The organism is Mesorhizobium sp. M0938 (genome assembly GCF_040319125.1).
Taxonomy (GTDB): Bacteria; Pseudomonadota; Alphaproteobacteria; order Rhizobiales; family Rhizobiaceae; genus Mesorhizobium; species Mesorhizobium robiniae.
Window position 1 is genome coordinate 1 of sequence record NZ_JAMYNS010000014.1, and the last position, 183,836, is coordinate 183,836.

The window sequence follows — 183,836 nt, forward strand, 5'->3', positions numbered from 1 at the left end:
AAACACCACCCCTCCCCCCGGCCCCCGCCCGCCCCCCCCCCCCCCCCCCCCCGGGCCCCCCGGGCGCCGATAGGAGGATCGACGATGAAGTTCATGTTGACCGGCAGGTCATTGCATCCGCAGGCCGAGCCCGTCGCCGACGGGTTTAAGAAGGGCCAGATGAACCGGCGCGAATATCTCGCCACCATGGCAGCACTCGGCGTCAGCGCCGTCGGTGCGCTGACGCTGGGCGGCCTGGCACCTTCCCCGGCCAGGGCGGAGGAGCCGAAGCGCGGCGGCGTGCTCCGCGTCGCCATGAACGTCAAGGGTTTTAAGGATCCGCGCACCTTCGACGGCGTCGAAATGTCCAACATCGCCCGCCAGTGCAACGAGTATCTGGTCCGCTGGAACCGCGATTTCACCTTCGAGCCGTGGCTGCTCGAGAGCTGGGAGACCAGCGACGATGCCAAGACGCTGACGCTCCATGTCCGCAAGGGCATAACCTGGTCGAACGGCGACGCCTTCAACGCCGACGATGTCGTCCACAATCTCACGCGCTGGTGCGATGCTTCCGTCGCCGGCAACTCGGTCGCCGCGCGCCTGGGCGCGCTGGTCAACCCCGACACCAAGAAAGCCGTCGATGGCGGCATCGAGCGCGTCGACGACTTCACCATCAAGCTCAATCTGCCGAAACCCGACATTTCGCTGATCGCCGGCGTGGCCGACTATCCCGGACTGATCATGCATCGCTCCTACGATGGTGGCGACGATCCGCTGAAGGCGCTGGCGATCACCACCGGGCCTTGCGAGCTGGTGTCATGGGACGCAGAGACCGGCGCCGAGGTCCGCCGCAAGGACAAGCCGTGGTGGAAGGGCGACTTCTATCTCGACGGCATCAAATGGGTCGACTACGGCTCCGATCCCAATGCGATGCTGTCGGCCTTCGAATCGGGCGAGATCGACACCAATCACGAAACCGCCGCCGATACGGTCTCGCAGACCGAACAGATGGAGCTCGGGAATTCGGAACTCGCCACCGGCTCTACCCTGGTCGCGCGCTTCAATGTCGGCAATCCGCCCTATGACGACGTCAAGGTGCGGCGCGCCGCACAGCTTTCGGTCGACAACACCGCGGTGCTGAAACTTGGCATAGACAATCGGGGCAAGCCCGCCGAAAACCACCATGTCGGGCCGATGCATGCCGAATATGCCGATATCGGGCCGGCCGTGCGCAAGGTCGACGAGGCCAAGGCGCTGCTCGCCGAGGCCGGCAAGGCCGATCATGAATTCGACCTCATCTCGGTCGATGTCGACTGGCAGAAGACGAGCGGCGATGCGATTGCCGCGCAGATGCGCGAGGCCGGGCTGAAGGTCAAGCGCACCGTGTTGCCGGCGGCGACATTCTGGAACGACTGGAGCAAATATCCCTTCTCCTGCACCGAATGGCTCGGCCGGCCGCTCGGCGTCCAGGTGCTGGCGCTCGCCTACAAGTCAGGCGCGGCATGGAACGAGAGCGCCTATGCCAATCCGGAATTCGACACTTTGCTCGACAAGGCGCTGGCCACCCCCGATGCCGCCGCCCGCAAGGAGATCATGGCCAAGATCGAGCAGAATCTGCGCGATTCCGGCATCATCATCCAGCCCTACTGGCGCTCGGTCTTCCGCACCTATCGCAAGGGCGTACACGGCTGCGAGCAGCACCAGTCGCTCGAGCAGCATTTCGAGAAGGTCTGGATTGAGGCGTGATTGTCGCCGCCGGTCGCTTTGGATCAGCGGTCGGCGCGTGAACCTGAGATCTCCTTCCCAAGTCGAACCGTTTCCCGCACCAGCAGGTCCAGATCCTCTCGCCGGGTGCGGTGATTGTTGATCGCCACCCTGAGGCAATGCTGGCCATGCACCGTCGTGTCCGACAGGACGGCGATGCCTTCTTCCTGCAGCCTCAGCATGATCTCGGTGTTGAGCGCCTTCAGCGCCTCGCCCGTCAACTCGCCGCCTGCCAACCCATCGCCGCGATAGCGAAAACAGACGATGTTGATGCTGGTCGGCGCCGTCAGTTCGAGGGCCGGCTCGGCCTCGATCAGCCCGGCGAGAGTGTGGCCCTGGGCGATATTCTGGTCGATCAGCCGGCCGAATTTTTCGACGCCATGCTCCTTCAATGCCATCCACACTTTCAGCGCGCGAAAACCGCGCGACGTCTGCAGGCCGTAATCATGCAGCCATTGTCCGGAGGCGAGCCCCCGTGGCGTCGATTCCAGATATTCCGGCGTCACCGCAAACGTATCGCGGTGCGAGGCACCGTCTCTCACCAGGGCGCAGCCGACCTCGAACGGCGCGTGCAGCCATTTGTGCGGATCAAGCGCGATGGAATGGGCGCGTTCGATGCCGGCGACACGATGGGCATTTTCCGGCGCAATCGCGATCAGGGCGCCGATGCAGCCGTCGACATGGAACCAGAGATCCTCTTCCGCGGCCAGCCTTGCCAGCCCCTGCAGATCGTCGATCGCGCCGGTGTTGATGGTGCCTGCCGTTCCGATGACGCAGGCCGGCTTGAAGCCTGCCTTGCGGTCCTCGGCGATCGCCTTGCGCAACGCGTCGATGTCGATCCGCAATCCGGCATCGGTCGGGATGCGTCGCAGCGCCCGGTTGCCGAGGCCGAGTGCTTCCATCGCCTTGCGATGGCAGGAATGGATCTGGTCCGAACCGTAGAAACGCAGCGGCTTGGCCACGGCGGCGACGCCATACTCACGCACGTCGACGCCGGCCTTGGTGTTACGCGCCACAGTCAGCCCGATGATGTTGGCCATCGAGCCGCCGCTGACCAGCGTGCCGCTGGCGGACTGGGGAAAGCCCAGCATCTGCTTCAGCCAATCGACCACCTGGCTGTCCATCAGGGCGGCGGCATGGTTGCCGCCGCCGAGATTGGAGCCCTGGATCGCCGCCAGGAAATCGCCGAGCGCGCCGGTGAAATTGCTCGACCCCATGTACCAGGCCCAGAAGCGCGGATGGATATTGCCCATCGGGTAAGGCATCACGCTCTTGACCACATCGTCATAGACATCGGCCAGCGGCGTTGGCGATTGCGGCAGGGACGCGGTGAAGAAGTCCCTCACATCTCCAGGCATCTCCCGCCACACCGGCCGCTCTCTGACATCACGCAGGTAAGCGACGGCATCGTCGACGATCCGATGCGACAGGATCTGCACATCGGCCCAGTCCGAGGGGTCAAGCGTTTCCTCGGTGGTCGTGGCGGCGTATCCAGACGGCGTATCCATGCAGGTCGCTCCCGATATGCCGCCGTCACGCCGGAAACTGGCAGCCGGGCGTCGACTGCGAAAGCGCGATCTCGTCGGCGTCCATCTCGGCCTCGATGCCGTCGAACAGCGGCGTCGTCATGTAACGCTCGCCGGTGTCTGGCAGCATGCACAGGATCACCGAACCGGGTGCCGCTTTTTCGGCGACCTGCAGCGCCACCGCGAAAGTGGCTCCGCCCGAAATGCCGGTGAAGATGCCTTCCTTCTGCGCCAGCGCCTTGGCCCATTTCATGCCTTCCGGTCCGGGCACAGGTATCACCTCGTCATAAAGGCTCTTGTCGATCGCCTCCTGCAGAACGTCAGGGATGAAATCCGGGGTCCAGCCTTGGATCGGGTGCGGCTCGAAGGCCGGATGGCTGGCGGCGGGCGCGCCGCCGGCGCCGCGCTCCTGCGCCTTGCCGCTGCCGATCAGCTGGGCGTTGGCGGGCTCGGCCAGCACGATCCGCGTCTCCGGACGCTCGCGCCGCAGCACGCGCCCAACGCCGACGACCGTGCCGCCGGTGCCATAGCCGGTGACGAAGCAGTCGAGCCGCGCGCCGGCGAAGTCGTTGACGATCTCGCGCGCCGTCGTCGCCTCGTGTATGGCGGCATTGGCCTTGGTCTCGAACTGGCGGGCCAGGAACCAGCCATTGGCTTCAGCCAATTCCACCGCCTTCTTGTACATGCCAAAACCCTTCTGGGCGCGCGGCGTCAGCACCACCTTGGCACCCAGCATGCGCATCAGCTTGCGGCGCTCGATGGAGAAACTGTCGGCCATGGTCACCACCAGCGGATAGCCCTTCTGGGCGCAGACCATGGCCAGCCCGATGCCGGTGTTGCCGCTGGTTGCCTCGACGACGGTCTGCCCCGGCTTCAGGGCGCCGCTGCGCTCGCCCTCCTCGATGATGTTGAGCGCCAGCCGGTCCTTCACCGAGGCCGCCGGATTGAAGAATTCGGCCTTAACATAGATCGTCACATGATCGGGGCCGAGATTGTTAATCCTGATCACCGGCGTATCGCCGACCGTGTCGAGAACGCTGTCGAACAGGCGGCCGCGGCCGGCCGTGGTCCTGATTTTCCGTTGCTGCAACATGTCTGCTCTCCTCTTTTTGTTTTTGTCACAAGTTGTTGTCGTCACGAGCCGGTTACAAATCGGCGGCTTGGGCGGCGAGGTTTCGAGACCTTGCCGCGGTAAGGTGCCTGTGCCGGCAATGCCCGCCCGGAAAGGCGGCAATGCCGGCGTCCGGCGCGGAAATTCGTTGCCGGATGCACTCTATCGCTTTCGGTGATAAAGCAGAGGGCGATAGGCCAGCGTGGGAGCAAGCGTGGAAATGCACGTGGAATCCGCTCGATCGAGGCTGGAAGGCGGTAGGGCCGGGCTGTCCGTGCGGCTGCTCGGGCCGCTGACGATCATGCGCGATGGCGCCGCCGTGCAACTGCCGGCATCGCGCAAGCTGCGCGCGCTCTTCGCCTATCTGGCGCTTGCGCCGCACGCCGTGAGCCGCAGCCGCCTGTGCGAGCTCTTCTGGGACGTGCCGAACGATCCGAGAGGCGAGCTTCGCTGGTGCCTGAGCAAGCTCAGGGGCGTTCTCGAGGATCCCGCCAGGATCGAGACGTCGGGCGACACGGTCGCGCTTGATCTCGGCGGCAGTTTCGTCGACGCGATCGATATTGCCTCAGCCGCCGCCAAGGGCGTCGAGACACTCGATCTGGAGCGCCTGCAAGCCTTGTCCGAACTGTTCGTTGGCGATTTCCTCGAAGGCTTGGAGATCGACCGCAGCCCGCATTTCATGAGCTGGGTGACCGCGCAGCGCCGCCGCTTCAGCTCATGCCATGCCGCCATTCTGGAGCATCTCGTCAACAATCTCCCGGCAGGCTCCAGGAGCGTGTCCGCCCACATCGAAAGATGGCTTGCTCTGGCACCCTTCGATGGGCGTGCCCATGTCGCATTGCTGGAGAATCTTGCCCAGCGCGGCCAGGTCGGCGCGTGCGAGGCGCATCTTGCCGCCGCCGCGCAACTCTTCCAATCCGAGGACCTGGATTTTGCCCCGGTCCGCGACGCCTGGCGGGCGATCAAGGACCGGCCGTCGGTGGCCACGCCATGCGCGCGCTCCGTGGTAAGTTTGGCGCCCCCGATTGCGCTTGCCGAACCCGATGCCGCGGCACCGCGCCGGGCCTCGCTCGCGGTGATGCCGTTTTTTGAGGAAGCCGGCGTTGGCCCCCGTGGTGGCTTGGCCGACGGCCTCACCCACGACATCATCACGCGCCTGGCCAAGCTCAGGGATTTCTTCGTCATCGCGCGCGGCTCGGTCTTTGCGCTGGCGGAAAAGGACATCGCGCCGGAGGATGCCGGCCGGCGGCTGAATGTCGACTATGTCGCCACCGGCGCGGTGCGCAGCCTGCCAGGCCGCGTCATCGTCAGCATCGAACTGGTCGAGGTGCGCACCGCCAGGATCGTGTGGACCGACACGTTCGAGCGCCGGCCCGACGACATCTTTGCCGTGCTGGACGAGATCGGCAACGCCATCGTCTCGTCGATCTCGAACGAGATCGAGACGCTCGAGCGTAACCGCGCCATGCTGAAGGCGCCGAACTCGCTCAATGCCTGGGAGGCCTACCATCGCGGCCTCTGGCACATGTACCGCTTCACCCGCACCGAGAACGAACAGGCCCGGCATTTCTTCGACATTGCCTTGAAGCTCGATCCGACCTTCGCCCGCGCCTATGCCGGCCTGTCTTTCACCCATTGGCAGAATGCTTTCCAGCGCTGGGGCGACCGCGAGCAGGAAAGCGCGCTCGCCTTCGAGGCGGCCGGGCAAAGCCTTCTGGTCGACGATCACAATCCCGCCGCGCACTGGGCCATGGGCCGGGCGCTGTGGCTGCGCGGTGAGCAGGACGGCTCCCTCATCGAGCTGGAACGGGCTGTTGACCTCAGCCCTAACTTCGCACTCGGCCATTATGCGCTCTCCTTCGTGCACTCGCAGTCGGGCGACCCGAAATCAGCGATCGGCTCATCCGACCATTCCAGGCATCTCAGCCCCTTCGATCCGCTGCTGTTCGGCATGCTCGGCTCCCGCGCCATGGCGCTCGCCCGGCTCGGCCAGTTTGACGAGGCGGCCGAATGGGCGCTGAAGGCCGCCGCCCGCCCCAACGCCCACGCCATCATCCTGGCCATCGCCGCTCACTGCCTGGCGCTGGCCGGTCGGCAGGACGAGGCCCGAAATTTCGCCGCCACGCTGCGCAAGACGCTGCCGAACTACTGCGCCGACGATTTCATCGGCACATTCCGCTTCGAGCCGGACGCCGAGGCCATGTTCCGGCAAGGGGCGAGAAGTATTGGGCTGGGCTGATCGGCACGGGACGGTGCTTCAGTAGGTGCCGGTGAAGCCCACGCACGACTGAGTGCACTTTGCAATTCCAATATATATCATGAGGAAGCGGCCTCGCCGGGAAGTAAGGCGCGTGCTTGGACATGAGATGAGGGCAGGATGGCAACGAACCCCCGGAATGACGTCGGTAGCAGGGTAAAAATCGTAAAAGAGCGAGAGCGCGCCGTGCGTGCTGCGGACAGTGTCGATCGGGTCTACGCGACGATCAAGGAGTTCGCGATCGACTATCGTTTCCGGCCGGGAGAGAAGATCAACGAGGTCGAACTCGCGACGGAACTCGGCGTAAGTCGCACGCCGGTGCGCGCGGCTCTCAACAGATTGCAGCGCGACGGCTTCGTGGCATCCGTTCCCAACAAGGGATTCTATGCCCGCGAACTCACGCCGGAAGCCGTGCGCGATCTCTATGAACTTCGCGCGGCGATCGAGCGGGCCGCATTCGTCCTGGCTTGTGAGCGGGCATCGGATACCGAGATCCAGGCGACGGTCGACGCATGGACGAAGCATAGCAGCCTGAAGGGTGAAGGGTCGTGGGCGAAGGTTGCCGTTGCCGATGAAAGTTTCCACATGGCCCTGACGCAATTGTCGAAGAATGCGCAGATGGTCAACGCGCTCGAGGGCCTATGTTCGCGGATTCGCTTTTTCCGGCGCATCGATCTGGAGTCCATGCCGCGCCGCAGCCACAGCTACCAGGAGCATGAAGCGATCATTGATGCCCTGCGCCGTCGCGATGCCGCGGGCGGGGCAGCGCTGGTCGAAAAGCACATCACGCTGAGTTCGGCGCATGCGATGGAGGTGGCGACACGCGGTCTGGCGCGGATCTTCTTTGGGACGGCCGCGTAAGAGGACAGCGAGGCAAGCCAAACGCCGCTCCCGGCGATCCCCTGTCCCGCCGGCGTCCGGCGAAGGGCATAGAACCTCTTGCGGTTCGCAAATTACATTCTAAAGTGTACTCACTTTGTGATTTCCGGAGGCGTCATGCGCATAGTGGTGCTGGGTGGCGGCGTCGTCGGTGTCACGACAGCCTACCAACTGCAAAACGATGGTCACGACGTCGCGCTCATTGAACGCAACACCGAGGTCGCCGCCGAGACGAGTTGGGGCAATGCCGGCATGATCGCGCCAGGCCATTCCTTTGTCTGGTCGTCTCCCAAGGCGCCGATAACCTTGCTGAAATCGCTGGTGCTCAAGGACCAGGCGCTGCGCTTCAAGTTCTCGGCGGATCCGCGGCTCTATACGTGGTCCTGGTTGTTTCTCATGGAATGCACGGCCGCCAAGGCGCGGCGCAACACGCTGCTCAAGCATCGCCTCGCCGCCTACTCGCAGGCAGTGCTGCGCGACGTCGTTGTCGACGAGCAAATCGACTACGACCGTAACGATCGCGGCATCGTCTATTTCCACCGCAGCCAGCAGGCGCTCGATAACGGTGTCGAGCACATGAAGCTGCTGCAGTCGGACGGACAAGAGATCGAGGTGCTCGACCGAGATGCGATCGTCGCGCTCGATCCGTCGCTGGCGTCGGCCAAGGACAAGATTGCCGGCGGCATCTATTGCCCGACCGACGAGACCGGCGACCCGGCAAAGTTCACCAGGGCCCTCGCCGCCAAGATTATCAACCGGGGCGGCGCCATCCACACAGGCACGACGATCACCGGCATTGAAACATCAGGCGACGCTGTCGCGCAGGTGCTCACCGACAAAGAGCCTTTCAGGGGCGATGCCTATGTGCTCGCGCTCGGGAGTCACAGTCCTGTTCTGGCAAGGAAGATCGGCATTCGGCTGCCGATCTACCCGATCAAAGGCTATTCACTGACGCTCCCGATCGGCAATCGTCCGCTGCCGCCGACCATCGCCTCAGTCGACGAGCACAATCTGGTCGCCATCTCGCGCTTCGGCGACCGCGTCCGCGTCACCGCAACGGCGGAGTTCGCCGGCTACGATACCAGCCATAAGCCCGCCGATTTCGCCTTCATGAAAGGGGTTACGGAGGAGCTCTACCCCGAGGGCGCCGACTACCATCGCGCGGAAATGTGGGCGGGTCTGAGGCCGATGACGCCGAACAATCTTCCCGCCTTCGGACGGCGACGCTTGCGCAACCTCTTCCTCAATACCGGGCATGGTCACATCGGCTGGACCATGTCGCACGGGTCGGCCCGGATCACTGCCGATCTAATCGCCGGCCGGACGCCGGCCATTCCGATGGATGGTCTTTTGAACTAGAGCATGATCCCGAAAAGTGGGAACCGGTTTTCGGAAAAGATCATGCTCCAACAAGAAGATAGATTTGAAAGGGAACGCCATGTCTCTCAACCTTGCCGCCCTTCGGTCTTCCGGACCGGTCGATCTCGGCGTGCTGCCATCGGAACTCGACGGTGGTCTGGCGTCACGGGCGGCGATCGGCCTTGTGGTGCTGGCCACGGATCAGACCCTGGAGCATGAATTCCGCGCACTCGTGCGCCAGCCCGGTGTCGCCTTCTACGAATCCCGCGTCTTCAGCGACAACGACATAACGACCGATACCTTGCGCGCCATCGGTCCCAGGATCGCGCCGGCCGTCGACCTCATCTTGCCGAGCATTTCCCTGGACGTCGTTGCCTTCGGCTGTACCTCGGCAACGATGACGCTCGGCGAAGAGGCGGTTTTCGCGGAGATCAGGAAGGCACGGCCAGATGTCGCCTGCACCACACCCGTCACCGCCGCGCTCGCGGCGTTCAAGGCTCTCGACGTCAAAGGTATCGGCCTGTTGACGCCCTACGCGCCGCAGATCAATGAAAACCTCGTTGCCTATTTTAGCGGGCGCGGCGTCGACATATCAGCCGTCGCGACCTTCGACCGACGCGACGATCGCGACGCCGCCCGCATCTCGGTCGCATCGATTGAAGCCGCGGCCGAGCGGATGGCTGCCACGCCGGGGGTGGATGCGGTCTTCATATCATGCACCAGCCTGCGCATCGCCGAAGCGGCCGCCCGGCTCGAGCAGCGTATCGGCGTGCCGGTGACGTCCAGCAACCACGCCATGGCCTGGCATTGTCTGCGGCTCGCCGGGATCAATGACGTCGTGCCGGCCGGAAGGCTTTTTGGATTGCCAAGCAACTGATTGGCGATCGGACGTCGAAGCAATGTTCCGACAAGGCGCCAAGCGCATCGGACTGGGGTGATCCACTCCAGCCCGGGCCTGCTTCAACCGATCAAGGCCGTGATCCTCACCGGCCGACAACCGAACAAAAGCCGGCAATCGGCCAAGAAGATCGACCAGGAAAGCCGCGTTCGTTGCAGCTATATGCCGAGCATCGTCTTGGCTTGGTTGAGCGCAGCCTCTGATCCTGCATGATCGCCGGCGGCGTGCAATGTCTCGCCTTGGGCGCGCAGTTCTTTGACTTTGGTCATATCGGCCTCGGAGAGGGTGGCGGTCGGCAACGCCGCGTCGATCGCGGCCATGATGGTCGGGCATGAATTTGCAAAGGCTGTCGCAGGAACGACCGCCAGGAAAACCGCAAGCGAAATTGATCGTAACATGGACGTTTCTCCCTTACCGGACACGCATGACGACCGGCGTGGGAATGGTACAGCCAATGCTTGGACGTGCCAATCGCGATTGGGGCAGCTGCGGTCGGCCGGGCTTTCCGAACCTTTTATTACGGCTGGTCGGCAATGAGCGTCCCCATCTCGCGCACCTCAGCATCGAGCCCGAAATTTTCCTTCAAGCTGACCTTGAGAATGTTTGCCGTCGCCTGGCCCGACGGCCAGTTCGGCGTTGCAATGACCAGATCCGCCGAATGGGCCGGGATGTTCACCACCAGCATCGTCAATGCCGCCAACGACATTTTCCGCAGAGACTGCTTCCCCTCGCTTCGGCGCTGAAACCAACCGGGACGGGAACAACTTGTCACGGCAAGCACCGGGTTGTGACACCTGCTCCATCTGCTGACGGCAACTGCTGAAGATGCAACAATGCATGCGCCAAAGAGAGCGTCGTCACGTGCCGCTCCGGCACGCCTCAGCGATACCGGGCACAGGTGGGGAAGCACCTGACATGCTGGCGGCAAGTTGCGATATCAACGCATCGCCATGAGGTTGGCAATCAGAGCTTTCTCCGCGGATGTGATCGGATAGCTCTCGTTGGCGGCTTTCGCAGGTTTGAACACCTTTGCAAGCCGCGTCGCGAATTTGGGCTTTGTCTCCTGGGCCGTTCTCTCTTTCGCTAATGCGAGGGAAGTCCTTTGCGGGTCCATCTGTTGCCTATCCTTCTGCATGCCGGCCGATGCTAGAGAAACATGGAGTCAAAGGATCCCCCGCGGCGTCCGAGGTGAAGCCAAGTCTCGAACTGCTGTTTGGTATACCGCCAGACGAACAGCAGGAGTGCCGACCCCTGTGCCCTGATGTAAGCGTTTCGCCAGTTGCGAACGCTTACATCGAATCCAATCGGGTCGCGCGCGGCGAGATCGCGCAGATAGCCTGCGTCAGGACACTGATGCCGAACGCGCTTCTATGACCCCGATTCTACCTTGGCTGCTTCCGGCAGATCCGTGAGCTGAACGATCTCGGAGGTGGCCCAAAGGACAGCTGGTTCCCATGTGGCGGCAATCGCATCGTTTGGGCTACCTTTGTCGAGCGCTTTTGCTAAGCTACTGCGCTCGGCCGCAGGCAATTTCGGCCCTAATTGCTGGAACATCGAAATGATCTTTCGGCGTGGAAATAGTACGGCGGCCTCGTATAGGTGCCGATTTCTACCGCTACTTTAGCTAGTTGCGAAAGCCATTTGCAGCCTATTGAAGAAGGCGCCCGCTATCGCGGAAATTGCGACACTTGGAATAGCTGCGATAGCAAGCACGCCGCTTAAGTCGGTGTAATGCTCCCATGCATTGGATGGTGGCAGAGGAGAAGTGAACGCCATTCCTCCCCACAAAACAACATTCAGGAAAGCACAACCGGCAAAACCGATCATCCATGCCCATTTGGTGCGAGGTTGGAGGGAATAAAGCGAAACAAAAACACCGAGAACGAGCAATCCCGGACCATGACTTGCAACGAAGGCCAGCGCAAAATCCAGCAGTGCAAGGTTTCCGTTCCAAGGCCGAACCAGCATGAGCGCCAGCAAAGCACTTGGGATTGAAACCATCAGGACGCTGAGAAAGCCGTTGAGAAGGACATGTTGTTTCAATCGAGTCGCGCTCCCGTAACGACCGGCATCAGGACATCAGGTCAAGAAAAAAGCCCGGCAAAACCGGGCTTTTTTCTTGGAGTTTCTGAACCATGTCGAGCGGTCCGAAACGGGAATTTGGTGCCCAGAAGAGGACTCGAACCTCCACTCCTTGCGGAACACGGACCTGAACCGTGCGCGTCTACCAATTCCGCCATCTGGGCTGGTGCGGGCTCTTTAGGCGGGCAAGGGGTGAGTGTCAACGCGCTTTTTTGCGCAATCTAGAAACGCGCCCCGCGCGCCGGCTGGTGTAGTTTTGAATTTGCGCATGATCCTTTCCGAACCTGCGGTTCGGGGTCATGCGCCCTGCAGCACTTCCTTGGATGCCACGGTCGAATCGGCGTTGAGCTTATAGATGACCGGCACACCGGTGCCGAGCTCCAGCTTGACGATCTCCTCGCCCGACTTGCCGTCCAGCGCCATGATCAGCGCACGCAGCGAATTGCCGTGCGCCGCGACCAGCACGGTGCCGCCGCGCAGCACATGCGGCTGCAGGTCGTGCAGGTAGTACGGCCAGACGCGCGCGCCGGTGTCCTTCAGGCTTTCGCCGCCCGGCGGCGGCACGTCGTAGGAGCGGCGCCAGACATGCACCTGCTCCTCGCCCCATTTCTTACGCGCGTCATCCTTGTTGAGGCCGGAGAGGTCGCCATAGTCGCGCTCGTTCAGCGCCTGGTCGCGAATGGTCTCGAGATCGCTCTGGCCGACCGCGTCGAGAATGTGCTGGCAAGTCTTCTGCGCCCTGATCAGCGACGACGTGAAGGCGATGTCGAATTTTAGTCCGCGCGCCTTCAGCTTTGCGCCTGCCTCCTTGGCCTCGGCATGGCCCAACTCGGTCAGGTCGACGTCGCGCCAGCCAGTGAACAGGTTCTTCAGGTTCCATTCGCTCTGACCGTGGCGCACGAGCACGAGAGTTCTCGACATTTTTGCTCCTTCAGTTTGTGGATCAGATCGTCTCAGGCGAGGCCGAGCACGTCCCGCATCGAATACAGTCCCGGCTTCCTGCCGCGCGCCCACAGTGCCGCCTTGACCGCGCCGCGGGCGAAGATCGCCCGGTCCTCGGCTTGATGGGCGAGCGTGATGCGTTCGCCGGTGCCGGCCAGCACCACGGAGTGATCGCCGACGACCGAGCCGCCGCGCAGCGTGGCAAAACCGATCGAGCCAGTCTTTCGCACGCCGGTGTGACCGTCGCGCGACCGCACGGTGTTCCCGTCAAGGTCGATGCCGCGCCCGGCGGCGGCGGCCTCGCCGAGCAATAGCGCCGTACCCGACGGCGCATCGACCTTGTGCCGGTGATGCATTTCCAGGATTTCGACATCGAAATCGTCGGCATCGAGCGCGCGCGCCGCCTGCTCGACCAGCACCGCCAGCAGGTTGACGCCGAGGCTCATATTGCCTGACTTAACGATCGTCGCGTGGCGCGCCGCTGCCGCAATCTTTGCATTGTCGTCCGCCGAGCAGCCGGTGGTGCCGATGACATGGGTGATGCGTGCCTGCGCCGCGTACCCCGCGAATTCGACTGTCGCTGCCGGGCTCGTGAAATCGAGCACGCCGTCGGCCTTGGCGAAGGCCGGCAGCGGGTCGTCGCCGATCGCCACGTCGATATCGCCGATGCCGGCAAGCTCGCCGGCATCCTTGCCGAGATGGGGCGAGCCGGCCCGCTCGATCGCGCCGGCGACGCGTGCGCCCGGTATCGTGTGGATGGCACGGATCAGCGCCTGGCCCATGCGGCCGGCCGCGCCCACCACCACCAGGCCCATATCGCTTGTGAGCGTGTTGCTCATAAAGTTCTCCCAACCGCCTTTTTCGCGCGGCGCACCGGAGTTTGGATTGGCTTGCCGTCGTCGACAAGCCCCAGCCCCTTGTTGCCCTGGACCCGGTGGAAGCGGGCATAGACGCTGTGCGGGTCGGCCATCAGCGAGGCGTGCGTGCCTTGCTCGACCAGTCGCCCCTGCTCCAGCACGACGATGTGGTCGGCGTTGACCACCGTCGACAGCCGGTGCGCGATGACGATGGTCGTGCGCCCGTGCATAACCTTGGTGAGCGCTTGCTGGACACGGGCTTCCGCCTCGTTGTCGAGCGCCGAGGTCGCCTCGTCGAGCAGCAGGATGGGCGCCTGCCGCACGATGGCGCGGGCGATCGACACGCGCTGGCGCTGGCCGCCCGACAGCGTCACGCCGCCTTCGCCGACAGGTGTGTCATAGCCTTGCGGTTGTTGCCGGATGAAGCCGTCGGCCTCGGCCTGTTGCGCGGCCAGTTCGATTTCGGCGTCGCTGGCGCTCAGCCGCCCGTAGCGGATGTTGTCGCGAATGGTGCCTTCGAACAGATAGGGCTGCTGCGAGACATAGGCGATGGAGCTGCGCAGCGACTGCTTGGTGATCTTCGAAATGTCCTGGCCGTCGACCTCGATGCTGCCTGCCTCGACATCGTAAAAGCGCTGCAATAGCGCCACCAGCGTCGACTTGCCGGCGCCCGAGGCGCCGATGATGGCGGTCATCTTGCCGGCGGCGGCGACGAAGCTGAGGTCCTGCAGCACCGGCGCGTCGGCGACATAGCCGAACGAGACGTTGTTGAAGCGCACCTCGCCGCTGGTGATCGTCGCTTCGGCCGCTCCGGGCGCGTCGCCTTGCTGCGGCTCGAGGTCGAGCAACTCGTAGATCATGCGCGCATTGACGAGCGCCCGTTCCATGCCGACCTGCATGCGCGCCAGCCGCCGGGCCGGATCGTAGGCGAGCAGCAGCGCGGTGATGAAGGAGAAGACTGCGCCGGGCGGCTGTCCGAGCACCGTCGCCCGGTAGCCGGAATAGGCGATAACGCTGGCAACGGTGAAACCGGCCAGTATTTCGGAGATCGGCGTCAGTCGCTCCGAAACGCGGGCGATCTTGTTTGTCCGCTGCTCGGCATCGTCGGCGAGCTTGCCGATGCGGCGCGACAGCTCGCCCTCCATGGTAAAGGCTTTGACGATGGCGATGCCTTGCGTGGCTTCCTGCATGGCGCCGATCAGCCGCGAGTTGATCTGCACCGATTCACGGGTGATGCGCCGCACCCGCCGCATCAGATAGGTGACGGTGTAGATCAGCGGCGGCCCGATCAGCAGTGAGCTCAAGGATAGCACCGGATCCTGATAGATCATGACGCCGATCAGCCCGATCAGCGTCACACCGTCCCGCGCGATCGACGTCAGCGTCATCGACAGAAGGTCGCGGATGCCGTTGACGTTCTCGTTGACCTGCGCGGCCAGGCGCCCCGAGCGCGTGTCGTTGAAGAAGCCGACGCCGAGCTTCATCAGATGGTCGAAGATGCGCTTTTGGTAGCGCGCCACCAGATTGTTGCCGATCCTGGCCAACGTCACCGCCTGGCCGTAGCCGGCCAGTCCGCGCAGGATGAAGGCACCCAGGATCGCAGCGCAGATCCAGGCGATCAGATCGCCGCGCCGTTCGTAGAAGATCTGATTGACCACGGGGCTCATGATCAAGGCCGTGACTGCTGTCGTTCCGGATACGGTCAACAGGCAGACTATGGTGAAGACATAGGACCACCGGTACTCGTATCCGTTCTCGGTCAGGATACGGCGCACCACCGCCACGACCTCGCCGGGCCGGGCTTTCGCTTGATGTTTGGGCGATTGGTTCAAGTCGGGATCCGTGATGTCGGTTTCGGCTTCGCGGCCGGGCTAATTCGGCAATCCTCTTAGCGCTCCGGTGGCGGCTTGCCTATGGCCGAGGCCGGCAAAACTTCGCCGGCGCCCAAGTCGTCATCTAAGCCCGCCAGCGCCGCCCCGCCGTCTGGACGCCGAACAGCGAGGGATTTCTGGCATAGGCGGCAAGGCCGGAGAGCGCAGCCAGCGGGTGGGTGATCACATAGACGGGCATGGTCCGCATCAACTCGCTATGCGGCGCCTTGTCCTCGAAGGCGGCGCGGAACTCGCCCGTCTTCAACGCCGGCAGGATTTTCTGCGCGATGCCGCCGGTCAGGAAGACCCCGCCGCGACTCATGAACACCAGCGCAAGGTCGCCGGCGGTGCGCCCCAGGCAGGTGACGAATATCGACAGCGCTTCCGCGGCCACCGGATCCGACTTCGCCAGTGCCGCGGCGGTGACCTCGGCCGGCGTGGTGAAGGGAGCCGGCTTGCCGTCCGCCTTGGCCACTGCCCGGTAGGCATTAACCAGGCCACGTCCGGACAGTATCTGTTCGCCGGAGATTCTGCCCTCGAGCTTCTCAATATGCGGAAAGACCTGGAAATCGCGCGGCGAGCGCGGCCCGATATCCATATGCCCGCCTTCGCCGGGCACCGGTATCCAGTGGTTCAGCGCGTGAACCAGGCCGGCGACGCCAAGTCCGGTGCCGGGACCGAGCACCACCCGTCCGGCATTTGGCTCCGGCGCATCGCCGCCGATCTTTTCCATATGCTCTTCGCCGAGCGCCACGACGGCCAGCGCCTGCGCCTCGAAATCATTGAGCACCACGATGTCGCTGAGGCCGAGGCTGGCAAACATCTTTCTCGGCTTGACGATCCACGGGCAGTTGGTGAGCGGGATCTCGTCGCTATCGACCGGACCGGCTACCGCCAGTACAGACGAGTTGGGCCGGACCGACGAGCGGTCGAGCACGGCTGCCTGGATGGCGTCGTCGATCGTGTTGAAATTGGCCGTCTGGACGATCTGCGGTTCGGTCGGTTCCGAGTTCGCGTCGAGCACGATCGAAAAGCGCGCATTGGTGCCGCCAATGTCGCCGATCAGGATCGGAAACCGCAGCGCTGTATCGTCGTCGCCTGGCATGCTCTTGTTCGTCCCGGTTCGCAATGACGTTCCGCCGTTCGTTCGTTGACTAGCGCATGACCCGGGAAAGGGAAATCGCTTTTCGAAATGAGGCGGCCAGGATTCAGAGCAAGATGAGATCCATTGGGGCTTCAGGTCGGACCGAACCGGGACGAAGGGGTGCATGATGGCGGATTTTGCAGCGGGCGGTAAGTCGGAGGGCAATCCGTGGCAGCGTAGTCCGGGATCCAAGCGAACTTCCTGGAGCCCGGTCAATTGTTCCCGTAATGTTCTTGCCTAAGCCGGAAATCTGTGGTTGTCTTCGGTAACGCCGTTCGCGGCATGATCGCATGGGCTTCGGGCGGGCCCGTATCAGGGGTGAAGAATGGTTGCGCGGGTCCGCACGGTGGCTTTCCAGGGCATCGAGGCCGTACCGGTCGACGTGCAGGTGATGATCGCGCCGGGCAAGGTCAACATGCACATCGTCGGCCTTGCCGACAAGGCTGTGGCCGAAAGCCGCGAGCGGGTGCAGGCGGCCCTGCATGCGTCGGGCCTGTCGATGCCGTCGAAGAAGGTTACCGTCAATCTGGCCCCGGCCGACCTGCCCAAGGAAGGCAGCCATTACGACCTGCCCATAGCCCTCGGCCTGATGGCCGCATTGGGCGCCATTCCGGGCGACATGCTGGCCGGCTATGTCGTGCTTGGCGAATTGTCGCTCGACGGCACCATCGCCGCGGTGGCCGGCGCATTGCCGGCGGCGATCGGCGCCAATGCCGAGGGCAAGGGGCTGATCTGCCCTTTCGCCTGCGGACCGGAAGCGGCCTGGGCCGGCAAGGATTTCGACATATTGGCGCCGCGCAGCCTGATCGCCATCGCCAATCATTTTCGCGGCACGCAGGTCCTGTCGCGACCGGAGGCAGGCATCCATGCCTCGGCGCGCGACCTGCCAGATCTTGCCGACATCAAGGGCCAGGAAACCGCCAAGAGGGCGCTGGAAGTGGCGGCCGCCGGCGGTCACAACCTACTGATGGTCGGACCGCCGGGCTCGGGAAAATCGATGTTGGCGCAGCGGCTGCCCTCGATCCTGCCGCCGCTGGCGCCAAGGGAATTGCTCGAAGTCTCGATGATCGCGTCGGTGGCCGGCGAACTCGGCGAAGGCAAGCTGACTGACCGGCGGCCGTTCCGCGCGCCGCACCATTCGGCCTCGATGGCGGCGATGGTCGGCGGCGGCCTGCGGGTGCGGCCGGGCGAGGCATCGCTTGCCCATCACGGCGTGCTGTTCCTCGACGAGTTTCCCGAATTCTCGCCGCAGGCGCTTGACGCATTGCGCCAGCCGCTGGAGACCGGCGACTGCATGATCGCCCGCGCCAATCATCGCGTCACCTATCCGGCGCGCATCCAGCTGGTCGCGGCGATGAACCCGTGCCGCTGCGGCATGGCCGGCGAGCCGGGCTATCGCTGCCTGCGCGGCGACCGTTGCCGCACCGACTATCAGGCGCGCATTTCCGGCCCGCTGCTCGATCGCATCGATCTCCGGATCGAGGTGCCGGCGGTCTCGGCCAGTGATCTGATCCGGCCGGACCGGGCGGAGAAAAGTGCCGATGTCGCGCTGCGCGTGGCGCGCGCCCGCACGATCCAACGCGAACGTTTCGAGCGGCTCGGCGCAACCTCCGCCACCACCAACGCGCATTGCTCGCCCTCTGTCATCGAGGAAATCGCCATGCCGGATGCATCGGGCCTGTCGCTGCTCAGGGATGCCAGCGAGAAACTCGGCTTCTCGGCGCGCGCCTACCACCGGGTGCTGAAAGTGGCGCGAACGCTGGCCGATCTCGAGGCCAGCGAGACGGTCGGCCGCATCCACCTGGCCGAGGCGATTTCCTACCGCATGAGCTCGGAGCGGATGGCGCAGGCGGCGTAGAGCGCAGCTTCGAGCGGCCGGAAAGCTTGACCGTCAAGCCAGTCGGCAAGCCTTTACACCGGGTCACCTAGGCCGCCGGGTCATCTCAAGGAGTTCGGCGCGCAGTTCCTGCCTATCGGGAAGAGCCATCGTCGCCAGATCGGCCAACCAGATGCCGTCGGCTGCCAGCCTGGCGACTGCGTGGCGCATGTCGCCATCGGTGGCGCGGTGCCGCTCGAAGCGGGCCTGGAACCAGTCGACCCACAATGCGCGCAGATCGGCGTCGGTCAGCATCAGGATGGACAACGGAGCCCATGGACCGCCACCGGCCTCCACCCCCACTCGAAAGACAGCCTCGACATAGGCGCGCGTGAACGAGCCATAGGGCTCGGGATCGGCGGCGATGCGCTCGTCCAGCTCGCGGTCGATCGCGTCCAGCAGTTCCTGGAACACGGCGTCGATGAGCGCCTGCTTGCTGGGGAAATGATGAATGAAGCCGCCCTTGGTCACGCCGGCGGCATCGGCCACAGCCTGGACCGTGACCGCGGCAAGGCCCTGAGCCGCGGCGAGCCTGGCGGCGTGGTCCAGCAAAGCGCGCCGGACGATCTCGGGCTGCTTCTTGCGCTTGTGGGCGTTCTCCACGGTCAATGTGCCGCCGAGTTCGAGAAGGCGTTCACGACGATGACGCCGGCGACGATCATGCCGATCCCGATCATCGCCGGCAGGTCGAGCGTCTGACGAAACACGAGAACGCTGACAAAGGCTGTCAGCACGATGCCGAAGCCAGCCCAGATGGCATAGGCGACGCCAAGCGGCACCATCTTGAGCGCCTGGGACAGCAAGAAGAACGATCCGGCGTAGAAGACCGCCATGACGAGGGTCGGCGCAAGCCTGGTGAACTGCTCGGATTTCTGCAGGAAGGCCGTGCCGATCACCTCGGCGACGATGGCGAGCGCGAGTGCGCCGTAGGAGACAAAGACAGGAGACATGGCGGGAGCTTCCGGGACGAGTCAGACTTCCCTCAACATACCAAACATACGGTATGTTTCAAGGATACTCCTTCGCTATTTCCTGTCAAAGCCGAACCGTCGCCGGCGGCCCGCCGGCGGGCCGGAAGCGGGCCGGCCGGCAAGGAATTCGACATACGGTGCTACGCAGCTATCAATTACTTTTGCGGCAGCTACTTAACCGGGATCATGAGATGTGCGTAGGGAGTGCCCGCCCACATCACATATGGCCTGGACGTGTCAGGCTTGGGGTCCTTGGGATAGCCCTGCATCATGTCCATTGCATTGACGACCATCACGTGCGGGCCGGTCTCTATCCAATTGTTGCCTTCCTCGGGCTTCATCGCAAAAGGATCGGTGTTGCTGCCGTCGCTGCCGCCGGACAGCATATACATGAAGCCGACCTTGCCCTTGGGCGGTTCCTTCTTTTCCATCCACGCCATTGCCCATTCCATCGCGTTGGCATCGCCACACATTGGATCCGGGCCAGGCGTGGCCGGGTGGTCCGGCATGCACCAGAAGCCGTTTGTACCCTCGCGCAGTGTGCGCATTGCGCCCTTCTCATCCATAGCGTGGATCGCAGCGCCGCTTGCTACAGCGGGGGGTGCGGCGGATTCAGCGCTCTTGATCATCGCAGCGTCGTCGGCGGCTGCGCCTTGCATGGCAAGCAAACTGCCCGCCGCCAAAAGGGCAGCGACCGTCAGAAGCCGTTTCATGGCCGTTCTCCGGTTTTTGAGTTGATCTTGTGCATGATGTCGGACGCACGGCCTCCCAGAGCCGTTTGTCGGTGGTAAAATCCTACCAGATCGCATGCTCCGGGACAATGACGTTTTAGCGATTCCTAATATCTGTCGCGTGTTTCATGCTGAAGTTCTGCTCCATCAATTCGCGCATTCTCTGCGTTGAATATCCCGGCATGCCTCCCCCAGATGCTCCGGAGCGGGCTGCAACGCGCGTTCGACCTGAGCGCGGATAGGCGCAGAATTTCTACCCCACCTGGAAACGTCCGACGTGAGGTCAGCGCTTTGCAGCGGCGGCTTGTTACCCCGCCCTTTCCTTCGCCTTCAGCTCCAGCCGTCGGGCATGCAACACCGGCTCGGTGTAGCCGTTGGGCTGAACCCGGCCCTTGAAGACGAGGTCGCAGGCGGCGAGGAAGGCGATGGACTTGTCGAAGTCCGGCGCCATCGGCTGGTAGAGCGGGTCGCCTTCGTTCTGGCGGTCGACGATCGCTGCCATGCGCTTCATCGTCTCCATCACCTGGTCCGAGGTGCAGACGCCATGGTGCAGCCAGTTGGCGATGTGCTGCGAGGAAATGCGCAGCGTGGCGCGGTCCTCCATCAGGCCAACATCGTTGATGTCAGGCACTTTCGAGCAGCCGACGCCCTGGTCGATCCAGCGCACGACATAGCCCAGAATGCCTTGCGCATTGTTGTCGAGCTCCTTCTGGATGTCGGCCTGAGACCAGTTCGGCCGCACCGCGACCGGCACCGACAATATGTCGTCGAGTTTTGCCTTGGGCCGGCTCTTCAGCGCCGCCTGGACGGCATGCACATCGACCTTGTGGTAGTGGGTGGCGTGCAGCGTCGCCGCTGTCGGCGACGGCACCCAGGCGGTGTTGGCACCGGCCTTGGGGTGAGCGATCTTCTCCGCCAGCATCGCCGCCATAAGATCGGGCATCGCCCACATGCCCTTGCCGATCTGGGCGTGGCCGGCCAGCCCGCATTCGAGCCCGGTGTCGACATTCCAGGCTTCGTAGGCGGCGATCCAGGCGGCCTGCTTCATGTCGCCCTTGCGGATCATCGGACCGGCTTCCATCGAGGTGTGGATCTCGTCGCCGGTGCGGTCGAGGAAGCCGGTGTTGATGAAGACGACGCGGTCTTTGGCGGCGCGGATCGCCTCCTTGAGGTTGACGGTGGTGCGCCGCTCCTCGTCCATGATGCCCATCTTGATGGTGTTCGCCGGCATCTCGAGCAGCGCCTCGACGCGGTCGAAAATCTCTACGGCGAAGGCGACTTCCTCCGGCCCGTGCATCTTGGGTTTTACGACATACATCGAGCCGGCGCGGGAGTTTTGCCGGCGTCCGTTCGGCCCGACATCATGCAGCGCGATCAGCGCCGTCATCGCCGCATCCAGAATGCCTTCCGGCACCTCGTTGCCGTCGCGGTCCGATATCGCCGGATTGGTCATGAGGTGGCCGACATTCCTGACCAGCATCAGCGAGCGGCCGGGCAGCGTCAGCGCGCTGCCATCGGGCGCGGTGTACGACCGGTCGGGGTTGAGTTTCCGCGTAAACGTCTTGCCGCCCTTGGTGATCTCCTCGGCAAGGTCGCCCTTCATCAGGCCGAGCCAGTTGCGATAAACCACGACCTTGTCCGGCGCATCGACAGCCGCGACCGAATCCTCGCAGTCCTGGATGGTGGTCAGCGCCGATTCCAGCACGACATCGGCAATGCCCGCCGGATCGGTGCGGCCGATCTGATTGCTGCGGTCGATGACGATCTCTATATGCAGGCCATTCCCCGTGAGCAGCACCGCTTCAGGGTTGGCGGCGTCGCCGCGATAGCCGGCAAACTGTTTTGGGTCGGCAAGCGTGGTGGCGCCGGCGCCTTCGCCCAGCCGCAACATGCCGTTGGCAACCGAAAGCCCGTTCACCCCAGCCCATTTGCCCGAGGTGACCGGCACCGACTCGTCGAGAAATCCCTTCGCCCAGGCAATGACCTTGGCACCGCGCACGGGATTGAACCTGCCGCCCTTCTCGGCGCCGTCGGTCTCGGGAATGGCGTCGGTGCCGTACAGCGCGTCATAGAGCGAGCCCCAGCGCGCGTTGGCGGCGTTCAGCGCGTAACGCGCATTCATCACCGGCACCACCAGCTGCGGCCCGGCAACCACCGAGATTTCCGGGTCGACATTTTCCGTCGCGACGGAGAAGGCCGCCCCTTCCGGCACGAGATAGCCGATCTCCTTGAGGAACGCCTTGTAGGCCTCCATGTCGCTTGGCGCGCCATTGTCGCGATACCAGCGGTCGATCTGGTCCTGCAACGCGTCGCGCTTTTCCAGCAGCGCCCGGTTCTTCGGCGCCAAATCATGCACGATGGCCGAGAAGCCGGTCCAAAAGGCGTTGGCGGCAAAGCCGGTGCCCCGCAGCGCCTCGTTCACGACGAAATCATAAAGCTCGCGGGCAATCCGCAATCCGGCGATTTCGACGCGATCGGTCATCAGGGCTTCTCCAAGATGAAAGGCTTTGGCCGGGCCTTTGGCATGTCAGGGTAGCACGGTCAATTCAGCTTAGGGTGAAGGGGAGGTATTTTGCAGCCGATCTCCCCCCTCGAGGGGGAGATGGCCGGCAGGCCAGAGGGGGTCGGTCCGACCGGGCTCGGCCTCCTGCGACAGAAGGAAGTTGCGCTCCACGCGCGGCGACCCCCTCTGTCGCCTTCGGCGACATCTCCCCCTCGAGGGGGGAGATTACGCGCTCACACCGCGATCCTTGGCCTGCCCGAGGCCACCGCCACCACATGCGCCTCGATGAACATGCGCTGGCCTTCGACGGTGGAGACGCGGAATTCGCTGGCGACCTCGATCTCGGCGCTGTCGGTGCCAGCGTCCTTTGCCCGCCCGGCGGCGATGGCGCGGACATCGGTTTCCGCCGCGGCGATCGCCGCCGCCTCGTCGCGAAAATCGCGCACGGTTTCGCCCGATGCGACGCGAAACAGCCCTTCCTTGGGCTGGCTGACACGCGCCTCCGCTGAAACCCTGACCTGGCCGACCACGGCGCCGAGCGCATTGGCGACGTCGGTATCCCTAGGCACGACGCAGCCATTGCCGACCAGCTCGGCGAGGCCGGCATAATGCAGCGGCGCCGAGGCGCCGAGGCCGATGACCGGCCGGTCGAGTGCGACGCTGAGCCGGGCAATGCCGGGATGGGAATCGACGGCGCGCTGCACCAGCGCGTGCGCCACCGTCGCTGCGCCGTCGAGCCCGTCCTCGGCAAAGGCGGTTTCGAGGATGACTTCCGCCGACAGGCGGGTCAGAGTGGTCAGCACCCGTTCCGATATCGCCTCCGGCGAGGCGGCTATTGATTGTCCCCGCCCGTCGCGTCTGCGGGCGAACAGGTCGGCACCAAGACGGGCCGCGGCGGCATCCCAATTCGCCTGCTTGCCCAGCACATGGGCGGCGTCCGACGGCGTGAAGCCGGCGACATGCACCAGCCCGCGCGACACCAGCCGGTTCAAGGTGGCGTTCTGCGCGTTCGAGGTCAAAAGCCGGTCGATGGCGAGCGGCACAGCACCGATCAGCTCGTAAAGCTTGGCTTCGGCGCCGGTCAGGCCGGCGGCGAGCCGCTCCGGCACGCCGGTCCTGACCGCCAGGCGGCCATCCATGCGGCCGGGGTTCGGCGCGCGCAGCTGGCGCTCCAGTTCCGTGGTGACGGCTTCGCCATGTATCATGCCGGCCAGCGCCAGCGGCACCAGGCGGCGCGGCCCAAGCAGGATTCTCGGGTTGAGGGCGCCGTCCTCCAGCGCCACTTCGGAATCGCCGCCGAGCCCAAAAGTGCGCATGGCCACCGCCTCGACCATGGTGCGGAAACCGCCGACGGTGGCGCCTTCCGGATCGAGCCTGGGACGGCCCTGGTCGAGCACGGCGACATCGGTGGTGGTGCCACCGATGTCGGAGACGACAGCATTGTCGAGCCCGGTCATGTGGCGGGCGCCGACAAGGCTGGCGGCCGGGCCGGACAGGATCGTCTCGATCGGCCGCTGGCGGGCAAAGGCCGCCGAAACCAGGGCGCCGTCGCCGCGCACCACCATCAAAGGGGCAGCGATGCCGCGCGCGGTGAGAAAACCTTCGGTCGCCGCCACCAGCCGGTCGATCATCGAGATCAGCCTGGCGTTGAGCAGCGTCGTCAGCGCCCGGCGCGGGCCGCCGAGCTTGGCAGAAAGTTCATGGCTGGCGGTGACTGGCAGGCCGGTCTTTTCGCGGATCAGGTCGCGGGCGGCGAGCTCATGCGCCGGGTTGCGGGTGGCGAAATAGGCGCAGACGGCAAAACCGGACACCGAGGCGCCGAGTTCCGGCAGCGCCGCCTCCAGCCCGGACAAATCGAGCTTTGCCGCATTGCCGTGGACATCATGACCGCCGGTGCAGAACACGACCGGGTCGGTGCCGAGTGCGGCCTTTAGCCCATCGCGGGCAAGGTCGCCTTCGGAAAAGCCGATCATCACCAGCGCCACGCGCCCGCCCTGGCCCTCGACCAGCGCGTTGGTGGCCAGCGTCGTCGACATCGACACCAATTTGATCGCAGCCGGATCGGTGGCGGATTTTTGCAGCACCGCATCGACCGCGCCCGATATGCCGACCGCCAGATCGTGGCGCGTGGTCAGCGCCTTGGCCTTGGCGAGCACCTTGCCACTTGGCCCGCCGGCTTCCGACCACAGCACGGCGTCGGTATAGGTGCCGCCGGTGTCGATGCCGAGGAACAGGGGGGAGGATTTGGTCTTGGCGATCATATTTTGGCAGGTCCGGCGAATTTCGCCCCCGCCCCTTAGCCGATACGGACCGGCGGATAAAGCCACGAGCGCTGGGCCAACAGGCGATGATCGTCGTGAAGGCCAATCTCCCCCATCGTGGGGGAGATGTCCGGCAGGACAGAGGGGGGCGCTGTCCCGCCGGCCTTGCCGCGATCACGGTTTCTTCCGCCGCTTCATTCAGGACGCGCTTCCAAGCCCAGTCGCAATCACAATATGCTGGCAGACATTGTCGATGTCGTGGATGATGTCGTCATTCCAGAAGCGCAGGACGGTCCAGCCATCCTGCTCCAGACGTAGTGTCCTTGCCGCGTCGTCCACAACAGCATCGCCTTGCGCATGCTGGGAGCCGTCGACCTCGACGATCAGTTTCTTTTCCGGGCAAGCGAAGTCGACGATATAGCCGGCGATCGGAAATTGTCGGCGGAAGCCAAGCCCATCAATCGGTGCGCGCGAAGCTCGTTCCAGAGCTTCAACTCGGCTGGTGTCATGACCTTGCGCATCGATCTGGCGTTTGCGCGATGTTTTGGCGGCAATGGCGTGTGAGGCATTGTGCTGCTGAATTAGCGCTCTACAGCGCCCCCCTCTGTCCTGCCGGACATCTCCCCCACGAGGGGGGAGATTGGCGGCTTGGCCGCCTACCCCAAAAAGGGCTTGTTGGCCGAATAGGGCTACGCCCGGCTGCCCGGAGAGCCGTCGAGCGGCCTGTCGACGGAAACGGCAGGCCGCTCGCGGCAGAAATACAGGATCGCCAGCATCACCGCGACAAGCAGGATGGCGTAGTAGACCGACACGCGGGCATAGACCTCCGCCTTTTCCACCGGGAACGAGCGGCCCTGGCGGGCGGCGCGCGCCACCATCGAGCCAATCAGCTCGTCGTGGGAAAAGATGACGTTTATCGCGGTCAATGGCAGGACCGAAGCGAACAGCAGGGCATTGCGGAGCTTCGCCTTGGGCTCGAATCGCAACAGCATCACGCCACACCAACTGTATAGGGCGCTGTAGAGCGCAATGACCGCGGTCTTCAGCGGCGTGTCCTCGACCATGAACAGGAACGGCATGCCGTCGTCCGGCTCGGTGAGGTGCAGCAGGTACCAGATCCCGGACAGGACACCGAGCGTGCCAAGCAACAGATTGGCCCATTGACGCTGGCCGGCTGGCTGCTCCGTCTGCGCATAGGACAGCAGCCATTCGCCCACCGAGGCGTTTGCCACCCGTACAAGGCTAAGCAGGACCAGCGACAGGACCTGCCGGGCCGCCCATGACGCCGGCTGGCCGAGAACGGCTTCGGCAACGCTGGGAAACAGCTGGTCGGCCAGGACGACGGCCGCATTCACCCAGAGATAATCGATACAGAGGCTGAGAAACCGCAAGACATATTTGCGCAATTTGAAATCCCCCAAGCCTGACGAACCGCCGTTCCGCACATGCACGCAGCGGTAGCAAAGCTCTAGCACCAATCGGTGCGGTTGTCGAAGGCCGAAATTAGCGGGAAGCTGGGGCCACGGCGCCTAATCTCCCCCCTCGAGGGGGAGATGTCGCCGAAGGCGACAGAGGGGTCGCCTCGCGTGAAGTGCCAAGCTCTTTTAGGGCGAAAGAAGAAGTCGCGCTCCACGCGAGACGACCCCCTCTGGCCTGCCGGCCATCTCCCCCTCGAGGGGGGAGATTCCAGCGTCAACCTACCCCACAAACCCCTCGCGCTTGTGGCTGCCGTCGCAGAACGGCTTGTTGGCCGAATGGCCGCAGCGGCAGAGGAAGGTGCGCGTCGTGCGGTCGACCGTGTGGCCGGTGCCGGTGACGATTTCGAGATTGCCCTCGAGCTTGAGCGGGCCGTTGGTAGTCGGCGTCACCATCAGCGGGCCGTTCCGCGCGTCCAGCGCCGGCGTGTCCTTCAACGCCGGCTCGCCGGTGGCGGCAAAGCCTGATTTGTTGTGGCTGCCGTCGCAGAATGGCTTGTTCTCCGAAGCGCCGCAGCGGCAGAGCGTGCCGCGATAAAACGTTTCGCCACCGAGCACGATTTCGGCATGCAGCGCCAGCGGGCCGTTTTCCCGGATGCGCACGATGTTGACCACCGGTGGATTTTCCTGCGGGCCGCCATCCTTCCTGACATAGGTGATAGCGCCCGACGGGCAGCTCTCGGCGATCGCCACGATCTTCTCGACGCTGGCCGCCTCGGGATGGATCCACTGGCCCTTCGCGTTGGGCACGAAGACATGCGGATCGCCCAGCACGCAATTGCGCGAGTGGATGCAGCGCCGGCCGGAAAAGCCGACATCGATTTTTTCGCCTTCGACCGTGCCTGCCATGGGTGGGGTCTCCTGTTGGACTACGCTATGGCGAGGGTCAGGACGGCGTCAAGCTGCGCGAAAGACCGGGCGCCGAATCTCCCCCCTCGAGGGGGAGATGTCGCCGAAGGCGACAGAGGGGGTAGGCCCGACCGGGCTCGGCCTGCTGCTCCAGAACAGGATGGCACTCCACGCGCGGCGACCCCCTCTGGCCTGCCGGCCATCTCCCCCTCAAGGAGGGAGATTCGCGCCTCACGGCACCAGATCAATCTCCTCGGTCTCGCCGCCGCTGGAGGTATAGCAGCAGTCGTCGCTTTTTTCGGTGTTGCCGGGACCGACGCCCCAATAGGTGCCCTCGTCGCCATCGACCCAGGCGCCGTAGCAGATCGACTCGCCGTCATTACAGGACAACGGGATCGACTTGGTCTCGCCGTCATTGAGATAATAGTCCTGATTGTTGCCCGGCCAGATATGGTCGCGGTCCTGGCCGTAGAGCTCGACGCGCATGGCGTTGGGATGGCTGTTCCTGATCTCGAACGTGACATCGCCGGCATAAGCCGCCGGCGCGAACGATGCGGCAAGACAGAGCGCGACGACGATGCGCCGCGCGGAAGCGTAAGATGACATGAAATTCAATTAGTCTCGCGGTCATCGCCGGACAAGTCGACGGCGACCCACTGCAGCTGCTGGTTCTTCACGAAAAAAGGCCATGTCGGCGCGGTGTGTGGAGTGATGAGAAGGATCATAGCAGTGATGCCCCGCCGTGGCGTGTCAGAGCTCGCTATCGATTTCATCCAGCGTTAGTTCGCCAATAAACAGGCGATACAACCTACTTTCACCCGAAGTGCCCGGCGGGAACCTATCGATTGTAAATTGATCATCCTGAATGCGAACAGCGCGAAAGTGCTTCTCCAAAAAACCCCGATTAATTGAGCCTCCGGGCACTGCCTGCCTCTGGTACAATACCCCATAGGTTCGCATCAGAGCACGAAAGCCATTAGTTCGATTAAGGATTGGCCCTTCTTTTCGGATGTTATTCCAAGCATCCGGCCATCTTTTTTTTATGACATCAAAATAATCGAATACCGCTTCCGCAATCTTGATATCATTCTCTTGAATGAAAAGATTACGAAATGGGTACTTCCATATCTCGTCACCCTGAGCGGGACGCAGTGTACCGCCCTTTAAAATGACATCGCGATCGTCCTTCGGTTCTTTAGAAATATACTTCATCAGCATCTCGACAAAGCCCGCCTGCGATATCGGTTCAAACCTGCCTTCAATGGTCGTTACGCCAAGTCGCTTTATTCTCTTATAAAATGGGCTTTCCGAATCTTGATCAAGCGTCACAACAATGTTGTGGCATGTTCTCTGCGGGCTTCTCGATCTTGATAGAGAATATAGATCGTACACGAGGCTTTTATTTACCTTATTCTGCTCCAAGTTAACCGTTGAGAATATATGCGCCTGATCCGCGATGTCTGCCCCAATAAATATCGACACCGGGACGTCGAAGTTCTCCCCCTTAAATTTGAACAATCCAGCTATCCGATGTTGTCCGTCAATGACCCGAGCCAAGTTGCTAATAGCTATGTCTGGCTTATCTGCACCCCTAGGTACGTTAGAAATAGTTAGCCTATGGGTTTCAAGATCGTAGCGCGCGTACTTCTCTTCGATTGCAATTATAATCGCGGTCGGAAAAGAGGCATCATAATAATTCACATACTTCTCGAGGTCCAAGACTCTGCGGCCGTCGAGAGGCCGCTGGATGCCGAGATACCTCTCTACGTCGCGATCTTCCTGAAGTACCCGCCGCACATCGAAGAATGCAATTTTTCTAATAATTTTGTAGGACATAGAGGCGATGAAAATATCCCCTATGGGTTGCACAGCGCGAAGACAGTCGAAGGAAAACTCTTGTGGATCGGGATCGACTAGATCTAGGTCAGTCATTTCCTATTCTTCCAGTCTTTGAAGAAAGTCCTCTCGTCCTCCGACAGATTCCTATTTAGTGTAGAAAACTCGTTCCTGTAGGCTGAAACAGCAAAAAGGCAAAGCAGGGAAAATATGTAAACCAATACGGATGCCTTAATCAGAAACGATTCCATCAATATTATCTTGGCCCCTGGAAAACTTGCCAGATTCGAGATTCCGTAGCATATGGCAGCCATCATGCAGATAAATACCGCAATAATTACAAAGGATGGTCCATAAGGAAATTCAAAAGTAAGGGTCCTAAATGGCACCTTCTTTTCTTCGTCGCCCGAGACTTCTGCGTAATTCTTAGTGATTGTGTAGATTAAAGGACCAACCAGAGCTGCTGAATAAATAAATAGATCGCCCCGGCGTATTGAATTTACAAATAATTCGAAGGTACCCGGGCCACCACTAATGCTATTGGAAAAAAAGATCGGGAAGAACCAGATAGGAAGAGTTGAGAATATCGTTCCCACCAATGTTTCATAGAAGGACGATACTATCGATGACGGCTTGGCTTCGAACACCTGCCCGAAGAGCGGCACCCTTCTCAAGACCCAAAGCACGGGCGCCTTCAGCCCAAACAAAATAAGGCCTCCGATGTCATAGCTCGCCCGCTATTTTTCCCACTAATTACAGATGACCTATGAATCTCTCTGACCGTAGCATGCTTGTCGTAAAGGCCTCGGACTGAAGGATGATTCGCGTTAGTTATTAGAATGCGAACTCCTCTTTTGTGCGCTTTGACAACGCTATCTCTAAGCCGAATTTGATCCGCCCACGTGAATATTTTTTGGTTATATTTTACAAAGCCATTCATGTTGTGCGCGGTGGTATAAGGAGGGTCTGCAAAAACGAAATCCCCTTCAACCGTAAGGTCGACGGTATGCTCGAAATCTTGGCAGGCAATGGTTGCTCCCTGCAATCTCTCAGAGATATATTCAAAATTGTCGGTATCCAACATTATATTGTTTTTGGTACCGATCGGAACATTGAAAGACCCTTTTAGATTTTCTCGATACAACCCGTTCCAGCACGCCCTATTTAAGTACAAAAACTGCGCAGCGCGACAACATATATCGCCATAATATTTCTTTCGCTCAGAATAATAGTGCTCTATCGAATGCAACTCTTGGTGACGTTCAAGCTCCTGTTGAACTGCCTTCCAATTATTTTTTATCGCATTATAGGCATCAATTAGTCGAGAATTCGTGTCCGCCAAGATAGCGGAGGATGGTTCATGGAAAAAGAAAACCGCGGCTCCTCCGAGAAACGGCTCCACATATCTCCCTGAGTAGTCTGGAATAGAAAATTCTGGGCGACTTTCGAGCCACCTTTTGCCACCAGCCCATTTCAAAAACGGCTTAGTCGGCAATGCTTCCCCCTTACGCCGGCATTCACCGGTCTTTGTTGTAGCTTGCTAGTTTTCTACAAGTTTTTCAACCCTGGAATGAAGAAACTTTTAATCCCCCATCTTCAGCGCCTGAATAAAAGCCTCCTGCGGGATATCCACCTTGCCAAACTGCCGCATCCGCTTCTTACCCTCTTTCTGCTTGTCGAGCAGCTTGCGCTTGCGCGAGACGTCGCCGCCGTAGCATTTGGCGGTGACGTCCTTGCGCAGCGCCGAGATCGTTTCGCGGGCGATGACCTTGCCGCCGATGGCGGCCTGGATCGGGATCTTGAACAGATGGTTCGGGATCAGCTCCTTCAGCTTCTCGCACATCAGCCGGCCGCGCTTTTCCGCCGCCGTGCGGTGGACCAGCATCGACAGCGCGTCGACCGGCTCCTCGTTGACCAGGATCGACATTTTGACCAGGTCGCCTTCCTTGTAGTCGGTCAAATGATAGTCGAAGGAGGCGTAGCCTTTGGAGATCGACTTCAGCCGGTCGTAGAAGTCGAAGACGACCTCGTTGAGCGGCAGATCGTAGGTGAGCATGGCGCGCTTGCCGACATAGGACAGATCGGCCTGGATGCCGCGCCGGTCCTGGCAGAGTTTCAGGATGCCGCCGAGATACTCGTCCGGCGTCAGGATCGTGGCGCGGATCCAAGGCTCCTCGATGGCCCGGATCTTGACCACGTCGGGCATGTCGGCCGGGTTGTGCAATTCCTTTGTCGTGCCGTCGTTCAACAGCAGGCGGTAGACGACCGAGGGCGCGGTGGCGATGAGGTCGAGATTGAACTCGCGCTCCAGCCGCTCCTGGATGATCTCGAGATGCAGCAAGCCAAGGAAGCCGCAGCGATAGCCGAAGCCCAGCGCAGCACTGGTTTCCATTTCGAACGAGAAAGAAGCGTCGTTGAGGCGCAGTTTGCCGACCGCAGCGCGCAGATCCTCGAAATCGGCGGCGTCGACCGGGAACAGGCCGCAGAACACCACCGGCTGCGCCGGCTTGAAGCCGGGCAGGGCCTGCGCCGTCTGGCGCTTGTCCTCAGTGATGGTGTCGCCGACGCGGGTGTCGGCGACTTCCTTGATCGAGCCGGTAAAGAAACCGAATTCGCCGGGGCCGAGCTCGTCGACATTGATGCGGGCAGGGGTGAAGACGCCGGTGCGCTCGACCAGATACTTGGCGCCGGTGCCCATCATGCGGATGGTCTGGCCCTTCTTCAGCACGCCGTCGATGATGCGGACCAACACGATGACGCCGAGATAGGCGTCGTACCAGCTGTCGACCAGCATCGCCTTGAGGGGCGCTGCGATGTCGCCCTCGCGCGGCGGCGGCAGGTCGTTGACGATGGCTTCGAGCACGTCGGGAATGCCGAGCCCGGTTTTGGCCGAGATCAGCACGGCATTGGAGGCGTCGATGCCGATCACCTCCTCGACCTGCTCGCGGATGCGCTCGGGCTCGGCCGCCGGCAGGTCGACCTTGTTCAGCACCACGACGATCTCGTGGTTGTTGTCGATGGCCTGGTAGACATTGGCCAGCGTCTGCGCCTCGACACCTTGAGAGGCGTCGACGACCAGCAGCGAACCCTCGCAGGCGGCCAGCGACCGCGACACTTCATAGGCGAAGTCGACATGGCCGGGCGTGTCGATGAGGTTGAGGATATAATCCTCGCCATTCAAGGCGTGGTATTTCAACCTGACGGTCTGCGCCTTGATGGTGATGCCGCGCTCGCGCTCGATATCCATCGAGTCCAGCACCTGCTCCTTCATGTCGCGCAGCTCCAGCCCGCCGGTCAGCTGGATCAGCCGGTCGGCAAGCGTGGATTTGCCATGGTCGATATGGGCGACGATGGAGAAATTGCGGATGTTCTTGATCGGCGTGGTCATGCCGCGCGCTTTAGCAGGGGCAGCTTGCCCGGGCAAGCGGCGGGGCGTGCGGCCAGTCGCTGCGCATGAACGCCAGCATTTGTCGGAAGCGCTTGTCCTGCCGGCCGGGACGCAAAGTCGTTAAACTTTGATCCATCCCATTAGAGCATAGTTCTCGCCCTGCGTGATAGGGAACACCCCGTCACCGTTTGGGGGAACCAGGACATGTTGCAAGCCGGACGTCATTTTCTCAGTTCCGAGAGCGGCTCCTTAGTGCCGATCCTCGCCATCGCACTTATCCCGATGATTGCCACACTAGGCTTTTCGCTCGACTACAACTCGGCCGCCACGACAAGGGCATCGATGCAGAATGCGCTCGATGCCGCGACCCTGTCGATCACGACGCTGCCGACCAGCACGTCACTGGCGGACCGTCAGGTGAAACTGCAGGAGTCGTTTGCGGCCAATAGCGGGCAAGGCACCGCCAAGCTCGACGGCTTCGCCGTCGCCACCGACGGCACCGCCACCATCAAGGCTTCGGCCCGCTTTGCCATGCCGACGAACTTCATGCAGATCGCCCGCATCGACACGGTGCAGATCGGCGTGACGTCGGCGGTGCGCAAGAGGCCGGCACTGGTGCAGACCACGTTCAAGGTCGACCTGGCTTCGGGCCATTGGGGCAAGACCATGACGCTCTACGGCACCAAATTCGGCGAGACGGCGGTCAAACCGCTGATGAAGATCACCTATGCGTACAACGGCTTTGGCGATCCGAAAGGCTACGGCACGTCGACAGTGTACACGGTCAATGGAGCGACGAGCACGAAGGTCCAGGAACAAAAATGCACAACCAAGACGGTGAAGAATTTCAACAACCTGCCTACCGGGGCGATCACACAGGTTAGCGGCAACAAGAAATACCTGACCACCTGCACCAACACCATGTACCCCGCGAACGGCGCCGGCGCGGTGATCGACGTCAGCCTGATGGATGCGCTGTATCTGCAGATGGATGTGCCATCGGCCCATCTAACCAAGCTCAGGTCGAATGACGCGAACACATCGAACAGGTTGTATATCGATGGCGTTGAAGTCGCGAATGGCGAAGAGGTGGACATCTTCACTGCGGTGCCATGCGGCCAACCCAGCCAGCAGGCCTGGGAGGACGGCGGCAATCCCGTACCGGCACCGGTGTCCAACGCGGATTTCTTCTACACCGTGACCGGCAAGTGCGATTTCAATCAGCGGCCGTCGGAAACATTGCTTACGCAATAGCGCTGGTCAGGGCGCGTCCGGAGAGGACGCGCGTTCGCATAGCATCTCGTTTCAACGCCGTCCGGCCGCCGCCGGGCGGCGTTGTTGTTAGCGCGCAAATTCGAAGACGTGCGGAGGTGGGCGCAGCTTGCCTTCTCCCCCGTGTGGAAAAAGGAGAAACGAGCCTTCCGATCACGAAGCGGTGATGGCTGTAACGAAGCACCGTGTGGCGGCGAAGTGCGGACATGACCGGCGCTTCACGCCCGTCGCAGCGGAGGACCGCCGATGACTGGATCAAAAGCCAAACGCAGGAGCGCGATGCGCGCAGGCGCGGCGACGATGCTTTTTGCAACGGGGCTTTCGGTAACAGGGGCGGCCGTCGGCCAGCCGCTTACCGTGGTCGAGCTGTTCACCAGCCAGGGCTGCTCGTCCTGCCCGCCGGCCAACGCCAATCTGATCAAGGTCAAGGACCGGCCTGATGTGCTGGCGCTCTCCTTCAACGTCACCTACTGGGACTATCTCGGCTGGAAGGACATTTTCGGCAGGGAAGAATTCACCCAGCGCCAGGTCCGCTACGAGCCGTCGCTAGGCCGTTCGGGTCCGTTCACGCCGCAGGTGGTGGTCAATGGCAACGCCGATGCGGTCGGCGCCCGGCCCGGCGAAATCGAGCAGCTGATTTCGAGCAGCGGCCCCGCGAAAGGACCGTCGCTGTCGCTCGACGGCGGCAAGATCGCCATCGGCGCGGGCTCGGTGCCGGGCGGCAAGGCCGATATCTGGCTGATGCGCTACCGGCAAGGCGTCATCGAAGTGCCGGTAGCGCGCGGCGAGAACACCGGACGCACGCTGCCGCATGCTAATGTCGTGCATTCCCTCTCCAGGCTTGGCGCATGGACCGGCAACGCCATCGCGCTGCCGCTGCCGGCGGCCGCGAGCGGGCTCAGCACCGCGGTGCTGGTGCAGTCGCCAGGTGGCGGACCGATCCTGGCCGCTGCCACCGATCGAAATTCAGAGATTTGCGCAACGTCGCATGAGCGGCGCCGCATCTACCGGCCGCATCAGCGCGCCACCAACCCCCAGAGGAGACCACCATGACCAACTTCACCCGCCTGACGCTGCCGGCGCTTGCCTTCGCGCTTTGCTCGACGGCGCTTCTCGCCGGCGGCATCGCCCGCGCCGAGGATGCGATGAAACCCGCCGACCCGATGGCTACGGACGCCATGAAGCCCGCCGATGCCATGACCACCGACGCGATGAAGCCGGCCGATCCGATGGCCGCCGAAAAGATGAAGGACTGCATGGACAAGGCAGCCATGGAGACCGACGCGATGAAAAAGGACGAGGCAACGAAGGCCTGCGACGCCATGGGCATGGCCAAGTAAATCTGTCGCCCTCGGCAATCCCTGTCCAGTCCGGGCGGCCCGGCGCGGGCAACCCTGCGCCGGCGCAGCACTCACGGTCCATATGCACGGCCCAATACGCACGGCCCAATATGCACGGCAATGTGAGACGCCGGCGGACCCGAATGTTCTATAGTCACAACACCATCATGGGAGATCAGACATGACCGGTATCCGAAAACCAGTTGCGAGGCGGTCGACGCGCTTCGTCATGAGTGCGCTTGCGGCGCTGATGTTCGCGGTGGCGGGCGCCGCCTTGTGGCAGACGCCGGCAATCTCGGCCGAGGCCGCGGTGGTGATCCCGCCGCCGGCGATGGACGAGAAGCCCGCCGCCGGCACCGAAAAAGCGGTCTTCGCCGGCGGCTGCTTCTGGGGCGTGCAGGGCGTGTTCCAGCACGTCAAAGGCGTGACCAGCGCCGTCTCCGGCTATGCCGGCGGGACCGAGGACACCGCCGTCTACGAGACGGTCGGCACCGGCCGGACCGGCCATGCCGAAGCCGTCGAGATCACCTATGAGCCATCAGAGGTGACCTACGGCCAGTTGCTGCAGGTGTATTTCTCTGTCGCGCATAACCCGACGCAGCTGAACTATCAGGGGCCGGACCGCGGCCCCCAATACCGTTCGACGATCTTTGCCGAAAGCGACGCCCAGAAGAAGATCGCCGAGAGCTACATCGCCCAGCTCGACAAGGCCAAGGTGTTTCCAGAGCCGATCGTGACCACGCTGGAGAGCGGAAAACCGTTCTATCCGGCCGAAGACTATCACCAGGACTTTTTGACGCTGAACCCGACCTATCCCTACATCGTCTACAACGACCTGCCCAAGGTCGAGAATTTGAAGAAGCTTTTTCCGGATCTCTATAGCGAGAAGCCGGTGCTGGTGATGGCCGCCAACAAGAGCTGAGTGCGAGGCGGAACGGCCTCACTACAACCACTCGCCCTTGCCGAGTGTGGCGATGGCGGCGACGATGCGCGAAAAGGCTTCGCCGGCCCGTGGCACGGTCTTGCGGGCGCGCAGGAAACTGTGCACGAGGCGCGGTTCCTCGTGCCACCAGGCGCGGCCGCCGGCGGCGAGGATGCGGTCGCGATAGGCTTCGCCGTCCGACGACAGCGGATCGCATTGCGCTGTGACGACGACCGTCGGCGGCAGGCCGGAGAAGTCGGTGTCGCACAGCGGTGAGAAGGTCGGGTCGTCCGGTGACTGTGCCTTGCCGGAGCGGACCTGGCGATAGAATTCGATGTCGCTGAGCGTCAGCAGCGGCGCTTCGGCGTGCCCGACATAGGAGCCGGCGCTCTCTTTGCCACCTAGCTCCGGACCGCCCAGCTCGGGATAGATCAGCACCTGGCCGATTGCAGGGCGAGGGCGGCGGCGCGCCGCATGCGCGACTGCGGCGGCAAGATTGCCGCCGGCGCTTTCGCCGCACAGCACGATCGGCAGGCCAGCTGTGTCAGCCGCCCATCCGAACACCGCCAGCGCGTCGTCGAAGGCGGCCGGATGCAGATGTTCGGGCGCCAGCCGGTAGTCGGCTGACAGCACGGCAAAGCCGGTGCCGGCGCAGATCTCGGCGCAGATGTCGTCATGGCTGTCGAGCCCGCCAAGCACGAAGCCGCCGCCGTGATAATAGACGACCATCGCTTGCGGCACCTTTCCCGCGAGCCGGTAGCGCCGGATCGGGATCGCATGGCTGCCGGCGGCAACCGTACCGTCGTTGGCTTCGACACCCGCGGGAATGCCTGCGTGGAACGCCCGGCACATCGCGTCATAGACCGCCCGCTGCTTGTCGAGCGGCAGGTCCATGCCGGGCGGATACCATGCATTGACCCGGTCGATATAGGTCCACAGCGCCGGGTCGAGCAGCGTCGCATATTTTCCGCGCTTTGCTGTTTCGGGCTTTGCGGCATCGCTGACCATCGCCATCCGGTCCCACCAATCCGCTGGAAGCGTCAGAGCTCTTCGTAGAGCTGGGCCGCGTTTTCATAGGTGAAGCGCAAAGGCACCGAGCCCACGACCTGCCATGCATCGACCGTCTCGCCTGCCATCAATCGGCAAGCGCCTTCGGTCGTCGTCACAGCGCCGCCATAGAGCCGGTTGGCAAGGTTGAGGACGGCGGTCTGGTGCATCGCCGTGCTGCCGCTGCCGCAGGCATCTTTGACCAAGAGCACGCGAAAGCCGAGCGCTACCGCATCCCTGACGGTGGCGTCGATGCAGGCCTCGGTCCACACGCCGGCAACGATCAGCCACTCGATGCCTTCGGCCTTGAGCCGGCCGGCTGCAGAGCCCGCACCGAAGGCGCTGGCCTCAGTCTTGACCAGCATCATCTCGCCGGCGACGGGGGCCACTTCCGGACAGATCGCCGTCAGCGGATCGTCCTTGTCGGAGAAAGCCGACCTGCCATTGGCATCGACCGGATGGAACCGCCGCGCCTCCCTGGTAAGGTCGACGATATAGGCCGAATGGTAGAGCAGCACATCGTTGGCCCGCGCCGCTGCCTGCAGGCGCTGAACGTTAGCGAGAATGCCGCCAAAACCCTCGACCAGATAGCGCTTGTCCTGCCGATGCTCCTCCTGGAGGTCGACGAAGACCGCGGCCGCCATGCCGGGCTCGATCGAGATCGGGCTTTTCATTCAAACCTGCCCTTCATTCAAACCTGTTTCTCCAGAAAATCGTCCTCATAGGGAAAGCGCGACAGAAGCTCGGTGCCGGTCTCGGTGACCAGGATCTCGTCCTCGAGCTTGACACCCTCGCGTCCGCCTTTCTCGCCGATATAGCTCTCGACGCTGACCACCATGCCGGGCACGACAAAACCGTCGCGGCCATAGGTCTCGTAGTCCATGGCGTGCGCGATGAACGGCGTCTCGCCATGCATGCCGACGCCGTGCATGACAGAGGTATAGCGCTGGTCGACGAAGCGATCCGGGATTTTCCAGGCCTTTTCGGCGATCTCGCGGAACGCCATGCCCGGCTTGACGATCGAGATGTTGTGCTGAACCTGGTCGTGGGCCATGCGGTAGAGCGATTTCTGATAGTCCGTCGGCTTGCCCGGCCCGCAGCGGAAGGTGCGCGAGAAGTCCGAATAGTAGCCGTAGCAGCCGATCGTATCGGTATCCAGTGCCAAAAGTTCGCCCGGCCTGATCTTGCGGCCGCTCGCTTCGTTGAACCACGGGTTGGTGCGTTGGCCGGAGGTCAAGAGCCGGGTTTCGATGAACTCGCCGCCCTGGCGGATCACCTCGTGATACATGATGGCGAACAGATCGTTTTCGGAAACGCCGGGCTTGATCGCCTCGCGCACCGCATAGACGGCAGCCTCGGCGCCGGCCATCGACACCTGCAGGCATTTTACTTCTTCCGGCGTCTTGACCGCGCGCACCGCCAGGATCTCGCCCTGGCAATCCCGGACCTCGCAGCCGCGCTTTTCCAGCGCCAGCGCCTGCAGATGGCCGCAGCGGTCGAGGCCGAGCTTCATCGAACCGCCGCCATGGGCCTTCAGCAGTTCGGCGATCTCGTCGGCGAACGGACCGGCGGTTTCGTCGTCGCGGCCCGACACCGAAGACCACACCAGCTTGGACGGGCGCGCCTCGTCGATCGTGTCGAGCACCATGGAGACATGATAGCTCTGCGGGTACTCGAACAGTACGATCGGCCCTTCGGTCGGGATGAAGAAGTAGCGCGTCGAGTTGCGCAGGAAATAGCCGAACATGTTGCGCGAGCCGGTGGCATAGCGCTGGTTGTAGGGGTCGAACAGCACCACGCCGCCATAGCCGGCCTCGCGCATCCAGGCGCGCAGCTTGGCCAGCCGGCCCTTGCGCAGCGCGTCCGCGTCGATAAAGGACGGCTCGGTGTCGGACAGCCACATGCCGCCGGCAGGGTCGGCCGCCGCGGGGTGGCGCATGCGGTCCTTGAAGTCCACGTCTTCGGTGCTGTCGGGGTCGAAAACGACGATGCTCATGGGGTGCCTCCTGGAAACGGGGAAGATGAGCCATGGGTTGCGCAGAGGCTGTGCGGAATCCCGCAGGTGTTGTGCCGGATGCCGCTTAAGTCGTTCCGTAGCGCTCTACGGCGCCCCCCTCTGTCCTGCCGGACATCTCCCCCACAAGGAGGGAGATTGGCGGCTTCGGCGTTCCGCTCATTCCTGCAACGTTGGCGATTGGCGAAATCAGCGGTGACAGCCGATCTCCCCCCAAGTGGGGGAGATGGCCGGCAGGCCAGAGGGGGGCGCTGTCCCGCCAGCATTGCGCCGTGTGCGCGCGGCCCTAATGCCGCCGCATCACCTTCGGCGCATGCCCGTGCTCTTCCCGAAACGCCCGCGCGAAGCTCGACATCGAGGCGAAGCCGCAGGCCAGCGCCACGTCGCGCACCATCAGCGTCGAATGCGCCAGGAGATCGGCGGCGCGCTTCAGCCGCAGGCGGCGGTAGTAGCCGTTGGGCGAGATGCTGAGCTCGGAGCGGAAATTCCGTTCGAGCTTGTCGGAGGACACGCCGAGCTTTTCCGCCAGCTCCGCCATGCCGAGCCGCTCCTCCACCGCATCCTCCATGATGGCGATGGCCGACAGCACCAGTTCGTTCTGGACGCCGGTGCGTAAGCGCAGCGGCATCAGCTTGCGGTCGACGCTGGAGCGCAGCGGGCTGTGCACGAACCATTCGGCGACGCCTGCCGCAAGCTCGGCACCATAGTCTCGGGTGATGATCTCCAGCATCATGTCGAGGCTGCCGACGCCGCCCGCCGAGGTGAAGCGCTTGCGGTCGATGACGTAGAGATCGCGCCTCAGCTCGATGTCCGGAAACGCCTCGGTAAACGCGGCCTGGCTGGTCCAGTGCAAGGTGCAGGCATGGCCGTCGAGCAGGCCCGCGCGGGCGAGGAAGAACGCCGCATCGGCCACCGCGCCGATATGGGCGCCGCCGCGCAGGCTTTTGCGGATCCAGCTCACCGCGTCGTCGGCGACGAGATGATCGGCATTGCCGCCCGAGCAGACGACGATGCGGTCGACCTTCGGCGCGGCATGGGCGGAAAAGCCGGGCTGGATGACGACGCCGTTCGAGGCCTCGACCGTCCCTTTAGCGGCGCCGACGATGATCCAGCGGTAGCACTCTCGCTTGGCCAACACATTGGCAGCGCGCAGCGGCTCGATGACCGAACTGAACGCCATCATCGGAAAGCCGGGGAAGACGAGGATGGCGAAGGTGAGCGGGGTATCGGTGGGTTTCAGTGGGTCGCGCGTGGGGGTGGTCATGGGTGTGCTCGCCGGCAACTGGATGGAGCGTACAATTCTGCCGAATACAGTCGGGGTCAACTGGAACCGCCAGCCTTCCATCAATCAGGTGATCGTTCACGCCAAAAGCGTAGGCGGCGAGACTGTTGGAGGTGGAGGTGGAGCTTGAGCATTTGTGCACAATGTAGTTTGTTCCCCCCGAGGGGAGCGGGGGAAGCAGATGGAAATTGCGAAACTTGTTATCTCGGCGCTTACGCCGATCGTCGTTGCTATTCTAGGTTGGAGAATTAGCCGGACACTCAAGGAAATCGAACAAAGACAATGGGCTAGCAGAAAGCTAGTGGAGAAAAGGATAGAAATCTATGACAGGATTTCACCTCAAATAAATAGGTTATTTTGCTATTATCGCTGGATTGGGGATTGGAAAAAATTCTCTCCCCATGAGATAATTGATACAAAAAGGAACTTGGATCACCTAGTATATATTTACCGCTACCTTCTTGATGACAAATTTTTTGAATCGTATTCCAGTTTCATGGACGCTTTGTTTCTGACCTACAACGGCGCTGGTGAGGATGCGCGTTTACGCACTCATATTCGGAACGAGGAGGGGGATCGCGCCAAGTCGACATTTTATCAATGGGCTGCGGCATGGGAGGACTGTTTCGACGATAGCCAAGTTTTGCCACTGAACGAGATTTCAAGGCGCTATGAGGCCGTAATGCAGGCTCAAAAGGCCGGTATATTTTCGCAGTAGGATGAGCGGGGAATAAGGCGCACGCTTCTAATTGCGATTTCGTAGCATCGGCAACTTTTCAGGCACCAGGCACGCACGACATTCGAGACTATGAGCAAACCTCCAATAGACAAAGTCTTGAAACGCCCAATCGACCGGAAGCGTGAGTCAGCCTTTTCGATGACCATTGGTCACGACGGCGACGGAAAACTCACTGATATGGTCGTGACCACGGATTCGATGTTTCTTATCAAGGAACATTCCGTACATTCGATCAGATTGGCGGATCAACTTGATCCCGATCGCACGAACATTGACCTCCCCAACACCCAGCAATTGTTTGCTGATGCCGGTTCCGAGTCCGATATCGTAGCCCGGACGCTACTTTCGGCTGGTCGGCTTTTTTCAAAAACCCATTTTCCGGACCCCAAGACAAGAGACTTCGGCATTTCGACCTCCGCCGACATCATGACCCAGCTCTTAGCGGCACAGAAAATCCTGTCCCAGCTCGAAACTGATGAGGCGAGGCAAATCGCAGAAGTGAACTCCTCCAAGGATTCCACACGATTGCCCGCGGTGACGGAGGTCGAAACTCGAGCGAACACTTTCATTCAAAAAGCGGAGCACGCCCTCCAAGCGATTTATCGCCTCGCAGAGGTTTTTTACGGTCCACAAATGAAAGCTGCGGGAAAATGGCCGGATAGTTTGACTTCAGTCCTAACTAAGGAATTTGGCGAGAATGACGTCACAACGGTTTTTGCTAGGGAGTTGGCGAAGTTTGCGCATCAAGTTCGCAACACCCGCCATTGTGTCGAACACCGCAAATATGATCAGCGGGTCATAGCAAAGGATTTTTGCCTCAGTTTAAATGGGACGGTTACGCGGCCGTCGATCACGGTGGTGCACCCCAAGACTCCGATAGATGAGACCGATCTGACCGCGTTTATGTCAGCATGGGTCGGCAGCTTGACGGGTGTCACGGAAACGATGCTCCTGCATCTTGCAGGAAAAAACCACGCTCCGTTTGGAAATATTCCGATCGGAGTTGGCATAATTCCGGAAAATCAGAGAGCCATCCAAAAGGTTCGCGTCGGGTATCTAATAAATGTTGGAGGCCAATGGAACCGCCTAGGCTAATCCTGAGAAGGAAAACAATGCGAACCCGGGCTCGCGTCTTGGCGCCTCTAGGGAGCGAGTAGTCGATGCCACGGTTGCGCGATCGGATCTCCAATTTCCAGATGCATGTCTATTTGTTGGAAAGGTTGGATATAAACAGCCCGCAATCGACAATTCGGTTGAGCCGTGTAAGCCGCGTGTTAGATCAAGGAGACGTTCGCTTCCAGCGAGGTTTATACCGGATATATCCAGCAAAGTCTTTGTGGGCCTACCTGTCCAATTTGAAATCTGAGGGCAAGGATTGGTTTCTGGAAGATGGCTCGCCGCACAGTGCCGAATTTAACAGGGACCCTGAAACGGTAGTGCCTGAACCATTTTTTAAATTGTGGGAGAGGAGAGGCACCTACTAGAAACAAGCCCTCGCCGCCCATTCGGCACGGCGGATTTAAGGGGAGCGGCTCCTGTAGTCCAACGCCCCCAACGTTTTTTCTCTTCCGATCACTTAGCAGATATCGTCTTGGCCCCAGCCAGAACTTCGAGACGATACCAGCCGCCTCGGCATGGATCCCCCCTCAACTCGCCAGCGCCTGATCCAGATCCGCGATCAGATCGTCGCCATCCTCGATCCCGGCCGACAACCGAACCAGCGAATCGGAAATCCCGATCTCGGCGCGCTTTTGCGCCGGGATTGAGCCATGCGTCATCAGCGCCGGGTGCTCGATCAGGCTTTCGACGCCGCCGAGGCTTTCGGCCAGCGTGAACAGCTGCGTGTGTTCGAGGAAGCGTTTGGTGCCGGCGAGATCGCGGTCGAGCTCGACCGTTATCATGCCGCCGAAGGCGTGCATCTGCCGCCTGGCGATGGCGTGCTGCGGGTGGCTGGGCAGGCCGGGATAGATGACGCGGCGGATGTCGGGGCGGCTTTCCAGCCAATGCGCGATCTTCTGGCCGTTCGACGAATGGCGCTCCATCCTGAGCGCCAAGGTCTTGAGGCCGCGCAGCGCCAGAAAACTGTCGAACGGCCCTGATATGGCGCCGATGGCGTTCTGCAGAAACTTTAGCCGGTCGGCCAGGTCCTTGTTGTCGCCGACCACGGCGACGCCGCCGACCATGTCGGAATGGCCGTTGAGGTATTTGGTCGTCGAATGGACCGATATGTCGATGCCGAGTTCCAGCGGCCGCTGCAGAAAGGGGCTGCAGAAGGTGTTGTCGGCAACCGAGAGCACGCCTTTGCGCCTTGCCAGTGCCGCGACCGCCTCGAGATCGACGACACGCAGCAACGGGTTGGTCGGGGTCTCGACCCAGAGCATCTTGGTTTCCGGGCGGATCGCCGCCTCGACCGCGGCAAGATCGGTGAAGTCGACGAAGTCGACCTGCAGGTTGGCCGAGCGCTTGCGCACCCGCTCGAGCAGCCGGAAGGTGCCGCCATAGATGTCGTCGGTCGCGACGACATGCGCGCCGGAATCGAGCAGTTCGAAAATGGTGGCGATTGCCGCCAGTCCCGAAGCGAAGGCGAAGGCGGCTGTGCCGCTTTCTAGGTCGGCCACCGCGCGCTCGAAGGCGAAGCGGGTGGGGTTCTGGCTGCGGGCATATTCAAAGCCCTTGTGCACGCCCGGGCTCTGCTGGCCATAGGTCGAGGTCGCATAGATCGGCACCATCACCGCGCCGGTCGTCGGGTCGTGGCTCTGGCCGCCATGGATCGTGCGCGTCGAGAAGGCCAGACGGTTCCTGCCCGATACGGTTGCTTTGATGGTCATCGGGCGCGCCTCAGATGGTTGATCAGGTCGATGCGGGTTATCAGGCCGACGAACTCGTCGCCGTCGAAGACGATGGCGACTTCGTTGCGGTCGAACACCGGCAGCAGCGCGTCCAGCGTCTGGCTGGCCTGCAGCGTGTGCAGGGTGGAGGTCATCGCGGTGCGGACCGGGGCCTTGAAACGGTCCCAGCGGCTGTCATAGGGGCCTTCGACCTGGGCGAGGATATCGCTTTCGTCGATGATGCCGACCAGTTTGCCATCGTCGAGCACCGGCAGTTGCGAAACGTCAGAGCGGCGCATGCGGCCATAGGCGTTGAGCAGGCTTTCGTCGGGGCCGACATAGACGGTGTCGCCGGTACGGTGCGAGCGCATCACCAGGTCGCGCAGGTCGCCATGCTGCTCCTGCTCGGCAAGGCCCTGCTCGGCCAACCAGAAATCGTCGAACACTTTCGACAGATATTTGTTGCCGCTGTCGCAGACGAAGGTGATGACCCGTTTCGGCACGGTCTGCTCGCGGCAATAGCGAAGCGCCGTCGAAAGCAGCGTTCCCGAGGACGAGCCGGCGAGGATGCCTTCTTTTGACAACAGGTCGCGCACCGCCAGCATGCTCTGCTTGTCGGTGATGGAATAGGCCTTCTTGACCAGCGACAGATCGGCATTGGGCGGGACGAAATCCTCGCCGATGCCCTCCACGGTCCAGCTTCCGGCCTCTTCCATCTTGCCGGTCTTGATCAGCGGCGCCAGCACCGAGCCGACAGGATCGGCGAGAATCATCTCGGTCTTCGGCGAGACTTGAGCGAAATAGCGGCCAAGCCCGGTCAGCGTGCCGCCCGAGCCGACGCCGACGACCACTGCGTCAACATCGCCATCGAGCTGTTGAAAGATTTCCGGGCCGGTCGTGGTTTCGTGGGCCAGCGGATTGGCCGGGTTGGCGAACTGGTTGGCATAGAAGGCGCCAGGCAGCTCGGCGGCGATCTTCTCCGCCATGTCCTGATAGTATTCCGCATGGCCCTTGCCGACATCGGAACGGGTCATCCGCACTTCGGCGCCGAGCGCGCGCAAATGCTGGATTTTCTCGCGCGACATCTTGTCGGGCACGACGAGGATGATGCGGTAGCCCTTGGGGATGCCGACCTGGGCAAGGCCGAGACCGGTGTTGCCGGCGGTGGCCTCGACGATGGTACCGCCGCGCTTCAGTCTGCCCTGTTTTTCGGCGGCGGCGATCATCGACAGCGCAATGCGGTCCTTGATCGAGCCGCCGGGATTCTGGCTTTCGAGTTTGATGAACAGCCGGCATTTGCCGATGTCGAATTTGGTCAGCTCGACGACAGGCGTCTGCCCGATCAGGTCAAGAACCGATGCATAGGGCGGACGCAGGCGGGACAGTTCATCGTCCCGTGCCACGATCTTGTGCTTGCTCATATCAGATGCTCCATGGTCAAGCGACCGCCTTGGGCAGGCTGTCAGCCTATCCTCTTTTCCAGCCGTTTGCAGTCTGAAAGAAGATAGATCGTGCCAATCCATTGGCCAGACGAGGAATGGGATTCCACGGCTGGACATGTGGGCCGATAGCAAAGGCTGCGGGACAGCGCCCCCCTCTGGCCTGCCGGCCATCTCCCCCACGAGGGGGGAGATTGGACGTCGCAATGGGTTTCGCCAATCTCAAACGTTGAAAGAATGGCGCGGTCAGCGAAGCTGCCGATCTCCCTCCTTGTGGGGGAGATGTCCGGCAGGACAGAGGGGGGCGCCGTAGAGAGCCGACCCACAGCCCTAACCCAGCAACCGCTTGCTCAGCCGCGCACATTGGACGCGAATATCCGGAATGGCGTCGATCTCGAAGAAGGTGCCGCGGGTCAGTGGTCCGACGGCGAGGATCTTGGCCGAGACGGTGCCGTCGCTGGCAATGACCTCGCAATTGGCTGATACGTCGAGGCCAAGGCGCAGCGGATCCGGCCGGGCCAGCCCGCGCTCGACCAGCGACCGCACCACACTGTTCGAGGTGGTCGAGATATCCCTGGCGATGCCGCTGCAATCGTAGATGCGGGCGACATCGATCGTTTCGAGACGCTGCGTGTGGCGCGACTGGACCTGCACGGTGAACCCATCGCCGGCGGCAATGTCGACGACGCGCCCGGCGACAAGCCGGATGCGGCCCGATTGGACCGCCTCGGTAACGCGGGCGTAGACTTCCGGTGCCATGCGATGGCGGTGGATATCCCACCATGCCTTGGTGTGCTCGACGAAGCGGCGCTTGGCGGAAGACGGCCAGTTCTGCCAGATCTTCTGGTTGAAGGGCCTCAGACCATCGACGACGTCGCGCCAGTCGATGCCGGCTTTCTGGTTTTCCCGGATCAGGTCGCGGAACCAGCCGACGAAATAGGAAAGCTGGGTGCCGAGCGGAATGTCGGCAACGTCAAGCTTGATCGGATTGCCCTTGCGGTGCGGCGAAGGCAGCAGGCCGCGCCTGGACAACGCGACGATATCGCCGCGATGGCCGCGCTGTTGGAGCGACAGGAAGGCATCGACCATGCTCAAGCCGGTGCCCAGCACCAGGACTCGGGCTTCGGGGTCGAGCGTGGTGTCGGCTTCCGATCCCATCCTGATCGCGTGGCCTTGGCCAGCGCCCGGCTCCTCGTCATGTCCAGTCGCCAGCACGGCAAGGTGGGCGACGACGCTGGTGCCGTTGGCCAGCGTCACCTCGACCCCGGAGGCGGTCGGTGAAATCGACAGGCTCTCCTCGCGGATCAGGCGAAGACGACCCGTCTCGCGGGCCTCGAGCTCGTCCAGCAGTTCCTTCAGGTAGCGGGCATAGACGCTGCGCGGCGCATAGACCGGCGCCTGCTCTGGGGTTGCCAGGCCGCGTTCGAGCAGCCAGCGCCAGAAATGCCTGATATCGTCGGCATAGGCGCTCATGCCGGCCGCGCTGACATTCAGCACATGCGCCGACAGCAGCGTGGAGTAGGCGATGCCTTGACCGAAATGCGGGCGCTTTTCGATCAGGGTTATGCGGAGATCGGGATTGGACGATTTCAACAGATGTGCGGCAAGGATGACGCCGCTGGCGCCGCCACCGACAATGATGATTGAACTTGGGGCGATCGAATTTGCGCGACTGGTCATGCGCGCACCAATTGCGTCAGGCGCCATTGGTTCCGGCGTCGTTGGTTCAGGCCTGGATTTTCAACGCAGCCGAAAGGTCTTCGTCGCTGGCGAAATCGCGCATCTCGGCGAGGCTGCGCTGGTCCAGGACCTCGGCGATCGCCTGCCGGACCTCCAGCATCAGGTGTCGGACTTGGCATGTCGCCTCGTTGCAGTCTTCACAGCGCTGATACTGGGTGCGGCTGGCGCAAGGAATGGGGGCGAGTGGTCCGTCGAGCACGCGCACGACATGGCCGATCTTGATTTCATCCGCCGGCCGCGCCAGGCGATAGCCGCCCTCCTTGCCCTTGCGGCTCTGGACGAAACCGGCATTGCGCAATTCGCCGAGGATGGCGTCGAGAAACTTCTTCGGGATGTTGTTTCCGGTGGCGATGTCGCCAACGAAGGCGAGCTGTCCAACCGGCAGCTGCGCAAGATGTACGAGCGCCTTAAGGCCGTACTTGCCCTTTTTCGTGAGCATAGACCGAATGTTTCTCTGTCATGCGATGGCGCAAGACCATCGGTTGCGAAACGCCTGGCGTGCGTCCCCGCCGCGTCCAAGCTTGCATGACACATAATTTCTAGTGACATGATATACAAGCCAGTTGCTGTTGATTTTGCTTGGTTTTCAAGCCGTGGCAGCGATTTTGGGCCAAGCTTGTGACGCCGAGGACACAGAAACACCGCTCGCACGCATCGGAGCATCTGGCCCGACGCCGCGAGCGATCGCAAGGGTACGGGGGGTATCGTCGCTCATCTCGTCAACTCCCTATGTCCATAAGAATACTATAGTTACCCGCGGAGACAGGGAATCAGGTTCCAATTCGTCGGCTGTTTGAGGCATGGATTTTTAAGCCGGTGGGCTGATGGGGAATTCCAGTGCGTGCCGATTGTGCTCGGTCGCAAACCGGTCAGCGTTGAAGCCTGATCTGCAAGGTTTTTGGCGCCACCTGCTGCACGGCCCGCCGCAGCCGCTCGATCCGCTCGCCAGCCACTAGCCGACAGCTTTTTTCCACCAAACCTGCCGCTGTTGGAAGGATTTAACTCTACAAGAACGATAGAATTAGATGACTATGCGGGGCTATCCGGTTTTCTCTTTTGAAGGAGCCCTTTCATGTCCATCATTTCACGGCGCATCGTTCTCCTGTCCTCGGCAGCCCTGGCAGGCGCCGCCTTCCTCGGCCCGGCCGAGGCGCAAGACCTCAAGATCACCATCGGCTACCAGACGGTGGTCGAACCTTCGAAAGTGCCGCAGGCAGACGGCGTCTATGAGAGCACGACCAAGGCGGCCATCGACTGGCGGAAGTTCGATTCCGGCGCCGACGTGATCGCCGCCGTCGCTTCCGGTTCGGTCGATATCGGCTATGTCGGATCGAGCCCGCTGGCGGCGGCCGCCAGCCGCGAGCTTCCCATCCAGACCATTTTCATCGTCGGCCTGATCGGTGAGTCCGAGGCGCTTGTCGCCCGCAACGGCGCCGGCATCGAAAAGGTCGCCGACCTCGCCGGCAAGAAAGTGGCCGTGCCCTTCGTCTCGACGACGCATTACAGCCTGCTTGCCGCGCTGAAGCATGAAGGCGTCGATCCGAAGTCGGTCGAAATCCTCAATCTCAGGCCGCCGGAGATCGCAGCGGCCTGGGCGCGGGGCGACATAGACGCGGCCTATGTCTGGGATCCGGCGCTCGGCCAGATCAAGACGTCCGGCAAGGTTGTGGTGGACTCCTCGCAGGTCGCCGCCTGGGGCGCCCCGACGTTCGACGCCTGGATCGTGCGCACCGATTTTGCCGAGAAGAACCCGGAAGCGGTGCGCGACTTCGTCAAGGTGACTGGTGCGGCCTATGCCGAGTTCCTGGCCAAGCCGGACGCCTGGTCGGTGTCGTCGCCACAAGCGGCAAAGATCGCCAAGCTCACCGGCGCCAAGCTGGACGACGTGCCGCTGCTGCTCAAGGGCTATGTCTTCCCTACGCTCGGAGAGCAGGCCTCGGAGAAATTCCTCGGCGGTGGCACGGTCAAGGCGGTCGAGGCGACATCCGCCTTCCTCAAGGAGCAGGGCAAGGTCGACGCCGTGCTGCCGGATTACTCGAAATACGTATCGTCGAAATATGTCAGCGAGGCGCTTGCCTCGAACTGACGCCAAACGCGCGCGGTTCTCCTTCCCTGACGCCGCGTGCTGTCTGCCCCGAACCGCTGACGAGGAGCGGCTTCGGGGCAGGCGGATTCTCTTCAAAGGTTCTGCGAGGCCATATGACGCATCTCGTGCTCGACAAAGTCTCTGTCCACTATGACGGCCAGCCGGCCGTCGAGCGCGTGTCGCTCGACGCCGCCAAGCACGACTTCGTCGTTCTGGTCGGCCGCTCCGGCTGCGGCAAGACCTCACTGCTCAATGTTGCCGCCGGTCTGGTCGAGCCGGTGCGCGGCATCGCCACGATTGACGGCAGGCCGATCACCGCGCCCGGCTCGGACCGGGCCGTCGTGTTCCAGAGCGATGCGCTGTTTCCGTGGCTGACCGCGCGGGAAAATGTCGCCTTTGCTCTCAGGCTGCGCGGTGTGCGGCCGGACGAGCGGTCGCGGCGCGCCGACGAGCTGCTCAGGCTGGTGAAGCTCGAGGGCGTCGGCGACAAGCATATCTGGGAGCTTTCCGGCGGCATGCGCCAGCGCGTCGGGCTGGCCCGCGCTCTCGCCGCCGAACCGCAATTCCTGCTGCTCGACGAGCCGCTAGGCGCGCTCGACGCGCTGACGCGCGAGCGCATGCAGACGACGCTGCTCGATCTGTGGACCGCAAGCCATGTCGGCGTGCTGATGGTCACGCATGGCATCGAGGAAGCGCTGGTGCTCGCCACCCACATCGTGGTGCTGGCGCCCGGGCCGGGCCGGGTGGTGCGGACTTTCGAAACCGGCTTCAGCCGGCGCTATGCGGCCGGCGAGCCAATCCGCGCCATCAAGGCCGATCCGGCCTTCGCGGCATCCCGCGGCGAGCTGACCGACGCGATCTTCGAGGGAGAGGCGGCATGACCGTCTCCTCCTACACGGAACGGCCAATTGCCAACACCGGCGCCAAGGCCGACAAGACCGACGCCTTGTCGGTGCCGTGGTCGCAGCCGCAGCCAAAAAGGGGCCGGGTTTCGGCACGCGTGGTCAGCACTGTCACCATTCTGGCCGTGCTGGCGGCGTGGGCGCTGTCGGCTCGCCTGCAACTGGTGTCGCCGGTCTTTCTACCGTCGCCTGCTGCCGTCTGGACCAAGTTCATTGCCGTCGCCGGCGACGGTTTTGTGGACGCGACGCTCGTCCAGCATATCGTCGCCAGCCTGGGCCGCGTGTTCGCGGCACTGGTCGCGGCCGTCATCGTCGGCGTCCCCGTCGGGTTGGCAATCGGCACCAGCGTGATAGGCCGCGGCATCTTCGATCCGCTGCTGGAATTCCTGCGGCCGATCCCGCCGCTCGCCTATCTGCCGCTGGTCATCATCTGGTTCGGCATCGGCGAGCCGTCGAAGATCCTGGTGATCGCCATCGCCATGCTGGCACCGGTCGCGCTGTCGACTGCTTCGGGCGTTCGCGGCGTCTCGCAGGAACGCGTCAACGCGGCCCGTTCGCTTGGCGCGACGCGGGCGCAGGTCATACGGCATGTGATCCTGCCCAGCGCCCTGCCCTCGATCCTGACCGGCCTGCGCATCGCGCTTGGCGCCGGCTGGTCAACGCTGGTCGCCGCCGAACTGGTGGCGGCGACGCGCGGGCTTGGCTTCATGATCCAGTCGGCCGCCCAGTTCCTCGTCACCGACGTGGTGGTGATGGGCATCCTGGTGATCGCGGCCATCGCCTTCGTGCTCGAATTCATCATCCGCAGGCTCGAGCGCGCGCTTGTTCCATGGGCAGGACGGGAGTGAACAAAGGAGAGACAGTGATGGACCATTCCACCGCAACGCTATTTGCCTTTCTAGGCAGCCGGCTTCGCCTGATCCAGGCCAGGGAAAAACAGCCGGCCGAGGACGAGCCCAGATCGCCAGTCCCCGTCCAATTGGACGCCGAGCGCAGCCGCCTGCCGCCGCGAGACGAAGGCTTCTACTGGGCCTGGCAGTATTGGTCACAGTGAACGGCGCCTACGCGGCCTCTGCGCCATCTGATCTGACCCCTGCACCCGGTCCAGGCCCGAGGGCATGCTTTGGGGCGCCGGCTCAACCGCCCGAACGGTTCGCCCACACCAATCCCACCAGCCCGACCAGCGCGGTGACGATGCCGATATAGAGCCATTGCGACTGGCCGGTCATGAAGCTGCCGCCGACGAGGCCGATGCCTTGCAGCGACCAGAGCGCGCCGATGGCGATCACAATTAGCGCCAGCAGATTCTTGACCAATCTCGTCACCGGAACTTCCTTTCCAAGTCGATCGTCGATTGCGCCATGACCGCGATGCAAGAGCGAAAAGGAAGCGATCCTATCGCGCTCACCTGATCTTGCACCTTGTCGCCTGATCTTGCCGAGGACATCTCGAACATCAGCGCGAACATCATCAAAGTTCCGCACTAGTCTGATGGAAAACCTCTGACAGATTGTTTCGCACCGACTCCAAACGTGTAACGTTGCCATGGAACCGACAGATCCCTGCCGCATTTGTCGCCTCATTCCGCCCTAACGGCTTTGGGTCTGTCAATGGAGCCCATTCCCCACAAATGAAGAAATCCAACCAGACCGCGCTTGTCGCGGCGACGATCGCGGCTGGCCTGATGGTCGGCGCATCCGCCTCCCCTGCCGCCGCTCAATGCGGCCGCGCCTCCTGGTACGCGCTGCATTCGAAGACCGCTTCCGGCGAGCGGATGAACCCGTCGGCACTGACCGCCGCGCACCGCACCTTGCCTTTCGGTACAAAGCTGAAGGTCACCAACCGCAACAACGGCCGCAGCGTCGTCGTGCGCATCAACGACCGCGGCCCGTTCATCAAGGGCCGCGTGATCGACCTGTCGAAGGGCGCCGCCAGGCGGCTCGGCTTCATCAGCTCGGGCCATACGTCCGTGTGCACGGCCCGCGTGTGACATTCCACGTCTGAGATATGCCGTCCGGTCTCGCGGACGGACGGCCGCGCTGCCCCTTTTCGCCCCATGCTCTCCCCGCGCCTTCGCAGTCGCACAATAAGCCGGCTCTCGCCGTTCCAAGCCAATTTTCAACGCCTTGGACGAAAGGACGAGTATAAATCACGTCACTTGACGTATTGCATTGCAGCAATTTGTTGTTAACGTCGCCGCGAGACATCTAAGGCTCGGCGCTGCCCGTCGTCCCTTCGGTCGCAGCAGCGGGGTTCTCGATGTTCTACCAGCTCTATGAATTGAACCACGCCGCCCTGCAGCCGGCCCGCCTTTATGCAGATGCGGTGCGGATGTTCTATACCAATCCGCTCAATCCGTTTGCTCACACATCCTGGGGCCGCTCGGTCGCGGCAACGGCCGAATTGTTCGAGCGCACGACGCGCCGCTACAGCAAGCCGCAATTCGGCCTGACCAAGACCGTGGTCGACTGGAAAAGCGTCGACGTCACCGAAAAGACAGTGTGGTCGCGGCCGTTCTGCAATCTGCTCCGTTTCGAGCGGGCGGTTCCCGCCGGCCGCCGGCCCGATCCGAAGCTGCTGATCGTGGCGCCGATGTCGGGCCACTATGCGACGCTGCTGCGCGGCACGGTCGAGGCGATGCTGCCCCATGCCGACGTGCACATCACCGACTGGGTCGACGCCCGCATGGTGCCGCTCAGCGACGGCAGCTTCGACCTCGACGACTATATCGACTACATCATCGACATGCTGCATGCGCTGGGCCCCGACACCCATGTCATGGCGGTGTGCCAGCCCTCGGTGCCGGTGCTGGCAGCGGTGGCGCTGATGGAAACGCGCGGCGACCCGTTCGTTCCCTCGACGATGACGCTGATGGGCGGGCCGATCGATACCCGCCGCAATCCGACCGCGGTCAATCTTCTGGCCGAGGAAAAGGGCATCGACTGGTTCCGCGACAACGTCATCATGCAGGCGCCATGGCCGGTGCCGGGCTTCGGCCGTGAGGTCTATCCCGGCTTCCTGCAGCTTTCGGGCTTCATGAGCATGAATCTCGACCGCCACATCATCGCCCACAAGGACTTCTTCATGCATCTGGTGAAGCATGATGGCGACAATGCCGAGAAGCACCGCGACTTCTACGACGAATATATGGCGGTGATGGATCTGACGGCGGAGTTCTACCTGCAGACGGTCGATACCGTGTTCGTCCGCCACGCTCTGCCCAAGGGTGAAATGACGCATCGCGGCGTGGCCGTCGATCCGTCAGCGATCCGCAATGTCGCCCTGTTCACGGTCGAGGGCGAGAACGACGACATTTCCGGCCTCGGCCAGACCCAGGCCGCGCACGACCTCTGCGTCAACATCCCTGCCGACAGGCACGCCCACTACATGCAGCCGGCGGTCGGCCATTACGGCGTCTTCAACGGCTCGCGTTTCCGTTCCGAAATCGTGCCACGCATCGTCGACTTCATCACCAGCTATGGCCGCCAGACCCGCGTTGCAGTGAAGCCGAAGCTGGTCCGCACCGCCAAAAAGTAAGAATGTATCTTATGAGGCCCGGATGGTAGCAGCCGCTCAAATCGACCTGTTGCACAATAGCCGCGCTTTCGGCCGTGCCGGTAACCATGTCGCAAATCTGGCCGTTCGTATAATTGACGGGACTGTGAATCGCCCTTAACGTTTCGTTAACAACAAGGGACGAGGGGGACAATGATTTCCTCACCAATGGCGAGAAAGGTGCGCGTGTGCGCACTCGCAGGGCTGGTACTTGCGGCAGGCTGGTCGACGGCGGCTTCGGCGGCCGGACCAATGGCAACCGGCGGCCCGACATCGCAGCCGATCGGCCATTACGATTTCTGCAAGACCAATCCGGCCGAATGCTCGATCCGCCCGGGCGATCTCTCTCCCGCCACCATGACCGGCTCGCTCTGGCGCAAGATGCTCAGCGTAAACGCCAAGGTCAACGCCTCGGTCAAGCCGATAAGCGACTTCGACATCTACGGCAAGGACGAGGTCTGGGCCTATCCGGTCAAGGGTGTTGGCGATTGTGAGGACTATGTCCTGGAAAAGCGTCGCGAATTGAACCGCCTGGGCGTGTCTTACGCCGATCTTCTGGTGACCGTGGTGCGCAAGCCCGACGGCGAGGGCCATGCGGTGCTGACGGTACGCACGAGCAAGGGCGACTACATCCTCGACAATCTGGACGAAAAGGTCCGCTCATGGGACCGGACCGGCTACCGCTTCCTCAAGCGGCAGGCGATCGACAATACCGGCCGCTGGGTCTCGATCCGTGATGGCCAGCAGGTTCTGGTCGGCGCGGTTCAGTAGCAGGCGATCACTTCGGCTGCTTCAAAGCGGCGCGGATCGATGCAGTGATGCGGCGAAGCTCGGCTTCGTCGAGTTTTTCGATGTTCTCGGCCAGAAGATTGGCAAGCTCGGTGGCAGCGGGGTTGAGGCCCGACGTGTCGAGCTTCACCCGCGGGTGCGAGGTCTCGGCCAGCCGCGCGAGTTCCTCCGCATCGTCCCATATGACATTGAAATAGCCGATGATCTTCTGGATCAGCGTCCAGGTCGGCGCGCCGCGGCGGCCATGCTCCAGCGCCGACAGATAGGCGGCACTGACACCGATCGCCTCGGCCATCGCCTTTTGGCTGACGCCGCGTTCACTTCGCAGCGCGCGAAGCTTTTCGCCAAACGGGGTCACAAGTTCGTCCTCATGCGCGCGCCCGTCGCAGGCGGACATAGAGCGCGCCCGAGCCGCCATGGTTGCGGGCGGCATGGTCGTGGCTGGAGACGAGCGGCCTGAATGCTGGGGTCGCCAGCCAGGCCGGCACGGCGCGGCGCAACACACCGTCGCCGCCCGACGAGGAACCCTTGCCGGTGATGACCAGCACGTAGCGGATGCCGCCGGCATGCGCCCGGTGCAGGAAGGAGAACAATAACGAATAGGCTTCGTCCTGGGTCAGGCCGTGCAGGTCGACGCGGCCTTCGATCGGCAACCGCCCCTTCGACAGCTTTTCCAGCGTCGGTTCATCGAGCGCATGCGAAACGTGCTGCGTCTTTGCTTTCGCCACCGCAGCCGGAGCCATGGCCTGGGCACGCGGTGGCGGCTTCGTGTCATCGCCGATTTCAGGGCCGACTTCAGGGTCGATGTCGGGACTGGTGACGGCGGTCCTGCCCTTCAGCGGCTTGGCCGTTCGCGCCACCAGGTTCCACAGGACCCGGTCGTCCTCGCTCAGCCTGTCGATGCGCCGGGTCATCGCCTCGCTCCCGGAACAAGCAGACGCGGCAGCAGCGCATAGAAGTCGGCAGGATTGCGGACGACGCCGGCGATCTCGCCAGCCGCATGTCCCGTTCCGGCGAACAAATCGCCGCGGGCCGGGCCGGTGATGGCCGAGCCGGTGTCCTGCGCGATCATCAAACGCCGGAACGGCTTTCCGTCGAAGGCGTTCAGCGACGGCGCGTCGATGTAGAACGGCGTGCCGAATGTATGCAGCAGACGGTCGACAGCGACGGAGCGGCCCGGCGTCAGCGGCACCTTGGCGGCCGCGATCGGCCCGAGTGTCGGATCGTCGACCCCCATCTCGCTGAGGGAAATCTCGCGGAAAAAAATATAGGAGCGGTTGCGCCACAGGATCTCGTCGATGCGATCCGGATGCGCTTTGAACCAGGCGCGGATCGACTGCATGGTCACCGCTTGCAGCGGGATTTCGCGTAGCTCACTCAGAATCTTGCCGGCGCCGGTAAAGCGCTGGCCGGATTTGGCGGCATAGGTGACGCGGCAAAGCCGGCCGTCGGTCATGGTAAGCCGGGCAGAACCCTGCACATGGATGAAGAAGGCGTCGACCTTGTCGGCGAGCCAGGCGATTTCCAGGCTCCTGTCTGCAAGCGCGCCGCGCTCGATCTCGCCGCGGTCGAAATATTCGACCGGTCCGTCGGGCGTGTCGCGGCCGAAGGCGAGATAAGGGTCCATGCCGGGCGGCCGGTTGGCGTCGCCGATATCGACGAGATCGGCCGGGCGCGACAGCAGCGGCACCGTAAATCGTTCGGTTCGCACCGGTGAAGCGTCGACCACGGGTTCATAGAAGCCGGTTACCAGGCCGGCGCCACCGCTTTCCGCTTCTATGCGTGCCGGAACGAAATGATGCTCGAAGAAAGCGCGGGCTTGCGCTCGGTCGGCTGGCGCAACCGTGCGGGCTGCAGCGTAGGCTCCCGTGAAGGCATCGAAGTCGACGCCGAGCCCCCCGGAACGATAGGGTTTTGTCAGGACATGAAAGGCCGAACGCCTGAAAGCAGCGAACGCTGCCAGATGGTCGTCCCCGTCCCAGCCGGGCAGATCGTCAAAGGATTTTTCGTTGAAAGCCTGAGAAAGCGACACCACAGGCCCCGCCGCCGTCAGTTCAGTCTTCTTCTTCGGTGGCGACGAGCTTCCAGTTCGGATCGCGCGAGCGCGTGTCGCGGGCGAAGGTCCAGACATCCTTGACTTCGGCGACGGTCTCGGGATCACCATCGATGACTGCGCCGGCCTTGTCGCGCGTCGCCGAAATCAGCTCGCTGACGATGCGCAGCGTGATATGCGCCTCGCCGCCCTTCATCTCGGCGGAAACGATGTCGGCCTTGTCGATGCCGACGAAGGAAGACTGGATCTTTTCCGATTTCGCCTCGCGGTCGCCGATGGCCGCGACAAAGCCGTCATAGACCTCGCGTGACAACAGGTTCTTGAGCGTCTTGCGGTCGCCATCGGCATAGGCCATGACGATCATCTCATAGGCCATCTTGGCGCCGTCGACGAAGGTCTTGGGGTCGAATGACGGATCATTGTCCTTGATCGTGCGCAAGCCCTTGTTGAGATCGGTGTCCGGCTTGGCGAAGGCGTCGATCGCCGCATAGGCGTCGACTGGCGGCTCTCCCGGCGCCCGCTTGCGCGGCAGCGAGACCACATTCTCGGATTTCTGGGCTGCGTCCTCGCGCGTTCGGTTCGCCGCATAGGGGTCGAAGGGCGGGCGCTCGCTGCCGGTGCGGCGGCCGAGCACATTGCGCAGCTGGAAAAAGATCACAACCGCCGCAATCAGAAAGAAAATCGTGCCGAAGTCGAAGAATCCCATATCTTCCGCCAATCAATCCCTACTCCGGCCGGACCACCGGCCTAACAATGCCGCGGTCGCATAGCGTTCAACATTCAAAGCATATAGAACGCAAGGTGCAATCATTCAAATCAAAGGCAGGCATACCTATCTAAAAGGTCCAGTGCCAGCGGCGATTGCTCGCCGGCCGGCAAAACATGGAAACGATCGGTCACGATTTGCGTATTTCGCTGCTTCCCCTGTTCATCCTCGCACTTCCGCTGCTGGAGATCGCCGGCTTCGTCGTCGTCGGTCGCCAGGTCGGCGCCCTGGCGACGGTCGGCCTGGTGCTGGCGTCGAGCATCGCCGGCGCGATGTTGCTGCGATATCAGGGTTTCGGCGTCATGGCACGGGTCCGTGCCGAGATGGATGCCGGTCACGATCCAAGCCGTCAGCTCGCGCATGGCGCCATGATCGTTCTGGCGGCGATCCTGCTCATCATTCCCGGCTTCATAACAGACATTTTCGGCATTCTGCTGTTCCTGCCGCCGGTGCGTGACCTTGCCTGGCGCCTGTTGAAAGGCCGCATTGTGCTCGCGACCAATTTCGGCACCGGTGGGTACCGGGCAAAGCCGCGCGACAAGACCATCGATCTTGACGACAGCGACTATTCGCGCGGCGACGATCACGGGCGCGGACCGGATTCTCCATGGCGCCGCCTCAAGGACGACTGAAGCGCGTCGCGTTGAAGCGGATTCAAATCGAAGCGCTTTAAGCCTTCGTTTTTATGCATGTCGTTGTCACAAAACCGCTGCGCACCCTCGGGTCACGCCCGAGGACATGTTTTTGAGCGACATGCACCGGGAGCGGCGAAGCGGAGGGTCGGCAAACCTTGTCTTGTCATGCCGACCATGGTAGCGAACGCCCGATTTCAATCCGGTCAGCTACGCTGCCCAGGCAAAAGGACAAGGCTTATGGCCAGCAAAGACGACGCGCCGACCGGCGCGGCCAATGGCAACGGCAACGCGGCGCAGCCTTCCCTCAACGTGCTCGCCCAATATGTGAAGGATCTTTCCTTCGAAAGCCCCGGCGCGCCGAACTCGCTGCGCGGCCGAGACAAGGCCCCCGGCATTGCCATCAACGTCAATGTCAACGCCAACCCGCTTTCGGACAAGCAGTTCGACGTCAATTTGACGCTGAACGCCAAGGCGTCCTTCGATCAGGAAGTGCTGTTCAACGTCGAGCTGGTCTATGGCGGCGTGTTCGCCATCAGCGGTTTCCCGCAGGAGCATATGCTGCCGCTGCTGTTCATCGAATGCCCACGGCTCTTGTTCCCGTTCGCCAGGCAGATCATCGCCGAGGCGACGCGCAATGGCGGCTTCCCGCCCCTGATGCTCGACCCGATCGATTTCGCGCAAATGTTCCAGCAGAAGCTGGCCGAGGACCAAGCCGCCGGCAAAGTGCAGGCGAGCTGAGGCGGTTGTAGAGCAGACATTAAGGCCCGGCTTCGCGCCGGGCTTTTTTGTTTTGAGACGAGCTCCTCGATCCTGATAGGTTGGAAGGCGATTGGCAGCAACCGTCGCTAGTCCCTCTCAGCGGCCAATTCAGTGGCAAATCGCGAACGAACCACCCCCTCCCTTCGTCATCCTAGGGGCGGAGCAAGGAGCGAAGCGACGCGGCGCAGACCCTGGGATCCATGCCGTTACCTCGCGGCAGTACGCGGCCGACCAGAACCGAGTGCTACCACCCGATTCCACGAAAAAGCTCGAACCACTCCGGATTGGTCTTCTCGATCAGCTCGATCTTCCATTGGCGCGGCCAGCGCTTCAGCGATTTCTCGCGCTGGATGGCGTCACTAATGTCGAAATGCTCCTCGTACCAGACCAGACGCTGCACGAGGTAGCGGCTGGTGAAGCGCGAGCCTTCGCCAGATATGTGCTCCGGCATGCGGCGGCCGAGATCATTGGTGACGCCGATGTAGATCGTGCCGCGCTTCTGGCTTGCGGTCATATAGGCATAGCCGGTCATGATTGAAGGGTAGCTGGCGCCGTTGCGGAGACAAGCGTCGTTCTGAGCCGCTGCATTCTTCGGCAGATGTAACGGCATGGATCCCAGGGTCTGCGCTCCGCTTCGCGTCGCTCCGCCCTGGGATGACGAAGGGAGGGGTGTTTCAGCTAATCTCGAGGGTTTGCGATTTGCCAGGAACTGAACCATCAACGTCCGCACGCCGATCAGCTTCCAACCCTTCAAAATCACTATGCCGCGGAACTTGCTTCCGGGGCGACGCTCAACCAGAGCGCCTTTTCGCCCAGCGTGGCGACCATGCTGGCGTGCGCGGTGCGGTCTGCATCGGTCAGACGAGACGGCAGCGCTATCGGCCGCACGCCGATGCTGATGTCGATATCGTCGACATTTCTCCTGCCGCCGGCCGGCGCCGTGGCACTGTCGAGGATCAGCGCTGCCTGCTTACCGCCGATGAGCTCGATATAGACCTCGGCCAGCAATTCAGAATCGAGCAGCGCGCCGTGCTTGGTGCGACGGGCATTGTCGATGCCGTAACGCCGGCAGAGCGCGTCCAGCGAATTCGGCCCCATCGGATGCTTGCGGCGCGCCAGCGCCAGCGTGTCGACGACAAGCCCGGGGTCAACGACAGGATGGCCCAGCCGCCCAAACTCGACATTGAGGAAGGCGATGTCGAAAGTGGCATTGTGGGCGACCAGCTTGGCGCCGTCGATGAAGGCAAGGAATTCCTCGGCGATGTCGCTGAAGGTGGGCTTGCCCATGAGATCGGCGGCGCTGATGCCATGCACGGCCTGCGCCTCCGCATGAATCGGTCGTCCTTGCGGATTGATGTAGTGGTGAAAGGTGCGGCCGGTCGGGAACCGATTGACCAGCTCGATGCAGCCAAGCTCGATGACGCGGTCATCGCGGAAATCGAGTCCGGTGGTTTCCGTATCGAAGATGATCTCACGCATCGAATCAGTCCGTTGGTTCCGGCGTCATTCTAGCCGAATCACGATGGGAACAAAATGGCAACAGGGAATGTCGGCTGCAAGCCTCTTAATCGGGCCCGGCTGGCTTATCCCCGGCTAGTTCGGCAACGATCGCATTGACCGCCGCGCGTGCCGCATCAAAACCCTGTCCGGTGTCGATGACAAAATCGGCTTGGCTGCGCTTTTCGGCGTCGGGAACCTGCCTTGCCAGGATCGACGCCAGTTTCTCCTCGCTCATGCCCGGCCGCGCCAGCACGCGGGCGCGCTGGATTTCGGGCGAGGCGGTGACGACCACGACCTTGTCGACGCGGTCGCGGCCGCCGGTTTCGAACAAAAGCGGGATATCGAGAACGACAAGCGACGCGCCGGCGGCGCGATTGCCGGCCAGGAAGGCGTCGGCGTCGGCGCGGACCAGCGGGTGGATGATCGCTTCCAGCCGTTTCAGCGCGGCAGCATCGCCGAGCACCCGCTCGGCCAGTTTTGTGCGATCGACCGAACCGGATTTGGTGGTTCCGGGAAAAGCCGCCTCCACCAGCGGGGCCGCCTTGCCGGCGTAGAGGCGATGCACCGCCTCGTCCGAATCGTGGACGGGCACACCCGCCTCGGCAAACATCTTTGCCGTGGTCGACTTGCCCATGCCGATCGATCCGGTGAGACCGAGCACGATCATGCCTTCTACTCCTTGGCACCGAGATCAGCGACGATCATCTGCCGCAATTCGGCAGTGACCTCCGGCCTGATGCCGAACCAGCGCTCGAAGCCTGGCACCGCCTGGTGCAGCAGCATGCCGAGCCCGTCGACGGTCCTCAGGCCCCGCGCTTTGGCTGCGGCCAGCAATGGCGTTTCCAGAGGCACATAAATAATGTCGGTGACGATGGCATGGTCCGGCAGCCTGGCCGGGTCGGCTGACAGGCCTTCATTGCCGTGCATGCCGAGCGCCGACGTGTTGACCAGCAGGCCGGCATCGGCAAGCAGCTCGCCGGTCGCAGCTATGCCGTGGGCCGAGATCCCGGCGCCGAAACGGTCTCGCAGTTCCTCGGCCCGGGCGAGCGTCCGGTTGACGATGCGGATGTCGGCAACGCCGCGCTCGATCAGCGCCTGGATGACCGCGCGGGAGGCGCCGCCGGCGCCGAGCACCACGGCCGGGCCATTGTCTGCCCAGCCGGGCGCATGCTCGTCCAGATTGGCGGCAAAGCCATGGCCGTCGGTGTTGCCGCCCCACAAAGTTCCGCCCTCGAACCACAGCGTGTTGACTGCGCCGATCTCTTCGGCCGCATCGTCGCGGTGCGTTGCCAGCGCGAAGGCGGCCTCCTTGTGCGGGATGGTGACGTTGCCGCCACGGTAGCCATTCGCCTCGAGCGTGTTGACGAATTCGGCAAAATCGCCTGGCGCGACGTCGATAGCCCGGTAGCTGCCGTCGATCCCGTATGTCGCCAGCCAATAGGAGTGGATATTGGGCGACCGGGAATGGGCGACCGGATGGCCGGTGACGAAAGCCTTTTTCGATGCCTCAGCCATCGATGGCTCCGAGGTCACGCAGCTTGGCCAGAACGGGCAGAAGCGGCAGGCCGACAATGGTGAAATAGTCGCCCTCTATTCTTTCGAACAGCTGGATGCCTTCGCCTTCGATCTGGTAGGCGCCGACGCTGGACAGCGCCTTGACGCCGACGCGCGCCAGATGGCGACCGATGAAGGCCGGATCTAGCTTGCGCATGGTCAGGCTGGCAATGCCGACATGCCGCCACAGAACCGCGCCGTCGCGGGCCAGCACCACGGCGCTGTTGAGCTGATGGGTCTTGCCCGACAACGCCAAGAGATGTCGGCGCGCGGCTTCCATGTCGGCCGGCTTGTGGAACACCTCGTCGCCGAGTGACAGCGTCTGGTCGCAGCCGAGCACCAGGGCGCCGGGCTTTCGCTCGCTGACCTCCGTGGCCTTGGCCTCGGCGAGCACCAGGGCGACGTCCTCGGGCGAAATACCGCTGCCCTGCAGGGGCGCCTCAAGCGCGCGCTCATCGACGTCCGCCGGGACCGCCTCGATGGCAACGCCGGCATTGACGAGCATCGCCTTACGGAACGGACTGCCTGAGGCAAGGGTGATTTTCTCGGTCATGGTTTTTCGTCCGGTTTCTGGCACCGACTAGGGTGTTGAGATTCAGGTCAGGCCGAGTCGAAAATGGTGGCTTCCGAGAACCGGAGCGGAGCGTACTTTCGTACGTGAGCACCGGAAGCGCAGGAAGCCGCGATTTGCAGGCCGGCATCACCTGAATATCGACGCCCTAGCGCGTCTTTCCCCGCAGGGCAACGATCGCCGCCGCCGTCTCCTCGATCGAGCGGCGGCTGACGTCGATCATCGGCCAGCCATGTCGGGTGCAGATCTGGCGGGCGTAGGCGAGTTCCTCGGTGATCGCGGCCCGGTCGACATAGTCCGTCGGCTCGTAGGCGCTGGTATTGCCGAGAATGCGGTTCTGGCGGACCTGCGAGATGCGTTCCGCGGTGGCAATCAGCCCGACGATCAGCGGCGTCCTGGCGTTGACCAGGCTTTCCGGCACCGGCACGCCGAGCACGATCGGGATGTTGGCGGTCTTGATGCCGCGATTGGCGAGATAGATGCTGGTCGGCGTCTTCGAGGTGCGCGAAATGCCGACGAGCACAATGTCGGCGTCATCCATATTGGCGGGCAGCTGGCCGTCATCATGCTCCATGGTGAAGTTGAGCGCATCGATGCGGCGAAAATATTCGGCGTCGAGAACATGCTGGGCGCCGACGCGGCGCCCGGCCGGCGTGCCGAGATAGGACTGGAAGACGGTCAGCACCGGTTCCAGCACGGAAACGCAAGGCAGGCCCATAGCCGCGCAGCGTTCGTCGATGCCGCGGGCGAGGTTCTGGTCGACCACCGTATAAAGGATGATGCCCGGTTCCTCCTCGATGTCCTCGAACACTTTCGTCACCTGCTTCTCGGTGCGGATGAGCGGATAGATATGCTCGATGGCGCGCGCATCCTTGTATTGCGCGGAAGCTGCGCGGCCGGCCGCCAGCAGCGTTTCACCGGTGGCATCGGAAATCAGGTGGAGGTGAAAGAAGCTCTGGGGTTTGTTCACAGGGTTCGTTCCAAGCTGTGGGCCGATGTGGATAAGGTCGGTCGGAAGATCGGCCGGTTCGGGGCGACTGTATCAGATGCCGGTTTGTCCACAATTCGATGCGCTGTCGGCTTCGTCGGGCGGTTGGGGACAAATCCGGGGACGGGCTTTTTCGACTCCGCCCTATCCACAGACCGATTTTCTTTGCGCGGGCGGCAAGGCATTGACTCCAGTCGGAAATTTTCAACTGTCCCCAATCCCCTCCTATCCGGCAGAGGAAGCACGCGACAATATGCTGGCTGGTCTTTTTCGGGGCAAAGCGGGACAGGAGACAACCACCGATACCAACAGACTCTTAGAATCATAAGATTCCTAGAAATAGAATATTTAATTATAGAGAAGCCTGGAGAGGCGAGCGCTGGATGCCTGAAAACCGGATCATGCTGGACGTGTTGAAGGGCGAAGCGGTGTTTCCGCCGCCGCTCTGGATGATGCGCCAGGCCGGACGCTATCTGCCGGAATATCGGGAGACGCGCAGGAGGGCCGGGTCGTTCCTCGATCTCTGCTATAGTCCCGATCTTGCGGTAGAGGTGACGCTGCAGCCGATCGAACGCTTCGGCTTCGATGCCTCGATCCTGTTTTCCGATATCCTTGTCGTGCCGCATGCGCTGGGCCGCGACGTGCGCTTCGAGGAAGGGCGCGGGCCGCTGTTGACGCCGATCTTGGCCACCGAGATTGCGGCTCTCGACGGCGAAACGTTTCACGTGAATCTCGAACCGGTCTATGAGACGGTCAGGCGATTACGGGCAAAACTGCCTGACGAGACGACGCTGATTGGCTTCTGCGGCGCGCCGTGGACGGTGGCGACCTATATGATCGCCGGCCATGGCACGCCTGACCAGGCGCCGGCGCGGCTGTTCGCCTATCGCGAGCCGGCGGCTTTCTTGCAGCTGCTGAAATTGCTTGCCGACCACTCGGCCGCCTACCTGATCCGCCAGATCGAGGCCGGCGCCGATGTGGTGCAGATATTTGACTCCTGGTCGGGCGTGCTCGACGACGTTTCTTTCGAGGCCTTTTGCGTCAGGCCGGTGGCCGAGATCGTCAGGCAGGTCCGGGCCGTCCATCCCGACGTTCCGATCATCGGCTTTCCCAAGGGCGCCGGCACCCATTACTTGAGCTATCGCCAGAAGACCGGCGTGACGGGGCTGGGGCTCGACTGGACCGTGCCGTTGACGACAGCCAAGGAACTGCAGCACGGCGGCGCCGTGCAGGGCAATCTCGATCCGTTGCGGCTGGTGGCCGGCGGCAAGGCTCTAGCCGACGGCATCGACGCAATTCTGAAAGCACTGGGTAATGGGCCGCTGATCTTCAATCTCGGCCATGGCATCACGCCGGAGACGCCGATCGCCCATGTCGAGGCGATGCTGAAATTGGTGCGGAGCGCATCATGACGATGATGGGAAAAGGCACTGTGGAAGGTGGCACTGGCGCAATGCGCCGCGCGGCATCTGCAATTGCCATTTTCCTCGTTTTGGCTGGGCTGCTGTTCTTGTTTGGGCCTGACGATTTTTATCCCTGGGCAAAGGCGATCCACGTCATCGCAGTCATTTCCTGGATGGCGGGCATGCTCTATCTGCCGCGGCTGCTGGTCTACCATGCCGATGCCGAGAAAGGCTCGATCCAGTCGGAAACCTTCAAGGTGATGGAGCGCCGGCTGCTGCGCGGCATCATCAATCCGGCCATGGTCATCACTTGGGCGTTTGGCCTGTGGCTTGCCTGGAAAGGCTTCGGTTTTCAGGGCGGCTGGCTGCATGCCAAGATCGCCGCGGTGCTCGGCCTCTCAGCCGTTCATGGCTATCTGGCCGGCGCGGTTCGTAGATTTGCCGAGGACCGCAACGAAAAGCCCGCGAAGCACTGGCGGATCGTCAACGAGATCCCCACATTGCTGATGATCGTCATCGTCGTGCTGGTTATCGTAAAGCCTTTCTGAGGCCTCGACGACCTGCAAAAGGCGGCTTGCTCTTTCAATCGGCCGACGATAAAAGACGGGTCTTCCTTCCCGTCATGCGCCGCCCCATTCATCGCTTCGGCCGCGCCCGGCATTTGTCGCATCCCGCCGATATTTTCCCCATACTTACTCACTCAGAGTCCGTCTAATGATGCAAGAAATGAAACTCACAGAGTTCAAGAACAAGAAACCGCCAGAGCTGATCGCTTACGCCGAATCGCTCGAGGTCGAGAACGCCAGCGTCATGCGCAAGCAGGAGCTGATGTTCGCCATCCTGAAGAGGCTGGCGACGCAGGATATCGAGATCATCGGTGACGGCGTGGTCGAAGTGCTGCAGGACGGTTTTGGCTTCCTGCGCTCTGCCAACGCCAATTACCTGCCGGGTCCGGACGACATCTATATTTCGCCGTCGCAGATCCGCCGCTTCTCGCTGAAGACAGGCGATACGGTCGAAGGCCCGATCCGCAGCCCGAAGGAGGGCGAGCGCTATTTCGCCCTGCTCAAGGTCAATACGATCAATTTCGACGACCCGGAAAAGATCCGTCACAAGATCCATTTCGACAATCTGACGCCGCTTTACCCGACCTCGCGGCTGAAGATGGAAATGGACGTTCCGACCTCGAAGGACATCTCGGCCCGCGTCATCGACCTGGTGGCGCCGCTCGGCAAAGGCCAGCGCGCCCTGATCGTGGCGCAGCCGCGCACCGGCAAGACAGTGCTGTTGCAGAACATCGCCCATTCGATCACCACCAACCATCCCGAATGCTACCTGATCGTGCTCTTGATCGACGAGCGGCCGGAAGAAGTCACCGACATGCAGCGCTCGGTGAAGGGCGAGGTAGTCTCCTCGACCTTCGACGAGCCGGCGGTGCGCCACGTCCAGGTCGCCGAAATGGTGATCGAGAAGGCCAAGCGCCTGGTCGAGCACGGGCGTGACGTCGTCATCCTGCTGGACTCGATCACCCGCCTCGGCCGCGCCTACAACACCGTGGTCCCGTCATCCGGCAAGGTGCTGACCGGCGGTGTCGACGCCAATGCCCTGCAGCGGCCGAAGCGCTTCTTCGGCGCCGCCCGCAACATCGAGGAAGGCGGTTCGCTGACCATCATCGCCACCGCGCTGATCGACACCGGCAGCCGCATGGACGAAGTCATCTTCGAAGAGTTCAAGGGCACCGGCAACTCGGAAATCGTGCTCGACCGCAAAGTGGCGGACAAGCGCATCTACCCGGCCATGGACATCCTCAAGTCCGGCACCCGCAAGGAAGACCTGCTGGTCGCCCGCCAGGACCTGCAGAAGATCTTCGTGCTGCGCCGCATCCTGGCGCCGATGGGAACCACCGACGCGATCGAGTTCCTCATCGACAAGCTGAAGCAGACCAAGACGAATGCGGATTTCTTCGATTCGATGAATACGTAAGAGGTAGGGCGCGGCGATCCTTCGCGCCCCCTCTGTCCTGCCGGACATCTCCCCACAAGGAAGATTGGCCGTCATGACTGATTTCGCCAACCATCAACTTTGCAAAAGGGACGCTGTCGGCGAAGCTGCCGATCTCCCCCCCAAAGTGGGGGAGATGTCCGGCAGGACAGAGGGGGGCGCCGTCCCTCCAGCGTTCCCGGTTCTGAGCACCTTTGCGCCTACTGACGATGTAACAGGCGCTCGAGTTCCTCAGCGCTCGTCACCACCGGCAGGCAGACCTGCCCCGTGCACAGCCACGCGCCCGCTTCGGTCGTTGGCGGCAGGACGCCGCCTGGCAGCACCGGCAGGTTCCCAGCCGCGCCGACCGGCACGATAGTGTCGATCCGGCGCGGGTCGGGATTTCGATTCGCAACCGGAACGAGCCCGGGATTCTCCGGGTCATCCACCAGCACCAGTTTCAACGGCTCGATTGCAAGGGCACAGGCGTTGACGACGCCGGCTTGGCCATAGGCCTGATGCGCCGCGCGGCCTGCAGCGTGTTCGGCAATCTTCCAGGTCTTTTCCTGCGATTCGAGATCGCCTGAAAGCGATGACAATCGAACCATGGCCTCGATGATCTGGCCGGTGGCCGACGGAATTGCTTCGTCGACATCGCCCCTGATACGGATCGGCACGTCGGCGCTGTCCGAAGCGGTCAGATAGTAGCCGGTGTCGTCATCGTCGCGATGCCATTGGTCGAGCTGCGCGATGAATTGGCCGGCCAGCTCGGCATAGCTCGATGTGCCGGTAGCCTCGAACAATGAGATCGCGGCGTTGGCCATGGCGGCGTAATCGCTCGACAGCGCAGGGAACAGCTTCTTTGCGCCGAGCATCGAATGCGGCAAACGGCCGTCTCGAGCAGCGCTGGCAATGGCGGCGAAAGCCTGTTCTGCCGCCTCGATCCAGTCGATCCGTTTCAGCGCGCGCCCGGCTTCGGCGAGAGCCGCGATGACCAAGCCGTTCCAGTCGGTCAGGATTTTTCCGTCCCGCCCGGGTCTGACGCGCTGCTCCCTGGCTGCCAACAGTTTCTCTTTCAACGGAGTGAGCCGATCGCGATCGGCCACGCTTTGCGTTTGCTGGGGTTGCGTCTGGTGGATGATTGGCTTGCCCTCCCAGCCATGCGGGCTGGAAAGCGTGAAGTATTTGAAAAACAAGGGCGAGTCATCACCGAGAGCGGTTTCTATCTCATCCTTGCTCCAGGTGTAGAACAACCCCTCCTCGCCTTCGCTGTCGGCGTCGAGGCTGGCGGCGAAAGCGCTGCCGTCGACGCGCATCTCGCGCAGGAGCCAGTCGACCGTCTCTTCGATTCGTATCCGGAACAATTCATTGCCCGATGCCGCATAGGCCCAATTGCATAGCCGGATGAGCTGCGCATTGTCATAGAGCATCTTTTCGAAATGCGGCACCAGCCATTCGGCATCGGTCGAGTAGCGGCTCAATCCGCCGCCGATATGGTCGTAGATCCCGCCCGCCAGCATCTTTTCGAGGCTGAGCAGCACGGCGTCGCGGTGAGACGTTGTGCCGTCGCGCAGCCACGACAGCCAAAGCGTCTGCATGAAAGGCGCGTTGGGGAATTTGGGCGCGCCGCGCAGGCCGCCGAGACCCCTGTCGATCATGCCGTAGATGCCTCGGGCAAGGTTCGCGAGCGTGTCGCGGTCTAGCACTGCCTTGGCATGCGTACCCGCCAGCCGCGCCTCGACATGCGTGGTCAGTCCGTCGGCGCTTTGGTTAACGCTTTCTTTCTTCTCACGCCACGCCTTGTCGACTGCCTCCAGCACCTGGACGAAGCCCGGCCGGCCGTAGCGTGTCTCACGCGGAAAATAGGTGCCGCCCCAGAAAGGCTTTCCGTCCGGCGTCAGGAACATGGTCAGCGGCCATCCGCCCTGCTCGCCCATCGAGGACAGTGCGGCCATATAGATCTGGTCGATATCAGGCCGCTCCTCGCGATCGACCTTGATATTGACGAAGAGACGGTTCATGACGGCGGCGACGTCGTCGTTCTCGAAGCTTTCGTGGGCCATGACATGGCACCAGTGGCAGGCAGCGTAGCCGACCGAGAGCAGGATTGGCCGCTCCAGCGCCTTTGCTTCGGCGAGCGACGCCGGCGACCATGCCCGCCAATGCACCGGGTTGCCGCTATGCTGCTGCAGATAGGGGCTGGCCTCTTCGGCAAGTAGATTTTGCGCGGGCAGATTTTGCGCGGGTAATGTCACGGTCGGGCACTCGGCGAATTGTCGATGAATAAGCGAAGCTAGGGCGGTTGTGCTGGGTCGGCAAATGATTTCAGGTGATTCCATCGTTGCCCTGTCGAGCGGCCGCCTGCCCGCCGGCGTTGCCGTGATCCGGATCTCCGGCCCGCAAAGTCGATTCGTGGTCGAAACGATCGCAGGTTCGATGGTTAAGGACCGCGTTGCGGCCTATCGCAAGTTCAGGGCGCCGGACGGATCGGTGCTCGACAGCGGCCTAGTCGTCTTCTTTGCCGGGCCTAGCAGCTTTACCGGTGAGGATATCGCGGAATTCCATGTCCATGGCGGCCGGGCCGTCGTGGCGAAGATGCTTGAGACGATCGCCGGCTTCGACGACGTCAGGCATGCCGAGCCGGGTGAATTCACCCGCCGCGCCTTCCTTAACGGCAAGGTGGATCTGGTCGAGACCGAGGCGCTAGCCGATCTCGTCAACGCCGAGACGGAGGCGCAGCGACGCTTTGCCGTGCTGAACGCTGAAGGCGTGCAGAGCGAGCTCTATCTCGGCTGGCGCCGTCGGCTCATCCATGCTCGGGCGATGATCGAGGCCGAGATCGATTTTGCCGACGAAGACGATGTGCCGGGTTCCGTTGGAGAGACGGTGTGGTCGGACGTCCGGGCGATGATCGACCAGATCGAGCGTCATACTCAAGGGTTCCGTGCCGCCGAAATCATCCGAGACGGGTTCGAGGTCGTCATCCTCGGCGCCCCGAATGCCGGCAAGTCAAGCCTGTTCAACGCGCTGGCCCGGCGCGACGCAGCGATCGTCACGGAGGAGCCGGGTACGACCCGCGATCTGCTCGAGGTGGTGCTGGATCTGGAAGGAATGCGCGTCAGAGTAACTGACACTGCCGGCTTGCGCGAGACGCCCGGCAGGATCGAGGCCATTGGCATCGAAAGGGCGAGGAATAAGGCTGGAACCGCCGATCTGTTGCTCGTGCTGGAGGATATGGTGGACCCGGCCCCGATCGGCGCAATACCGACCGACGTTCCGATGTTAAGGATCGGGACGAAGGTCGATTTGATGCAAGATGAATCGCTTGCAACCCACTACGACGCGGTAATTTCGACCAGGGACGGTACTGGGCTGGCGGAGCTGCTGGCGGAGATCGGGCATCGTGCCGCGGCGCAGATCGGCCAGGCCGGCGATATCTTGCCGTCGCGGCTGCGGCACGTCGAGCTCCTCAACGAGACGAAACGCTTCCTGCTTGCGGCAACGGGAGGGGATGAGCGCGGGCAGGAGCTGCGGGCCGAGGAACTGCGGCTGGCAGCAGATCGGCTTGGCCGGATCGTCGGCGCCGTCGATGTCGAGGACATGCTGGACGTTATTTTCTCGCAGTTCTGTATCGGGAAATGACTCACGTGAAACATTGGGCGGGAAGGCGTGAAAATGCTGAGGAGGCAGGCGTCTTGGTGATTCACGTGAAACGCTGAGCGTTGACGGGCAGGAAGAGACCCGGCCTCGTCCGCCAGTTTCTCACGTCTGTGATTAGCGTAGGCCCCCATCGCTTCGTCATCCTAAGGCGGAGCGAACGCGAAGCGGGAGCATAGACCCTAGGATCCATGCCGTAATGCCAGCCGAAGCATGCGGCGGCTTGGAATGGTGCTTGCGTTCGTAACGCCGGCGCCGGCCGCTCTGTTCTAGCCTGACGGAGCACTGCCGTAGGGTACGGCATGGATCCTAGGGTCTTCGCGACGTCGCTTCGCTCCTGCTCCGCCCTAGGATGACGAAGGGAAGGGATGACTCTCGACGCTTTGCGATAATCCGCGATGAACTTTGGTCGCCGCTCGTCAAGCAACGGTGCCCAATGCATCAGTTGCACTGTTTCACGTGAAACGATTCCTCGAGCCGTGCTTGACAGCGCAGGCTCTCGGCGACATGTGTCGGTCGACTTGAATTCGGGATTCTGTAAATGAGCGATCACTATGATGTGGTTGTAGTTGGCGGCGGCCATGCTGGTTGCGAGGCGGCCAGCGCTGCTGCGCGCGCCGGAGCCAAGACGGCGCTGGTGACGCTGCGCTTCGAGACGATCGGTGTCATGTCGTGCAATCCGGCGATCGGCGGGCTCGGCAAGGGCCATCTGGTTCGTGAGATCGATGCGATGGACGGGCTGATGGCGCGCGTCGCCGATGCGGCCGGTATCCAGTTTCGTTTGCTCAACCGCCGCAAGGGACCGGCAGTGCGTGGGCCGCGCACGCAAGCGGATCGGAAGCTGTACCGGCTCGCCATGCAGGCGGCGATTGGCGAGCAGGCCGGCCTCGATGTGGTCGAGGGCGAGGTCCTGGATTTCGAAGTCGACAACGGGCGCATCGCCGCCGTGCTGCTGGCGGATGGGCGCCGGCTTGCCTGCGGCGCCGTGGTGCTGACCACCGGCACTTTCCTGCGCGGGCTGATCCATATCGGCGAGAAGAAGATCGTCGCCGGCCGCATGAACGAGCAGGCCAGCCTCGGCCTGTCGGCGACGATGAGCCGCGCCGGCTTCAAGCTGGGACGGCTCAAGACCGGCACGCCGCCGCGGCTGGATGGGCGGACGATCGGTTGGGCGTCGCTTGAGAGCCAGGCTGCGGATGACGAGCCGGTGCCGTTCTCATTGATGACCGACCGCATCGCCAACCCGCAGATCCATTGCGGCATCACGCGCACGACGCCGGCGACGCATGAGCTGATCCGCGCCAATCTGAGCCGCTCCGCCATGTATTCCGGCTCGATCGAAGGGGTGGGGCCGCGTTACTGCCCGTCCATCGAGGACAAGATCGTCAAATTTGGCGACCGCGAAGGCCACCAGATCTTTTTGGAGCCGGAAGGGCTGGACGACGATACCGTTTATCCGAACGGCATTTCGACCTCGCTGCCGGAGGACGTGCAGCTCGATATCCTGAAGACCATCCCGGGCCTAGATCGCGCCACCATGCTGCAGCCTGGCTATGCCATCGAATATGACCACGTAGATCCGCGCGAGCTCAAGCCGACGCTGGAAACCAAGCGAATCGCTGGTCTTTTCCTGGCCGGACAGATCAACGGCACCACCGGCTACGAAGAGGCCGGCGCGCAGGGACTGCTCGCCGGCCTCAACGCCGCGCGGCAGGCATCGGTAAGCGATCAGATCGTGCTCAGCCGCACCGAGGCCTATATCGGGGTGATGGTCGACGATTTGACCAGCCGCGGCATCGCCGAACCCTACCGCATGTTCACTTCTCGGGCCGAGTTCCGGCTGTCGCTGCGGGCCGACAATGCCGATGAACGGCTGACGCCGCTGGCCATGAAGCTCGGCATCGCTTCACAGCAGCGGGCGCAACGGTTCAACGACGTCGTGCAGGACCTTGAAAAGGCGCGCAAGCTTGCGCTTGGCACGACCATGACTCCCAACGAGGCGGCGGGCCATGGGTTGGAGATCAACAGAGACGGTGTGCGCCGCTCCGCCTATGAGTTGCTGGCCTATCCCGGTGTGGATGTGGCCTGGTTGGCCCGGGTAGCACCGGAGTTTGCGGCAATCGACGCCAAAACGGCCGAACGCCTCGAAACGGAGGCGAAATATTCTGTCTATCTCGACCGCCAGCAAGCAGACGTTACGCAGATCAGGCATGAGGAAAGCCGGCTGATTCCGGATTCGCTCGATTTTGCCACGGTTCCGGGCCTGTCCAACGAGCTGAAGCAGAAGATGCTGGCACGCCAGCCGCGTTCCATCGCCGATGCACAGCGCATGGAAGGCATGACCCCGGCGGCGCTGGCGATCATTGTCGCGCATGTCCGCAACGCCGAAGCTGCTGCGCGAAGGAATGTTGCGTGAGCGCTGCCTCCTGGGCGAGTCTGCAAGAAGCTGCCGGTCCGGTTTCACGTGAAACATTCGAACGCCTGGTCGAGTTCGAGACCGTCTTTCAGAAATGGAACCGCCGGATAAACCTCGCGGCGCAATCGACGCAGGACGATGTCTGGCGCCGCCACATCCTCGACAGCGCGCAGCTTGCGCGAATTAAACCGGAGGCGAAGCGCTGGGTCGATCTCGGCTCGGGCGGCGGTTTTCCTGGTCTTGTTCTTGCCTTTCTGCTTGCCGAGCGTGATGGCGCCAGCATCGATCTGGTTGAAAGCAACCGGAAAAAAGCATCGTTCCTGCAAGCGGTCGTCGGGCAGTTCAATCTGCCGGCGAGAGTCATCGCGCGGCGCATCGACGATGCCTATCCGCTTGTTTCGACACCTCAAATCGTCACCGCCAGGGCGCTTGCATCACTTTCGACCCTGCTCGACCTGTCGGCGCCGTGGCTGACGGCGGGCGCGTGCGGCCTGTTCCACAAAGGCCGGGATTACCGCGCCGAAGTGGCAGAAAGCGCTCAACGATGGTCATTCGATCTGGTAGAACATGCCAGCGCGACCGACGCTCATGGTGTCATCCTCGAACTGTCTGATTTGCGCCAACTGACTTAGATCGGCGACCTCGGAATGAATTTCTGGCATAGACCCATGATGAAGAATGGCCCCCGAATCATTACCGTAGCCAACCAGAAGGGCGGCGTCGGCAAGACGACGACGGCCATCAATCTGGCCACGGCGCTGGCGGCGATCGGCGAAAAGGTGCTGATCGTCGACCTCGATCCGCAAGGCAATGCCTCGACAGGCCTTGGCATCGACCGCAAGGACCGTACCGTCTCGTCCTATGACGTGCTGACCGGCGAGCTGGATCTGGAGGCGGCGGCGATCCCGACTGCGGTGCCGGGCTTGTCGATCGTGCCCTCGACGCTCGATTTGCTCGGCATCGAAATGGAGATCGCTTCCGCACCCGACCGGGTGCTCAAGCTGCGCAATGCGCTACGTGCCGCGAGCGAGCGCGGTGCGCCTTTCGGCTATGTGCTGATAGACTGCCCGCCGTCGCTCAATCTTTTGACTTTGAATTCAATGGCGGCGGCCGATTCTGTTCTTGTTCCGCTGCAGTGTGAATTCTTCGCGCTTGAAGGCCTCAGTCAGCTGCTGGAGACGGTCGAGCAGGTGCGCCGCTCGATCAATCCCGATCTGATCATCCAGGGCATCGTGCTGACCATGTACGACGGTCGCAACAACCTCGCCAACCAAGTGGTGCAGGATGTGCGGGCGCATATGGGCGACAAAGTCTATGAAACCGTCATCCCGCGCAATGTGCGTGTCTCCGAAGCGCCATCCTATGGCAAGCCGGCGATCCTCTACGACCTCAAATGCTCGGGCAGTCAGGCCTATCTGCAGCTTGCTTCCGAGGTGATCCGCCGCGAGCGCAAATTGCGCGCCGCCTAGAGGTAACGACTTGCAGAAGCTGATTCGATATCGAAACGATCTGGACAGACGATGAGCGAAGACCTTTCAAGAAAAAGACTGGGGCGGGGACTGGCCGCGCTGATCGGCGAAATCGACCGTCCGGCAGCGGTGGAAAAGCAGGGCATGAATGCCGACGGCAAGGTGCCGATCGAGTTCCTGAGCCCGAACCCTAAAAATCCGCGCCGGCATTTCGGCGATGCCGACCTGACCGATCTTGCCCAGTCGATCCGCGAACATGGCGTGGTGCAGCCGGTGGTGGCGCGGCCGTCGCCGACGCAAGCTGGCCGCTATGAGATCATCGCCGGCGAGCGGCGCTGGCGGGCGGCGCAGCGCGCCGGGCTGAGCGAGATCCCGATCATCGTGCGCGACGTCAACGATCGCACCGCACTTGAGCTGGCGATCATCGAAAACGTCCAGCGCACCGACCTCAATCCGGTCGAGGAGGCACTCGGTTACCAGCAGCTGATCGACGATCACGGCTACACCCAGGCCGATCTCGGCCAGGTGATCGGCAAGAGCCGCAGCCATGTCGCCAACACGCTGCGGCTGCTGAAGCTGCCGGACGTGATACGCGACATGCTGGTCGATGGTGCGCTGTCGGCCGGCCACGCCCGCACATTGGTGACGGCAGAGGATCCGGCTGGCCTGGCCAAGCGGATCGTCGAGGAGGGCCTTTCGGTGCGCCAGGCCGAGGCGCTGGCGCAGATGCCGGCGGGTGCTCCAACCGTAAAGCGACAGGCTGCGGAGCCGGCGCAAAAGGATGCCGACACGCTGGCGCTGGAAAAACTGATGACCGACACGATCGGTATGATCGTCACGGTCGAGCACAAGGAGCGCGGCGGCGTGCTGCGCGTCGCCTACCGGACACTGGATCAGCTGGATGAGTTGTGCCGAAGGCTGAAGCAGGAGCGGTAGTTAGCCGGCAAATTACTTCGGGAATCTGTTGGTCTTTCGGCCAGGCAAGCTTTCAACTCCTGGGGTCTTCGCGATCTTTTCCTGCCGTTTGGCACCGCCTTTCACCTGCCTGCCGGCATCCTCTCCCGTATAGTGACGGGAGAGGGGCGCTGTATCCGACGTTTCGCCAATCAGCAGCGTGGAAGGAAGTGCGCCGAGGCTGAAGCTGCCAATCTCCCTCCTTGTGGGGGAGATGCCCGGCAGGGCAGAGGGGGGCGCGAAGGAACTCCAACTTCTGCGGTTTCTAGCCGAACAGAACCCAAGCATCATCTGAGAGTTTGACAAAAAGGAACCGGTGGACAGGTCGGCGGGACAGCGCCCCCCTCTGTCCTACCGGACATCTCCCCCACAAGGGGGGAGATCAAGCTCTTCTACCTCTGCGCCAGCCTCGCACTCTCCACCGCGATGCCGAGCAGCGCCTGCCGGGCCAGCGCGACCGATAAATCCGGCCGGCGGCGGGTTTGCAGGACAGCCGTCTGCAATCGGGTCAAAGCGCGGCCCAGCGCCTCGCTGTTCCAGCGTTCGAGGGCTTTCTCCACCAGTTTGCGCCGCGTGAAGAAAACTGGCGGGCGCGCCGCGGCAACGACCGAAGCGGCATTTCGGCCGCCGGTGTCCATCTGCCCGCGCATCGCCTGGATCGCCTGCAGCTGCCGCATCGCCGACGAAAGCACCAGAAAGGCCTGGCCACCGGACTGGCAGTGGCGGGTAAAGGCCATGTCGAAGTCGCCGACCTTGCCTTCTAGCAAGGCATCGACGGCATCGTCGAAGGAGAGACCGGAAACGTCGCCCGAAGTCGCCTTGACGTCGTCGAGGCCGATCTCGGTCTGGCCATGGGCGTAAAGCACCAGCTTCTCGATCTCGCCGCGCGAGGCCAGCCGGTCGCCACCGAGGTTGCGGCGCAGTGCCTGCCTGGCCTCCAGCGTCATCGACATGCCGGCCTTGCGCAATTCGTCGTCGATGACCGTGTCGATGTCGCGGGCCTCGTCGGCGTAGCACGGCAGCGCCATGGCAATGTCGGCCGCCTCGACGATGGCGCGCAGGCCGACGCCTTTCTTCAAGTCGCCGGCTTCAATGAGTATGATCGCATCCTGCGCGGGCTCAGCAGTCAGCGCCTTGACGTCGTCGGCAAGCGCCTTCTGGCCGGAGGCATTGCGCACCCAGAGCAGGCGCCGGTCTGAAAACATCGGCACGGTTCGCGCCTCGTCGAGCAGGCGGCCCTCGTCGCGATCGACTTCCGAACCATCCAGCCTGACCACCGAGAACGGATCGTCGAGGGGCAGGCCGGTTTTGCCGGCAAAGGCCTTAGCCCGCTCGGCGACGAGCCCGCGGTCGGGCCCGTAAAGCAGGACGATCGAGATGCGCGGATCCGGCCGCGCCAACCACGAATCGACCTCGTAACCTTTCTTCTGTGCCATGGGGGATGGTTAGCATGATGCGGGCGCGGGGTGAAACGAGATTGGGGGCAAAACTGCCGGTGCTGCCTGACTTAGGCGCAGGGCAGCCAGCGGGTTTGGTCGTGGGCCAAGTTAGCCTGCAACGCGTAACATCAGCCGAGGAGTGCGGCGATCCAGTGCTCGCTCGCGTGCCCCGCCCGGCGCCCTGATCTGAATCGCAACGTTCTGATCCGCGAATTGCTTATCTGGCGGGAACCCGGCGCAATCATTCGCCAAATTGCGCGCTGGCGCGGAAGATCGACAAGAAATTTCGCCGACATATCTTCATCTTGGCGAGTGCTAGCTGGCGCGGTCGTTGGCCCGAAGACTTGCCCAACGAATTGGCAGTGGTCGGGCGGTGTGCAAATATCGCTCCGGGCAACATTGGAGGATCGTGGTCATGGCCGATGCAGGAATGTTGCGTTTCCATGTGCCGGAACCGGAAGTGCGGCCGGGAGGGACGCCGGATTTCTCTGACGTGACCATCCCCAAGGCCGGCTCGGTGCCGCGTCCCGAGATCGATGTCGATCCGCGCACCATCCGCGATCTGGCGTTTTCGATCATCCGGGTGCTCAACCGCTCCGGCGAAGCCGTCGGGCCATGGGCCGGGCTGCTTTCCGACGACGAATTGCTGGAAGGGCTGCGCCACATGATGACGCTGCGCAGCTTTGACGCCCGCATGCAGATGGCGCAGCGCCAGGGCAAGACCTCCTTTTACATGCAGCATCTCGGTGAAGAGGCGGTGAGCTGCGCCTTCCGCAAGGCGCTGGCGCCGGGCGACATGAACTTTCCGACTTACCGGCAGGCCGGGCTGCTCATCGCCGACGGCTATCCGATGGTCACGATGATGAACCAGATCTATTCGAACGAAGCCGATCCGCTGAAGGGGCGGCAGTTGCCGATCATGTATTCGTCGAAGGAGCATGGCTTCTTCTCGATCTCCGGCAATCTGGCGACGCAATACATCCAGGCGGTTGGCTGGGCGATGGCTTCGGCGATCAGCAATGATTCGAAGATCGCCGCCGCCTGGATCGGCGACGGTTCGACGGCCGAGTCCGATTTCCATTCGGCGCTGGTCTTCGCCTCGACCTACAAGGCGCCGGTCGTGCTGAACGTCGTCAACAACCAGTGGGCGATCTCGACCTTCCAGGGCATCGCCCGCGGCGGCTCCGGCACTTTCGCCGCCCGCGGTCTCGGCTTCGGCATTCCGTCGCTGCGGGTCGATGGCAACGATTATCTCGCCGTCCATGCGGTGGCCAAATGGGCCGCCGAGCGCGCGCGGAAAAATCTCGGGCCGACGCTGGTCGAATATGTCACCTACCGCGTCGGCGCGCATTCGAGCTCCGACGATCCGTCTGCCTACCGGCCCAAGGCCGAGTCCGACGCGTGGCCGCTCGGCGATCCGATTGTCAGGCTGAAGAAGCATCTCATTCAGCGCGGCGTCTGGTCGGACGAACGCCACACCCAGGCCGAGGCGGAGATCCTCGAAACGGTGATCGCGGCGCAAAGGGAGGCCGAGCGCCACGGCACGCTGCATGCCGGCGGCAAGCCATCGGCGCGCGACATGTTCGAAGGCGTCTATGCCGAGATGCCGCCGCATCTCAGGCGCCAGCGCCAGCAGGCAGGGGTCTGACCATGCCAAGACGGACAATGATCGAGGCGATCCGCGATGCCATGGACGTGTCGATGGCACGCGACGAACGCGTCATCGTGTATGGCGAGGATGTCGGCTTTTTCGGCGGCGTCTTCCGCTGCACGCAAGGGCTGCAGGCGAAGTACGGCAAGAGCCGCTGCTTCGATGCGCCAATCAGCGAAGCCGGCATCGTCGGCTCGGCCATCGGCATGGCCGCCTACGGCCTAAAACCCTGCGTCGAGGTGCAGTTTGCCGACTATGTCTATCCGGCCTACGACCAGATCGTCTCGGAGGCGGCGCGGCTGCGCTATCGCTCGAACGGCGATTTCACCTGCCCGATCGTGGTCAGGATGCCGACCGGCGGCGGTATTTTCGGCGGCCAGACCCACAGTCAGAGCCCGGAGGCGCTGTTCACACATGTCTCCGGCCTGAAGGTCGTTGTGCCGTCCAACCCGCATGACGCCAAAGGTTTGCTGATCGCGGCGATCGAGGATCCCGATCCGGTGATCTTCCTGGAACCGAAGCGGCTCTACAACGGACCTTTCGACGGCCATCACGACCGCCCGGTGACGCCCTGGTCGAAACATGAGCTCGGCGAGGTCGCCGACGGCCACTACACGGTCCCGCTCGGCAAGGCGGTGATCCGGCGGCCGGGGGCTGCTGTCACCGTGCTCGCCTATGGCACCATGGTCTATGTCGCGCAGGCGGCGGCCGAGGAGACCGGCATCGATGCCGAGATCATCGATCTCCGGACATTGCTGCCGCTCGATCTCGAGACGATCGTTGCCTCGGTCAGCAAGACCGGCCGCTGCGTGATCGTACACGAGGCGACGCTGACATCGGGGTTCGGCGCCGAGCTGTCGGCGCTGGTGCAGGAGAACTGCTTTTATCACCTGGAAGCGCCGGTGGCGCGGGTCGCCGGCTGGGATACGCCCTATCCGCACGCGCAGGAGTGGGACTATTTTCCCGGCCCCGCCCGGCTCGGCCGGGCCTTGCTTGAAACGATGGAAGCTTAAGAGGGGCTGACGATGGGCGAATATGTGATCAAGCTGCCCGATGTCGGCGAAGGCGTCGCCGAGGCCGAGCTCGTCGAATGGCAGGTCAAGGTCGGCGATCTCGTGCGCGAGGACGCGGTGCTGGCCGCTGTCATGACCGACAAGGCGACGGTCGAGATTCCGTCGCCCGTAGACGGCGAGATCCTCTGGCTCGGCGCCGAGATCGGCGACACGGTGGCGATCGGCTCGCCCATCGTCCGCCTGAAAGTGGCCGGTGACGGTAATGTAAAGCCGGAGACCGGCAAGCCGGAAAAGATCGCCAAAGCCGAAGCGCCGACAAAGGCAGCCGCCTCCAAGCCCGAGGCCGCCACAGCGGTGCCGAAGCCATCGCCCCAGGTGGCCGAGGCACAAGCGAAACAAGAGCGGTCTCCGGTCGTACCGAAAAGCAGATCACAGCCCTCCGTCTCCGGCGCGCTACGCCTCGAAGGTGAAAAGCCGCTGGCGTCGCCCGCCATTCGCCTGAGGGCGAAAGAGGCCGGCATAGATCTCCGGCAAGTTGCGGGAAGCGGCCCGGCCGGTCGCATCCAGCACGAGGACATCGATGCGTTCCTGGCGCGCGGACCGCAGGTGGCGAAGGTCTCCGGCCTCGCCCGCAACGAGACGATCGAGGACATCAAAATCGTCGGGCTCAGGCGCAAGATCGCCGAGAAGATGACGCTGGCAAAGTCGCGCATCCCGCACATCACCTATGTCGAGGAGATCGACGTCACCGCGCTCGAGGATTTGCGGGCCGCGCTCAACAAGGAGAAGCGTAGCGGCGCGGAACGGCCGAAGCTGACGCTGCTGCCGTTCCTGATGCGGGCGATGGTCAAGGCGATTGCCGACCAGCCCAACCTCAACGCGCTGTTCGACGACGAAGCCGGCATCATCCATCAGCATGGCGGGGTCCATATAGGCATCGCCGCGCAGACACCTTCGGGGCTGGTGGTGCCGGTGGTCAAACACGCCGAGGCGCGCGACATCTGGGACTGCGCCGCCGAGGTCGTCAGGCTCGCCGAGGCGGCCAAATCAGGCACGGCGACGCGCGACGAGCTCTCGGGATCAACCATCACCATCACCTCGCTCGGGGCCATGGGCGGCGTCGCGACAACGCCTGTGATCAATCACCCGGAAGTGGCCATTCTCGGCGTCAACAAGATGATGATGCGGCCGGTGTGGGACGGCACCCAGTTCATCCCGCGCAAGATGATGAACCTGTCCTCCAGCTTCGATCACCGGGTGATCGACGGCTGGGATGCTGCGGTGTTCATTCAACGGATCAAGACGCTGCTGGAGACCCCGGCGCTGATTTTCGTGGACTAGGGCGGAACGATCGAGATGATGGCGGGACAGCGCCCCCCTCTGCCTTGCCAGGCATCTCCCCCACAAGGGGGGAGATTGGACGTCGCCACCGCTTTCGCCAATCTCCAACGTAGCAGGAATGGGCGAAGCGCCGAAGTTGCCAATCTCCCCCCTCGTGGGGGAGATGTCCGGCAGGACAGAGGGGGGCGTGAAGGATCGCTACAGAACGTTTCTTCGGATCGAGTGCGGCGACGAGTTAGGGTCACAACATGAAGGAAATCTCCTGCAAGCTGCTCGTCATCGGCGCCGGGCCCGGTGGCTATGTCTGCGCCATCCGCGCCGGCCAACTCGGCATCGACACGGTGATCGTCGAGTTCGGCAAACCGGGCGGCACTTGTCTCAATGTCGGCTGCATTCCGTCCAAGGCGCTGATCCATGCGGCCGAGGAGTTCGAGAAAATCTCCCACATGGCCGGCGGCAAGAGCCCGCTCGGCATTTCGATCACAACACCTTCCATTGATCTCGAAGCCACCACCGCCTGGAAGGACGGTATTGTTAGCCGGCTGAATAGCGGCGTTGCTGGTCTGCTCAAGAAGGCCGGGGTCAAGACGGTGCATGGCTGGGCGAAATTCCGGGACGGCAAGACCGTCGAAGTCCAGACCGAGACCGGGATGCAGGTGGTTCGCGCCGAGACGGTGGTGATCGCGACCGGCTCGGCGCCGGTCGAACTGCCGTCGCTGCCGTTTGGTGGGCCGGTGATCTCGTCCACCGAAGCGCTGGCGCTGAGCGAAGTGCCGGAAAGGCTTGCCGTCGTCGGTGGCGGCTATATCGGGCTGGAGCTTGGGATCGCCTTCGCCAAGATGGGCGCCAGGGTGACGGTGGTCGAGGCTTTGCCGCGCGTACTGGCGCAGTACGATGCAGAGCTAACCCGGCCGGTCGTGAAGCGGCTCGCCGAGCTCGGTATCGAGGTGCTTGTGGGCGCCAAGGCCAAGGGGCTGTCGACCAAGGGCGATGCGCTGCTGGTCGAGACGAAGGACGGCAAGAATGCCAAGATCGCTGCCGACAGAATCCTGGTCACCGTCGGGCGCAAGCCAGTGATCGAAGACTGGGGACTCGACCAGATCGACCTCGATATGGCGGGAAAATTCATCCGCATAGACGACCAGTGCCGCACCTCGATGCGCGGTATCTTCGCTATTGGCGACGTCACCGGCGAGCCGATGCTGGCGCACCGGGCGATGGCGCAAGGCGAAATGGTCGCCGAGATCGTCGCCGGTCACAAGCGCAGCTGGGACAAGCGCTGCATCCCCGCCGTCTGCTTCACCGATCCGGAGCTCATTACCGCAGGCCTGTCGCCTGAGGAGGCCAAGGGGCTCGGCGGCGAGATCAAGGTCGGGTTATTTCCGTTTGCCGCCAACGGCCGCGCCATGACCAAGCTTGGTGAGGAGGGCTTTGTCCGGGTCGTTGCCCGCGCGGACAATCATCTGGTGCTCGGCATCCAGGCCGTCGGCCAGGGCGTGTCGGAACTGTCGACGGCCTTCGGCCTGGCGCTGGAAATGGGCGCAAGGCTGGAGGACATCGCCGGCACCATCCATGCCCATCCGACACAAGGCGAGGGTTTTCAGGAAGCGGCGTTGAAGGCGATGGGGCATGCGCTGCATATATGATTCGGAATAGTGCAAGGAGTGGTGATGCCGGCGGGACAGCGCCCCCCTCTGTCCTGCCGGACATCTCCCCCACAAGGGGGGAGATCGGACGTCACGCCGGCTTTCGCCAATCGTCAACGTTGCGGGATGAGCGAGGCGCCCGTGCTGCCAATCTCCCCCCTCGTGGGGGAGATGCCCGGTAGGGCAGAGGGGGGCGCGAAGGATCGCCAACCTCGCCTATTTGAGACGGGTCACCCCGCCAGTCGGCTCACCATCTCATGCTGCGCATAGGCGTGGCCGAAGCGGTTGGCGAGGAAGGCGTCGAGCGCGATGTCCTCCTGTTTGATGAAACCCTTCGCCGGCAAGGTTCCGTCGGCCAGCATGTCGAGCACCGCACAGATGGCGGACGCTGTGGTGATCTGGATGGCGCTGCGCACCATGTCGCCGACACGCTTGGCGTAGATCTTGTTGGCGTAGGTCTCCTGCAGCAGGCGGCCGTTCTTGCGGCCGCTGACGGTGACGAAGACGATGACCACGTCCTGCAGCGTGGCCGGCAGGGCGCTTTCAAAAATGTCCTTCAGCACGTCGCGACGATGGCGCAGGCCGAGATCGTTGAGCAGCGCCTTCATGATCGCGGCATGGCCGGGATAGCGGATGGTGCGGTAGTTCAGCGTGCGCACCTTGCCTTTCAGCGTTTCGGCCAGCGTGCCGAGCCCGCCCGAGGTGTTGAACGCCTCGTAGGTGACGCCGTCGAGCGAGAATTCCTCGCGCTCCTCCAGCGGCGGCACTTCGATCAGCTCGCCTTCGACGATCGCCTCGCAAGGCTCGCAATATTCGTTGATGACGCCGTCCGTGCTCCAGGTCAGATTGTAGTTCAGTGCATTCGACGGGTATTGCGGCAGCGCGCCGACCCGCATGCGCACGCTTTCCAGCGTGTCGAAGCGGCTGGCGAGATCATTGGCGACGATCGAGATAAAGCCCGGCGCCAGCCCGCATTGCGGGATGAAAGCGCTGTTGGCGGAGCGCGCCAGTTCCTTGACCCGCCTGGTGCTGACGACGTCCTCGGTCAGGTCGAGATAGTGGACGCCGGCGCTGGCTGCCGCTTCGGCGATGCGCGTGGTCAAGTGGAAGGGCGCGGCGCTGAGCACCGCGAACTTGCCGGCCAGGGCTGCTTCGAGCGTGCCTGATGCTTCGATATCGAGTTCCAGCGTCTCGACCGTATCAGGCAGTTCGGCTGCGCCGAGCTGTGCGGCCGAGCGGTCGACGAGGGTGACGTGATAATCGCCGGTGGACGCCAGCATCTCGGCAATGGTCGAGCCGATCTTCCCCGCGCCGACAACGATGATTTTCTTCATGACCGATTCCCTCACCCGAACGTTAATTGCGAAGAACAGATTCGCAGCTTGCCTGTCGAAAGGAAGCGTGGAATTGTGCGAAACGAAGCCTCTTGTTAATCAAAATGCCGATGAGGTTCGTCGAAAGTGCTTAGCAACGCCGAACAGGCCCTGCTTTCCCTGCTGCGGGTGAACGCGCGCGCCTCGACGGCCGAGCTGGCGCGGCGGCTCGGCGTGTCGCGGACGACGGTGCAGAGCCGGATCGAGCGGCTGGAGCAGCGCGGCATCATCTCCGGCTATGGGGTCAGGCTTTCGCCTGATTACGAACAGGGACTGGTGCGGGCGCATGTCCTGCTTACCGTCACGCCCAAGCTTGCCGACAAGGTGGTGCGCAGCCTGCAGGCGCTACCGCCGGTGCGGACGCTGCATTCTGTAAGCGGCAATTTCGACATGATCGTCATCGTCGACGCGCCGTCGATCAAGGATCTCGACACACTCCTCGATCAGATCGGCGCGATGGACGGGGTCGAACGGACGTCCTCCTCGATCATCCTGTCGACGCGGATCGATCGGTGAGTGCTGCCCGGATTACCGGTTCCGCGCGGCGCGCCGCACGCTCTGCACCAGGATCGCGAGGCAGCCGATTAGCAGCAGGATGCCGCCAACGAGCGGCGGCAGCGCCAGGAATTTTACCGCTGCCGTGATTGCCGCGATCAGCAGCAAAGCGAGCAGCGCCAGATTGCCGTCGTCGACGAACATGCCGATGAATTCCCTCACGGCAAGACGAACGATGTTCATCGGACCAATCCTCCGATGGGTGCGGGATAGGCGCTGCGCAGCCAGCGGACGATGGCAAAGGACGCCAGCGCGACGATAGCGAAGATCGCGAGCAGGGCCAGATCGTCGCCCGGCCAATCGGCGCCGATGCCTTCACCGGTCCAGAAGATGCCGAAGCTGGTCAGCATCAATCCGACGATGAATTTGAGCGCATTTTCAGGAACGCGCGCCAGCGGCCGATGCAAAGCGAGGCCGACGAGCATCACCAAAACGAACGCTGCCAGGGCGCCGAGGCTCGCATAGAGCGTCTGGCCGTGTGCTGCGCCGACCGCGATGACGATGAACACCACCTCGACACCTTCGAGCAGCACCGCCTTGAACGCCGCCACCCCGGCCAGATAGTCGGCCCGCCGATCATTGGCCTGCCGATGCAGCACCGCGGTTTCTCTGGAAAAGGCCGCCTCCTCGTCACGCAGGGCGATGACACCGGCGCTGCGCAGGATGGCCTTGCGCAGCCAGCGCATGCCGAACAGGATCAGCAGCACACCAACGACGAACTGCATGATGGTGATCGGAACGAGCGCCAACAGCGGCCCGAACGCCAGGACCAGCACGGCGAGCAGCGCCAGCGCCAGTGCCGCGCCGATCAGCGCCGGTCGCCAGCTGCGCGTTACGCCGACAGCCAGCACGATGGTGAAGGCTTCGACGACCTCGACGAAGGATGCGAGAAACGCGGCTGTAATGGTCGAGACGATGGGTGTGAAGCCGGTCATGATTCCGTCCCTAGGGGCTAGGATCGCTTCTTACCATGGACGCGGGGGTCGGTACCCGCCACCGATTCTCACAAATTTGTGCCAGCGAGCGATCGCTTCGTCATTCCCAGGGTCTGCGCTCCGCTTCGCCCTGAGATGACGAAGGCATCGTGGCTAACTCCCGAGCGGATGCGGCATGTAGCCGACGAAGCCTGATATCTTCCAGCTTCCCTCGACCTTGGTGCAAAAATACAGGGTTTGCCATTTCAGCCTATCGGCGCTGCCGTCGGGTTTGGCGATCGAGCCGTTGAATTTCTTGTGCAGCACGGCGCGGTCGCCGTCGACGTCGATATCGCGCATGTTGGTGATGCGAAACAGCGCCTCGCGCAGCGGTTCGGCAAATGTCGTCGCCGCGGTTTCCCTGGCCTGGCGCAGCCACTCGTCGCGATAGCTGCGAAGCGTCGGGAATTGCAACCGCCAGGCGTCTGCGTCGCTGAGGAAATGAGCGTGCATGCCGAAGAAGCTCAAAGCGACGAAATCATCCTCGACCATCGCCCAGTCCTGGCCGAGGAAAGCGTCGATGTCGCGCCGCACCAGCATCTCCCAGAGCGCATGGCGGTCGGCGTCACCGGGCGGAAACGGGTTCTTGTCGAAGGTCACTTTTGCTCCCCCTGTCTTGCTATGTTTGGGTGTTGCGATGTTTCGGTCGTGAAGGCTCGACTGATCCGATCAGCCGCCGATCTGGTCGAGAAACGGGAGATTGCCGGCCATCAGGCCGGCGTCGACATTCAAGGTCGTGCCGGTGATGCCGCTGGCAAAGGGCGACGCCAGGAATATCGCGGCGCGGGCCACCTCGGCCGGTTCGACCAGCCTTCCCAGCGGATAGAGCTTGCCAACGGCGGCGAGGATCTCCGGCTTGTGGGCGAGGCGGTGTTCCCAGGCGCCGGTCCGGATCGAGCCAGGAATGACAGCGTTGGCGCGGATGCCGTTGCGGCCTTCCTCGGTGGCGATGGCGCGCATCCAGGCGTTGAGTGCTGCCTTGGCGGCGGCATAGGCGGGATTGCCGAAATGGGCCTGTGCGTTGACCGAGGAGATGAACACGAAGGCGGCGCCCTGCGGCTGGTTGCGCATGACGGGAAGCAGTGCCTGCGACAGCAGGGCGGCGCTGCGAAAATTCAGATCCATTTCGTGATCGAGAGCCACCGTCGAGACATCGGCGAGCGTTTCCGCCCGCGTCCAACCGGCGTTGGAGATGACTGCCGCCGGTGCAGCATTTTCGCCGATGCGCTTGGCAAATGCCGCCACGGCCTCGTCATCGAGCAGGTCGAAGTGATGCGCCTCTTCTATCCCCGCGCCGGTCAGGTCGGTGCCCTCGCGATCGCAGGCGACCACCCTGGCCCCGCAGGCGGACAGGACAGCGACCAGCGCGCTACCAACGCCGCCGGCGGCACCTGTCACGACCACGCTGCGGCCACCGAAATCGATCATGCGGCTCCTCGCTTTTCCCTCGCCAATCCTCGTCCGCCGGATTTCTTAGCGCAACCGCCTGCGATGCAGGATGCTGATGCTCTTGTAATAAAGCAACATGAATTCCAAAAAATGTTGCTTTCCAACACGGCCTATATGAGGATCGCCCGGACAGGCATAGACCTTTTGGCGGGAAACGGGCAAACCGGTGCAGCGGAAGAGCCCGAACCGCGGGCTCGCTGATGTCCTTGAACAGGAGACTTTTCCTTGCCCAAGCAGTGTTTTGGAACATCCCATGTGCCGCTGTCGCCGGCGGTCCGGGCTGGCGATATGGTCTATGTCTCGGGCCAGGTGCCTGTCGGCAGCGACGGTGTGGTGGTCAAGGGCGGCATCGCCGAGCAGACCGAGCAGGTGCTTTCGAACGTTAAAGCAGCCCTGGCGCTGGCCGGCTGCACCATGGACGACGTCGTCAAGACGACCGTGTGGCTAGAGGACGCGCGCGACTTCGGCGCCTTCAACGCCGTCTACGCCAGGCATTTTCCAAAAGATCCACCGGCGCGTACCACCGTCGAATCGCGCCTGATGATCGACATCAAGATCGAGGTCGAGGCTGTCGCCTATAGACCGGTGTGAAGACGGAACGGAGGCGGACGCCGATGCAATTTGATCTCCTCCTGAAGGGCGGCCGCCTTATCGATCCGGCGTCCGGCCTCGACGCGCAACGCGACCTGGCCATTGCCGATGGCCGTATCGCCGCGATCGATACCGACATCCCCTTCGACCGTGCCGCGCGCGTCATCGATGCCACCGGCTCCATCGTCGCGCCCGGCCTCATCGACCTGCACAGCCACGTCTATTGGGGCGGCACCTCGCTCGGCGTCGATGCCGACCGCCTCGCCGCCAAAAGCGGCACCACCACCTTCATCGATGCCGGAAGTGCCGGCGCCGGTAATTTCCTCGGCTTTCGCCGTCACGTCATCGAGCGCTCGAAAGTTCGCATCCTGGCCTATGTCAATATTTCCTTTGCCGGCATTTTCGGCTTCTCGCAGACCGTTTCGGTCGGCGAGTGCAGTGATCTCAGGCTCTGCGAACCGCGCGAGACGGTGGCGGCGGTGCGCGAGCATCGAGACGTGGTTGTCGGCGTCAAGGTCCGCTCGGGGCGCCATGCCGGCGGCACCAGCGGCATCGCGCCGGTTGATCTCGCGCTGGAGGCCGCCGATCAGGTCGGCTTGCCACTGATGGCGCATATCGACGAGCCGCCGCCCGGCCGTTCGGAAGTACTGCCGCGGCTGCGCAAAGGCGACATTCTCACCCACTGCTTCCGGCCGTTTCCCAACGCGCCGATCTTCGCATCGGGGGCGGTGCGGCCGGACATGCGGCTGGCGCGCGAGCGCGGCGTCATTTTCGACATCGGCCACGGCATGGGCTCGTTCGATTTCGAGGTAGCCAAGGCGATGCTTAAGGAAGGGCTGGCGCCGGATGTGATCAGCAGCGATGTGCATCTCTACTGCGTCGACGGGCCGGCTTTCGACATCCTGGTCTGCATGTCGAAGCTGCTGGCGCTCGGCATGCCGCTGGTCGAGGTGCTGCGCGCTGCGACACAGCGGCCGGCCGAGGCGATCGCAAGGCCCGATCTTGGGGCACTTACGGTTGGTGCCGTCGGCGACATCGCGGTGCTGCGGCTGCGCCCGGGGCGTTTCACCTTCGTCGATGCCGTCGGCGCGTCGCTGGTCGCCGAGCAGAGGCTGGTCTCGGACGGCATCGTGGTCGGCGGCACCTGGTGGCCGAACGAGGCCGTAGACGATCTGAGCGATACCGAGCGCTTCGAAGCGGATGCCCATGAGACGCATGTCGATGTGGTGGCCAGGCATTTCGGGCATCGACACGAGTGAGAGCCGGGCTTGCCGCCACGCGTTCGTCATCCTAGGGCGGAGCGACGCGAAGCGGAGCGCAGACCCTGGGATCCATGCCGTAACTGTTGCCGAAGAATGCAGCGGTTCAGACGTTCAACGGAACCGAACGCATGCCTGCGGAGGCAAGGCGCCCGGTTCTGGGTCCGCTTCACATGTCATAGATGGAACGGCATGGATCCCAGGGTCTGCGCCGCGTCGCTGCGCTCCTTGCTTCGCCCTAGGATGACGAAGGATAGGTTAGCAGCCGAAGTTGCTAGGCGCTCCATAAACCGGCGTCGCAACCCCTTCCATCCTCGCCTTGATCTGCAGCGCCACGAACTTCGAGTAAAAACGCGACAGCGCCAGATTGCCGCCGTGGAACCATAGCGCTTCCTGCGCGGTCGGCTTCCACATGTTGCGCAATTCGCCTTGCCATGGCCCCGGGTCGCCTTTCACGCCCGAGCCTATCCCCCAGCACGGGCCGACCTTGTCGGCGACCTCACGCGAGACGATCGCCGCCACAGTTTCGTTCATCGACTGATAGCCGGTGCAGGAGATGATCGCATCGGCCGCCAGTTCGGTGCCGTCGTCGAAGAGGATCCCGGTCGGCGTCAGCGACTTGATCCCGACGCCGCTGCGGACGCCGATCTCGCCGTTGATGATTAGATCCGAAGCGCCGACGTCGATGTAATAGCCCGAGCCGGTGCGGTAGGCCTTCATCAGCAGTCCGGTCTCGTCGTCGCCAAAATCGATGGCGAAGCCGGCGCCGCGCAGACGATCATAGAAAGCAGCGTCGCGCGCCTTGATGATGTCGTAGAGCGCGCGCTGGCTTTGCGGCAGCAGCGCGAATGGGGTCGAGGCGACGATCATGTCGGCCTTCTCGGTGGTGATGCCGCGGGCCAGCGCATCTTCCGAAAAAATCTCGAAGCCGACCTCCATCAGCGTGTCGGACTTGACCACCGTGGTCGGCGAGCGCTGGATCATCGTCACCTCGGCGCCGCTCTCCCAGAGGTCGACGCTGACGTCATGGCCCGAACTCGCCGCGCCGATGACCGCGACGCGTCTGCCGCGGAATTTCTCGCCGCTGGAATATTGGCTGGAATGCAGGATCTCGCCCTCGAAAACATCGGCGCCCGGCAGGTCGATCCGTCTCGGCGGGCCATAGGCGCCGGTCGCAAAGACGATGTGCTTCGGCTTCAGCGTGATGTGCTCGCCGGCGCGATCGACTTCGACCGTCCAGATTTCTTCGGCCTCGTCATAGCTGGCGCTGACGCATCTCGCGGAGGTCCAGTAATTGAGCTCCATGACGCGCGTGTACATTTCCAGCCAGTCGCCCATCTTGTCCTTGGGCGTGAACACCGGCCAGTTCTCGGGAAACGGGATGTAGGGCAGATGGTCATACCAGACCGGGTCGTGCAGCACGAGCGAGCGATAGCGGTTGCGCCAGGAATCACCGGCTTGAGCGTTCTTCTCGATGACGATCGCCGGCACGCCGAGTTGCCTGAGCCTCGCGCCCAGCATGATGCCGCCCTGGCCGCCGCCGATGACCAGGCAGTAGGGCTGCTGGCCGGCGCCGAGGTCACGCGTCTCGCGCGCTCTCGCCTCTGCCCAGGTCTCGCGGTCGGGATCGGCCTTGTGGCGGACACCAAGCGGCCGCGCCGGACCCTTGCGCTCCTCAAAGCCCTTGAGGTCGGTCATCGCCGTGAACAGCGTCCGGCACCGGCCGTCCTGCAGGCGCATGATGCCCTGGCCCCATGCCGATGATGTCTCGAAGGTGAACCAGGCTTCGACGATGCCTTCATCCGAGCTTGCTTCGCCACTGAGCTGCCACCCCGTCGGCTTTGTCCTCGCCCGCGTGGCATCCAGCATATCGCGGATGGCTGCCCGCCCTTCCATGGTCTTGATGTTCCAGGTGAAGGTCAGCAGGTCGCGCCAGTAGCAGTCCTCGACAAACAGGCTGGTCGCGGCCTCGGCGTCGCCCGCTTCGAGCGCCCGGGCGAGGGAGGAAAGCCAGGTCGCCGCCTGTTTCGATGGTGCCATGTCGAGCATCTGTGGTCCTTCTACCTTTTCAAGTCGGCGCCGCCCCCTCACCCAGCCTCCGCTTCGCTCGGCTGACCTCTCCCGAGGGGAGAGGAGCCTGTCGACGCCGACGCCAACCTCTTCTCCCCGACGGGAGAAGGTGGCCGCGACGCGGCCGGATGAGGGGGAGCCCCATATGCGATAGCGCAACGCCAGGTAACGACGGCGGCTGCGCACTAAAACTCAATCGCCCAGCGGCTCCATTTCCTTGCCCGTCCTGTGGATCTGGGCGTTGTATTTGATGCGGCGGACCGTTTCGCGGGCCGCGCCGTCGAGCTTGTAGGCGGCCGCCACCGCCATCAGGTCGATCGCGGCCAGGAAGGCGAAGCGCGAAGCCGTCGGCTTCAGCGTGTCGGGATATTCAGGCACCGCGACCGTCAGCCTGACGTCGCAGGCGCGGGCAAGATCGGTGTCGGGCGCGGTCACGCCGATTGCATTGGCGCGGTAGTGCTTGGCTAGCTCGACGGCCTCGATCACTTCGCGCGTGCGTCCGGTCGCCGAGATGGCGATCACCAGATCGCTTGGCTTCAAGGTCGAGGCGGTCATGCGCATCAGATAGGGGTCGCACTGGGCGCTGACGGTGATGCCGTAGCGGAACAGCCGGTACTGGGTTTCCTGCGCCAGCGCCGAGGAGCTGCCGCCGAGGCCGAACACTGTGACCTGGCGCGCCTTGGCGATGAGCTCGGCCGCCTTCACCAGCTGCGCCGGATCGAGCTGCCGCTCAGCTTCCTGTAGCGCCCGGCGCGCCTCGCCGAACACGGCATTCCAGAACGGCATGCCATTGTCGCTGCTGGTGGGTGGCGGCTTGCTCAGATAGAGCGCGCCGACGACGAGGCTCTGCGCCAGCTTCAGCTTGAAATCGCGCACGCCCTCGCAGCCGATGGCGCGGCAGAACCGGGTCACCGTCGGTTCGCTCACCCCGGCGCGCTGGGCGAGCACGGCATTGGAAGCGTCGACCGCGAACTTGACGTCGTCGAGCACGACATCGGCGACGCGCCGCTCCGCCGGGCGCAGTTCAGCGTAAGAGTCCTTGACCAGCGAGATGATGTCGGGGATGCGCCTGACATGGTCATGCCCCTCGGCATCGTCGTCGGAGGTCCGCCGTGCCTGGCCGTCAGCTTCGGTCATGAACTGAGCCTTCCTCTGCTGTTGGTTGAGCTGGACCTCTACCATGTCTGCGCATCGCTTGCCTGTTCCGCCTCATGCGATCCGCAACCTCTGTTGGAATGGCATTCCTGCGGCCGGCTGTCGAAGTATGTAGGAAAGCAACACGCTTTTCAAGAAATAGAAAAGCTAATTCAAACAACAATGTAGATGCCGCTACAGCGACCTTGTCGACGGTAGCTGCGGTCGCCGCTTGACAGTAAAGTAGGATAGTTACAGACTGATTTTGCGGACAGATGACCCACTGGATCATCGCGCGATCTCCGAGGGGCGCATGAATACGGGCAGTGCAAAAACCCCGAAGCTTGGCGTGCAGGGCGCGACCAAGATCTATCATACGGCTTCCGGCGACCTTTTGGCGCTGGACCGCTGCAGCCTCGACGTTCACGCCAATGAGATCGTCTCGATCGTCGGCCCCTCCGGCTGCGGCAAGACCACGCTTTTGTGGTCGATGTCCGGGCTGCATCGCCTGTCCAGCGGGACGATCCGGCTCGACGGCAAGGAGATCACCGGGCCGCACCCGGATATCGGCATCGTCTTCCAGGAGGCAAATCTTTTGCCCTGGCGCAATCTCGACGCCAACATCCATTTTCCTTTCGAGATCAAAGGCGAGAAACCGGATCGCGCCTGGATCGCCCACCTCGTCAATCGCGTCGGGCTAGACGGCTTCGGCGGCAAGTTTCCGCGCGAGCTTTCGGGCGGCATGCAGCAGCGCGCGGCGATCGTGCGGGCACTGGCGCTGAAGCCCTCGGTCCTGCTCATGGATGAGCCGTTCGGCGCGCTCGACAGTTTTACCCGCGAGGAGATGAACCGTCTCGTCGAGGAGATCTGGCTCGATACGAAGACCACCATCGTCTTCATCACCCACAGCATCGAGGAAGCGATCTTCCTCTCCGACAGGGTGGTGGTGCTGAGCGCGCGGCCGGGCCGTGTCGCCAAGGAATATAGCGTGCCATTCCCGCGCCCGCGCTCGCTGGAGATCATGGCGACGAAGGAAGTCTTCGACCTCACCAACACGATCAAGATGGACATTGTCGGCGAGCGCATACGGCCAAAGGCGCGGGAGCGTGGCACCGCCGAAATTGTGAGGATCAGGCCATGAGCGGAGGCGACGCCATACCGGAATTCTCCAAGACCAAGTCGGGCGCCAAGGCTGGTGAAGGGCACGAGGTCAGCCTGACCAATCTTTCGGCCTTCGCCAGCGGCCCCGGCATCAGGTCGGGCGCCGAGCTCGCTGCCATCATCGCCGTTGCGGTGATCATCATCGGCGGCATCGAGCTGGCGCTGCGGCTGTTCAATGTGCCGCACTACATCATGCCGGCGCCAAGCGCGATCGCCTACGCCCTGTTCGACGAATTCCCGCTGATTGCGCCGCATCTCGGCTACACGTTGGTCGAGCTTGTTTCCGGCTTTTCGATCGGCGCCATTATCGGCCTGGTGATGGCCGCGGTGATCACCCAATTTCCTTTCGCCGAAAAGATCGTGGCGCCCTACATCCTGCTCCTGGTCACCACGCCGATGCTGGCGCTGGTGCCGCTTCTGATCCTGCGCTTCGGCTTCGGTTACACGCCGCGCATCATCGCGGTGGCGTTGGCCGCCGGTCCGATGGTGATGATCAATGCGGCGACCGGCTTTCGCCGCGTCGACAGCGCCAAGATCGCGCTGGCGCGTTCCTATGGCGCCAGCACCTTGCAGATATTCTGGAAAATCCGGGCGCCGATGGCGCTGCCGATGATCCTGGTCGGGCTGATGATCGGCGCGATCTTCGGACTTTTGACCGCGGTCGGTGCCGAGATGGTCGGCGGCGGCTTCGGCCTCGGCAACCGGCTGACCACCTATTCGTCGATGATCCAGATGCCGCAATTCTTCGCGGTGGTTCTGATCCTCTCGATCCTCGGCATCCTGATCTACGTGCTGTTCTTCCTGATCGGCAAGAAGTGGGCGAGCTGGGAGGCATAGGCGCAAAAGGTGACAGTGGCGCCCGGGAGGCGGGCGTCAGGGCAAAGCAATCAACAAAAAGGGGAATGCCATGACCAAAAGTTCAATCAGCCATAGTGCGGGGATCAGCCGCCGGTATTTTCTGCAAGTCACCGGCGCCGGCCTGGTGACGGCCACCGCGCTCGGTGCTTCAGGCCTCAGAGCCAAGGCCGAAGCCTATGGAAAATTCACCTGGATCTCGCCGCGCGGCACGCTCGAAGTGCTGGACGACTATCCCTATTGGGCCGCCAAGAAGGCCGGCTATTTCGGCGATCTCGACACCGACATGCAGCCGGGACCATCGGACGGCACCGCGACAGTGAAGTTCGTCGATGTCGGCCAGGCCGACATGGGCTTCCCTTCGCCCGGCGTCGTCTCCTTCGCCATCCAGAACGGCATGAAGCTCAAATCCGTGTTCCACATGGGCGCGCGCGACACGTTCAGCTTCGCCTTCCGCAAGGGCGAGGGATCGAACGACCTGAAGCAGCTAGAAGGAAAGACCATTCTGCTCGGCTCCGCCGCTTGGCAGTCGATCACCGACCCGCTGCTGGCGGCGCAAGGCGTCGACATCAAGAAGGTGAAATATGTCGAGGCGGGCTGGCCGACCTGGGGCACCGCACTTGCCGGAGGTCAGGGCGACGCCGCCCTGTCGTGGGAAGGCCTGCGCGCCGAATGGATCGCCAAGAACCTGGACTTCGAATACTGGCTCGGCGTGCAGAATTCGAAGCTGCCGGCCAACACTTTCGTCGTGCGCGCAGCAGATCTCGAGGATCCCGACCGCAAGGCGTTCCTGGAAAAGTACCTGCGCGGCTGGGCGATGGGCCTCGAATTCGGCTACCAGAATCCGCGCGCCGCCGTCGAAGCGGTGTTCGAGCAGTTCCCGACGCTGGCCAAGAATCTCGGGCCCGAGCTCGGCACCACTTCGATCCTGCAGCAGATCAACGTCTTCCGCGGCGACATGGACAAGCGCGAAGGCTGGGGCTCGCACGACATGGCGAGCTGGCAGGGCTTCTTCGACGAGATCCACAAGATCGGCCAGATCACCAGCCCGGTGAAGGCCGAGGACGTCTGCACCAACGAGCTGATCGGCCCCGCCAATGATTTCGACAAGGCCAAGGTCAAAGCCGATGCCGACGGCTACAAGCTGTCCGAGGGCTTTGCCGCGCTCGACGTCGATAACATCAAGGCGCATCTGTTCGATTCGGCGGTCAAGTAAGTCTGCTCGGCAATTGTCGATGTCGGCGCCGCCCCTCATTGCCCTGCCGGGCATTTCTCCCCGTATAGTGACGGGGAGAAAGACGCCATCATCAATGGTTTCGCCAATCACCAGCGTTGCAGGAAGGGCGCTGAGGTTGCGGCGGTCTCCCTTCTCCCCGTCACTATACGGGGAGAAGGTGCCGGCAGGCGGATGAGGGGCAGCGCCAACCTGAAGTGATTGCCCTGGATAAACATACGGGCGGCGACGGGAGTGCCACCCGCGATTCAATCAAGAAAAAGGGAGGTGGCTTTGGCCGACAAGGTGAAAGTGCTGGTGGTTGGGCTGGGCAATATGGGCGCGTCGCATGCCAGCGCCTATCATCGGCTCGACGGGTTCGAGATCGTCGGCATCATGAGCCGCACGATCAAGAGCAACACAAAGATCCCGGCGGAATTAGCCGGCTATCCGCTCTACGAGGATTTCGACCAGGCGCTGAAGGAGACCAGGCCGGATGCCGTTTCCATCAACAGCTGGCCCAACACCCATGCCGAATATGCGCTGAAGGCGATTGCCGCGGGCTGCCATGTGTTCATGGAAAAGCCGCTCGCCACCAATATCGAGGATGCCGAAAAGGTTGTTGCCGCGGCTCGTGCCAGGAACCGCAAGCTGGTGCTCGGCTACATCCTGCGTGTCCACCCCTCGTGGATCAAGTTCATCGAGGTCGGCAAGACGCTCGGCAAGCCGCTGGTCATGCGGCTCAACCTCAACCAGCAGAGCAGCGGCAGCGCCTGGCATTGGCACAAGAACCTGATCGATTCGCTGATCCCGATCGTCGATTGCGGCGTCCACTATGTCGACGTGATGTGCCAGTTGACCGGCGCCAAGCCGGTCCGCGTGCACGGCATCGGCGCCAAATTGTGGGCGGAGGCCGACAAGCAGAACTACGGCCATCTGCACGTCACTTTCGATGACGGTTCGGTCGGCTGGTACGAGGCGGGCTGGGGCCCGATGATGAGCGAGACGGCCTATTTCGTGAAGGACGTGGTCGGCCCGAAGGGCGCGGTCTCGATCGTCGCCGGCCAGACGGCAAGCAGTGCGGCTGAGGCGGCCGAGGTGTCGAACTCCGCCGACATCGATCGCCACACCAAGACCGATGCGCTGAAGATCCACTATGCACAGGTGGACGGCGACAAGAATTTCAGCAAGCCGGACGAGATTGTCAGCATGGAGGATGAACCCGGTCACCAGGAGCTTTGTGACCGCGAGCAGGCATTCTTCCTGCGCGCCATCCGCGAGGATCTCGATCTGACCGAGCAGATGGATGCCGCGGTCAACAGCCTGCGCATCGTGCTTGCCGCCGAGCAGAGCATCGCGGAAGGGCGGACCGTCGAGTTGGCCTGAGGTGATCATGGTCTTTCGCCTGTGAGGGTTGCCCCCTCATCCGGCCGCTACGCGGCCACCTTCTCCCCGCAGGGGAGAAGAGGCTGGCGTCAACGCTGGCGATCTCCTCTCCCCTCGGGGAGGGGTCAGCCGAGCGAAGCGGAGGCTGGGTGAGGGGGCGGCGACGGTCGCCGCACGAAGGGAGAGAGACATGGCCGAAATCACCGACAGTTTCCTGGAAACCTACGCCGAGTCCGACGCGCTGGACCTAGCCGGGCTGGTTAAGCGTGGGGAAGTCTCGCCGGCCGAGCTTGTCGAGGCGGCCATCACGACGATCGAGCGGCTCAACCCGGCGCTGAACGCGGTGATTCACCGGCTCTACGACATGGCGCGGGCTTCGGCTGAGACGGTCGATAGAAGCGCGCCCTTTGCCGGCGTACCATTTCTGCTGAAGGAACTGGCCTCGTCCTGGACCGGAGCGCCCAACACCAACTCCTGTTCTTTCCTCAGAGATGTCGTCGCCGATTTCGATACCGAGGTCGTGCGCCGCATGAAGGCGGCCGGCCTGGTGCTTGTCGGCAAATCCAATGCACCCGAGAATGGCTGGTCGATCAGCACGGAACCCAAGCTTTACGGCGCGACGAAAAACCCCTGGAAGGACGGCGTCACGCCGGGCGGTTCGAGCGGCGGCGCGGCGGCGGCGATCGCCGCGCGCATGGTGCCGATCGCCGAGGCCAGCGATGGCGCCGGCTCGATCCGCATTCCGGCCTCCTGTTGCGGCATTGTCGGCCTGAAACCGTCGCGCGGACGCGTCAGCCTCGCACCCTTCGGCGACTATTGGTATGGCGGCGCCTATTTCCTGTGCTGCTCCAGGACGGTGCGCGACACCGCCGCCTATCTCGATGCCGTGGCCGGAGCGCTGCCGGGCGATCCGTATACGCCGCCGGTTCCGGACGGCAGCTGGCTCAGCCTCTCGTCGCGTGCGCCGGAAAGGCTGCGCATCGGCTTTACCGTCACGCCGCCCAACGGCACGGCTGTAGACCCCGAGGTCAAGGCCACGGTGCTGGCGACGGTGGCTGCGCTCGAGCGCCTCGGCCATGATGTCGAGGAGTACGACATGCCGCTCGACGCCGATGCGGTGTGGAAAACCTACACCAACATGACCTGCGTGCAGACGGCGGCAACCTTCGGCTATCATGAAACGGTCATCGGCCGGCCGGTGACGCTGGCCGAGGTCGAGCCGGTAACCTGGGCGATCATCGAGCGCGGCCGCGCGACGAGCGGCATCCGCCACATCTCCGATGTCGAGACGATCCGTCAGATCGGCCGCGACATCGTCGGCGATCTCTCGCCTTATGATCTCTTCATCACCCCGACCTTGACGCAACTGCCGAGGCCTTTGGGCTACTACGACATGTCGGAACCGGACATTGATCGCTACAATGCGAAGTGGACGGACGCCGTATTCGCTTTCCCCTTCAACATTTCGGGACAGCCGGCGATCTCACTGCCGCTCGGCTGGTCCGCCGGCGGCGTGCCGATCGGCGTGCAGCTGGTCGGCCGCTATGGCGATGAAGCGAGCGTGCTCGCCGTCTCCGCGCAGCTCGAGCGGGAGATGCCGTGGAAGCACCGGCGGCCTGAGGTGTAGTGTGGGTTGCCCCGGCCCAGGGCACCGGAGTAGGCGCCGTGGGTGAGCTGCCAACGTGCTGCGCGCCGCCATGGACTCCGGCTTCGGCTCGCTTAGCGCCTTTTCTCGCACAGAAACGCACCACCGGCCGAAGCCGGTGGTGCTCTCTGGACAGTCTGTAGGGGCAGGACCGTCCAGGGATCCGAGGGGATCGGGATCAATGTCGGCTCTTCCTTGACCCAGGGCATCGGCCGAACAGATGAAGGAGCCCCCCGGCGGGCAAGAATTTTCGATGGTGCGGTGCGCCGGCTCAGCGCCCAAGTTGCGATTTTATTCGGCTGCTTCTGGAATTTCGCCTGAGGAGTCGTCAGAAGACTCTGCCGGGTCATCCCCGGCCTTTCTTGCCAGGAACTTGTCCAAGGCTGCCTGCAACGACAGGGTGGCCTGCTGTGAGGCGGGCGTCGTCGAAACGACAGCCATCGCATGAGCAATTCCCCTCGTGGATTTATCCTTGGCCGCGGCAGACGTGGCGGCTCCGTGTCCTTGCGAGCCTGCTCCAGCCGAGTTTCCGCCGTTGCCGTTGCTTCCGCCATTACCCTTGCCGCCGCCATTGCCGCCGGGTCCGGCTAGGGCTGGAGAAGCGACAAGGGCGAGGACGGCGGCCGTTGCGAACAGAATGGTTCGAGTTTTCATGGTTTTCTCCTTCGAGCCGCCCTCCCGCCAGGATGGTTCCAAGTATGTGAGGACTCTCTAATCTGAAGGTCCACTACTTAGCCAGTTTCGTTTAAATACAACCGCCCGCAAGGGACCTTGGTCCGAGATTGAAACGCAAAAGTCCTAAAGCGTTATCGAGGAGAGCCTATGCCTCGCGGCGCACAGTACTTGGACATCGGACACCGTTTTGCCGCGGGGGAAACCTCGCCGGAGGTCAAGAAGCGACGATTGGGGTCGAAATTTGCCGCCAGCCACCTTATGTGCGTGGCCATGAACTGTCCGGCCAGGCTCTGAATGAGCAAAAAAACCAACAGGCGCGCATTGCTGCTCCTCAATCCCAAGGCGCGGCGCGGCCAGGAGTCGATGGCGCCTATTGTGGAGCGGCTGGAGATCGGCGGGCTTGCCGTCACAGTCGAGACGTTCGAGGCATTGCCCGAGCTTGCGCGCGACATTGTGCGCTTGCGCCATCTGGCCGATCTTGTGATCGTCTGTGGTGGCGACGGTTCGGTGTCGTCGGCGGCGATGGCGGTCGTCGAAAGCGGCCTGCCAATGGGCATTATTCCGATGGGAACGGCGAACGACCTTGCGCGAACGCTTCACATTCCGACAAATCTGCTGCAGGCCGCAGACGTGATCGTGCAAGGCAGAACTCGACGGATCGATGTCGGCACCGTCAATGGGCATGCCTTTTTCAACGTCGCGAGCATTGGACTGAGCACCGAGCTGGCGCTGGGGCTCGATCCCGTTCTGAAGAAGCGCTTCGGCAGGCTTGGCTATGCGTTGGCGGCGATGAAGGTGTTGACCAGGGCCGAGCGGTTCCACGCAAAGATTACCGAAAAAGGTGCGACTATCGAAGCCGAGACCTACCAGATTGCGGTTGGAAACGGAGTGCATTACGGCGGCGGCAACGTGGTAGAAGAGACGGCCGAGATCGATGACGGACATCTCGACCTCTATAGTTTGGAGATGACGAATCTCTGGAAGCTGGCGCTGATGCTCCGCTCGTTCCGCTCCGGAACGCATGGTGTCTGGCGGGAGGTGCGCACGGCCAGGTGCATCGAGTTCGACGTCGAGACGAAAGTGCCAATGCCGGTCAACACGGATGGCGAGATCGTCACCTCGACACCGGCCCATTTCAAAGTTCTGCCGAAGGCGATCTCGGTGCTCGCTCCACCTCTCTCACGCGGGAGAGAAGCTAGCGCAGTCGAACCTAAATAACCGCCCAGCATGTAGTAACAGCCCGGCATGTCGTAACAGCCCGGCACGTCGGCCGATGAGATGAAGAATGCCCGCGCCTCCGGGAGAGGTCGCGGGCAAAGGTCTGTCGGGATCAGAGAGGCTGATCCAGATTAATGTGGCTATCTTCCATGACCGGTGCATCGGCCAAATGGATGAAAGCCCGCGCCCGAGGAGGGAAAGGACGCGGGCTGATCGGAGGGAGCATCCGATCTCGCAGCATTTGTCTACTGGAATAACGCTGCTGGGGCCGAACCATCGTCGATGGCCTGTGTTCCACACGCATCACAAAAAAACAGCCGAACCCTTAGAACGCTATGCAAGGGCGCTGCTTCCGATAGGCGGTTTGCGTTGTCGAGGCTCCGGCTGCGATCTATTCGGCGCCCTGGCCTCGATCGCCCGGATTTTCGATCCCTTGCCGGCAGGTCCAAAGTGCTGGTGCGCCCCAAAAACGAAAAAGACCGGAAGGGGATCCGGCCTACTTCGCAATTGCTTGATTCCCTTGGGAAACTGGAGCGGGTGAAGCGATTCGAACGCTCGACCCCAACCTTGGCAAGGTTGTGCTCTACCCCTGAGCTACACCCGCTCGCGCGGCTTTTGGGCCGCAAGCCGCGCCTATATGGCTGAAGGGCGCGGCGATTGCAACAGGGAAATCGCAGGTTTTTTGGTCCGCACCCGGCGACGTAAACAAGCCTTCCGTAGCGAAGATAGGAACGGAATCGGCGGCCTCACCGCGCGACGGTCTTGTCTCGACCGCGTCATTGGCCGTAAACGGCGTGATCCAAACCGCGACAACAACAAGTCCGACAAGAAACAACATGCCGAAAACCGAAGCCGAGCTCTTTGCCTTTCTCGCCGATCTTGGGATCGAGGTCTCGACCCTGCGTCATCCGCCGCTGTTCACGGTCGCCGATTCGCAGGCGTTGCGCGGAGAAATCGCCGGCGGGCACACCAAGAACCTGTTCCTCAAGGACAAGAAAGACAATTTCTTCCTGGTCAGCGTCGGCGAGGAGGCGGTGGTCGACCTCAAGCAGATCCACCATGTGATCGGCGCTGCCGGGCGCGTGTCTTTCGGCAAGCCGGAGATGCTGATGGAGCTTCTCGGCGTTGTTCCGGGCGCGGTCACCGTGTTCGGCGTGATCAACGACACGGCGCGAAGAGTGAAGGTGGTTCTCGACCAGGAGTTGATGGGCCATGCCATCATCAACGCCCATCCGCTGACCAACGAGGCAACGACATCGATCGCTGCCGCCGACCTTGTCAAATTCGTCGAGGCAACCGGGCATGATGCTGTTATCTTGAAAGTCACGGCATGATCGCCACATGGATGGCGATAAACCGACTTCTGAGCGAGGATATGGACGTTGTGCCGGGCCGGTGGGCCGGCGGCGCGACCGAAAGGGTGACGAGATGAGCGACAGCAATCAATTTGGCGGCCCGTTTGGCAGCAATGGCGGGCAATATGCCACCACTGTGCAGTATGGCGGCACTGAGGCCGCCCCCGCGAAAGTAGCGCCTGGCGAGCCGCCTGTCGCCGTCGATGTCATCAAGGACACGACGACCGCCACTTTTGCCGCCGACGTCATCCAGGAATCGCGCCGTCAGCCGGTGCTGGTCGATTTCTGGGCTCCCTGGTGCGGGCCCTGCAAGCAACTGACGCCGCTGCTGGAAAAGGCAATCACGGCCGCCCGCGGTAAGGTCAAGCTGGTCAAGATGAATATCGACGACCATCCTTCGATCGCCGGACAGCTCGGCATCCAGTCGATCCCGGCGGTCATCGCCTTTAAGGATGGACAGCCGGTCGACGGCTTCATGGGCGCCATCCCCGAGAGCCAGATCGCCGCGTTCATCGAGAAGGTCGGCGGCAAGACCAATGGTGCGCCGCAGGTGGCCGAGGCGCTTGCCGCGGCCGCGGAGGCGCGCGACGCCGGCGACATGCAGACCGCGGCGGACATCTACGACGCGGTCCTGGAACAGGCGCCGGAGACGATCGAAGCCATTGCCGGGCTTGGCGATCTGCTGTTCGAGGCCGGCGATGCCGAGGGCGCCGAAGCCGTGCTGGCGCGGGCGCCGGAAGCAAAGAAGGATGCGCCGCCGCTGGCCGCGGTGCGCGCCAAGATGGCGCTTGCCGCACAGGCGTCGGCGCTCGGCAATCCGGCCGAATTCGAGCGTCGGCTGGCTGAGAACCCCGGGGACCATCAGGCACGTTTCGATCTTGCCATGATCCAGAACGCCAATGGCGAGCGCATGGCGGCGGCCGACAATCTGCTGGCAATCGTCAAGGCCGACCGCTCGTGGAACGACGATGGCGCCAAGACGCAGTTGCTGCAATTCTTCGAGGCATGGGGGATGACCGACGAAGCAACGCTGGCGGCGCGGCGCAAATTGTCGTCGCTGCTGTTCTCCTGAGCGCGGCATAGCTGTTTTTGCCTGGTGGCCTTGCGGTCGGCGGCGGCTGCGCCAGATTAGGGGCCAGACCGGATCCGTTTTTTGCTTCCTGACGATTTACACGCCAGGTTGCGATGGGCGGACGGATTGATGCGCTTCTGGACGAAGCGAGCGGAGGACTGAAGTGCAGGCGGGAAACGCGCATTACCGGCTCGATACGGATTTGCCGTCGACGGTGCCGATCTTCCCGCTTGAAGGGGCGTTGCTGCTGCCGGGAGGCCGCATGCCGCTCAACATCTTCGAGCCGCGCTATCTGGAGATGGTGGATGAGGCGATCGCCGGATCGCGGCTGATCGGCATCATACAGCCCAGCCTCGACGGCGCGCGGCGCGCCGATGGCGAGCCTGAACTCTGCAACGTCGGCTGCGCCGGACGTATCATTGCGCTTTCCGAGAGTGGCGACGGCCGTTACCTGATTTCGCTGCAAGGCGTGTGCCGGTTCCGCATCGTGCAGGAGCTCGCGGTCAAGACGCCCTTCCGCCAGTGTCGGTTTGCGCCCTTTCTCACCGATCTCGATGAAGGTCAGGCAGAGGCAGAGATCGACCGACCGGCGTTGCTCAAGGCATTTCGCGCCTATCTGCAGGCCAACGATCTTGAAGCCGACTGGGAAAGCGTCAGCCGCGCCGAAAATGCCATGCTGGTCAATGCGCTGTCGATGATGGCTCCCTACGGGCCGGCCGAGAAACAGGCGTTACTCGAAGCGGCGGACTTGAAGACACGCGCCGAAACGCTGATCGCCATCACCGAAATGGCGCTGGCGCGCGAAAACGAGGATTTCGGGTCGAGCCTGCAATAGGAGGCTCTTCCTTCTCCCCTTGTGGGAGAAGGGAGAGCCGCGCGAAACCTGAAGTGATTGCCCAGATAAGGACGAACCGAATGGTGGATGGGCGTGACGGAAAGAATGCCAATGTCGACCCCAGGCTGCTGGAATTGCTGGCCTGCCCGCTGACCAAGGGCCCGCTCACCTGGGATCCGGAGCGCGGCGAGCTCATCTCAAGGGTCGCACGGCTTGCCTATCCGGTGCGTGACGGCATCCCGATCATGCTGCCTTCGGAGGCGCGCGCGATCCCCTTGGAGGACGGATTGCCGCCGCGCCTGGGCGGACCGTCCTGAACTGTAGTGATCCTTCGCTGTCCCGCTGACATTTCGCAAGATTGTGCAGCGTCGCACCGGTATGCTTTATTGAAAATTGCGCCCCTTGGGCATGACCCTTTCTGCCTTCCCCGATAGCGTCGCGCTATCCTGCCGGTCGCTTTGCACGACAGGTACATCGGGCTTCTCCTCCAAAAGCACGGACAGCCAGGGCGTCAGATCCTCGACCTTTTCGGCGACGATATGGATGACGTCCGATTCCGACTGCAGTTTGCCGGTGATACGAACGAACCGCGCTCCCATGACAATGGGCCGGTAGCGATTGAAGGTCCTTTCCCAGAAGATGACGTTGGCGACGGCCTGCTCGTCTTCCAGCGTCAGGAAAATCGCTTTGCCAGTGCCTGGGCGCTGCCGCACGAGCACCAGGCCGGCGACGGAGACCCGCCTGCCATCCGGCACGGAGGGGAGGCGCGCATTGGGCGTGACGCCGGAACGATCCAGCCGCTGGCGCAGAAAGGCAAGCGGATGCGCTTTCAGCGACAGGCCGAGCGAACGGTAGTCGTGGACGACGTGCTCGCCGAGCGGCATTGTCGGGAGCCTGGTTTGGGGCTCGAGATCGCGCAAACGGATCGCCGGCCGGTCGAACAGCGGCAGGGTTTCGGCGGCACTCCTGCCGTCGAGGGCGCGGACCGCCCACAGGGCGTCGCGGCGGTCGAGACCAAGCGAACGGAAAGCGTCGGCTTGCGCCAGTTTTTCGACCTCATCGACATAAAGGCCTGAGCGCAGCCAGACATCGCGAACGGATGCGTAGCCGTCGCCGCGTCTGGCGACAAACACCTCCATGCGCTCCTTCGACAGACCTTTGACCTGGCGGAAACCCAGCCGGACGGCATGATTGGTCCGGATGACGCCGCGCATCTGGGCATGGCGTTCAAGGATGCGGGCCGGATCGAAGGGCGCTTCCTCCAGCGCGCAATCCCAATCGGAAAAATTGACGTCGACGTCGCGGATTTCGACGCCATGGTCGCTTGCGTCGCGGACAAGCTGAGCCGGCTGGTAAAACCCCATCGGCTGGGAGTTCAGGATCGCAGCGCAGAACACGTCGGGATAGAAGGTCTTGAACCAGCAGGAGGCATAGACCAGCAGGGCGAAGGAGGCGGCATGGCTTTCGGGAAAGCCATATTCGCCAAATCCCTCGATCTGCTTGAAGCAGCGTTCGGCGAAGTCTTTCTCGTACCCTCTCTTCATCATGCCATCGACCATCCGCTTGCGGTAATTGCCGATCGTGCCGGTGCGCTTGAAAGTGGCCATGGCGCGACGCAGTTCATCGGCTTCGCCCGGCCTGAAGCCGCCGGCGACAATGGCGATCTTCATCGCCTGTTCCTGGAACAGCGGCACGCCCAGCGTCCTGCCGAGTATCTCTTCCAGTTCCGGCTTGGGATATTCGGCTTTTTCTTTTTTCTGCCGACGGCGCAGATAGGGGTGGACCATGTCGCCCTGGATCGGGCCGGGCCGCACGATCGCCACCTCGATGACGAGATCGTAGAAGGTGCGCGGCCGGAGGCGTGGCAGCATCGACATCTGCGCGCGCGATTCGATCTGGAAGACGCCGATCGTGTCGGCGCGGCAGATCATATCGTAGACATGTTTATTCTCCGGCGGCAGGGTGGCCAGCACATAAGGCTGGCCATAGTCATCCCGCGCCTCCGGATAATAATCCCTAAGCAGGGTGAAGGCGCGCTGCAGGCAGGTCAGCATGCCGAGCGCCAACACATCCACTTTAAGGATTTTCACCGCGTCGAGATCGTCCTTGTCCCACTCGACCATCTTGCGCTCGTCCATCGCCGTTTTGATGATGGGCACGATCTCGTCGAGCCGGTCCCTGGTGATGACGAAGCCGCCGACATGCTGCGAAAGATGACGGGGAAAGCCCATGATCTCGTTGGCGCATTCGATCACATGCCTTGTCGATGGATCGGTCTGGTCGAGGCCGCCGGCCCTGGTCTCCTTTTCGCCGAGCTCCGAGGTCGACCAGCCCCAGATCGAACTGGACAACGCACTCCTGACATCGTCCGAGAGGCCCATCGCCTTGGCCACTTCGCGCATCGCCGAGCGGCCCCGGTAGCTGACGACGGCCGCGGCAAGCGCGGTGCGCTTGGCGCTATATTTGGTATAGATGTACTGGATGACTTCTTCGCGCTTCTCATGTTCGAAATCGACATCGATATCGGGCGGCTCGTTTCTTTCCTCGGAAATGAAACGCTCGAAAAGCGAGTCGATCCTTTCGGGTCCCACTTCGGTGATGCCGATGCAATAGCAGACCACCGAGTTGGCCGCGGAGCCGCGGCCCTGGCAGAGTATGTCCTGGCTGCGGGCGAATTTGACGATGTCATAGACGGTCAGAAAATAGCGCGCGTAGTTCAGACGCTCGATCAAAGCGAGCTCTTCTTGGATGCGCTTCGTCACATCGGCGGGAACGCCTGCGGGATAGCGTAGCGCTGCACCCTCTCGAGCCAGCCTTTCCAACTCGGCCTGTGGCCCGAGGCCCGATTCCGTCGGTTCGTCGGGATAGTTGTATTGGAGGTCACTGAGAGAGAAGCTCAATTCGCCGGCAAAGCGCAGCGTTTCCGCCAGCGCTTGCGGATGTCTGCGGAAAAGCCGCGCCATCTCCATTGGCGGCTTCAAATGGCGCTCGGCATTGGCCGCCAGATCCAGCCCCGCTTCGGCAACAGGCACGTTGAGGCGGATCGCCGTCAGCACGTCCTGCAACCGGCGCCGTTCGGACGTATGGTAAAGAACGTCGTTGGTCGCCATCAGCGGAATGCCCGATGCCTCAGCCATGGCAGCCGCCTGCTCGATACGGAAGCGGTCGTTGCCCTGATAATCCGGCGCAACGGCAAGCCGCAGGTTCTCCCCGAAGCGATCCCTGAGCCGGCTAATCAGTCCGAGATCATCTTCCGCCGGCGCCGACAGATCCGGCAGGACCGCCAGCGACATGAGATCGCCCCATTCGAAAAGGTCGTCGCGATAGAGAAGCGGCGCGCCCTTTTCGCTTTCGTCGCGCATATTGGCTTGCGTCAGCATGCGGCACAGATGGCCCCAGCCCTTGCGGTCCTGCGGATAGGCGAGAACATCAGGCGTGCCGTCGCAAAAAACCAGGCGGCAGCCGGGATGATAGGAAAGACCTTCCACCTTGGCCTGCTGCCAGGCGCGCACGACGCCGGCCACGGTGTTGCGGTCGGCAAGTCCGATCGACGAGAATCCCAAAAACTTTGCCGCGACCACCAGCTCCTCCGGTTTCGAGGCGCCGCGCAGGAACGAGAAATTCGACTGGATGCCGAATTCGGCATAGGGAACGGCCGTCAGCGCATTCATGCGAAGACCCCATGCATGAACCAGCGCGGCGGGACTTGAGAGGCGCCGTAGAGACCCTGGCGGTAGAGCCAGTAACGGCGGCCGTCGCTATCCTCGATGCGGAAATAATCCCGGGTCGGCGCGTCTTCTTGCCCCGACGCCTCCCGCCACCATTCCGGGGCGATGCGTTCCGGCCCTTCGGCGCGCGCAACCCGGTACAGCGCGCGCCGCCAGCGGAAGTTCATGGGCGGTCCCTCAGGCATTTCGGTGGCCGGGACCTCGATCGGTTCGGGCGAACGGAACAGCCGGATGGGGCGTTCCGGCCGGAAGACAGGCTTAGTGTCTTGTATCTTGTCCGGCTTCTTCGGCGGAGAGACCCTTTGCGGCGCTTCCGCGAAGGGAAGCGTGGCGACGGCGCGCTCGGGCAGATGACTCTCGACGGCAATCGGTTTCAAAACCGCGCTGTCGCCGAGCCGGGCGCGGATGCGGTCGGCGAAAAGGGCGATGTCGGCGCCGTCATCGCGCGTCTCGCCGGCGAGATCCGCCTGCTGCATGTCGAAGGCCGCGGCCGTCAGGACCGAGAGGCGCACGAGATCGAAGCCATAGCCGGCATCGATATCCTGTTCGAGCGCGGCTAGCCTTTCGTGGAACAATTTCTGGATCAGCAGCGGCTCGCGCAACGGCCGCGAGGTGCCGACGGCGATGCGGCTGACGGCGCCGTCGACGCGGAAGAGCAGCAGCGCCAGCCTCCTTGCGCCCTCGCCGCGGCGTTCGAGATCCACCTTCAAAGTCGTCGCCAGCATTTTCACCAGCCGCTCTATTTCGTCGGTTAGCATGATGGGCTCTGCGAGATGGCGTTCGACCGAAAGCGGGGCGACCGGCAGGCGCGGCGACACCGCTTCGTCGAGGCGGCCGAGCGCCTGGTCGAGGCGCAAAAGCAGCGAGACACCGAAGCGGCGGGCGAGCGGCGCGCGGGGGGCTGCCATGACGGCCCCCGCCGTGCGCAGGCCGACGCTTTCCAGGCTGGCGCGGATATCAGGCTCGATGCGCAGCGCCGCCAGTGGCAAGGGTGCGAGAAGCGCTTCCTCCTCGCCACCGGGGACGATGCGGTCACTGGCAAACCGCGCTGCCGCCCAGGCAGCACCTGGCGTGGCGGCAAGGCCGGCGCGGACATCAAACCCCTGATGGAAAAAGCGCGACAGGATGTCGTCGAGCATCGAGCGTTCGCCGCCGAAAAGATGAGTGCAGCCGGTGACGTCGAGGAACAGGCCATCGGCTGCGTCGAGCGCCACCAGCGGGGTGTAGCGGTCGCACCAGTCGGCAAGACTTTCGAGCAGGCGGCGGTCGGCCTCGGGATCGGCTTCCAGTACGTCGATCGACGGATGCATGGCGCGCGCGTCGGCTATGCCCATGCCGCGCTTCAGGTGAAGCGCCTCAGCCCGCTCGTCGAGGGCGGCGATGCGCTGCGCGTTCCCCTGGCGATGGCTGATCACCAGCGGCAGGTGATCCGACGGCCGGGAACGCCAGGACCGCCCCAGACGCTGCCGCAGGACCCTTTCCGCGGCGAGATGCGGGAACCACAGGGACAGAATTCGCTGCCCTTCTTTCCTCGCCCCGTCTTTCTTCGAAACTGTGTTCATCGGGGTTCCACTCCAGTGTGAATTGTCCTGGCAAGGCCGTGCGGCTCTTGCCGATGCTGACGGTGAAGGCGGGACGGCCGATCGAGCCGGCGAGCGGCCCGGCAATCGTCTGGCGAGATGCCGACGGCGCCGCCGACAGGACGAGGCGAACGGGTGCCGCCGTCGGCTCGGATTCGCCGGCCTGGCGCAGCAGGAACACCGGCCGGCCGGCATTCTGGGCCCGGGCGTGCAGCCGCCGCGTCGCGGTGAGATCCAGCCGCTGCGGGCTGCCGCGGATTTCGAGGATGACGGCGGCGAGCGCCGTCATCCGGGCGGCCTCCTCGGCGATCCACAGCGCATCGAGGAGTTTTGGCGCCTCGGAAAACAGCAATTGCTCCGGCTCGATGCCGAAAACGGCGTGAAGCCCCCTGGCATAGGGGAAGCCCGCCTCCCGGAAGATTTCCGCGGTGCCGATCCACAGGACCGGCAATTGCGGCCCCTGTTTGAGGATCAGGCTGACGAGCGACAGGGCGAAGCCGGCGACGGCCCCGGCATCGCGGGTCGCGGCGCCATGGATCTCGTTCAGCGCCGCCTTTGGCAGGCCGCCGCTGAGCGCAGCATCAAGCCCCTCGGCGCCGGTGCGCAGAAACGCATCGGGCGGCGCCACGGCGAAGCCGCGGCGGACGATTGTTAGACCCTGGGGTGTGACATCCGCTATTGGATTCTGGGGGAGGACGTCCGCATCAACGGGGGTTGCGCCGGCCGGCGCCTCCAGGCGCTCGGGCAGCGTTCCCTCGATCTTCGCGATCTGGCGGCGCAGGGCAAAAACAGTCTCCCGCGCCACGGCGCTTGTCGCCATGACGGTCAGCTTCCACTCACAATTGTTCCTGTTATGTTCCTATAGATTCCAGAGGGCACCCGAAGAGTCAAGCGGAGTCATGGGGAATTTATTCCTGCCCTTGCGTTGACGGCAACCCGGCCATTTGCCGAGTCCGGCTCGAAAGCCTATATGCCGGGATCAGAAGGACAAAGCATGGCCCGCATCTACAAGACCCGTGTCTGGCACGACCAGCTTTCGCCATCGATGGAGGAAATGGAGTTCCTGGCGTTGGAGGCTTATGCCCATCTGCCGGAGGATTTTCGCAAGCTGACCGGCGAGATCGTCATCCAGATCGCCGAATTCCCGACCGACGAGATCATGGACGATCTGTCGCTGGAAACGCCGTTCGACCTGCTCGGCCTGTTCGAGGGGCGCGGCATCGCCGAGCGCTGGAACCCTCAGACCGGCGAGGGGCCGAACCGCGTCACGCTCTACCGCCGCGCCATCCTGGACTACTGGGCCGAGAACGAAGAGACGCTGGGCGACATCGTCACCCATGTGCTGATCCACGAGATCGGCCATCATTTCGGCCTGTCGGACGATGATATGGAACGGATCGAAGAGGCGGCGGAGTAGGCTGTGCTGATATTCAGGTGATGCCGGCCTGCGAACGGCAGTTTCCTGCGCTTCCGGTGCTCACGTACTCAAAAGTACGCTCCGCTCCGGTTCTCGGAAACCACCCAGTCTGGTCGCTTCGCGCCCGTCTTCGACTCCGGCGCGGCCTGACCTGAATCTCAACACAGCCTGCGTCGGAGTTATGCAAACTCTACCAATCGCTGAGCTTGGTGTTGGGCCCGTATTCCTGGCCCTCGATATCCTTCACCACGGCCTGGCCGCAACGCATGCTCTTGGTCTGCTTGTCGTAGGCATAGGTTGGCGAGCCGAACAGGTGCCAGCCCTTGTTCAGCGCCGCCGTCACCTTGTGGCAGAAGCTGGAATCGTCCGGGCCGGACAAAAAGCGGTAGAGTTTCATTTTTCATTCCTGTCGTGAGTTGCCAATCATGCCCCGATGGCGGCCGCCTTCGCCAGCAGTTTTTCGGCCTGCGCCAGATGCAGCCGTTCGACCATTTTTCCATTCAGTGCAATGACGCCCTTGCCGGCATTCTCGGCAAGCGCGAACGCCTCTTTCACCGAACGCGCCTCGGCCAGCGCTTCGGCAGATGGCGCAAAGGCCCGGTTTGCGGCCTCGATCTGGGCCGGATGGATCAGCGACTTGCCGTCAAACCCCATGGCAGCCGCCTCCCCGCATTCGCTCGCAAAAGCGTCCAGGTCGCGAAAATCATTGAAGACACCGTCGAGCAGGTCGAGGCCGCCGGCTCGCGCCGCCAGCACCATCTGCATAAGCCAGGGTGTGAGATAGCGCCGGTCGGGCGTGGCGAGAATGCCGGTGTCTTTGATCAGATCGTTCGTTCCGGCCACGAAACAAGTTAGCCGCGAGGCCGGATCGCGGCCAAGCTCGGCAATCGGTCCGATGTTGAGCAGAGCCTTGGGCGTTTCGATCATCGCCCACAGTTTCACCGCGTCCGGTGCGAAATTGTCGTCGAGCACGTCGCCGGGTTCGAGGACATCGCGCGGCGTGTCGACCTTGGGCAGCAGGATGGCGTCGGGCTCGCAGCGTGCCGCAGCCAGCAAATCGTCGGCGCCCCATTCGCTGGAAAGCGCATTGATGCGCACGACCATCTCGCAGCGCCGGCCATAGTCGTTGGCAACTGGGCGATCGGCGAAGATGCCGGCGAGTTTTTCGCGCGCGGAGACCTTGTCGGCGGGAGCGACGGCATCTTCGAGATCGATGATGACGGCGTCGCAAGTCAGCGAGGCAAGCTTGGCCAGCGCCTTGTCGTTCGAGGCCGGGATGTAGAGCACCGAACGGCGCGGGCGGTAGGTTTCGGTCGTCATACCAAATCTATGCCGGCTGCGGCCGGTCGAGGCAAGCCGCTTTGACCTGCATAAAAACTGCACAAAAGTCCCGAAAATCTCCTCGCATCCGCCCCGCCGCCGGCGCTTCCGCCGACGACAAGGGCGGCATGCAAGAGCGAGAAAAACTCCGTTGGTCCCTGCCTTACCGCCTCCGCAGTGAGGGCTGGTGGCTCGTCGATCCACCCGGGACGCATCGTTCGGCGACCCTCTTCTCCTTCATCCCTAAATCTCTGCCCAGATATGCCGGCCGCATCAAAGCTGCCGAGAAAGTCCGATCATGACATCGTTGCTTACGGCCGCGCCAAGCTTTTGCGCGCGATTCGGCGTTGCCGTTCTGCTTGCTGCCCTGGCCGATTTCTTCTTTTACGGGCAACCCGTCGGCATCACGCTTTTCCTGTTCGGCATTACGCTTGCCGCCGCAGCCGCGGCCGTCCAGCCTTCGGGGCTCAGCGCCCGCGGCCTGTGGCTCGGGCTCGGTGCCTTGCTTGTCGGGCTGCTGCCGCTCATTGAAAATGTCAGTGCGCTGTCCGTTGCGATCGGGTTTGCGGCGATGACCATCTTCGCGCTTTCGCTGGTCGGCCGGCTGCGGCACGGGCTTGCCCGCATCGCCGGCCAGGTAGTGCTCTTCCTGCTCGCGGCACCATTCCGGTTCGCCCACGATTTCTTTCGCTGGCGCAAGGTGGCGCGGCGGCTTGGCCAACGGCGCATCCGCTTCGCGGCGATCGCCGTCTGGGTGATGCCGTTGACGCTGGGAGCGGTGTTTCTCGCGCTGTTCGGCGCCGCCAATCCGGTCATCGAATACTGGCTGTCGCTGATCGATCTCCTCGCCTTGCTCGACCTCATCCAGCTGCCGCGGCTGGCCTTCTGGCTGTTCATACTTGCCGGCGCCTGGGCCTTTTTGCGCCCGCGTCTGCCGCGCCTTTTTCACTCCATAACGCGTGTGGTGTCGTCTGTGCACGTCGGCCGGGTGACGACGACAAACCCAGCCAAAGCGATCGAGGACATCATCTTCGGCAAGGCCGCCATTCTTCGCGCGCTGGTCGTCTTCAACATCCTATTCGCCATCCAGACCGCGCTCGACGCCACCTATCTGTGGGGCGGCGTCGCCCTTCCCGACGGGCTGACCTACGCCGCCTATGCGCATCGCGGCGCCTATCCCTTGATCGTCACGGCGTTGCTCGCCGCCGGCTTCGTGCTGGCGGCGCTGCGGCCGCGCAGCACGACCTCCGGCGATCCGCTCATCCGCCGGCTGGTCTATGTCTGGGTGGCGCAGAACATCGTGCTGGTCATCTCGTCGATCCTGCGGCTCGACCTCTATATCGGCGTCTATGCGCTGACCTACTGGCGCATCGCCGCCTTCGTCTGGATGGGACTGGTGGCGGCGGGCCTTGCCCTGATCATCGCCCGCATCGCGCTCGAAAGATCCAATGAATGGCTGCTTTCCGCCAATCTTCTGACGCTTTCGGTGACACTCTATGCCTGCTGCTTCATCAACTTCGCCGCGCTGATCGCCAACTACAATGTCGAGCATTCCTTCGAAATGACCGGCCAGGGCACCGAACTCGATTTCTGGTACCTGCGCTCGCTCGGCGCCAGCGCCTGGCCGGCGCTCGACCGCTTCCTCGAGCATCAGGCCAGCACGAATGCGGCCAGCCTTCCCTCCTACCGCGGACTCGCCAGTTTGCTTGGGCAGGACGAGGCCTGCTATCGTGCGGCCCGAGAAAACTGGCGCGCCTGGAGCTTTCGCGACTGGCGGCTCCTTCGTACTCTCGACACAAATATCCCGTTCGTGGTTCCTCAGGGCTCCGAACCCCTCGTGCCGGGCCGCTGATTCATGCCGCATCATATCCTGGTAGCCGACGATGATCCGCACATCCGCGAAATCATCTGCTTTGCACTGGAAAAGGCGGGGATGAAGACGGTTGCCGTAGCCGACGGCGCCGCCGCATTGCAGGCGATCGAACGCCGACCGCCCGATCTTGTCGTGCTCGACATCGGCATGCCGGAGATGGACGGGTTGGAGGTCTGCCGGCGGCTCAGGCACACATCCGACGTGCCGGTGCTGTTCCTGTCCGCGCGCGATGAAGAGATCGACCGCATCCTTGGGCTCGAAATGGGTGGCGACGACTACGTCATCAAGCCGTTCAGCCCGCGCGAACTGGTCGCCCGCGTCAATGTCATCTTGCGGCGCGCTCGCCCGACAAAGGCTGAACAGGCCGACGACAGGCAATTCTCGCATGGCAGACTGGCCTTGGTGCCGGCCAGCCATGCGGCCAGTTTCGACGGCCAGCCGCTGATGCTGACGTCGATCGAGTTCGCGATCCTGAAGGGGTTTCTGGCGCGTCCGGCGCATGTGCTCGGCCGCGACATGGTGATGGCCAATGCCTATGCCGCCAACATCCATGTTGCCGAGCGCACCGTCGACAGCCATATCCGCAACATCCGCGCCAAGCTGGCGGCGGCCGGTTGCACGGATGCGATCGAGACCGTCCATGGCGTCGGCTTCCGGCTCGGCCGGTGCGGCACGTGAGCACCCAAAAATGGATTGGCAGCAAATGGCGGCCGCGCCTCGCTACAGTCGTTGTTGCCATCCTGATCATGGTGATGGCGCTGCCGCTGGTCGGCTTGTTCTTCTTTCGGCTCTACGAAAACCAGCTGATCCGCCAGACCGAGGCCGAGTTGATCGCGCAAGGCGCGGCCCTTGCCGCCATCTATGCACAAGAGATCCGGGATGCCCGCATCCCGGCCGAGAAGCTCGGCGCGGCGGTGCCTGCCGCCAGTGCCAGCGATTCGAACTCCCCCTATCGGCCGATCGAACCGCACCTCGATCTTGCTTCCGATACCGTTCTGCCGACCCGGCCTGCGGCGACAGCCGCCGCCATCGATCCTGCCTTCGCGGCGGTCGGGGCGCGGCTATCGGGGATTCTTGCCGAGACGCAGAAAACCACGCTTGCCGGCTTCCGGTTGCTCGACGCAAAAGGCGTCGTCATCGCCGGGCGCGAAGAGGTCGGCCTGTCGCTCGGCGCGGTCGCGGAAGTTCGCGAAGCGTTGGCCGGCCACTATGCCAGCGCGCTCAGGCTGAGGATCTCCGACGAGCCGCCGCCATCACTCTATTCGGTGAGCCGCGGCACGAGAGTCCGCGTCTTCGTCGCCCTGCCGGTCGCGGTCGACGGCAAGGTCGCCGGCGTGGTCTACCTGTCGCGAACGCCGAACAATATCGTCAAGCATCTCTATGGCGAGCGCGGCAAGGTGGTGCTGGCGACGATCGCCATCCTCGGCGGCACGCTGCTCATCGGTCTTGTCTTCCTGCGCACCGTCAGCCGGCCGATCTATGCGCTGATGGAACGAACGAAACGCATCGCGGCCGGCGACCGCGAAGCCATCGGGCCGCTCGACCATCACGGCACGCGCGAGATGGCAGCCCTTTCCGCCGCCTTCCTCGACATGGCAGAAAAGCTGCATGAGCGCTCGGACAGCATTCAGACCTTTGCCACGCATGTCTCGCACGAACTCAAATCGCCGCTGACGGCAATCCAGGGTGCGGCGGAACTGCTGCGCGATTCGGGTAGCGCAATGGACGAGGCCGAGCGGCGTCGCTTTTCTAACAACATCGTCACCGACGCCGGGCGGCTCAATTTGCTGGTGCGCCGCCTGCTCGACCTGGCGCGCGCCGAAAATCTGGCGCCCAGCAGCGAAAGCACATCAATTGACGCCGCACTGGCGCTGCTGCCGGCCAAAGACAGGTTGGCGGTGCGCGTCGAGGCCGGCGGCGATATCGGTCTGCGCATCTCGGCCGAGAACGCGGCAATCGTGCTGGCCAATCTCACCGACAATTCGGCGCGGCATGGCGCAACGCTGGTTTCGATCACGGCGGCGAGCGCGCACGGCAAGGCAACGATCCAGGTGAGCGACGACGGCGCCGGCATTTCGCCTAGCAACCAGGCCCGCATCTTCGAGCCGTTCTTTACCACGCGCCGTGATTCAGGCGGCACCGGCATGGGCCTCGGCATCGTGCTGGCCCTCCTGAAAGCGCATGATGGCACGATCCGGCTGGTTGACTCCGAGCGCGGCACGCGCTTCGAGATCATCCTGTCGATTGTATAAATTGGAGCCTCATTCCGAAGACCGGCTTTCGGGATCATGCTTCAGAACTGGAGACGCGGAAAACGTGCGCTACGATATCGTCATCATCGGTGGAGCCATCGTCGGCTCCTCGATCGCCTACTATCTGCGCGAGGAAGGGTTTTCGGGCTCCATCGCGCTGGTCGAGCGCGACCCACAATTCGCCCATGCGGCGACGACCCTGTCCTGCGCTTCCATCCGCCAGCAGTTTTCCATCCCAGAAAACATCCGGCTATCGCAGTTCACGCTGAAACTGTTCCGGCGGCTGACGGAAGAGTTCGGGGCGGATGCCGATATCGGCTTTCGCGAAGGCGGCTATCTTATCCTGGCCGGCGAGAACGGCCTGCCGATCCTGCGGGCCAACCACGAGGCGCAGATGGCCGAGGGGGCCGACATCGTGCTTGAGGATGCGGAGGCGTTGGTGCGTCGCTTCCCGTGGCTGTCGGCAGAGGGCATCACCGCCGGCGCCTATGGCCGCACGGGCGAGGGCTGGTTCGACGCACATGCCATGCTGATGCTGTTCCGCAAGGCACTGCGCCAGAAAAACATCGATTTCATCACTGCTGATGCGACCGGCATCGAGCGCCAGGGCGATCGTGTCACCAGCGTCAGCCTCGACAATGGCGAGCGGCTCGAGGCCGGCATCGTCGTCAACGCCGCCGGGCCGAATGCCGGCAAGGTGGCTGATATGGCCGGGCTGGCGCTGCCGGTGGAGCCGCGCAAGCGTAATGTCTTCGTCTTCGAGGCGCGCGAAAAATATGCCGACATGCCGCTGCTGGTCGACCCCTCAGGCATCTATGTCCGGCCGGAAGGCTCGGTCTACATCACCGGCGGTGCCGAACCGGAAGAGGGCGACGGTCCTGCCGACCCCGGCGATTTCGAGCCCGACTGGCCGCTATTCGAAGAGGTGATCTGGCCGGTGCTGGCGACCCGCATTCCGGCCTTCGAAGCGATCAAGCCAACACGCGCCTGGGCCGGTCATTACGACTACAACACGCTCGACCAGAACGCGGTGATCGGACCACATCCCGAGGTGAAGAATTTCCTCTTCGCCAACGGTTTTTCCGGCCACGGCCTGCAGCAGGCGCCGGCCGTCGGTAAGGCGCTGGCCGAGCTGATCGTGCATGGCGGCTACCGCACGGTGGATTGCACGGCGTTTGGGTATAGCCGTGTTGCGGAGGGAAGGGCGTTCAGGGAGCTGAATGTGATTTGAGGCGCCATCGCGTCTACGGCAACGGCGTTGCCGAGCGCATGGCCCTTAACCGTATTGTCGAAAATGCACCAGACCTCAGCGCCCGCCGCACTCGCCGCATCCAGCCGCTGCCTGATCGCGATCAGGCTTTCAGTGTCATAGTCCGAGTAATAGATACGCGGCGCGCCATGCAGGCGGAAGTAAACCAGGTCCGGCCAGCCGGATGGCGTGGCCGCAGCGGGGACGCGAGCCGGATCGGCTGCCACACGCGCTACGCGGAAGCCGGTCAGAAGCGCATCGGCGTCCTGTTCGAACCAGCTCGCATGACGAGGTTCGCAGGCTATTTTCGAGCCGGTTTGCTTTCGCAACAAACCGAAGAACTCCTCAGCGACACGCGGCTCGAAGGACAGGCTGGGTGGCAACTGCACTAGCAGCACAGCGAGCTTCGGGCCGAGGCCTCCGGCCTGCCCGAGGAATGCCTCGGCGAGCTCGGAAATGTAGCACACCCACGAAAAGTCGGTGACGCCGCGGGCGAGGCCAATCAGCGGCTTGCCAGGCGCATCGAGGCGCGCCGTCAACACCATATCCGCGCTGGCAAGCATCGTCTTCAAACGGGCTTCGTCATCGATGGGCCGGGTGGCGCCGAGGCCGGATTCCACCAGCACGCGGCGGAACTCGGCAGCGTCGAGGGTTGGTTCACTGGCGTAGAGGATTTTGGATCGCGTTGTCATGCCGGTGAAAGTGCACCATCGGGCGGCGGTTTTGAAGCTGCTTGGTGCCGATCTTGTGCTTGCTGGATCATCTGCGAGCAAAAACAGCCGCCTTTTATTTGCCCGCCTCTTTGTGTAAACCGGGCGCCAACACATCCCCCGCAGCGAGAAGAAGACGGGCAGACCCATGGAAAAATTCACCAAGCTCACCGGCGTCGCGGCACCGATGCCGATCGTCAACGTCGACACCGACATGATCATCCCCAAGGATTATCTCAAGACGATCAAGCGCACCGGTCTCGGCAGCGGATTGTTCGCCGAAATGCGCTACAAGGACGACGGTTCGGAAAACCCTGATTTCGTGCTCAACAAGCCGGCCTACCGCAAGGCGCAGATCTTGGTTGCCGGCGACAATTTCGGCTGCGGCTCTTCGCGCGAGCATGCGCCGTGGGCGCTGCTCGATTTTGGCATACGCTGCGTCATCTCGACCTCGTTCGCCGACATTTTCTACAACAACTGCTTCAAGAACGGCATCCTGCCGATCACCGTCAGCCCGGAGGATCTGGAGAAGCTGATGGACGACGCCTCGCGCGGCTCCAACGCGACGGTGTCGGTCGACCTGGAAGCGAAGGAAATCCGCGGACCGGACGGCGGCGTGGTCAAGTTCGATCTCGACGACTTCAAGCGGCACTGCCTGCTCAACGGGCTCGACGACATCGGCCTGACCATGGAAAAGGCCGGCGCCATCGCCTCGTTCGAGAAGAAGAACGCCGAGCTGCGTCCCTGGGCCTGAACGGCAAGGTCGTACCGATGGCGGGTCTTCGCTTCAGGTGAAACGGGGGATGTCATGATACGCTCGCCTCTCGCCGGTGCCTTCGGACTGGCGTTGATCCTCCTGCCGATGGCGAGCGTGTTTGCGCAATCGCAAATGCCCGCTGCGACCGACAAGCCCGCCACCGACGACGGGTCGGGCGCGGGCAATTCGGCGGCTTCAGACGACGACAAGCAGGCGCCGGTCCCATTCGAGGGCGGCCAACTGACCATCACCCAGCAGGAAGAGTACGGGGAAAAGGTGCTGGCCTTCGACGGAAAGCAGTTGGTCAGCAACTACGATGTTTTCTTCGACAAGGTCGTCGAGGTCGGCGGCGTCAATGTGGCGCTGGTCGATGTCGGCGACGGCGGCAATCAATGCGGACCGGCCAAGGTGATCGTGTGGAAGCCGGAAGGCGGCACGATCCAGAGTACCACGGTCGAGCAGGACGAATGCGGCGCGCCGCCGGCCGCAGTGTCCGACGACGCCATCTATTTCGTGCCTTATCTGCTGCCGGGAGATTCCAAGCCGGCGCTGCAGTGGTCGCCGACCGGCGGCTTGTCGACCTCGGGCATTCTCACCTACATGCCGGAACCGAGCACCGGCTGGAAGGATGTCGATCCGGCGAAATACGACAACATCATCGATGCCTTTCACAACGAGGCTGTCTACAAAGAAGCTGAGACGCTGCTCGGCGAGGAGATGCCGGACATGGCGACCAGCCTGCTGGTCGGCGGCGGCACCGAGAAGACCGCGTCGGGCGCCTTCTATGCCAGCGGCTGCGTGCCGCATGATTGCGGCGGCAATGACGGCTTCATGGCGGTCGATCCGGCCAGTCAAAAGCTCTATTTCGCCCGCCGCGGCGACACCCCCGAGCCTGACGCGTGGCCGGCTGTGAACACGTGGCCCGCCGAGGTCAGGGAAGTGATGGACAAGGCGCTCGGCTCGCCGAATTAGCTTCTCTGCTTCGCGCCTTCGTTCCGGAGGCGGGACCGAGCGGCGGCAGTCGTCACCTTAGAGCGGTTCATCGTTTCAAGGAGATCCGCTCTATCTCTTTGTTTTTGCGCAATTCCGCAGGGAAAGCGCTATGCGCTTTTCCCGGGAAAACCGTTTCACACTTTTCCTGGAATTGCTCTAGAGCATCAACAAAAAGCCCGGCGCGTGGCCGGGCTTCCGTCGAACAGAGATTTCTATCAATCGCCGTCGATCGCGGTCGCCATGCGGGCGATGGCCTGTTGATAGACGCTGGCGGAATTCCAGCCAGCAATTGCGCCCATATTCGCCTGATAACCCGCGCCGGCCTGCCAACCATGACCCTTGAGGAAGTTGGCAGTGGAAGCCAGCGCGGTGCCCTTGTCGCGCAGATTCTTGTTGCCGACGCCGTACTTCAAAACATTTCCGGGCAGGAACTGCGTGTGGCCAATCTCGCCATGCGCGGCACCGACCGACGAGGCGCTCAACGCTCCGCGATCAACCAGCTTCAGGGCTGCAATGCCGTGCGGATAAAAGAACTCGGGGCGGCGGCAATCATAGGTAAGCGTTAAAATGGCAGAGACCGTATTCTGTTTGCCCATGGAGGCGCCGAAGCCAGTTTCCATGCCCCAGATGGCGAGCAACACACCCGGCGGCACGCCGTAGGTCCGTTCGATCTTGTCGAACAGCGCCGCGTTCGACTTCTTCAGCGCACGGCCCTTGGCAATGATCGCGGATCCGCCGCGGCGCTTCATGAAACTTTCCACGGAGCCGCTGAAGGCCTTATGAAGGGCGCGGTCGACGGCGATCGTCTTTGTTGCGTAGGTCGCTCGAGCCAGAGCAGCTAGACCCTTCGAGCCCACACCGTTGGCCCTGGCCTCCGCGGCGAAATCCGCCTTCCACGCTTCGAAGCCCGCACTCGTCTTGCCGCATTGGGCGGCCTGCGCACCTGTTGCCGCCGCAAGCATCATCAATGCTGCCGCCGCGAAAATCTTTCCCTTGGCAAGAAATGCCATGTTGCTCTCCTGGTTACCTGGATCACGTCCCAATACGAATTTGCCAGCGAAACGCTCGCTTGTCACCGTTAGAGCGGCGTTCGTCCGCTTGGACGCAGTACGCTCCGACACTCTAAATCCGCGCATCGTGCTTTCTGAAAATCGATCCTGATTTTCGGGCCGATGCGCTAAGAAGTCGTTTACGTATCCCCGCCGCAGCGCTGGCGAATGCCGGAGAACTTGCTTACGATCAAGTAATTATTGTGGCGGGGGCTGGAATATTCATGGATGACGTTGATGTCGTGGTCATCGGCGCCGGCTCGGCGGGACTTTCCGCCGCCAAGACCCTGCGTGCAGCCGGCCTTTCTTTCAAGCTGTTCGAAGCGATGAACCGGATCGGGGGGCGCGCCTGGACCAGCGATCAGCATTTCGGTGTTCCTTTCGACATCGGCTGCGCCTGGCTGCACGCGGCCGACCGCAACCCCTATTTTCCCGAGGCGCAAGCCGCCCGTTGGACACTCCACCATCACGACATGAATGTCGATCATCTCTATTATCGCAACCGAAAGGCGAGCGAAGACGAAGAGGCCGCAATGAAGGCGGCCGATATCAGGCTGTTCGAGTTGCTGGCGGCGCATGAGGTCAAGGATGGCGACGACGACCGCCTTTCGGCGTTGCTCGCCAGGGGCCATGCGCCGCGCGCCGCCGCCACCTTCGCCGGGCCGATGGATTTCGGCGCCGACGAGGACGAGATATCGATCCGCGACTTTCAGGCCGCCGCCGATCTCGAGCCGAACTATTTCACCAAGGAGGGGCTCGGCGCTTTGGTCACCCGTTTTGGCGCCGACGTGCCGGTCGAGCTGTCGACGCCGGTGCGGAAAATCCTCTGGGACGTGCCTGGCGTTGCCTGTGTCACCGATCGCGGCACCATCCGCGCCAAGGCAGCCATCGTCACCGCCTCGCCGGCGGTGCTCGCCTTCGAGGAGATCGAATTCTCGCCGGCACTGCCCGACACGCATTTCGCTGCCTTCTTCGACCTGCCGATGGGCATGCTGACCAAGCTGCCGGTCGAAATCAGGGGCACGAGGCTCGGGTTGGCGCCGTTCGACGACCTGCTGATCGAGCGGCTGGCCAGGCACGACATCTACTTTCTTTGCTTTCCGTTCGACTTCGATCTGATGGTCGGCTTCGTCGGCGGCGATTTCGCCTGGGAGATGTCGGCGGCGGGCGAGGCGGCAGGCGTCGACTTCGTCGTCGACCGGCTGTGCGCCATCTTCGGTAGCGACGTCAGAAAACATGTCGGGCGCGCGATGATGACCAATTGGGGCGGCGAGCGTTTCGTGCGTGGCGCCTATGCGGCCGCCCGCCCCGGCCGTTCGCAGGCGCGCGCCACGCTGATGCAGCCAGTGGCGGAAAAGATCTTCTTCGCCGGCGAGCATCTGGCCGGTCCGCTGATGCAGACCTGCGGCGGCGCCAGGCTGTCGGGCGAGGCTGTGGCGAGAGCGGTCGCCGCCCAGCTTGCGGCAAAATAGCATCGGCAGGAACGCCGGTCGCTGATAGGCGTTTGGGCGAAATGCCGCTCCGCACTATATCCGGACCTGATGGTTTGAGACCTGATTTGAGATTGGGATGAAGCTCTTTGATTGCCCGCATTGCGGCCACCGCCTCTATTTCGAGAACGCCCAGTGCCTGAACTGCGCCAGCTCCGTGCTCTACGATCCCGGACACGCGCGCTTCGTGTTGTCTGGCGTCGATGGCGTTTTCCAGTGCACCAATGCCGACGAGTGCGCCTGCAACTGGATGGCGGAACCGGGCCATGCCTTCTGCCGCGCCTGCATGCTGAACCAGTTGATTCCGGACCTTTCGGTCGATGGCAACCGCCGTCGCTGGATCCGCGTCGAAGCGGCAAAGAAGCGGGCGATCTATTCGCTGCTCGCAGCCGGACTGCCGGTCGCGCCCAAGCGGAACGCCGGCGACGAGGCCGGTCTCGCCTTCGACTTCCTCGCCGATCCGATCGGCGGCGGCCCGGGCGGCCGCCGCATCCTCACCGGCCATGGCAACGGCCTGATCACGCTCAATGTCGCCGAGGCGGACTCGGCCGAGCGCGAGAGACGCCGCGTCGAGATGGGCGAGAACTACCGCACTTTGCTCGGCCATTTCCGCCACGAGCTTGGCCACTATTACTGGGACCGCCTGATCCGCGACGATCCGCAACGGCTTGTCGCTTTCCGCGCTTTATTCGGCGACGAGCGCACCGATTACGAGCAGGCGCTGAAGGCATACCATGCCAATGGCGCTCCGCCCGACTGGCAGCAGGGCCACATTTCGGCCTATGCCACGTCCCATCCCTGGGAGGACTGGGCCGAGACATGGGCGCACCATCTGCACATCACCGATACGCTGGAGATGGTGCACGCGTTGAATTTCCCGCTCGGCCGGTTGGAAACCGTGGAGGCCAACGACCTGTCGCGGGGCGACACCGGCGGCCAGCTGCAACCGGCGCCGTCGGAACCTGCCGCCGTTCCCGAACCGTTCGAAAAGATCCTGGCGCGCTGGCTGGTGCTGTCGGAAGCGTCCAACTCGATCAACCGCTGCATGGGCCTGCCGGACCTCTATCCCTTCGTCATCTCGGAGGTGGCCGCACGGAAGCTGGCCTTCGTCCACGAACTCCTGACCGGTGTAGCGAAAGAAACTGGAACAAAACGTGAGCCGGCCGAAGCGTTTTAGCCGGAACGCATGAGGTGTTGTTTCGTTTTCGTTCGCGAGGGACCCAAAAACGGAGCGAAACCATGAAGCGCATACTGTTTCCTGCTGTCGCCGGAGCGCTTGTCGCTATGTCCGGCGCAGCCTTGGCCGATACTGCCGTCTCGGCTGTCGCCGATCTCAATGTGCGCGCCGGCCCCGGCCCGCAATACCCTGTTATCGGCGTGCTCGCCGCCGGCCAGTCGGCAACCCTCGATGGCTGCATCCAAAACAGCAAATGGTGCACCATAGCCGAGGCCAACGGCCAAGGCTGGATCTATTCCGACTATGTGACGGCCGATTTCGGCGGTAACAAGGTCGTCCTGACCGAGCGCCCTGATGACGCAGACATTACCATCGTCGAAGCGCCCGCCGACGTCGACTACCCCGACACCTATACCGGAGCGATCGTCGCTGGCGATCCGATCGAGCCGATCAGGCGGCCACCGGCCGAAGTCCGCACTTATATCGATACGAACCGGCTCGACCCGGTCTATCTCGAGGGCGAGGTGGTTACCGGCGCGACATTGCCCGATACCGTCGAGTTGCGCGAAATTCCGGACTATGACTACCGCTATGTCTATGTGAACGGCCAGCCGGCACTGGTCGATCCAGGCACCCGACGCATCATGTACGTCGAGCGCTGACGCGACCAGCATCAGGCGGCCGCCGGGCAAGAGCCAATGGCGGCCGCCGCTTTTCCGAATATCGTGTCAACCTGAGCTTCCCGCTGGAGCGGCCGCCGCCGCGCCAGCTCTTTTGTTTGAGCACTGGATTTCCCCAAAACCGGTTCCACTTTTGGATACAATGCTCTAGATCATGCGACCCGATGCATCAGGCAAGGAACCCGCGTGACGATCGATCCAACCGCTTTCGCGCGTTACCGGCATATTCCCAACGCCAAGACGACCCTGCCGCGCCTCCTGCTCGGAACGGCGATCGTCATCCTGTTCTGGGTCGCGACAACCATCGCCGTGCTGTTCGGCGGCGCCTATCTTTTTATAGTCTGGCAGGCATCATCGGCCCCGATAGACGGAGAGGCGGTGCAGAACTTCATGGCTTCGCCTGCCGGAATCCTCGCCGCACTCGCCTCGTTTGCCGGAATCTGGCTCGGCCTGTGGGTTGCCATGCGCTGGGTCCATCGCGAGCCGCTGATGGCGCTGATCGGCACCAGCCGCCGCGTTTCGCACTCGGGATTCCTCAAGGGATTGGCCGCGGTGCTGATCACATCGGCGCTCTCCGAAATCCTGCTCTATCTCTTGCAGCCCGAAGTTGCGCGCGGTGCGATCGGCTTGTGGTCCTGGCTGCTGTTCCTGATCCCGATCGCCGTGCTGACCCTGCTGCAGACTTCGTCCGAGGAAGTGCTGTTCCGCGGCTATCTCCTCAGGGGCTTGGCCAACCGGTTTAAAAGCCCCTTCATCTGGGCATTGCTGCCAGGACTTCTGTTCACCTCGATGCATTGGAGCCCAGGCTCGAGTGCTGCCATCAACGCCTGCGTGCTGGCCTCGATCGCCGCTTTTGCGCTGCTGCTGACGCTTGTGGTCTATGCTACGGGCAATCTCGGCGCTGCCTTTGGCGCCCATCTCGGCAACAATCTGATCGGTTTCCTGCTGATTTCCCATCAGCAAAGCTACAATTCCTTCGCGCTGTTCAACGCCAAGCCGCTCGAAGGCCCAGGCTGGACGACGCTTGACGCCGTGCTCATCGCGGCGATGGGCATCGTCTGCAGCCTGTTGACGATCCTGCTGCTGCTGCATCCGCGTTCGCCGCTGAAGATCGAACCGGACAGATCATGATCCCAGAAAACGGAACCCGGTTTTTGGGTAAGATCATGGTCAGGCAAAAAACTGGCGTGCCAAGCTGATGCGCATCACACTGGCGGTGACCGGATCCATCCCCTCCAGGGGCTATGGCGGCACCCAGCGCCAAGTCGAGTGGTTGGCGAGTGAACTGACCCGTCTTGGTCATCTTGTCGTGCTGATCGCCGATCGTGGCTCGAGCCACCCCCTATGCGAGGTGCGGCATGCATCCTCGGAAGCGCAATGCCGTGCCGCCATCCCCGCAGACGCCGATATCGTCCACTTTCACGGCTGGTTTCTCGACGTTCCGTTCCCAACCCTCAACACGACGCACGGCATTTCCCCGGAAAGCCCCAGGCCGCAGGCAAACTGGAGTTTCGTCAGCGCCAGCCACGCGCACAACCACGGCAGGAAGACCTTCGTCTACAACGGCTTCCCGACTGATGCTTACCGCCTGGCCGGTTCGAAGAACGACCACCTTCTGTTTCTCGCCGGCATCGCGCGCGCCAGCAAGAATCTGAATCGCGCGGTCGATCTCGCGAAAAAATTCGATTTCGTCCTCGATATCGCCGGTGGCTCGCGCTGGAAGCTTTTGACGCGCAGCCAGGTCCGGCGCGACGGCGTTTTCTTCAAGAGCCTTGGCAGCCGCTTTCGCTTCCATGGCGTCGTCGACGGCGACGAAAAACTGCGCCTGCTGGGCACGGCAAAGGCCTTTCTCAACCCAATCGCCTGGGAAGAACCGTTCGGCATGGCGCCGGTCGAGGCCATGCTGTGCGGAACGCCGGTGCTGACGACGCGGCGCGGCGCCATGCCCGAGATCGTCGACGACCACACCGGGCGGTTCTTCGACAGCGATGAGGAATTTGCTGCGGCCCTCGACGCGGTCGCCGGCCTTTCCCCGCAGCGCTGCCGGGACTCTGCCGCCGCCCGGTTTCCGATCACCCGCACCGCAAAAGGCTATCTCGATCTCTATGCCCGGATCCTCGACGGCGAAACTCTGCCATGAATCGCCTTTGTTCCCTTCTCCCCCTGTGGGAGAAGGTGGATTGGCGCGTAGCGCCAAGACGGTTGAGGGGTGTTGGACGGAGCGCCTTCCATGCCAAGCTGGAACACCCCTCATCCGACCGAGCTTTCGCTCGGCCACCTTCTCCCACAAGGGGAGAAGGGAAGGGCCTGACCTGGCCATATCACGTCCGCGCCTTGACTCCGCGGCCGATTTCCTGTCTACACGCCGCGAATTCCGCGACGAGTATCCCTCCGAGCAAGCCGACCGGGACGCCGAAGCCTCTTTGAGGTGACGTGCTGTAAATCGATCCTGGAGGCCAACATCCGGCAGCGCTGTGCGCCCCCGGGTGCTTTTTGGCTTTGGACTTTTGCTTGGACTGTTTGGACACTGGGCGCGAACGCATTACCTCTCGGGCATCATCCGGGTGCCAGGGAAAGGGAAAAAGAATGTTTGAATCGCTACAGGAACGTCTTGGTTCGATCCTGAACGGCCTCACCGGCCGCGGTGCCCTGTCCGAGGCCGATGTCTCGGCGGCGCTGCGCGAGGTGCGCCGTGCGCTGCTCGAGGCAGACGTGGCGCTGGAAGTGGTGCGTTCCTTCACCGACAAGGTGCGCGAGAAGGCCGTCGGCGCCGCCGTGGTGAAGTCGATCAAGCCCGGCCAGATGGTCGTCAAGATCGTCCATGACGAGCTGGTCGAGATGCTGGGCGCCGAAGGCGTCGCCATCGACCTCAATGCACCGGCTCCGGTCGTCATCATGATGGTCGGCCTGCAGGGCTCCGGCAAGACGACAACATCGGCCAAGATCGCCAAGCGCCTCAACGAGCGTCAGAACAAGAAGGTCCTGATGGCCTCGCTCGACACGCGGCGTCCCGCCGCGCAGGAGCAGCTCCGTCAGCTCGGCGAACAGGTCAAGGTCGCGACGCTGCCGATCGTCGAGGGCCAGACGCCGGTCGACATCGCCCGCCGCGCCGTGCAGGCGGCGAAGCTCGGCGGCCATGACGTCGTCATCCTCGACACCGCCGGCCGCACCCATATCGACGAGCCGCTGATGGTCGAGATGGCCGACATCAAGAAGGTGTCGTCGCCGCACGAAATCCTGTTGGTCGCCGATTCGCTGACCGGCCAGGACGCCGTCAATCTGGCGAAAAGCTTCGATGAGCGCGTCGGCATCACCGGCCTAGTGCTGACCCGCATGGACGGTGATGGCCGTGGCGGTGCGGCACTTTCCATGCGCGCCGTCACCGGCAAGCCGATCAAGCTGATCGGCACCGGCGAGAAAATGGACGGGTTGGAGGAATTCCATCCCAAGCGCATCGCCGACCGCATCCTCGGCATGGGCGACATCATCAGCCTCGTCGAAAAGGCTGCCGAAAACATCGACGCCGAACAGGCGGCGGCGATGGCCAAGAAGATGCAGTCGGGCAAGTTCGACCTGAACGATCTTGCCGGCCAGCTTCAGCAGATGTCGAAGATGGGCGGCATGGGCGGCATCATGGGCATGATGCCGGGCATGGGCAAGATGAAGGACCAGATGGCCGCCGCCGGTCTCGATGACAAGATGTTCGGCCGCCAGCTCGCCATCATCTCGTCAATGACCAAGGCTGAGCGAGCCAACCCGGATATTCTGAAGCATTCGCGCAAGAAGCGCATCGCTGCCGGCTCCGGTACCGATGCGGCCGAGATCAACAAGCTCCTGAAGATGCACCGCGGCATGGCCGACATGATGAAGGCGATGGGCGGCAAGGGCAAAGGCGGTGGCCTGATGCGCGGCATGATGGGCGGCCTGGCGCAGAAGATGGGCCTCGGCGGCATGATGCCAGGGGGTATGGGCGGCCCGGGCGGCATGATGGGCGGCGGCATGCCGGACCTGTCCAAGATGGACCCCAAGCAGCTCGAAGCGTTGCAGAAGCAGGCGCAGGCAGCCGGTCTCGGCGGCATGAAGGGCCTGCCCGGCGGCCTTCCCGGCGGCGGCGGTCTGCCCGGGCTGCCTGGAGGCATGAAGCTTCCCGGTTTGGGCGGCGGCGGGCTTCCCGGACTCGGCAAAAAGAAGTGAGGGCGCCATGAACGAAGAGAAGGACATGGCCGACGCATATGCGGCGCTGGTCGACTACCGCGCCTCGATCGACAACATCGACGCAGCGCTCATCCACATGCTGGCCGAGCGTTTCCGCTGCACCAAGGCGGTCGGCGTGCTGAAGGCGTCGCACGGCCTGCCGCCGGCCGATCCGGCACGCGAGCAGCAGCAGATCGCCCGCCTTCGTCAACTGGCGAAGGACGCCCATCTCGACCCGGATTTCGCGGAGAAATTCCTGAACTTCGTCGTCCGCGAAGTGATCCGGCATCACGAGCAGATCGCCGCATCAAACGGCGTAACGAAAACCGGCTGACAACAGCCATAACCCCGATCAACGCGAATTAAGAGTTTTAGGAGAAAGAAAATGCCACTGAAAATCCGACTGGCCCGTGCGGGCTCGAAGAAGCGTCCTTATTACCATGTCGTCGTCGCCGACGCCCGTTCGCCGCGCGACGGCCGTTTCATCGAGTCGCTCGGCTCGTGGAACCCGCTGCTGCCTAAGGACGGCGAGCGCGTCAAGGTCGATGCCGACCGCGTCAAGCATTGGCTCTCGCACGGCGCCCAGCCGACCGACCGCGTGCTGCGCTTCCTCGATGAGGCAGGCCTTGCCAAGCGCGAGGCCCGCTCCAACCCGAAGAAGGCCGAGCCCGGCAAGAAGGCGCAGGAACGCGCCGCATTGCTGAAGAAGGCGCAGGAAGATGCAGCCGCCGCTGTTGCCGCGGCGGCAGCTGCGCCGGCCGAGGCGGAAGCCGCGACCGCCGAATAATCCGCTTTCTATCACTACGCAAAACGGCGGGCGCCTTTGCCCGCCGTTTTGCTGTTTCGTTTGACTTATGACGCGGCCCGATCAATAGCCTTCAGGGCAGCGGGCGGTGTAGACGCGTCCATTGCGACCGCGATAGCGGCACTGGCCGCTTTCGGTAGCACGACCGATCAGCGCGCCGGCGACGGCACCGACCGCGCCACCAACGACAGCTCCCTCTACCGGATCGCCTGCTACGGCAGCGCCTACAGCAGCGCCACCCAGGCCACCGACAGCAGCGCCCTGTTCTGTCCGGGAACAGGCTGCGAGTGAGATTGCCAATACCATCAGGACTACCAGTTTCTTCATTGTCGTTCCTCTCAAACGGGGTTTTCCGTCCTCGCCGCCACATGTCCTAACTCGCAACCGGGCGATTTGATCCAAAGACAAAGAAGAAGGGCGACGGCAGAAAGCGCCCTCGCTGGCGGCGCGACCGCTATCAAAAGCCTTTCTATGCCGCCGCTTAATGCGTGAACGGGATCAGCGCGCGCACCCTGGGGTCGCGCAGGAAAAGCCCGCCCCACAGCATGAATCCAAGATAGACGCCGAACAGTGTGTGCGAGAACAGCGGGCTGCCGATGCGTATATGGGGCGCGATGGCACTGCCGAGATAGGCGGTGAGCAGAATGGCGCCGAGCATCGAGGTACGCGGCACCGCATAGAGCGCGGTCGAGACCAGCCCGATGACGCCGAGCATGCGCGAGACATTGGGATCGGCCGGCCAGCCGAGCTGCACCATCGTTTGGGTGACGATGTCGAGTGGCGGCAGCTTGATGACCCCATCGAAAATCATGAACAGCACGATGAGGGTGCTGAGCCCACGGCCGGCCCACAGCGCGCCCGGCGTGACGGATGCGGTTTGAGAAATGGTCATTGACGTTCCCTTCGGCTGTTTAGAGCACTGATCCTCTAGCCAGGACCCGAACCAAGGACGCGGCGTGGGATGACGATCCGACACGCCTACGATTTTTTGGGCGCATGGTGCTGCGATGAGTGCGGGAACAAACCTAGAGCGGTTCAGCTTTTGATAGAACCGCCGAACCGCTCTAAGTATTTGTTTTTACGCAATTCCGGACGGAAAACTGCTAAGCACTTTTCCTGGAATTGCTCTAGGAAAAATAGAATTTTTCGGCGGGAATCATTTTCGGCGGCGCCTCGCCGAGCGCTTCGAACACCGAGATTTCACAGACGCGGCACAGGCCGTCGAGGGCGAGATCGTTGGCCTCGGTGCCGAACGGATCCTCCAACTCTTCCGAAAGCGCGTCGAGGCCGAAGAAGGTGTAGGCGATCAGCGCGGTGAATAGCGGCGTCGCCCAACCGGCAGTCGAGGCGAGCCCAAACGGCAGCAGCAGGCAGAAGATATAGGCGGTGCGCTGCAAGAGCAGCGTGTAGGCAAACGGAAGCGGTGTTCCCATGATGCGCTCGCAGCCGGCCTGTGCTGCGGCGATTTCCGACAGGCGCTCGTCGAGGATGCGGTAGCCCATGACGTCGATCGCCCCGGCCCGGTACAGCGCGGCGGCTCTTTCTCCCATCCGCCGCACCATGGCGTCGGGCGCGTTGGCCTGTTTGGCGGCACTTTCGGCTTCGTCGCCGATGAACGCGCGTGCATCCGACGTGGCGTCCACCCGCCTGAGCAGGCCGCGCAGGAAGTGGCAAAAGGCGATCGCCTCCATCAGGAAGCCGCGCAGTTCCGCCTGGTTTTCGATCAGCCCGGTGCTGGCGCGTGCCAGATTGCGGATGTCGAAGACAAGCTGGCCCCACAGCTTGCGCGCCTCCCACCAGCGGTCATAGGCGGCATTGTTGCGGAAGCCGAGATAGATCGACAGCGCCACACCGAGCAAGGCGAAGGGTGCCGGGCCGGCATTGCCGAAGTCGAGCTCCAGTGCCCTGACCGCCAGCACCACCAGCGCGCCATAGACGCCGAAGCCGAAGATCTGCGGCAGGATGCGCGGCACCACCGAGCCGCGCATGATGAAGAACAGATGCAAGAATCCCGGACGCGGGCGAACGATCATCGAAACCCCTTTCACGGACCGGCAATGGTCCTGATTGGTTACATTGTGCGGTTCAATACACGCACAAGCCCGGCTGCCAGCGACATGCCGATGTCGTCTTGCCTGGATGGGGCAGAGCACGCTATCGAAATCCCTAAGACGTTCGGGGAGCAAATCGATGGCCGGCGAGACGGACCTGAAGAAACTGCTGGCGACGATGACGCCGGAATTGCGTCCCAGCACCCATGTCTTCGCCACACTGCCGCCTGGCGCGCCCGCACCAGCCGGCCTCGAGCCGGTGATGCTGTTTCGCGAGCGCGAAGGCACGACGCTGATCGTGCTTGAAGAAGAAGCCAGGGCCGTTGGCCTGGAAACCGTGTTCCGCTGCAGGATGCTGACGCTGAATATCCATTCGTCGCTGGAGGCGGTCGGCTTCCTCGCCGCGATCACCACGCGTCTGGCCGCCGCCGGCATGGGCGTCAATCCGGTCTCGGCCTTCTACCACGACCATCTGTTCGTCCCCGCCGACCGGGCAGAGGAGGCGATAGATGTGCTGCGGAGCCTGGCGGAGGAGAACCGGGGGGTGACTACCTTTCCCCCGTGAGCTGGGAGAAGGGAGCTAACGGCCGAAGGCCGAGCCCGCGTCCGCGGGCCGCCGGCTTTCCGGCGCCCCGCGGAGGGCCCGCCGCGGCAGCGGCGATACGGCCCGTGAGCGAAACCTAAACGGCCGAAGGCCGAGCCCGTGAGCGAAAACTAAGCCGCCTTTTTCTTCGGCTGGATCAGTCCGCGCTCGATCAGCAATTCGGCGATCTGCACCGCGTTCAGTGCGGCGCCCTTGCGCAGATTGTCGGAGACGATCCACATCGACAGGCCGTTGTCGATGGTCGAATCCTCGCGGATGCGCGAGATGAAGGTGGCATCCTCGCCGGCCGATTCCAGCGGCGTGATGTAGCCGCCGTCCTCGCGCTTGTCCAAAACCTGGCAGCCGGGGGCATCGCGAAGAATATCGCGTGCCTCGTCTGCGGTGATCGGCTTTTCGAACTCAATGTTGACTGCTTCCGAATGGCCGATGAACACCGGCACGCGCACGCAGGTCGCCGTCAGCTTGATCTTGGGGTCGAGCATCTTCTTGGTTTCGGCGACCATCTTCCACTCTTCCTTGGTGAAGCCGTCGTCGAGGAAGACGTCGATATGCGGGATGACGTTGAAGGCGATGCGCTTGGTGAACTTCTTGACGTCGACCTGGTCGGCGACGAACACGGCGCGTGTCTGCGTGAACAGCTCGTCCATGCCTTCCTTGCCGGCGCCGGAGACCGATTGATAGGTGGCGACGACGACGCGCTTGATGGTGGCGAAGTCGTGCAGCGGCTTCAGCGCCACGACCAGCTGCGCCGTCGAGCAGTTTGGATTGGCGATGATGTTCTTGCGGGTGAACAGCGAAATCGCGTCCGGGTTCACTTCCGGCACGATCAGTGGCACGTCCTGGTCGTAGCGGAATGCCGACGAATTATCGATGACGACGCAGCCCTGCTTGCCGATTTTCGGCGACCATTCTTTCGAGACATTGCCGCCGGCCGACATGATGCAGATGTCGGTGTCGGAAAAATCATACTGGTCGAGCGCCCTGACCTTCAGCGTGCGGTCGCCGAACGACACTTCCGTGCCCTGGCTGCGCCGTGAGGCCAGCGCCACCACTTCGCTCACCGGAAAGCCCCGCTCTTCCAGTATGTTGAGCATTTCCCGGCCCACATTGCCCGTGGCGCCGACGATTGCAACCTTGAAACTCATCGAAATCTCCTGTCCTCTCCGCTCGGTTTTTGGAGAAAACCCGCCGGCCGATGCGGGTTTCAACCCCCGGGCCGGACCCGGGAGAGGGTGGTTAGGCCAAGGGAATCAGACCGTTTTAGTGGTCGTTTTACCGGTTTCTTTGACCAAGAATGGGGTTTTGCTGGAACGAGGAGATGCGCCGACGCGTCCGGCGCAATGGTTCGCATTGCGGCCGGGGAGGTCGTATGCAAGAAGCGCCACTAAAAGGCCGTGCATCGAAACTATCCCGTTCGGTGCCGGCTTTTACGCGGTTTGCGTAAAGAGTCAATCGCGACGAGCGAGGCGGCTTGCCCTGTACAATGGCGGCGGCGCGAAGTACGAACGATTGGATCGTTTGGCTCGTGGCGCTCCCAGCGCTTGCCGACGGATGACCCATTGCCGGGCATAGAAGAATCCGAATTCCGAAAGAAGCATATGTCCAATTTCGAAGCACTTGTCCCCGCGCTGGCAAAGGCGCTGGAAAAACGCGGTTATGTCGAGCTGACACCGGTGCAGAAGGCGGTTCTCGAGCTCGGGCAGGCCGATGCGCTGGTTTCGGCGCAGACCGGCTCGGGCAAGACCGTCGCTTTCGGCCTCGCCCTTGCGCCGACGCTTCTTGACGGCGCCGAACGCTTTTCCCACGCCGCCGCACCGCTGGCGCTGGCCGTGGCGCCGACGCGGGAACTCGCCCTGCAGGTGACCCGCGAGCTGGAGTGGCTCTACGAACTGACCGGCGCAGCGATAGCGTCCTGCGTCGGCGGCATGGACATGCGCACCGAGCGGCGCGCGCTGGAACGCGGCGCCCACATCGTCGTCGGCACGCCCGGTCGGCTGCGCGACCATATTACCCGCAATTCGCTCGACATGTCGGCGCTCAAGGCCGTGGTGCTCGATGAAGCCGACGAGATGCTCGACCTTGGCTTTCGCGAGGATCTGGAATTCATCCTCGACGCTGCCCCTGCCGAGCGCCGCACCTTGATGTTTTCCGCCACCGTGCCGCGCTCCATCGCCACGCTGGCCAAGGGCTACCAGCGCGATGCGGTGCGCATCTCGGCCTCCGGCGAGGAAAAGCAGCATCTCGACATCGAATACCGGGCGCTGAGCGTAGCTCAGGCCGACCGGGAAAACGCCATCATCAACGTGCTGCGCTATTACGAGGCGAAGAACGCACTGGTGTTCTGCAACACGCGCGCTGCCGTCAATCACCTGACCGCGCGCTTCAACAACCGCAACTTTTCCGTCGTCGCGCTTTCGGGCGAACTAAGCCAGTACGAGCGCAGCCACGCGCTGCAGGCGATGCGCGACGGCCGCGCCAAGGTCTGCATCGCCACCGACGTGGCGGCGCGCGGCATCGACCTGCCCAACCTCGAACTGGTGATCCACGCCGACCTGCCGACCAATCCGGAGACGCTCCTGCACCGAAGCGGGCGGACGGGACGGGCGGGACGCAAAGGCGTCAGCGCGCTGATCGTACCCAACAATGCCCGCAGGCGCACCGAACGGCTGCTGCAAAGTGCTGGCCTTGCGGCGACATGGGCGAGCCCGCCTTCGGCCGACGACGTCCTGCGCCGTGATGACGAGCGTATCCTCGCCGACCCAGTCTTCAGCGAACCTGTGACGGACGATGAGCGCGGTTTCGTCAGCACGCTTCTCGACCAACGTGGCGCCGAACTGGTGGCGGCGGCCTTTGTGCGTCTCTGCCGCTCCAGCCGCTCGGCGCCCGAGGATCTCTTAGACGTCGCTCCGTTCACGCCGTCGGGCGACAAGTTTGCGCGCAGGGACGAGGCACCAAGCCGCCGCGACGATTTCGGCGACAGCGTCTGGTTCTCGCTGTCTGTGGGGCGCCGGCAGAATGCCGAGCCGCGCTGGCTGATCCCGATGCTGTGCCGGACAGGCGGCATCAGCAAGCGCGAGATCGGCGCCATCAAGATGCAGCCGGAAGAAACCTTCGTGCAGATCGCCGCCGATTGGGCCGACCGGTTTGTCCAGGCGATCGGCCCGGACCGCAAGCTGCAGAACAATATCACAGTGAAGCGGCTGGACGGCACGCCCGACCTGTCGCGGGCCGGCTATCAGGAACCACGGCCGGACAAGAAGCCGCATCGTGGCAAGCGGACGTTCGACCAGAACGCGCCCAAATTCGAGAAGCGCGCCCCGTCAGCCGATCAGCGCCCCGCCGCGTTCGAGGCAAAGCCCTGGGCCGGTAAGGCAGGCAAACCGAAATTCGAAAAGACCGGACCCGCCAAGAACAAGAAGCCGAAGAAGCGACCGGCTTAGCGACTTGCCGGCATCGTTGGCTTGCCATGACGTGCAAGGGGCTGTCTTTCGCCAAGGCGGACTTCGACGATTGATCGTCTCCAACACGGGTGAAAGCGCTATCATTTGTCTGAAGCGATTGGTTCCCCGTTCCGCGCACACCCCTTGCGATCTACCGGAACTTTGAACAGTCTGGCGGGACGCGAATGGGGGGCAGGGCATGCGCGGCGAAGTTCTTCACTATGACGAGGACCAGGGTTTCGGTTTCATCACCGGAGCAGACGGCAACCGCTATACGTTCGCGCGCGAGGATCTGCGCCGAGAGGCGTCGATGGTCAGGGGCACGGCCATCGAATTCCAGCCAGCTGGCGGACGGGCACGCGACGTTTTTTCGATCCAAACTGCCAGTTCGCCTGCCGCCCCATCTCAGGCCGGCGAAGCGCCCTGGGCGCCGCAACGTTTCGGCCGTTTCGCTGAAAATGGTCCCGCCACCAGCCTGTGGAGCTACTTCTGGCGGGGCCTGACTGAAAATTACTTCAACTTCGCCGGCCGTGCCCGCCGCAAGGAATATTGGGGTTATCTCCTGTTCTGGACGATCGCGTTGATAGTGGTCGTCGGCATTGGCCTCCTCATCGACGACTCCATGGGCAATATGGACGAGTTGCCGGCAGTGACGATCAGCCTTTGCGGCGTGTTTGTGCTGGCGACAATCCCGCCATGGATCGGACTGAACGTGCGGCGTCTGCATGACATCGGCTTGACCGGCTGGCTTTTTCTGGTGGTGTTTATCCCGACCATCGGCGGGCTGATCGTCCTGGTCTTCGCGCTGATCCCGTCTCAGGCCCGTGAAAACCAGTGGGGCCCGGCGCTGGCAGACGTCTAGCCTAAAACGTGTATCTTGCAATGATTTACAACTTTTGGTAGTAGCCAAGCGGCACAGTATTTGGGGGCAAGGCAATGCGCGGCACGGTTTATCATTATGACCAGGATCAGGGTTTTGGATACATCAATGGAGTCGACGGCAAGCGTTACATCGTCGGGCATGAGGATCTGAGTCCCGGCGTGGTGTTGGTCAGAGGCGCGCCCGTCGAGTTTCAGCCGGACGATGGGACTGCGCGCGCCGTCATTGCAGGAGGGCCAAGCGCCGCCGAATCCAGCAGCCTCATTCCCCGTGGCGTTGAACCTGCCCAATCCACCACCGGATTATGGACGTATTTCTGGCGCGCATTCAAAGTGAGACATGTCAGCTTCACCGGCCGCGCCCGCCGCAAGGAATTTTGGGGCTTTCTTCTGTTCACGCTGATCGTGTTCTTCGCGCTTGTTGCGTTCGGCCTTCTCATCGATGCAGCGATCACAGCTATCGGAGGCGACGTTGGAGCTTTGGGTTATGCGCCAGCCTTCGTGTTCCTGCTTCTGACTGTCCTGCCGTGGTTTGCCCTCATGGTACGACGCCTGCACGACATCGGCTTGAGCGGCTGGTTCGTTTTGCTGTACTTCGTTCCCGGCTTCAACACGCTGGGTGTGTTGGCCCTTGGCCTTATCCCATCCAAGGTCGGCGAAAACCCTTGGGGGCCGGTGCCGGCGGGTGTCAGGATTTAATCGCGGTCGCTTCAGCGCCTCGCCCGACAGCCTGAGAAAGATCTTCTGGCCGTGCCGCTCGGCACCCAGCCCGTCATAGAAGCGCAGCGCACCTTCGTTCCAGTCCTCGGTGGTCAGGTCGATGCGACCGATGCCTTCACGCAGGCAACGGCCGGCGAGAAAGCCGATTAGCGCCCGACCGATACCCGCGTTGCGGGCATTCTCGCGCACGAACAGGTCCTTGAGAAACAGCAGCCGCTCAAGATCGATGCCGGGATGCGCTATGGCAACCGAGGCCAGTCCGCAAACCTCGCCCTCGGCGAAGGCGAGCGCGAAATGCGGATAGGCCGGGCTTTCCTGGCCAAGCCATTTCTGCGCGGCTGACAGAGCCCGGTCCGCTTCGAGCGGCGGCTGCCGGTAATGCACCGCCATGTCGCACAGCATGACGGCAAGCGCTGTCGCTTCTTCGGTCGTCGCCCAGCGGACGCCGACCGCCACAGGCTCAGCCCAGGAACTTGGCGATGATCGCATCGCCCATCTGAGTGGTGCCGACCTCGGTCATGCCCTCGGACAAGATATCCCTGGTGCGAAGGCCGTCGTCTAGCACGGCGGCGATCGCGCTTTCCAGGCGGTCGGCTTCCGCCACCATGCCGAAGGAATAGCGCAGGCACATGGCGAAGGAGGCGATCATGGCGATCGGGTTGGCGATGCCCTTGCCTGATATGTCGGGCGCCGAGCCGTGCACCGGCTCGTAGAGTGCCTTGCGCTTCTTGGTCTTGGCATCCGGCGCGCCGAGCGATGCCGACGGCAGCATGCCGATCGAGCCGGTCAGCATGGCGGCGATGTCGGACAGCATGTCGCCGAACAGATTGTCGGTGACGATGACGTCGAACTGCTTGGGCCAGCGCACCAACTGCATGCCGCCGGCGTCGGCCAGCATGTGATCGAGCTTGACGTCTGCGTATTTGGCCTTGTGGGTCTGGGTGACGACCTCGTTCCACAACACGCCGGATTTCATCACATTGCGCTTTTCCATCGAGGTAACGTGGTTCTTGCGTGTCCGCGCCAATTCGAAGGCGACGCCCGAAATGCGCTCGATCTCGAACGTGTCGTAGACCTGCGTGTCGATGCCGCGTTTCTGGCCGTTGCCAAGATCGATGATCTGCTTGGGCTCGCCGAAATAGACGCCGCCGGTGAGTTCGCGCACGATCAGGATGTCGAGCCCCTCGACCACGTCCTGCTTGAGCGAGGAGGATGCCGCCAGCGCCGGATAGCAGATGGCCGGCCTGAGATTGGCGAACAGCTCCATATCCTTGCGCAGCCGTAGCAGTCCCGCCTCCGGGCGCACTTCATAAGGCACCGCATCCCATTTCGGCCCGCCGACGGCGCCGAACAGCACCGCGTCGGCGGCCATCGCCTTGGCCATATCGGCATCGGAAATCGCTGCGCCATGTGCGTCATAGGCGCAGCCGCCGACGAGCCCCTCATCGGTGACGAAACCGCTGCCGAGCTTGTCGTTCATGGCCGCGATCAGCTTCTTCACCTCGGCCATGGCCTCGGGGCCGATGCCGTCGCCGGCGAGCAGGAGAAGATTTTTCGAAGCCATCAGAACCATCCTAACTATGGCGCATGACCCCGAAATCGGAATCGATTTCGGAAAGGATCATGCGCAGAACCAAAATTCTACAGCGTCCTTTGCGCGTCCAAAAAGGACGCGCGGCGCTATCGTAAGCCGTGGCCTTGCTAAACGCCAAGCGGCTGGCGCGCAAGCGTTTGGTTCAGGGCGTCTTTAGCGGATCCTTCGTCGATATCGCGCTAGCTTCTGCCGCGCTCAGGCCGTGCGTTTGAGCGCCGTCACTTCGATCTCGATCTTCATTTCCGGCTTGTTTAGCTGGCAGACGATCATCGTCGCTGCCGGCCTGATGTCGCCAAACGCTTCACCGAGGATTGGAAAGACGATGTCCACAAAAGCCGCGTCGGTGATGTAGTAATGCGCCCGCACCACATCGGCCATCTCGAAGCCGCCGTCCTGCAGCGCCTTGGCGATCGTCGCAAGGCAATTGTGCGTCTGCGCCTCGACCGTCTCCGGCATCGACATGGTCGCATAGTCATAGCCGGTCGTTCCGGAAACGAAACACCAGTCGCCCTGCACCACGGCGCGCGAATAACCGGCAGCCTTCTCGAACGGCGAGCCGGTGGAGATCAGTTTTCGCATGGGTTCCTCGCGTATTCCTCAGGCACTGTTGAGCTGAAGATGTGCCTTCCGGCTACAGGCTGGCCGCAACGACCGTCCACAGTCCCTTTGAGGCTCAGCCAAAGAGCCAAATCCCTCTGCGCAGAGACTGACTAGCTTTTTCGACTACGCGCCGCCAGCGTCCTCAGCCTCAGCGCGTTGAGGCGGATGAAGCCTTCGGCGTCCTTCTGGTCGTAGGCGCCACGGTCGTCCTCGAAGGTGACCAGCGCGTCGGAATAGAGCGTCTTCTTCGACTTGCGGCCGGTGACGATGACATTGCCCTTGTAAAGCTTCAGCCGCACCGTGCCTTCGACATCCTCCTGGCTCTTGTCGATCATCGCCTGCAGCATCAGGCGTTCGGGCGCGAACCAGAAGCCGTTGTAGATCAGCTCGGCATAGCGCGGCATGAACTCGTCCTTGAGGTGGGCGGCGCCACGGTCGAGCGTGATCGATTCGATCGCCCGGTGGGCTGATAGAAGGATAGTGCCGCCGGGGGTCTCGTAGACGCCGCGCGATTTCATGCCGACGAAACGGTTCTCGACGAGGTCGAGCCGGCCGATGCCATTGTCACGGCCGAGATCGTTGAGCGCAGCCAGCATCGTCGCTGGTGACAGCTTCTTGCCATCGAGCGCGATCGGATCGCCTTTGAGGAATTCGATTTCGATCTCGGTGACCTTATCAGGCGCGTCCATCGGCGAGACGGTGCGCTGGTGGACGAATTCCGGCGGCTCGTTCCACGGGTCCTCCAGCACTTTGCCTTCCGAGGAAGAATGCAGGAGATTGGCATCGACCGAGAACGGCGCCTCACCCTTCTTGTCCTTCGGCACCGGTATCTGGTGCTGCTCGGCGAAGTTGATCAGGTCGGTGCGCGACTTGAACGACCAGTCGCGCCATGGCGCGATGACCTTGATATCGGGGTTCAGCGCATAGGCCGAAAGCTCGAAACGAACCTGGTCGTTGCCCTTGCCGGTGGCGCCATGGGCAATCGCATCGGCGCCGGTCTCTTTGGCGATCTCGACGAGGTGCTTCGAGATCAGCGGCCGCGCGATCGAGGTGCCGAGCAAGTAGGTGCCTTCATAGACGGCGTTGGCGCGAAACATCGGGAAGACGAAGTCGGAAACGAACTCCTCGCGCACATCCACGATGCGGATGTCCTTGATGCCCATCATCTCGGCCTTGCGCCGCGCCGGCTCCAACTCGCCGCCCTGGCCGAGGTCGGCGGTGAAGGTGACGACCTCGGCGCCGAGCTCGGTCTGCAGCCATTTCAGGATGATGGAGGTGTCGAGGCCGCCGGAATAGGCGAGCACGACTTTCTGGACGGCTTTTGCTTTTGACATTTTGGGCGGTTCCGCGACGGGGTTCTTCGCGGGCGAGGTATCACGCCGGTTCCGGCTAGCGCAAGGGACGAACGGTGTTCAGGTCTTCGGGTATAGCTGCCGATCTTCCCGGCGGGTGCGCCGGCCATAAGCTGGCGCCGGCTTGGCACCTGCGCTATAGGCTTCAACTCCTTATCCAGGGGCCGACCATGTCCTTCATTCCCGATACCACCACGCTGATCCAGTTCGCCATCGCCACCTTCATCCTGGCGATCACGCCGGGGCCTGACATGACATTGTTCGTCTCGCGCACGCTGAGCCAAGGGCGCGCCGCCGGTTTTGCCTCGATGGCCGGCGCGCTGTGCGGCACGCTGATCCACACGACGCTGGTGGTGGTCGGCATCTCGGCGCTGATCGTCGCCTCGCCGATGGCCTTCCTCGTGCTCAAGCTGTTCGGCGCCGGCTATCTCGTCTTCTTGGCGTGGCAGGCAATCACCAAGGGGTCGGCGTTTTCGCCGGAGAAGAAAAGCGGCCCACAGATTTCGTTGTTTCGCAGCTGGGCGGCCGGGCTCGGCGTCAATCTGCTCAACCCGAAGATCATCTTGTTCTTCATGACCTTCCTGCCGCAATTCGTCTCCGCGCATGATCCGAACGCGCCCGGAAAACTGTTCTTCCTCGGCGCGATGTTCGTTGTGCTGTCGATACCGGTGACGGCGCCGATGGTGTTTGCAGCAGAAAAATTCTCAGCGGCGATGAAGACCAGCCCGCGGGTGACGCGCGTCGTCGACTATCTGTTCGCCGGAGTGTTCTCGGCCTTCGCGCTCAAGATCCTGACCGCCCAGGCGAAGTAGGGCTCTACAGCGCCGCGCGTCCTCTTGGACGCGCAAAGACGCTGTAGTACTTTCATTTTGCGCATGATCTCCAGCGAAAATCGATTTTCGATTTTTCGCGGACGCGAACCTTCGGTTCGGGGTCATGCGCCGATCTGACGCCAGCTTCCGGCCGAGCGCCCAGCGCTCAGCCAGTAGAAAATGCCGCCGACCATGCCGCAGCCGATCACCGCCAGCATGACGCTGGTGTTGGTGACCTCGAAATTGGCGTCGCCCGTCTGGCGGACGAAACCGAGGAAAACAGCGGCGACCGCCGCACCCGCCAGTGCATAGAACAGCCAGTCGCGCCGTCCGAGGATCTCGGAAACGAGGATGGCGATGGTCGCCGGCATAAAGGCGAAATAGGCGACGAACAAAGCAACGAAGGGGACGGAAAACCACAGCGAGGCCTGCGCCGCCGGTTGCGTCTCGTCGGTCATCAGCCCAAGAGACGCCAGGAACATGATGTTGAGGAAGGCGCTTGCCGCCAGCGAGGCGACGCCATAGCCGATCAGGATGACGGCAAAGCGGATGAGGTAAGCGATAAGGCGGTTCACGCCTCGCCATGCCCCGCGATCATCATCGCTTCCAGCGCAAGCCGGTCGACCTTGCGCATGCGCTCGGATTCCGATTTGAGCTGGCCGCAGGCGGCGAGGATGTCGCGGCCGCGCGGCGTGCGGATCGGCGAGGCGTAGCCGGCATTGTTGATGTAGTCGGCGAATTTCTCGATCGTCTCCCAGTCCGAGCACTGATAGTTGGTGCCCGGCCATGGGTTGAACGGGATCAGGTTGATCTTGGCCGGAATGCCCTTGAGCAGCTTGATCAGCCCCTTGGCGTCCTCGATCGAATCGTTGACGTCCTTCAGCATCACATATTCGAAGGTGATCCGGCGGGCGTTCGACAGGCCGGGATAGGCGCGGCAGGCGGCGATCAGCTCTTTCAACGGATACTTCTTGTTGATCGGCACCAAAAGGTCGCGCAGATCGTCATTGGTGGCATGCAGCGAGATCGCCAGCATGACGCCGATCTCCTCGCCGGTGCGGAAGATCTCCGGCACGACGCCGGAGGTCGACAGCGTGATGCGACGCTTCGACAGCGACAGCCCGTCACCGTCCGAAGCGATCAGCAGCGCCTTCTTCACCGCCTCGAAATTGTAGAGCGGCTCGCCCATGCCCATCATGACGATGTTGGACACTTTGCGGCCTTCGGCCGGCACGATGGCGCCGTCCGGCGTGTCGCGGTCGGGGAAATCGCCGAGCCGGTCACGGGCGGTGAGCAATTGCGCCAGGATTTCCTCCGCCGTCAGGTTGCGCACCAGCTTCTGTGTGCCGGTGTGGCAGAAGGAGCAGGTCAGCGTGCAGCCGACCTGCGATGAGATGCAAAGCGTGCCGCGGCCCTCTTCGGGAATGTAGACGGTCTCGATCTCGACCGGCCGGCCGGCGCCGCGCGGTGGGAAGCGAAACAGCCATTTTCGGGTGCCGTCGGAGGAAATCTGCTCCTCGACAATCTCGGGCCTGCCAACGGTGAAATGCTTGTCGAGTTCGGCCCGCAGATCCTTGGAGATGTTGAACATGCCGGCGAAGTCGGAGACGCCGCGCACATACATCCAGTGCCAGAGCTGCTGGGCGCGCATCTTGGCCTGGCGCTCCGGCACGATGCCTGATGCAATGAGGGCAGCGCTGAGTTCGGCCCGGGTCAGGCCGATCAGCGACGGTTTTTCGGCCAGCGTGGCGCGGGCGCGCAACGCGTCACGGGCGCCGTCAGTGGTAAGATCGAATGAAAGGGTCATTGTTGCGCCAATATAAGCGATTTGCAGCCGATTACAGCATCGTGCCTGAAATGAAGCGCGGCGCATAGCACAGGTTGATGGCGGAGTCATGGGCGGCGGCGGGGTAGGGCTCGCCGCAATGTGCCGGCCGGCGGCGCTTCAAAAGCAAAAAAGCCGGGCTTGCGGCCCGGCCCTTACTCAAACTCCGCTTCGCCTATTTGCACCTGGCGATAGACGACAGCGCCGCCGAAATGCCTTTCAGCGAAAAGACATAGGTGGTGGTGTTGCCGCGGCCGGACTTCGCTTGCACCTTCATGTCGCTACCGGATTTCATCGCGGCGATCAGCACCGGCTCCTCGGCGGCGTTCTCGACCCAGGCAGACTTACCGCGGGTGAACATGGAAAAGCTCTTGCCGTCGATGGTGACGGTGGCCTTGGAGTTTTCCTGGAAATTGTAGCCGGCGATGAATTGCGGCTCGTAAGATACTTGCTGTCCCGGCCGCTGGCTGACGAAGAAGAACATGTCACCATGGTCAAGCGTCGGCGGCTGCTTGTCGGTCGGCACGGTCAACACATAGCAGACCTTGCCGCCCGAAGCCTGGTAACTGTAGGTGCCCCAGGCATTGTGCTGGCCGATCTTGGTCGCCGACTGCGCCAGTGCCGGCGCTGTCATGGCCACCAGTGCCAGGCTCGAAATCGTAGCAATCAATCCGCGCATCGCTTTTCCCGTATTCCAAATGGTGCGGAAGCAGGCCGGCTCGGCGTCCTGCCCGTCGCTTCATTTTGATTTAATCTGGGTTACCAAACGGTGAACTTCCCTTGGGAAAAGGACATCCACCCCAGGAAACCGCCGCCACCCTTGCGCCCGTCGCTCGAAAAGCGGCAGTTGCAAACGTCCCTCTCGCGACTTGAAGGGCACGAAAGCGGCAAGAGTTTGACTTTTCTGCCTTATCGCCGGCTCAGCTGTTGTCGGAAATCGCCTGCCTGGCGGCGAGCCTGTGCGCGGGGGTGATGTGGGCTTTGACGGTGGTGATTGCAGCGGTCAGCACGGCGATGTCGTCGGTAAAGCCCAGTCCGAAGACGAAGTCGGGGATGACGTCCGTCGGCAGCACGAAGTAACCGAGCGCGGCCACCAGGATGCCCTTGGCGCGCAGCGGCGTGTTCTTGTCCATGGCGCAGTAATAGGCGGCGACCAGCTCTTCCATGAACGGGATCTGCCGAGCAGCCCTCTTGGCCGTGTGCCAAAATTTCGCGCGCACTTCGCTCTCGTCGCTTGGCTTGCCGCCAAAGCCGAAGAAATCAAAACCGGATTTTTGCGCCATCAGTGTCTCCTAACGAGCCTGCGCATGTCGTTACACGCGCGCCTGCCAGCGGCAAATGTGGTAAAAGCGCCAGTCCACTACAAGAGCTCGGCCGTTCTCCGGACTGAAAATCGGATTGGTCTTTGCCGTGCTAACCCGCGGTTCAGGTGATGCTGGCCTGAAATAGCTGGCAAGGGCTACGGCGTCGACAGATCTCCAATCGCTAATCGAAATAGCGGTCCATCTTCCTGGCCAGTTCGAAATCGAGCGCGGTCAGGCCGCCGGCATCATGGGTATTGAGCGTCACGTTCACGGTCTTGTAGACATTCGACCAGTCCGGATGATGATCCATCTTCTCTGCCGCCAGGGCGACGCGGGTCATGAAGGCGAAGGCTTCGGAGAAGTTCTCGAAGGTGAAGGTACGTGCGATCGAGCCGCCATCCCTGGCCAGCGACCAGCCATCGAGGCCGGCCAGCGCCTCGGCGACGGTGTCCCGGCTTAGTTTCTCTCTCGCCATGTTCGTTTCCCGTGCTATCTGGAGTTCGCAGTCTTCAGCATAATGCCGGATCGATGAGCGCAAAGCCGATAAAATCCATTCTTTTCGTCTGTCTTGGCAATATCTGCCGCTCGCCTTTGGCGGAGGGCGTGTTGCGCACTGTCCTGGCGGAGCGCGGTCCCGATCGGGAGATCCTGCTCGATTCGGCCGGAACAAGCGACTGGGAAGCCGGCTCGGCACCCGACCCGCGCTCGGTGTCGATCGCAGAGCGGCACGGCATCGATATTTCCACGCAGAGGGCGCGCAAGCTGACGCCGGACGATTTTTCGCGTTTCGACCTCATTCTCGCCATGGACCGATCGAATCTCCGGGACCTGAAAGCGCTGGTGCCTGCCGCCATGCGCGACCGTGTCCATCTGTTTCTGGAGTTCGCGCAGGGAAGGGTGAGCGACGTGCCGGACCCTTATCGCGAGGGGCCGGAAGCGTTTGCCTCGGTCTACCGCATGATCCGCGAAGCGTCGGAGGCGCTGGCGACGCGACTCGAAGCGCGGGCATCGACGCCCGACAGCGGCCAGGCCTCCTCGACGATATAGGGTCCGCCGCCGACCGAATCGCGCGACGACATCAGGACGAAGCGGCCGACGCGGAAGGGCAGCGTCGAAAAATTGCCGCGCGCCGACAGATATTGGGCGACGTCGAGCGGGCTCGAATTGCGTAGGCGCGCCAGCGTTACATGCGGCATGAACTTGCGCGGATCGGCGGGGATGCCAAGCCGCTGGCAGATACGTTCGATCTCGGCCTGCAGGGCCGAAAGATCGGGCGAGGCGGAGACGCCGGCCCACACCGCATGCGGTTTCTTCTGGCCGAAGGCGCCGACGCCGGACAGCGTCAGCGGGAAGGACGGGCGGTGGACACGGTCGAGCGCGTTGGCGATCTCGTCGGCGACATGGCCCTCGACATCGCCGATGAAGCGCAGCGTCATGTGATAGTTTTCGACGTCGATCCAGCGGGCCCCGGGCAGGCCGCCCCGGAGCAGGGACAGCGAAAGGGCGGCATCACGCGGTATTTCGAGGGCGGTGAAAAGACGCGGCATGGCAAGCCTCCTGTCCTCGAATCGAACTCTTGTCCCTAGCGAATCATCGATGATCGAGCGGGGCAAGTGGTTTGTTGGTCGCAGGCCCGCCTAAAATCTTCCCCGGGAAGGCATGACCCATCGAGATATCGTCCCTCAAGAGCTGTCCTGAACCAGGGCAATGGCTTTTTCGACATCCGGCAGTATGCGTTCGACCATGCGGTCGACGCCCTTGGCATTCGGGTGCAGGCCGTCCTCGAGTTGCAAAGCCGGCTCGCCGGCGACGCCGTCGAGAAAGAACGGATAGAGCGGAACGCCGTATTTTGCCGCCAGCTTCGGAAAGATCGCGTCAAAGCCGTTCTGGTAGTCGGCGCCGAGATTGGGTGCGGCACGCATGCCGGCCAGCAGCACGGCAATCTTGCGCTGCTTCAGCTTCGCCAGCATGGCGTCCAGATTCTTTTGGGTGATATCGGGAGAAACGCCGCGCAGCATGTCGTTGGCGCCGAGCTCGAGGATGACAAGCTGGGTGCCGTCCGGCACCGACCAGTCGAGCCGCGACAGGCCGCCACTCGACGTATCGCCGGAGACACCGGCATTGGCGACCGTCACATCATGGCCTTTGGCACGAAGTGCCGCCGCGAGTTTTTGGGTAAAGCCTTCGTCCGGTCCGAGACCAAAGCCCGCCATCAGGCTGTCGCCGAAGCCGACGATCTCCACGGGTTCGGCGCGCGCCGACGAAATGGCGCCGCAAATTCCGAGAAAAAGGATGAAGGCTGCGGCAAGAGTGTGTTTGAAAGGCATGCGGCAGGCCCCATATGACCGAGAACAGTGTGTTGGCGGCAGGCGGAATTCTGGCCTCCCCTTTCCCATATAGGACGATTTTATTTTGACAGAAGCCGTCATCGCGCTGAAAGACGTATCGCTGACGCTCGGCGAAGGAGCGTCTTCCGTCCATGTGCTGAAAGGCGTCAGCCTCGATGTGACCGATGGAGAGGCGACTGGCATCGTCGGACCGTCGGGTTCGGGAAAGTCGACGCTATTGATGGTTTTAGCTGGCCTGGAAAGGGTCGATTCGGGTACGGTACGAATTGCCGGCCAGTTGCTGAACGGCAAGAGCGAAGACCAGATCGCATCGTTTCGTGGGCGAAACATTGGCATCGTCTTCCAGTCCTTTCACCTCATTCCCAATATGACGGCGCTTGAAAATGTCGCAGTGCCGCTGGAACTTGCCGGCCATGTCGATCCGTTCGGCGTGGCGGCGCGGGAGCTGGAGGCGGTGGGTTTGCGCGACCGCGTCACCCACTATCCCGGTGAATTGTCCGGCGGCGAACAGCAGCGTGTGGCGATCGCCCGGGCACTGGCGCCTTCTCCTCGCATCCTGATCGCCGACGAGCCGACCGGCAATCTCGACCAGACGACGGGGCGGCAGGTCGCTGATCTTCTGTTCGCCAAGGCGGCCGAGCGTGGCATGACGCTGGTGCTGGTCACTCATGATCCGGTGCTCGCCGCCCGCTGCTCCCGGCAGGTGTCGATGCGGTCGGGCCGGATCGAGGACGCGCCAGAACCAGCCGCAAAGCCTGGTAAGGTGCCGGCCTGATGCCGCTGTCGCGCACGCTTTCGCTCGCCTTCCGCTTTTCGCTACGCGAAATGCGCGGCGGGCTGTCCGGCTTCCTGATCTTCCTTGCCTGCATCGCGCTTGGCGTCGCGGCGATCGGCGGCGTCAATTCGGTGGCCTGGGCGATTACCGCCGGTGTCGCCAACGAAGGCCAGTCGCTGCTCGGCGGCGATCTTCGTTTCCAGCTCAACCAGCGCGCCGCGACGCAAGCCGAGCACGTCTTTGTCAACGGCCTGGGCACGGTCTCGCACAGCGCCAACATGCGCTCGATGGCGCGGCTCGAGGACGGTTCCGACCAGGCGCTGGTCGAGGCTAAGGCAGTCGACGGAGCCTATCCGCTCTATGGCGCGCTGGAGACCGAGCCAGCGCTGTCGAAGCAGGACTTGTTCGGCGAAAAATCCGGTGTTTTCGGCGCCGCCGCACCCGACCTTCTGTTCGAGCGGCTGAACCTTGGGATCGGCGACCGGCTGAAGCTTGGCAGCGCCACATTCGAACTGCGCGCCAGGCTCGTCAGCGAGCCGGACGCGGTATCGGACGGCTTCGGCTTTGCGCCACGGCTGATGATCTCGACGGACGGGCTTGCCGCTTCTGGCCTGATCCAGCCCGGCAGCCTGGTCGAGAACGCCTACAAGGTCCGCTTGCCCGGCGGCACCGGCGAAGCGCGGATAAAAACCATTCAGGAGCAGGCCGCAGAGGAGTTTCCGCAGTCTGGCTGGTCGATCCGCACGCGCAGCAATGCGGCGCCGGCGTTATCCTCCAATATCGAACGGTTCTCGCAGTTCCTGACGCTGGTCGGGCTGACGGCGCTGGTGGTCGGCGGCGTCGGCGTGGCCAATGCGGTGCGCGCCTATCTCGATGGCAAGCGCGGCGTCATCGCCACTTTCAAGAGCCTGGGCGCTTCGGGCGGTTTCGTCTTTGCCGTTTATATGGTGCAGATCCTGATGATCGCCGCCCTCGGCATCGCGCTCGGCCTCGTGCTTGGCGCACTGATGCCGTTCGCAGCGAGCGCGGCACTCCAGTCGGTCATTCCGGTGCCGGCCGAAGGCGGGTTCTATCCCGGCGCGCTCGGCATGGCGGCGCTGTTCGGCCTGCTGGTGACGCTGGCTTTCGCCTTGCTGCCGCTCGGCCGTGCGCGCGACGTGCCGGCGACGGCGCTGTTTCGCGAAATGGGTTTTGAGGGTCGCGGTTTTCCACGCCCGCTCTACCTCGCGGCGGCGCTCGGCATCACGCTGCTCCTGGCGGCGCTGGCCATTCTGTTTTCCGGCGACCGCCGCATCGCCTCGATCTTCGTCGGCGCCACCATTTTTGCCTTCCTGGTGCTGCGCTTCGTCGGCGTGCTGGTGCAGTGGGCCGCCAGAAAGAGCCCGCGCGTCGGTTCGACGGTATTCAGGCTCGCCATCGGCAACATCCATCGGCCTGGCGCCTTGACACCGTCGGTGGTGCTGTCGCTGGGACTGGGGCTGACGCTTCTGGTGACGCTGGCGCTAATCGACGGCAATCTCAGGCGGCAGATTTCCGGCAGCCTGCCGGAACGGGCGCCGAACTTCTTCTTCGTCGATATCCAGAGCAGCGATGTCGACGCGTTCTCGGCGCTGGTCGTCAGGCAAGCGCCGCAGGGTACGCTGGTCAAGGTGCCGATGCTGCGCGGCCGGGTGATGGCGCTGAACGGCGTCGACGTCGACAAGGTCAAGGTCCCGGCGGAAGGGGCCTGGGTGCTGCGCGGCGATCGCGGGTTGACCTACGAGGCCAGAATTCCCGCGAATGCGACGCTGACCGAAGGCACGTGGTGGCCCGACAATTATGCCGGCGAGCCGCTGGTGTCGTTTTCGGCCGAGGAAGGCAAAGAGATCGGACTGAAGCTCGGCGACACCGTCACCGTCAACGTGCTTGGCCGTAACGTAACGGCGAAGATCGCCAATTTCCGCCAGGTCGAGTGGGAGACGATGGGCATCAACTTCGTCATGGTGTTCTCGCCCAACACATTTGCCGGCGCGCCGCATAGCTGGCTGGCGACGCTGACCGAGAAGGGCGCGTCGGCGGCCGACGATGCCCGGCTTCTCAATGCCGTCACCCGTGCCTTTCCCGCGGTGACGACAGTCAGGGTCAAGGACGCGCTCGACATCGTCAACCGGCTGGTGGCGCAACTCGGCACCGCGATCAGGGCCGCGGCCGGCGTGGCGCTGATCGCCTCGGTGCTGGTGCTGGCCGGCGCGCTGGCCGCCGGCAACCGGGCCCGCATCCATGACGCAGTGGTGCTGAAGACGCTGGGCGCCACCAGGAAAACGCTGATCGCGGCCTTTTCGCTGGAATATATGCTGATCGGCCTTGCAACCGCGATCTTCGCGCTGGCGGCAGGCGGGATAGCGGCATGGTTCGTTGTCGCCCGCGTCATGACGCTGCCATCGCATTTCATGCCCGATGTGGCGGTGGCAACCATCGTCTTTGCGCTGGTGGTCACGGTCGGCATTGGCCTCGCCGGCACCTGGCGGGTCCTGGGCCACAAGGCAGCGCCGGTGCTGCGCAATCTCTGATCTGCAAGGCTGGCTCTGATCTGCAAGGCTGGGCGAGGCCGGTTTTTGATTAATTCTGCGTAATGTTGAGGCTTTGAAAGCCGAAAAACTGGATTTCCGCGACTTCACGAAGCATTACGCTCGGTTACGGTCTTGTTCTCGACGCCAAGAACCATCATATTTCGCCGCAGGCATGCTGGAGCCCCGCCAGCGGCGCCTGGGTTCAAATGGACCTGACACCGGACGGGGCAGAAGCAATATGAGGATTTCCATGGCTGAACCGCTTCGCAACTATCAGACGCGCGCCGTGCCCGGCGCCGGCGTCGATGCTGCCATCGACCAGGGCCTGCGCGCCTATATGATTAAGGTCTACAATCTGATGGGGCTTGGCCTCCTCATCACCGGCCTTGCCGCGGTCGGCACGATCATGCTGGCCACCACCACCGATCCGGCTTCGGCGGTCGCCACGCTGCCGAGCGGCGAAATGCTGACCTCCTTCGGCTACGCGATCTTCGGGTCGCCGCTGCGCTGGGTGGTAATGCTGGCTCCGCTCGCCGCCGTGCTGTTCCTGTCGTTCCGCGTCCAGTCGATGAGCGTTTCTGCCGCGCAGACGACGTTCTGGGTCTATGCCGGCCTGGTCGGCCTGTCGCTGTCGTCGATCTTCCTGGTCTACACGACCGCCAGCATTTCGCAGACCTTCTTCGCCACCGCAGCGGCTTTCGGTGCGCTGTCGCTTTACGGCTACACGACCAAGCGCGATCTGTCCGCGTTCGGCTCGTTCCTGGTGATGGGCGTGTTCGGCCTGATCATCGCGATGGTGATCAACATCTTCCTGCAGTCGTCGGCCCTGTCTTTCGCCGTTTCGGCGCTCGGCGTGCTGATCTTTTCGGGTCTCACCGCCTATGACACGCAGAAGATCAAGGAGATGTATTTCGAGGGCGACGCCACCGACGTTGCCGGCCGCAAGGCGATCATGGGCGCGCTGACGCTCTATCTCGACTTCATCAACCTGTTCATGTTCCTACTGCAGTTCATGGGCGACCGCCGCTAAGACGATCCTGCTTCTGTGGACCAGTGAGTTTGGTAAGGGCGGCCCAACGGCCGCCCTTTTCTTTTATTCCGGCCTCTGCTGTGATAGCAGGCAGATGAACGATTTGCATAAATTATGAGCAGCATTATCATACGGGCCGCTGCGTCGGCGGACCTCGACCGGATCACCGACATCTATGCCGACGCGGTGACAAACGGCACGGCGAGCTACGAGCTGGAGCCGCCAAGCCGCGCCGAGATGGGCCAGCGATTCGACAGCTTGATAGCGGGCGGCTTTCCCTATCTGGTGGCGGAAAAAGACGGCATCGTGCTCGGCTATGCCTATGCCGGTGCCTTCCGGCCACGCCCCGCGTACCGCTTTGTCGTCGAGGATTCCGTCTATGTCGCGCCCGAGGCCAAGGGCCAAGGCGTCGGGCTCAAGCTGATGCAAGGGCTGATCGAGGCGGCCGAGGCGGCGGGCTTCCGCCAGGTCATCGCGGTGATCGGCGACGGCCGTCCGGACAGTGCCTCGGTGCGGCTACATGAAAAGCTCGGCTTTCGCCATTCGGGCCGCCTCGAAGGCTCCGGCTATAAGCACGGACGCTGGCTGGACACGGTGTTCATGCAGCTGCCGATCAATGGTGGCGCGTCTATCGCGCCCGATCCGCAATCGCTGCCCGAACGGAAGTTCCGTAAATAAATAAAGAGTTAAGCCTCGACCAGCTTCAGCGTGCGGTCGAAGACGCCAAGCACGCGGCCAAGTTCCTGGCCGCGCTTGAGGATGCGACCGCCGGCGGCAATGACGGCAAATGCGCCTTGCCGGCGCGCCAGCTTCGGATCCTTGACGATCTGGAATAGCGGCACCTCACTGGTGCGGCGGAACACGGAAAAGACGGCGCGATCGGTGAGATGGTCGATGGCGTAGTCGCGCCATTCATTGGCGGCGACCATGCGTCCGTAGAGCCTCAGTATCTGGTCCAGTTCGCGCCGGTCGAACCGCACCGGCTGGTCGAGGCGTTCGCGTCTTGCCTCATGCAGCGGGATCAGTATTGCGGATGCGTCCCCATCCTCCGTCCCACTGCCGTGATCAGTCATGCCTCGATCCCTCCGAATGAATCTTATGCAGGCCAAAGTTGGCGCTTTCGCCGTGGAATTGCAAGCCCAACCGGGTAAAGGCAGCGCCCGCACCGTTTCCGCAGTGTCCAGTCACGTTTGTAAAACGTCCGTTGGAATTGGTGATGCTTCGCCACAATTCTGCCTTCTTTTATCCGCGCTCATGCCCCAATGTCCGACGAATTTACGGCTGTTGCCTGAGACGGTTCGGTCCGGCACTGGCTCGTAAACCCCAAGCCCCCCGCCCACGGGTCTGCGTCGGATCGAACCAACCTCGGTTTTTCCTTGGAAAAATCGGGTGCGACGATCCCAAAACCTAAATGACCGGCGTCAGAAGCAAGCTGACGCCGGTTTTTTATTGCTGGATGGAGTGGGATGCGCGGCTTCCCTTGTCCCACAAGGGGAGAAGGAGAGGTTCCCGCTTACGGCTTGTGGATCAAGGCGGCGCCCAGAATAGGGCCTGGCAGGCCGTCCTTGCCCACCGATTGCAGCAGCACGGCGCAGCCGCCTTTCTTGGAAATCACGCTCATCGGCAATTCGTAGCGCTGCGCCTTGCCCTGCCACATACCGGCAGTCTGGATGCCGGAGACGGCGTTCCAGTAGGTCATGCTGCGGCCGGTGTTTTCGCCCTTGCCGATCTTGATCGTCTGCGGCGGGTCGAAATAGACGATGACGACATGGGCATCGCTGGGGCCGCCCCCGGCATCGCCGGCGTCGATGATGACGCGGTCGCTGGTCCGGCTGACCTTGATGCTGACCCGCATCCCTCCGCCTGATTTCTCCATGCGGGCGAGCGCGCCGTCGACTTCCTTGCGGCTGGCGCCGTTGACATGGCTGCGGCCATTGATGACGGCCTGCGGCGTATAAACCGAGCGGCTGCCGAAGGTGCGCATATACTCGTATTGCCGTTCGGTGTTCTCCTTGCGGCTCAGCGTGTCCTTCCAACCGAGATAATCCCAGTAGTCGACATGGTAGGCGAGCGCGACGATGTTTTCCCTGGCGGCAAGTTCGGCGAAGAATTCATCGGCCGGCAGGCAGGAATTGCAGCCTTGGCTGGTGAAGAGCTCGACCACGCCCAACGTTTGTCCGGTCGAGGATTTATCGGTCTGGGGGCCGTCGGCTTCGTCGGCAAGCGCATTACCGGCAAACACCGAGAGGGCCAGCGCAAATGCCGCAAGCCGCAATGGTCTTCGAGATGTCATGGCCCGTTTCGACTCCCGCCGGTGATGCCGGCCTTGTTCTGATTGGCGAAATATGTGGCAGAAGCAGCAGTCAACGGGAAGTCACGTTGCGGTGAAATTTTATCGTCGCAATTGACTGCACGAGCGCAACAGCAGGAGCTACACTTCAGGGTAGAAACCGATTCGGGCAACAATCAGCATGTGGCAAACTCTTCTGACGCCGGTCGACCTCTATTGCGAGCGGGTCGGGCCGGAGCTCTGGGCCGAACCGGTCAACGCACTGACAAATCTGGCTTTTCTTGCCGCCGGGCTGTGGGGTGTCCGGGAGGTGCGCCGGCGCGGCACCGGCATCTTTGCCGAAGCGCTGGCCTGGTGGGTGGTGGCGATCGGCATCGGCTCGGCGCTGTTCCACACCTTCGCCAACCACGCCACGATCTGGGCCGACATCCTGCCGATCGCCGGCTTCACGCTGGCCTACACGCTGTTCAACCTGCGTCGCTTCCTCGGCATGAAATGGGGCAAGGCGATCGCCGTCTTCGTCGCCTTCTATGCCGTTGCCGGGTTATTGACCTGGGCCGTGCCGGACTGGCTGCGCCAAGCGTCGAACGGCACCACCGGCTATCTGGCGCCCTTCCTGGCGCTCGCCTTCTTCGGCGCCTTGGTGGCGGCGAGCGGCAATCGCGCCGGCTGGTACAATCTGGCGGGCTCGGCGGTCTTCGTCGTGTCGGTCATCTGCCGGATGATCGATCCGCTGGTCTGCGGCAGCTTTCCGCTCGGCACGCATTTCCTGTGGCACATCCTCAACGGACTGATGCTCGGCGTGCTGCTGGCGGCGACGGCGCGGTTTGGGAAGGCAGTAGGCAGTAGGCAATAGCCTATCCCTACTGCCTAAGCCCTATTCCCTTGCTGCTTTAAGCAGCCAGATCGCGCAGCACGTATTGCAGGATGCCGCCGTTCTTGAAGTAGTCGAGTTCGTCCAGCGTATCGATGCGGCAGATGATCGGAACTTCCTTCACCGTGCCGTCGCCATAAGTGATTTTGGCGGTCATTTTCTGGCGCGGCTTAATGGCGCTCAGCCCGTCGATCTCGACCAGTTCGTCGCCCTTGAGGTTGAGCGAGGCCCACGAGGTGCCTTCCTCGAAGACGAAGGGGATGACACCCATACCGACCAGGTTCGAGCGGTGGATGCGCTCGAAGGACTGGGCGATGACGGCGCGAACGCCCAAGAGGTTGGTGCCCTTGGCCGCCCAGTCGCGCGACGAGCCGTTGCCGTATTCGACACCGGCGAAGATGACCAGCGGCACGCCTTCCTTCTTGTACTCCATGGCGGCATCGTAGATCGATGTCTCTTCCTTGGAGGGATAGTGGATGGTGTAGCCGCCCTCGCGGCCGTTCTCGCCCAGCATGTGGTTGCGAATGCGGATGTTGGCGAAGGTGCCGCGCATCATCACCTCATGATTGCCGCGCCGCGTGCCGTACTGGTTGAAATCGGCGACGCCGACGCCGTGGTCGGTGAGATATTTGCCGGCAGGCGAGGCCGCCTTGATCGAGCCGGCCGGCGAGATGTGGTCGGTGGTGATCTTGTCGCCGAACAGGCCGAGCACGCGGGCGCCCCTGATGTCGCCGATTGTGCCGAAGCCTGATGTCATGCCGGCGAAATAGGGCGGGTTCTGCACATAGGTCGAATTGTCGTCCCAGGCATAGGTCTGGCCTTCCGGCGCCTTGACGTTCTGCCAGTACTCGTCGCCCTTGAAGACGTCGGCATATTTGCGGGCGAACAGTTCGCGCGTCACGTTCTTCTCGATGAACTCCTGGATCTCGACCGAGCTCGGCCAGATATCCTTGAGGTAGACCGGGTTGCCGTTACGGTCCTCGCCGAGCGGCTCTGACGTCAGGTCCTTGGTCACGGTCCCGGCCAGCGCGTGGGCGACGACCAGCGGCGGCGAAGCGAGGTAGTTCGCCTGCACGTCGGGCGAGACGCGGCCTTCGAAATTGCGGTTGCCGGACAAGACCGCGGCAGCAATCAGACCCTTGTCGTTAATGGTCTTGGAGATCGGCGTCGGCAGCGGGCCGGAATTGCCGATGCAGGTGGTGCAGCCGAAGCCGACCAGATTGAAGCCGATCTGGTCGAGCTCCTTCTGCAGGCCGGATTTTTCCAGATATTCGGCGACGACCTGGCTGCCCGGCGCCAGCGATGTCTTGACCCACGGCTTCTGCTTGAGCCCGAGCCGGTTGGCGTTGCGCGCCAGCAGCCCGGCGCCGATCAGCACGCTCGGGTTCGAGGTGTTGGTGCAGGAGGTGATGGCGGCGATGACGACATCGCCATGGCCGAGATCATGATTGGTGCCTTCGACGGCGTAGCGCTTGTCGATTTCGGCAGCCTTCTTGTACTCGGTCTCCATCGCCTTGGCGAACCCGGCCGGAATGCCTTCCAGTGCTACGCGGCCTTCCGGACGCTTGGGGCCGGCCATCGACGGCACGACGTCGCCGAGATCTAGCTCGAGCAGATCGGTGAAGACCGGGTCGGCCGAGCTGGTATCGCGCCACATGCCTTGCGCCTTAGCGTATGCCTCGACCAGCGCGATGCGGCTTTCCTCGCGGCCGGACATGGTGAGGTAGCGGATGGTTTCGCCGTCGACCGGGAAGAAGCCGCAGGTGGCGCCATATTCGGGCGCCATGTTGCCGATGGTGGCGCGGTCGGCCAGCGTCATGTTGGACAGACCCGGACCGAAGAATTCGACGAACTTGCCGACGACGCCCTTCTTGCGCAGCATCTGGGTGACGGTGAGCACCAGGTCGGTGGCGGTGACGCCTTCCCGGAGCCTGCCCGTGAGGCGGAAGCCGATGACTTCGGGCAACAGCATGGAGACAGGCTGGCCGAGCATGGCGGCCTCGGCCTCGATGCCGCCGACGCCCCAGCCGAGCACGCCAAGGCCGTTGATCATGGTGGTATGCGAATCGGTGCCGACGCAGGTGTCGGGATAGGCGGTGGTTTCGCCATCTTCAGTGTTGGTCCACACGACCTGGCCGAGATATTCGAGATTGACCTGGTGGCAGATGCCGGTGCCGGGCGGCACGACGCGGAAGTTGCGGAAGGCCTGCTGGCCCCATTTCAGGAATTTGTAGCGCTCTTCGTTGCGCTCGTACTCAAGCTCGACATTCCTGGCGAAAGCCAGCGGCGTGCCGAATTCATCGACGATGACCGAGTGGTCGATGACCAGATCGACCGGCACCAGCGGATTGATCTTTTGCGGATCGCCGCCGAGCGAAGCCATGGCGTCGCGCATGGCGGCAAGGTCGACCACGGCCGGAACGCCGGTGAAATCCTGCATCAGCACGCGAGCCGGACGATAGGCGATCTCGACGCCGGCGGTGCCCCGGTCGGTCAGCCAGCCGGCGACAGCCTGGATGCTCTCCTTGGTGACGGAACGGCCGTCTTCGTTGCGCAGCAGGTTCTCCAGCAGCACCTTCATCGAATAGGGCAACTGGGCGATGCCGGTGAGGCCGTTCTTCTCGGCCTCAATGAGATCGTAATAGACATAGTCGGCGCCGCCTGCGGTCAGCGTGCGGCGGCAATTGAAACTATCGAGGGATTTTGACACGTGCGATCCGTCCTTGTCTGTTCAGCCTGAAAGGGAACGGACGCCGATGGCATGCAATCACGCGCAAAGGTGCGGGTACGGCCATTTCCGCTGTCCGTTCCCAGCCAACCCGAGCCGTTCAAGGCGGCGCGTGCGCTGGTTCGGCGCTAATTCTGTTCCCGCGCCGACCGCTGGCACGGATGACCCGCATATAGAGAATTTCCTAGAATAGTTCTAGACACGGAATCGCCATTTTTGTTGCGGCGCACCGAAGCCGCGTCAGGACTTTCGGCGAAGGGGAACGAATGCGGCTGATCGCCGAAAATCTGGGCGGCGAACGCGGCGGCGAGACGGTCTTTTCCGGCATCGACTTTGCTCTCGAGAAAGGCCAGGCGCTTATCGTCACCGGGCCGAACGGCGCCGGGAAATCGACGCTGCTCAGGGTCGTTGCCGGGTTGCTGCCGGTGGCGGCCGGTCGTGTGCATATCGAAGGCGGCGAGGATTTTCCGTCGGTTGCCTCGGCCTGCCACTATCTCGGCCACCAGAACGCGATGAAGACGGCGTTGACCGTGTTGGAAAATCTGCGCTTCTGGCGCGATTTTTCGGGCGCGGATTTCTTGAGCGCTGAAGAGGCGCTGGAAACGGTCGGGCTTGATGGTATCGGCCATCTGCCGTTCGGCTATCTCTCGACCGGGCAGAGGCGGCGCGCGGCGATCGCAAAACTGCTGGTCAGCCGGCGGCCATTGTGGCTGCTCGACGAGCCGACGGCCGGGCTGGACAAGGCTTCGGAAGGGCGATTCGCGGTGCTGATGCGGAAGCATCTCGAAGAGGGTGGCATCGTCATTGCGGCGACGCATCTGCCATTGGGGATCGAGGGAGCGCAGGAATTGAGGATGACCGGCTGATGTTGGCATTCCTTCGCGCCCCTGGGCAAAGGCATCTCAGCCCATGCTAGCCCTCTTCCTGCGTGATATTCGCCTCAGTATCCGTGCCGGCGGCGGGGCGCTGACCGGCGTGATCTTCTTTCTCGCGGTGATCGCGACGATCCCATTCGGCGTCGGGCCGGATCTCAGCCTGCTCGCCCGCATCGGCCCGGCGATCCTGTGGATCGGCGCCTTACTCGCTTGCCTGCTCGGCCTCGACCGATTGTTCCAGGCCGACCGGGAAGACGGCTCGCTCGATCTGCTGGTGCTCGGCGATAACAGGCACATGCTGGCGCTGACCGTGCTGACGAAATGCCTGGCACATTGGGCGGGAAGCGTGCTGCCGTTGGTCATCGCGGCACCTTTGCTCGGCCTGTTCATGAATATGGAGCCGATCGGCATCGGCGCCACGGCGCTGACCCTTCTGGTCGGCACGCCGGCGATCACCTTCATCGGCGCTGCCGGTGCGGCGGTGGCGGTGGCGCTGCCGCGCGGCGGGCTGCTGATCTCGGTGCTGGTGCTGCCGCTAACCATTCCGGTGCTGATCTTTGGCGTCTCGGCAAGCTATGGCGCGGTGGCGGACCCCGATCCGTTCCTGCAGCCTTTCCTCATTCTCGCCGCGCTGACCTTGTTTCTTGCCGTGCTGGGGCCGGTTGCAGCAGCGCTGGCGCTGCGTCATGGGGCTGACTAAATTAGATGGCCGCCTGACGTCAAAGGCCGCGGCGCTGCTGCTGTCGATTGCGAAGCCGATAGCGCAAGGTTAAGGAAAGGCATGTTCGAACGAAGCGAAATGGTCCGGCTGAAAGCTTTTGCGCCGGCGGAGCGATCCATATGAGCGCGCATGCGCTTTATGTGACCGCCGCCTATGCCATCACGGCCGTGGTTCTGGTCGGGCTGATCGGCTGGATCCTTCTCGACCAGCGGGCACGCAGACGAGATCTCGCCGAGCTGGAAGCGTCCGGCGTGCGGCGTCGCTCCGACAAGGCAGCCAAGCCATGAGCATGGAGGCCAAAACGCCGGCGCGCGGGCGGCGCCTGATCGTGCTTTTGCCGCTGCTGATTTTCCTCGGGCTGGCCGGGCTGTTCCTGACGCAGCTATTGTCCGGCCGTGACACGTCGGAGGTGCCATCGGCGCTGATCGGCCTGCCGGCGCCGCAGACCAATCTGCCGGCGCTGGAGGGCATGAATTTGCCGGGGCTCGATTCCAAGCAGTTCGCCGGCAAGGTCACGCTGGTCAACGTCTTCGCGTCCTGGTGCGGGCCGTGCCGTGACGAACATCCGGTGCTGCTGGCGCTGTCGCAGGACAAGCGCTTCGTCATCGCCGCGCTCAACTACAAGGACCAGCCGGAAAACGCCCGACGGTTCCTTGGCGATCTCGGCAACCCGTTCCAGGCGATCGGCGTCGACGCGGCGGGGCGCGCCGCGATCGACTGGGGCGTCTACGGCGTGCCGGAGACCTTCGTCATCGGCAAGGACGGCAAGATCGCCTACAAGCATGTTGGCCCGCTGACGCCAGGCTCGGCACAAACGCTGCTTTTGCCGGAGATCGAGAAGGCGCTGGCCGCGCCGGGCTGAGGCACCGGAAACGCGATGGACGAACGAGACATGCGCGATCATTTTCTGGCCCAGGCGGAAGCCTGCGACAGGCTTGGCTCGCCGTTCACCGCGAAATTATGCCGTGCGCTGGCCAAAGTTCTCGACGCAAACACCAGGACCGGGCAGGCGGTACTCGGCTGGCCGGGCGACGCGCGCGCCGACGCCCTCTCATTGCGGCTCTGCGGCGCGTTGCATGCGTTGGTCCTGACGGGTGCCAATGAGCGACTGGCACTGATCTACCCGCCCAACCAAAAAAGCGAATCCGAGATCGCGGCGGTGCTGCCGGAAGCAATTGCGCAATCCGACGAGCGGATCGTCGCTGGCCTCGCCGGCGCGCCGCAGACCAATGAAGTCGCCCGGTCGGCGATGCTGCTGCCTGGATTTCTGACGATCGCGCGGGAAACCGGCCTGCCGCTGGATCTGTGCGAGATCGGCGCCAGCGCCGGGCTCAATCTCCTGTTCGACAGCTTTCACTACCGCTACGGCGATGCCGAGTGGGGCGACCCGGCCTCTCCCGTTCGCTTGGCGCCGGAGGTGCGCGGTCTCGTTCCGCTTGGTGGCGCGATCGACGTCCGCCGTCGCGCCGGCTGCGACATCGCGCCGGTCGATCTAGCCGACGCAGCGGCTCGGCTACGGCTTCGGTCTTACGTCTGGGCCGACCAGGCTGCGCGGCTGGCCCGGCTCGACGCCGCGCTGTCACTTGCCGAAAAGTTTTCACCAATACTTGTCAAAGCGGATGCGGCGGATTTTGTCGAGAAGGCACTGGCCGCGCGGCAGCAGGGCCGCGCCTTCGTGCTCTATCATTCGATCATGTGGCAGTACTTGCCACGGGCGACCAAGGATGCCGTCACCGCCACCCTGGCGCAGGTGGGCCGACAGGCCACGGCCGCTGCGCCTATCGCAAGGCTGCGGATGGAGCCACGCGATCCCACAAACAGTTGGGCGGTACTCAGCCTTACTCTATGGCCGAACGGCGAGACGCGCCGCCTGGCCCATTGCGATTACCACGGCCGCTGGATCGAATGGATCGGCTAAACCGATCAAACAGTTATGGTTGCGCATGTTCTCGTCCGAAAAGCCTGCAACTTTTTGCTGCGCTGACCTTCGGCTCGGATCATGCGTTCGCCTCAGCCGTAGATCTGCTTGTGGACCTGGTACAGCATTTCGCTGCGGTCGGCGCGCATGTCGGCGAGATCGCGGCTGGAAAAGGAGTCGATTTCGGCGACGAGGCGGTTGTATTGCCGGCGCTTGGCGATGCTGGTGCGAGCGCGGCTCACGAGGCTGTCGAGGATCATAGCAAGGTTCCTTCTGCGCCGCATTGTTGCGGCAGGTTGTTCCTCCCTTGCGATACGGAACATGACATAGTTATGGTGCGTTGCAAAAAGAAGATGTTGCAATGCAGCATTGCACTGGACGCATAGCCGGTTAACGGCGCGTGACCTGCTGTGGCCATGCGGCGTTCGCCTCAAGATGCAGGTGAAGCGATCGTCGTCGATCTTGCCATATCGATCGCAGGCTGGCTTGATCGCGCCGGCACCGATTTGCATGACTGGGAGGAAAACCATGGCCGCCGAAGACTACGAGATTCTCGATCCGCGTTTTGCTCGGCTGTTCAACGGCAATGCGCAGGTGGAAAAGCTGTTCACCGGATGCCGGTGGGCGGAAGGGCCGGCCTGGTTCGCGGCCGGCCGCTATGTGGTCTGGTCCGACATCCCGAACAACCGCATGCTGCGCTACGACGAGACCGACGGCAGCGTCAGCGTGTTCCGGCAACCGTCGGGCAATTCCAACGGCAATACCGTCGACCGGCAGGGCCGGCTGGTCACCTGCGAACATTCCGGCCGCCGTGTCAGCCGCACCGAGCATGACGGCTCGATCACCACCATCGCCGACAAATGGCGCGGCAAGCGGCTAAACTCGCCCAACGATGCGGTGGTCAAGTCCGACGGGTCGATCTGGTTCACCGACCCGACCTACGGCATCGACACGGATTATGAGGGCGACAAGGCCGAGAGCGAGATCGGCGCTTGCCATGTCTACCGGGCCGATCCCGGTACCGGCGAGATCGAAGCTGTCATCACCGACATGGTCAGGCCCAACGGGCTCGCCTTCTCGCTCGACGAGAGCAAGCTCTATGTCGTCGATACCGGCCGCACGCATGGCGCGCAAAATCCGGCGCATATGCGGGTGTTCAATGTCGACGATGGTGGCAAGAAGGTCTCCGGCGGAAAGGTCTTCGCCGACTGCACGGCCGGCCTGTTCGATGGTTTCAGGCTCGACGACCAAGGGCGCATCTGGACGAGTGCGGCCGACGGCATCCATTGCTACGATCCGGACAGGACGCTGATCGGCAAGATCAAGGTGCCGGAAGTCGTCGCCAATTGCGTGTTCGGTGGCAACAAGCTGAACTGCCTCTATATCGCCGGCACGACCTCGCTCTACATGGTCCGGCTGATGGTCAACGGCGCAAAGACATTTTGAGCGGCCGCCAAGCATATCTTAGGGAGGGCACCATGCCATTCGTGAACATCCGCCTGGTCAAGGAGGTGATTGCCGATGACCCGGCCGGCAAGAAAGCCGCGATCGCTGCCCAGGTGACGGCCGCCATCACCGGCGCCACCGGCCTGGCCAGCAACGATGTCTGGGTGGTTTTCGAGGAGGTCGCTGCGCGCGACTGGTTCGTCGGCGAGACCGATGTCGAGACGATGCGCGGCAAACGTTGAAGGAATTTCGCCGCGACCTTTGATGGTTGCGGCGCGGCCGGTCAGCAGGTGGCGAGGGCCGAGAGGTGTTTCGGACGGATCATCTCCGAAAAAGCCTACCACATGGTGTGTTTGTATTCGTCGTCCAGCCAGCGGTCGGTTGCCTCGGCCGAATCGGCGAGCGCCAGCTGGTCGCGCAGGATCTGGCCGAGCGTCGGCAGCGTCGCCCGGTCATACCAGGTTTCCGGCTTCCACAGATCGGAGCGCATGAAAGCCTTGGCGCAATGCATGTAGGCGGCCTTGACCGTCACCAGGACGATGCTTTGCGGTTCCTTGCCGTCAACGGCGAGCCGCTCGCGTAAGGCCGCATCGACGGTGATGCGTGCATCGCCGTTGACGCGCAGCGTCTCGTTCATACCTGGAATGAGGAAGAGCAGCCCGACCGATGGGTTGACAAGAATGTTCTCCAGCGTGTCGAGCCGGTTGTTGCCAGGCCGGTCGGGAATGGCGATGGTCCTCTCGTCAAGCACTGCGGTAAAGCCCGGCCTGTCGCCCTTCGGCGTCACATCGGCATTGCCGGCGCCGTCGGAGGAGCCGATCAGCACGAAGGGGCTTTTGCCGATGAAGGAACGGCTGTGACCATCCAGAGCCTTCAGTTCCTTGCGGATCGAGCCGTCGGTCGGCCGAGGCGTCTTGTAGATCGTTCTCAGCTCTTCGCTCGTGGTGACGAATTCCATACCCTCTCCTTACCTGTTACTTGCCGGCCTTCTCTTCTTTTCCGGTCTTGCCTTCAAGCGAATGGCGCATGATCAGCGGCATCTGGCTGAAGGTGAAAAGAAGCGTGATCGGCATGATGCCCCAAACCTTGAAGGTAACCCATGCGTCGGTGGAAAAATTCCGCCAGACCACTTCGTTGACAAGGGCCAGAAACAGGAAAAACAGGCCCCAGCGGAAGGTGAGTTTCTTCCAGCCCTCGGCATCGAGGCTGAAGGCCGAATCGAAGACGTAGCCGAGCAGCGACTTGCCGAAGAACAGGCCGCCGAGCAGCACGCCGCCGAACAGCATGTTGACGATGGTCGGTTTCATCTTGATGAAGATGTCGTCCTGCAGATAGAGCGTCAGCGCGCCGAAGACGAACACGACGACGCCCGATACCATCGGCATGATCGGCAAGGTGCGGGTGAGCAGCCAGGAAGCGATCAGCGCGATCGCGGTCGCCGCCATGAACAGGCCGGTGGCGACGAAGATCGGTCCGCCGAGTTCGGCAAGGGCCGGAAATTTCTGCGACAGCCATGCGCCGCGCGCGTTGGCGAAGAAGAACACCATTAGCGGGCCGAGCTCCAGCACCAGCTTGAGCAGCGGATTGACGCCTTCCTTCTTCTGTTTCTGCGGGTCGGATGGGTCGCGTTCGAGGATGGGCGGGTTCATAGGCTTCCTTCTTGCGCATGATTCTGTTCAAAAAGTCGCAGACTTTTTGGGATCATGCCTGTTACGCCACGCCAGCGATCGCCCTGGCGAACTCGCTTGCGGAGAAAGGTTCGAGGTCGTCGACCTGTTCGCCGACGCCGATGAAATAGACCGGCAATTTGTGCTTTGCCGCGATCGCCACCAGAATACCGCCGCGTGCCGTGCCGTCCAGCTTGGTCATTACCAGGCCGTTGACGCCGGCGACATTGCGGAAGATCTCGACCTGGTTGAGCGCGTTCTGGCCGGTGGTGGCGTCGACCGTCTGCAGCACGGTGTGTGGCGCCTCCGGATCGAGCTTGCCCAGCACCCGGACGATCTTTTCCAGTTCCGCCATCAACTCGGTCTTGTTCTGCAGCCGCCCGGCGGTGTCGATGATCAGCACGTCGGAGCCGGCCTGCTTGGCCTGTTCGAACGCGTCGTAGGCAAGACCCGCCGCATCGGCGCCGAGTTTGGAGGCGATGACCGGCGATTTGGTGCGCTCGCCCCAGATTTTCAACTGCTCTATTGCCGCGGCGCGGAACGTGTCGCCGGCGGCGAGCATCACCGACAGGCCGCCGTCGGTCAGCTTTGCCGCCAGCTTGCCGATGGTCGTGGTCTTGCCGGTGCCGTTGACGCCAACGACAAGGATGACATGCGGCTTGTGGCTGAGGTCAAGCTCCAGCGGCATGGCGACGTGGGTCAGCACCTTCTCCACCTCGGCCGCCATGATGGCGCGGACTTCCGTCTCGGAGACGTCCTTGCCGTAGCGGCTGGCGGCCAGCGTATCGGTGACGCGCAAGGCCGTCTCCATGCCGAGATCGGCGCGGATCAGCACGTCCTCCAGATCCTGCAGCGTGTCCTCGTCGAGCTTGCGCTTGGTGAAGACGCCGGCGATGTTGCCGGACAGTTCCCGGGAAGAGCGGGCAAGCCCCTCCTTCATGCGCTGGAACCACGAGCGCTTCGGTGCCGGTTCCGGCGCCTTCTGCGGCTCGGCTTTCTGCTCGACCTTCTTGGTTACGGTCACCTTGCCGGGGGCGGGCTTTGGCTCCGGCGGCGGTTGCGGAATGACCGCGGGCTCCGGTGCGATCTCAGCAAGGATCGGCTTCGCCTCGACCGGCGCCGGCTGGCGAATGGGGGGCGGGATTTCGGCTGGCGGTGCCTCCGGCTCGGGCGCCGTTGAGGGGGCTTTGGCGGGCGGTGCCGGCATTTCGACGGGCGCCGGCTCAGGCCGTTTTTCCGGCTGGGACGGCGCGATTTCTGGGGGCTGCGGCTCTGGTGCAGGAGCGGCCGGGATTTCCTCGGGCGTTAGCTGTTCAGCAGGCGCTTCCGGCTCCGGTTCCGGCGGCTGCAACTCCTCGACCGGAGCAGGCTCCGGCTGGATTTCAGGCTCTGGCGCCGGCTCCCCAACAGGCGTCTCCGGCTCCTCGATCGGTGCTGGTTCCGGCTGGATCTCTGGCTCGAGCCGAATGGTCGGTGCGGGCTCGGCCTCTTCGACAGGCGCCGGCTGCGGCGCGGGCGGCGCTTCCGCCTCGACCGGCGGCGGAGGCGCGGCTTCTGCCTCGCGCCGAGGCTCTTCGCGTTTCAGAAATTCCGGAACGGCCTGTTCGGCCGCCGGTTTCAGCGCCTCCAGCGCATCCCATTTGATCGGCGGCAGCGGTGCTGACTCGTCGATCCGCTCTTCGACCACTTCCTTCTTGCCGAACGAAAATATCTTCTTGAAAAAACCAGCCATGTTTTGCGTCTCAGGCGGCGCGGGCGGCGAGCGGCGCCGCGATCAGGCGCGCGCCGTCATGGCCGGTGATATCAGCGTCGACGATTTCGCCCGGCGCGCCGGCGGACACCGTTGTAAGCGTAAAGCCTTCGGTGCGGCCGAGCCCGTCGCGCTCGACCAGGATCGACTGGCGCGTTCCGGCGAGCGAGGAAAGGTGGCTGACATAGGCGGCGTCACCGGCGGCGCGCAGCCGTGCAGCACGCTGCTTGACCACCTCGCGGCGAAGCTGCGGCATGCGCGCCGCGGGGGTGCCTTCGCGCGGTGAAAACGGAAAAACGTGGAGATGCGTCAGGCCGCATTCCTCGACGATCTCCAGCGATTTTTCAAACATGGCGTCCGTCTCGGTCGGGAAGCCGGCGATGATGTCGGCGCCAAAGACGATGCCGGGACGCAATTTGCGCAAATCCTCGCAAAAACGGATCGACTGATCCCGGTTGTGTCGGCGCTTCATGCGCTTCAGGATCATGTCGTCGCCCGCCTGCAGGGACAGATGCAGATGCGGCATCAGCCGGGGTTCGGTGGCGATGGCGTCGAGCAGATCGTCGTCGGCCTCGATCGAATCGATCGAGGAGAGGCGCAGGCGTTTCACGTCAGGCACTTGCTTCAGGATTGTCTTGACCAATTTGCCGAGTTTCGGGCTGCCCGGCAGGTCGGCGCCGAAGCTGGTCATGTCGACGCCGGTCAGCACGATCTCGGCATAACCATTGCCGCTCAGCCGCTTGACCTGCTCGACCACGGCACCCATCGGCACCGAGCGCGAATTGCCGCGGCCGTAGGGGATGATGCAGAAGGTACAGCGATGGTCGCAGCCATTCTGCACCTGGACGAAGGCCCGCGCCCGGCCTTCGATGGCGTCGACCATGTGGCCGGCCGTCTCGCGTACCGAAAAAATATCGTTGACGCGGGCCTTTTCGGTGTCGTTGACGCCGAAATCTGGCAGCGCGCGATAGGAATGCGCCTTCAGCTTCTCTTCATTGCCGAGGACGAGATCGACCTCGTCCATGGCGACGAAATTCTGCGGCTCGGTCTGCGCGGCGCAGCCGGTGACGATGATGCGGGCGGCCGGGTTCTCGCGGCGGGCCTTGCGGATCGACTGCTTTGCCTGGCGCACCGCCTCGCCGGTGACGGCGCAGGTGTTGAAGATGATGGCGCCGCCTTCCAGCGCGCCAAGGCCGGCACTTTCCGCCTCGCGCCGCATCACCTCGGATTCGTAGGTGTTCAGCCGGCAACCGAAGGTGACGACGTCAATTCCCCTGGAGAGAACGGGTCCCCTGGAGAGAACGGGTCCCTTGGAGAGAAAGGGTCCTTTGGAGAGAAGGGGATCCCCGGAAAGAACGGGACCCTTGGGAAGAGCCGGCATCAGGCGGCGCTTTCGGTGTCGCGGGCCCACACGCCGGTCGACGGATCGAAGCTGCCGGAAAATTCCCATTCGGCGGCACCGGTGAGGACGACGTGGTCGTCTCCGCGCCATTCGACATGCAGGGAGCCGCCGCCGGGCGTCACCAAGGAGACGCTGCGTCCGGTCCGCTTGGTGCGAGCGGCAGCGACCACGGCGGCGCAAGCGGCCGAGCCGCAGGCCTTGGTCAGGCCGGCGCCGCGTTCCCAGGTGCGGATGACCATCGTTTCGGGCGAGGTCACCCGTGCAATGGTGATGTTGGCGCGTTCGGGAAAGATCGGGTGACTTTCGAGCAGTGGACCGAAACGGTCGAGCTCGTAAGACCAGACGTCGCGGTCGACCCAAAAGATGGCGTGCGGATTGCCCATCGAGACGACCGAGGGCGAGTGCAGCTCAGGCACGTCGATCGGGCCGATCTGCAGCTCGATCATGCGGGTGTCGCGGAATTCCTCGGCCAGTGGAATATCCTGCCAGTCAAAGCGCGGTCTGCCCATGTCGACCGAGATCAGCCCGTCGGCATGTTCCTCGGCGTTGAGGATGCCGGCGACGGTCTCGAAGGCGAATGTCTTCTGGCCGGTCTCGGCGGCAAGTGCCTGCACCACGCAGCGCATGCCGTTGCCGCAGGCCTGCGCGCCGGTTCCGTCGGAATTCAAGATGTCGATGAAATAGGCGGTGCCCGGCGTCCTGGCGTCGTGGATCGCCATGATCTGGTCGAATTTCGTCGCAGCAACGGCATTGAGCGCAAGAGCGGCAGCCGGCGTGACCCGATCGGCGCGACCGCGCATGTCGGCAACGATGATCTCGTTGCCGATGCCGTTCATCTTGGCGAAGGGGGTAGTGCTTGCCATGGATCGAAAAGTCTCATGCCGGTTTGGCGCCTATATGGCGGATACCGGCCGAAATTACCAGTGTGCGCGCGTCAGAGCGACGTGCGTCCACTTGGACGCACAAAGTACGCTCTGACACTTTGAACCCGCGCATCGTGCTTTCCGAAAATCGATTCCGATTTTCGGGCCGATGCGTCTACGTCACCGCGAAGACGCCAAGCACGACCAGCAGGAAGATGATCAGCACAATGCCGATAAGGATACGGGCGCCGGTGGCGGCGGCTCCGGCCAATGCCGGCATGCCGAGCAAGCTTGCCGCGGCCGCGATGATCAGAAGAATGATGATCCATTTGATCATGAGAAAAAACCTCGCAGCCGACGGTTGTGGAACTGCCTACAAACGCGTCTGCGATGGCTTGGGTTCCCCTGCACCGCGAAGCTGGGTCGCCTTGCCTAGGCCGTCGGCACGTCCCAGACCTCGCCGGGACGCAAGGCGCGAAAGCGTTCGCGCGGGACGCCTTGGTCATCCAGGGCCTCGGCAAGCTTTCTGGCCGGCTCGTCGATCGGCTCGTTGGTGAGCCGGAACGTGCCCCAGTGGCAGCCGGCAGCATAGGCGGCGTTGCACAAAAGCATGCCTTGCACCGCCTCCTCCGGGTTCTGGTGGTGTGGCGCCATGAACCAACGCGGCTCGTAGGCGCCGATCGGCAGGATGGCGAGGCGGAAGCCCCCGTGCCTTTCGGCCATCAGCCGGTAGTTGATGCCATCGTGGAAACCGGTGTCGCCGGCGAAATAGACTTTTCCGCCCGGCGTCTCGACCACAAAACCCGCCCACAGCGCCATGCGTCGGTCGCGAGCGCCGCGCGCCGACCAGTGATGCACCGGCTCGACATGGACGGCGAGATCCTTGCCGATGTCGACCTGCTCGCCCCAATCGTGCACGGAGAGCCGCATGCCGGGAACGCCGGCTTCGATGATGGCGTCGTTGCCGAGCGGCGTCAGCACCAGCGGATCATGTTTTGTCTTCAGCCGCTTCAGCGTGGCGAGGTCGAGATGGTCGTAGTGGTTGTGACTGACCAATACGAGGTCGATCGGCGGCAGATTGGAAAATGCGATCCCCGGCAGATTGACCCGTTTCGGCCCGGCAAAGGAGAGCGGCGAAACGCGCCGCGACCAGACCGGGTCGGTGAGGATGTTCAAGCCGGCTGTCTGGATCAGCAGCGAGGAATGGCCGATCATGGTCAGCCTCAGCCCGGAGCCGTCGATCCGCTCCGCTGGTGTGGCCTGGTGAAACGGACTTGGATTCACCGCCGGCCATTTCGAGCGTTCGCCGCTCAGCTGCCACTTCAAGAGATCGGAAAAACGGGCAGGCAGCTTGCCGTTGGGATTGAAGAACAAGGTTCCATCGAAATGATCGCTGGGTGGGCCGCTGTAGTAGCGATTGGCGGCTCTTTTTCTCGCAGCCAAGATTTCGCCTCCGGCAGGATTTGGTTTCATCAGAGATAGGACCGAAGCCCGCTGGCGCAAGGATTTGGCGGCCGAATGCCGAGGGCATGCCTGTCAGGCAAAACCGCTGCGAGGCCTCGGATCGGGCCCCAAGGACAGGCTTTTAGGCGGCATGCATTTTGTGGTAAAGATGCAACAGATGCTGCCACAAATGGTATTTTAACCATATCGGGTTGAAATTCTGCCACCTTCTCCATCTTGGTGAAGGAGATATTGTGCGGACGGCAGCTCCAGCCGGGTCCGACGGAGGTTTGAAATGGATTTTTCGAAAACCGGTCTGTTGGCCGTATCACTTGCCGCGCTCGTTGCGAGCGGCTGTTCAACGTCACGGTTCTCGCCGATGGACCAGGAGCAGCCGGCGCCGCTGCAAGCCGCGCCCTCCGGCAAGGTGACGGCAAATCAGCTGCCGCCGCCGGCTTCGCCCGGCACGGCCGACCCGTCGAAATTTCCGGCGGCGCCGCAGGGCACGCAAAATCCCCAGGTCGCCTCGCTACCGCCGGACGGGACGGCTCCGGCCGGAGCCCCGGATCTTACCGCAGGCAGCGTCGCCGGCGTGTGGAAGGCGAGCGTGTCCGGCCAGAGCTGCCAGGTGGCGACGCCACAGACCAAGTTCGGCGCCGGCTACCGGGCCGGGCCGCTGCATTGCCCGGCGCCGATCGACGGCATCAAATCGTGGAACGTCGCCGGCAAGCAGCTGACGCTTTACGACGAGAATGGCGGCACGCTGGCACGGCTCTATTCCTCGGGCGGAGAGAAATTCGACGGCCAGACTTCCAACGGTCTGCCGATCTCGCTTACCAGAGGCTGACCCGGCCTTTCCTTGGAATTGCTCTCTTTTGTTTACGCAATTCCTAGAGAAAACCGCTACGCACTTTTCTTGGAATTGCTCTAGAGCAGGATGAATTCAAATTGAGTCGGTCATCCTGCTCCAAGTCTTTTTTTGCGTATGACCTTGTCCGAAAAGTCTGCAACTTTTCGGGATCATATTTCAGATCGACGTGACCGATGCATCTGCGTGACGGCCTTCAGACCCATGCGACCGTCCGGCAGCGCTACGACCATATGGTTGCGTCAGGCCTGATCGAGCGCGATCCGGCGCAGGAGGGGATCGTCGCAGCACTCGACCGGCTGATTGACGAGATTTCGGCAAAGCGGCTGGCGCACAAATCGAGCGCACTGGGCTGGCTGTTCGCCCGCAAGCGCGAGACGCGCGAGGCCGTCAAGGGCCTCTACATCCATGGCGGCGTCGGCCGCGGCAAGACCATGCTGATGGACATGTTCTTCGAGTTGGTGCCGGTCAGACGCAAGCGCCGTGTGCATTTCAACGACTTCATGGCCGGTGTGCAGGACCGCATCCAGAAGCATCGGCTGGAGCGCAAGAATGGCACCGTCAGGGAAGACGACCCGATCGCGCCGGTGGCCCGCGCGCTGGCCGAAGAAGCCTGGGTGCTGTGTTTCGACGAGTTTTCCGTCACCGATATCGCCGATGCGATGATCCTGTCCCGGCTGTTCTCGGCGCTGTTTGCCAATGGCGTCGTGCTGGTCGCCACATCCAATGTCGCGCCGGAGGATCTTTACCGCGACGGGCTGAACCGCCAGCTTTTCCTGCCCTTCATCGGCATATTGGAACGGCACGCCCATGTGCTGGCGCTCGACGCCGACAAGGACTACCGGCTGGAAAAGCTCAACCGCCTGCCAGTCTATGTCACCCCCGCCGATGCCGCCGCCGATGCTGTCCTCGACGAGGCCTGGGATGTGATGACGCATGGCAGGCCGACGGCCGAGGCGATGCTGACGGTGAAGGGCCGACAGATCGTAGTGCCGTGCGCCGCCGGCGAAGCGGCGCGGTTTTCCTTTGCCGATCTCTGCGAAAAGCCGCTCGGCGCCCGCGATTTTCTGGCAATTGTCGGCCGCTTCACGACCATCTTCATCGATCATGTGCCGGTGCTTGGCGAAGGCAGCCGCAACGAGGCCAAGCGCTTTATCCTGCTGATCGATACGCTCTACGACCATCATGTGCGGCTGGTTGTCAGCGCGGCCGCGGCGCCGGCTGAACTTTATACGGCGAAGCGCGGCATCGAGGTCTTCGAATTCGAGCGCACGGCTTCGCGGCTGATCGAGATGCAGAGCCACGAATGGCTGGAAGACTGGGCGAAACGGCAGAGTGCGCAGCCGCCGTCGCCGGAAGCGCAACAAGCTCAGGCCTAGAGTCGATATACATACATGACGAAATCCTCCGCCGGCCCATGCGGCTCCTTCCGCGTCTCGTATAGCGCGCGGGCCGCAACATTGTCCGGCTCGGTGCCGACCCAGGCCTCCTCGCAGCCATGCTCGCGGCCAAGCGCAAACATGGCGTCAAGCATTCTTGTCGCGATGCCCCGACGCTGGAAGGCCGGCGCCACGCCGACCTCATCGATATAGAGTTCGCTCACCTTGTCCGGATGGCAGTGGATCACGGCAGCGCACTGGCCGACGACCACACCGTCGGCGAGCGCCACGATCATGAAATGACCTGGTGAGGTGAGGTAGGCGGCAAGGCGATCAGGCCTCACAGCTTCGTCGAACACATCCTCGGCGACCCGCATCACAAGGGCGTCATCGCCCGGAAGCAGCCTTCTTATTTCCATCTTCATTGTGTAGATTTCCCAAGTCGGCTTAATTCTTTTGACGCTTACGTAATTCCCGTTGTTTCTAACCGATTGAAATCATTCACCTCAAAATAATCGTTTGAATTTCCTTCGCGCCGGGGCTATTGGGTGCGGCGAAATCCCGCGGCTTCCCGCAGCATTCGGCCTCCTTCCTCGACGCCGTCATCCAATTCGTTCAGGATTTGGGCGCCGTCACAGTCTAAAGGGAAAACATCCTGACATGGCACGCAACAAGATAGCGCTTATCGGCTCGGGCATGATCGGCGGCACCCTCGCCCACATGATCGGCCTCAAGGATCTCGGCGACGTTGTGCTGTTCGATATCGCCGAGGGCATCCCGCAAGGCAAGGGCCTGGATATTGCGCAGTCGTCGCCGGTCGATGGGTTCGACTCCAGGCTGACCGGCGTCAACGATTATGCCGGCATCGAGGGCGCCGACGTCTGCATCGTCACCGCCGGCGTGCCGCGCAAGCCGGGCATGAGCCGCGACGACCTTCTCGGCATCAACCTGAAGGTCATGGAGCAGGTTGGCGCGGGTCTCAAGAAATACGCGCCGAAAGCCTTCGTCATCTGCATCACGAACCCGCTCGACGCAATGGTCTGGGCGCTGCAGAAGTTCTCCGGATTGCCGAAGAGCCATGTCGTCGGCATGGCCGGTGTGCTGGACAGTTCACGCTTCCGCTATTTCCTGGCCGAAGAATTCAAGGTGTCGGTCGAGGATGTCACCGCCTTCGTGCTCGGCGGTCATGGCGATTCCATGGTGCCGATGATCCGCTATTCGACGGTCGCCGGCATCCCGCTGCCCGATCTCATCAAGATGGGCTGGACCTCGAAGGAAAAGCTCGACCAGATCGTGCAGCGCACCCGCGACGGCGGCGCCGAGATCGTCGGCCTGCTGAAGACCGGTTCGGCCTTCTACGCACCGGCCGCCTCGGCGATCTCGATGGCCGAAGCCTATCTCAAGGACAAGAAGCGCGTGCTGCCCTGTGCCGCGCATCTCTCCGGCCAGTATGGCGTCAAGAACACCTATGTCGGCGTGCCGGTGGTGATCGGCGCCGGCGGCGTCGAGCGCATCATCGAGATCGAGCTCAGCAAGCCCGAGCAGAAGATGTTCGACAGTTCGGTGGCGGCGGTGCAGGGCCTGTGCGAGGCCTGCGTCAAGATCGCTCCGCATCTCGCAGCCAAGTGACCCGCCGCCAGGTAACCCGGAGATATCTAGCATGAACATCCATGAATATCAGGGCAAGGCGCTGCTGAAGGGCTTTGGCGCACCGGTGGCCGAAGGCGTGCCGGTGTTCGAGGCAAGCGAGGCGGAAGCCGCCGCCAAGGCGCTGCCCGGCCCGCTCTATGTGGTGAAGAGCCAGATCCATGCCGGCGGCCGCGGCAAGGGCAAGTTCAAGGAGCTTGGCCCCGACGCCAAGGGTGGCGTTCGGCTGGCGAAGTCGGTGGCCGACGTCGTCGCCAACGCCAAGGAGATGCTCGGCCACACGCTGGTCACCAAGCAGACCGGCCCGGCGGGCAAGCAGGTCAACCGCCTGTACATCGAGGACGGCGCCGACATCGACCGCGAGCTCTATCTGTCGCTGCTGGTCGACCGCTCGGTCGGCCGCATCGCCTTCGTCGTTTCGACCGAAGGCGGCATGGACATCGAGGCGGTCGCCCATGACACGCCGGAAAAGATCATCACCGTCGCCATCGACCCGGAAAAGGGCGTGACGGCGGATGATTTGAAAGAACTCAACGGTGCGCTGAGGCTCGACGGCGACGCCGCCAAGGACAGCGAGACGCTGTTCCCGATCCTCTACAAGGCCTTCGTCGAAAAGGACATGAGCCTGCTCGAGGTCAACCCGCTGATCGTCATGAAGAACGGCCGGCTGCGCGTGCTCGACGCCAAGGTGTCGTTCGACAACAACGCGCTGTTCCGCCATCCCGACGTGATGGAGCTGCGCGACATCACCGAAGAGGACGAAAAGGAGATCGAGGCGTCGAAATACGACCTCGCCTATGTCGCGCTCGACGGCAATATCGGCTGCATGGTCAATGGCGCCGGCCTCGCCATGGCGACGATGGACATCATCAAGCTCTATGGCGCCGAACCCGCCAACTTCCTCGATGTCGGCGGCGGCGCGTCGAAGGAGAAGGTGACGGCGGCATTCAAGATCATCACCAAGGATCCGGCGGTCAAGGGCATCCTGATCAACATCTTCGGCGGCATCATGAAGTGCGATATCATCGCCGAAGGCGTCATCGCGGCGGTCAAGGAAGTCGGCCTGAAAGTGCCGCTGGTGGTCCGCCTGGAAGGCACCAATGCCGAGCTCGGCAAGAAGATCATCAACGACAGTGGGCTCAACGTCGTCTCGGCCGACGATCTCGACGACGCGGCCAAGAAAATCGTGACGGCGGTGAAGGGGTGAGGCGGTCGATGATTTCGCTCCGGCTTCTGTGTGCAATCGGATTTGGCTGTCTGGCCGTTCCATCGCATGCCGAAGTGATTTCAGATGCTTTTGTCCTTTATAAGAAAGTATGCGTTGCGTCCGATGGAGATTTGGCAAAAAGCGAATTGTTGGCTCTTGAGAACGGGCTTTCGATGCGCTCCCATGGTCATAACAGGAAAACGTTTGATCGCGCCTCATCCACACCTTTCACTGTCCCATTTGTTGTCTTGAGTCCTGCCGATCCAGACCGAAATAAGCCTATGAATCTTTGCGTAGTTTCTGGCGAAACGGCTCACATGTCGGAATTCGACAGCTTCGTTCAATCGCAAAGTCTTGTCGAAGTGGAGAAGGAGGTCGGCGCGGCGAGTAAGTTCTATCTGCATGGCTTCGCTACTAGTGAGGAATGCCTGGCTTCCGACTACAAGCTTGCGAATTGCCGTCTTGTCATGGTCATCGGCAAGCCACGGGTGAATGAGGAATTCAGCGGAGAATTTCGGCTCTATGTCACTGCTCCCAACCATCTGGCTGGTCCGCAATGATCGTCGCAGCGCTATCGCTCGTCTCGGGCCATCAATCCCGACGCATGAGGCCAAGGGCCGATCGGTCGGCGCTGTCGTTCACGGGAGAAACGCAATGCCCACCCTGAATCCGCAAGTGGCTAAAGGTCGATAGAAGATGCCTCCGCGCAAGATAAACCTCGTCGAGGCGGCGGACGCGAAGATCAAGAAGGTCTTCGATCCGCATATTGCCGGCGACGTGAACGACAGTCAGGTCAAGATCGCCAAGTTCGGCGATGTCTTCGACTGGCACGCGCATGACAACGAGGACGAAGCGTTCCTCGTGCTGCGCGGCCGCATCGCCATCGATTTCCGCGACGGTACGGTGGAGCTTGGCAGCGGCGAGTTCATCGTCGTACCGCGGTCCGTCGAGCACCGGCCACGCTCGCTGAGCAAGGAGCCGGTGGTGCTGATGTTCGAGCCGGCGACGACGCTCAACACTGGCAACGCCAAAAGCGACCTCACCGTCGCCGATCTCAAGCGTCTCTGACCTGACGATGACCGCGCAGCCTTCCTCGATCAACGGTTTGTAAAAGGGCCACCATGTCCATTCTCGTCGACAAGAACACCAAGGTCCTCGTGCAGGGCCTGACCGGCAAGACCGGCACGTTCCATACGGAGCAGGCGCTGGCCTATCACGGGACCAAAATGGTCGGCGGTATCCACCCCAAGAAGGGCGGCGAGACGTGGAGCGGCGCCAAGGGCGAGACGCTGCCGATCTTTTCCACCGTTGCCGAAGGCAAGGCAACGACCGGCGCCAATGCATCCGTCGTCTATGTGCCGCCGGCTGGCGCCGCCGAGGCGATCCTGGAAGCGATTGAAGCCGAGATCCCGCTGATCATCTGCATCACCGAGGGCATCCCGGTGATCGACATGATCAAGGTCAAGGCGCGGCTCGACCGTTCGACATCGCGGCTGATCGGCCCCAACTGTCCGGGCGTGCTGACCCCCAATGAATGCAAGATCGGCATCATGCCCGGCAACATCTTCCGCAAGGGCTCGGTCGGCGTTGTTTCCCGCTCGGGAACGCTTACCTATGAGGCAGTGTTCCAGACCACCAATGTCGGCCTCGGCCAAACCACCGCCGTCGGCATCGGTGGCGACCCCGTCAAAGGCACGGAGTTCATCGACGTGCTGGAAATGTTCCTCGCCGACGACGAGACCCAGTCGATCATCATGATTGGCGAGATCGGCGGCTCGGCAGAGGAAGACGCCGCGCAGTTCCTCAAGGACGAAGCCAAGCGTGGCCGCAAGAAGCCGATGGCTGGTTTCATCGCCGGGCGCACGGCCCCGGCCGGCCGCACCATGGGCCATGCGGGCGCCGTTATCTCCGGCGGCAAGGGCGGCGCCGAGGACAAGATCGCGGCGATGGAATCGGCCGGGATCAAGGTTTCGCCGTCGCCGGCAAGGCTCGGCACGACATTGGTCGAGGCGATTAAAGGTTAGTGAGTAGCGAGTAGTGAATAGCGAATAGGGAAGAACAGAGTAACGGCGCGAACCAGGAAAATCCCTACTCGCTACTCCCTATTCGCTCTGAAAAGGAGACGGAGCCAGGCTCCGCGGACAAAAATGGCACGACAAGATCAGGCCAACGACCAATTTTCGCTTACCTCTTTCCTCTATGGCGGCAATGCCGACTATATCGACGCGCTCTATGCCGCCTATGAGGACGATCCCGCTTCGGTCGACCCCGAATGGCAGGATTTCTTCGCGGCGCTGAAGGACGACGCCGGCGATGTCCGCAAGAACGCCAAGGGCGCCTCATGGGCCAAGCCCTCGTGGCCGCTGCAGGCCAATGGCGAATTGGTGTCGGCGCTCGACGGCAATTGGGGCATCGTCGAAAAGCATATCGAGAAGAAGGTCCAGGACAAGGCGGTGATGAACGGCGTCGCGCTTTCCGACGCCGACGTGCATCAGGCGACGCGCGATTCCGTGCGCGCCATCATGATGATCCGCGCCTACCGCATGCGGGGCCATTTGCACGCCGATCTCGATCCGCTCGGCATCGCCAAGCCGCTCGAGGACTATAACGAGCTGTCGCCGGAAAATTACGGCTTCACATCAGCCGATTACGATCGCCCGATCTTCCTCGACAATGTGCTCGGGCTCGAATTCGGCACCATCCGGCAGATGCTGGACATCCTGACCCGTACCTATTGCTCGACGCTCGGCGTAGAGTTCATGCATATTTCCGATCCCGAAGAAAAGGCCTGGATCCAGGCGCGCATCGAGGGCGCCGACAAGGAGATCTCCTTCACCGCCGCCGGCAAGAAGGCGATCCTGCAGAAGCTGGTCGAGGCCGAGGGCTTCGAGCAGTTCATCGACGTCAAGTACAAGGGCACCAAGCGCTTCGGCCTCGACGGCGCAGAGGCGCTGATCCCGGCGCTGGAGCAGATCGTCAAGCGCGGCGGCCAGCTCGGCATGAAGGAGATCGTGCTCGGCATGGCGCATCGCGGCCGGCTGAACGTGCTCTCCCAGGTGATGGCCAAGCCGCACCGCGCCATCTTCCACGAATTCAAGGGCGGCTCCGCCGCACCCGACGAGGTCGAAGGCTCGGGCGACGTGAAGTACCATCTCGGTGCTTCGTCGGACCGCGAGTTCGACGGCAACAAGGTGCACCTGTCGCTGACCGCCAATCCCTCGCATCTGGAAATCGTCGATCCGGTGGTGATGGGCAAGGCGCGGGCCAAGCAGGACTCTCTGTTCGGCCGCAGCCGCGAGGAGATCGTGCCGCTGGAAGAGCGCGCCAAGGTGCTGCCGCTGCTCCTGCATGGCGACGCCGCCTTTGCCGGCCAGGGCGTGATTGCCGAGATCCTCGGTCTGTCGGGCCTGCGGGGCCACCGCGTCGCCGGCACGCTGCATTTCATCATCAACAACCAGATAGGCTTCACCACCAATCCGCGCTTCTCGCGCTCGTCGCCCTATCCGTCCGACGTGGCCAAGATGATCGAAGCGCCGATCTTCCACGTCAATGGCGACGACCCGGAAGCCGTGGTCCATGCCACCAAGGTGGCGATCGAATTCCGCATGAAGTTCCACAAGCCTGTCGTAGTCGACATGTTCTGCTACCGCCGCTTCGGCCACAATGAGGGCGACGAGCCGGCCTTCACGCAGCCGATCATGTACAGCAACATCCGCCGTCACAAGACGACGGTGCAGATCTATGCCGACCGGCTGATGGCCGAAGGCCACATCACCCAGGCCGAATTCGACAAGATGAAAGCCGACTGGCGGGCGCATCTCGAGTCCGAATGGGAGGTCGGCCAGCACTACAAGCCGAACAAGGCCGACTGGTTGGACGGCGCCTGGTCGGGCCTGCGCACCGCAGACAACCAGGACGAACAGCGGCGCGGCAAGACCGCCGTGCCGGTCAAGACGCTGAAGGAGATCGGCAAGAAGCTGACCGAGGTGCCGAAGGACTTCGAGGCGCACAAGACGATCCTGCGGTTTCTCGAGAATCGCCGCCAGGCGATCGAGTCAGGCGAAGGCATCGACTGGTCGACGGCCGAGGCGCTGGCCTTCGGCGCCATCCTGCTAGACGGCAATCCGGTCCGGCTGTCCGGACAGGATTCGGAGCGCGGCACGTTCTCGCAACGCCACTCCGTGCTCTACGACCAGCGCGACGAGACACGCTACATCCCGCTCAACAACTTATCGGCGGCGCAAGCCGGCTTCGAGGTCATCAACTCGATGCTGTCGGAAGAGGCCGTGCTCGGCTTCGAATATGGCTACAGCCTGGCCGAGCCGAAGGCGCTGACGCTGTGGGAAGCCCAGTTCGGCGATTTCGCCAACGGCGCCCAGGTGGTGTTCGACCAGTTCATCTCTAGCGGAGAGCGCAAGTGGCTCAGAATGTCGGGCCTCGTCTGCCTGCTGCCGCATGGCTATGAAGGGCAGGGGCCGGAGCATTCGTCGGCCAGGCTCGAGCGCTTCCTGCAGCTTTGCGCCGAAGACAACATGCAAGTGGCGTACTGTACGACGCCGGCCAACTACTTCCACATCCTGCGCCGGCAGCTGAAGCGGGATTTCCGCAAGCCGCTGATCCTGATGACGCCGAAGTCGCTGCTGCGCCACAAGCGGGCGGTGTCGACGCTGCCGGAGATATCGGGCGAAAGCGCATTCCACCGGCTGTTGTGGGACGATGCCCAGCAGCTCCCCGGCCAGGCGATCAAGCTTACCAAGGATTCGAAGATCCGCCGCGTCGTGCTGTGCTCGGGCAAGGTCTACTACGACCTCTATGAGGAGCGCGAGAAGCGCGGCATTAACGATATCTATCTGCTGCGCGTCGAACAGCTCTATCCGTTCCCGGCCAAGGCGCTGATCACCGAACTGTCACGCTTCCGCAATGCCGAGATGGTGTGGTGCCAGGAGGAGCCCAAGAACATGGGCGCCTGGTCGTTTATCGATCCCTATCTGGAATGGGTGCTGGCACATATCGACGCCAAACATCAGCGGGTGCGCTATACCGGCCGGCCGGCAGCCGCGTCGCCGGCGACCGGGTTGATGTCGAAGCATCTCGCCCAGCTTGCCGCCTTGCTCGAAGACGCGCTCGGCGAATAGAACAGAGCTGGGCGAATAGAACAGAACCGACAGAAAACGGACAGGCACAATGGCTACCGAAATCCGCGTCCCCACTCTTGGCGAATCCGTCACCGAGGCGACGATCGGCAAATGGTTCAAGAAGGTTGGCGATGCGATCGCCACCGACGAACCTCTGGTCGAGCTCGAAACCGACAAGGTGACGGTGGAAGTGCCGGCCGCGGCGGCAGGAACGCTCAGCGAGATCGCGGTCAAGGAAGGCGAGACGGTCGAGGTCGGCGCTTTGCTCGGCATGATTTCGGCGGGCGACGGGGCAAAGGCGGCCGCACCTGAGCCTGCGAAGGCATCAACTTCCGAACCTAAACAGGACGCGGTATCACAAGCGTCGGCGCCGACCGCCGCATCGACCGTCCGCCAAGCCGCGGCCGAGACCGCCAAGATCGCCGGCGATGCCGGGCCGATCGAGGCGCGCACGATGCCGCCGGCGCCAGCGGCGGCCAAACTGCTGGCCGAGAGCAATCTCGCGGTCGACCAGGTCTCTGGTTCCGGCAAGCGCGGCCAGGTGCTGAAGGGCGACGTGCTCGACGCAATCGCCAGGGGCGCGCCGTCGCAGCCGGCCGAGACGCCGAAGGCGCCTGCACCGGTCGCTGCCCGTGCGCCGTCCTCAGCCGATGACGCGTCGCGCGAAGAGCGCGTGCGCATGACCAAGCTGCGGCAGACCATTGCGCGCCGGCTCAAGGAAGCGCAGTCGACCGCCGCCATGTTGACCACCTTCAACGAGGTCGACATGTCGGCGGTGATGGCGCTCAGGACCAAATACAAGGATGTGTTCGAGAAGAAGCATGGTGTGAAGCTGGGCTTCATGGGCTTCTTCACCAAGGCCGTCACCCATGCGCTGAAGGAGATCCCCTCCGTCAATGCCGAGATCGACGGCACCGACATCATCTTCAAGAACTACGCCCATATCGGCGTCGCCGTCGGTACCGAAAAAGGCCTTGTCGTGCCTGTCGTGCGCGATGCCGACCAGATGTCGATCGCCGAGATCGAGAAGGATATCGGCAGGCTGGGTGTCGCCGCGCGTGACGGCAAGCTTTCGGTGGCGGATATGCAAGGCGGCACGTTTACGATTTCCAACGGTGGCGTTTACGGCTCGCTGATGTCGACGCCGATCCTCAACGCGCCGCAGTCGGGCATTCTGGGCATGCACAAGATCCAGGAGCGGCCGGTGGTGGTCGGCGGCCAGATCGTGATCCGGCCGATGATGTACCTGGCGCTCTCCTACGATCACCGCATCGTCGACGGCAAGGAAGCGGTGACCTTCCTGGTCCGCGTCAAGGAAAGCCTGGAGGATCCGGAGCGGTTGGTGCTGGATCTGTGAGCGAGACCGACCGCGCTGTGACCGGCTGGCTGGAGCGGTTTGGTTTCAACCTGGGTCGGCGAGCCGGTGGCATGCTGCGGTCTTTTTGGCGCGGTATCACCTGGCTTGGCGTGGCCGCTGCCGTCCCGTCGCTGGCGACGGCAGCCGAATGGGATCCTGCGCAGGCAAGCAGCAATCTCGGCCTTTTCGCCCTGAGCGAGGCGCAAATGGCGGAGCGCAAGATAATCGTCACCCCAATCGGTGACCTTGAACTGCCGACGGGCGAGATCATCGCCTGCGATCCGCTGACCACCGAAACCGACTGGCCGGCTTTGAGCCGCAAGGTCAGACCCGGGCACTACCCGGTTTCACTGTTCGAGGCGCAAGGCCGTGTGGCCGTCGCTGTGCTGCGTTTCCGGCCCGGCACGCCGGTCCGCTGGGAGCTCGCCACTTTGCCCGACCAGGACGTCGCGACATTGAAGGGTGACGAGATATTCGGTTATCCAGTCGACGCCGGCCTTGGCTCTTTCATGGACAAGACAGCCATGGCACTGTTGGCCGCGCGGCAGGACAAGCTGGAATACGGCGACTACTACGGTGAGGTGCTGGCCGCCGAATTTGCTCCCAACCAGGACAGGTTCGCGATGCATCACCCGGCTGCCGGCAACCCCCTCAATATCGCAATTTTCTGGAGCGGCTGGGGCGACGGGCTTTATCCATCGTTCTGGGGCCTGGATGCGACCGGCGAGCCGCTGCTGCTGACGACCGACTTTGGTGTGCTGGAAAACGCCGATGGCCGCGAGAAAAAGTAGCCCGCCTTGATGCAAAGCGCCATGTCGCCCACGATCGGATGTGTAGCGGGGTCTTTGGCCATTCTGTTCTCGACCGTCGCTGCCTTTGCCGCCTGCCCGCTCGAGCTCGCCGTCTATGGCGATGCCGAAAGCGAAGCCGGCATCGATTTCAGGCCGACCGGGGAATCGGCCGTTGTCACCAACACGTTCAAGATGGTGCTCGGTAACAGTGTCGTGCTCGACGGCATCGTCATGTGGACGGAAGGCGTGGCGCGGCCGCACGGTTCGCTGATGTACAAATGCCCGACAGGCGACGTCACCGGCGACGAGCTCGCCGCCTGCACTTTGTGGGAGGGGATCATCTACAGTGCTGACGATAAGGGCAACATAGCCCTGCTGCCGGCCGAAGGCGTGGACGCGCCGAAGACTCTTATCTTCCCCGACCTCGGCCCGTCCCTGCAGATGTCGGCCGCCTATGGCACCAATGGATTTTCGAAAGTGCCGTCGGATGTTTTTTCGTTGAAGGGCTGTCAGGAATGAGCGCGACCAAAAAAGTGCTGCTGGTGACCGGCGGCGGCCGCGGCATCGGCGCGACCACGTCCATGCTTGCCGCCAAGGCCGGATACCGTGTCGCGGTCAACTATGCTTCCAATGAGGCCGCGGCCACTGCGCTGGTCGAGGCGATCGAGCAGGATGGGGGCGAAGCGCTGGCCATCAAGGGCGACGTCGGCAGCGAGACCGATATTCAGGCGATGTTCGAGAGGATTGATCACGTCTTCGGCCCGCTCGATGCGCTTGTCAACAACGCCGGTGTGGTCGACCGGAGGGCGCGCGTCGACGAAATGAGCGGGGCTAGGTTGGAGCGCATGATGCGCATCAACGTCATTGGTTCCATGCTGTGTGCCCGCGAAGCGGTGAAACGCATGTCGACCAACCATGGCGGCAAGGGCGGCGCCATCGTGAATATCTCCTCTATTGCTGCGAGAATTGGCGGGTCGGGCGAATATGTCGACTACGCCGCCTCGAAGGGCGCGATCGATTCCTTCACCATTGGCCTGGCGCGCGAAGTGGCCGGCGAAGGCATTCGCGTCAACGCGGTCAGTCCAGGCATCATCGACACCGAAATTCACGCTTCCGGCGGACAGCCGGATCGGGTCGAGAGGATGCGTCACGTCGTGCCCATGCAAAGAGCGGGGACCACCGAAGAGGTCGCCGCAGCAATTCTCTGGCTCCTGTCGGACGGGGCGTCCTTTACGACAGGCGCGAATTTAGAAGTGGGCGGCGGCCGCTAATCCCAGCCAAGGCTGAGTGCCAGACCAGAAGGACAGTATCATGGCTTATGACGTCGTTATCATCGGATCGGGACCGGGCGGCTATGTCTGCGCCATCAAGGCGGCGCAGCTCGGCCTGAAGACGGCGGTGGTCGAGAAGAACCCGACCTTCGGCGGCACCTGCCTCAATATCGGCTGCATTCCGTCCAAGGCGCTGCTGCATGCCTCCGAGATGTTCGCCGAGGCCGGCCATTCCTTCGACACGCTGGGCGTCGAAATCGGCGCGCCGAAGCTCAATCTGAAGAAGATGATGGCGCATAAGGATGCGACCGTGGCGTCCAACGTCAACGGCGTCGCGTTCCTGTTCAAGAAGAACAAGATCGACTCGTTCCGCGGCACCGGCAAGGTCCTGTCCGCCGGCAAGGTCTCGGTGACCGGCGAGGACGGCAAAGTCGAGGAGATCGAGACGAAGAACATCGTCATCGCCACCGGCTCCGACGTCGCCGGCATTCCCGGGGTCAAGGTCGACATCGACGAGAAGGTGATCATGTCCTCGACCGGCGCGTTGGCGCTGGACAAGGTGCCGGGCCATCTGGTGGTGGTCGGCGGCGGCGTCATCGGGCTGGAGCTCGGCTCGGTATGGGCGCGGCTTGGCGCCAAGGTGACTGTCGTCGAGTTCCTCGACACGATCCTGGGCGGCATGGACGGCGAGGTCGCCAAACAGTTCCAGCGCATGCTGTCCAAGCAAGGCATCGAATTCAGGCTCGGTGCCAAGGTGACCGGTGTCGCCAAGGCCAAGAAGGGTGCCACCGTCACCTTCGAACCGGTCAAGGGCGGTACGGCTGAAACGATCGATGCAGACGCGGTGCTGATCGCGACGGGACGCCGGGCCTATTCGGACAGTCTCGGGCTGAAGGAGGCCGGCGTCGAGGTCGACGAGCGCGGCCGGGTCAAGACGGATGGCCATCTCAAGACCAATGTTCCGGGCATCTACGCCATCGGCGACGTCATCGCCGGGCCGATGCTTGCCCACAAGGCCGAGGACGAGGGGGTGGCGGTGGCCGAGATCATTGCCGGCCAGGCCGGCCACGTGAATTACGAAGTGATCCCGAACGTCGTCTACACCAGCCCGGAAATTGCCTCAGTGGGAAAGACCGAGGAAGAGCTGAAGGCGGCCGGCATCGACTACAAGGCGGGCAAGTTTCCGTTCAGCGCCAACGGCCGGGCGCGCGCCATGTTGCATACCGACGGCTTCGTGAAGATCCTGGCTGACAAGCAGAGCGACCGCGTGCTCGGCGTCCATATCGTTGGCTTCGGCGCCGGCGAGATGATCCATGAGGCGGCGGTGCTGATGGAGTTCGGCGGCTCGTCGGAAGATCTTGCCCGCACCTGCCACGCTCATCCGACAATGTCGGAAGCGGTGAAGGAAGCGGCACTGGCCACCTTCTTCAAGCCGATTCATATGTAACTCAGCGGCAAATCGCAAACCTTGGAGATTGGCCGAAATGCCCCTCCACTTCGTCATCCCAGGGCGGAGCAAGGAGCGAAGCGACGCGGCGCAGACCCTGGGATCCATGCCGTTACCTCGCGGCAGTGCTCCGGCGGACCAGAACAGAACGCTACCATCCCGTCTCGCGAAAGTTCGAACCACTCTGACTTGGTCTCGATCAGGTTGATCTTCCATTGGCGCGGCCATGGTGCGCTTCTGGCTCGCAGTCATGTAGACATAGCCGGTCATGGTTAAAGGGCAGCTTGAGCCGTTGGGACACAAGCGCCGTTCTGAGCCGCTGCGTTCTTCGGCTGATGTCATGGCATGGATCCCAGGGTCTGCGCTCCGCTTCGCGTCGCTCCGCCCTAGAGCGTTTCATCTCTTGAGAGAATCGTAGGATTCCCAAAGCGGCGTGATTGTGATTCAAGATGCTGGCTGGACGGAGGCCAG

Annotated in this window: 175 protein-coding genes, 2 tRNA genes and 3 pseudogenes; 92 read left to right on the top strand and 88 right to left on the bottom strand. The window is 62.9% G+C overall.

What is annotated here, in order from left to right; all coding sequences use genetic code 11:
* The first annotated feature begins 84 nt into the window (after positions 1–84).
* A complete protein-coding gene (locus NKH73_RS22705; protein ID WP_352936462.1) occupies positions 85–1,725 on the top strand; it encodes an ABC transporter substrate-binding protein in 1,641 nt (546 codons plus the stop codon).
* A gap of 23 nt (positions 1,726–1,748) precedes the next feature.
* Here NKH73_RS22705 and NKH73_RS22710 read toward each other — a convergent pair whose 3' ends face one another.
* Both NKH73_RS22710 and cysK read right to left on the bottom strand, forming a co-directional pair.
* Positions 1,749–3,251, bottom strand: a complete 1,503-nt coding sequence (locus NKH73_RS22710; RefSeq protein WP_352936463.1) for a pyridoxal phosphate-dependent decarboxylase family protein — start codon at positions 3,249–3,251, stop codon at positions 1,749–1,751.
* A 25-nt stretch (positions 3,252–3,276) separates the two neighbouring features.
* Entirely contained in the window at positions 3,277–4,362 is a 1,086-nt protein-coding gene (gene cysK, locus NKH73_RS22715) for a cysteine synthase A (RefSeq protein ID WP_352936464.1), read from the bottom strand.
* A 238-nt stretch (positions 4,363–4,600) separates the two neighbouring features.
* Between cysK and NKH73_RS22720 the strand changes: the two genes are divergently transcribed.
* The 4 genes from NKH73_RS22720 (at position 4,601) to NKH73_RS22735 (ending at position 9,752) form a co-directional block, all read left to right on the top strand.
* Positions 4,601–6,619, top strand: coding sequence for a transcriptional regulator (locus tag NKH73_RS22720; RefSeq protein WP_352936466.1), 2,019 nt, complete (start codon positions 4,601–4,603; stop codon positions 6,617–6,619).
* Positions 6,620–6,757: 138 nt separating this feature from the next.
* A complete protein-coding gene (locus NKH73_RS22725) occupies positions 6,758–7,498 on the top strand; it encodes a GntR family transcriptional regulator (RefSeq protein ID WP_352936467.1) in 741 nt (246 codons plus the stop codon).
* A 135-nt stretch (positions 7,499–7,633) separates the two neighbouring features.
* On the top strand, positions 7,634–8,875 hold the full coding sequence (locus NKH73_RS22730; RefSeq protein WP_352936468.1) for a D-amino acid dehydrogenase: 1,242 nt from the start codon (positions 7,634–7,636) through the stop codon (positions 8,873–8,875).
* Positions 8,876–8,954: 79 nt separating this feature from the next.
* The gene (locus tag NKH73_RS22735; RefSeq protein ID WP_352936469.1) at positions 8,955–9,752 is read left to right on the top strand and encodes a maleate cis-trans isomerase family protein; all 798 of its coding nucleotides are present in this window, start codon (positions 8,955–8,957) and stop codon (positions 9,750–9,752) included.
* A gap of 179 nt (positions 9,753–9,931) precedes the next feature.
* On the opposite strand, the gene NKH73_RS22740 is transcribed toward NKH73_RS22735, so the two are convergent.
* From NKH73_RS22740 to NKH73_RS22780, 9 genes and pseudogenes are all read right to left on the bottom strand, one after another.
* Positions 9,932–10,171: a PA2433 domain-containing protein gene (locus NKH73_RS22740; protein ID WP_095485099.1), complete on the bottom strand. Its 240-nt coding sequence runs from the start codon at positions 10,169–10,171 to the stop codon at positions 9,932–9,934.
* Positions 10,172–10,302: 131 nt separating this feature from the next.
* Positions 10,303–10,479 (bottom strand): annotated as a pseudogene (locus NKH73_RS22745) (glycine betaine ABC transporter substrate-binding protein); the annotation flags it as partial.
* Between the two features lie 231 nt (positions 10,480–10,710).
* Positions 10,711–10,887 carry a hypothetical protein gene (locus NKH73_RS22750; RefSeq protein WP_352936470.1) on the bottom strand — a complete coding sequence of 59 codons (177 nt, stop codon included), beginning with the start codon at positions 10,885–10,887 and terminating at the stop codon, positions 10,711–10,713.
* A 506-nt stretch (positions 10,888–11,393) separates the two neighbouring features.
* Positions 11,394–11,816: a hypothetical protein gene (locus tag NKH73_RS22755; protein ID WP_352936471.1), complete on the bottom strand. Its 423-nt coding sequence runs from the start codon at positions 11,814–11,816 to the stop codon at positions 11,394–11,396.
* Between the two features lie 118 nt (positions 11,817–11,934).
* Positions 11,935–12,019: transfer RNA gene (locus tag NKH73_RS22760), tRNA-Leu, on the bottom strand.
* Positions 12,020–12,152: 133 nt separating this feature from the next.
* Complete coding sequence (locus tag NKH73_RS22765) at positions 12,153–12,776, bottom strand: 2,3-bisphosphoglycerate-dependent phosphoglycerate mutase (RefSeq protein ID WP_352936472.1); 624 nt, start codon at positions 12,774–12,776, stop codon at positions 12,153–12,155.
* A 32-nt stretch (positions 12,777–12,808) separates the two neighbouring features.
* Complete coding sequence (gene dapB, locus NKH73_RS22770) at positions 12,809–13,636, bottom strand: 4-hydroxy-tetrahydrodipicolinate reductase (RefSeq protein ID WP_352936474.1); 828 nt, start codon at positions 13,634–13,636, stop codon at positions 12,809–12,811.
* The gene (locus NKH73_RS22775) at positions 13,633–15,486 is read right to left on the bottom strand and encodes an ABC transporter ATP-binding protein (RefSeq protein WP_352936475.1); all 1,854 of its coding nucleotides are present in this window, start codon (positions 15,484–15,486) and stop codon (positions 13,633–13,635) included. The genes dapB and NKH73_RS22775 overlap by 4 nt, the downstream gene beginning before the upstream one ends.
* 124 nt (positions 15,487–15,610) lie before the next feature.
* Complete coding sequence (locus NKH73_RS22780; RefSeq protein ID WP_352936476.1) at positions 15,611–16,630, bottom strand: glucokinase; 1,020 nt, start codon at positions 16,628–16,630, stop codon at positions 15,611–15,613.
* Positions 16,631–16,994: 364 nt separating this feature from the next.
* Here NKH73_RS22780 and NKH73_RS22785 point away from each other — a divergent pair, with 364 nt between their 5' ends.
* Positions 16,995–18,527: a YifB family Mg chelatase-like AAA ATPase gene (locus NKH73_RS22785; protein WP_352936478.1), complete on the top strand. Its 1,533-nt coding sequence runs from the start codon at positions 16,995–16,997 to the stop codon at positions 18,525–18,527.
* 63 nt (positions 18,528–18,590) lie between these two features.
* Here the strand turns inward: NKH73_RS22785 and NKH73_RS22790 are convergent, their stop codons facing one another.
* The 13 genes and pseudogenes from NKH73_RS22790 to lepA all read right to left on the bottom strand — a co-directional run bounded on the left by NKH73_RS22790 (position 18,591) and on the right by lepA (position 32,559).
* On the bottom strand, positions 18,591–19,148 hold the full coding sequence (locus tag NKH73_RS22790) for a TetR/AcrR family transcriptional regulator (RefSeq protein WP_352936764.1): 558 nt from the start codon (positions 19,146–19,148) through the stop codon (positions 18,591–18,593).
* Between the two features lie 2 nt (positions 19,149–19,150).
* Positions 19,151–19,495, bottom strand: a complete 345-nt coding sequence (locus NKH73_RS22795; RefSeq protein WP_352936480.1) for a DMT family transporter — start codon at positions 19,493–19,495, stop codon at positions 19,151–19,153.
* 191 nt (positions 19,496–19,686) lie between these two features.
* A complete protein-coding gene (locus NKH73_RS22800; RefSeq protein WP_352936482.1) occupies positions 19,687–20,229 on the bottom strand; it encodes a hypothetical protein in 543 nt (180 codons plus the stop codon).
* Between the two features lie 325 nt (positions 20,230–20,554).
* A complete protein-coding gene (locus NKH73_RS22805; protein WP_352936483.1) occupies positions 20,555–22,729 on the bottom strand; it encodes a malate synthase G in 2,175 nt (724 codons plus the stop codon).
* Between the two features lie 254 nt (positions 22,730–22,983).
* Positions 22,984–25,011: a hydantoinase/oxoprolinase N-terminal domain-containing protein gene (locus tag NKH73_RS22810; RefSeq protein ID WP_352936485.1), complete on the bottom strand. Its 2,028-nt coding sequence runs from the start codon at positions 25,009–25,011 to the stop codon at positions 22,984–22,986.
* 198 nt (positions 25,012–25,209) lie between these two features.
* A pseudogene (locus NKH73_RS22815) lies at positions 25,210–25,580 on the bottom strand (endonuclease domain-containing protein).
* 120 nt (positions 25,581–25,700) lie between these two features.
* Positions 25,701–26,417: a hypothetical protein gene (locus NKH73_RS22820; protein WP_352936487.1), complete on the bottom strand. Its 717-nt coding sequence runs from the start codon at positions 26,415–26,417 to the stop codon at positions 25,701–25,703.
* A 291-nt stretch (positions 26,418–26,708) separates the two neighbouring features.
* On the bottom strand, positions 26,709–27,335 hold the full coding sequence (locus NKH73_RS22825; RefSeq protein ID WP_352936489.1) for a CDGSH iron-sulfur domain-containing protein: 627 nt from the start codon (positions 27,333–27,335) through the stop codon (positions 26,709–26,711).
* Between the two features lie 231 nt (positions 27,336–27,566).
* The gene (locus NKH73_RS22830) at positions 27,567–27,941 is read right to left on the bottom strand and encodes a hypothetical protein (protein ID WP_352936491.1); all 375 of its coding nucleotides are present in this window, start codon (positions 27,939–27,941) and stop codon (positions 27,567–27,569) included.
* 144 nt (positions 27,942–28,085) lie between these two features.
* The gene (locus NKH73_RS22835) at positions 28,086–29,267 is read right to left on the bottom strand and encodes a DGQHR domain-containing protein (RefSeq protein ID WP_352936493.1); all 1,182 of its coding nucleotides are present in this window, start codon (positions 29,265–29,267) and stop codon (positions 28,086–28,088) included.
* The gene (locus NKH73_RS22840; protein ID WP_352936494.1) at positions 29,264–29,878 is read right to left on the bottom strand and encodes a hypothetical protein; all 615 of its coding nucleotides are present in this window, start codon (positions 29,876–29,878) and stop codon (positions 29,264–29,266) included. The genes NKH73_RS22835 and NKH73_RS22840 overlap by 4 nt, the downstream gene beginning before the upstream one ends.
* Complete coding sequence (locus NKH73_RS22845) at positions 29,866–30,666, bottom strand: DNA adenine methylase (protein WP_352936496.1); 801 nt, start codon at positions 30,664–30,666, stop codon at positions 29,866–29,868. Before NKH73_RS22845 ends, NKH73_RS22840 begins: the two co-directional genes overlap by 13 nt.
* Before the next feature lie 87 nt (positions 30,667–30,753).
* Positions 30,754–32,559: a translation elongation factor 4 gene (gene lepA, locus NKH73_RS22850; RefSeq protein WP_352936498.1), complete on the bottom strand. Its 1,806-nt coding sequence runs from the start codon at positions 32,557–32,559 to the stop codon at positions 30,754–30,756.
* 204 nt (positions 32,560–32,763) lie between these two features.
* On the opposite strand from lepA, the gene NKH73_RS22855 reads away from it, so the two are divergent.
* From NKH73_RS22855 to msrA, 4 genes are all read left to right on the top strand, one after another.
* The gene (locus NKH73_RS22855; RefSeq protein ID WP_352936500.1) at positions 32,764–33,813 is read left to right on the top strand and encodes a TadE/TadG family type IV pilus assembly protein; all 1,050 of its coding nucleotides are present in this window, start codon (positions 32,764–32,766) and stop codon (positions 33,811–33,813) included.
* A 264-nt stretch (positions 33,814–34,077) separates the two neighbouring features.
* On the top strand, positions 34,078–34,884 hold the full coding sequence (locus NKH73_RS22860) for a DUF1223 domain-containing protein (RefSeq protein WP_502893931.1): 807 nt from the start codon (positions 34,078–34,080) through the stop codon (positions 34,882–34,884).
* Positions 34,881–35,171: a pentapeptide MXKDX repeat protein gene (locus NKH73_RS22865; RefSeq protein ID WP_352936502.1), complete on the top strand. Its 291-nt coding sequence runs from the start codon at positions 34,881–34,883 to the stop codon at positions 35,169–35,171. The genes NKH73_RS22860 and NKH73_RS22865 overlap by 4 nt, the downstream gene beginning before the upstream one ends.
* A gap of 181 nt (positions 35,172–35,352) precedes the next feature.
* Entirely contained in the window at positions 35,353–36,093 is a 741-nt protein-coding gene (gene msrA, locus NKH73_RS22870) for a peptide-methionine (S)-S-oxide reductase MsrA (RefSeq protein WP_352936504.1), read from the top strand.
* A 21-nt stretch (positions 36,094–36,114) separates the two neighbouring features.
* Here the strand turns inward: msrA and NKH73_RS22875 are convergent, their stop codons facing one another.
* The 4 genes from NKH73_RS22875 to NKH73_RS22890 form a co-directional block, all read right to left on the bottom strand.
* Entirely contained in the window at positions 36,115–37,107 is a 993-nt protein-coding gene (locus NKH73_RS22875) for an alpha/beta hydrolase (protein WP_352936506.1), read from the bottom strand.
* A gap of 26 nt (positions 37,108–37,133) precedes the next feature.
* Entirely contained in the window at positions 37,134–37,814 is a 681-nt protein-coding gene (locus tag NKH73_RS22880) for an isochorismatase family protein (RefSeq protein ID WP_352936508.1), read from the bottom strand.
* Positions 37,815–37,831: 17 nt separating this feature from the next.
* Positions 37,832–39,136: a M24 family metallopeptidase gene (locus NKH73_RS22885; RefSeq protein ID WP_352936510.1), complete on the bottom strand. Its 1,305-nt coding sequence runs from the start codon at positions 39,134–39,136 to the stop codon at positions 37,832–37,834.
* Positions 39,137–39,440: 304 nt separating this feature from the next.
* Positions 39,441–40,418 (bottom strand): GlxA family transcriptional regulator, encoded by a 978-nt coding sequence (locus NKH73_RS22890; RefSeq protein ID WP_352936512.1) that lies wholly within the window; start codon positions 40,416–40,418, stop codon positions 39,441–39,443.
* 199 nt (positions 40,419–40,617) lie between these two features.
* Between NKH73_RS22890 and NKH73_RS22895 the strand changes: the two genes are divergently transcribed.
* Together NKH73_RS22895 and NKH73_RS22900 are read left to right on the top strand one after the other, a co-directional pair.
* A complete protein-coding gene (locus tag NKH73_RS22895) occupies positions 40,618–41,154 on the top strand; it encodes a hypothetical protein (RefSeq protein WP_352936514.1) in 537 nt (178 codons plus the stop codon).
* 90 nt (positions 41,155–41,244) lie between these two features.
* A complete protein-coding gene (locus NKH73_RS22900; protein ID WP_352936516.1) occupies positions 41,245–42,270 on the top strand; it encodes a hypothetical protein in 1,026 nt (341 codons plus the stop codon).
* A 551-nt stretch (positions 42,271–42,821) separates the two neighbouring features.
* Here NKH73_RS22900 and NKH73_RS22905 read toward each other — a convergent pair.
* The 4 genes from NKH73_RS22905 to NKH73_RS22920 form a co-directional block, all read right to left on the bottom strand.
* Positions 42,822–44,003: a cystathionine gamma-synthase gene (locus tag NKH73_RS22905; protein ID WP_352936518.1), complete on the bottom strand. Its 1,182-nt coding sequence runs from the start codon at positions 44,001–44,003 to the stop codon at positions 42,822–42,824.
* On the bottom strand, positions 44,000–45,424 hold the full coding sequence (locus tag NKH73_RS22910) for a pyridoxal-phosphate dependent enzyme (RefSeq protein ID WP_352936520.1): 1,425 nt from the start codon (positions 45,422–45,424) through the stop codon (positions 44,000–44,002). The genes NKH73_RS22905 and NKH73_RS22910 overlap by 4 nt, the downstream gene beginning before the upstream one ends.
* Positions 45,425–45,772: 348 nt before the next feature.
* Complete coding sequence (locus NKH73_RS22915) at positions 45,773–47,122, bottom strand: FAD/NAD(P)-binding protein (RefSeq protein ID WP_352936522.1); 1,350 nt, start codon at positions 47,120–47,122, stop codon at positions 45,773–45,775.
* A gap of 46 nt (positions 47,123–47,168) precedes the next feature.
* The gene (locus tag NKH73_RS22920) at positions 47,169–47,621 is read right to left on the bottom strand and encodes an RrF2 family transcriptional regulator (RefSeq protein WP_352936524.1); all 453 of its coding nucleotides are present in this window, start codon (positions 47,619–47,621) and stop codon (positions 47,169–47,171) included.
* A gap of 633 nt (positions 47,622–48,254) precedes the next feature.
* Here NKH73_RS22920 and tauA point away from each other — a divergent pair.
* From tauA to NKH73_RS22940, 4 genes are all read left to right on the top strand, one after another.
* Complete coding sequence (gene tauA / locus NKH73_RS22925; protein ID WP_352936526.1) at positions 48,255–49,268, top strand: taurine ABC transporter substrate-binding protein; 1,014 nt, start codon at positions 48,255–48,257, stop codon at positions 49,266–49,268.
* A 113-nt stretch (positions 49,269–49,381) separates the two neighbouring features.
* On the top strand, positions 49,382–50,149 hold the full coding sequence (locus NKH73_RS22930; protein ID WP_352936528.1) for a taurine ABC transporter ATP-binding protein: 768 nt from the start codon (positions 49,382–49,384) through the stop codon (positions 50,147–50,149).
* Positions 50,146–51,018, top strand: a complete 873-nt coding sequence (locus NKH73_RS22935; RefSeq protein ID WP_352936530.1) for an ABC transporter permease subunit — start codon at positions 50,146–50,148, stop codon at positions 51,016–51,018. Before NKH73_RS22930 ends, NKH73_RS22935 begins: the two co-directional genes overlap by 4 nt.
* A gap of 17 nt (positions 51,019–51,035) precedes the next feature.
* Positions 51,036–51,224 (top strand): hypothetical protein, encoded by a 189-nt coding sequence (locus NKH73_RS22940; protein ID WP_352936532.1) that lies wholly within the window; start codon positions 51,036–51,038, stop codon positions 51,222–51,224.
* Between the two features lie 82 nt (positions 51,225–51,306).
* Here NKH73_RS22940 and NKH73_RS22945 read toward each other — a convergent pair whose 3' ends face one another.
* Entirely contained in the window at positions 51,307–51,495 is a 189-nt protein-coding gene (locus NKH73_RS22945) for a hypothetical protein (RefSeq protein ID WP_352936534.1), read from the bottom strand.
* A 305-nt stretch (positions 51,496–51,800) separates the two neighbouring features.
* On the opposite strand from NKH73_RS22945, the gene NKH73_RS22950 reads away from it, so the two are divergent.
* The 3 genes from NKH73_RS22950 to NKH73_RS22960 all read left to right on the top strand — a co-directional run bounded on the left by NKH73_RS22950 (position 51,801) and on the right by NKH73_RS22960 (position 54,496).
* The gene (locus NKH73_RS22950) at positions 51,801–52,160 is read left to right on the top strand and encodes a septal ring lytic transglycosylase RlpA family protein (protein WP_352936536.1); all 360 of its coding nucleotides are present in this window, start codon (positions 51,801–51,803) and stop codon (positions 52,158–52,160) included.
* A gap of 269 nt (positions 52,161–52,429) precedes the next feature.
* On the top strand, positions 52,430–53,707 hold the full coding sequence (locus tag NKH73_RS22955; RefSeq protein ID WP_352936538.1) for a polyhydroxyalkanoate depolymerase: 1,278 nt from the start codon (positions 52,430–52,432) through the stop codon (positions 53,705–53,707).
* Between the two features lie 171 nt (positions 53,708–53,878).
* Positions 53,879–54,496: a transglutaminase-like cysteine peptidase gene (locus NKH73_RS22960; RefSeq protein WP_352936539.1), complete on the top strand. Its 618-nt coding sequence runs from the start codon at positions 53,879–53,881 to the stop codon at positions 54,494–54,496.
* Positions 54,497–54,503: 7 nt separating this feature from the next.
* Here the strand turns inward: NKH73_RS22960 and NKH73_RS22965 are convergent, their stop codons facing one another.
* From NKH73_RS22965 to NKH73_RS22980, 4 genes are read right to left on the bottom strand one after another with little or no spacing between them, the layout of a single operon-like run.
* Complete coding sequence (locus NKH73_RS22965) at positions 54,504–54,872, bottom strand: helix-turn-helix domain-containing protein (RefSeq protein WP_352936541.1); 369 nt, start codon at positions 54,870–54,872, stop codon at positions 54,504–54,506.
* A gap of 10 nt (positions 54,873–54,882) precedes the next feature.
* Complete coding sequence (locus NKH73_RS22970; protein ID WP_352936543.1) at positions 54,883–55,428, bottom strand: Smr/MutS family protein; 546 nt, start codon at positions 55,426–55,428, stop codon at positions 54,883–54,885.
* On the bottom strand, positions 55,425–56,546 hold the full coding sequence (gene mltA / locus NKH73_RS22975) for a murein transglycosylase A (RefSeq protein ID WP_352936545.1): 1,122 nt from the start codon (positions 56,544–56,546) through the stop codon (positions 55,425–55,427). Before mltA ends, NKH73_RS22970 begins: the two co-directional genes overlap by 4 nt.
* A 22-nt stretch (positions 56,547–56,568) precedes the next feature.
* On the bottom strand, positions 56,569–57,273 hold the full coding sequence (locus tag NKH73_RS22980; protein WP_352936547.1) for a Tim44/TimA family putative adaptor protein: 705 nt from the start codon (positions 57,271–57,273) through the stop codon (positions 56,569–56,571).
* A 197-nt stretch (positions 57,274–57,470) separates the two neighbouring features.
* On the opposite strand from NKH73_RS22980, the gene NKH73_RS22985 reads away from it, so the two are divergent.
* Together NKH73_RS22985 and secB are read left to right on the top strand one after the other, a co-directional pair.
* Positions 57,471–57,965 (top strand): FxsA family protein, encoded by a 495-nt coding sequence (locus tag NKH73_RS22985; RefSeq protein ID WP_352936768.1) that lies wholly within the window; start codon positions 57,471–57,473, stop codon positions 57,963–57,965.
* Between the two features lie 240 nt (positions 57,966–58,205).
* Entirely contained in the window at positions 58,206–58,706 is a 501-nt protein-coding gene (secB, locus tag NKH73_RS22990; RefSeq protein ID WP_352936549.1) for a protein-export chaperone SecB, read from the top strand.
* Between the two features lie 265 nt (positions 58,707–58,971).
* On the opposite strand, the gene NKH73_RS22995 is transcribed toward secB, so the two are convergent.
* The 6 genes from NKH73_RS22995 to NKH73_RS23020 all read right to left on the bottom strand — a co-directional run bounded on the left by NKH73_RS22995 (position 58,972) and on the right by NKH73_RS23020 (position 63,322).
* Positions 58,972–59,259 (bottom strand): GIY-YIG nuclease family protein, encoded by a 288-nt coding sequence (locus NKH73_RS22995; RefSeq protein ID WP_352936769.1) that lies wholly within the window; start codon positions 59,257–59,259, stop codon positions 58,972–58,974.
* 227 nt (positions 59,260–59,486) lie between these two features.
* Entirely contained in the window at positions 59,487–60,206 is a 720-nt protein-coding gene (gene dnaQ, locus NKH73_RS23000) for a DNA polymerase III subunit epsilon (protein WP_352936551.1), read from the bottom strand.
* Between the two features lie 85 nt (positions 60,207–60,291).
* On the bottom strand, positions 60,292–60,894 hold the full coding sequence (coaE, locus tag NKH73_RS23005; protein WP_352936553.1) for a dephospho-CoA kinase: 603 nt from the start codon (positions 60,892–60,894) through the stop codon (positions 60,292–60,294).
* 5 nt (positions 60,895–60,899) lie between these two features.
* On the bottom strand, positions 60,900–61,742 hold the full coding sequence (locus NKH73_RS23010; RefSeq protein WP_352936554.1) for a shikimate dehydrogenase: 843 nt from the start codon (positions 61,740–61,742) through the stop codon (positions 60,900–60,902).
* Positions 61,735–62,334 carry a Maf-like protein gene (locus NKH73_RS23015; protein WP_352936555.1) on the bottom strand — a complete coding sequence of 200 codons (600 nt, stop codon included), beginning with the start codon at positions 62,332–62,334 and terminating at the stop codon, positions 61,735–61,737. Before NKH73_RS23015 ends, NKH73_RS23010 begins: the two co-directional genes overlap by 8 nt.
* Before the next feature lie 166 nt (positions 62,335–62,500).
* Positions 62,501–63,322 carry a pyruvate, water dikinase regulatory protein gene (locus NKH73_RS23020; RefSeq protein WP_352936557.1) on the bottom strand — a complete coding sequence of 274 codons (822 nt, stop codon included), beginning with the start codon at positions 63,320–63,322 and terminating at the stop codon, positions 62,501–62,503.
* A gap of 401 nt (positions 63,323–63,723) precedes the next feature.
* Between NKH73_RS23020 and hemE the strand changes: the two genes are divergently transcribed.
* From hemE to rho, 3 genes are all read left to right on the top strand, one after another.
* The gene (gene hemE, locus NKH73_RS23025) at positions 63,724–64,752 is read left to right on the top strand and encodes a uroporphyrinogen decarboxylase (protein ID WP_352936559.1); all 1,029 of its coding nucleotides are present in this window, start codon (positions 63,724–63,726) and stop codon (positions 64,750–64,752) included.
* Positions 64,749–65,291: a protoporphyrinogen oxidase HemJ gene (gene hemJ / locus NKH73_RS23030; RefSeq protein WP_352936561.1), complete on the top strand. Its 543-nt coding sequence runs from the start codon at positions 64,749–64,751 to the stop codon at positions 65,289–65,291. The genes hemE and hemJ overlap by 4 nt, the downstream gene beginning before the upstream one ends.
* Positions 65,292–65,460: 169 nt before the next feature.
* Positions 65,461–66,726: a transcription termination factor Rho gene (gene rho, locus NKH73_RS23035; protein ID WP_027153631.1), complete on the top strand. Its 1,266-nt coding sequence runs from the start codon at positions 65,461–65,463 to the stop codon at positions 66,724–66,726.
* Positions 66,727–66,944: 218 nt separating this feature from the next.
* On the opposite strand, the gene NKH73_RS23040 is transcribed toward rho, so the two are convergent.
* Positions 66,945–68,978, bottom strand: a complete 2,034-nt coding sequence (locus NKH73_RS23040; RefSeq protein WP_352936563.1) for a thioredoxin domain-containing protein — start codon at positions 68,976–68,978, stop codon at positions 66,945–66,947.
* A gap of 64 nt (positions 68,979–69,042) precedes the next feature.
* Between NKH73_RS23040 and mnmE the strand changes: the two genes are divergently transcribed.
* The 5 genes from mnmE (at position 69,043) to NKH73_RS23065 (ending at position 75,201) form a co-directional block, all read left to right on the top strand.
* Positions 69,043–70,365, top strand: a complete 1,323-nt coding sequence (gene mnmE / locus NKH73_RS23045; protein WP_352936565.1) for a tRNA uridine-5-carboxymethylaminomethyl(34) synthesis GTPase MnmE — start codon at positions 69,043–69,045, stop codon at positions 70,363–70,365.
* Between the two features lie 556 nt (positions 70,366–70,921).
* Complete coding sequence (mnmG, locus tag NKH73_RS23050) at positions 70,922–72,796, top strand: tRNA uridine-5-carboxymethylaminomethyl(34) synthesis enzyme MnmG (protein ID WP_352936567.1); 1,875 nt, start codon at positions 70,922–70,924, stop codon at positions 72,794–72,796.
* Positions 72,793–73,428: a 16S rRNA (guanine(527)-N(7))-methyltransferase RsmG gene (gene rsmG, locus NKH73_RS23055; protein ID WP_352936568.1), complete on the top strand. Its 636-nt coding sequence runs from the start codon at positions 72,793–72,795 to the stop codon at positions 73,426–73,428. The genes mnmG and rsmG overlap by 4 nt, the downstream gene beginning before the upstream one ends.
* Positions 73,429–73,464: 36 nt before the next feature.
* Positions 73,465–74,265, top strand: coding sequence for a ParA family protein (locus tag NKH73_RS23060; RefSeq protein ID WP_095484788.1), 801 nt, complete (start codon positions 73,465–73,467; stop codon positions 74,263–74,265).
* Positions 74,266–74,316: 51 nt separating this feature from the next.
* Positions 74,317–75,201, top strand: a complete 885-nt coding sequence (locus NKH73_RS23065) for a ParB/RepB/Spo0J family partition protein (RefSeq protein WP_352936571.1) — start codon at positions 74,317–74,319, stop codon at positions 75,199–75,201.
* 410 nt (positions 75,202–75,611) lie between these two features.
* Here NKH73_RS23065 and holA read toward each other — a convergent pair whose 3' ends face one another.
* On the bottom strand, positions 75,612–76,655 hold the full coding sequence (holA, locus tag NKH73_RS23070; RefSeq protein WP_352936573.1) for a DNA polymerase III subunit delta: 1,044 nt from the start codon (positions 76,653–76,655) through the stop codon (positions 75,612–75,614).
* 418 nt (positions 76,656–77,073) lie between these two features.
* Here holA and NKH73_RS23075 point away from each other — a divergent pair, with 418 nt between their 5' ends.
* The 4 genes from NKH73_RS23075 (at position 77,074) to lpdA (NKH73_RS23090) (ending at position 82,309) form a co-directional block, all read left to right on the top strand.
* Entirely contained in the window at positions 77,074–78,306 is a 1,233-nt protein-coding gene (locus NKH73_RS23075; RefSeq protein ID WP_352936575.1) for a 3-methyl-2-oxobutanoate dehydrogenase (2-methylpropanoyl-transferring) subunit alpha, read from the top strand.
* A gap of 2 nt (positions 78,307–78,308) precedes the next feature.
* Positions 78,309–79,322, top strand: a complete 1,014-nt coding sequence (locus NKH73_RS23080; protein ID WP_352936577.1) for an alpha-ketoacid dehydrogenase subunit beta — start codon at positions 78,309–78,311, stop codon at positions 79,320–79,322.
* 12 nt (positions 79,323–79,334) lie between these two features.
* Positions 79,335–80,663, top strand: a complete 1,329-nt coding sequence (locus NKH73_RS23085; RefSeq protein WP_352936579.1) for a dihydrolipoamide acetyltransferase family protein — start codon at positions 79,335–79,337, stop codon at positions 80,661–80,663.
* A 248-nt stretch (positions 80,664–80,911) separates the two neighbouring features.
* A complete protein-coding gene (lpdA, locus tag NKH73_RS23090) occupies positions 80,912–82,309 on the top strand; it encodes a dihydrolipoyl dehydrogenase (RefSeq protein WP_352936581.1) in 1,398 nt (465 codons plus the stop codon).
* Positions 82,310–82,539: 230 nt separating this feature from the next.
* Here the strand turns inward: lpdA (NKH73_RS23090) and NKH73_RS23095 are convergent, their stop codons facing one another.
* Positions 82,540–83,643, bottom strand: coding sequence for a saccharopine dehydrogenase family protein (locus NKH73_RS23095; protein WP_352936583.1), 1,104 nt, complete (start codon positions 83,641–83,643; stop codon positions 82,540–82,542).
* Between the two features lie 126 nt (positions 83,644–83,769).
* On the opposite strand from NKH73_RS23095, the gene NKH73_RS23100 reads away from it, so the two are divergent.
* Positions 83,770–84,198, top strand: coding sequence for an Lrp/AsnC family transcriptional regulator (locus tag NKH73_RS23100; RefSeq protein WP_352936585.1), 429 nt, complete (start codon positions 83,770–83,772; stop codon positions 84,196–84,198).
* A gap of 12 nt (positions 84,199–84,210) precedes the next feature.
* Here the strand turns inward: NKH73_RS23100 and NKH73_RS23105 are convergent, their stop codons facing one another.
* From NKH73_RS23105 to NKH73_RS23120, 4 genes are all read right to left on the bottom strand, one after another.
* Entirely contained in the window at positions 84,211–84,420 is a 210-nt protein-coding gene (locus NKH73_RS23105; RefSeq protein ID WP_352936587.1) for a hypothetical protein, read from the bottom strand.
* The gene (locus NKH73_RS23110) at positions 84,417–85,172 is read right to left on the bottom strand and encodes a COG4280 domain-containing protein (protein WP_352936589.1); all 756 of its coding nucleotides are present in this window, start codon (positions 85,170–85,172) and stop codon (positions 84,417–84,419) included. Before NKH73_RS23110 ends, NKH73_RS23105 begins: the two co-directional genes overlap by 4 nt.
* A gap of 153 nt (positions 85,173–85,325) precedes the next feature.
* Positions 85,326–85,811 (bottom strand): hypothetical protein, encoded by a 486-nt coding sequence (locus tag NKH73_RS23115; protein ID WP_352936591.1) that lies wholly within the window; start codon positions 85,809–85,811, stop codon positions 85,326–85,328.
* A gap of 69 nt (positions 85,812–85,880) precedes the next feature.
* Entirely contained in the window at positions 85,881–86,639 is a 759-nt protein-coding gene (locus NKH73_RS23120; protein WP_352936593.1) for an SDR family NAD(P)-dependent oxidoreductase, read from the bottom strand.
* A gap of 246 nt (positions 86,640–86,885) precedes the next feature.
* On the opposite strand from NKH73_RS23120, the gene NKH73_RS23125 reads away from it, so the two are divergent.
* Both NKH73_RS23125 and NKH73_RS23130 read left to right on the top strand, forming a co-directional pair.
* Complete coding sequence (locus NKH73_RS23125; RefSeq protein WP_352936595.1) at positions 86,886–87,251, top strand: RidA family protein; 366 nt, start codon at positions 86,886–86,888, stop codon at positions 87,249–87,251.
* Between the two features lie 23 nt (positions 87,252–87,274).
* Positions 87,275–88,510: an amidohydrolase/deacetylase family metallohydrolase gene (locus NKH73_RS23130; protein ID WP_352936597.1), complete on the top strand. Its 1,236-nt coding sequence runs from the start codon at positions 87,275–87,277 to the stop codon at positions 88,508–88,510.
* A gap of 258 nt (positions 88,511–88,768) precedes the next feature.
* On the opposite strand, the gene NKH73_RS23135 is transcribed toward NKH73_RS23130, so the two are convergent.
* Both NKH73_RS23135 and NKH73_RS23140 read right to left on the bottom strand, forming a co-directional pair.
* Positions 88,769–90,559 (bottom strand): NAD(P)-binding domain-containing protein, encoded by a 1,791-nt coding sequence (locus NKH73_RS23135; RefSeq protein ID WP_352936599.1) that lies wholly within the window; start codon positions 90,557–90,559, stop codon positions 88,769–88,771.
* A 213-nt stretch (positions 90,560–90,772) separates the two neighbouring features.
* Positions 90,773–91,717: a MurR/RpiR family transcriptional regulator gene (locus NKH73_RS23140; RefSeq protein WP_352936601.1), complete on the bottom strand. Its 945-nt coding sequence runs from the start codon at positions 91,715–91,717 to the stop codon at positions 90,773–90,775.
* A gap of 310 nt (positions 91,718–92,027) precedes the next feature.
* On the opposite strand from NKH73_RS23140, the gene NKH73_RS23145 reads away from it, so the two are divergent.
* From NKH73_RS23145 to NKH73_RS23165, 5 genes are all read left to right on the top strand, one after another.
* On the top strand, positions 92,028–92,855 hold the full coding sequence (locus tag NKH73_RS23145) for an ABC transporter ATP-binding protein (RefSeq protein ID WP_352936603.1): 828 nt from the start codon (positions 92,028–92,030) through the stop codon (positions 92,853–92,855).
* Positions 92,852–93,712 (top strand): ABC transporter permease, encoded by an 861-nt coding sequence (locus NKH73_RS23150; RefSeq protein WP_352936605.1) that lies wholly within the window; start codon positions 92,852–92,854, stop codon positions 93,710–93,712. Before NKH73_RS23145 ends, NKH73_RS23150 begins: the two co-directional genes overlap by 4 nt.
* Positions 93,713–93,782: 70 nt before the next feature.
* Positions 93,783–94,946: an ABC transporter substrate-binding protein gene (locus NKH73_RS23155; protein WP_352936607.1), complete on the top strand. Its 1,164-nt coding sequence runs from the start codon at positions 93,783–93,785 to the stop codon at positions 94,944–94,946.
* 291 nt (positions 94,947–95,237) lie between these two features.
* On the top strand, positions 95,238–96,329 hold the full coding sequence (locus NKH73_RS23160) for a Gfo/Idh/MocA family protein (protein ID WP_352936609.1): 1,092 nt from the start codon (positions 95,238–95,240) through the stop codon (positions 96,327–96,329).
* 190 nt (positions 96,330–96,519) lie between these two features.
* A complete protein-coding gene (locus NKH73_RS23165) occupies positions 96,520–97,956 on the top strand; it encodes an amidase (protein ID WP_352936611.1) in 1,437 nt (478 codons plus the stop codon).
* A 309-nt stretch (positions 97,957–98,265) separates the two neighbouring features.
* On the opposite strand, the gene NKH73_RS23170 is transcribed toward NKH73_RS23165, so the two are convergent.
* On the bottom strand, positions 98,266–98,628 hold the full coding sequence (locus tag NKH73_RS23170; RefSeq protein WP_352936613.1) for a hypothetical protein: 363 nt from the start codon (positions 98,626–98,628) through the stop codon (positions 98,266–98,268).
* A gap of 315 nt (positions 98,629–98,943) precedes the next feature.
* Here NKH73_RS23170 and NKH73_RS23175 point away from each other — a divergent pair, with 315 nt between their 5' ends.
* Positions 98,944–99,867, top strand: a complete 924-nt coding sequence (locus NKH73_RS23175) for a lipid kinase (RefSeq protein WP_352936615.1) — start codon at positions 98,944–98,946, stop codon at positions 99,865–99,867.
* Between the two features lie 529 nt (positions 99,868–100,396).
* Here the strand turns inward: NKH73_RS23175 and NKH73_RS23180 are convergent.
* A tRNA-Gly gene (locus tag NKH73_RS23180) sits at positions 100,397–100,471 on the bottom strand.
* Between the two features lie 232 nt (positions 100,472–100,703).
* Between NKH73_RS23180 and NKH73_RS23185 the strand changes: the two genes are divergently transcribed.
* The 4 genes from NKH73_RS23185 (at position 100,704) to NKH73_RS23200 (ending at position 103,446) form a co-directional block, all read left to right on the top strand.
* Positions 100,704–101,201, top strand: coding sequence for a prolyl-tRNA synthetase associated domain-containing protein (locus NKH73_RS23185; RefSeq protein WP_352936617.1), 498 nt, complete (start codon positions 100,704–100,706; stop codon positions 101,199–101,201).
* A gap of 94 nt (positions 101,202–101,295) precedes the next feature.
* Positions 101,296–102,294 (top strand): thioredoxin, encoded by a 999-nt coding sequence (trxA, locus tag NKH73_RS23190; RefSeq protein WP_352936618.1) that lies wholly within the window; start codon positions 101,296–101,298, stop codon positions 102,292–102,294.
* A gap of 163 nt (positions 102,295–102,457) precedes the next feature.
* Entirely contained in the window at positions 102,458–103,129 is a 672-nt protein-coding gene (locus NKH73_RS23195; protein WP_352936620.1) for an LON peptidase substrate-binding domain-containing protein, read from the top strand.
* Between the two features lie 80 nt (positions 103,130–103,209).
* A complete protein-coding gene (locus NKH73_RS23200; RefSeq protein ID WP_352936622.1) occupies positions 103,210–103,446 on the top strand; it encodes a Trm112 family protein in 237 nt (78 codons plus the stop codon).
* A gap of 66 nt (positions 103,447–103,512) precedes the next feature.
* Here the strand turns inward: NKH73_RS23200 and NKH73_RS23205 are convergent, their stop codons facing one another.
* Genes NKH73_RS23205 through NKH73_RS23215 form a run of 3 tightly spaced genes read right to left on the bottom strand, consistent with a single transcriptional unit; the run spans position 103,513 to position 109,257 of the window.
* Positions 103,513–106,800, bottom strand: coding sequence for an error-prone DNA polymerase (locus NKH73_RS23205; RefSeq protein ID WP_352936624.1), 3,288 nt, complete (start codon positions 106,798–106,800; stop codon positions 103,513–103,515).
* Positions 106,797–108,272, bottom strand: coding sequence for a DUF6504 family protein (locus NKH73_RS23210; RefSeq protein ID WP_352936626.1), 1,476 nt, complete (start codon positions 108,270–108,272; stop codon positions 106,797–106,799). Before NKH73_RS23210 ends, NKH73_RS23205 begins: the two co-directional genes overlap by 4 nt.
* Positions 108,214–109,257, bottom strand: coding sequence for an ImuA family protein (locus tag NKH73_RS23215; RefSeq protein WP_352936628.1), 1,044 nt, complete (start codon positions 109,255–109,257; stop codon positions 108,214–108,216). The genes NKH73_RS23210 and NKH73_RS23215 overlap by 59 nt, the downstream gene beginning before the upstream one ends.
* Before the next feature lie 174 nt (positions 109,258–109,431).
* Here NKH73_RS23215 and NKH73_RS23220 point away from each other — a divergent pair, with 174 nt between their 5' ends.
* Complete coding sequence (locus NKH73_RS23220; RefSeq protein WP_352936630.1) at positions 109,432–109,854, top strand: metallopeptidase family protein; 423 nt, start codon at positions 109,432–109,434, stop codon at positions 109,852–109,854.
* A 190-nt stretch (positions 109,855–110,044) separates the two neighbouring features.
* Here the strand turns inward: NKH73_RS23220 and NKH73_RS23225 are convergent, their stop codons facing one another.
* Positions 110,045–110,251, bottom strand: a complete 207-nt coding sequence (locus tag NKH73_RS23225; protein ID WP_292164902.1) for a DUF1737 domain-containing protein — start codon at positions 110,249–110,251, stop codon at positions 110,045–110,047.
* Between the two features lie 26 nt (positions 110,252–110,277).
* Positions 110,278–111,174: an HpcH/HpaI aldolase/citrate lyase family protein gene (locus NKH73_RS23230; protein WP_352936632.1), complete on the bottom strand. Its 897-nt coding sequence runs from the start codon at positions 111,172–111,174 to the stop codon at positions 110,278–110,280.
* A gap of 298 nt (positions 111,175–111,472) precedes the next feature.
* On the opposite strand from NKH73_RS23230, the gene NKH73_RS23235 reads away from it, so the two are divergent.
* The 4 genes from NKH73_RS23235 to NKH73_RS23250 all read left to right on the top strand — a co-directional run bounded on the left by NKH73_RS23235 (position 111,473) and on the right by NKH73_RS23250 (position 116,530).
* On the top strand, positions 111,473–113,026 hold the full coding sequence (locus NKH73_RS23235; RefSeq protein ID WP_352936634.1) for a DUF4153 domain-containing protein: 1,554 nt from the start codon (positions 111,473–111,475) through the stop codon (positions 113,024–113,026).
* A gap of 3 nt (positions 113,027–113,029) precedes the next feature.
* Positions 113,030–113,725 carry a response regulator gene (locus NKH73_RS23240; protein WP_352936636.1) on the top strand — a complete coding sequence of 232 codons (696 nt, stop codon included), beginning with the start codon at positions 113,030–113,032 and terminating at the stop codon, positions 113,723–113,725.
* On the top strand, positions 113,722–115,299 hold the full coding sequence (locus NKH73_RS23245; RefSeq protein ID WP_502893932.1) for an ATP-binding protein: 1,578 nt from the start codon (positions 113,722–113,724) through the stop codon (positions 115,297–115,299). Before NKH73_RS23240 ends, NKH73_RS23245 begins: the two co-directional genes overlap by 4 nt.
* 64 nt (positions 115,300–115,363) lie before the next feature.
* A complete protein-coding gene (locus tag NKH73_RS23250) occupies positions 115,364–116,530 on the top strand; it encodes an NAD(P)/FAD-dependent oxidoreductase (RefSeq protein ID WP_352936640.1) in 1,167 nt (388 codons plus the stop codon).
* Here the strand turns inward: NKH73_RS23250 and NKH73_RS23255 are convergent.
* On the bottom strand, positions 116,449–117,459 hold the full coding sequence (locus NKH73_RS23255; RefSeq protein WP_352936642.1) for a DUF72 domain-containing protein: 1,011 nt from the start codon (positions 117,457–117,459) through the stop codon (positions 116,449–116,451). The two genes, NKH73_RS23250 and NKH73_RS23255, sit on opposite strands and share 82 nt — an antisense overlap.
* Between NKH73_RS23255 and leuD the strand changes: the two genes are divergently transcribed.
* Both leuD and NKH73_RS23265 read left to right on the top strand, forming a co-directional pair.
* Positions 117,407–118,012: a 3-isopropylmalate dehydratase small subunit gene (gene leuD, locus NKH73_RS23260; protein WP_126104308.1), complete on the top strand. Its 606-nt coding sequence runs from the start codon at positions 117,407–117,409 to the stop codon at positions 118,010–118,012. The genes NKH73_RS23255 and leuD overlap by 53 nt on opposite strands.
* Positions 118,013–118,066: 54 nt before the next feature.
* Positions 118,067–118,987: an Ivy family c-type lysozyme inhibitor gene (locus NKH73_RS23265; RefSeq protein WP_352936645.1), complete on the top strand. Its 921-nt coding sequence runs from the start codon at positions 118,067–118,069 to the stop codon at positions 118,985–118,987.
* Positions 118,988–119,223: 236 nt separating this feature from the next.
* On the opposite strand, the gene NKH73_RS23270 is transcribed toward NKH73_RS23265, so the two are convergent.
* Positions 119,224–120,018: a lytic murein transglycosylase gene (locus NKH73_RS23270; protein WP_352936647.1), complete on the bottom strand. Its 795-nt coding sequence runs from the start codon at positions 120,016–120,018 to the stop codon at positions 119,224–119,226.
* A 263-nt stretch (positions 120,019–120,281) separates the two neighbouring features.
* Between NKH73_RS23270 and NKH73_RS23275 the strand changes: the two genes are divergently transcribed.
* The 8 genes from NKH73_RS23275 to rpsP all read left to right on the top strand — a co-directional run bounded on the left by NKH73_RS23275 (position 120,282) and on the right by rpsP (position 128,385).
* Positions 120,282–121,529, top strand: coding sequence for a flavin monoamine oxidase family protein (locus NKH73_RS23275; RefSeq protein ID WP_352936649.1), 1,248 nt, complete (start codon positions 120,282–120,284; stop codon positions 121,527–121,529).
* Between the two features lie 97 nt (positions 121,530–121,626).
* Positions 121,627–122,724: a zinc-binding metallopeptidase family protein gene (locus NKH73_RS23280; RefSeq protein WP_352936651.1), complete on the top strand. Its 1,098-nt coding sequence runs from the start codon at positions 121,627–121,629 to the stop codon at positions 122,722–122,724.
* A gap of 62 nt (positions 122,725–122,786) precedes the next feature.
* Positions 122,787–123,386, top strand: coding sequence for a DUF1236 domain-containing protein (locus tag NKH73_RS23285; RefSeq protein ID WP_352936653.1), 600 nt, complete (start codon positions 122,787–122,789; stop codon positions 123,384–123,386).
* A 204-nt stretch (positions 123,387–123,590) separates the two neighbouring features.
* Positions 123,591–124,535 (top strand): CPBP family intramembrane glutamic endopeptidase, encoded by a 945-nt coding sequence (locus NKH73_RS23290; RefSeq protein ID WP_352936655.1) that lies wholly within the window; start codon positions 123,591–123,593, stop codon positions 124,533–124,535.
* A gap of 67 nt (positions 124,536–124,602) precedes the next feature.
* Entirely contained in the window at positions 124,603–125,544 is a 942-nt protein-coding gene (locus NKH73_RS23295) for a glycosyltransferase (RefSeq protein WP_352936657.1), read from the top strand.
* Positions 125,545–125,990: 446 nt separating this feature from the next.
* Positions 125,991–127,598 carry a signal recognition particle protein gene (gene ffh / locus NKH73_RS23300; protein ID WP_352936659.1) on the top strand — a complete coding sequence of 536 codons (1,608 nt, stop codon included), beginning with the start codon at positions 125,991–125,993 and terminating at the stop codon, positions 127,596–127,598.
* 7 nt (positions 127,599–127,605) lie between these two features.
* Entirely contained in the window at positions 127,606–127,932 is a 327-nt protein-coding gene (locus tag NKH73_RS23305; protein ID WP_352936661.1) for a chorismate mutase, read from the top strand.
* 51 nt (positions 127,933–127,983) lie between these two features.
* On the top strand, positions 127,984–128,385 hold the full coding sequence (gene rpsP / locus NKH73_RS23310; protein WP_263792100.1) for a 30S ribosomal protein S16: 402 nt from the start codon (positions 127,984–127,986) through the stop codon (positions 128,383–128,385).
* Positions 128,386–128,466: 81 nt separating this feature from the next.
* Here the strand turns inward: rpsP and NKH73_RS23315 are convergent, their stop codons facing one another.
* From NKH73_RS23315 to NKH73_RS23325, 3 genes are all read right to left on the bottom strand, one after another.
* Positions 128,467–128,730 carry a YMGG-like glycine zipper-containing protein gene (locus NKH73_RS23315; RefSeq protein ID WP_352936663.1) on the bottom strand — a complete coding sequence of 88 codons (264 nt, stop codon included), beginning with the start codon at positions 128,728–128,730 and terminating at the stop codon, positions 128,467–128,469.
* A gap of 154 nt (positions 128,731–128,884) precedes the next feature.
* The gene (locus NKH73_RS23320; RefSeq protein WP_352936665.1) at positions 128,885–129,295 is read right to left on the bottom strand and encodes a DoxX family protein; all 411 of its coding nucleotides are present in this window, start codon (positions 129,293–129,295) and stop codon (positions 128,885–128,887) included.
* Positions 129,296–129,530: 235 nt separating this feature from the next.
* Positions 129,531–130,436, bottom strand: a complete 906-nt coding sequence (locus NKH73_RS23325) for a bestrophin family protein (protein WP_352936667.1) — start codon at positions 130,434–130,436, stop codon at positions 129,531–129,533.
* Between the two features lie 157 nt (positions 130,437–130,593).
* On the opposite strand from NKH73_RS23325, the gene NKH73_RS23330 reads away from it, so the two are divergent.
* On the top strand, positions 130,594–131,019 hold the full coding sequence (locus NKH73_RS23330) for an ACT domain-containing protein (protein ID WP_352936669.1): 426 nt from the start codon (positions 130,594–130,596) through the stop codon (positions 131,017–131,019).
* 149 nt (positions 131,020–131,168) lie between these two features.
* Here the strand turns inward: NKH73_RS23330 and NKH73_RS23335 are convergent, their stop codons facing one another.
* Positions 131,169–132,203, bottom strand: a complete 1,035-nt coding sequence (locus tag NKH73_RS23335; RefSeq protein ID WP_352936671.1) for an aspartate-semialdehyde dehydrogenase — start codon at positions 132,201–132,203, stop codon at positions 131,169–131,171.
* A gap of 453 nt (positions 132,204–132,656) precedes the next feature.
* Here NKH73_RS23335 and NKH73_RS23340 point away from each other — a divergent pair, with 453 nt between their 5' ends.
* From NKH73_RS23340 to NKH73_RS23350, 3 genes are all read left to right on the top strand, one after another.
* Positions 132,657–134,498, top strand: coding sequence for a DEAD/DEAH box helicase (locus NKH73_RS23340; protein WP_352936673.1), 1,842 nt, complete (start codon positions 132,657–132,659; stop codon positions 134,496–134,498).
* Between the two features lie 199 nt (positions 134,499–134,697).
* Complete coding sequence (locus NKH73_RS23345; protein WP_352936674.1) at positions 134,698–135,360, top strand: DUF805 domain-containing protein; 663 nt, start codon at positions 134,698–134,700, stop codon at positions 135,358–135,360.
* Positions 135,361–135,434: 74 nt separating this feature from the next.
* Complete coding sequence (locus NKH73_RS23350; RefSeq protein ID WP_352936772.1) at positions 135,435–136,076, top strand: DUF805 domain-containing protein; 642 nt, start codon at positions 135,435–135,437, stop codon at positions 136,074–136,076.
* A gap of 75 nt (positions 136,077–136,151) precedes the next feature.
* On the opposite strand, the pseudogene NKH73_RS23355 reads toward NKH73_RS23350, so the two are convergent.
* The 4 genes and pseudogenes from NKH73_RS23355 to NKH73_RS23370 all read right to left on the bottom strand — a co-directional run.
* Positions 136,152–136,586 (bottom strand): annotated as a pseudogene (locus NKH73_RS23355) (GNAT family N-acetyltransferase); the annotation flags it as partial.
* Positions 136,558–137,661, bottom strand: a complete 1,104-nt coding sequence (leuB, locus tag NKH73_RS23360) for a 3-isopropylmalate dehydrogenase (RefSeq protein ID WP_352936676.1) — start codon at positions 137,659–137,661, stop codon at positions 136,558–136,560. The pseudogene NKH73_RS23355 and the gene leuB, both read right to left, overlap by 29 nt.
* A 225-nt stretch (positions 137,662–137,886) precedes the next feature.
* Positions 137,887–138,270, bottom strand: coding sequence for a RidA family protein (locus NKH73_RS23365; protein ID WP_352936677.1), 384 nt, complete (start codon positions 138,268–138,270; stop codon positions 137,887–137,889).
* 131 nt (positions 138,271–138,401) lie between these two features.
* Positions 138,402–139,625 carry an argininosuccinate synthase gene (locus NKH73_RS23370; protein WP_352936679.1) on the bottom strand — a complete coding sequence of 408 codons (1,224 nt, stop codon included), beginning with the start codon at positions 139,623–139,625 and terminating at the stop codon, positions 138,402–138,404.
* Between the two features lie 188 nt (positions 139,626–139,813).
* Between NKH73_RS23370 and NKH73_RS23375 the strand changes: the two genes are divergently transcribed.
* A complete protein-coding gene (locus NKH73_RS23375; protein ID WP_352936681.1) occupies positions 139,814–140,455 on the top strand; it encodes a LysE family translocator in 642 nt (213 codons plus the stop codon).
* A gap of 122 nt (positions 140,456–140,577) precedes the next feature.
* Here the strand turns inward: NKH73_RS23375 and NKH73_RS23380 are convergent, their stop codons facing one another.
* From NKH73_RS23380 to NKH73_RS23400, 5 genes are all read right to left on the bottom strand, one after another.
* Positions 140,578–141,030 carry a hypothetical protein gene (locus NKH73_RS23380; RefSeq protein ID WP_352936683.1) on the bottom strand — a complete coding sequence of 151 codons (453 nt, stop codon included), beginning with the start codon at positions 141,028–141,030 and terminating at the stop codon, positions 140,578–140,580.
* Positions 141,027–142,262, bottom strand: coding sequence for a dual-specificity RNA methyltransferase RlmN (gene rlmN / locus NKH73_RS23385; RefSeq protein WP_352936685.1), 1,236 nt, complete (start codon positions 142,260–142,262; stop codon positions 141,027–141,029). Before rlmN ends, NKH73_RS23380 begins: the two co-directional genes overlap by 4 nt.
* 193 nt (positions 142,263–142,455) lie before the next feature.
* Positions 142,456–142,959, bottom strand: coding sequence for an invasion associated locus B family protein (locus NKH73_RS23390; protein WP_077381026.1), 504 nt, complete (start codon positions 142,957–142,959; stop codon positions 142,456–142,458).
* 241 nt (positions 142,960–143,200) lie between these two features.
* A complete protein-coding gene (locus tag NKH73_RS23395) occupies positions 143,201–143,563 on the bottom strand; it encodes a YkvA family protein (protein ID WP_352936688.1) in 363 nt (120 codons plus the stop codon).
* Between the two features lie 202 nt (positions 143,564–143,765).
* Positions 143,766–144,059, bottom strand: coding sequence for a 4a-hydroxytetrahydrobiopterin dehydratase (locus NKH73_RS23400; protein ID WP_352936690.1), 294 nt, complete (start codon positions 144,057–144,059; stop codon positions 143,766–143,768).
* Between the two features lie 53 nt (positions 144,060–144,112).
* Between NKH73_RS23400 and NKH73_RS23405 the strand changes: the two genes are divergently transcribed.
* Positions 144,113–144,631, top strand: a complete 519-nt coding sequence (locus NKH73_RS23405; RefSeq protein ID WP_352936692.1) for a low molecular weight protein-tyrosine-phosphatase — start codon at positions 144,113–144,115, stop codon at positions 144,629–144,631.
* Here NKH73_RS23405 and thpR read toward each other — a convergent pair.
* Complete coding sequence (gene thpR, locus NKH73_RS23410; protein WP_352936694.1) at positions 144,535–145,131, bottom strand: RNA 2',3'-cyclic phosphodiesterase; 597 nt, start codon at positions 145,129–145,131, stop codon at positions 144,535–144,537. The two genes, NKH73_RS23405 and thpR, sit on opposite strands and share 97 nt — an antisense overlap.
* Positions 145,132–145,266: 135 nt before the next feature.
* The gene (locus tag NKH73_RS23415) at positions 145,267–145,911 is read right to left on the bottom strand and encodes an arylesterase (protein WP_352936696.1); all 645 of its coding nucleotides are present in this window, start codon (positions 145,909–145,911) and stop codon (positions 145,267–145,269) included.
* An 85-nt stretch (positions 145,912–145,996) separates the two neighbouring features.
* On the opposite strand from NKH73_RS23415, the gene NKH73_RS23420 reads away from it, so the two are divergent.
* The 4 genes from NKH73_RS23420 (at position 145,997) to NKH73_RS23435 (ending at position 150,964) form a co-directional block, all read left to right on the top strand.
* A complete protein-coding gene (locus NKH73_RS23420) occupies positions 145,997–146,707 on the top strand; it encodes an ABC transporter ATP-binding protein (RefSeq protein WP_352936698.1) in 711 nt (236 codons plus the stop codon).
* On the top strand, positions 146,707–149,256 hold the full coding sequence (locus NKH73_RS23425) for an ABC transporter permease (protein ID WP_352936700.1): 2,550 nt from the start codon (positions 146,707–146,709) through the stop codon (positions 149,254–149,256). Before NKH73_RS23420 ends, NKH73_RS23425 begins: the two co-directional genes overlap by 1 nt.
* A 250-nt stretch (positions 149,257–149,506) precedes the next feature.
* A complete protein-coding gene (locus tag NKH73_RS23430; RefSeq protein WP_352936702.1) occupies positions 149,507–150,286 on the top strand; it encodes a Bax inhibitor-1/YccA family protein in 780 nt (259 codons plus the stop codon).
* 114 nt (positions 150,287–150,400) lie between these two features.
* On the top strand, positions 150,401–150,964 hold the full coding sequence (locus NKH73_RS23435) for a GNAT family N-acetyltransferase (RefSeq protein WP_352936704.1): 564 nt from the start codon (positions 150,401–150,403) through the stop codon (positions 150,962–150,964).
* 8 nt (positions 150,965–150,972) lie between these two features.
* Here NKH73_RS23435 and NKH73_RS23440 read toward each other — a convergent pair whose 3' ends face one another.
* Entirely contained in the window at positions 150,973–151,359 is a 387-nt protein-coding gene (locus tag NKH73_RS23440) for a DUF2794 domain-containing protein (RefSeq protein WP_095484870.1), read from the bottom strand.
* Positions 151,360–151,799: 440 nt separating this feature from the next.
* Positions 151,800–152,579 carry a DUF1223 domain-containing protein gene (locus tag NKH73_RS23445; protein WP_352936706.1) on the bottom strand — a complete coding sequence of 260 codons (780 nt, stop codon included), beginning with the start codon at positions 152,577–152,579 and terminating at the stop codon, positions 151,800–151,802.
* 178 nt (positions 152,580–152,757) lie between these two features.
* On the opposite strand from NKH73_RS23445, the gene NKH73_RS23450 reads away from it, so the two are divergent.
* Entirely contained in the window at positions 152,758–153,432 is a 675-nt protein-coding gene (locus NKH73_RS23450) for a ceramidase domain-containing protein (RefSeq protein WP_352936708.1), read from the top strand.
* A 37-nt stretch (positions 153,433–153,469) separates the two neighbouring features.
* Here the strand turns inward: NKH73_RS23450 and acnA are convergent, their stop codons facing one another.
* Positions 153,470–156,160, bottom strand: coding sequence for an aconitate hydratase AcnA (gene acnA / locus NKH73_RS23455; RefSeq protein ID WP_352936710.1), 2,691 nt, complete (start codon positions 156,158–156,160; stop codon positions 153,470–153,472).
* 284 nt (positions 156,161–156,444) lie between these two features.
* On the opposite strand from acnA, the gene ccmA reads away from it, so the two are divergent.
* The 5 genes from ccmA to NKH73_RS23480 all read left to right on the top strand — a co-directional run bounded on the left by ccmA (position 156,445) and on the right by NKH73_RS23480 (position 159,692).
* Positions 156,445–157,044, top strand: a complete 600-nt coding sequence (gene ccmA / locus NKH73_RS23460) for a heme ABC exporter ATP-binding protein CcmA (protein WP_352936712.1) — start codon at positions 156,445–156,447, stop codon at positions 157,042–157,044.
* A gap of 43 nt (positions 157,045–157,087) precedes the next feature.
* A complete protein-coding gene (ccmB, locus tag NKH73_RS23465; RefSeq protein ID WP_352936714.1) occupies positions 157,088–157,753 on the top strand; it encodes a heme exporter protein CcmB in 666 nt (221 codons plus the stop codon).
* 140 nt (positions 157,754–157,893) lie between these two features.
* Positions 157,894–158,061, top strand: coding sequence for a heme exporter protein CcmD (gene ccmD / locus NKH73_RS23470; RefSeq protein ID WP_352936716.1), 168 nt, complete (start codon positions 157,894–157,896; stop codon positions 158,059–158,061).
* Positions 158,058–158,636 (top strand): DsbE family thiol:disulfide interchange protein, encoded by a 579-nt coding sequence (locus NKH73_RS23475; protein WP_292501652.1) that lies wholly within the window; start codon positions 158,058–158,060, stop codon positions 158,634–158,636. Before ccmD ends, NKH73_RS23475 begins: the two co-directional genes overlap by 4 nt.
* 15 nt (positions 158,637–158,651) lie before the next feature.
* Positions 158,652–159,692 carry a DUF2332 domain-containing protein gene (locus tag NKH73_RS23480; RefSeq protein WP_352936718.1) on the top strand — a complete coding sequence of 347 codons (1,041 nt, stop codon included), beginning with the start codon at positions 158,652–158,654 and terminating at the stop codon, positions 159,690–159,692.
* 92 nt (positions 159,693–159,784) lie between these two features.
* Here NKH73_RS23480 and NKH73_RS23485 read toward each other — a convergent pair whose 3' ends face one another.
* Complete coding sequence (locus NKH73_RS23485) at positions 159,785–159,952, bottom strand: hypothetical protein (protein WP_352936720.1); 168 nt, start codon at positions 159,950–159,952, stop codon at positions 159,785–159,787.
* Between the two features lie 268 nt (positions 159,953–160,220).
* On the opposite strand from NKH73_RS23485, the gene NKH73_RS23490 reads away from it, so the two are divergent.
* Together NKH73_RS23490 and NKH73_RS23495 are read left to right on the top strand one after the other, a co-directional pair.
* Entirely contained in the window at positions 160,221–161,138 is a 918-nt protein-coding gene (locus NKH73_RS23490; protein ID WP_352936722.1) for an SMP-30/gluconolactonase/LRE family protein, read from the top strand.
* A 32-nt stretch (positions 161,139–161,170) separates the two neighbouring features.
* The gene (locus tag NKH73_RS23495; RefSeq protein ID WP_352936724.1) at positions 161,171–161,380 is read left to right on the top strand and encodes a tautomerase family protein; all 210 of its coding nucleotides are present in this window, start codon (positions 161,171–161,173) and stop codon (positions 161,378–161,380) included.
* Between the two features lie 95 nt (positions 161,381–161,475).
* Here the strand turns inward: NKH73_RS23495 and NKH73_RS23500 are convergent, their stop codons facing one another.
* From NKH73_RS23500 to NKH73_RS23530, 7 genes are all read right to left on the bottom strand, one after another.
* Positions 161,476–162,096, bottom strand: a complete 621-nt coding sequence (locus NKH73_RS23500) for a pyridoxamine 5'-phosphate oxidase family protein (protein ID WP_352936726.1) — start codon at positions 162,094–162,096, stop codon at positions 161,476–161,478.
* Between the two features lie 16 nt (positions 162,097–162,112).
* Positions 162,113–162,787: a septation protein A gene (locus tag NKH73_RS23505; protein WP_352936728.1), complete on the bottom strand. Its 675-nt coding sequence runs from the start codon at positions 162,785–162,787 to the stop codon at positions 162,113–162,115.
* A 61-nt stretch (positions 162,788–162,848) separates the two neighbouring features.
* On the bottom strand, positions 162,849–164,537 hold the full coding sequence (gene ftsY / locus NKH73_RS23510) for a signal recognition particle-docking protein FtsY (RefSeq protein WP_352936730.1): 1,689 nt from the start codon (positions 164,535–164,537) through the stop codon (positions 162,849–162,851).
* A 10-nt stretch (positions 164,538–164,547) separates the two neighbouring features.
* Positions 164,548–165,939, bottom strand: a complete 1,392-nt coding sequence (gene mtaB, locus NKH73_RS23515) for a tRNA (N(6)-L-threonylcarbamoyladenosine(37)-C(2))-methylthiotransferase MtaB (protein WP_502893935.1) — start codon at positions 165,937–165,939, stop codon at positions 164,548–164,550.
* Positions 165,936–166,820 carry a diaminopimelate epimerase gene (dapF, locus tag NKH73_RS23520; RefSeq protein ID WP_352936734.1) on the bottom strand — a complete coding sequence of 295 codons (885 nt, stop codon included), beginning with the start codon at positions 166,818–166,820 and terminating at the stop codon, positions 165,936–165,938. The genes mtaB and dapF overlap by 4 nt, the downstream gene beginning before the upstream one ends.
* A 175-nt stretch (positions 166,821–166,995) precedes the next feature.
* On the bottom strand, positions 166,996–167,157 hold the full coding sequence (locus tag NKH73_RS23525; RefSeq protein WP_352936736.1) for a DUF1328 domain-containing protein: 162 nt from the start codon (positions 167,155–167,157) through the stop codon (positions 166,996–166,998).
* 95 nt (positions 167,158–167,252) lie between these two features.
* Positions 167,253–168,263 carry an MBL fold metallo-hydrolase gene (locus NKH73_RS23530; RefSeq protein WP_502893933.1) on the bottom strand — a complete coding sequence of 337 codons (1,011 nt, stop codon included), beginning with the start codon at positions 168,261–168,263 and terminating at the stop codon, positions 167,253–167,255.
* Positions 168,264–168,558: 295 nt separating this feature from the next.
* Between NKH73_RS23530 and NKH73_RS23535 the strand changes: the two genes are divergently transcribed.
* Together NKH73_RS23535 and zapE are read left to right on the top strand one after the other, a co-directional pair.
* Complete coding sequence (locus tag NKH73_RS23535; protein ID WP_352936739.1) at positions 168,559–169,110, top strand: AprI/Inh family metalloprotease inhibitor; 552 nt, start codon at positions 168,559–168,561, stop codon at positions 169,108–169,110.
* A gap of 197 nt (positions 169,111–169,307) precedes the next feature.
* A complete protein-coding gene (zapE, locus tag NKH73_RS23540; RefSeq protein WP_352936741.1) occupies positions 169,308–170,510 on the top strand; it encodes a cell division protein ZapE in 1,203 nt (400 codons plus the stop codon).
* Here zapE and NKH73_RS23545 read toward each other — a convergent pair.
* On the bottom strand, positions 170,507–170,935 hold the full coding sequence (locus NKH73_RS23545) for a GNAT family N-acetyltransferase (RefSeq protein ID WP_352936743.1): 429 nt from the start codon (positions 170,933–170,935) through the stop codon (positions 170,507–170,509). The two genes, zapE and NKH73_RS23545, sit on opposite strands and share 4 nt — an antisense overlap.
* A 235-nt stretch (positions 170,936–171,170) precedes the next feature.
* Here NKH73_RS23545 and mdh point away from each other — a divergent pair, with 235 nt between their 5' ends.
* The 11 genes from mdh to lpdA (NKH73_RS23600) all read left to right on the top strand — a co-directional run bounded on the left by mdh (position 171,171) and on the right by lpdA (NKH73_RS23600) (position 183,365).
* Positions 171,171–172,139: a malate dehydrogenase gene (gene mdh / locus NKH73_RS23550; RefSeq protein ID WP_128341085.1), complete on the top strand. Its 969-nt coding sequence runs from the start codon at positions 171,171–171,173 to the stop codon at positions 172,137–172,139.
* A gap of 31 nt (positions 172,140–172,170) precedes the next feature.
* Positions 172,171–173,364 carry an ADP-forming succinate--CoA ligase subunit beta gene (sucC, locus tag NKH73_RS23555; protein ID WP_352936746.1) on the top strand — a complete coding sequence of 398 codons (1,194 nt, stop codon included), beginning with the start codon at positions 172,171–172,173 and terminating at the stop codon, positions 173,362–173,364.
* A gap of 8 nt (positions 173,365–173,372) precedes the next feature.
* Entirely contained in the window at positions 173,373–173,924 is a 552-nt protein-coding gene (locus tag NKH73_RS23560; protein ID WP_352936748.1) for a hypothetical protein, read from the top strand.
* 136 nt (positions 173,925–174,060) lie between these two features.
* On the top strand, positions 174,061–174,432 hold the full coding sequence (locus tag NKH73_RS23565) for a cupin domain-containing protein (protein ID WP_352936750.1): 372 nt from the start codon (positions 174,061–174,063) through the stop codon (positions 174,430–174,432).
* A 53-nt stretch (positions 174,433–174,485) separates the two neighbouring features.
* Positions 174,486–175,388, top strand: a complete 903-nt coding sequence (sucD, locus tag NKH73_RS23570) for a succinate--CoA ligase subunit alpha (protein WP_352936752.1) — start codon at positions 174,486–174,488, stop codon at positions 175,386–175,388.
* A 123-nt stretch (positions 175,389–175,511) separates the two neighbouring features.
* Entirely contained in the window at positions 175,512–178,499 is a 2,988-nt protein-coding gene (locus tag NKH73_RS23575; RefSeq protein WP_352936754.1) for a 2-oxoglutarate dehydrogenase E1 component, read from the top strand.
* A gap of 49 nt (positions 178,500–178,548) precedes the next feature.
* A complete protein-coding gene (odhB, locus tag NKH73_RS23580; RefSeq protein ID WP_352936756.1) occupies positions 178,549–179,856 on the top strand; it encodes a 2-oxoglutarate dehydrogenase complex dihydrolipoyllysine-residue succinyltransferase in 1,308 nt (435 codons plus the stop codon).
* Positions 179,857–179,927: 71 nt separating this feature from the next.
* On the top strand, positions 179,928–180,647 hold the full coding sequence (locus NKH73_RS23585) for a DUF4241 domain-containing protein (protein ID WP_352936774.1): 720 nt from the start codon (positions 179,928–179,930) through the stop codon (positions 180,645–180,647).
* 21 nt (positions 180,648–180,668) lie between these two features.
* Positions 180,669–181,166, top strand: a complete 498-nt coding sequence (locus NKH73_RS23590) for a hypothetical protein (RefSeq protein ID WP_502893934.1) — start codon at positions 180,669–180,671, stop codon at positions 181,164–181,166.
* Complete coding sequence (locus NKH73_RS23595; protein ID WP_352936760.1) at positions 181,163–181,918, top strand: SDR family oxidoreductase; 756 nt, start codon at positions 181,163–181,165, stop codon at positions 181,916–181,918. Before NKH73_RS23590 ends, NKH73_RS23595 begins: the two co-directional genes overlap by 4 nt.
* A 40-nt stretch (positions 181,919–181,958) precedes the next feature.
* Complete coding sequence (gene lpdA, locus NKH73_RS23600) at positions 181,959–183,365, top strand: dihydrolipoyl dehydrogenase (RefSeq protein ID WP_352936762.1); 1,407 nt, start codon at positions 181,959–181,961, stop codon at positions 183,363–183,365.
* Positions 183,366–183,836 lie beyond the last annotated feature (471 nt).

Bases quoted from the DNA above. Each gene is read 5' to 3' on its own strand.
- NKH73_RS22705 (WP_352936462.1), top strand. From the start codon at position 85: ATGAAGTTCATGTTGACCGGCAGGTCATTGCATCCGCAGGCCGAGCCC.
- NKH73_RS22710 (WP_352936463.1), bottom strand. From the start codon at position 3,251: ATGGATACGCCGTCTGGATACGCCGCCACGACCACCGAGGAAACGCTT.
- cysK (WP_352936464.1), bottom strand. From the start codon at position 4,362: ATGTTGCAGCAACGGAAAATCAGGACCACGGCCGGCCGCGGCCGCCTG.
- NKH73_RS22720 (WP_352936466.1), top strand. From the start codon at position 4,601: ATGCACGTGGAATCCGCTCGATCGAGGCTGGAAGGCGGTAGGGCCGGG.
- NKH73_RS22725 (WP_352936467.1), top strand. From the start codon at position 6,758: ATGGCAACGAACCCCCGGAATGACGTCGGTAGCAGGGTAAAAATCGTA.
- NKH73_RS22730 (WP_352936468.1), top strand. From the start codon at position 7,634: ATGCGCATAGTGGTGCTGGGTGGCGGCGTCGTCGGTGTCACGACAGCC.
- NKH73_RS22735 (WP_352936469.1), top strand. From the start codon at position 8,955: ATGTCTCTCAACCTTGCCGCCCTTCGGTCTTCCGGACCGGTCGATCTC.
- NKH73_RS22740 (WP_095485099.1), bottom strand. From the start codon at position 10,171: ATGTTACGATCAATTTCGCTTGCGGTTTTCCTGGCGGTCGTTCCTGCG.
- NKH73_RS22750 (WP_352936470.1), bottom strand. From the start codon at position 10,887: ATGGACCCGCAAAGGACTTCCCTCGCATTAGCGAAAGAGAGAACGGCC.
- NKH73_RS22765 (WP_352936472.1), bottom strand. From the start codon at position 12,776: ATGTCGAGAACTCTCGTGCTCGTGCGCCACGGTCAGAGCGAATGGAAC.
- dapB (WP_352936474.1), bottom strand. From the start codon at position 13,636: ATGAGCAACACGCTCACAAGCGATATGGGCCTGGTGGTGGTGGGCGCG.
- NKH73_RS22780 (WP_352936476.1), bottom strand. From the start codon at position 16,630: ATGCCAGGCGACGACGATACAGCGCTGCGGTTTCCGATCCTGATCGGC.
- NKH73_RS22785 (WP_352936478.1), top strand. From the start codon at position 16,995: ATGGTTGCGCGGGTCCGCACGGTGGCTTTCCAGGGCATCGAGGCCGTA.
- NKH73_RS22795 (WP_352936480.1), bottom strand. From the start codon at position 19,495: ATGTCTCCTGTCTTTGTCTCCTACGGCGCACTCGCGCTCGCCATCGTC.
- NKH73_RS22800 (WP_352936482.1), bottom strand. From the start codon at position 20,229: ATGAAACGGCTTCTGACGGTCGCTGCCCTTTTGGCGGCGGGCAGTTTG.
- NKH73_RS22805 (WP_352936483.1), bottom strand. From the start codon at position 22,729: ATGACCGATCGCGTCGAAATCGCCGGATTGCGGATTGCCCGCGAGCTT.
- NKH73_RS22810 (WP_352936485.1), bottom strand. From the start codon at position 25,011: ATGATCGCCAAGACCAAATCCTCCCCCCTGTTCCTCGGCATCGACACC.
- NKH73_RS22825 (WP_352936489.1), bottom strand. From the start codon at position 27,335: ATGGCAGGCACGGTCGAAGGCGAAAAAATCGATGTCGGCTTTTCCGGC.
- NKH73_RS22830 (WP_352936491.1), bottom strand. From the start codon at position 27,941: ATGTCATCTTACGCTTCCGCGCGGCGCATCGTCGTCGCGCTCTGTCTT.
- NKH73_RS22835 (WP_352936493.1), bottom strand. From the start codon at position 29,267: ATGACTGACCTAGATCTAGTCGATCCCGATCCACAAGAGTTTTCCTTC.
- lepA (WP_352936498.1), bottom strand. From the start codon at position 32,559: ATGACCACGCCGATCAAGAACATCCGCAATTTCTCCATCGTCGCCCAT.
- NKH73_RS22855 (WP_352936500.1), top strand. From the start codon at position 32,764: ATGTTGCAAGCCGGACGTCATTTTCTCAGTTCCGAGAGCGGCTCCTTA.
- NKH73_RS22860 (WP_502893931.1), top strand. From the start codon at position 34,078: ATGACTGGATCAAAAGCCAAACGCAGGAGCGCGATGCGCGCAGGCGCG.
- NKH73_RS22865 (WP_352936502.1), top strand. From the start codon at position 34,881: ATGACCAACTTCACCCGCCTGACGCTGCCGGCGCTTGCCTTCGCGCTT.
- msrA (WP_352936504.1), top strand. From the start codon at position 35,353: ATGACCGGTATCCGAAAACCAGTTGCGAGGCGGTCGACGCGCTTCGTC.
- NKH73_RS22875 (WP_352936506.1), bottom strand. From the start codon at position 37,107: ATGGCGATGGTCAGCGATGCCGCAAAGCCCGAAACAGCAAAGCGCGGA.
- NKH73_RS22880 (WP_352936508.1), bottom strand. From the start codon at position 37,814: ATGAAAAGCCCGATCTCGATCGAGCCCGGCATGGCGGCCGCGGTCTTC.
- NKH73_RS22885 (WP_352936510.1), bottom strand. From the start codon at position 39,136: ATGAGCATCGTCGTTTTCGACCCCGACAGCACCGAAGACGTGGACTTC.
- NKH73_RS22890 (WP_352936512.1), bottom strand. From the start codon at position 40,418: ATGACCACCCCCACGCGCGACCCACTGAAACCCACCGATACCCCGCTC.
- NKH73_RS22895 (WP_352936514.1), top strand. From the start codon at position 40,618: ATGGAAATTGCGAAACTTGTTATCTCGGCGCTTACGCCGATCGTCGTT.
- NKH73_RS22900 (WP_352936516.1), top strand. From the start codon at position 41,245: ATGAGCAAACCTCCAATAGACAAAGTCTTGAAACGCCCAATCGACCGG.
- NKH73_RS22905 (WP_352936518.1), bottom strand. From the start codon at position 44,003: ATGACCATCAAAGCAACCGTATCGGGCAGGAACCGTCTGGCCTTCTCG.
- NKH73_RS22910 (WP_352936520.1), bottom strand. From the start codon at position 45,424: ATGAGCAAGCACAAGATCGTGGCACGGGACGATGAACTGTCCCGCCTG.
- NKH73_RS22915 (WP_352936522.1), bottom strand. From the start codon at position 47,122: ATGACCAGTCGCGCAAATTCGATCGCCCCAAGTTCAATCATCATTGTC.
- NKH73_RS22920 (WP_352936524.1), bottom strand. From the start codon at position 47,621: ATGCTCACGAAAAAGGGCAAGTACGGCCTTAAGGCGCTCGTACATCTT.
- tauA (WP_352936526.1), top strand. From the start codon at position 48,255: ATGTCCATCATTTCACGGCGCATCGTTCTCCTGTCCTCGGCAGCCCTG.
- NKH73_RS22930 (WP_352936528.1), top strand. From the start codon at position 49,382: ATGACGCATCTCGTGCTCGACAAAGTCTCTGTCCACTATGACGGCCAG.
- NKH73_RS22935 (WP_352936530.1), top strand. From the start codon at position 50,146: ATGACCGTCTCCTCCTACACGGAACGGCCAATTGCCAACACCGGCGCC.
- NKH73_RS22940 (WP_352936532.1), top strand. From the start codon at position 51,036: ATGGACCATTCCACCGCAACGCTATTTGCCTTTCTAGGCAGCCGGCTT.
- NKH73_RS22950 (WP_352936536.1), top strand. From the start codon at position 51,801: ATGAAGAAATCCAACCAGACCGCGCTTGTCGCGGCGACGATCGCGGCT.
- NKH73_RS22955 (WP_352936538.1), top strand. From the start codon at position 52,430: ATGTTCTACCAGCTCTATGAATTGAACCACGCCGCCCTGCAGCCGGCC.
- NKH73_RS22960 (WP_352936539.1), top strand. From the start codon at position 53,879: ATGATTTCCTCACCAATGGCGAGAAAGGTGCGCGTGTGCGCACTCGCA.
- NKH73_RS22970 (WP_352936543.1), bottom strand. From the start codon at position 55,428: ATGACCCGGCGCATCGACAGGCTGAGCGAGGACGACCGGGTCCTGTGG.
- NKH73_RS22980 (WP_352936547.1), bottom strand. From the start codon at position 57,273: ATGGGATTCTTCGACTTCGGCACGATTTTCTTTCTGATTGCGGCGGTT.
- secB (WP_352936549.1), top strand. From the start codon at position 58,206: ATGGCCAGCAAAGACGACGCGCCGACCGGCGCGGCCAATGGCAACGGC.
- NKH73_RS22995 (WP_352936769.1), bottom strand. From the start codon at position 59,259: ATGACCGGCTATGCCTATATGACCGCAAGCCAGAAGCGCGGCACGATC.
- dnaQ (WP_352936551.1), bottom strand. From the start codon at position 60,206: ATGCGTGAGATCATCTTCGATACGGAAACCACCGGACTCGATTTCCGC.
- coaE (WP_352936553.1), bottom strand. From the start codon at position 60,894: ATGATCGTGCTCGGTCTCACCGGATCGATCGGCATGGGCAAGTCGACC.
- NKH73_RS23010 (WP_352936554.1), bottom strand. From the start codon at position 61,742: ATGGCTGAGGCATCGAAAAAGGCTTTCGTCACCGGCCATCCGGTCGCC.
- NKH73_RS23015 (WP_352936555.1), bottom strand. From the start codon at position 62,334: ATGACCGAGAAAATCACCCTTGCCTCAGGCAGTCCGTTCCGTAAGGCG.
- hemE (WP_352936559.1), top strand. From the start codon at position 63,724: ATGCCTGAAAACCGGATCATGCTGGACGTGTTGAAGGGCGAAGCGGTG.
- hemJ (WP_352936561.1), top strand. From the start codon at position 64,749: ATGACGATGATGGGAAAAGGCACTGTGGAAGGTGGCACTGGCGCAATG.
- rho (WP_027153631.1), top strand. From the start codon at position 65,461: ATGCAAGAAATGAAACTCACAGAGTTCAAGAACAAGAAACCGCCAGAG.
- mnmE (WP_352936565.1), top strand. From the start codon at position 69,043: ATGATTTCAGGTGATTCCATCGTTGCCCTGTCGAGCGGCCGCCTGCCC.
- mnmG (WP_352936567.1), top strand. From the start codon at position 70,922: ATGAGCGATCACTATGATGTGGTTGTAGTTGGCGGCGGCCATGCTGGT.
- NKH73_RS23060 (WP_095484788.1), top strand. From the start codon at position 73,465: ATGATGAAGAATGGCCCCCGAATCATTACCGTAGCCAACCAGAAGGGC.
- NKH73_RS23065 (WP_352936571.1), top strand. From the start codon at position 74,317: ATGAGCGAAGACCTTTCAAGAAAAAGACTGGGGCGGGGACTGGCCGCG.
- holA (WP_352936573.1), bottom strand. From the start codon at position 76,655: ATGGCACAGAAGAAAGGTTACGAGGTCGATTCGTGGTTGGCGCGGCCG.
- NKH73_RS23075 (WP_352936575.1), top strand. From the start codon at position 77,074: ATGGCCGATGCAGGAATGTTGCGTTTCCATGTGCCGGAACCGGAAGTG.
- NKH73_RS23080 (WP_352936577.1), top strand. From the start codon at position 78,309: ATGCCAAGACGGACAATGATCGAGGCGATCCGCGATGCCATGGACGTG.
- NKH73_RS23085 (WP_352936579.1), top strand. From the start codon at position 79,335: ATGGGCGAATATGTGATCAAGCTGCCCGATGTCGGCGAAGGCGTCGCC.
- lpdA (WP_352936581.1), top strand. From the start codon at position 80,912: ATGAAGGAAATCTCCTGCAAGCTGCTCGTCATCGGCGCCGGGCCCGGT.
- NKH73_RS23095 (WP_352936583.1), bottom strand. From the start codon at position 83,643: ATGAAGAAAATCATCGTTGTCGGCGCGGGGAAGATCGGCTCGACCATT.
- NKH73_RS23105 (WP_352936587.1), bottom strand. From the start codon at position 84,420: ATGAACATCGTTCGTCTTGCCGTGAGGGAATTCATCGGCATGTTCGTC.
- NKH73_RS23110 (WP_352936589.1), bottom strand. From the start codon at position 85,172: ATGACCGGCTTCACACCCATCGTCTCGACCATTACAGCCGCGTTTCTC.
- NKH73_RS23120 (WP_352936593.1), bottom strand. From the start codon at position 86,639: ATGATCGATTTCGGTGGCCGCAGCGTGGTCGTGACAGGTGCCGCCGGC.
- NKH73_RS23130 (WP_352936597.1), top strand. From the start codon at position 87,275: ATGCAATTTGATCTCCTCCTGAAGGGCGGCCGCCTTATCGATCCGGCG.
- NKH73_RS23135 (WP_352936599.1), bottom strand. From the start codon at position 90,559: ATGCTCGACATGGCACCATCGAAACAGGCGGCGACCTGGCTTTCCTCC.
- NKH73_RS23140 (WP_352936601.1), bottom strand. From the start codon at position 91,717: ATGACCGAAGCTGACGGCCAGGCACGGCGGACCTCCGACGACGATGCC.
- NKH73_RS23145 (WP_352936603.1), top strand. From the start codon at position 92,028: ATGAATACGGGCAGTGCAAAAACCCCGAAGCTTGGCGTGCAGGGCGCG.
- NKH73_RS23150 (WP_352936605.1), top strand. From the start codon at position 92,852: ATGAGCGGAGGCGACGCCATACCGGAATTCTCCAAGACCAAGTCGGGC.
- NKH73_RS23155 (WP_352936607.1), top strand. From the start codon at position 93,783: ATGACCAAAAGTTCAATCAGCCATAGTGCGGGGATCAGCCGCCGGTAT.
- NKH73_RS23165 (WP_352936611.1), top strand. From the start codon at position 96,520: ATGGCCGAAATCACCGACAGTTTCCTGGAAACCTACGCCGAGTCCGAC.
- NKH73_RS23170 (WP_352936613.1), bottom strand. From the start codon at position 98,628: ATGAAAACTCGAACCATTCTGTTCGCAACGGCCGCCGTCCTCGCCCTT.
- NKH73_RS23175 (WP_352936615.1), top strand. From the start codon at position 98,944: ATGAGCAAAAAAACCAACAGGCGCGCATTGCTGCTCCTCAATCCCAAG.
- NKH73_RS23185 (WP_352936617.1), top strand. From the start codon at position 100,704: ATGCCGAAAACCGAAGCCGAGCTCTTTGCCTTTCTCGCCGATCTTGGG.
- trxA (WP_352936618.1), top strand. From the start codon at position 101,296: ATGAGCGACAGCAATCAATTTGGCGGCCCGTTTGGCAGCAATGGCGGG.
- NKH73_RS23200 (WP_352936622.1), top strand. From the start codon at position 103,210: ATGGTGGATGGGCGTGACGGAAAGAATGCCAATGTCGACCCCAGGCTG.
- NKH73_RS23205 (WP_352936624.1), bottom strand. From the start codon at position 106,800: ATGAATGCGCTGACGGCCGTTCCCTATGCCGAATTCGGCATCCAGTCG.
- NKH73_RS23215 (WP_352936628.1), bottom strand. From the start codon at position 109,257: ATGGCGACAAGCGCCGTGGCGCGGGAGACTGTTTTTGCCCTGCGCCGC.
- NKH73_RS23220 (WP_352936630.1), top strand. From the start codon at position 109,432: ATGGCCCGCATCTACAAGACCCGTGTCTGGCACGACCAGCTTTCGCCA.
- NKH73_RS23225 (WP_292164902.1), bottom strand. From the start codon at position 110,251: ATGAAACTCTACCGCTTTTTGTCCGGCCCGGACGATTCCAGCTTCTGC.
- NKH73_RS23230 (WP_352936632.1), bottom strand. From the start codon at position 111,174: ATGACGACCGAAACCTACCGCCCGCGCCGTTCGGTGCTCTACATCCCG.
- NKH73_RS23235 (WP_352936634.1), top strand. From the start codon at position 111,473: ATGACATCGTTGCTTACGGCCGCGCCAAGCTTTTGCGCGCGATTCGGC.
- NKH73_RS23240 (WP_352936636.1), top strand. From the start codon at position 113,030: ATGCCGCATCATATCCTGGTAGCCGACGATGATCCGCACATCCGCGAA.
- leuD (WP_126104308.1), top strand. From the start codon at position 117,407: ATGGAAAAATTCACCAAGCTCACCGGCGTCGCGGCACCGATGCCGATC.
- NKH73_RS23265 (WP_352936645.1), top strand. From the start codon at position 118,067: ATGATACGCTCGCCTCTCGCCGGTGCCTTCGGACTGGCGTTGATCCTC.
- NKH73_RS23270 (WP_352936647.1), bottom strand. From the start codon at position 120,018: ATGGCATTTCTTGCCAAGGGAAAGATTTTCGCGGCGGCAGCATTGATG.
- NKH73_RS23275 (WP_352936649.1), top strand. From the start codon at position 120,282: ATGGATGACGTTGATGTCGTGGTCATCGGCGCCGGCTCGGCGGGACTT.
- NKH73_RS23280 (WP_352936651.1), top strand. From the start codon at position 121,627: ATGAAGCTCTTTGATTGCCCGCATTGCGGCCACCGCCTCTATTTCGAG.
- NKH73_RS23285 (WP_352936653.1), top strand. From the start codon at position 122,787: ATGAAGCGCATACTGTTTCCTGCTGTCGCCGGAGCGCTTGTCGCTATG.
- NKH73_RS23295 (WP_352936657.1), top strand. From the start codon at position 124,603: ATGCGCATCACACTGGCGGTGACCGGATCCATCCCCTCCAGGGGCTAT.
- ffh (WP_352936659.1), top strand. From the start codon at position 125,991: ATGTTTGAATCGCTACAGGAACGTCTTGGTTCGATCCTGAACGGCCTC.
- NKH73_RS23305 (WP_352936661.1), top strand. From the start codon at position 127,606: ATGAACGAAGAGAAGGACATGGCCGACGCATATGCGGCGCTGGTCGAC.
- rpsP (WP_263792100.1), top strand. From the start codon at position 127,984: ATGCCACTGAAAATCCGACTGGCCCGTGCGGGCTCGAAGAAGCGTCCT.
- NKH73_RS23315 (WP_352936663.1), bottom strand. From the start codon at position 128,730: ATGAAGAAACTGGTAGTCCTGATGGTATTGGCAATCTCACTCGCAGCC.
- NKH73_RS23320 (WP_352936665.1), bottom strand. From the start codon at position 129,295: ATGACCATTTCTCAAACCGCATCCGTCACGCCGGGCGCGCTGTGGGCC.
- NKH73_RS23325 (WP_352936667.1), bottom strand. From the start codon at position 130,436: ATGATCGTTCGCCCGCGTCCGGGATTCTTGCATCTGTTCTTCATCATG.
- NKH73_RS23330 (WP_352936669.1), top strand. From the start codon at position 130,594: ATGGCCGGCGAGACGGACCTGAAGAAACTGCTGGCGACGATGACGCCG.
- NKH73_RS23335 (WP_352936671.1), bottom strand. From the start codon at position 132,203: ATGAGTTTCAAGGTTGCAATCGTCGGCGCCACGGGCAATGTGGGCCGG.
- NKH73_RS23340 (WP_352936673.1), top strand. From the start codon at position 132,657: ATGTCCAATTTCGAAGCACTTGTCCCCGCGCTGGCAAAGGCGCTGGAA.
- NKH73_RS23345 (WP_352936674.1), top strand. From the start codon at position 134,698: ATGCGCGGCGAAGTTCTTCACTATGACGAGGACCAGGGTTTCGGTTTC.
- NKH73_RS23350 (WP_352936772.1), top strand. From the start codon at position 135,435: ATGCGCGGCACGGTTTATCATTATGACCAGGATCAGGGTTTTGGATAC.
- leuB (WP_352936676.1), bottom strand. From the start codon at position 137,661: ATGGCTTCGAAAAATCTTCTCCTGCTCGCCGGCGACGGCATCGGCCCC.
- NKH73_RS23365 (WP_352936677.1), bottom strand. From the start codon at position 138,270: ATGCGAAAACTGATCTCCACCGGCTCGCCGTTCGAGAAGGCTGCCGGT.
- NKH73_RS23370 (WP_352936679.1), bottom strand. From the start codon at position 139,625: ATGTCAAAAGCAAAAGCCGTCCAGAAAGTCGTGCTCGCCTATTCCGGC.
- NKH73_RS23375 (WP_352936681.1), top strand. From the start codon at position 139,814: ATGTCCTTCATTCCCGATACCACCACGCTGATCCAGTTCGCCATCGCC.
- rlmN (WP_352936685.1), bottom strand. From the start codon at position 142,262: ATGACCCTTTCATTCGATCTTACCACTGACGGCGCCCGTGACGCGTTG.
- NKH73_RS23390 (WP_077381026.1), bottom strand. From the start codon at position 142,959: ATGCGCGGATTGATTGCTACGATTTCGAGCCTGGCACTGGTGGCCATG.
- NKH73_RS23395 (WP_352936688.1), bottom strand. From the start codon at position 143,563: ATGGCGCAAAAATCCGGTTTTGATTTCTTCGGCTTTGGCGGCAAGCCA.
- NKH73_RS23400 (WP_352936690.1), bottom strand. From the start codon at position 144,059: ATGGCGAGAGAGAAACTAAGCCGGGACACCGTCGCCGAGGCGCTGGCC.
- NKH73_RS23405 (WP_352936692.1), top strand. From the start codon at position 144,113: ATGAGCGCAAAGCCGATAAAATCCATTCTTTTCGTCTGTCTTGGCAAT.
- thpR (WP_352936694.1), bottom strand. From the start codon at position 145,131: ATGCCGCGTCTTTTCACCGCCCTCGAAATACCGCGTGATGCCGCCCTT.
- NKH73_RS23415 (WP_352936696.1), bottom strand. From the start codon at position 145,911: ATGCCTTTCAAACACACTCTTGCCGCAGCCTTCATCCTTTTTCTCGGA.
- NKH73_RS23425 (WP_352936700.1), top strand. From the start codon at position 146,707: ATGCCGCTGTCGCGCACGCTTTCGCTCGCCTTCCGCTTTTCGCTACGC.
- NKH73_RS23430 (WP_352936702.1), top strand. From the start codon at position 149,507: ATGGCTGAACCGCTTCGCAACTATCAGACGCGCGCCGTGCCCGGCGCC.
- NKH73_RS23435 (WP_352936704.1), top strand. From the start codon at position 150,401: ATGAGCAGCATTATCATACGGGCCGCTGCGTCGGCGGACCTCGACCGG.
- NKH73_RS23440 (WP_095484870.1), bottom strand. From the start codon at position 151,359: ATGACTGATCACGGCAGTGGGACGGAGGATGGGGACGCATCCGCAATA.
- NKH73_RS23445 (WP_352936706.1), bottom strand. From the start codon at position 152,579: ATGACATCTCGAAGACCATTGCGGCTTGCGGCATTTGCGCTGGCCCTC.
- NKH73_RS23450 (WP_352936708.1), top strand. From the start codon at position 152,758: ATGTGGCAAACTCTTCTGACGCCGGTCGACCTCTATTGCGAGCGGGTC.
- ccmA (WP_352936712.1), top strand. From the start codon at position 156,445: ATGCGGCTGATCGCCGAAAATCTGGGCGGCGAACGCGGCGGCGAGACG.
- ccmB (WP_352936714.1), top strand. From the start codon at position 157,088: ATGCTAGCCCTCTTCCTGCGTGATATTCGCCTCAGTATCCGTGCCGGC.
- ccmD (WP_352936716.1), top strand. From the start codon at position 157,894: ATGAGCGCGCATGCGCTTTATGTGACCGCCGCCTATGCCATCACGGCC.
- NKH73_RS23475 (WP_292501652.1), top strand. From the start codon at position 158,058: ATGAGCATGGAGGCCAAAACGCCGGCGCGCGGGCGGCGCCTGATCGTG.
- NKH73_RS23480 (WP_352936718.1), top strand. From the start codon at position 158,652: ATGGACGAACGAGACATGCGCGATCATTTTCTGGCCCAGGCGGAAGCC.
- NKH73_RS23485 (WP_352936720.1), bottom strand. From the start codon at position 159,952: ATGATCCTCGACAGCCTCGTGAGCCGCGCTCGCACCAGCATCGCCAAG.
- NKH73_RS23490 (WP_352936722.1), top strand. From the start codon at position 160,221: ATGGCCGCCGAAGACTACGAGATTCTCGATCCGCGTTTTGCTCGGCTG.
- NKH73_RS23495 (WP_352936724.1), top strand. From the start codon at position 161,171: ATGCCATTCGTGAACATCCGCCTGGTCAAGGAGGTGATTGCCGATGAC.
- NKH73_RS23500 (WP_352936726.1), bottom strand. From the start codon at position 162,096: ATGGAATTCGTCACCACGAGCGAAGAGCTGAGAACGATCTACAAGACG.
- NKH73_RS23505 (WP_352936728.1), bottom strand. From the start codon at position 162,787: ATGAACCCGCCCATCCTCGAACGCGACCCATCCGACCCGCAGAAACAG.
- ftsY (WP_352936730.1), bottom strand. From the start codon at position 164,537: ATGGCTGGTTTTTTCAAGAAGATATTTTCGTTCGGCAAGAAGGAAGTG.
- dapF (WP_352936734.1), bottom strand. From the start codon at position 166,820: ATGGCAAGCACTACCCCCTTCGCCAAGATGAACGGCATCGGCAACGAG.
- NKH73_RS23525 (WP_352936736.1), bottom strand. From the start codon at position 167,157: ATGATCAAATGGATCATCATTCTTCTGATCATCGCGGCCGCGGCAAGC.
- NKH73_RS23535 (WP_352936739.1), top strand. From the start codon at position 168,559: ATGGATTTTTCGAAAACCGGTCTGTTGGCCGTATCACTTGCCGCGCTC.
- zapE (WP_352936741.1), top strand. From the start codon at position 169,308: ATGCATCTGCGTGACGGCCTTCAGACCCATGCGACCGTCCGGCAGCGC.
- NKH73_RS23545 (WP_352936743.1), bottom strand. From the start codon at position 170,935: ATGAAGATGGAAATAAGAAGGCTGCTTCCGGGCGATGACGCCCTTGTG.
- mdh (WP_128341085.1), top strand. From the start codon at position 171,171: ATGGCACGCAACAAGATAGCGCTTATCGGCTCGGGCATGATCGGCGGC.
- sucC (WP_352936746.1), top strand. From the start codon at position 172,171: ATGAACATCCATGAATATCAGGGCAAGGCGCTGCTGAAGGGCTTTGGC.
- NKH73_RS23560 (WP_352936748.1), top strand. From the start codon at position 173,373: ATGATTTCGCTCCGGCTTCTGTGTGCAATCGGATTTGGCTGTCTGGCC.
- NKH73_RS23565 (WP_352936750.1), top strand. From the start codon at position 174,061: ATGCCTCCGCGCAAGATAAACCTCGTCGAGGCGGCGGACGCGAAGATC.
- sucD (WP_352936752.1), top strand. From the start codon at position 174,486: ATGTCCATTCTCGTCGACAAGAACACCAAGGTCCTCGTGCAGGGCCTG.
- NKH73_RS23575 (WP_352936754.1), top strand. From the start codon at position 175,512: ATGGCACGACAAGATCAGGCCAACGACCAATTTTCGCTTACCTCTTTC.
- odhB (WP_352936756.1), top strand. From the start codon at position 178,549: ATGGCTACCGAAATCCGCGTCCCCACTCTTGGCGAATCCGTCACCGAG.
- NKH73_RS23585 (WP_352936774.1), top strand. From the start codon at position 179,928: ATGCTGCGGTCTTTTTGGCGCGGTATCACCTGGCTTGGCGTGGCCGCT.
- NKH73_RS23590 (WP_502893934.1), top strand. From the start codon at position 180,669: ATGTCGCCCACGATCGGATGTGTAGCGGGGTCTTTGGCCATTCTGTTC.
- NKH73_RS23595 (WP_352936760.1), top strand. From the start codon at position 181,163: ATGAGCGCGACCAAAAAAGTGCTGCTGGTGACCGGCGGCGGCCGCGGC.
- lpdA (WP_352936762.1), top strand. From the start codon at position 181,959: ATGGCTTATGACGTCGTTATCATCGGATCGGGACCGGGCGGCTATGTC.